The organism is Haloarcula sp. MBLA0163, from assembly GCF_055632435.1.
Window position 1 is genome coordinate 392,820 of sequence record NZ_CM145745.1, and the last position, 212,829, is coordinate 605,648.

The window sequence follows — 212,829 nt, forward strand, 5'->3', positions numbered from 1 at the left end:
GAGTGCGCCGGCGATGAACGTGCCGGGGACCGGGAGTGCGAACAGGAGTGCGCCACAGACGAGGACTATCGAGGATGTTCTCATCGAGTGTTTACTACCACGGCCGCCCGGATACGCGCTGGGCTTGCAATCGCCACGGGTTTATCAGTCCCGGCCCCAATGGCGCCCATGCCAGACGACCTCGCGTGGGAGACGCTCGACGCGGAGACGGCCTACACGTGCCCGGGGTTCGACATCGTCCACGAGGACGTGCGCCTGCCCGACGGGACCGAGTCGGACTTCGACTTCCTGCGGGAGGGCGACAGCGTCGTGATACTGCCGTTCACCCCCGACGGCGACGTCGTCGTCATCGAGGAGTGGCGCCAGGCGGTCAAGCGTGTCAACCGGGCGCTCCCGGCCGGGAGCATAGAGGCCGACGACGACACACCGCGGGCCGCCGTCGACCGGGAACTCCGCGAGGAGACCGGCTACGAGGCCGAGGACGTACGCCATCTCTACACCGCGGAACCGGCCAACGGCTACGCCGACTCGGTGTTCCACTACTTCCTCGCCGAGGGGTGCACGCCGACGGCCGAACAGGACCTCGACTTCAACGAGTCCATCCGCGTCGAGACGACGACAGTCGAGGCGCTCCTGGAGGCAGTGCGGACCGGAGACCTGCAGGACGGCCGGTCGGCGGTGGGTATCATGTACTACGCGCTGTTCGAGCGCTGACTCGTACCGACGTGTAATCGGTAGAAAGCGGGACCCTCGGGTGGATTCGGACAGCAGTACATGACCGGCTACGTCTACGACGAGGCGGTGACGCTGCCGCTCAAGCGGGGCAACTCTATCGAGGCTGCGAAACGACTCCGCGAGCACGGGCTACGCCGAACAGGAACCGAGTTGGCTACTGGAACACGTAGACCGCCCCTGCGTTCGGCGCGCCGTCGTCGTCAGTCCGGGCTCCGACGGCGAGGGTGTCGCCCGCTGCCGCCGCCGAGAAGCCGAAGAGGTCGCCGGCGTCTAGTCCGTCAGGCACGAGTTTCTCGGGGGGCGCCGTGAGGTCGCCGAGGTCGTAGACGTACACCGCACCGGCATCTGCCCCAGCGTCGTCGTCAGCCACGGCTCCGATGGCGAGGGTATCGCCCGCTGCCGCCATCGAGAAGCCGAAGAAGTCACCAGGGTCAGCAGGCGTGAGTTTCTGGGGGGCCGCCGAGAGGTCGGTGAGGTCGTAGACGTACACCGCTCCGGCCCCTGCACCGCCGTCGATGATGGTTCCGGCCGCGAGCGTGTCGCCCGCCACCGCGACCGTCCGGCCGAAGCGGTCGAAGGGGTTCACTTCGTCGGGGACGAGCTTCTGTGGGGTCGCCGAGAGGTCGGTGAGGTCGTAGACGTACACCGCACCGGTGCGCGTTCCCGCGCCACCGCCATCGTGGTTCCGGGCTCCGACGGAGAGGGTCTCGCCCGCCACTGCCACCGCGATGCCGAAGTTGTCGCCCTCGCCGAGGTCGGCAGGGGTGAGTTTCTCGGGGGGCGCCGTGAGGTCGGCGAGGTCGTAGACGTACACCGCCCCCGCGCTCCATGCCACGTCGTCGTCACCGAGGGCCCCGATGACGAGCGTGTCGCCTGCCATCACCACCGGGTAGCCGAACTCGTCGAAGACGTCTAATCCAGCAGGCGCGAGCTTCTGTGGGGGCGCCGCGAGGTCGGCGAGGTCGTAGACGTACACCGCTCCGGCGTTCGTTCCCGCATCGTCGTCGAGGGCCGCAACGGCGAGGGTGTCGCCCGCCACCGCGACCGACCGGCCGAAGTTGTCGAAGTCGTCTAATCCGTCAGGCACGAGCTTCTGGGGGGCCGCCGCGAGGTCGGTGAGGTCGTAGACGTACACCGCCCCGGCGTCCCCTCCCGCGTCGTCGTCAGTCCGGGCTCCGACGGCGAGGGTGCCGTCCGCCACCGTCACCGAGAAGCCGAAGTCGTCGCTGAAGTCGAGGTCGGCGGGGACGAGTTTCGTCACCTGACCGCTCTGCGGGGCGCTGACGGTGATGGTCCGGGTGGTGGTATCGGTCGCGCCACAGTCGTCGGTCACGCGGTAGCCGACCGTTTGCTCGCCAGGGGTCGCGTAGACGGCCGTGGCCTGCTGGCCGCCGGTCTCGTAGGTACCGTCGCCGTCGAGGTCCCACGAGTGAACGAGGCGTTCGGGGGTGTCGGGGTCGGTCGCGGTGGCGGTGAACGTCACCGGGTCGCCGAGCGTGGGGTCGTCCGAGACGGTGAACGACGCCGTCGGCCCGGTGTTGAACCCCGCCGGGACGCATATGCCGGTCGGATTGGTGACCACGGTGCGGTCGCTGCCGGCCTCGGCGATGACACAGACCAACGCCCCGCGCGGCTCGGCGAGTTGAATCTGGGTGCGGTCCTCGTCAGCGTCGTACTCGACCACCAGCGGGGCGTATCCGCGGGGATTCGTCACCGTCGGCGCGATGTCGTAGCGAGCGGACCGGGTCCCGTTGCGGTCGGCGTAGTAGACGGCGATGGCATCGAGGACCGACGCCGACGAGACGAACGCGACTTTGCACCGCCTATAATCGACGGTGAGGCCGGGAACGGCGGCGCCGACAGTGCCGGTCAGTCCGTGGGCGCCGACGGCGCCGAACACGCCAGCGGTGGCCAGCGCTTTGAGGAACGGCCGGCGAGCGGTGGTCGATGATTCTGGAGATACGGTTGGGTGGGTTGTGTGTGGCATGCGAATATACAGCAAATGAAAAGCTTGCTGACTGCCATCCTAATACGTGCCAGTGAGAGATAAATGTATACCACGAGCGGCACTCACGACGTGGTCACTCCCATCAGACGACGCAGACACCCTCTATATCCGACATGGGACACCTATCAGATTCTGACGTTCCAACAGAGTCGAGATTCGCTATGTGTCTCACGTGCTGTTCATAGACGGTTTCGACGAGCTCCAGGACTACGACGGCTACACCCTGAGTTTTACTGACTCGATTCCCGTCGCACAGGCACAGCAACACGATATCGACGCTGTCCGCAGTTTCGACGCTGACGTCGTCGGCCTCGTCGACCGCCTGGACTCGGCGGACCTGTAGAACACAACCCTTAGGCGCGCGCCCCGCCGACGACGGACAATGACGAACTTCGAGGTCCGGGCCTACGACGCCGCGGGCCGTCTCGGCGAGCTCGAGGTGCCACGCGCCGGCGTCACCGTCCAGACCCCGACCATCCTCCCCGTGGTTAACCCCCACGTCCAGACGGTCGACCCCTCGGCGCTCGAATCCGAGTTCGGCGCGGAGATCCTCATCACGAACAGCTACATCCTCCACGGCTCCGAGGACCTGCGCGAACCGGCCCTCGAACAGGGGCTGCACGACCTGCTGGACTTCTCGGGCGCCATCATGACCGACTCGGGGTCGTTCCAACTCGCGGAGTACGGCGACATCGACGTGACCACCGAGGAGATTCTCCAGTTCCAGCGCGACATCGGCTCCGACATCGGGACACCGGTGGATATCCCAACGCCGCCGGACGTCGACCGCGAACGCGCCGAGTCGGAACTCGAGACGACACAGGAGCGACTGGAGCGAGCGACCGGCGTCGACACCGGCGAGATGCTCGTCTCCGCGCCGGTGCAGGGCTCGACGTACCCCGACCTGCGCGAGCGGGCCGCGAGAGACGCCAAATCGACCGGACTGGACGTGTTCCCGCTGGGCGCCGTCGTCCCGCTGATGAACGAGTACCGCTACGCCGACCTCGCGGACGTGGTCGCGGCCTGCAAGCGCGGTCTCAGCGAGACGGGGCCGGTCCACCTGTTCGGCGCCGGCCACCCGATGATGTTCGCGATGGCGGCCGCGCTGGGCTGTGATCTCTTCGACTCCGCCGCGTACGCGCTGTACGCCCGCGACGATCGCTATCTCACCGTTCGGGGCACCGAACTGCTGGACGACCTCGAACAGTTCCCGTGTCAGTGTCCAGTCTGTACCGACCACACGCCTGCAGACCTCCGTTCGATGGCCGACGACACCCGCGAGGACCTGCTGGCCCGGCACAACCTCCACGTCACCTACGGTGAGATCCGCACTGTCCGGCAGGCAATCCGCTCGGGGAACCTCATGGAACTGGTCGACTCTCGTGCCCGCGGCCACCCGACGATGCTCGACGGCTACCGCGCACTGCTCTCCCACGCCGAGCAGCTCGAACGGACCGACCCGGTCTCGAAGGACGCGTTCTTTTACACCTCCGCCGAGAGCGCCCGACGACCCGAGGTGCTGCGCCACCACGAGCGGTTGGACCGGTTCGACCTCGACGCCGACTCGGTGCTCCTGACCGAGGGCGGGTCGAACGACCGCTACGACGAGACGTGGGGCGTCGTCCCGCCATTCGGCCCCTATCCGCGGGACCTCGCGGAGACGTATCCGCTGACCGCCGAGGTGCCCGAGCGGACCGACCGCGCCGCCTACGAGGCCGCCGCCGACGGGGTCGCTCGTCTCGTCGACCTGCACCCCGACGTGGAATTCACGCTGGTCCACGACGACTGGCCCGCGACGGCGCTGGAGACGGTGCCCGATGGAGTGCGATTGCGTGACCTGCACGCTCGGGAGTAGCGAGGGGCGCGACCGAAGGGAGCGGCCCTCGAAGCGATGCGGTGACCACCGGGAACCGCGGAGCAGTAGCGAGTCCGACTCCCAGCAGTCGTCTCTGGGCCGACAACGCGAACCAGGGTCGCTGATTTGGCCGTACGTTTATTCTATTCTAATCCCAACAGTAGCGTGGTATGTCACAGCAAGTCACGAAAGAGCTCGAGGTGGACGAGTACACGCTCGGACTGGTCGGCCCCGAACAGGAGTGGGCGGGGACAGTCGCCGACGGCGGCACCGTCAGGACACACACGCCACCGGCCTGCTGGGGGCCGATGATCACACCGGAGTTCCGGGGCGGCCACGAGGTGACGAAGCCCATCCGCGTCGACGGCGCGGAGGTCGGCGACGCCATCGCCATCCACATCAAGGACATCGAGGTGACCAGCGTCGCTACCAGCACCGGGTCGATGGACGAACGCGAGGGCGCGTTCGGCGACGACCCGTTCGTCGACCACAAGTGCCCGGAGTGTGGCGCTGAGTGGCCCGAGAGCGTCGTCGAGGGCACCGGCGAGGAGTCCATCCGGTGTGCGGAGTGTGGCGCCAACGCCTCCTCCTTCGCCTTCGAGTACGGCATCACGGCGGTGTTCGACCACGACGGCGAGGTGGGACTGACCGTCGACAGCGAGGCCGCCCACGACCTCGCGGGACGCGCCGACGAGGCCATGGCGCTGCCGGAGAACTCCCGCCAGCACCCCATCCTGCTGTACGAACCCTCGGAGATGCCGGGGACGCTCGGGCACCTCCGACCGTTCCTCGGGAACATCGGGACGACCCCGCCCGTCGAACTGCCGGACTCGCACAACGCCGGGGATTTCGGCCAGTTCCTCATTGGCGCCGACCACGACTGGGGTCTCGACAGCGAGGACGAGCTCGCCGACCGCACCGACGGCCACATGGACATCAACGCCGTCCGCGAGGGGGCCATCCTCGTCTGTCCGGTGAAGGTCGACGGCGGCGGCATCTACGTCGGCGACATGCACGCCAACCAGGGCGACGGCGAACTGGCCCTGCACACCACCGACGTCAGCGGCCATACGGAGTTCGACGTGGAGGTCATCAAGGGGCTGGACATCGACGGCCCGGTCCTCCTGCCGAACGGGGACGACCTGCCCCACATCGCCAAACCGTACACCGACGAGGACGTCGCGGCCGGCGAGGCCCTCGGCGCGGAGTACGGCGTCGACGTCGAGACGGACATGGGCCCCATTCAGATCGTCGGCTCCGGCGCGACGGTCAACGACGCCACCGAGAACGCCTTCGACCGTGCGGGGACGCTGCTGGACATGACCGAGGGCGAGATTCGCACCCGGTGTACGTTCACCGGCGGTGTCGAAATCGGTCGGCTCCCCGGCGTCGTCCAGCTGACCATGCTGGCCCCGATGGACCGGCTCGAGGACCGGGGTCTGGACCACCTCGTCCGCGAGCAGTACGACCTGTAACCGGCCGCGCGCGGCACGCCTTCGGTGGCGAATCGGCCCGAAACCGAAATCGGGCGCCTGCGACCCGCTCGGTTCGATTTAGGTCGATTTAATCCGCGTTAACCGTCCTAAAGCCGGCCCGAAACCGACCGAAAACCGGGCTCACGGCCACCCCCCACTTTATCCCTCTCCCCGGAAGGCCGAGATGCGATGTTCGAAGCAGATCCGCTCACGATGGCAACGTTCGCAAACGACGCGGCACGGATGGCGATGCAGGCTGGCCCGCCCGCTGACCTGCCCGCGCAGGTACCGGAATTCGTCGGCGACATCCTCGGGGAGGTCGGCTCCTCGGCCGGCGAGGCCAAGGACGGCATCGGTGAGACCATCAGCGGTCTGACACCGGGCGGCGGTGAGGGCGCCGACACGGCGGCCAACGCGACCGACGCGAGCGAGGCCGCGGCCGGCGCGTCCGGCAAGTAGAGTCCCGTAACCGCTGACGCTCCCACGCGCGCCGTCGACGCCGCTGGCGGCGCGTGACCCCACTCCACCGAACCCCACCCCTCTGGCCGCCTGGTCCCCGCTCGGTCCCTGTCCTCTCGGACTCTCCCTCTCAGGGCGTCGACCGCATCCGCGGCGCCTTTCACACCACCCGCCGTAGCGGTGGGTATGAAGAAGTCGCTTGACGAACACGCTGACCGCTTCTCCGACCACGCCGCCGACTACGACGAGAGCCAGGACTCCCCGGAGTACCGGGCCTGTGCGGACCTCGTCGTCGCTCACGCCGACCCCGAATCCGACGACGTCGTCCTCGATCTGGGGACCGGGACGGGCGCCATCGCCTTCGGCGTCGCCGACGCCGCCGGGGAGGTTCTCGGCCGCGACATCAGCGAAGGGATGCTTGAGCAGGCCCGCGAGAAGGCCGCCGACACCGGCGTCGAGAACGTCACGTTCGGCGAGGGCCGCTTCCGGGACCCACAGGTGCCCGAGGGCGTCGCCGTCGATATCGTCACCTCGAACTTCGCGATGCACCACCTCGGCGACGACGAGAAGCGCGAGGCCATCGACGTCCTCGCCGAACTGGGGCCGCGCCGCATCGTCCTCGGCGACGTGATGTTCTTCGGCGAACCGAACCCCGAAGACCCCTTCTACAGCCCCGAGGTGGACGACCCGGCGACAGTCGGCGTCCTCGCCGATGCCTTCACCGACGCGGGCTACGCACTCACGGCCGTCGAGATGGTCTCGGACCAGGTCGGCGTCCTCGTCGCCGAGCGACCGGACTAGAGCGACTTCGCGTAGACGTAGCCGTCGACGTCGAGGAACTCGTCGTAGTGGTCGTCGACGCGGAGGAACCCCCGTGACTCGTAGAACGCGACGGCGTCGTCGTTGCCGGCCATGACGACCAACTGCAGGCGTCGCCCGCCGCGCTCCCGGACGTCGGACTCGATCGCATCGAGCAACGCCGTGCCGATGCCCTCCCGCCAGTGCTCCGGGTCGACGTAGCAGCGCGCGAGTGACCACGTCCGGTCCGCCTCGGTCGGCCCGGCCTCGGCGAACCCGACCACGTCGCCGTCGACCGTCGCGACGGGGAACACGCGGTCCGCGTCGGTGACGGCGTCGTCGAGCTGCGACGGTGTGTAGTACCGCTGGAGGAACGCGTCGACGGTGGCCGCACCGACGATGTCGTCGTGGGCGTCGTGCCACGCCCGGCGAGCGACGCGCTGGACCGCCGGTACGTCCTCGCAGGTCCCCTTTCGAACCCCCGACATACGCGGACCTATCAACGCGCTCGTAATAAATGCTTGTCAGGAACGCGCGCTACCGGTCCGACGCCGGCTCCAGCCGCGTGCCGTCCCGCGGGCAGTAGTCGTACGACTCCACAGTCGCCTGGAACCCGCAGTGGGGACACTCCTGGACGACGGTCGGTTCGTCGTCGCCCAGCCCCCGGAAGAGGAACGGGACGAACGGAAGAAACAGGAAGACGAACAGGCTATCGAAGTACCACCAGAGCGCTACGGTGGCGAGGAGGCTCACGAGGAGGCCGACGGCGGCCGTCGCGGTTCGGGACCCGACCATGCCCGGCCGTTACCGGCCGAGGGGCAAAACCCCACGGCTCCCGGAGTGTCCCACGTGCCCACACCGCACGTTTTTGTCCGCCGCGGGACGATACTCCACTCGTTATGTCCGACGACGATGACGGGTACTGGCGGTTCTGTGCCATCGTCGAGCGAGAGGTCATCACGACGCCGACGGTGACGGCACCGCCACGCACCGAACGGGCCGTCCTCGAACAGCACACCGGGTCCGGCGAGTACCGCCTCAGACCGCTGGGCGACATCACCGACGGCGACGAGCGCATCACGTAGTCCCTCACCTCCCCGACCGCACGCTGCCGAACGTGCGCTGTCCCGGGGCCGGCGTGGTCACTGCCCGGCAACTCTGTCCGCGACAGCTTCGCGGACCCGGCGGTGGAACCGGCCGCTCCCGAAGCGGTCCGGCGAGAGCCGCGGTCTGGCGCCCGTCTCGACGGCCGTCACGCGGCGGTCGGCGGCCGCCGGACCGGTGCTGTCGCTGTGGGACGCCCCGCCTCACCCGCCCTGCATCGGCGGGTGGACGCTGAGTTCCGCGTCGGCCGGACAGTGGTCCGCCGGGTCCACCGCGGCCCCGTCGACGGAGAGCCGCACGCTCGATTCGAGGGCGCCGTCGTCGAAGAGGTGGCGCTCGGCGCGCGGGTACGCCGCGACGAGGGCCGACACCGCCTCCCGGACCGTCCCGCCGTCGAAGTCGACGGTCACCGTCTTCTCGCCCGTAGCACCCCTGAGGTGGCCGTACACTGTGACCTCCATGGGCACGGTTTCGGCCGCCGCGGTGATTACCCTTGCCCGTCCCGGCTCTCGAAGAGCAAGATAGTTGAGCGCCCGTGGCAGAGAAGGTGGCATGACCGACTACTTCGAGGTCCACGAGCGCGACGGCGCCGCGCGACTGGGCGAACTGCGCCTCGCCGAGTCCGTGACGACCCCGGCGCTGGTCGACGACGTGGACGCCGACACGCCCGGGGACGTCCACCGTCTCCTCCACGACGCCGGCAGTCGCTGGCCCACGGAACAGGGACTACCGGAGGGCGACGACTCCCAAGTCACGGTACTCCCACACCGCGGCCTGCCCGCCGGCACACCGGACGAGGTCGCCGACGCGTTCGCGCCCGACTACCCCGACGTCGACTTCCCCAGCGGGGCCGTCGTCTCGCCGGACACGGCCGACGACTTCGGGAGCGACGTGTACCTCCTCGCGGGCGCACCGGGCTACGTCGGCCACGCCGCGGCGTTCGTCGACGCCGTGACGGCGACGCGCGAGGCCGTCCCCGCCGACACCGCCCTCTATCTGCCGGGCGTCGCCACCCCCCGAAACGTCGCGACGCTCGTCTACGCGGGCGTCGACGTGGTCGACCCGCACCGCGCCGTGATTCGCGGCACCGAGGGCCGCTATCTCACGACGGACGAGGCGTACTTCCTCGAAGACTTAGACGAACTCCCCTGCTCGTGTCCAGCCTGTCAGCAACCGCGTGAGGCGTTCACCCGCGAGGACTGCGTCGAACACAACGTCAACGCCCTCGCCGCCGAGCTGCGACGGGTCCGCCGCCGCATCCGGGACGGCCGCCTCCGGGACTACGTCGAGGGACAGGCTCGACAGGACAACTGGCTGACCGCGACGTTCCGCCGGCTGGACCAGCAGTACGGCTACGTCGAACAGCGGACGCCGCTCATCCGGCGCGCACAGCTCTCGGCGGCCAGCGAGGACTCCATCCGCCGCGTCGAGATCCAGCGGTTCGCCGAGCGGGTGACCGACCGCTACGTCCCCCGGTTCGACGACCGACCGCTGGTCATCGTCCCCTGTTCGGCCCGCAAACCCTACAGCGACTCCCAGAGCCACAAGCAGTACCACGACGCCGTCCACTGGCGCGCCCACATGGTGTCGATGACCTCGCCCATCGGCGTCGTCCCCCAGGAACTCGAACTCACCTACCCCGCACAGCACTACGATTCGGTGGTGACAGGCCGCTGGACCGCCAACGAGATAGAGTTCGTCTCGCAGGTGCTCGAACGCTACCTCGCCGACGCCGACTACCCCGAGATAATCGCCCACATCCCCGGCGAGGGGTACCGAGACATCTGCGAGCGCGTCGAGGACTCGCTCGGACTGGACTTCACCTACACGGTGACGGACCACCCGACGACGGCCGATTCGCTGGGCAACCTCGCGGCCGAACTTGAGGGGTGGGACACCTACCAGAAGTCCACCCGCGAGGCCAACACGATACGGGCCGTCGCCGACTACCAGTTCGGCGCCGGTGCCGGCGACGAGCTGTTCCCGGACATCGGTACACAGGGGCGGTACCCGCAGTTACGAGCCGACGACGAGGATGGCGAGCAACTGGCGGCGCTGGCCCAGCAGTACGGCGTCCTCTCGCTGACGCTCGCGGGCGCGCGCCGCTGGGTCGAGAGCGACGTCCCGACGAAGACCGTCGAGATAGAGCCGTTCGTCCCCCACGGGTCGGTCCTCGCGCCGGGCATCGTCGACGCCAGCGACGACATCCGCGTCGGCGACGAGGTCGTCGTGCGGGGCGACGCCGCCTTCGGCGTCGGCCGCGCCGAGATGCACGGCGCGGAGATGGAGTCCTCGACGCGGGGCATCGCCGTCCAGATGCGCCACGTCGAGGAACGGTAGGCCACCCCACCTTTTTCTCCCGCCGTCGACTACCGGAATCTGATGGCAGACGCGCTGACGGTGTATCTGCTTGGCCTCGCGCTGCTGGTCGTCTGTTTCGCCGCCGCCTACGTCTACTACGAGGCGGCCGCGATGCCGGCCAGCGCGCTCCCCGCGGGGCTGACGCCCCGGGACGGTGCGGCTGTTACCGTCGTCACGCTCACCGCCGTCGTCGCCATGGGGTTCCTCGGCGACGTGGCGGTCTTCGACCCCCAGACGGACGTCCGCGGCGTCGGGATGCTCGCCATCGGTTCGTCCGTGCCGCTGGTCCTCGGGCTGGTCGGCCTCGCCAGCAGTCACACGTTCGCCCGGCGGTGGCGCCGCCTCCACCCCGACGGGGACGTGCCGACCGGGTCGCTGTCGCCAGGTCCGGCCGCCTGTACGGGCGCCGTCACCGACGCCGCGGCCACGGCACCGGTCACCGGCCGCGAGGCGTGTTGCTGGTCGTGGGACGTCGAGGTGCTCGACCCCCACGGCGTGGGCGACATCGGCCAGCGCGAGCAGTGGGTCGTCCGCGACGGCGGCGTCGGCGGCGTTCGCTTCGCCGTCGACGACGGGAGCGGGCCGGTGTGGGTCGACCCCGACGGCGCGACGGTGGACCTCATGGCCACGCGAACGCTGTCGCTCGGCGCCGACGAGCGCCCGCCCGAGAACGTCCCGAATCCCGCGCCGGAGGTGGAACGCGACCACAGAGACAAGCCGCGGCGCTACGAGGAGTCGGTCGTCGCACCGGGCGACCACGTCGCCGTCGCGGGGACTGCCCGCGAGACTGACGGCGGACTCGTCCTTGCCGAGGACGTCCACGTCGCCGTGGGGTCGCTGTCGACGGCGGCCGTCCGCTACCGCAACCGGGCGGCGATGTACGGTGTGGCCGGCACCGCCGGCGTCGCCGTCGGGCTGCGGGCGCTCGCGCTCGTCTTCGGCGTCGCCTGAGCACCGCGTGACTTATCGGCTGACGCGACGAACGACGCGTATGAAGCCGTCGCGGTTCCGTCCGTACGCGCCCGCTGTCGCGTTCGCCGCCCTCTTGCTCGTCACCTCGCTCGTTCCGGTGCCAGAGAGCGGCGTGGACGCGGTGCCGACGCTGCTCGGCGTCGCGCTCGACAAGTGGGTCCACGCTGGGAGCTACGGTCTGCTAACCGGGCTACTTGCGTGGGGCCAGCGGACTCGGACCGCTGCCGTCGTCGCCGCCCTCGCGACGCTCGCCGTCGGCTACGGCGCCGGCATCGAGGTCCTGCAGGGGCTGGTCGCGACCCGTGACACGAGCGGCGCGGACTTCCTCGCCAACGCCGTCGGCGCCGGCCTCGCCGGCGTGGGGTGGCTGGCGGTGCGCGACCGTTTCGCCCGCGAGGCCTAACGAAGGCGATATACGCGCCCGTCGGCAATAGCGGCGTAATGAGCAAGCCCAGTCCCGACGTCTACGAGCAGGGCAAGGGCATGGACGCCCACAACTCGGTGATGCGCGACATCCGTTCGCGCAACGACTCGACCTACGACCCCCGTGAGCCGACCCGCGTCTGGCTGGACGAGGACAACACGCCCGACGGGGTGTACCAGAGCCTGACCATCATCCTCAACACCGGCGGCTGTCGGTGGGCCCGCGCCGGCGGGTGTACGATGTGCGGCTACGTCGCCGAGTCCGTCGAGGGCGGCAGCGTCGCCCACGAGGACCTGATGGCACAGATACAGCACTGTCTGGACCACGAGGCCGAGAACGCGGACGACGAGAGCGGCCTCATCAAGATATACACCTCCGGGAGCTTCCTTGACGAGCGCGAGGTGCCCGCCGAGACCCGGCAGGCCATCGCCGACACCTTCGCCGACCGCGAGCGCATCGTCGTCGAGTCCCTGCCCGACTTCGTCGAGGAAGCACGCGTCTCGGACTTCGTCGACGCCGGCCTGGAGACGGACGTGGCCGTCGGACTGGAGACGGCGACCGACCGCGTCCGCCACGACTGCGTGAACAAGTACTTCGATTTCGCCGACTTCGAGGACGCCTGTGCCGCGGCACGGGACGCGGGAGCCGGCGTCAAGGCCTACCTCCTGATGAAGCCCGTCTTCCTCTCCGAGCGGGAGGCCGTCGAGGACATGAAGCGCTCCGTCCGTCGCTGTGCCGCCGTCGAGGGCTGTCACACCGTCTCGATGAACCCCTGTAACGTCCAGCGCTACACGATGGTCGAGGAGCTGTACCACGACGGCGGCTACCGCCCGCCGTGGCTCTGGTCGGTCGCCGCGGTGCTCGAAGCGACCGCCGACGAGGACGTCATCGTCGTCTCGGACCCCGTCGGCCACGGCAGCGACCGCGGCCCGCACAACTGCGGGGAGTGCGACGACCGGGTCCAGCGAGCCATCAAGGACTTCGACCTGCGTCAGGACCCCAGCGTCTTCCAGCAGGTCGACTGCGAGTGCGAGGCCACCTACGAGGCCGTCATCGAGCGCGAGACGAGTTACGCGATGCCGCTGGCCCGGTAATCGGCCCGTTTTCACGTACGTTTATACCGGATTTCGTCCAATCAGTCGACGTGCAACCTCGGACACTGCTCGTCGCGGTCGGTGCGGCAGTCACGACCTTCCTGTTAGTGACTGTGACCATCATCGAAGCCGCGAACGTCGAGTTCTCCGCGCTCGTCGCGCTCCCACTCGGACTCCTCGCCGGCCTCGGGACGCTCATGGCGGTGGCGCTCGAACTCGCGGGCCTGCCGCCGGCGCGTCGTCGCCTGCTGTCCGCCTACGCCGCGTTCGGGCCGGCGGTGCTACTGGTGCTCGGGCTCTCGTACGTGAACGTCGGCCGGTCGCTGTTCACCGTCGAGGTGGCCGTCGGCGTCGGACTGCTGGCGACCGCCGCCGTCTACGTCTCGCTGACTCTGACCGACGCAGACGCCACCCGGTAGCCGGCGGCGCCCCGCATCGACGGCCTCACAGCACGTCGTCAGGGTCGTGCTCCGCCTGCATCCGCTCGGCCTCCCCGGCGTAGCGCTCGCGCGTCTCGGCGTCGTCGACGCGCCCGAGATTGCCCGGGTCGACGGCCATCGAGACGGGCGTCTCCCGGTGGTCACCGGTGTAGGAGGTCAGCGCCCGCTCCTTCCGGAAGTCCCGGCGACCGTCCGGTGTGGCGTAGGTGAGGACGATGAGGTTCTGCTCGTCGTCGGAGTACGTCCGCTCGACCAGCCAGACCCGGACCGACTCGTCGGCGGTGGCCTCGTCTGTGCTCATACTGTCGGGTAGGTCACGACAGGATATGAGTGTGGTGACTGTTCCCAGTCCCCGAGACGGCCGGTTTCACTTTCACTCCGGTAGGCTGGCGTTTTTACCATCGGGGGCTATACTGATACGTAGGGGCCGCGGAACATGTCACACGCTCCACTGGCCCCACTCCATTCCTATCCCTTTGGACCACGCCCGTAGCGACCGGACAGAAGACAGTTACCGGTCGGGGGTTTCGTCGCCGATATGCGCCGCACCCACGCAGTCGCCCTCCTCGTCGGTGTCGCCGCTCTCGCCGTCACGGTCGTCGCGGCCGCCGGCGTCGGGCCCTTCCAGCCACCGCCGGACGTCCGAGTGACGAACGATACGGACGGCGCGACGGTGCTGGACCCGTTCCGCTACCGCAACGAGTCGTCTCCCCGAACGGTGGTCCACGTCGGCGACGAACGCGACGGGCCACCCCGGCCCATCGCCGTTCTCGTGTTACAGAACGGGCCAAAGCGGGGAATCTCGCTGACTGTCTCGCACGACCGGACGAACGCGACGCTGTACGAGCGAACGGTCGCCCTCCCCGAGAACGGCACGGCCGTCATCGTGTTCAACCGGCCGGCGGACTACACGCTCACGGTGTCGGCGGTCGGCGAGACGAGCGTGTACAGAATCGAGCGCGACCAGTTCGACTGCAACAAGCAGACGTACGGCGTCGCGGTCGAGGCGGGCGGACAGACGCTGCTGACCCGCGTCGGCACGCAGATGGCGTGTTAGTCGGCGAAGCCTTCGAGAACGGGGCGGCCGTCGGTCCGACCGAGGTCCTCGAGCGACGCGCGCTCGGGGTGGGGCATCATAACGGCGACGTGGTCCGAGTCGCCGGTGACGCCCGCGACGGCGTGTTTCGAGCCGTTGGGATTTGCTTCGGGCGTGACGTTGCCCTCGGCGTCGCAGTACCTGAAGAGGATGCGGTCCTCGGCTTCGAGTTCGTCGAGTCGGTCGTCGGTAATCTCGTAGCGGCCCTCGCCGTGGGCGATGGGGAGCTCGACGACGTCGCCTGCCTCGTAGTGGCGGGTCCACGGCGTGTCGGCGTTCTCGACGCGGAGGTGGACGTGTTCACACTGGAAGCGGGCGCTCTCGTTGGTGGTGAACACGCCCGGCGTGAGCGCGGACTCACAGCCGATCTGGGCGCCGTTGCAGACGCCCAGCACCGGCGTCCCGTCGGCGGCGGCCTCCCGAACCTCGTCCATGATGGGCGAGCGGGCAGCCATCGCGCCGGCCCGGAGGTAGTCACCGTAGGAGAACCCGCCGGGGAGCATGATGCCGTCGACGTCCGCGGGCAGGCCGTCCTCGTGCCAGACGAGTTCGGCGTCGAAGCCGAGCGTCTCGAGGGCCTGCACGGAGTCGCGGTCGCAGTTCGACCCGCCGAACTGGATGACGGCGATGGTCACAGTGACCACCCCGCGTGGGAACCGAGCATCGGCGTCAGTGTGACGGCGATCATTCCCGGTCGGCGACCTCCACGTCGTAGTCGTGGATGGTCGGGTTCGCGAGGAGGCGTTCGGCCATCTCCTCGGCGCGCTCGGCGGCCTCGTCGGCGCTCTCGGCGTCGAGGTCGATCTCGAACCGGTCGGCCGAGCGCAGGTCGTCGAGGTCGAAGCCGAGGCGCTCGAGCTGCCGCTGGGTGGTCTCGGCCTCGGGGTCGAGGACGCCCCGCTTCAGGCGAACGGTGACGGTCGCGGTGAAGGCGGTCATTACTGAGAGCCGGGCGGGGGGCGGAGAAAACGCTTGTGTTATCGGAGCGCGGGCACCGCCGTCCACTCGCGCGGCTGGTCGGGCAGACCCCGCACCCGGACCTCGACGCCGTCGTCGGTGTCGCGGACCTCGACGCGGCCGTCGAACGACTGGGCGATGCTCCCGACGACCTGGTCCTCGTGAGCCGCGGGGTCGATGGCACACACGCCCAGCCCGTCGGCGGTCCGGATGCGGCTGGTGACCGTGTTGATGAAGCGGAACACCGGCCGGACGTCGTCGCTATAGACCAGCAGCGGCGTCAGCGTGTAGATGCCGGTCCGGGCCCTGTCGTAGCCGCGGGCGTAGACGGATTCGTACTGACCGGCGTACTCGATGCCGATGCCGGTGAGGTCCCCGGGCGTTCCGACGGCCGAGACGAACTCGCCGAGGTCGTCGTCGTCCTGCGAACAGTCGACCACGCGGACCCGCTCATCGGGGCCCGCCCCGCCCAGCCGCTCGAAGTCCGCCAGCGTCTCGCGAGCGCTCGTATCGGCCGTGATGATGAGGACGGCGTCCTCGCCGAGCAGGAGGCGCAGGAGCAGGTCCCGGGTCCCGCCGAGCGTCGGTCCCGTCACGAGCAGGTTCGTCCCCGTCGCCACCGGTTCCAGCGGCAGGCGCTCGAACTCGTAGACCGTGTCCCCCTGTAACGACACCTCACTCACCCCCGCCGCCGAGTCGGCGGCGCAACAGGAGCTGTTCTTCGACCTCGTCGGCGAACCGCCGGAGGTCGTCCAGTTCCGCTCGCGTGTACGAGCGTGGCTCGTCGTCGGTACAGCAGACCGCGCCCAGCGCGTTCCCCTCGTCGTCGGTGATGCGAGCGCCGGCGTACGACCGGATGTGCAGTTCGTCCAGCCGGCTGACTTCGGCGAAGCGGGGGTCCTCGTGGGTGTCCTCGACCACCATCTCCTCGTCGGTGAGGATGGTGTGGGTACAGATGCTGTCCTCGCGCGCCAGCGTCCGCCAGTTGGCGCCGGTACAGGCGACGAACCGCTCCTCGTGTTCGTCGACCAGACCGACGAAGGCGACGTCGATGTCGAAGTGCGTCGTCATCAGCGCCGTCAGGCGCTCGAACGTCGCCTCGGCGGACAGTTCGGCCACGTCGTACGCCCGGACCGCCGACAGTCGCTCGGTCTCGTCCTCGGGGAGCGGGTAGGCCGCCTGTGTCACCTCGGCGGTGGCGCCCTCGACGACGTCGACGAGGCGGTCGCGGGCCGCTGGGACCGACTGCGGGACGTACTCGACGATTTGGTCCCGCCCGCCACGCGGCAACTCCGAGGGGGACTCCGGCGTGAAGAAGACACAGGCGCAGTCCGGGTGCCGGTCACGCACCGTCCCCACCACGTCGAAGCCGTCCCCGTCGGGGAAGGCGAACGCGGTCACGACACAGTCGACGTCGGCGTCGTCGAGCGCGGCCGCGACGGCCGAGACAGACGGGGCTGCCAGCACGTCGAAACCGGCCGATTCGAGCGCGTTCACCGTTTCCGACCGGCTCTCGTCGTCCGGGTCGGCACAGACCACAGTCGCCAACGTACCTCTCACGTGCCCACCCTGTGGCCCCAACAACTAAGCTATACCGCCGCCGGGAGGCGGAAAACGAAGGCTTTTGCATCGGCCCTGCCGAACTGGACGGCAATGAACCACCGTATCCGCCGGAGGTGGCAGGCATGACCCACGGACTCACCGAGATCACCGTCGTCGGCGACGACGACACGGGACTCATCGCCGAGGTCACCTCCCTGTTGTTCGAGCGCGGCATCAACATCGAGGACCTGGACCAGGCGGTCCGCGACGGCGTCTTCCGGATGACGATGCACGTCGACACCGGCGACATGGTGACGACGGAGGAGAAACTCCGGGAGGACCTCACCGACCTCGGCGACGAGCTGGGCGTCGACGTGCAGGTCCGGTTCCCCGCCGACCGCGAGACCCAGTCCATCGCCGTCCTCGTCACGAAGGAGTCCCACTGCCTCGAGGCGCTGTTCGAGGCGTGGGCCAACGGCGACCTCGGGGCGGACATCGAGGTGGTCATCGGCAACCACGACGACCTCGAACCGCTGGCCCGGAAGTACGACGTCCCCTTCCACGACATCGGCGACGAGAAGGGCACGCCCGACGAGGAGAAACTGCTCGACCTGCTCGCGGAGTACGACGCCGACCTCATCGCGCTGGCCCGCTACATGCGCATCCTCTCGCCGGACGTCGTCTTCCGCTACGAGAGCCGCATCATCAACGTCCACCCGAGCCTCCTGCCGGCCTTCCCCGGCGCGTCGGCGTACATGCAGGCCATCGAGGAGGGCGTCCGCATCGCCGGCGTCACCGCCCACTACGTGACGACCGACCTCGACCAGGGCCCCATCATCACCCAGCGGGCGTTCAACGTCCCCGACGACGCCACGGAGGAGGAACTGCAGGAACTGGGCCAACCGCTGGAGGCGGAGGCGCTCATCGAGGCCATCAAGCTCCACCTCAACGACGAGGTGACGGTCCACCGCGGCCGGACGAAACTCCGGGACCCCGAGGAGACCGACGTCCAGCTGGGCGCGCCGGAGACGCTCGACGAGGAGAACCCGGACCGCCCCATCGACGGCCTCGGCGAGTTCGTCGCCGGCGAGGAACCGGGGACCGAGGCGGACGACTGAGACGGCGCCGACGCACGAGCGCGTGCGGGACCCTTCGCCACCGTTTCCAAGCACCCCGCGCCGTGCTCAGATTTCGTAGCGGGCGATGTCGACGGACGCACAGCGGGGGCACCGGTCAACGTGTGCCTCCACCGTGGTCCCGCAGCGACAGCACTCGTGGAGCACCGTCGACGTGGCGCCACACCGGGCACACGACGACTCACCGAACGCCACGTACGCGACCAGTCGCTCGACGACGGTCATCGGTCCTCCCCCCGCCGTTCGAGGCTGGCCGCCCGCCGTGTCGAGATACGTGTTCGACTCATCGTATCAGCTCCCGGATTCGATACGCACTCGGTGGACTGTGACGTACAGCTGCTCTACCTCCGAGAACGGCGAGCGTATCCGGGTCTTGCCCTTGAGCCCGTAGTCGTAGTGGGCGGCGCCGTACTGGCCGACGGTGAGGTTGCCGGTGACGGCCAGGCCGTACAGGTCGCCCTGCTTGATGTAGACGTAGCCGCTCCCGTCGGTACCGGCCGGCGCGTAGAGCAGGCCGTCGAACGTCGCCTTCTTGCTGTTGGACCCGGCGATGGTCGCGTTGAACGCCCGGGTGCCGTACACCCTGAGCTGCCGCGAGTCCTCGCCGGGGACGTGGACGGCGCTGTCCTTGCCCACGTGGAAGTTGACCGCCTTGCTCCCGAGCCCCGTCGGCGAGACGGTCGTGTCGTTCTCGCCGGCGACGACGAACCGCGCGATGCCGTCGCCCTCGACGGTCACGTTGCCGCCCTGCGTCAGTCTCACGTAGTCGCGGACGACCACCGTCACGTCGCCGTCGGTGGTGTTCAGCGTCAGCGAGTCGCCGTCCAGCGTGACGTTGTGGACGTAGTACCGGCCCGCGTCGAGTTCGGCGGACGACCCCGTCATCGCGAGCTGCTCGCCGCTGACGGTCGACGTCCGGTCGTTGTCGTTCCGGTCTCTGACACGCCGGGCGTACGTCTCGACGAACGTGTCGACGGGCATGACCGAGCGCACGCCGTCGATCTCCGCCACCTCGCCGGCGACCTTCGACTGCTCGGTGCTGTCCGGTTCCGGGGCCCGGGTCCAGTAGGCGCTCCCGTTGATACTGGTACTCCCCTGCAGTTCGACCGTCCCGCCGGACCTGACGTCGCCGTCGACGAGCGAGTTCCCCGTCGCCGTGACGTTGCCGGCCGACTGGATGAGGCCGTCCGCCGAGCGGGTCTCGGAGTAGTTCCCGTCCGCGGAGTCGTAGCTGTTCACGTAGGCGCCGGTTCCCGCGACGGCCAGTTCGCCCGCACTCGACGTCGCGATGATGCCCGCGTCGAAGGTGGTTCGCCCGGGCAGGACGACGAACGTCACCGCCACGCGCTCGTTCGCGTGGTCGTAGCGCACGATGGCGTCGGTCTCGGTCTCGAAGTGACGCCCCCACGCGTCGTAGTACTCGCTCTGGACCGTCACCGTCACCGACCCGCTGTCGGGCGGGTTGGCGAACCCGAGCGTCCGGTTCGGGTACCGCTGGACCGGTGCGCCGTCCGGCCGACTGTCGAGCCGGCTCGAGAGCCCCGTCTCGCCGTCCATCGACACCACCGGGAGCGTCACGGTCCGGTCCCGGTAGTGGAACTCCGGCCGAGAGAGCATCACCGACCCGTCGCCGTCGCGCCGCCAGACGCCGCCGCCCTGTGACGCGACGGCCGTCTCGCCCTGTCTGTACTCGACCGTCCCGAGCGACTCGTTCACGACGACGGTCTCGGCGCTCGTCTCGTTGTCGACGGTGACGCGGACCCACCCGGTGTCGTGGTACCGGACCTCGCCGTCGTTGGCACGCAGGCCGAGGTCGGTACTGGCGCGGGACTGCCCGAACGCGACGGCGCTCACGTCGGTATCGAACGCTGCGAGCGCGTGTTCGGCCGCGCCCACCTCCGCCCTGTCGCGCGTCTCGACGATGGCCGTCGTCCCGCTCGCGACGAGGACGGACAGGCTCATGACGACGACGACCAACAACAGGACGACGGCGATGACCTCCGACTGGCCGCGTGCGGTCGTCGAGCCGCCGCTGGTCGTAGTGCCCGTCTCGTCGGTCCGTCGGGTCGTGTCTGCGTTCATTGTGTGTCTCGTCGTGTCCCCCGTGTGTCGTCCCCTGTGCCCGGCGTTATCCGCCACCGACGACGGATACCGAACGCCAGACGGGGACCGGGGCCGGAATCAGTGTTCTGTCTGTGCGTGCGTGGTCACGGCGCCGTCGACGTGGCGAGGACCGCGCTCTTGTCGCTGTTCGGAGCGTTGTAGACGACCTTGATCTGCGCACCCGACGCAACACTAGTTCCGCTAGTGAGGGTGTCGCCTGCTGCAATCTCCGTGCCTGCGGCGGGGTTGACAAGGACGCTGCCGTCTTCCTTCACGACTATGTTCCCCGATTTCAGCGTATCGCCGCCGTCGTGCGTTATCGTCACAGTGCCAGCGCCGGTGTCGTAGTCGAACGTGAAGCTCGCCTGTGGCGTCGCGCTCGTCGAGCTGCCCAGCCCGAGCACGAACGAGCCGATGACGGCTGCGAGGATGACCGTAATCGCGACCATCAGCACGACGCCGATGACCGGTGAGACCGCGTCGTCGTCCGCGAACAGTGCTTTGAGGTTTCGTAGTTGCATGGTTCTGTGGTGGATGGTTCCCGAGTACGGTTCGGCAGTCGCGTCGCCCCGTCACGCCGCCCGACACTGGTGTCCGCGACGGCCCCACGCCCGTCCCGCCCGCGACCTTGCGGGCGAGCAGGGTGGTGCCGTCGTGCCTCCCCACCGCGCCGACTCCCTCGCACTCTCGACCATCGCTGCACCTGGTCCATCTGCTCAGTGGGATATTGTTATCCGATAAATACCTCATTACCGTGATAGATATACCTGAAACGTTCAACTACTGTTCAGGACTGTTCACGGTAGTAGCCCGTTTCTTCCCGCGCTACGTCGGTCGTATGGGGGCTGTAACAACGTGTGTACTGTCGAAAGGGTCCATATCGATGGGACCACTCAGTACTGATCGACCGAACGGTGACAGACCTCGCGCACGGGTGTGCGAGCGGGTGCGAGCAGACCGGCGGGGTGGACGATGACTCGCGTCCTCCGGACTGGCATCGACGTGTTGGACCGGAAACTGAACGGCGGCGTGCCGCCGGGGAGCCTCGCGCTCCTCTCCGCTGACCCGGCGAGCCAGTCCGAACAGTTCCTCTACGAGCTGACCACCCCGCGGCGGACAGCCTATCTCACCACGGCACGGTCGAAGCGGGCGGTCGGGACCGCGATGCGGAACGCCGGCGGGACGCTCGACACCACGGACCTCTACGCCATCGGCGAGCGCCCGCTGAAAGAGACGTACCGGGTCATCCGCGACAGTCCGGCCCAGTCGACCATCGTCGTCGACACGGTCGACATGCTCGAGACCGGGAACACGCAGGAGTACCTCCACTTCCTCAACGACGTCCGCGACACGCTCGCCGAGAAAGACAGCTTCGCGGTCATGCACGGCCTCGACGGCCGGCAGGTCCCCGTCCAGCGCGACGTCACCGAGTACCTGGCCGACATCATATTCGAGCTCTCGACGGAGGTGCGGGGCGAGAGCATCGAGAACCGGCTCATCGTGCCGAAGTTCCGGGGCGGCGCGCCGTTCGACGAGACGGTGAAGCTCGAACTGACGCAGGAAGTCGCCATCGACACCAGCCGAGATATAGCTTGATTGATATTTTCCGACGGGCATCACTCGGTGCAGAACTCGCTTACTGCTCGTCCGTCTCGCGTATCCGGTGGTTTCGTATAACTATTCCATCATTCGAGCGGCGCTCCGCTCGACGCCGAGGTAACGCGGCCCCTTCCGTCGTCACGGCTCGTTCTCACCTCGGATACTGGCGTAGATGCCCGCTACCGCCACGAGCGGGTCTGTGGACCGTCGTCCCAGTTGCGGTCGTAGAAGCGGTACACCGTCTCTAATTTCAGGTAAACCACACATTACCAACACCGTGTAGGTGCGTGGTGCTACCCAGCCACACGCGCTCCGGCCTCGTCGGGTCAGGCACCGATTTATCGGTGGCCGACGGCGCCGAGGGCCGTGTGTTGGGACTACAATGAGTGAACACAGCACTTCGAACGGTGGGGACTCGCAACGACGGGGTGACGGACCGTGACGTCCGCGCCCGGACCGTCCGAGAACGACGACCGGCGGGACCGCCCGGTCGCGGTCGGCACGTACACCTGGGACGACCTGCTGGCCGAGCTGGGGTACGGCGCGGACGTCGACCGGGTCGTCGAGACGGAGCAGTCCGACGACGACGGCGGCGTCCTCGGGACCTTCGGCCGGCGGACGACCGACGATGCGCCCGTCCGGACGCGGGACTGGACGGCGACGGCGTTCTCGCCCGCGGCGTACCTCGGCTGCCACCCGGACGAGTTCCCCGCACGCGTCGGCCGCGCGAAGGCGAACGCCGACCGGCTCTACGAGCAGTACGCGGAGTGGATCGCCGCCACGCCGGTGACGAAGGACGAGTACACGTGGGAGCACTTCAAGTGGGAGTACCACTACGACGAGGACGGCCACCCGCCCGGAGACGGCGACGGGACCGCCGAGCCGTTCGACCCGGAATCGTTCCTCGGCTTCCCGCCCGAGGAGATGACAGACCGGCTCACGCGGGCCAGCGACTTCGCCGAGGCCGTCGACGAGATCGTCGACCGGCGCACGGTCAACGTCAACCCCGAGATCGACGAGGACGCGTTCTTCTCGACCCACGACGGCCTGACGACGCTCGCGAACCGCTACGACCTGGAGAAGGCGGTCCCGATGGAGAAGAAGCGCCACTTCGTCGAGGTGGAGCGCTACTGGGTGAACAAACCGTACGCCTGCGTCGTCGTCTTCCACTCCATCAAGGAGAACGAGAAGAAGTACACCGTCGTCGAACCGTACATGAACGACATCGAGGTGCGGGTCAAGGAGTACCTGACCGGCCGCCTCAGGACGGCGGTGAAGTACTCCGACGACGACGCCCTCATCGACGGCGACGAGGCCGACAGAGCCGACGTCATCCGGTCGGAGACGCTCCGGCTCCTAGACCAGTACGACCTCCGCGAGGGCGTCCGGGACGACAGCGTCGTCGGGCAGTTCAAGGACCTGTTCGACATCGGCGCGGCCGCGGAGTCCTCCGACCGCGAGCTACAGGGCCTCGCGGCGCGACCGGAGCCGGCGGTCATCGAGGAGGACGCCGGGACGCTGACGGAGGCACAGGTCGAGCGCCTCCTGTACGAACTGCAGCGGGACTTCCTCGGCTACGAGCGCATCGACCCCATCAAGCACGACGTCAACGTCGAGGACATCTCCTGTGACGGCTACGACTCCCCGGTCTTCGTCTACCACACGGAGTACGAGAACGTCATCACGAACGTCAGCCACGACGAGACGGGACTGGACAACTTCGTCGTCAAACTCGCCCAGCGCTCGGGGAAGGGCATCTCGAAGCGGCGACCGCAGGTGGACGCGACGCTGCCGGACGGCTCGCGTGCCCAGTTGACGCTGGGCCGGGAGGTCTCGGACCACGGGACCAACTACACCATCCGGCAGTTCAAGGACGTCCCCTTTACCCCGATCGACCTCATCAACTGGAACACGTTCTCGCTAGAGGAGATGGCGTTCCTCTGGCTCGCCATCGAAAACAACCGGAGCCTCATCTTCGCCGGCGGGACGGCCTCGGGGAAGACGACGAGCCTGAACGCCGTCTCGCTGTTCATCCCCTCGAACTCGAAGATCGTCTCCATCGAGGACACCCGCGAGGTCGAACTCCCACAGCGCAACTGGGTCGCCAGTGTCACTCGCCCCTCCTTCGGCGAGGACGACGTGGGCGACGTCGACGAGTTCGACCTGCTCGAGGCCGCGCTCCGACAGCGACCGGAGTTCATCGTCATGGGCGAGGTCCGCGGCGAGGAGGGTCGCACGCTGTTCCAGATCATGTCGACCGGGCACACGACGCTGACGACGTTCCACGCCGACTCCGTCGGCGAGGTGCTCAAGCGGTTCACCACGGACCCCATCAACGTCTCGAAGACGATGTTCACCGGCCTCGACCTGGTCTCCATCCAGACCCAGACCCGCGTGCAGGGCCGGAAGGTCCGGCGGAACAAGACCATCACCGAGGTCAACCACTACGACGCCGAGAACGACGAGATAAACATCCGCGACATCTTCGAGTGGCAGCCCGAGAGCGACGAGTTCCTGCAGCTCGGTCGCTCGAACACGCTCCAGGAGATACAGTTCGACAGGGGGTGGGACCGCGAGCGACTCGAGGACGAGCTGTTCAAGCGGAAGGTCGTGCTGGCCTACCTCGTCGAGAACGACTGCAACGACTACGCGGAGGTCGCCGCGACGCTGCAGGCGTTCATCAACGACCCGGAGGCGATCCTCGCACTGCTGGCCCGAGGTGAACTCGGGGAGAGCCTCTCTGACCTCCGGGAGATGGAGAGCGTCGAGATAGACATCGACCCGGAGACGGAGGCGGTCGTCCCGCGGCCGGACCCCGACCCGGAGACGCGAGAGGTCGCGAAGGAGATTCTCGACGTCGCCGACGGGACGCTCTTCGAGGAGTACCGCGGCCGCGACGCGTTCTCGCTGATGGACGCGCTGCCGGAGCACGCGCGGGCGAAGGGCGCCGAGATACGGAGCGGGCTGGCAGCCGACGGGATGGGGACGGCCCCCCTGGCCGACCCCGTGGTCGTGGAACAGGGCGACGAACAGACCGACGACGACACGGAGTGAGACACCATGGAATACGTCTACGCAGCACTCATCCTGCACGAGACCGGCGCTGAGATCAACGAATCGAACCTGACCGCTGTCCTCGACTCGGCGGACGCAGAGGTCACCGAGTCACGCATCAAGGCGGTCGTCGCGGCGCTCGAGGACGTCGACCTCGCCGCGACGAAAGCGAAGACGATGGCCTCGGACGAGGCGGACCTCGCGGTGCCCGAGACGGACGACGCGGTCCTCGAACCCGAGGCCGGGGACGGGGCGGACGACGACGACCCGGGCGACTCGCTCGACACGCTGTTCGAAGCGGACGAGACGAGTGGAGCGGTCGGGCCCGACGACGAACCGGACGGCGAACCATCGCCCGACGCCGGCGAGGACGCGGTGTCCGACGACGAGACGGGGGCATAGATGAGTACCGAGACCGGCGACCACCCGACGGTCCGCACGCTCGAAGGGGGCGCGGACAGACTCGGGAACGCGTTCTACCCGGTCTACGACTACGTGTTCGAAGACGACGACCAGTTCGTCGCGACCGTCGAGCGGAAACTCGCCGAGGCGCGGATGCCCGTGACCGTCGAGATGTACCTCTCGCGGGCCGTCGGTGTCGGCCTCATCACGGGGGTCGCGCTCTGGTTCGTCGGCATCGCGCTCGGCTACCTGCTCGCCACCACCGGCGTCCTGTCCGGCCCGTTGCTGGGCGTCCCGCTCCCGGAGAGCTCCGTCCTCGTCACGCTCGTCCGGACGCTCCGCGTGCCGTTCGTCGTCGTGGTCCTCGGGTTCGGACTCGGCGGCCTCGGGTTCGGCCTCGGCTTCGGGGGCCTCCTCGCGGTCCCGTACTCGCGTGCGAGCGCCCGCCGCCGGGAGATAAACATGCTCCTCTCGGACTCGGTGTCGTTCATGTACGCCCTCTCCATCGGCGGCCTCAGCCAGCTCGAACTGCTGGAGGCGATGGCGAAGGCCGAGGACACCTACGGCGAGGTGTCCCAGGAGTTCCAGGCCATCGTCAGGGAGACGAACTCGCTGGACACCGACTACCGGACCGCGATTCGACACCAGCTGGAGCAGACGCCCAGCGACGAGCTCCGGGAGTTCCTCGTCGACATGCTCGCGGTCATCAACAGCGGCGGTGACATGACCTCGTTCCTCGACAACAAGAAGCACAAGTACATGCGGGCGGCCAAACAGGAGCAGGAACAGACGCTCGACGTCCTCGAACTGCTCGGGGAGATGTACATCACGCTGTCGCTGTTCCCCCTGCTGCTGGTCATCATCCTCGTCATCATGAACATGCTCGGGAACGCCTCGGAGCTCCTGCTGTACGTCACCGTCTACGGGCTGATTCCGCTCATCGCCGCCGCCTTCCTCGTCCTCGTCACGACGGTCAAGCAGGACGAGTTCGGCGACGGGGTCATCCGGCCGCGCGAGCAGAGCGCGTGGCTCGAGACGCAGGGCCGCAGTGGCCTGCGTGACCTCGGCTTCATCACCGCCTTCAGCGGGAGCTACCACATCTTCGACCGCATCGAGCGCAAGAAGGGGCTCCAGGAGACGGTCGACCTGTTGCGGAACCCGCACCTGTTCTTCAAGGACAACCCGCTGTACACCCTCGCGCTCTCCGTGCCGGCCTCGCTCTCGTTGGTCGGCGCGGCGGCCCTCTCCGGGGCCGTTCCGGTGTCGTGGGACGGCGTCGTCGCACGACCCGTGTGGGCGACGTTCGTCTACTGCTACGTGCCGCTGTTCCTCGTCGTGACCCCGCTGGCGGTGTTCCACGAGTGGGACCGCCGCTCCCGCCGCGCGCTGCTCGGGAACCTCTCGGACACCCTCCTGAAGCTCTCGACGGTCAACGACACCGGGGCGACGACGCTCGAATCGATAAAGACCGTCTCGGAGACGTCCTCGGACAAGCTCGCCGACGAGTTCCGGGCCATCTACCGGAAGGTCAACTACGGGATGAGCCTCAAGGAGTCGCTTATCGAGTTCAACAACAAGTACCGCATCCCGCGTCTCGCGCGGACGGTGAAGCTCGTCACGAAGGCCCAGGAGGCGTCCAGTCACATCTCGGAGGTGCTGTCGACGGCCGCGAAGGCCAGCGAGGTGCAGGACGACCTGGCGCGTGAGCGCCGCTCGCGGACGCTGATGCAGGTCGCCATCGTCCTGATGACGTACGTCACCCTGCTGGGCGTGATGGCGCTGCTGAAGGTGCAGTTCATCGACGTCATGGCGGAGTTCGGCGCCGACCAGCCGGCCCGGACCGGCGGCGGGATGTCGCTGGCCGGCGTCGACGCCGACCTGCTCTCGCTGATGTTCTTCCACGCCGTGACGATACAGGCCGTCTCCGCGGGGCTCATCGCGGGCTACCTGCGCGAGGCGACCCTGCGCGGCGGCGCGAAGTTCGTCGTCGTCCTCCTGACGATATCGCTCGCGGTCTGGATGGTGGTGGGGTGAGATGGCGCCGGCACCGTCGACAAGGGGGCAGATGCCCATCGACTTCCTGACGGGGATGGCGGTGTTCTTCGTCGTCGTCGGGTTCGTCCTCCTGTTCGTCCCGGACCTGCTCACGCCGACCGACGGGGGGCAGGAGACGGCGCTGGTCGCGGACAGGGTGGGAACCCAGCTCGTCGAGCTACACCTCGGCGACCCCGGCGCCACGACGCTCTCGACCTGTGCCTTCTGGTTCTTCAACCAGAGCGGCGCGAACCCCTGTGGCACCTTCGACACGAGCGCGACGCTCACCGACCAGGTCGGCGTCGACGAGCGCTACGGCGTGAACGTGACGCTCCGCCGGGACGTCGCCGGCGACCCGACCCGGGAGGTCCTGTGTGCCGACGGCGGGAGCGTCGTGCCGTGTTCGACCGGCGGGTCGCCGCTGGCGGTCGGGCCCCCACCTACCAGCAGCGACGCCTCCGTCGCCACGGCGCGGCGGCACGTCTCGCTGGACGGCACGGCGGCGACGTTACGGGTGGAGGTGTGGTGACGATGTCGACCCGCGGACAGGCGTACACGCTGGAGGCGTTCGTCGCCGCGCTCGTCCTCCTCGGTGCCGTCGTCTTCGCGCTCCAGTCGACGGCCGTGACGCCACAGACCGCGAGCACGGCCAGCGGGGCCCAGCAGCAGCAACTCGAACGCGTCGGGAGCGGCGTGCTGGACGCCGCCGCCGAGGACGGCTCGCTCCGCCGGACGGTGCTGTACTGGAACGAGGGGACGGGGACGTTCCACGGCCTCGAACCGTACGAGTCGGCCTACAGCAACGGGACGCTCCCGACCGACTTCGGCGACCGACTCGACCGCAGCGTCGGCGCCGACGGCGTGGCCTACAACGTCCGGGTCCGGTACCGTACCACCGCGGGCGGGACGGCGACGAGAGCGGTCGTCGACAGCGGGACCCCCAGCGACGACGCCGTCAGCGTCGCCGCGTTCCTCACGCTCTACGACGACGACGTGGTGTACGCGGCCGCGGAGACGCCGACCGGCCGGACGCTGACGAACGCGTCGCTCTACGTGCCCGACAGCGCCCCGGACAGCGGCGTCTACAACGTGGTCCGGGTGGAGGTGGTCCTGTGGTCCACCTGACGCGCCCCGAACGGGCGGACCGCGGACAGGTGCTGCTCGTGACGACGTTCGGCATCGCCGTCCTGTTCGTGGTGCTGGCGCTGGCGCTGAACGCGTCGGCGTACTCACAGACGATGGCCGCGAACCACGACGACGGCGGCGGGGAGGCCGTCGCGTTCGCCGAGGCGGCCACCGAGGGAGCGGACGGGACGCTCGCGTACGTCAACCGCCACAACGACACGGACTACGCGACCCTGCAGACCGAACTGGACGAGGGCGTCGCCGACTGGCGCGAGCAGGCCGACGGCTACGCGGCCCGGCGCGGGGCGAGAGCGACCGTCTCGGTCACCGGCACGACCGAGGGGACCCGCATCGTCCAGAACGTCTCGACCCGCCCGATGACGAACGCTTCCGGAGCCGACAACTGGACGCTCGCCGACGGCGTCTCGGGCACGCGCGACGCCCGACTGAACGTCTCCGAGAGCGCGCTGGTGGGCTCGCCGGACGACACCAACGCGACCACGCTGCACGAGGACCGCGTGTTCCACCTCGACGTGACCGACGGGGCCGACGTGTGGCGCCTGTTCGTCTACCGGAAGGGCGGCGACGTGGTCGTCAGGGTGCAGGACACGAGCGGGTCACTACTGCCCGCCTGTGCGGTCTCGGCGGGGGCCGACGGGTACGCCGTCGTCGACCTCTCGGACGGCTCCCTCGAAGGCACCGACTGTCCGCAGGTCGCGGGGTTCGACGCCGTCGGGAGTTCCTACGACGTCGCCTACTACTGGGGGTCGAACGCCGCCGGCAACTACTCCATGATCGTCGACCGGTCCCGTCCGTTCGTCGAGGACGGCGACTACGGGACGGCGGGCAGCGGCGACCCGTTCGTGACCGAGCGGCTCTACAGCGCGTCGATACGCGTGACCTACGAGACGCCGACGACCGAGTACGTCACCGAGACGACGGTGCTGGCGGGTGATGCGGATGACTGAGCGCGGCGCCTCCACGGCAGTCGGGTACGTCCTGACGCTGGGCATCACGCTGTTGCTCGTCGTCACCCTGCTCTCGGTGTCCGTCTCGCTCGTCGAGGACGAACGCAGCAAGGCGGTCCACTCGGAGCTGTCCGTCCTCGGGAACCGCCTCGCCTCGGCGTTGACCTCGGCCGACAGCATGGCCCGGGCGGCCGACACACCGGAGACGGTCACGGTGCGGGCGCCGCTCCCGGACCGCGTCGCGAACGGCCAGTACCGACTCACAATCGACGAGCGGGCGGACGCCGGGGCGTTCTACCGGTACCGCATCGTCCTCGTGAGCGACGTGGCCGACACCTCCGTCGCGGTCCACCTCAAGACCGGGACCGAAATCGCGGAGACGACCGTCGACGGCGGCCCGGTCGTCGTGACCTACGACGACGGCACCGACACGCTGGAGGTGGACGCGTGACCGACCGCGCCCAGAGCACGACCGTCGGGTTCGTCGTCATCTTCGGCACCGTCCTCGTGCTGGTCGGACTCGTCAGCGTCGGCGGCTTCGCGGCCCTCGAAGACGTGCGGGACGAGGAACGGGTCACCAACGGGGTCCGCTCGTTCGAGGTGCTGGCGACCAACGTCGACGACGTCGCCCGCGAGGGCGTCCCGAGTCGGACGACGACGGTGAAACTCGACGGCGTCTCGCTGTCGGTCGGGCCGGACGTGAGGTTCGAGGTCCACGTCCCGGCCGACGGGGTCCGGACGACGGTCGACACCCGTCCGCTCGTGCTGGCTGCCGGGGACGGCACGCGGGTCGTCTACGCGAACGGGGGCGTCATCCGCGAAGACCGGGCCGGACAGGTGATGGCCAGACCGCCGCGCCTGCTCCTCACGGCCGACTACGCCCGGTTCCACGTCGTCCGCACGCGCCCGGTGGCGGCGACGTCGGTCGGCGGCCGGACCACCGCCAGCGTCCGGACGACCCGCAACGAGACGACGGTCACACAGACCGACACGGCGGGCGACACCGTCTACCTCAACGTGACCAGCCCGCGGCACGAGGCGTGGGGCCGGTACCTCGATAGCCGGCCGCAGGTGAGCTGTACGTCCGTCGGCGGCAACACGGTGTCGTGCGTGGTCACGACCGACGAGACGACGGTGGCGGTGACGGACGTGGACGTGCGGCTCGACGACTGAGACGGGCGTCGTCGGGCCGGCGCTCAGAGGTCCCGGACGGCGTCGACGGCGGCCGACAGCGACGGGGCGTCGAAGACGTCGCCGCCGACGTAGGCGTTGGTCCCGGCACAGTAGAGGTCCCGGGCGGCCAGCACGACCGACTCGTCGAGCGGCGCCGGCGAGACGTCACACAGCGACTTCCAGTCGGCGACGCCCTGCTCGGTGGCCTGCTGTTTGGCCGCGGCGACGGCGTCGACCCACTCGGGTTGGGTGCGCTTGTGGTACTGGCGGATGACCTCCTTCGAGACCTGCTGGCCGTCGTAGGAGAAGCGGTTCTCGTCGAAGGTGCCGACGACGTCGGCGACACGGATCTGGCCCTCGTGGTAGAGACACTCGATCTTCCCGTCCTCGTGGACCAGGTCGGCGTCCGCGGCCTGGTCCGTGACGACGTGGTTGACAGCCAGGGCCAGCTCCTCTAGCTGGTCGACGTCGGCCGTGCCGGCGATGCGGTCGGCGTCCTCGCGGTCGAGGTAGCTGTCCTGCTCCTCGTACTTCGTGGAGAACTCGACGATGGGCTGGTCCAGGTCCACGACTTCGTCCGGCCACGTCTCGAAGTCGAGACCGTGGTCCGCGGGGTCGGTGCGCTTGCGGAGCGACGACCCGACCGGCACGCGGTTCCGGAAGACGATCTCGAGCGGAATCAGGTAGTTCTGCCCCGCCTCGGCGTGGTAGGCCTCGTAGTCGTACTCCCCGTCATCGAAGGGCAGGTCCGGCACCTGGGTCAGCGAGATGACCATCTCTTCCGGTGCGTGGCCCGTCGAGAGCGCCTCGCCGAGGTCCAGCACCGCGTCGCTGTCGCCGACCCGGACGCCCTCGTAGTGGGTCGGGATATGGTTCTCCTCCAGCAACTGGAAGTTGAACGCGCCCATCGTACACAGCGAGGCCCCCTTGTCGGGAATCCGGTCGGGCATCTTCCCCCAGTCGAACACCGAGTAGTCGTCCGTGAACACGAAGGCGCCGCGGCCGAGGTCGGTGGCCGTCGCCGCCTCGTCGATACGGAACTCCTTGACGCTCGTCATTGCCGGCGCTTTGCGGGCGGGGACAAAGACGTTTCTCACTCGGCACGAGGGGCCTCCGCGGCAGGCAACCGAACCGCGGCGTCCGGGCGTCTCCGCGGCGAGTCGCCGGAACTGCTCAGTGGGACTCGTCGACCGTCGGCCGCCGGGACCGCTCACCGATTCCCGGCGTCGGCGGCCTCGCCCGTTTGTGGGCCGTCGCCGAACACATCGAGACGAGCCGGCTCGCCGTCGCCGTCTCGACGCCGAGCGAGTCGGCCACGCCGTCGACCGGGTCGCCCTGCTCGACGACGCGCCACAGCACCGAATCGACGACGTCGTAGGTCGCGCCGAGGTCGTCGGCGTCGGTCTGGCCCGCCCGGAAGCCGGCGGTCGGCGTCCGCTCGACGATGGCGTCGGGCAGGCCGAGATGGCGACCGAGCGCCCGGACCTCCGTCTTGTAGAGGTCGCCGAGGGGGAACAGGTCGGCACCGCCGTCGCCGAACTTCGTGACGTACCCCAGCAGGAGTTCCGACCGGTTGGCCGTGCCCACGACCAGGCGGTTCGTCCGGTTGGCGGCGTAGTACGCACAGGTGGTGCGCAGCCGCGCGACGGCGTTGCCGAGCGCGCGGTCGTCGGTCGGCACCGACCCGTCCGTCTCGCCGGGGTCGAGGCTCGGGACGACGTCGTGGTCGAACTGGTGGAGGAGGGGCCGGAGGTGGACGCGCTCGAACGCGATGCCGAGCTGGTCCGCGACGGTCTCGGCCTCCATCGCCGCGGTGGCGTCGGTCTTGTGGCAGGGCATCGCGAGCCCGAGGACGCGCTCCGGGCCGAGCGCCTCGGCGGCGAGCGTGGCCGTCACGGTCGAGTCGAGCCCGCCGCTCATCGCGACGACGACGCCGTCCGCGTCGGCGGCCCCGACGCGCTCCCGGAGGAAGGAGACGACGGCCGACTCGACCGCGGCCACGTCGTCGACGGGGAACTGCACTACGCTGTCTGGAGACTGCATCTGATCCGTCATTGGTGGACGTCTGTATCGCTCCTACGTGCAGACCTGACGGACGGTGGCATATACGACTAGTCCTTAAACACTTGTGAGACTCGGAGGGACTGCTAGCGGTTCTGACCGCCAGAGGACAATCCCTTTCCCGTCGCTCCGTCATCACCGACCACATGGCCGGGAACCTGCTCGTCGCGGTCGGCGTCGTCGTCGCGGCGACGGTGGCGATATGGAAGGGGAGCGAGTGGCTGGAGACGGCGAGCGAGCGGCTCGCGGCCCACTACGGCCTGCCGGACGTGGTGCAGGGGGCGATACTCGTCGCCGTCGGGTCCAGCTTCCCGGAGCTCGCGACCGTCGTGTTCGCGGCGCTCGACGGGTCCATGCCGCTGGGCGTCGGGGCCATCGTCGGGTCGGCCATCTTCAACGTCCTCGTGATCCCCGCCGTCGCGGGCATCGCCACCGAGGGCGACATCGAGTCCAACCGGACGCTCGTCTACAAGGAGGCCCAGTTCTACATGCTGGCCGTCTCCGTCCTGCTCATCACGTTCGCGCTCGCGGTCATCTACTACCCGGGCGAGGCGGCGCTGTCGGGCGCGGTCACCCGCCCGCTGGCGGCGATACCGCTCGCGCTGTACGGGCTCTACGTCTTCATCCAGTACCAGGACACGGCCGACCACGAGAGCGACGGGCGCGAGGCCGCGGACGTCGCCGTCCGACGCCAGTGGCTCTTCCTCGTGGCCGGCCTCGCGGTCATCTTGGTGGCCGTCGAGAACCTCGTCCACTCGGTGTCGGTCGTCGGCCGGGCGGTCGGCGCCGACGAGTTCCTGCTGGGCGTGACCGTCCTGGCGGGGGCGACCAGCCTCCCCGATACGCTCGTCAGCGTCCGCGCCGCCCGCCGGAACCGCGGCGTCACCTCGCTGGCGAACGTCCTCGGCTCGAACACGTTCGACCTGCTCGTCGCGATTCCGGCGGGCGTGCTCCTCGTCGGCGCGTGGACCGTCGACTTCGCCATGGCCGTCCCGATGTTCGGCGTCCTCACGCTGGCGACCATCTGCCTCTTCACGGCCCTGCGGACCGACCTCTCGCTGAGCACCGCGGAGTCGTACGGACTGCTGGCGGCGTACGTCGTCTTCGTCGGATGGGTGGTCGCCGAGACGCTCGGTGCGGTCACCGGCATCCTTCCGGCGGGATAGGCCACCGCGGGCGGGTGTCCCGCCGTCCGCGGACACCCACACGTTTTTGCCCGTCGTTCCCTTTCGAACGAGCAATGCCGGACGCCTCCGACGCCGCGGACCCCGCCGGTGAGTTCGACTTCGCCCACCGGCCGGTGACCGACCAGTCCTTCGAGAACGCGCTCGCGAAGGCCCGCGACGGACACCGTCTCTCCGTGGCCGACGGCGTCGAACTCATCACCACCGGGACCGACCGCGACGGCATCGACCGGCGGCGGAAAGAGCAGGTGCTCGAGGCCGCAGACCGGCGCCGCGCCGAGGTGGTCGGCGACGAGGTGACGTTCGTCGCCAACCTCAACAACAACGTCACGACGGCCTGCAACACGGGCTGTCTGTTCTGCAACTTCAAGGACCGCTCCGAGCAGTTCCGCAGCAGCTACCAGGACGACCACGGCGGGTTCACGAAGACCCCCGCGGAGTCCCGCGACATCGTCCGGGACGCCGTCGAGCGCGGTATCTACGAGGTCACGTCCGTCTCCGGCCTCCACCCCGCGCTGGCGCTCGACGACGAGCACCTGGAGATACTGGCAGCTAGCGACCGGGGCGACCTGAACTACCGCCCGGCCAGCGAGTACGACGTCGACCCGGGCACCTACTCCGAGCAGCTGCGGGCGATGGCCGTCGACGGCGTCCACGTCCACTCGATGACCCCCGAGGAGGCGTACCACGCCCGCCGGGGGACCGACTGGTCCTACGAGACGGTGTACCGTCGCCTGCAGGACGCCGGCCTCGACAGCGTCCCCGGGACGGCCGCCGAGATACTCGTCGATGAGGTACGCGACGTCATCTGTCCCGGGAAGATAGACAGCGGCGAGTGGCTCGACGCGATGGAGGCCGCCGCCGCCGTCGGGCTGGACATGACGGCGACCATCATGTACGGCCACGTCGAGAACGCCAGACACCGGGTCCAGCACCTCCAGAAGGTCCGGGACCTACAGGACCGGACCGGCGCCATCACGGAGTTCGTCCCGCTGTCGTTCGTCCACGAGGAGACGCCGCTGTACGACCGCGACATGGTCTCGGGCGGCGCCAGCCGCGACGAGGACGAGCTGATGATAGCCGTCTCGCGGCTCTTCCTCGACAACGTCGACCACATCCAGTCCTCGTGGGTCAAGTACGGCGACGCCCACGGCCTGAAGATGCTCACCTGCGGCGCCGACGACTTCATGGGGACCATCCTCTCCGAGGAGATAACGAAGCGCGCCGGCGGCGGCTACGGCGAGTTCCGCTCCGTCCGCGAGTACGCCGACATGATAACGGCCATCGGTCGCACCCCGGTCGAGCGGTCGACCGACTACCGGCAGCGCCGGCTCGTCGACCCGGACGCCGCCGTGGTCGGGCCGGAACTGGGGCCGAAGGCCGACGGCACGCCGCTGCTGGACTGAGGCGTCGCTATCCAATCGGTGTCTGCGTCGGAAAATCGGCGGGACCGCGTCCTCGGTCGCGGTCTCGCCGAGACGACGTCGTTGCCCGGGTTGGCTGTCAGAGGCACGCCCCGGACGTTCAATAGTAAGGGTGCGAGGGGGTATATATCTAGAACCTAGCTGTCTAGGCGGCTCCCGCTCCGCGTCGAATCGCGACGTTTCCGAATCGGAACGTCGCCGCCGTCCTCAGGTTTGTACGGGGTTCTCGCCCCGTTCGAGGACGGACCGGAGGCGCTCGCCGGCGGGCGTGTCGGCGCGGATGGCGTCCCGGACCACCGGCGAGAGCCACTCCCCGTCGGCGTACCGCTCGTACACCGGGAGGCGCTCGGTGAGTGGCACCCCGGCGCTGTCGGCGACGGCCCGGAGTTCCCGCAGGGCTGGCCACTCGTACTCCGGGTTGATGTGGTCGACGGTCACCGGCGAGACGCCGCCGAGGTCGTCGATGCCGCAGTCGGTCAGGTCCCGGGCCGGGGCGAGGTTGGGCGGCACCTGTACGGAGACCTCCGCCGGCAGGCCGGCGCGCGCCATCGCGGTCGCGCGGCGCATCGTCGCGAGGTCCGGCGACCCGTTCTGCCAGCGCTCGTTCTCCGCGACCGGTTGGACGATGACCTCCTGGACGTGGCCGTAGCGTTCGTGCAGCTCGCGGATGGCGAGGATGCTCTCGGCGCGGTCCCGCCAGTCCTCGCCGAGGCCGACGAGGATGCCGGTCGTGAACGGGACGCCGAGTTCGCCCGCCGTGCGGATGGTCGCCAGCCGCTGGCCGGGGTTCTTCGCCCGCGGGCCGCCGTGGGCCTGCACGTCGGCGGTCGTCTCCAGCATCACGCCCATCGAGGCGTTCAGGTCGGCGACCGTCGCCATCTGCTCGCGGGTCTGGTCGCCGGGGTTCGCGTGCGGGAGCAGTCCCTCGTCGAGCGCTATCTCGCAGGCCTCCCGGAGGTACTCGTGGATGGTGTCGTGACCCAGCTCGGCCAGTCGGTCGTACATCTCGGTGTAGCGGTCGTCTGGGTCGTCGCCGAAGGTGAACAGAGCCTCCGTACAGCCGGCGTCGGCGCCCCGCTGGCACGTCTCGCGTATCTCCTCGGGGGTCATGAGCTCCGCCTTCCCCGGCGGGTCGTAGTAGGTGCAGTAGGTACAGGTGTAGCGACAGGCGGTCGTCAGCGGGACGAACACGTTCCGACAGTACGACAGTGCGTCGGCGCGCTCAACGTCGGCCGGCATCACCGAGAGCAGGTGCTCGACGTCCGCATCGGCTATCGAGACGTCGACGCCGTGTTCGGCCGCACCGGGTATCACGTCCCCTCCTCTGCGCTCCGAGCGCAAAAACGGCGGGGTTCGGACCCCCCGGTCCGTTCAGTCCGCCGCGGCGGGGGCCGTCCTGTCGGCCGTGTCCCCGACGACGCCTTCGATGAACACCTGTCGCCGGGCGTAGAAGAAGTAGACGTAGGGGACCTTCGCCAGCAGGTCGAGGAAGGCGTAGGTGAGGCTCGTTCCGACGAAGGTGCTGACCCCGAGTCCAGCGGGACCTGCAATCCACACCAGCGGGTACGCCAGCCACAGCAGCCCGATGTGGTTCTTGAGGAGGCTGAACAGGCCGAGCCGCTCGGGGTCGTCCGGCACCGTCTTGGGGAAGACGAGATAGAGGTAGCCAAACAGCGCGATGTGGAAGCTCGCCGAGACGGCGAACAGCGCCCACTTCACCGTGCCCTCTGTCACCGTCGCGCCGACGCCGGCCAGAATCATCAGCGCGTCGGCGACCATCACGCCGACGATGGCTCGGCGGGACGCACCGGCGACGTAGCCGACGAACCCGACCAGGAGCGGCGTCGTCACGACCCAGTCGACGTACCGGAAGCCCACGAGGACGGTGTCGCCGACGGTCACGGTTCCGACGCCGAGGGCCATCAACGCGTACGAGAGTCCAGCGAACCCAGGGATGATGGCCAGTGCCGTGAGGACTGTCCGCTCGTCGGACCCTTCGAGGGAGGCGTACAGCCACCAGACGATGGCGACGCCGACGAGGAACCCGGCGGCGGTCACTCCGTACGCGATGGCGACGGGGTCCATCAGCTGTCACCTCCCGCGACCGCCGTCCGCTCCTGACGGGTGGTCGCGCCGTCGACGACGAACATCTGCACCCGTGATTCGAGGTCGTCGACGGCACGCTCACGGAACGACTCCAGCGATTCCGCGATGGACTGCACCACGTCCTGTTGCTGGCGTATCTGCGTCGACATCTCGTCGGCGCTGGTCGCCGTCTGGACGCTGGTCTCGGTCACGTCGCTGATGGACTCGGCGGTTGTCTGGACGGTGTCGGCCTGGTTGGCCGTGGTGTCGCGTATCTCCTCGATAGAGGCGGAGATGTCGTCGACGGCGCCCGCGATGGTCGCTATCTCCTCGAGCGTGGATTCGACCGTCTCGGTCCCGTTCTCCACCCGCTGCTCGGTCTGCTGGATGGAGTCGGTCACCTCCGCCGTCTGGGTGGAGACCTCGTCGATGAGCGACGCGATCTCGTCGGCGCGGTCCTGTGTCTCCTCGGCCAGCGACTTCACCTCGTCGGCGACGACACTGAACCCGTCGCCGTCCGCACCGCTTCCGCCACTCCCCGCGCGGGCGGCCTCGATAGAGGCGTTCAGCGCCAGCATGTTCGTCTGCTCGGCGATCTCCGAGATGATGTCCGCGATATCGGTTATCTCGTCCATGCGCTCGCGAAGCGCCTCGACCTGTGCGACGGCGCTCTCGACGTCGGCCTCGATGCGGTCCATCTCGTCGAGTGCCGTCTCGGATGCCGACTTGGCGTCGCGGCTGGCCTCCTCCACTTCGGTGCTGCGGGCCGCGAGGTCGTCGACGGTGGCCGCTATCTCCTCCGCCGAGGCGCTCACGTCCTGTACGTCGTCGGCAGCCGACTCCAACTCTGTCTGCTGTCGAGACGCCCGGTCCTGAATGCCGACCGCCGTGTCCACGGCCTCGTCCACGTCGCGCTCTATCCGGCGGCTCATGTCGGTCATCTCTTCGGTCTCCGTGGTGATGCGGTCGGTCACGTCCGCCACCGTCTCGATGGTCTGCTGGAGGTCCTCCATCATCTGGTTGAACGACCGACCGATGGTCGCCATCGCGTCGTACTCCGTCGCCACGTCGACGCGCTGCGTGAGGTCGCCGTCGGCCGCACGCTCCATCACCGTGCCGTACTCGGTCGCGATGTCGCGGTAGGCCCCGGCCATCTCACGCGCCTCGCGCTCCGCGACTTCCGCCTTCTCACGCGCTTCGTCGGCGTCCTCACGCGCCGTCTCCAGTTCGGCGCGTGCCGATTCCATCTCGTTGAGGCGGTCCCGGAGGGAGACCCGCATCTCCTCGATGGAACCCGCGAGGTCGCCGAACTCGTCGGTCCGGGTCGAGCTGATCTCCGTCTCCAGGTCGCCATCGGCGACCTTCCGCGTCTGTGCGGATAGCTCAGTGACGCTCGCGACTGTCTCGGCCGCGTTGATGGAGCCGAGCGTCAGCAGTCCGGCGATACCCGCGACGACCGTCGAGGCGACGTCCTGTGTGAGGACGCCCACCGCGACGAGCAGTGCCCCCGCCGCAACGTATCCCAGTCCGAGCTTGGCACCGTAACTCTGCTTAAGTAGGGAGAACACCATATCGCTCTTTTGGCCGAAATCCGCATAAAGCCTACCTCGCAGTTATCAAGCAGGAAAACGGGCACCGGCTGGTACCACGGTCGGTTCACCGCTCGGCGCGCACCCGGCCGTGGTCGAACGACAGCTCGAACCCGGCGTCGGTGAGCCAGTCAGCGGCCGCCCCGTCGCCGTGCAACAAGACCTCGGCGAGGTCGGCTTGCTCGTCGACGTCCGTCGCCAGCACCCGAGAGTCCACCTCGGCGAGGCTCGCGCCCACGTCGTCGGCGATGCGCCGGTGGTCCCGTATCGACGCCCCGTGGTAGTCGACGCGGAAGTCCGGGTGGCGACAGACGACGGCGTTCGTCCCGCCACCGAGTCCCGGCGCCAGCACCACGTCCGCGTCGGGCGCGAACAGTCGCTCGACTGCCTCGGCGGTGAGAAGCGGGAGGTCGGCCATCACCACGGCCAGCGGCCCCCTCGAGAGCCCGTCGTTGACGAGCGCGTCGAGGCCCCGGTCGTCGACGGTCACGGGCGCGGCACACTCGACGGGCCCGGTCGAGACGACGTCGGGACTGCGGCCGGCGCCGTCGAGGGCGTCGAGGACGTCAGCGAGCATCGCCTCGGTGAAGTCGCGCCGCTCGTCGGGGCCGAGAACGTCCGAAAGGCGCGTTTTGGGGTCGCTCCCCGAGACGGGGACGACGGTTCGCATTACAGTTTGCTGTAGTCGTCGCCTTGGGTCTGCGTGTAGATGTAGTATCCGCCGCCCGCGAGCAGGAGGAGGACGACGAGGCCGCCGCCGGCCAGCAGCAGCGTCTGGGTCGTCTGCTGGCTCTGCTGGGCCTGCTGGGCCGTGTTCCGGGCCTGGTTGGCGAGGTTGACGGCGTTCTCGAAGTTGCCGTTCTCGTAGGAGGAGACGGCGCTGTCGACCAGTTGCTCGGCGTCACTGTTGCCGCCGGCGGCGTCGATGGCCGCCTGCGCGCTGTCGATGGCGTCGCGGGCCTCACGGCTGTCGGCGGTGTAGTGGTGGGCCGTGCTGTTCTGGAACTCCTCTTCGTTGCTCCCGCTCACCCGCGTGAGGCTGGCGACGACGTACTGCTCCTCGGGCTGGTACGTGTAGTTCTCGACGGCCGGCGTCGTCCCGGTGAGCTCCACCCGGACCTGGTCGCCGTTGTTGTCGATGTCGAGGTCCTGACTGAACGACTGGTCGCCGTAGGTCTCCTGACTGACCTGACTGCCGGCGCGGAGGACCGTCACGGTCCAGCTCACGTTCTGCAGTTCCGTCTCGCCCGCGAGCGTCCACTCGTTGGACGTCCCGGTGAAGGGGTCGTCGACGGTGTAGGTGACCGTCACCTCGTCGCCGACGGCGGATTCGGACGGCACGCCCTCTGCTGAGACGGTGAAGGCGCTGGCCGTCCCGGCGACGGCGAGCAGACCGACCACACAGAGGACGGTTACGATGCCCCTAGAAGAGCGGATCGAGTTCATCCTCATCGTCTTCAACCAAGTCCTCTAAGTTATCTTCGCTTTGTTTCCTGATGTCGTCGATGTTGTCCTGTGCCTCGATGGCGACCTGCTGGAGCTCCTTGATGCGGGGGACGTTGTGGACGCCCGCCAGCAGGATGGAGGCGGCGACCTTCGGCGCGTTGGTCGGGTAGTCCCCACCGCGGACCTCCATCGACCCGGTCTGCTCCTCCAGCCACTTGCGGCCGCGCTCGATGCCTTTGCGGTTGAGGTGCTCGGGCGGGCCGGCCATCACGAGGAGGGCGCGCTCGGCGCCCTCGATCTCGCAGGGGAGCGTCAGCCGACCGAGCGCGGCCTTCCGGACGAGCGAGGTGATGCGGTTGGTCGTGTTGGCGGTGTCCATCCCGTCGTCGCCGCCGTCGTCGCCCTTGAACCGCGAGAGGAGCCCGCCGCCACCCGAGGAGACCTCGACGTCCTCGGAGGCGTAGCCGACCGTCGAGACGCCGCCGCCGTCGAGCGTGTTGATGATCTCGGAGGAGTCGACGACGCTCTCGGCGATGTTGTCGCCGGCCTCGACCTCGCCGGCGCCGAAGAGGACGCCGAACCGGCGGACGATCTCCTCGTTGATGTGGTCGTAGCCGCCCTCGACCGACTCCCCGGTCTTGCGCCAGGCGTCGTTGTCGAACACCATGAGGTTGTCCACCTCACGGACGAACGTCTGGAACGAGCGGGCGGCGTTCAGCGTGTAGATGCCACCTTCGTCGCTCCCGGGCAGGACGCCCAGTCCGTAGACGGGTTCGGTGTAGATGCGCTTGAGATGTTTCGCGATGACCGGCGAGCCGCCGGACCCGGTCCCCCCACCGAGGCCGGCGACGACGAGGAACGCGTCGACTTCGTGGACGGGGATGTTGTCGATGGCCCCCTGTATCTCGTCGATGTCCTCTTCGGCTATCTCCGCGCCGAGTTCGTTGTCCGCGCCCACGCCGTGGCCCTTCACGCGGGCCTGGCCGATGAGCACTCGATTCTCCTCCGGTATGTGTTCTAGTCCGAGCAGGTCCGCCTTCGCTGTGTTGACAGCGACGGCCGAGCGGACGATTCCCGAGTTCGTGTTCTGGTCGTACTCGAGGAACTTGTCCACGATTTTGCCGCCGGCCTGCCCGAAGCCGATCATCGCGAGTTTCATGAATGTGGTCCTCCGCTTAAAAGGCCTAAGTAGGATTGCGCGTATAAGTTTTTTGCCCAAATCTCACCGATGAAAGTCTGTATCAGAAACAAAAATATCCTGATGTTAGGGAGGCATTATCCCCGCTCCGTCCCGGACAGACCGGTTTCGAGCGGTTCCGGCTACGCGCCCGGTGGAGACAATCCGCTATTAGGTCTGAAAAGACCGCGTTTTGGTCGCTATCGGACGCCGAGATAGTCCCCGTACGTCCGCATGGACTCGGGGTCGACGCCGAAGACGCCCACGTCGTTGTCGCGGGGGGTGTTGTCGAAGTCCAGCCCCTCGTACTGGTCGCTCCCCATCGGGAAGCCGAGCGCACCCAGCACCGGTAGGCCGATTTTGGCCAATCCCATCGGCAAGGGCACGATGGTGATGGACTTGCCCTCGGCCTCGAAGACGAGTTCGGTCGCCTCTTTGAGGCTCAGCGTCTCCGGGCCGCCGACCTCGTATATCTGGCCGACGTGGTCGTCGTCCTCCAGTGCGTCGGCGAGCATCGGGACGAGGTCCTCGACCCAGATGAGTTGGAAGTGGGCCTTCTCGCCGCCGCCGGGCAACGGATAGACGGGGACGCCGGGGGCGAATATCTGCTTGAGTCGCTTGGTGAAGTAGGCGAACTCGTCGCCCTCGCCGAAGACGATGGATGGCCGGAAGACGACCCAGTCGAGGTCCGAGTCTTCGACCACCTCCTCGGCTTTCCCCTTCGCGCGGAGGTAGTGGGTCGGCCCGTTCGGGTCCGCACCCAGCGCGCTCATCTGGAGGAACCGCTCGACGCCGTGTTCCTCGGCGGCCCGCACGCAGTTTTCGGTGCCGCCGAGGTGGACCACCTCGTGCATCTCGTTGCCGCCGTCGGGCTTGAACAGCGGCGAGAGCGCGGGGAGGAAGACGACGGCGTCCTGCCCCTCGAACGCGCCCTCGATGCTGTCGTAGTCGGTCACGTCGCCCTCCTTGCGCACCACGCCCGTCGGCAGGTCGGCGTCGTGTGGGTTCCGTGCCAGTGCGGTGACCTCGTGGCCTCGGTCGTCGAGTTCCCGACACAGATACTGTCCGATGAAGCCGGTCCCGCCGACCACAAGTACGTCCATACCCGTTCCGTCGCCGTCAATCACCGTAAAGGTAAGGCGCAACTGGTTTGGATTTCCGTCCGGCGACCCGTTCAGAACCGGCCGGACGGCGCTCCGGGGTGCTTACGTACCCCGGCGCCGACGGTCGGATATGCTCGTCACGCTCGAAGGCCTCGACGGCAGCGGCAAGACCACGGTCTGGGAGCGGCTCCGGGCCGACGACGCCCTGCCGGGAGATGCCACGTTCACGCGGGAACCGACCGACAGCTGGTACGGCGAGGCCGTCCAGCGCTCTATCGACGATGACGACGCGGACTCGCTGGCGGAGCTGTTCCTCTACACGGCCGACCACGCCGCCCACCTCGCCGACACCGTCCGGCCGGCCCTCGCCGACGGCCGGCTCGTCGTCTCGGACCGCTACTCGGACTCGCGGTACGCCTACCAGGGCGCGACGCTCGCCGCGTCCGACCACTTCGAGGACCCGCTCGCCTACGTTCGGGAGGTCCACGCGCCGTGGACCCGGCCGCCGGACCTGACGGTGTACCTCGACGTCGACCCCGAGACGGCGGCCCGCCGGAGCGGTGCCACCAACAAGTTCGAGGCGGCCGACTACCTCGCCGAGGTCCGCGAGAACTACGAGCGGCTCGTCGCGGCCGACCCCGAGCGGTTCGTCCGGGTCGACGCGACGGCGGCCCCCGACGACGTGTACGACCGCGTCCGGTCGGCGGTCCTCGACCGACGCGACTAGTTCGTCGACGTCGGGAGGTCGATCTCGTCGGGCGAGGGCATCCAGACGTAGTCGAAGGTCATCCCGACGACCAGCGGCAACACGACGCCCAGCGAGAGGAACGTTACCGTCCCCAGCGTGATGAACGGGCCGACGGGGACCGACAGGAGGACCGAGAGGAGCAAGAGCGCGAACGCGCCGAACAACACCGAGTAGATCGCGCCGCCCCACCGCGTGTTCATGCGGACGCGGAAGAAACGGGTCACGAGTGCCGCCACGGCGCTGTTCACCAGCACGATGACGACCAGTCCGACGAGGCCGACGACGCTGACCATACCCTCGCTAGGGTGGCGACGCTCTTTGCCGTGTCGGAATCGGTCACTCCAGACAGATGTACGTCCGCGTGTCCGCCACGCCCTCCAGGTTGCGGACGCGGGTCGCGACCGACTGCATCACGTCGTACACCTCGGGACCGGTGGCCTCGGCGATGATGTCGTACTGGCCGGCGACGATGTGGGCCTCGGTGATTCCCTCGGACTCCGTGACCGCCGAGAGCAGTTCGTCGGACTTGCCCGCGACGGTCTTTATCATGATGAACGCGCTGACCATACAGTGGTATGCGGTACCATACCCCAAAAAGTTTCGCGCGACCGGCCAACGGGAGCGCCCTGGGGCGTCGCGGGCCGGCGTGTCCGGGACCGAGTTCCGGGGCGCCGGTGGTCCGGCGGGATACTTTTATTCACTCCCGTTGCGTACGGCGTCACATGCGATTTGTTATCGTGGGTGCAGGACGCGTCGGTCTCCGGACCGCGCGCGTGTTGCAAGAGAGCGGGCACGAGGTCGTCCTCATCGAACAGGAGGAGGGCGCCGCCGAGCGAGCGCGCACTGCCGGCTTCGATGTCATCGAGGGCGACGGCGCCATCGAGACCATCCTCGACGAGGCCGACCTCGACGCCGCCGACGCACTCGGCGCGCTGACCGGCGACCTCAACGACAACTTCGTCGCCTGCATGATCGGGAAACAGCACGGCTGTCGGACCGTGATGCGCATCGACGAGGACTACCGCGAGGAGATATACCGCCGCTACGCCTCGGAAGTGGACGAGGTCATCTACCCCGAACGGCTCGGTGCCATCGCCGCGAAGAACGCCCTGCTGGGCGGGAACATCCGCGCCGTCGCGGACATCGCCCAGAACCTCCAGCTCGTCGAGTTCACCATCACGGAGGCCTCGCCGATGAACGGCTACTCGCTCTCCGAACTGGAACTGCCAGCCAACGCCAAACTGATGGCTCACGGGAAAGGCGAGTCCGCGCTGACGATTCCCGACCCGGACGAGACGCTCGAACTGGGCGACCACGTGGTCGTCCTCGCCGACTTCGACACCCTCGCCGACGTGCGCTCCATCGTCGTCGGCGAGAGCGGCCGCGCGACTGCACTCGGAGGTGCCTAACGATGGTCACTGCTTACGTCATGGTCAAAGCACACACCGGCGACGCGGACAGGCTGAAGAACGAGATCGAGGGCATCGACGGGGTGGTGGAAGCCCACATCGTCGCCGGCGATGTCGACCTCATCGCGAAGGTCGAGGTGGAGACGCCCGCCGAGGTCAAGGACGTGGCCGCCACTCACATCCAGGAGATAGCCGGCGTCGAGAGCACCCAGACGTACATCGCGATGGACTGACTCTCCGGCAGGCCTCGCGGGAAATCCAAACAGTCGAATAGCCCTCGCCACTACCTGACGGTAGTGACACACACCCAAGTCACGCTACTGCAGATAGACAACTACGGGCCGTGGACGGTGACCCCGTCGCCGCGGCGCGAAGTCGACCTCCAGACCCTGCAGTCACGACTGTACGCCGACCTCTCGCAGCTCGTCGGCAACCGCGAGGGGTACGTGTTCTTCTCGCGGTTCGACAACATGATTGCGGTGACCAACGGGCTCTCGATGGCCGACCACTCGCTGATCCAGGAGTCGGTGCGCAACCGGTACCCCGTGACGATCAGCATGAGCGTGGCCGCCGACGGGTCGCCCGCCGAGGCACTGGAGACGGCCACCTCGCAGCTACAGGACGAGGGCTCCGCACAGGACGCCGAGCGGACCGAAGTGCTCCGGGGCGACCCGCTTCCAGAGGTCGAACGCACGGCCGAGGACGTCCAGCTCGCGCACTTCGACGTCGACAACGCCACCGAGAAATACACCGACCAGCTCAACGAGTTCGACACGTTCATCGAGATAGAGCAGGGCTACGCGGAGCTCATGCAGTACATGCGGCGGGCCCACGACGGCCTCTCCTTCTTCGTCGGCGGCGACAACGTCATCGCCGTCTGCCCGAAGATGGACGCCGAGGCGTACGCGGACGCCATCGACCACGTCGAGGACGCCGTCGGCGTCGAGCTGAAGGTCGGCGTCGGCCGGGACCGCAACGCACAGGGCGCGGGCATGGCCGCCAAACACGCCCTCGAGACCTGTCGCGAGGCCGGCACTGCCGTCGAGATGAACCTGTAGTCGCTCCCGCCTACAGCGGCGTGCCGCCGCGGGTCCCCTCGCTCCCGCCAGTGCTCGCCGAGTCCATCAGGTCCGCGACGGTGCCGACGTAGTCGTAGCCGGGGACGATGCCCTCGACGTACGTCCCCTCGACGTACTCGACGAACGCCTTCGCCGCGTCGGCCGCTTCGCGCTCGCCGCCGAGGCTGTAGCGGTACGTGACCACCACGTCCTCGCCGTCGCGTTCGACGGTGTACTCGTCCAGTTCGACGGCCACGCGGGTCGACTTCGGCGCGTCCTCGAGGCGCCGCTCGAAGGTCTCGAACCAGCCGTCGGCGACGGCCGGCCCCACCTCGTCGGCCGTCGCGGCCTGCAGTGACGGGGTCCTGACCGTCACCTCGTACTCTGTCCGCCACGCCTCGCCCTCGTTCGCCGTCACTCGCCCGTCGAACCGCGTCGTCTCCAGCGCGTAGCCGTCGCCGCTGGCGACGAACCCCTCGCGGTCGTCGAAGACACGCTCGACGTTTGCTGGCACGTCAGTCATCGTCCCTCTCTAGCCGTCTCGGCAGGAAAAACGCGTCGTATCGTCGAGAGCGCCACAAGGCACATACTCCTCCTCGCCGACCCGTCCGCCGTGTCGGGCCACCTCGTCGCCGCCCTCGCCCTCCTCCTGTGGACGCTCCTGGCCGCCGGCGTCGCCGTCCACGCAAACGACCGGGGCCGGTCGTGGGCCCTGTGGGCGCTGGTGGTGCTCCTCACCGGCGTCCTCGGGTTGCTCGTGTACGGTGTCGTCGTCGCCGCCGGGCGCGAGCCGACAGACGACGACCCCGCGACCGTCCGAGTCTGTCCCGACTGCTCGACCCGGCACGAGGGGTCGCCCGACTACTGCAGCGACTGCGGGACACAGCTGGACGAGCGCGACGAGACCGGGACGGCGCGCGTCCTCCGCAGCGGGGCCGAAGGCTACTGCAGCAACTGCCGGTCGCAGGTCGAACTCGACGCCGACGACTGCGGGCACTGTGGCTACGTGTTCTGACTGGTCGGAGAATGCGAGGGATGGGATTCGAACCCGATGCAACCGCTCGCATCGCTCGCGGTTCCGTGATTCGAACCCCGCTCGCATCGCTCCTCACGTCCGTTCGTCACAGATGCGAGGGATGGGATTCGAACCGAAATCAGACGTGCTCGCTCGACTGCGCGCGACTGATATGCTTCGACTCGCCATCGGTTAGATTTTCACGACTCTCACGTTCGTTCGAGTCGGAGAATGCGAGGGATGGGATTCGAACCCATGGACCCCTACGGGAGCGGGTCTTAAGCCCACCGCCATTGGCCAGGCTAGGCGACCCTCGCGCATCCACCTCTCCACACTCAGTGGGAAAACGGGTTTCGGTTACCAGTCGACCGACAGCGTGCCGTCGCCGTCGGGGTCCGGCGCTATCTCCTCGTCGGTCCGCCGGTCGACGACGTGGATGACGCCGCGGTCCTTCTTCGCCGGGCAGACCTCGGCGGCCTTCACGTTGTGGTCGAGCTCCGATTCGCCGAAGAAGTACGTCTTCGGCTTGGCGATGCCGGTGTCGAGGTCCAGCGACCAGTTCGTCGACACCTCGGCGCACTTGCCCGCGCCGAAGCACTTGTTGGCCTCGAAGATTATCTTGTAGGGCTTCTCCTCGACCGGCGGTGCGCCTTGCTCGCCGACCTCGCTGGGGTCGACCGGCTCGTCGGCCTCTGTCATGTGCAGGCGTTAGCGGTCGACGGTCTTTCCGCTGTCGGTTCCGCCGGTGCGGCGGGTCACCCGCTCCAGCCGCCCGCGACGTCGTCGCCGACACGGGCGCGCCACCGACCGAAGGCGGCTTCGCACTCCGATCGAGACTCGATGTGTGCTACGAACCCCGCACCCGGCGAGGCGAGCACCTCGTCACAGAACGGACATCGGTTCGGGTCGTCCCACGTCTCGGTGGTCGACATATCCGACTGTCAGCCGTCCTACCATATAAGGTTCGTCGGCTAGGACTCCCATCGCTCGATATGCAATTATACACCACTAGTACGTACCCGGGCGTCGGTGGCTATCCCGCCCGCTCAGGGCGACAGACAGCACCGCTCGCCCCACTGTCGCCGCTTCGGCCCCCGCGGAGCGAGCCGGGACGTCCTAGAACAATCATTTCAATATAATAACAACACTCATGCCGGGCGAGTCGTTGTGATTCGACGATGGCAACCCACCAGCAAACCGGCGTCCATACGTTCCGATGTCCCGACTGCGACGCGGACCTCGCACCGGCTCAGGAGTTCTGTTCCTGCGGCTACGTCCCCCGACGGAGCGCCGACTGACACGCCACGCCGACGGGACCCCGTCGGTCGCTGCCGCTCTGCTCACGTCACTATCGTCACGTCGTCGCCGACGGCGACCGTTCCACCCCGGTCGGCCTCCGGTACGCGGCCGATGAGCATCAGCGTGTAGAAGTGGTCGAAGGCGTCGCGGTCGGCCCACTCGGGGAACGTCTCGCGGCGCCGGTCGAGGAACCGTTCGCGGAAGTCGGCGGTCTGTTCTCCCGTGTCGGGGTCGCGCTGTGGGACGACACAGCGGCCGCAGGGGGTGACGCCCTCGATGCGGACGTCGCCGGCCTCGAACGCCGGGGCGTCCGCACCCACGAAGCGGTCCTCCCAGAACGCCGGGACGCCGCCCACCTCGACGTTCGCGCGGAGACGCCGCCGCATCCCGTCGACGGTCACGTCGTCGAACCACCCGGCCACCGTCTCCAGCGTCGCCGTGCTGACGACGGAGGGTCCCATCTCCCGCCGGTCGACGTGTCCGCGCGCCGTGTCCCTCGCCAGCGTCAGGTCGGCGTCGAACACGTCGCCGAACCACTCGGCCGCACGCGCTCGACCGGACTCCGTAGCGAGGGCGAACCGCTCGCGACCGACGTCCGGAACCGACGCGTCGAGCGTCCGGGTTTCCGGCTCGTAGGTCGTCGCCACGTCGTGGACGCGGGCGGTCCGCTTGCCGTTGACCACGTCGCCGTCGGCGTCGAACAGCGCGAACTCCCGGTCGTGGGCGAGGGTGCCGCCCGTCAGGACGGTCGCTCGCTCGACGTCGTGGCCGTCCAGTGCCTTCACCGGATAGACGGTGAGTCGCTCGATGTGTGCCACTGTTCGGGGACAGAGGCGCGACGGGCATAGCCGTTACCCACCGCACGGGTCGGGCGCTGCGGGCTGGTGCATGCGCCGTGGCGCGTGTGTGGCACGTGGCCGAGCGGGGGCATTACTGTCGCAGAGTTGACGAAACCCCCGAAAGCGACAGGATTAGGTGATGGGTGGAACAATGCGAGTGCAGACGAATGGTCGAACACACCCGGACCCTCGACTTCAAAATCGCCTTCGCAATCGGGCTCGGGACGATGATCGCAGCGGGCATCTTCTCGCTGTCGGGCACCGCCGTGGCGGCCATCGGGTCCAGCGCCGTCATCGCGTTCGTCATCGCCGCGCTCATCGCCGGCGTGACGGCGGCGGCCTACTCCGAGTTCGCCTCCATCTACTCCGAGAACGGCGGCGGCTACCTCTTCTGTTCGCGGACCTTCGAGGACCGCGATTTGTTGACCTACGGCATCGGGATGTCGCTGTTTCTGGGCTACACCGGTACGACGGCGTTCTATCTGGCGACGATGGACGAGTGGTTCTTCGAGTTCGTCCTGCCCGAGTCGCTGCACGTCCTCCCGCACGGGACGACGGGCGTCCTCGCCGCCGTCCTGCTGGGCGTGCTCAACGCCCGCGGGACCGAAGAGAGCGGCGGGTTCCAGCTCATCGTCACCGGCGCGAAGGTGGCGGTGCTGTTCGCCTTTATCGGCGGCGCGTTCGCGTTCCGCGGGCCGTCGACGGCGGTCACCGAGTTCGCGACGAACTTCGGCGGCGGTCCCATCGACATCCTCACCATCTCGGCGCTCGCGTTCATCACGTTCTTCGGCTTCTCGGCCATCGCGGCCAGCGCCGGCGAGATAATCGAACCCCAGAAGACCGTTCCGCGGGCCATCGCGGCGAGCATGGTGACGGTGACGATACTGTACGCGCTGGTCATCGTCGCCATGGTGAACTCGCCGGTGCCGGCCGAGGTCATCGCCGAACAGGGCGAGACGGCGATGGGCGAGGTCGCCGCCGGCTTCCTCGGGAGCATCGGGCGGTCGCTCATCGTCGCCGGCGCCATCTTCTCGATGGTGTCGGCCTCGAACGCGTCGATACTGGCGGCCAGCTCCATCGGGTCGCTGATGGGGCGACAGGGGCAGGCTCCCCGGCGGTTCGCCCGCATCCACCGCGAGTACGGCACGCCGTTCTGGAGCGTCATGACGGCGACGGTGACCATCGTCTCGCTCATCGTCCTGTTCATCGCCGTCTTCCCCGCGGAGGGCGGACTGGTGCCGTTCGACCTCACGGTGCCGCTCCCCGTCCTCGGACCGCTCACGCTGACCGACCTCGGCCTGACGGCGCTGACCGGGTTCGCCACGCTGAACCTCCTCATGCCGCTGGCGGTGGTCAACATCGCGCTCATCTACTCCCGGCGGAAGTTCCCCGACATCGAGCGCGGGTTCAGCGTTCCCGGAGTCCCCGTCGTCCCCGTCATCGGCGTCCTCGCGAACATCGGTCTCATCTACAACCTCCCGCGAATCGGCGTCGTGGTGGGCCTCCTCCTGACGCTCGCCCTCGTCGTCGCCTACGTCCTCTGGGGCGGTGCGCCCGTGGAGGAGGACCTGCTCCGGGAGGTCGTCCCGGAGTCGGCCGGCACGACGGGTAGCGAACCGTCGGCGGGCCGCTATCGCGTCCTCATCCCCGTCGCCAGACCGGACCGGGCGTTACGCTACGCGCGCCTCGGCGAGGCGCTCGCGGCCGTCTCCGACGACGACCCGCTCCTCCACGTCCTCAACGTCACGCAGGTGCCCGACCAGACGCCGTGGGAGACGGTGCAGGACACCGCACAGGCCCGCACCGAGCGCATCCAGGCGGAACTGGCCGACGCCGACCTCGGCGTCGACTACACCGTCGAGGGACACACCTGCCGCGACGTGGCCTTCGACATCGTCCAGACCGCCCGCGAGGAGGAGGCCAACCTCGTCCTGATGGGCTACCCCGAGCGCCACCAGGACGTCACCGAGACGGTCGAGCGCGAGGCGCCGTGTGACGTGTTCTTCGCCGACCAGACGGTCACCGCGGAGGACCTCGGCGTCATCAACATCGGCGCCGGCGGCGGCCCACACCACCAGGCCCTGCTCCCGCTCGTGAACAAACTGGGCCAGAGCGGCAGCGAACTCCACCTCATCAACGTCTCCTCGGGGGACAGAGGCACCGACGAGACCTCCGGGACGACGCTGGACGCGCTGGAGGGCGTCGAGACGACACAGGTCCACAACATCACCGCCGGGTCCGTCGCCGCGGGCCTCGTCGAGACGGCGGCCGACAACGGGGGCGTCCTCATCCTCGGCGCCTCTCGCGACCGCTGGCTCAGACAGGCGCTGTTCGGCAGCACGCCGGACGAGGTCGTCGCACTGGCCGAGGAGATGGAGGTGCCGGTGCTGGTGTACGCGAGCGAGACGGGCGTCTCCGACCGCGTGGGCGAACGGCTGTTCCCGGTCGTGCGCTACCTCAGAAAGCGGTTCCCGCGGCGGGGGTCGAAACGCGGCGGCACCCCCGAACGGAGCTAGCGTCGCTCGTTCTTATCGGTGAATCTCGACGGACTCGAGGTGAATCGGGCTCGTCGGCGCGTCGTTCACGTCCGTGTCAGCGTCGCCGATCTCCTCGACGACGTCCATGCCGTCGACGACCTCGCCGAAGACGGCGTGCTTGCCGTCGAGGTGTGGCTGTGCGCCCAGGGTGATGAAGAACTGCGAGCCGTTGGTGTCCGGGCCGCGGTTGGCCATGCTGAGGACGCCCGGCCCGTCGTGTGAGAGCTCGTCGTGGAACTCGTCGTCGAAGGTGTAGCCGGGGCCGCCGCGACCGGTACCGGTCGGGTCGCCCATCTGTATCATGAAGTCCTCGATGATGCGGTGGATCTCGATGTCGGTGTACAGGGGGTCGATGCGCTTCTCGCCGGACTCGGGGTCCTCCCACGCGCCGGTGCCGGGGCCGACCTCGGTGCCGTCGTAGTCGTTCGCGCCCTCCGCGAGTCCGACGAAGTTCTCGACGGTGTTGGGGACCTTCTCGTCGTACAGTTCGACTTCGATATCGCCCGCTGTCGTGTGGAGCGTCGCTGTCAGGTCGCTCATACCCGGCCGGACGGCGTCGCAGGGGAAAAGCCTGCCCACTACGGCGCGCGCCGCACGGCGTCACGACAGGTGCTCGAGCAACAGCTCCGCCACCCGGTCGGGCGCGTCGAACTGGACCCAGTGGCTCGCGTCGGGGAGCCGTTCGACGCGGAGGTCCGGGACCCACTGCTCGACCCCCTCGCTGAGGCGGACGTCGAGCGCGGCGTCCTGCTCGCCCCAGACGAGCAGCGTCGGGACGTTCACGGGCTGGTCGCCGACGCCGCCCTGCGTCAGCGTCAGGACGGCGTTCCGGCGGAACAGCGCCCGGTAGTAGTTCAGCGCCGCCGTCCGGGCGCCGGGGCGGGCCAGCGCCGCCTTGTACCGCTCGACGTCCGTCCGCGTGAACGCGTCGGGTCTGACCGTCCCGTCGCCGAGGATGCGGTCCAGCAGCGCGTAGTCGTCCCACGCCAGCCCGGCCTCCGGGAGCCACGGCAACTGGAAGTAGAATACGTACCACGACTTCCGGAGCTGGGCCGGCGACCGGCGGAGCAGTCGCTCGTAGGCGGTCGGGTGCGGCGCGTTCAGCACGCCCAGACGGTCGACCACGCTCGGGCGGTCGACGGCCGTCTGCCACGCGACCAGACCGCCCCAGTCGTGGCCGACGACGTGGGCCGACTCGCGGCCGAACGCCCGGACGAGGCCGACCACGTCGCTGACGAGCTCGTCGACGTGGTAGGCGGCGACGCCGTCGGGCTTCTCCGAGCGGTTGTAGCCGCGCATGTCCGGCGCGACGACGCGGTAGCCCGCCTCGGCCAGCGGCGGCAGCTGGTGGTGCCACGCGTACCAGAACTCCGGGAAGCCGTGCAGGAGGACGACCAGCTCGCCGTCCTCCGGCCCGGCGGTGACCGCGTGCAACCGGACGCCGTTCGTCTCGACGGTGGTGTGCGACCAGACCTCGCCGTCGGCGGGGACCGTCCACTCGGTATCCGAGTGGGCGTCTGTCGAGGGCATTGGTGGGTGTTCGACCCGCTCGAGAAAATGGGTTCCGCCGCCGACCGACTCAGCGAGTGAGCGGGCCGCGCCGACCACGGCCGCGAGGACCGCCACGGCGCGGCCGGGACCCGGGCACCGGTCGCTCGCCCAGCGTCACGCTGTCGGTGAACTCGTCCCCGTCGCGGCGGACCGTCACGTCGACGGTGTCGCCGGGGTCGGCCTCGGTGAGGAGATAGCTCGTCAGTTCCTCCGTCGACCGGACCGTCCGGCCGTCGACGCCGACGACGACGTCGCCGCCGGTCGGCACCTCGCGACCACGGACCTGCGCCACGCGGTCACAGCCACGGAGCGTCGCGCCGGAGTCGCCGCCGACGTCCACGACGAGGACGCCGGTCGTCTCGTCGAGGCGGTTGGCCTCCGCGACCGTGGGCGAGACGTCGATGGTCCGGACGTTCAGGTACGCCGGCCGGAACCGCCCGTCCGCGACGAGGGCGGGGACCACGCGCTGGACGATGGTCGGCGCGATGGCGAAGCCGATGTTGTCGCCGCCCTTCGCCCGGTTGACGCCCACGACGGTGCCGTCCAGGGTGAGCAACGGGCCGCCGCTGTTGCCGGGGTTGACCGCCGCGTCGGTCTGGATGGTCTCGGGGATGGTGAACCCGGTCCCCGTGGGGTTCGACCGGTTCGTCCCGCTGACGTAGCCGACGGTGATGGTCCCGTCAAGCCCCATCGGGTTGCCGATGGCGGCGACGCGTTCGCCCGGGTCTGGGTTCGCGTCGGCGACGGGGAGCGGCACCGCGTCGTCGGGCAGGTCCGTGACGTGGACGACGGCGAGGTCGGTGTAGGGGTCGTCGCCGACGACGGCGCCGGTCCGCCACTCGCCGTCGCGGAAGCGGAGCTCGACGTAGTCGCTGTCCCCGACGACGTGTTGGTTCGTGACCACGTGCTCGTCGTCGTAGACGAACCCGGACCCGGCGCCGCCGCGGGGCCGGTCGTCGCCGCGGTCGGTGACGTACACCGAGACGACCGACGGGATGGTCTGTTCGTACAGTGTCTTGATGGTTTGCTTGTCTGACATCACGCTCGGAGTCCCGCTGGCGGGCGTGGCCCGTGGCAACAAGACTCACTTGAGGTAATGGCTACGTCTATATATCCGTATCGGCGGCGGTGACGCCCTACGCTTCGAGGAACCGGAACGCGATGTCGCGGCCGCGGTCCACGCTCAGATGTATCCAGAGGCGCGCGAGGTGTTCGAGGTGGCCGGCCGCCGACAGGTCGCCGGCGACGACTACGTCGAAGCCGAGGTCGGACGCCAGCCGTTCGACGACGTCGGACTCCGCCCCGGCGACGAACATGGTCGCACGCTCGCCGTCGACGACGGGGTCGGTCAGCCGCTCGGCGCCGACGGTGTTGAACGCCTTGACGACCGTGGCCGCCGGGGCTGCGTCGGCGACCCGGAGCGCCAGTGTCCGGTCCGCCGCCGGCTCGGGGTACTCGTTGGCGGTGTCGACCACCGTCTTGCCGGTGAGGGCGTCCGAGAGGTCGGCCGCGACGCTCGTCACGACGCCGCCCGGCACGGCGAGGACGACGACGTCGCCGTGGGCGGCGGCCGCTCGCTGGTCGAGGACGGCCACGACCTCCGCCCGGTCGCGGAGGTCCGGCGACGCCGAGGCGGGGTCCCGCGACCCGAGGACAACGTCGTGGTTGGCCGCGCTGAACCCGCGTGCGAGCGCGCTCGCGACGCTCCCGGTGCCGATGATTCCGATTCGCATACCTGACAGACGCGCTACCGGACGAAAAAGCTCGCGGCGGCTCAGAACTCCCGGAGGGCGTCGAGTTTCGCGGCGGCGCTCCCGTCGTCGATGGCCGCCCGGGCCTGTTCGAGGCCGTCCGCGATGCTGTCTGCGTCCTCGCGGGCGTAGATGCGCAGGGCGGCGTTCAGCGCGACGGCGTCGGCGAAGCCGTCGGTCCGCTCGCCGGTCAGCACCGCTTCGGTGACGGCCGCCGAGTCCGCGGCGACGTCCTCGACCTGCAGGTCCTCGCTGGTGACGTCCATGCCGAACTCGCCGGTGCGGATCTCGAAGTCGGCGATGTCCTCGTCGTCGCTGTCCGACCCTTCGACGGGCCACTCGGCGACCACCGTCTCGCCGGGGCGGACGTCGTCGTACCCCTCCATCCCCTGGAAGAACAGCGCCCGTTCGACGCTGCTGGACTGGGCGTTCTTCAGCGTGCGGACCATCTTCTTCGCGAAGGGGAGGTGGTAGAAGCTCCCGAGGTGGACGCTCGCGCCGGCGGGGTTGGCCAGCGTCTCGACGGTGTTGACGAACGTCCGGACGCCCATGTTGTCGCGGCGGTCGAACAGGGCGTCGATGCCGGGGTTGAACTCCGGCTGGTAGTAGTAGCCGAAGCCGACTTCGTCGACCATGTCGGCGCTCTCCTCGGGGGCGAGTTCCGTGCGGACGCCCAGCTCGTCCAGCACGTGCTTGTAGGCGTCCTGCTTCTGTGTCGGGACCCGGTCGCCCGAGTGGACGACGACGGGCGTGCCCGCGGCAGCGGCGACGAGGCCGGCGGCGACGCCGAAGATGGCCGAGCGACCCTTGCCGTCGTAGTTCGCGCCACAGTCGACCGGGTCGGCGTCGGGTTCGGCCGTGACGACCGACTCCTCGGCCATGACGTCGACGTACGCGCCCAGCTCCTCGGGCGTGTTGCGCTTCCAGCGGTTGGCCAGCCAGAACGCGCCCAGCGTCGTGTGGTCCGGTTCGTCGTCGAGGATGCGCTGGAACGCCTCGCGGGCCTGTTCGCGGCTCATGTCGTCCGCGGACTTGTGGCCGGAGCCGACGACCTCGGTCATCAGCCGTTTGAGTGGCCATTCGCCGTACTCACGGGTCGCTTGTGCCATGCGAACCAGTTCGGGACCGAGTTTGAAAGCCCCTGTGTTTCGTTCCTATATCGCGGGAATCCGGCACGCTCCCGAAAGTGATACACCCGTTCACGCCTAATTCGGGGCAATGAGCCTCCGGTCGGGTGACTGGCGCGAGCGCATCGACGACGTGGACGCCGCTCTCATCGACGAGTTCCAGAGCGACTTCCCCGTCTGCGAGCGCCCCTTCGAGGTGGTGGGCGAACGACTGGGCGTCTCCGGGGCCGAGGCCCTCGAGCGGGTCGAACGGCTCCGCGAGGCCGGTATCTTCCGGCGGTTCGGCCCGGTGTTGAACCCGCCGGTCATCGGGTCGTCGACGCTGGCGGCCGTCGCCGCCCCCGCGGACCGCTTCGAGGAGGTGGCCGAGGTGATCAACGAGTACCGGCAGGTGAACCACAACTACGCCAGGGACCACGCGTGGAACATGTGGTTCGTCGTCACGGCCGGGTCCCGCGAGAAACGCGACGAGATTCTCGACGACATCGAGGCCAGGACCGGGTGCGAGGTGCTCGTCCTGCCGATGCTGACCGACTACTACATCGACCTCGAGTTCCCCGTCGTGAACGGCGACCGGTTCGCCAGGGAGTCCATCGAGGACACCGACGCCAGCGCCACCCGCATCAGCGAGGACGCCACCGCGAACTTCTCGGCGCTGGACCGGGCGCTCCTGCTGGAGATACAGGAGGGGTTCCCGCTGACCGCGACCCCCTACCGGGACGTTGCTGAGGCCGTCGACGCCGACGTGGACGACGTGCTGACGGCCGTCGAACGACTGCGCGAGGGCGGCTGCATCAAGCGCATCGGCTGTGTGGTCAACCACATCACGACCGGGTTCGACAACAACTGCATGGTGGTCTGGGACGTGCCCGACGAGCGACTGGACGAACTCGGCCAGCGAGTGGGCGAGTTGCCCTACGTCACCCTCTGCTATCACCGCCCGCGGCGTCCCGAGCAGGACTGGCCGTACAACCTCTTCACGATGATCCACGGCCGCGACGCCGAGGCCGTCGACGAGAAGATAGACGAGCTGTCGGGCGAGTACCTCCCGTTCGACCACGACCGGCTCTACTCGACGGAGACGCTGAAACAGACGGGTGCGCGGTACGACGACATCGTGGGCGAGTAGACCGCGTCGACCGCCGAACCGGTACGATAGGGACGACCGTTCTGTGACCGTTCCTCGTCGGTACCGGTCGGGAACACACCGGGATGGGACCGCGTCGTCGACGACGACCCGACGTGACGGACACGGGTTTCGAGGGTCCAGTGAACGCCGGCCAGAGGGACTGAGCGGCCGACGTAGAACCACAGGTTCCGAAAGCACTAACCGGGTCTCTCCCTAAGACTGGCCAATGAGTCAGCAACTCCCGGACGTGCAGGCGTCGAGTCCGGACGTGACAGTCGGTCTCAACCGCGTCGGTGTGACGGGCGTCGACAAGCTCGTCAAACTCGGGCGGCGAGACCGCGACCCCATCGTCCTCATGGCGGAGTTCGAGGTGTTCGTCGACCTCCCGTCCTGGCGGAAGGGTGCCGACATGTCCCGCAATATGGAGGTCATCGACGAGACGCTGGAGACGGCCGTCGCCGAGGAGGCCTACCGCGTCGAGGACGTCTGCGGTGACGCCGCCGAACTGCTCCTCGAGAAGCACGACTACACCACGAAGGCGGAGGTCCGGATGGAGGCGGAGTACGTCACCCACGAGACGACCCCCGAGAGCGACGTCGCCACCCAGTCGACGGCCGACATCATCGCCTCGGCGACGGCGACCGAGGACGGCACCAGCGAGGAGATCGGTGCCCGCGTCACCGGGATGACGGTCTGTCCGTGTTCACAGGGGATGTCCGCGTCGCGGGCCCGGGAGACGCTGCGGAACCTGCAGGTCGAGGACGAGGTCATCGACGAGTTCCTGGAGAAGATGCCACAGGCGGGCCACTCACAGCGTGGCCACGCCACGCTCACCGTCGAGAGCGAGGGCGCGCCGGAGGTCGACCTCAACGAACTCATCAAGGTGGCCCGCGACTCCATGAGCGCCCGCATCTACAACCTCGCGAAACGGCCCGACGAGGACCACATGACCTTCGAGGCCCACAAGGACGCGAAGTTCGTCGAGGACTGCGTCCGCGCGATGGCCGAGGGCGTCGTCGACGAGTTCCCGGACCTGCCGGACGACGCCATCGTCACGATGAAACAGTCCAACGACGAGTCCATCCACCAGCACAACGCCCACGCCGAACGCGTCGCCGAGTTCGGCGACCTGCGGTCCGAACTCGCCGACTGACCGCCGCCGTCAGGGCGGGTTGATGGTCGTCGCCTCCTCCCAGTGGTCGTCGAACGCCTTGCTGATGTCGGCGGTGAACTCCGGGTCCTTGAGGTCGATGACGCCGAACGTCTCCGCCCGGCCGAGTGGGTGTGGGACCTCGATGCACACCTCCGTGTCGTCGATGAGTTCGAACGTCGTCGTGATGTTCGGCGTCGCCCGGGCCTGGTAGTTCTCGTACGGCGAGAGGCGGTCGTAATACTCGCGGTTGGCCTCCCGGGGCAGACTCTCGAAGAGGTCCGGACGGACCAACAGCGACACGTCGACACCCCGTTCGAGCGCCGCGACCAGTTCGTCAACGATGCGTTCGGTCGCCTCGATGATGTCGACCTGCCTGGCCGGCGAGGACCCCACCATGACGATGCGGGAGTCCGCGGCGGCCAACCGCTCTAACAGCAGGTCCAGCGTCTCCTCGGGCCCGACGGCGGCCGTCCAGAACGGCTCCTCGACCGGTTCGGCCGTCTCGAGCTGGTCCGAGAGGTCGTCGACGATGTCCTCGTACTGCTGGGCCTTCGCCTCGAGTTCCTGTTTCTTGTCGTCCAGCAACCGGTCCAGCGCGGTGTCCGGTTCGACGGCGACGTACTTCTTCGGCCGACTCGCCGTCTGACTCCGCACTAGGTTGTAGGTCTCCAGACTGTTGAGCACGTCGTAGATACGGCCCATCGGAACGTCACTGGCTCGCGACAGCTCCTTGGCCGTCGTCGGCCCGGTCTCAAGCAGCGACCGGTACGCTCGCGCCTCGTACTCAGAGAGCCCCAGGTCTCGTAGACTCGCCATATCCTCCCCTCTCGGTCCAGAACCAAAAACTCGTCGCAGGTTTACCGTTTCTCCACGTTTCCCGCCGTTCCTCGTCGGGGCCGCCCGGCCGGTCCCGGCCAGTTCGACCGACGGTTCCCCCGCTCGCCGTCCAGTCGGGCGTCACGCCTCGCGTCTCGTCCGCACTACTCGCGTGCCCGCGGTTCCCCTTCGGTCACAGCCGTGTGTCTCCGAGGGCTGTGCTCCGCGCGCCCGTCGCTACTCCGTCAACGCCGCCTCGAGTTCGGCGGGCGTCTCGCCCTCGGCGGTCACCGTCTCGCCCTCGTAGCGCCGTGCCACGCCGTCGCCGTCGGGGTCCGGAACGACGGTCGTCTCGTGGTCGGCCAGTCGGAGCGCCGCCCGGTGGAGGTCCGTCCCGGCCTCGGTGCCCACCCGCAGGGTCTGGGGGTCACGCAACCGGGCGGCGACGGTGGCGTAGCCGGCCACCTCGACGCCCATGCGCTCGGCCGCGCCGGCGAAGGACTCGACGGCCTCGGTGGCGACGGTCCGGTAGCGGTCCTCGCCGGTGAGCGCCGCGAGGTCGACCAACGCGTCGGCGAGTTCGACGGTGGCGTCCAGCGGGTGGAGCGAGCGCCCGCAGAGGCCCGCGCCCGTCTCCGGGCCGTCCCGGAACGCGCCGCTGTCCTGCTGGCGGTGCTCGACGGTCCAGTCGGCGACGGCCGGGGCGGGGCCGCCCTCGCCCAGCACCTGCCAGCTCGTCGTGAGTCCCTGCAGGAGCTGGGCCTGGTCGAGCAGGAGGCCGGTGTCGCTCTCGGCGGCGGCGTAGTGGGCCACCTCGCCGTCGTCGACGAGCGTCTCGCAGACGTGGTCGCGGGCCCGCACCGCGTACCGCCGCGCCCGCTCGTCGTCCGTGTACGCGTGGAGCCACAGCAGCGCGTCTATCGCGAGACCGTTCCGGTCGGCGAACACCGTCTCGTCGACGTGGGGGGCCTCTCGGTCCTCACGGTCCGTCGCGCCGAGGCGGTAGTAGTCGTCGTCCCCCGCCTGGCTCCCGGCGAACGCGTCGCCCGTCCAGAGGTCCGTCGAGAGGTACTCGACCGTGCGCTGGGCGGCGTCGCGGTAGGACTCGGTGCCGGTGTAGCGGTAGCCGTGGGTGAACGCCCGCACGAGCGCCGCGTTCTCGTCCAGCAGTTTCTCGCGCCGGGGGTTCGACCAGTCCCGGCTCGTCGCGTACCGGAAGAAGCCGCCGTCGTAGGTGTCGAACAGGTGCGTGTGCACCGCCTCGAGCGTGCGCGTCGCCTGGTCGCGGGCCCGCACGAGCGCGAACTCGACGGTGCGCGGGAGCGGGAACTTCACGTCCGACCCCCACCCGCCGAACTCCTCGTCGAACGCGCCGAGCAACTGCTCTATCATGTGCTCCTCGATGCGGGCGCGCAACTCGCCGGCCGGCGGTGCCTCGTCCTGTAGCTGGCGGGGAATCGACCCGGCCGCGGTCCCCTCGGCGTCCCACGACTCGCGCACGCTGTCGAGGATGCCGCGGAACCCGTTCGGGCCGAGGAACGTCGCGCCGCTGATGACCTCCCCCTCCGGGGTGAGGAAGACAGTGGAGGGGAACCCGCCCATCGTGTAGCGCTCCCGGACTCTGGGGTTCCGGTCGGCGTCGACCCGGACCGGGACGAACCCGTCGTTGACGTTGGCCGCGATGCGCGGTTCGCCGAAGGTCCCGCGGTCCATCGCTCGGCACTCCTCGCTCCACGGCACGGTCAGCGACAGCAGCACCGGTTTGCCGCTGTCGGCGGCGCGCTCGAACGCCTCCGGCCCCCACTCCCGCCACTCGACTTTCGTGTCCGCCGCGAACTCGTCCATGTGTCGGGGTCGGTGGTGGGCGTACAAAGGGGCTGTCACTCCGGCCGCGGGGGCCGGCGGGACGAGATACCCGTCATTCGGGACGTCCGCGAAATCCTTCCACGCGGCGCTCGACGGAACGAAAGACGGATTTGTCGGACGGTCGTACGTCCACCGATGCCCTCCCAGCAGGCCGACACCGAGCGACAGGGGCCGGTCACGCCGGGCCGGCGGCCGCCCCGAATCGGTCGCGTCCCGCTCGTCGAGAACACGCTGTCGATGGTCCGTGACCCGCTGGGGTTCTACGCCGAGGCCGACAGCGTCGACGCCGACGTCGTCGGGTTCAACGTCGCCGGGACGACGGGCTACTTCGTCACCCACCCGGACCTCGTCGAGCAGGTGCTCGTCACCGACGAGGCGGACTTCGACAAGGGGCGCCTCCTCCGGGACACGCTCGGGGAGTTCATCGGCGAGGGGCTGTTCCTCCTGGAGGGCGAGGAGTGGCAACAGCAACGGACCGCCCTCCAGCCCGCGTTCTACCGGGAGCGCATCGCCACCTACGGCGAGACGATGACCGACTTCGCGCTGGCGACGGCCGACGGGTGGACCGACGGCGAGACGGTGTCGCTGCTGCCCGCGATGCGGTCGTACACGCTCCGGGTGCTGGGGAAGACGCTGCTGGACGTCGACATCGAACGCACCGCCGAGTCGCTCGAACCGCTCCTGTCGGCGCTGCGTCACCGCGTCGACCCGGGGAACCTCTCGGCGTACCTCCCGCTGTGGGTGCCGACGCCGAACAACCGCCGGGTCCGACGGACGCGGGCGGCCTTCGAGGCGACGCTCGACGACATCATCGCGGAGCGGCAGGCCGAGGCCGCCGACGAACGCGAGGCCCGCGACGACGTGCTCTCCTTGCTCCTCTCGCTGGACGAGACGACGATGGACCGCGAGCGACTTGGCCACCAGCTACTGACGTTCCTCGTCGCCGGCCACGACACGACGGCGCTGACGCTGACCTACGCGTGGTTCCTGCTCGCGACCCACCCCGACGCACAGCGCGAACTCCACGCGGAACTCGACGCGACGCTCGACGGCGCCGACCCGACGCCGGCGGACCTGTTCGAGCTGCCGTATCTGGACCGGGTGCTGACCGAGACGCTGCGGCTCTACCCGCCGGCGTTCACCACGTTCCGCCAGCCCACCCGACCGGTCACGCTGGGCGGGTACGACATCGAACCGGACGCCCAGTTGACCATCCCGCAGTGGCTGGTCCACCGGGACGAGCGGTGGTACGACGCCCCCGACGCGTTCCGCCCCGAGCGCTGGACCGACGCGTTCGAGGCCGACCTCCCGGACTACGCGTACTATCCCTTCGGCGGCGGCCCCCGCCACTGTATCGGGATGCGCTTCGCCCGGATGGAGGCGAAACTCGCGCTCGCGGCCGTCGCCCAGCGGTTCCGCTTCGAGGCCGTCACCGAGCCGCCGCTGGACCTGGGGATGCGCATCACGCTCTCGCCGACCGAACCCGTCACGGTTCGGGTCCACGAGCGCGGGTGAGGCTTCGACGTAGCCGCTCTCCGCGTCGTTTCGAGGGCTCCCACGTCGCTCGATTCCTCGCCACCTCTCGAAAGGCGTTTGGGGCCTGACCTGCAAGCGGGGGTATGCTCCGGGTCATCGGGCTGCTGTTGCTCATCCCGCTGTTCGACGCCGTCCTCTTGGTAGCGCTGGCCACGGGTGTCATCTACCCGATCCCGCCACTCGTCGTCGTCGCACTCGTCGTTCTCACCGCGCTCGTCGGGATGTTGCTCGTCCGCGCCGAGGGCCGGGCGACGCTCCAGTCCATCCAGCAGAAACTGGCGACGGGGGAAGTACCCACGAACGAACTCGTCGACGGCGGCCTGCTCATCGCCGCCGGCGCGTTCTTCCTCACGCCCGGCCTCGTCACCGACGCCGTCGGCCTGCTGCTGGCGATTCCGGTCACGCGCTACCCCATCCGTGCGGCCGTCCGCCGCTGGGTCATCGAGCCCTACATCGACGCCAAGACCGGCGGCTTCGCCAGCGGGCAGGTGTACGTCGGCGGCTTCCCGAACGAGGACGGTCAGGGCCCGGGCGCCGGCGTCGGCGGCTCGTCCGGCCCGTCCGGTGGCGGTGCCTCCGGCGGCGCGGGCTTCGACCCCGACGACGCCACCGACGTCGACTTCGAGGACAGCGAGAACTGACTCAGTGGTGCGGTTTCTCACGCAACCCGCCGTCGAAACGTTACCCTTTTCTATACCCCTCGGATACACCAAGATGCGCTCACCTGGGCCAATAGCTCAATCAGGTTGAGCGCTCGGCTGATAACCGGGAGGCTCTCGGTTCAAATCCGAGTTGGCCCATCCAAACTCTGACTGGTTTCTTGCCAGTCAGGAACTGGGGCCGCAACTCCCCAGCCACCCAATCCTTCCGTTTCCACGGTTCCCAGCGACGGCGCCAGACAGGACAGTTGTCGCCGAGCACCCGTTGCTACGCCCGTCCGACCGGACCGACCACTTTCACTACCCCTCCGTACCTGCGGCGCACCGTCTTACAATCGCTGACCGTAGCCGCCCGTCTGTCGATATCGGACCCTCGTCGTCAAGCGGGAGACGCAACCGTTCGCCGTCGTCGGGCACCGCGACTCAGCGGCCGCCCGCGTCGCCGTCGCGGTGATCGGCCGCCACGGGGTGAATCATTCGACGCCGGCACAAGTTATTTACACGCCTCCGAAGATTGCTACCATGACATGATAGAAGACAGTCTCAAGTACCAGACGCAGGGTGACAGTTGGCTGAAGCGGATTCTCATCGGCGGGTTGGTGCTCTTCCCGGGGGCGCTCCTCATCGTCCCGGTGTTCACGTTCAACGGGTACATGCTGGAAGTGATGCGCCGGGTCATGGGCGGCGACACGGCGAACCCGCCGGAGTGGGGCGAGGTCGACCTCGCGGGCCTGACGGTCGACGGCCTCAAACACACGGTCGTCGTACTCGTGTACTCGCTGGCCGTCCTCCTCGTCGCCGGGGTGCCCTTCTTCGGCCTGGTGGTCGCCGGCATGGGGATTGACTCCGGTGGGCTGTCGCTCGTCGGCATCCTCGTCGGCGGCCTCGTCTACCTCGTCGGCGTGCTGGCACTGGCCGTGGTCCTGCCAGTCGCGACGGGGAACTTCGTTCGGACGGACAGCATCGGCGGCGGGTTCGACCTCGACGTGCTGCGGGAGGTCACGACCAACGGGACGATGCTGAAGGCCGTCGTCTTCGGGTTCGTCGTCAACATCCTCATGCAGGTGGTCAGCAGCGTCCTCGGCATCACCATCGTCGGCTACCTCGCGGTGCCGTTCCTCGTGTTCGCCGGGCAGTCCGCCATCTTCTACATCTGGGCCGAGGGCTTCAGAGACGCCTACGAGGCCGAGTACGGCGAGCCGCCGCTCGCGGGCGTCGGCGGGACGACCGCGTCGACGGCCACCACCGACGAGACGTGGGGCACGGAGACCGACACGGCCGTCGAGGACGGCGGTGTCGACGACGGCCGCACCGACGACCGGTTCTGAACGCTTCGGCATCCAGAGTCCGGAGACCACCCGCCGTCGGCGGGCCTGAAAAACCCGCCAAATCGGGGGTGACCGGTTATCCTCACCCACGCGGTTCGTTTCGATACCGTGCCAACGTACTGGTTCACCTGCCCCGAGTGTGGGGCGCGCGTGGCCGTCGACGAGGGGGCGCGTGACCGCCTCCTGTCGGCCGGGTGTGCCGTCTGTGGCGTGCCCGTAGGACCGGCGGCGTTCACGGAGTCGAACACGTTCGGCACAAGCGCCTGACAGGTCCGGGCCGTCGGTGCGCGTATGCACTCGGAGCGAGCGAACGCGCGCGAACTCGACGTCCGAGACGTCGACGGAGAGCCGTTCTCACAGATCATGGCGGCCCTGTCGGACCTCGGACCCGGCGAGACGTTACGGCTGGTCAACAGCTTCGAACCGGTCCCGCTGTACGGCGTGCTGGAGGAGCGGGGCTACACCCACGACACCGAACAGGTCGCCGACGACGAGTGGCACGTCTACGTCGAGCGGGCGTAGATGGGCGCCCGGCGGGTCACCCGGTGGAGTCGGGCGTTCGTCGCCGCCGGCGCCGCGTTCCTCGTCGCGACGCACCTCGCCGTCGCGGCCGGCCTCGGCCGCCGGACCGTCGTCACGCTGGGGCTGTACGGGTTCGTGTTCCACGTCCTCTTCGGGAAGGCCTACGCGCTGGTGCCGTCGTTCTTCGACCGCGACCTGCCGACCGCGGCGCCACTGCCCGGCCACCTCGCGCTGTCGGTCGCCGGAACCGTCGGGCTGGCCGCCGACAGCCTCGGCGTCACCGACCAGCCGTGGGTCGGCGCCGCCGCCGGTGCGCTGTGGGGTCTCGGGGTCGCCGTCTCGCTCGGCACGCTGGCGTGGACCGTCCGTGACAACCTCTCCGGGGCGGCGACGGGGACTGGCGGCGCGAACGCGGACCGGCGGCCGGTCGACCGGCGGGCCAACGCGGCCGTCCCGGTCGCCGGCGCGTATCTCGCCGTCGCCGCGGCGGTGTGGCTCTCCGCGCCGTTCGGGGGCCGACCGATCGCCGCGCCGCAGGTGTCGCACCTCCTCGCGGCGGGGACGGCGGCGCTGCTGGTGTTCGGCGTCGGTCTGCGCCTGTTCCCGCGGTTCCTCGTCGCGGACCCGCCCCGCTGGCTCGTCCCGGTCGTCCTCGTCCCCGGCGCCGTCGCGCCGGCGGCGCTCGCCGTCGGGCTGTTCGACCGCCGACTCCTGCTGGCCGGCGGCGCCCTCGAAGCGGTCGCTGTCGTCGGGTTCGCCGCGACGTACCTCGTCCTCTTCGGCCGCTCGGACCGCCGCCGCGTCGGTCTCTGGGCCGTCCTGCTCGCCGTCCTCGCGGGCGTCGGCGGCGTCACTCTGGGCCTGACGCTCTCGGTCGCCGGGCGGGACCCGACGCTGGTGACCGCGCACTACCGGACGATGCTGCTGGGATTCCTCGGTCTGACGATCGTGGGCGCGACGTTCCAGTTCTACCCGCCGTCGGTGGGGGCGTGGCCGCTGGCGTCCGACCGGACGGCGCGGGTCGCGGTGGCGCTGCTCGCCGTCGGCCTCCTCGGGCAGGGGGTCGGTCTCGTCGGCGGTCTGCCGGCACTCGAGACGCTCGGACACGGGGCGGGCGTGGTCGGGGCGGGGCTGTACGCGTGGCTCGTGGCGGCCGCCTTCCGGCGTCGGGCGACCTGACTCAGGCGTCGAGGATGGTGTCGAGCAGTTTCGTCTGGGCCGCCGCGAGGTGCTCGGCGAACGTCGAGACGGAGATGTCCAGGGCCTCGGCCACCTCGCTGGCGTTGGCGCCCTTCGGGTACCGGAAGTACCCCATCTCGATGGCCGTCTCCAGCACCTCGCGCTGACGGTCGGTGAGGCGGCTCCGGTCGACGAGCACCGAGTCCGTCGGGTTCGTCTCGCCGTCGCGGCGGAGCGAGCGGAGCGAGACGTCGCCGTAGAGCTCTTTCAGCCGGGTGACGATGGCGCGGATGCGGTCGACGTCCGGCGCGTGGAAGGTCAACAGCAGCTGCCCGCTCTCGGCGCGGATGTCGGCGACGGGGCAGGCGAACTCCTCGACCGTCTCGCAGACACAGCCCTTGCGCTGACGTTCGAATCGATAGCGGGCGCCGTCGCCCCCGGAGAACACCGCGTCGACGTCGCCGCGGGACTCGACGGCCTGCGCCCCGCCGTCGGCGGTGAACTCTTCGACGACCTGTCCCTCGTCGTCGTCAAGCGGTGCGCTTCGCGCCACGTCGGTCACCGTCGTCCCGGCCTCCTCGGAGACGTCGGCCACCGGACACGCGCCCGGCGAGTCCACGGACAGTTCGACCCTGATGCCCGAGTCGGTCATACACGTACGTCGGCGGTCCCGGAATAAAACGGGGGGCGTGCGTTCCCAGTGTGTGAAAAACCCCCTCAATCGGCCGGGTGCTGGTCGGGAACCGTCCCCTCGAACGCCTCGGGCTCGTAGGCACAGAGCGGGTCGGCCGCCAGCGGGTCGCCCGTGGTCGCGTACGCCCGCGAGCGACTGCCGCCACAGACGCCGCGGAACTCGCAGGCCCCACACTTCCCGGTGAGGGCGTCGTCGTCGCGCAACTGTCGGAACAGCGTCGACTCCCGGTACACGTCGACGACGCTCTCCTCGCGGACGTTGCCCGCCGACTCGGGGAGGAACCCGGAGGGGTACACCTCGCCGGTGTGGCTGACGAACGCAAACCCCTTGCCGGCCCGGACCCCGGTCCGGCGGCGGACGCCCTCGCCGTCCCCGTCGTTCTGGAGACCGACCCGGCGGTAGTGGGGCGCCTCGGTGGTCTTGACGCCGAACGGCGCCTCGTCGCTCACCTCGTGGAGCCACGCCATCACCCGCTCGGCCCGGTCGGGGTCGATGGGCGTCAGCACGCGCCCGCGACCGACGGGGACGAGGAAGAAGACGGACCACAGCACGGCCCCGAGGTCCGCGACCAGTTCGCGGATGGCGGGCAGCTGCTCGACCGTCTCCGCACAGACGGTGGTGTTGACCTGCAGCGGGATGTCGAGGTCGCGGGCCGTCTCGGCGGCCTCCATCGTCGCCGCGAAACTGCCGGACTCGCCGCGGAAGCGGTCGTGGGCCGCCTCGCTCCCGCCGTCGATGGAGAGGGCCATCCGCCGGAGGCCGGCCGCGTCCAGTTCGGCCAGTCGCTCGCGGGTCAGCGAGTGGGTCCCGCTCGGGGTCAGCGTCATCCGGAGGCCCCGGTCGGTGCCGTAGTCGACCAGTTCCGCCACGTCGTCGCGGGCCAGCGGGTCCCCGCCGGAGAGGACGACCAGTTGCCCCTCGCCGAACTCGCGGGCCTCGTCCAGCAGGGCCTTCCCCTCGGCCGTCGTGAGTTCGTCGGGGTGCCGTCTCGGGTGGGCGTCGGCCCGGCAGTGCTTGCAGGCCAGCTCGCAGGCCTGGGTCAGCTCCCAGATGAGCACCAGCGGTCGCTCGTCGAAGTCCATCTCGCCGAACATCACTCGCTCACCCGGGCGCGGACGACGTGGCCGCCACAGCCACACTGGTCGACGTAGGTCAGGTCGACGCGGTCGCCGAACCGCTCCCGGAGGGGGCCGTAGAGGTACGTCTCCGGATGCCCGTGGGCGGCGTGCGTGACGAGGTTGACGTGGTTGCCGGCGGTGGTCTTCTCGATGGCCTCGCGGGCCTGGGCGACGACCAACGCGCGGTCGTCGGCGTGGACCGGCTCCTCGAGGTTCGCCGACCACGAGTTGTCGTGTATCTCGTCGGTCACCGAGGGCGTGTCGTCGTGGGCGTGGCTCATACGGGCAGGTTCGGGCCCGCGACCGCTGTGTCCTGTCCCGAAGACGTTCGGGTCTTTACGTGACCTGTGCCTCCAGCCAGTCGAACTGGCTGTTCAGCTCCTTCCGGCGCTGGCGCTCGACGACGGTGCCGTCAAGCACCGGCCCGATGACCGCGAGGTCAAGGGCGGTGTACTCCGTGGTCGCGGTCACCTCCGTCCCCCCGTCGACGGGCGCGACGTAGTACTCGGTGCGCATCGACTCGAAGACGCCCTCGCGTTGCTCGTAGGCCAGCACCGCGTCCTCGACGTCGACGATCTCGAGGTCGAGCTCTATCTCGAAGAGGCCGACCCGGTTGCGCATCCGGATGGTGTCGCCCTCGACGGTCACCCCGTCGACGCCGGTCGCGGTCATGAACGGCCCGACGTCGGCCATCGCGGCCCGGACCGCCTCCTCGTCGGCGTCGACGACGCGGGTCAGCGAGACGCGTTCCATACCGGACTGCGACCGGCGAGCGAGATAAGGGTTCGGTGACCCCGAACCGGTTCGGGTCGGCCTTTTCGGTGCTCGTCCCGCTATGGGCGACCATGTGCCGACGGCTCATCCGACGGGCCAACCGGGCGGTCCTGCGGGCCATCGAGACGCCGCCGGACTCCGGCGTCGAGGCGCGCCTCGACGAGGTGGCGGCGAGGCTCTGGTACCTCGCGGAGGCGCATCCGGAACCGCCGGACCCGGGACAGGTCTCGAGGCTTCGGGCGACCCTCTCGGACCTCGAGGACCGGGTCGCCGACCACCGCGCGGCGCGACTCGCCGACGCGCGGCACTGTCTGGCGGCGTACGGCCGTCACCTCGACCCGGTCTGAGACCGGCGCCGACGCTCGGGTCGCTCCGGCGGCTCCGTCACCGTCGGTTCGGCCCGTCTGGTCCACCAGCGAGCGACCCCTACCGCACTCCAGTAGCCGACGGTGAACACGACGATCGACAGGACCGCCACTCCGAACATGTCCCAACGCTCGACGCCGTGGTATACCTTCGCACTACCTTACCTGTTTGGCGTCGGTAGATTGTTGTGTGTCGCCGTTCGAGTACGAACATGTTCGGGATAACTGGCCCCGCCCTCCGGGCGAATATATTCGGATAGAGCGATGCCCCGCGCAGAACTCACTCTCACGATACCGGACGACATCTGGATCGGCGACGTCTCCCGGGTCAACGCCGACGCGACGTTCCGTATCCTCGCGGCGCTCCCCGGCGAGGAGACGGGCGTCGGGCTGGCGGAGGTGACCGCCGACGACCTGCCCGCGGTGTTGCGGGACATCGAGTCCCGGGAGGCCGTCCTCACGATGGAGATACTCTCCCACCGCGACGAGACGGCGCTGATACAGTTCGAGACCTCGACGCCGCTGCTCCTCTTCCCGGTGCAGGGCTCGGGGATTCCGCTGGAGATGCCGTTCACGCTCCAGGACGGGAGGGCCGTCTGGGAGATCACGGCGCCACAGGACCGCCTCTCCGAACTGGGCGAGCAGCTCTCGGAGTTCGGCATCCCGTTCAGCGTCGAACGCGTCCAGCAACACGTCGAGTCCGAGCAGTTGCTCACCGAGAGCCAACTGGAGCTGCTGGAGGCCGCCGTCGACGAGGGGTACTACGACACGCCGCGGGACTGCTCGCTGACGGAGCTGGCCGAGTCCGTCGGCATCGCCAAGTCCACGTGCAGCGAGACGCTCCACCGGGCCGAGGAGAAAGTGGTCAAGCAGTTCGTCGACGACCTGCGGTAGGCGCGGCAAGTCGAAGCGTGTAAGAATCCCCTCCGAGATTGGTACGGCATATGAGCACCGACGCGGACGAGACACACGAGAACGCCGAGCAGGACGTCATCGCCGTCGACGCCGACGACAACGAGGAGGGTCTGGTCAACCGCCTCGACGCCCACACCGGCGACGGCGTCCGTCACCGGGCGTTCACGGCACTGCTGTTCGACGAGGACGACCGGGTGTTGCTCGCCCAGCGAGCGGCCACGAAGCGCCTCTGGGACACCCACTGGGACGGCACTGTCGCCTCCCACCCCGTCGAGGGACAGACCCAGGTCGAGGCCACCGAGGAGCGCCTCGAGGAGGAGCTCGGCGTCACCCCCGACCAGTACGACGACCTGCGGGTGACCGACCGCTTCGAGTACAAGCGCTACTACGAGAACGCCGGGCTCGAGTGGGAGGTCTGTGCCGTGTTGCAGGCCACGCTCACCGACACCTCGCTGGACCCGAACCCCGAGGAGGTCGACGGCGTCATGTGGGTCCCCTACGACCGCCTGCGCGAGCATCCCGAGTACTACCGCCAGCTGCGTCTCTGTCCGTGGTTCGAGATCGCGATGCGCCGCGACGAGGAGCGGTAGCGTAGTTTTTTACAGCCGTAGCGAGCAGGAGTGATATGCTCGCTCGGTTCCTCTGGGAGTTCGCCCTCCCGCTCGCTGTCGTCGCCGTCCTGCTCGTCGCCGTCGACCGGTACCGGGACACGCGCCTGCTTGCGTACCTGACCGCCGACGGGGAGCGGACCGTCCTGTTCGTCGGCGGGACGGTTCTCGTCGTCGCCCTCGTCGCGAGTACCTACCTTCTCGGGTCGCCGCCGGCCACCGAGGGCCGCTACGACCTCTCGCTGTACCACGTCGGCATCGTCGCCCTGGTGGTGGGGGTGTTCATGACGGCCCACGGCGGGCGACACTATCGGGCGGCGACGACGATTCGGGACGCGGTCCACGTCGCCCCCAGCGACCGCCCGACCGACGGCGTGGCCGCGGTCACGGGGACGGCCGAACCGGTCGGCGGGACGGTGCCGGCCCCACACAGCGGCGACCCGGCGCTCGTCGCGGAGGCCGGCCACGTCGTCGGCGGCGAGACGTACGCCGCGACGGCCGACACGGACCGGGCACAGCAGTTGCTCGACGCCGAACGCGCAGGGACCGACTTCGAGGTGACCGACGAGTACGGCGGCGTCCGGGTCGACCCCGACGGCGCGAGTCTGGCCTTCCTCGTCGGCGAGACGGACGGCGCGACGCTCGAACGCCGGGTCGACGCCGGCGACGAGGTGACCGTCGTCGGGCGCGTCGATGGCGGGCGACTCGCCGACCCGCTCGTCGTCGCACACGCCGACAACCCGTCGCTCGGCCGGTTCGCGACCAACGTGCCGCGCGTGGCGACACTGGGGCCGGTCCTCGCGCTCGTCGGTGTCGCCGTGATGCTCCTGACTGCCGGCGTCGTCTGACTTTTCGGTACGGGCGCCCTATCGGGCGGCATGGACGTCTCGCTGTACGATTCGCTCGACGGGCAGGTCGCACTGGTCACCGGGGCCACGCGCGGCATCGGGAAGGCCATCGCCGACGGCCTCGTGGACCACGGCGCGACGGTGTACGCCGGGGCGCGGGACCCGGTAGACGTGACCGCGACGGACCGCCGCGCCGTCGAACTCGACGTGACCGAGGACGCCGAGATGGCGGCCGCCGTCGACCGCATCGCCGAGGAGGCCGGGCGCCTCGACGTGCTCGTCAACAACGCCGGCGTGATGGACTCCCGGGAACCGCTCGACGCGATGCCGACCGAGACCATCGACCGCACGCTCGACACCAACCTCCGGGGGCCGACGGTGCTGACGAAACACGCCCTCCCGCTGTTGCTCGACCGCCCCGGCGGCCGCGTCGTCAACGTCTCCTCCGGACTGGGCGCCATCACCGAGCGCCAGTCCGGCGGGACGCCGGCCTACCGAATCTCGAAGACCGGACTGAACGGGCTGACGCGCTATCTCGACGGCGAGTACGCCGCCGACCGGCTGCTCGCGAACTCCGTGTGTCCGGGGTACGTCCGGACCGACATGACCGAGGGGTCGGCGCCGCGGACGCCCGAGAAGGGCGCCGAGACGCCCGTGTGGCTGGCGCGGTTCCGGCCCGACGCGCCCGGCGGCCGGTTCTGGCGCGACCGCAAGCCGAAACCGTGGTAGTCAGCCGTCGCGGGTCGTCGCCGACCGTGTGCGGACGTCGGCGATAGCGTCGGGGTCCGCGGGGTCCGCCGGCGGCAGCTCTATCTCGACGGTGGTGCCCGGTCCCTCGGCGAACGACAGCGTGCCCCCGGCGTTGCGGACGACCCACTTCACGAGCCACAGGCCGACGCCCGACCCGTGCTGGAGCGGCGTCTCCTCGCCGGCCAGGATGACCTCCCGCTCGTAGGGGGCGATGCCGGGGCCGTCGTCCGAGACGCGGACGACGACGCCGGTGTCCGGACTGGCCGGCTCGACGGTGACCTCGACGGTCGGCCGCCCGTCGCCGTGTTCGACGGCGTTGTCCAGCAGTTCCTCGAAGGCGAGGGTGAGCGACGGCCCGCCCTCGACCCAGCAGTCGTCGGGGCAGGCCAGCGAGAGGTTGGTCCCGGGGTTCCGCTCCCGAACGGTGTCGACGACCGGCGCGAGCAACGGCTGTAAGCGGACCGGACGCGGGGCCTCGCTCTCCAGCGCCTCGGAGACGCGCCCTATCTTGTTGCTCCGGTCGACGATGTCGTCGACGGTCCGGACGATACGGTCCAGTCTGTGCGCGTCGTCCGGGGCCACGCTGTCGGCCAGCAGGTCAGCGTTCCCCCGGACGACGTTCATCTCGTTGCGGATGTCGTGCCGAAGCAGTCGGTTGAGCACGTCGATGCGCTGTTCGCGCTGGCGGCGGTCGGTCACGTCGCGGAGGCTGACGAGGTGTCCGGAGACGACGCCGTACGCGCGGTACAGCGGGGTCACGCGCACGTCGAAGTAGCGGACAGCGCCGTCGTGGTCGAGCTGCGTCTCCGTCTGGACACGCTCGCCGGGCTCGGGGAGCGTCTCCGCCAGCGCGGGTAGCTCGCGCTCCAACGACTGCCCGAGCAGCGTGGTCGGGTCCGCGTCGAACAGCGAGGCGGCGGCCTCGTTCACGTCGACGATGCGGCCGGCCTCGTCGACGATGACGACCCGGTCGTCCATCTCGGCGAAGATGGCCTCCCGACCGAGGTCCCGGGTCACCGGCGCCACGTCGAGCAACTGGCCACGCAGCAGCGCCGCCGAGAGCACGATGCCCGAGACGACGTAGCCCAGACTCGTCGGGTCCACGGGCGACGTGACGACGTCGAGCGCGTGGAGCGACTGAGCCGCTGTCGGGACGGTGATGGCCACCAGGAGCGCGAGGCTCTGGACCCGAAACAGGTCGTTCGTCCGCAGCATCTGGCGGATGAGGAGGACGCCGCCGGCCAGAATCAGGCCCAGCATGTACGCGAGGTGGCCCCAGTAGGCCACGCCCCAGACCGGGACCAGCGTGCTCGCCTCGGCGACGACGGCGGTGTCGGCCCCCGACCAGACGAGCCGGTGGGCGTCGTTCGACCAGACGAGCGTGACGAACGCCGCCGGTTCGACGAGCAACAGGGCGACCCGGCGGCGCGTGAGCCACTGGGGGTGGCCGGTGTACTCGAACACCGTGACCAGCCACGCGATGGGGACGACCACCGAGAGCGTCAGCTGCAGCTGGAGGAACCACACCATCGTCGCCACGTCCGGTACCGCCAGTTCGAGCCCCTGCGCGACGGCCCAGAGGCTCCCGGCGACGACGAACGCCGCCAGTGGCCCGGCACCGGGGCTGTCGCGGTGGAGCCAGACGAGGACGGCCACGGCCATCCCGGCCACCGCCGCGAGGAGGACAACGGACAGGGGGGACAGCAGCATCTGCTTCGACCGTTGGGAGACTCTCTGATAAACGTTCTCGGCCGAGTATCGTCGCCGATACTACGAGCGCCGCGAGCGCAACGCCGACCACACCGCGACGGCACCGAGCAGGAACGCCGGCACGAGCGGCAACACCAGATACGCGGCCCGGAGCGTCAGGCCGAGCGAGCGGACCACGCCCTGGGCCGCCGGCAGGACGAGGATGGCGGCGGGGATCACGAGGAAGCCGACGAGTATCATCCCGACGAGGGCCCACCCCTCCCAGCCGAACTCGTCGCTCGGCTCGGCCTGTGTCGGCGGTTCACCGCTGGGACGGTGGACGTACCCACCGTCACCCTCGGTACCCTCGCCGGGCGGCGAGTCGTCCGGCGTCACCGTCACCGTCACCGTCTCCTCGGCGTCGTCAGACACCGCTCTCACCGTCCGGGTCGCCGGGGCCGGTCGCCGAGTCGCCACGCTCGGCCACGGCCGACGGTTCGTCGACGGCGCGGCGGGTGGGGCCGGTGTACTGGGCAGGCTGCATACTCCGAGTTCGGGATAGCGGCCGCAAAACGCTGGCGGTCCGCCGGTCAGACCGGCTTGCGGGGGGACGGACGGTCTATCTCGAGGACGCTCACACGGTGGTCGTCGTCCCGCTCGTGTTCGTTCCACTCGTCGAGTGCCGTCCGGTGGTCTTCGAATACCCCCTCGAACGTGCACTCGTGACACGTGACGTGGTAGACCCGCTCCATACGCAGTTTCATACGCATATGTATAATAAAACTTCTGGGAGAACCATGAATTAAAGGCGCCATCGAGTTCGGTTCACGGGGCCGGAAAGACTTACCACCGCCGGGCCCTCCCCCCGGTATGGTGGATTTCCAGTCCCGCGATACACGGCGAGGGGTCGGCGACGACGGGGACGAAACCGACGAGACGGACGACGCAACGAGCGACGAGACGGCGGCCGAGGAGAGCGAGTCAGTCGACGAGACAGAGAGCGCCGACGAGACGGTGGCGGCCGACGCGACCGACATCGACGACGAACCGACCGACGCCGACCACCCCGCGGCGGAGACGGGCAGGTCGGACACGTCGGACCCACTCGACTCCGAGGCGGCGCCCGACCCGGAGACGGCCACGGATACCGACGCGGCGGGGGTCGAACCGTCCGCCGACGACTCGGCGGCCCCGTCGACGGCGAGCGACACGCCCGAGGCCCCAGCGGACCGGCCGGCCGGCGGCGCGGCGGGGTCGAAGGTCGCCACCGGGTCTCCGCAGGCCGGGGCCGACCGGTCCACGCCGGCCGTCCGGCCGGTGGACGTGGCTCTCGTCACCGTCGGGACGACGACGGGACAGGGTTCGGACCCGACGGGCGAGGCGCTGGCGACGGCCATCGAGTCGGCCGGCCACAGCGTCACCGCACGGGAGCGACTCCGCGGCGACTACGACGGCATCCAGCAGGCGGTCGACACCGTCGTCGGCCGCGACGACGTCGAGGTGGTCGTCACCGCCGGCGGCGTCGGCATCGAGCCGAGCGAGGCGACCATCGAGGCGGTCCACCCCCTCTTCGAGAAGGCCCTCCCCGGGTTCGGCGAGGCGTTCCGGACGCTCCTGTTCGAGCACATCGGCACCGGTATCGTGGCCGTGCGGGCCACCGCCGGTATCGCCGATGGGACCCCCGTGTTCTGCCTCCCGGCCGACGCCGAGGCCGCCACTCTCGGGGTCGACGAGATAATCGCGACCGAGGCCCCGGAACTGGTCGCCCATCTGGAGTGACCGCTCCGAGCGACGTGCCGGTCGCCGGACCGGCGCCGGCCGCGGCGGGACCGGCTAATTATGCAGCCCCACCGATTTCATTCGTTTTATATCGTTTAATCCGACGAAAACGCCCGGACGCGCTCGATTCCGCGGAATCAGCGGTTTCGGACCGCGATGCCGGTCGAAATCGACTGTTCCGCCGGACTCAAACCGCGAAAATCCGGCTTAACCGCGTCCCCCCTTCAAGTGTAGGTCTCCCCACGCCCCGAGTGCAATGTCCGAACGCGAAGCCACCCGACGTGGCGTCCTGAAGGGTATCGGTGTGTCAGTCGCTGCCGCGATGGGGTCGGCGGCCCTCCCCGGGTCCGCGGCCGCGAGCAGCCCGTGGGAGTCCGTCGAGTCGCCCACGGGGAACACGCTCCACGACGTGGAGTACACGGACGCGGGAGCGTACGCCGTCGCCGGCGGTGGCATCGTCCTCGAACGGACGGAGCTCGGCTGGCGGAAGATCATCGACGGCGGCCCGACCGGCAACGGCAATAGCCTCTACGGCGCGGACGTGACCGACGACGGCAAGGCCCTCTGGTTCGTCGGTAGCTCCGGCGCCATCGGCGAGTACGACGTCGAGTCCGGCGTCCTCACCGACCACAGCGCCCCGATGGACGTGACCAACAACTTCAACGACGTCTCGGTCACGGGCGAGGCGGGCGAGGCCAACGTCTACGTCGCCGGCGACTCCGGGAAGATGTACTACTCCTTCGAGAACGGCGCCAGCGCGACGTGGGACTACGTCACGCCCGGGTCCGGGTCGGCCATCAACGCGGTGGACTTCTTCGACGACCGCAAGGGCCACATCGTCGACGGCAACAAGTCCGTCTTCCGCACGCAGGACGGCTCGACGTGGAACAAGATCGGGCTGGCCGACGCCAACGTGAACTTCTACGGCGTCGACTCGGACGGCTTCGACGACGTCTGGGTCTCGGGCGGCGGCGGCATGATATTCCACTGGGACGGCAGCGAGTGGACGCCGTCCGACACCGGCGACGCCGGCCTCCGCGACATCGAGGTCACCGACGGCGACGACGACGGCTACACCGTCGGCGGCGGCGGCAAGGTGTACGAACTGGACGACGAGTGGACCCAGAACCAGACGCCGACCGGCCAGAACCTGAAGGCCGTCGTCCGCGGGAGCACCGACATCGCCGTCGGGTCGGGCGGGACCATCATCGAACGGTAGCGGCTCGCCCGCTCGACGGCCCGCCGGCGCTCTGTGTCCCCCACGCGGCCCTCGACCGCTCTCACTCCCGGCACGCCCCACCCAACTACCCAATCGTCGTGACGGCCTCGGCTGTCACCGTCACCGACGCCCCGATTCTCCGCCGGTTCCCGCTGGCACTGTCGTTTTGCCCCTGGCCCACCAACGGCTCGCCATGGAGACGATTCAGGTGCAGGGCGAGTCCGTCCCCGCACTCGGCCTCGGCACGTGGCAACTGACCGGCCAGACCTGCCGCGAGACGGTCCGGACGGCCCTCGAGATGGGCTATCGACACGTCGACACCGCGCAGGCGTACGGCAACGAACGGCAGGTCGGCATGGGCATCGACGCCGCCGACGTGGACCGCGAGGACGTCTTCCTCGTGACGAAACTGGACGGGCGCAACCGCAGCGCCCAGCGGGTCCGACAGTCCGCCCGCGAGAGCTGCAATCGGCTGGGCACGGACTATCTGGACCTCCTGCTGATACACTGGCCGAACACGCCGTGGATGGCGCCGCTGTCGGAGACGATCGGTGCGATGAACGACCTCGTCGACGACGGCCTCGTCGAACACGTCGGCGTCAGCAACTTCTCGCGGTCGCTGCTCGACGAGGCCCGCGAGCTCTCGGACGCCCCGATTCTCACCGACCAGGTGCAGTACCACCCCTACTGGGACCAGCGGGAACTGCTTGACTACTGCCGCATCCACGACGTCCTCCTGACGGCGTACAGTCCGCTGGCTCGCGGCGGCGTCCTGGACGACCCGGCGCTGGTCCAGATAGGGAACCGCTACGGCAAGTCGCCGGCACAGGTCGCGCTCCGATGGCTCGTCCAGCAGGACGGCGTCGCCGCCATCCCGAAGGCGTCCAGCCGCGAGCACCTCGCGGCGAACCTCGCCGTCTTCGACTTCGAGTTGACCGACACCGAGATGGAGCGGGTCCGGTCGCCATCGAAGGCCAAGACCGGGTACCACTTCATCCGGTCGCAGCTACCGTTCTGACGGCGTCTCGCCGGTCGACCTGGTCGCCGGACTCCGCCCGGTGACGACCCGTCGCTTGCCACGGTAGTACAGCCAGAACAGGACGCCGAGCGTCAGTGGAAACAGCACGACAGCGAGGACGGCGAGGGGCGGGAAGAAGAGAAACAGCGCGAACGTCCGCCACGAGACGACTGTATCGCGAGCCACAGCGGCCCGTCACGTCCCCCGCTACATCGGTCGTGTGGCGCCGGCGCCGAGAAGGGTTTTGACGCCGGCACCCCTACGCCCCGACATGGTGACGCCGCTCACGGACGACGTCTGGTGGTACGACCTCTCGGGAGTCAACGCGTACCTCGTCGACGACGACGGGACGCTGACGCTGGTCGACGCCGGGATGCCGTGGCACGGGAACTCGCTCGTCGCCGGCGTCCGAGCGGCCGGCTTCGAGTTGCGCGACCTGGACCGTATCCTCGTGACCCACTACGACCTCGACCACGTCGGCGGCCTGTCGGCGTTCGACGGCGTCGACCTGACCATCTACGTCGGGACGGCCGACGAACCGTACGTGACCGGGAGCGACAAACCGCCGCTCACGAACCACAAGGGGGCGCTCCAGCGACTGACGCGCCGACTCGTCGCCACCCCGTCGAACCCCGTCGAGCCGCTGGACGACGGCGACACGGTCGGGAGCTTCACCGTCCACCACACGCCGGGTCACACGCCGGGCCACGTCTGTTACGTCAGCGACGCGCTCTCGGTGGCGTTCCTCGGTGACCTCGTCCGCGAAAACCGGGGGACCCTCTCGGCGTCGCCGTGGCTCATCAGCTACGACACGGGCGCGGTCACTCGGAGCCTCCGCGAACTGATGGACCGCGTGCCGCCGTTCGAGGCGGCCGCGATGGGCCACGGCGTCCCGTTCAAGCGGGGCGGGAGCGGGCGCGTCGCCGAGCTGGCGGCGACGGTGTGACGCCTACAGTTCCTCGGCGACGGCCTCGGGGCCCAGCAGGTTCGGGTCGACGACGAGGTCGGTCTGTCTGCTGGCGAAGTCGGGCAGCGACCCCTCGGCGTAGACGACGACGCGGATATCGGGGACGAGGTCCTTCGCGACGGCGATGGAGGTGGCCTGTGCCATCTCGGTGAGCAGGTAGACGTCGGCGTCGTGGACGCCCGCCTCCTCGAGGCCGGGGCGGTTGCCCACGTCGGCGATGGCGACGGTGTGGCCCTCCGCTTCGAGTGCGTCGGTGAGCCCGTCCGGGTCGGACCCGACGAGGACGACCCTCATTCGTACTCGATGGTCGCCGGCGGTTTGTGCGTGACGTCGTAGACGACCCGGGCGACGTTCTCGTGGGCACCGGTGATGCGGGACTGCATCCGCTGGAGGGTGTCCCAGTCGAGTTCCTGTGCGCGGGCGGTCATGCCGTCGCGGGATTCGACGGACCGCACCGCGACGACCCAGCCGTGGACGCGGTTGTCGCCCTTGACGCCGGTGGCCTTGCCGATGACGGCGGCCAGCGCCTGCCACGGCTCGTACTCCGCCAGTTCCTCCTCGACGACGTGGTTGGCCTCGCGGGCCACCTCGAGTTTCTCCTCTGTGACCTCGCCGATGATGCGCACGGCCAGACCGGGGCCGGGGAACGGCATCCGCTCGGAGATTATCTCCTCCAGGTCCAGCGCGCGGGCGACCTCGCGGACCTCGTCCTTGTAGAGGTCCCGCATCGGCTCGACGATGCCGTCGAAGTCGATGCGCTCGGGGAGGCCGCCGACGTTGTGGTGGCTCTTTATCGTGCCCTCGCTCTCGATGCGGTCGGGGTAGATGGTCCCCTGAACGAGGTAGTCGGCGTCCACCTCGCGGGCGACCTCCTCGAACTCTCGGATGAACTGCTCGCCGATGATGTGGCGCTTCTCCTCGGGGTCCGTCTCGCCTGCCAGTTCCTCCAGGAAGCGGTCCTGTGCCTCGACGATGCGCAGGGAGTCCATGTAGTCGAACGTCTCGCGAATCTCCTCGGTCTCGCCCTTCCGCATCAGGCCGGTGTCGACGTACACCGCTGTGAGTTGGTCGCCGATGGCCTCGTAGGCCAGCGCCGCCGCGGTGGAGGAGTCGACGCCGCCCGAGAGGCCGATGACGGCGTTCTTGTCGCCGACCGCCTCGGCGATCTCGGCCGTGGCCTCCTCGATGAACTCCTCGACGTCCACCATCAGTGGCTCACCTCCTCGGACTCGACCCCGTGGGGGTCGTCGCCCAGCACGGCCTCCAGCAGGCCGACGAAGGGGGGACTCGCTCTCGTGGGGCGCGAGCGGAACTCGGGGTGGAACTGCGTCCCGATGAAGTACGGGTGGTCCTCGGGCGCGAGTTCGAGTATCTCCATACGGTTCCCGGAGCGCCCGGAGAACTTCAGGCCGGCGTCTTCGAGCCGGTCGAAGTACTCGGGGTTGACCTCGTAGCGGTGGCGGTGTCGCTCCGTGCAGGAGGTGCCGCCGTACAGCGCGGCGGCGAGCGTCCCGGCGTCGATGTCCGTCTCGTGGGCGCCGAGCCGCATCGTCCCGCCCATGTCCTCTATCTCGTACTGCTCGGGGAGGATGTCGATGACCGGGTGCGGGGTGTCCTCGTCGAGTTCGGCGGAGTGGGCGCCCTCCAGGCCGAGGACGTTCCGGGCGTACTCGATGACCGCCAGCTGGAAGCCCAGACAGAGGCCGAGGTACGGGACGTCGTTCTCGCGGGCGTACTGGATGGCGTCTATCTTGCCCTGCGTCCCGCGCGTGCCGAAGCCGCCGGGGACGACGATGGCGTCGGCCTCGCGCATCCGGTCCTCGTGGTGGTCGGGCATCTTCTCGGAGTTGACCCACTCGACGTTGACGTCGACGTTCTTCTCGAGGCCGGCGTGTTTCAGCGCCTCGTGGACCGACATGTAGGCGTCCTCGAGGTCGTACTTGCCGACGAGCGCGACGTCGACCTCGCCGTCGGTCTGCTGGGTGACCAGTTCGCGCCAGCGGTTCTCGCGCTCTTCTTCGGGCAGGGCCTCGTCCGCGATGTCGAGGCGCTCCATCACGTACTCGTCGAGCCCCTCCTCCTCGACCATCAGGGGGACGTGGTAGATGTCGTCGACGTCCGGGTTCGAGAAGACGGCCTCGGTGGGGACGTCACAGAACAGCGCTATCTTCTCGCGCGTGTCGATGTCGAGCTTGTCCGAGCAGCGGCCCACCAGGATGTCCGGCTGGAGGCCGATGCTCCGCAGTTCCTTCACGGAGTGTTGCGTGGGCTTGGTCTTCTGCTCGCCGTTCTTCGAGTAGGGGACGAGCGTGACGTGGGTGAAGAGGATGTCGTCCTCGTCCTCCTCGTGGGCGAACTGACGCAGGGCCTCCAGGTAGGGCATCCCCTCGATGTCGCCGACGGTGCCGCCGACCTCGATGATACAGACGTCGTTGCCCTCGGCGGCCTCCCGTATCCGGCGCTTGATGTCGTCGGTGATGTGCGGGATGATCTGGACGGTGCGACCGAGGTAGTCGCCCGCGCGTTCCTTCTCGATGACGTGCTGGTAGGTCTTCCCCGTGGTGACGTTGTGGTCGAACGTCATGTCGATGTCGAGGAACCGCTCGTAGTTCCCCAGGTCGAGGTCGACCTCGCCCCCATCTTTGAGCACGTACACCTCGCCGTGCTGGAAGGGGTTCATCGTGCCGGCGTCGACGTTCAGATACGGGTCTATCTTGACCGCTGTAACGTCGAACCCGGCGTTCTTGAGGAGCCTGCCCGTGCTGGCGGCGGTGATGCCTTTCCCCAGGCCAGACATCACGCCGCCGGTGACGAAGATGAACTTCCGACCCAGTTCCGGGTCGTAGTCCGTTTCGGGTTCGGTCGGCATACCGACCGTGGACAGTGTGTCGTCAAAACGGTTTCGGGACACCCCTCGTTCGTCACGCCCTGTCAGTCAGAAACTGGACGTTTGTGGCCTCCCCGGCGTCGACGCCGACCCGCGTCACCGCACCAGCGCCCGACTCACGGCGACGACCAGCGCGAGCGAGAGCGCCGAGAAGACGGCGTCGTCCGCGGCGGCACCCACGGCGAGGAACAGCGCCAGACCGGCCACGAAGCCGGCGGCGAGCGAGACGGCCCCGTGACTGACCCGCGGTCCGATGCGGAGTGGTCTTGCTGTCGACATACCTCATAAACGTTCGTGACGGATAATAAAAATCCGCCCGGACTCACCGGCCGAGTCGACGCCTCAGTTCGCGATCGGCCGGGAGATAATCCACAGCGAGACCACGGTGTACCCCACCATGACGACGACCAGCGGGAGGTGGGCCCGTCGCCCGCCGCCGCGGCCGTATCGCGCGACGGCGACGGTGTGAGCGGCGACGACGGCGACGAGGTGGCCCCCGACGACGAGGGCCACCTGGGACGCCCAGAACGCCGCGAGCGAGAGGCCCGCGACGGGGTCGGGCGCGACCAGCCCGCCGGTCGTCAGGTCGAGGAGCGTCCCGAGGTTCCGGAGGACGAACGGGTAGGTGTGGGCCACCTCGTAGGACCCGGCGATGGGGAGCAGCGAGGCGGCGAAGGCCGTCGCCGTCCGACCGACCGGCCGCGACTCGCCCGCGGCGGCGTCGACGAGCGAGACGGCGGCCCAGTAGCTCCCGAGGAACGCCACGAACCCGACGAGATACAGCACGACGGCGGCCGTCGTCGGACCGAGGCCGTCGGGCACGGCGGCCAGTAGCGCCCGGAACGTCGCCGTCTCCGCCATCCCGTCGAAACTGACCGTGTAGAGGGTGAGGACGACGAACGCCACCGTCGAGGCGTCGGTCACGGTGCGAGTACAGGCCCGCCACGGCGCCCGGAGCGCCAGCCGATACCCGTCGTCGGTCCGACCGAGGTGAACCGGTGCGAGCCGCCCCAGCAGTCGGTAGAGCACCGCCAGCGGGTCGGCCCGGCGGAGCCACGTCGGCCCGAACGCGAGCGCGCCGACGACCATCAGGAGGGCGTAGCCCGCGACCAGCGTGGCGGTGAGACGCGGCGAGCGCGGGAGCGTCGTGAGGTTCTCGACGACGCCGACCAGGAGCGCGAACCCGGCGACGGCGGGCCAGTCGCCGAGCGGTTCGGGGTACTCGCCCAGCAGTGCCGGCGGCTCCCCCTCCAGCCACGCGAGGCCGGCGTAGAGCGTGCCCCAGGGCGAGACGACGCGCCACGGACTCCCCGCGACGACGGCGAGGATGGCGAGCCCCTTCAGCCACACCGGCCAGAACAGCACCGTCGCGACGTTCCCCGACGCGACCTGCTGGCCGAGGACGCCGCTCGCGAGGACGGCGACCAGCGCGAACAGGCCGACGGCCCGCCCGACGTTGGCGAGCGTCTGTGTGGCCCAGTACGGCAGCGCGAGCGACGGCGTCCCGCGGCCGCCGCCCTCTCGCTCGCCGACCGCCAGCCACCCCGCGGTGACGGCGACGGTGCCGCCCGCGCCGGCGTACAGGAGCCACAGCGGAATCGGTGCCTCGACGTCGCTGCCGACGCTCCCGTGCGCGCTCGCGACGCCGACGAACGCCAGCGACGCGAGCGTCGTGACGGTGAGCGCGAACGCCCGACGACGGCGGACCATACCAGAGACTGCCCCGTCGGCGGGCAAGTACGTACCGCTCTCGTCCGCCGGGCGCACACGATAGCCGACCTTATGCTCGCCGGACGTGGAGTGTCGACAATGCGACCCCGGACGACGCTCGTCGCGCTGCTGGTCTGCGGTGCGCTGGCCGCCGTCCTCGCGGTCGGCGTGACGGCCGACGGCGGGACACTCACCCAGACGTGGGTGAGCGACACGGCCCGCCAGAACGAGGTGAACCACCACGCCGTCGGCGTCGGCCCGCGCGGCGACGTCCTCGTCGCACCCGTCGCGGCCGTCCCGAACGCCGAGCCCATCGGTCCGGACTCCTGTTCGCTCGTCCGTCTCCGACCCAGCGACGGGGCGACGCGCTGGCGGTGGTCGGTCCCGGCGGAGGACTGTTTCACCCACGCGCTCACGCAACCCGCCGTCGCGGACGTGGACGGTGACGGCGGGCTGGAGGCCGCCGTGGGCACGACGGAGAACGCCGTCGTCGTCCTCGACGCGGCCACCGGGACCGAGGAGTGGCGCGTCCCGCTCTCGACGTACGGCTACGGCCAGCCCTCGGTCGGCAACGTCACCGGCGACGCTGGTTCGGAAATCGTCACGAGCGACATCGCGGGGACGCTCGTCGTCGCCCACGGCGACGGCACCGTCGCGTGGCGTCGTGACGCGAACATGACGGTGTGGGCGCGGCCGCGGCTCGCGGACGTGGACGCCGACGGCGCCGCGGAGGTGGTCCTCGGGGGCGACGGCGGGGTCGTCGTCTACGAGGGCGACGGTACCGAGCGGTGGCGGGCCGACGTCGACGCGACGACGCTCACCGTCGGTCCGGACGGGGCCGTGCTGGCGGGCAGTACGGGACAGCTGACCGCCCTCGACGGGGCCTCCGGCGAGCGACAGTGGACTGTGGACGTCGGCGGCACGCCCCGTATCCACGACGTGGGCGACGCCGACGGTGACGGCCGAGCCGAGGTGTACGCCGGCGTCCCGGGGAACACGGTGCGGTCCATCGACGTCGCGTCCGGCGAGACGGAGTGGCGAACGTCGCTGGGCGGCGGCGAGCGACAGACGGCGTACGCGCCGGTACTGGGCGACGTGGACGGCGACGGCACGCAGGACGTCGTCGCGGTGACGAACGGGGGGACCATCGCGGTTCTCGACGGCCGGACCGGCGACGAACGCGCCGCCTACGAGCGCCCGGTCCCCATCTGGACGTTCGCGACACCGGCGGACCTCGACGGCGACGACGGGGCGGAGGTGCTGGTCCGGTACGGCGACGGCCGCGTCGTCGCGCTGGACTGGACGACGTCCGGCGGGAGCGCGCTCGCGGTGCAGCCGCTCGTCACAGGTGGGCGCTGAGGAACGTCGCCACCACGTCGGCCACCTTGTCGGCCTGCCCGACGAAGTGGTGGTCTGCGGCGACCGACTCGACGGCGTGGCCGCGGTCCCGTGCGCGTTCGACGACCGGCCGCCAGTCGACGGTGTCGTCTCGCTCGCCGTAGACGACCTGGACCGGGCAGTCGACGGCGTCGAGGGCGTCGGCCGCCGACTGGCCGCTGCTGGTCGCCGGCGGCGCGAGCACGGACAGTGCGTCGGGGGCGGTCTCGCCGCCCTCGGCGGCCGCCCGAACCGCGACGCCGGCGCCGAAACTGTAGCCGAACAGGCCCACGGCCTCGTAGCGGTCGGTCGCCCACGCCAGCGCGTTCTCGGCGTCTGCGCGCTCGCCGCGGCCGTCGTCCCACGGACCGTAGTCGAACCGGAGGCAGGCGACGTCTGGACCGAGCGCGTCGCTCACCGCCCGCAGCCGCTGGTCAGACCGACTGCCGCCGTACTGTGGATGCGGCGGACAGGCGACGACGACGCGGTCGGCCCCCGGCGCGTCGAGGGTCGCCACGACCCGCCGGCCCCCGGGGACGTGGACCGTCTCGCTCATACCCGTACGGTCGGCGGGTACAGGCCTGTATCTGTCGCCGAAGCGATGTCGACAATCACGTCCCGGGGCCGACCGAACACACGCCCATGTCTGACGACGCCGACGACGCTCCGGAGGGCTACGCCCACCGTTCCACTGTGAGCGAGTCCGACCGCCGTCGCCGCAGCGTGCGCCAACTGCTGTTCATCATCGCCGGGTCACACACCGGCGCGTTCGTCGGGAGCGTCGTCCCCTCGTTCGGCCTGCCCGGAGACGTCTTCTCGGTCCTGCTGGTCGTGTTCCTGCTCGCCCTGCCGCTGGCCGTCGACGCGAAGTGGGAGACCGTCGAGCGGACGTGGTTCATGCTGGTCGGCGACGCCGGACGGTCGTCTCAACGGGGTGAGTAGTGGAAGAAATTTAAGGCGACAGCACCGAACTTTGAGCCATGGGAATCCTCTCGCGCGCCTCGTACATCATCCGGTCGAAGGTGAACGCGGTGCTCAACCGCTCCGAAGACCCCGCCGAGACCCTCGATTACAGCTACGAGCAGATGCGGAACGAGCTGCAGGACGTCAAGCAGGGCATCGCGGACCTGACCACCCAGAAGAAGCGACTGGAGATTCAGAAGCGCCGCCTGGAGGAGAACGTCGAGAAGCACAACGACCAGGCCCGACAGGCCGTCAAGCAGGACCGAGAGGACCTCGCGCGGCAGGCCCTGGAGAAGAAGAAACAGAAGATGAGCCAGATAGAGGAGCTGGACTCCCAGATATCCCACCTGGAGTCCCAGCAGGACCAGCTCGTCGAGCAGAAGGACGAACTCCAGCGCCAGATAGAGCAGTTCCGCACGAAGAAGGAGACGATGAAGGCCCGTCACGAGGCCGCGAAGGCATCGAAGCGGGTCAACGAGGCCATGACCGGGGCCGGCGAGGAGATGGAGGACGTCAACCGCGCCATCGAGCGCGCAGAGGAGCGCACCGAGGACATGGAGGCCCGCGCACAGGCGATGGACGAACTCCGCGAGGACGGCGTGCTGGAGGACCAGCTCTCCGACAAGAGCTCGCTGGAGAAGGAGCTCGAAGAGGTCCAGCAGGAGGGCGCCGTCGACGCCGAACTCGACACGCTGAAACGGGAGATGGGCAAGGCCGACGAGGACGCACCGGCCGAGAGCGAGGCCGCGACCGCCGACCAGAGCGACGCCGAGACGGATCTCGAACAGGAACTGGCCGACGACGCCGCCGCGGACGTGGAGACGCCCGACGTCGACGAGAGCGAGGTGGAGTCCGAACTCGAGGAGCTGAAAGACGACGAGCAGGCCTGAGAGATTCACCTTCTGCCGCTCACAGCGGCCAGACGACGGCGACGGCCAGCGTCGTGACCACGCAGAGCAGCGCCTGCAGGGGCGCGCCGACGCGGGCGTAGTCGGTGAACCGGTAGCCGCCGGGCCCGTACACCATCAGGTTCGTCTGGTAGCCGACGGGGGTGAGGAAGGCGGTGGCGACGGCGAAGGTGACGACCAGGAGGAACGGCGTCCCCTCGACCCCGACGTCACGCGCCGTGGCGACGGCTATCGGCGCCATCAGCGCGACGGTGGCGACCGGCGTGATGACGCTCGCCAGCACCGCCGTCAGGAGGTAGAACAGGCCGAGCAGGACCAGCGGCGGGACGACGCCGGCCACCGCCGCGAGGAGACTGCCGACGAACGCCGCGCCGCCGGTCGCCTGCATCGCCGCCCCCAGCGGGAGGAGGCCGGCGAGCAGGAAGACGACGTTCCAGCTCACGGCGTCGTAGGCCCGCGAGGCGGAGAGCGCCCCCGTCGCCACCATCGCGACGACGCCGCCCAGCGCGGCGATGTATATCTGGACCACCCCCGCCGCGGCGAGCGCGATGACGGCGACGAGGACTCCCAGCGGCACCAGCGCCCGCGGGCCGAGCGTCGGCGCCGGGCCCTCCTCCTCGCCGTGGATCACGTCGAACAGTTCGGGCGGGCCCTCGGTGAGGACGAGGTACCCCTCGTCACTCAGGTGGGCTATCTCGTCGACCGGCGTCTGGAGCAACAGCGTGTCCCCGGCGGCGAGTTCGACGTCGGCGAACCCCTCCCGGACGACCGTGTCGCCACGGCGGACCGCCAGCACCGTCACGTCGAACCGCGAGCGCAGGCCCACGTCCCCCAGCGTGCGGCCCAGCAGACGGGAGTCGCCGTGGACGACGGCCTCGACGAGGACGCCGGGGTGTCCGCTCTCGGCCAGCAGTTCCTCGGTCACCGACTCGCGGGGGAGCTGTCGGAGCCCGTAGCGCTCGCCGAACTGGTTGACGGCCTGCGTGTTGCCCCGGACCGTCAGCACGTCGCCCGGTGCCAGCGGTCGGTCGGTCGCCGTCGCGAAGAACGACTCCCCGTTCCGGTCTATCTGGAGGACGTCGACGTCTATCGGTTCGGGGACGGCCGGTTCGCCGTCGGCGACGACCCCCTCGGCGTCGGCCGCGGCGGCGTCGACCACGCCGTCGTCGTCGAGCGCCTCGGCGACGGTCAGGCCGACCAGCGGCGACGACTCGCGGACCGTCACCTGCGCGAGGTGACGGTCCATGTCGAACTCCTCGGTGAAGTCGGCCGCCGGGTGTATCCGCTCGGGGACCAGCGCCCGGCCGACGGTGAGCAGGTAGGCGACGCCGACCAGCAGGACGACGACGCCGACGGGCGTGAGCGTGAACATCGAGAACGGCTCGTCCAGCAGCTCCCGCGAGATGTCGCTGGCCAGCAGGTTCGTCGCGGTGCCGACGAGGGTCAGCGTCCCGCCGAGCATCGCCGCGAAGGAGAGCGGGAGCAGGAGCTTCGACGGCGAGACGCCGTACCGCTCGGAGAGGCCGGTCACGAGGGGGATGAACACCGCCACGATGGGCGTGTTGTTGACGAACCCGGCGCTGACGCCCGTGGTGCCGACGATGGCCGCGAGCAACCGCCGCTCGTCGCCGCCGGTGAGCGCGGCCAGTCTGGCGCCGAGCCAATCGACCACGCCGGCCTCCTCGACGCCCGCGCTGAGGATGTACATCGCGACGATGGTGACGACGGCGGGGCTGGCGAAGCCCGAGATGGCCTCGCGGGCGGGGACGCCGGTGTACGGCTCGAGGACGGCCAGCGAGACGAGGACGGCCACCGCCGTCATGTCCGGCGGGAGCCACTCGGTGACGAACAGCGTCAGGGCGACGGCGACGAGCGCGAACACCACGAGCGCCCCCGCCGAGAGCGCGGCCATGTCCCGCCAGAACGTTCGGCTGTGTGATAAACTCGTGTGCCGCGAGGGGACTCAGTCCCAGTTGACGTCCACGGAGCGGTCCGTCTCACGGAGGATGAACGGCCCGATAGAGAGCGTCCGCTTGGTGATGGTGACGATGCGGAGGATGTACGCGAGCAACAGCGTGAACGGGAGCAGCGAGACGGTGGTCGTCAGCGCCAGTATCCACAGCGAGTCGGCGACGCCGAACGTGAGAGTCGCGAAGTCACGCGGGTCGAAGTACACCTGCGCCGAGATGGCGACGGCCAGCGCCGGGACGGCGACGTACAGCAGCGCCCGCGAGAGGTTCGACAGCTCCCACTGGAAGTACAGCGTCTTGAAGTGCTCGCGGGCCGGCCCGAACAGTTCGAGGGTGTCGACGAGGGTGCCGAGTCGGTCCAGCGCTTCCTCGGAGAGCTCGTCGCCGTACTGCTCGCGGATGCGCCGGCCGGCGTACAGCTTCCAGGAGTAGTTGTAGTTCAGCGCGGCCTTGACGACGTCGAACTCCCCGAAGTTCGCGCCTTCGAGTTGCTCGGTGACCGTCTCGGCGTTGCCGACGATGGAGTCGAGGTACGTCGAGAGCAGGTCCGACAGGTTCTGGTCCAGGTCGTCGGCCTCGACGGCGGTCTCGACCTCCTGGGCGTGCTCTTTCGTCGCGCGGACCAGCGACCGGAGGAACGCCGACGGCTCGGCGGGGCTGACGGCCGTGCCGACGGCGTCGGCCATGTCCGAGCGGAACTCCATCGCGCCCGCCATCCGGTCGCGCTGGTCGCCCACGGCACCGAGCTCCTGTGAGAGGACGAGCTGGCTCAGCGTCAGGACCAGCGTGACGCCGGTGATGGTGCCGGTGATGAGCGCCTGATACAGCGTCTCGATGGGGTCGCCGCGGGTCAGCAGCTTCTGGCCCGGGGTGGGGTGGAGGACGCCGACGACCACGAGCGTGGTGAACAGCGCGGCGGAGAAGATGGCCGCGACGAACCGCCGGTCGGCGTCGAGCAACACCCAGAGGAACCACGTACTCTCGTCAGCCCGCTCCCGCATCGTGTCGCTGGGCTGGTCCCGGTCGGCGTCTGTCATGCCGAAGCCGTCGCCCGCCAGAGGTAAAAGGAACCGCCTTGCTGTGATACGGCCACCGGCAGTCCGCTACCGACCGGCGAGGAACGTCACGGCGGTCCGCTGCTGTCCGACCTCGGTCTCGAGGTGGTCGCGGAACTCGGCGAGGTCGATGCCCTTCTCCTCGCGTTCCTTCCGGTCGCGCACGGAGATGTCGCCCGCGCTCTCCTCGTCGTCGCCGATGATGAGCATGTAGGGGACCCGGTCGTCGTGGGCCTGCTGTATCTTGCGGCCGACGGTCCACGAGCGGTCCTCTATCTCGACGCGGAACTCGCCCAGTTCGTCCTGGAGCTCCTCACAGTACGGGATGTTGTCGTCCGAGACGGGGAGGATGCGGACCTGTTCGGGGGCCAGCCACGGCGGGAACTTCCCGTTGTAGTGCTCGGTCAGCACCATGAAGAACCGCTCGTAGGAGCCGTACAGCGCGCGGTGGATCATCACCGGGCGGTGGTCCTCGTTGTCCTCGCCCGTGTAGGTCAGGTCGAACCGCTCGGGCATGTTGAAGTCCAGCTGCACCGTGGGGCCGTCCCAGTTGCGCCCGAGCGCGTCCTCGAAGGCGAAGTCTATCTTCGGGCCGTAGAAGGCGCCGTCGCCCTCCTCGACCACGTAGTCGATGTCCTGCTCGTCGAGGACCGAGGCGAGTTGGTTCTCGGCCTTCTCCCATATCTCGTCGCCGCCGACGGACTTCTCGGGGCGGGTGGCGAACTGGACGGTGTAGTCGAGGTTGAACGTGTCCAGCGTGTCGAGGATGATGTCCACCGTCGCCAGCACCTCCTGCTCTATCTGGTCGGGGCGGACGAACAGGTGGCCGTCGTCGATGGTAAAGGCCCACGTCCGCGAGAGCCCCGACAGTTCGCCGCGCTGTTCTTTGCGGTACACCTTGCCGTCCTCGAAGTACCGAACCGGGAGGTCACGGTAGGACCACGACTTCTGGTCGAAGATGGTCGCGTGGCCCGGGCAGTTCATCGGCTTGAGGCCGTACTCCTCGTCGTTGACGTCGAGGAGGAACATGTCGTCGACGTAGTTCTCGTAGTGGCCGGACTTCTTCCACAGCTCCGTGCGGAAGACGTGGGGCGTCTCTATCTCGTCGTAGCCGGCGTCGCGGTTGAGCTGGGCGACGTAGTCCGAGAGCTCGTTGAGAACCTTCTTGCCGTTGGGTTCGTACAGCGGGAGGCCCGGCCCGGTGGTGTCGTCGATGGAGAACAGGTCCATCTCCTGGCCGATCTTGCGGTGGTCTCGCTCCTGGGCCTTCCGTCGGCGTTCGAGGTACTCGTCGAGTTCGCCCTGCGTGGGGAAGGCGGTGCCGTACACGCGGGTCAGGGTCTCGTTGTCCTCGTCGCCGCGCCAGAACGCCGCCGATATCTCCAGCAGTGCGAACCCGCCGATCTCGCCCGTCGACTCGACGTGGGGCCCTGACAGAGGTCGTAGAACTCGCCCTGTTCGTAGAAGGAGACGGGGTCCTCGTCGGCCGCCTCGGTCTCTAAGATGTCCTGCTTGAACGGGTTGTCCTCGTAGCGCTCGAACGCCTCCTCCCGGTCGACGAGTTCGCGTTCGATGTCGTAGTCCTCTTCGATGATGGCCGCGGCTTCGGCCTCGATGTCCTCGAGGTCGTCCTCGTCGAGGTCGACCCCGGTGACGTCGTAGTAGAACCCGTCGTCGGTCCACGGTCCGATGGTCAGTGTCGCCTCGGGGAACTCGCGCTGGAGCGCCTGCGCGAAGACGTGGGCGGCGGAGTGCCGAAGCACGTCCACGTACTCGTCGCTGCTCGGTGTGACGATGACCAGTTCGACGTCCTCCTCGATGGGAGTGTGCTTGTCGACCAGCTCGCCGTCCACGACGCCCGCGACGGTGTCGTCACCGAGTCCCGGTCCGATTTCGTAGGCGACGTCTTCGACCGTACTGCCGGCGTCCATCTCGAGCGTGGACCCGTCCGGCAGCGTGACCGTGACCGTACTCATACCCGTGGATAGGATAGCCGCCGGGGATAAGTGTATTGAGACGCGGACGGCGACTCACTCGGTCGTCAGGAGCCCTTCCCCGTCGTCGGTGCGCGCCGAGCGAGCGCGGTCGACCCGCGTCGGCGGGGCCTCCACCGTCGCCTCGTCGACGGGCTCGAACCGCGTCTGGTCGCCGGTCTCGAGGGCGTCGAGGCGGTCGGCGACCGTCGTGACCGCGCCCTCGGCGGCGTGGGGCGTGACACAGACCAGGGCGTCGTCGACGTACTCGACGAGCACGGCGGTCGGGAACCGGATGGCGCGGAACTGCTCGCCGACGATGGTGTCGTCGACCTCCCGCAGTTCGAACGCCGGCGCCAGTGACCGGTCGTTGGCCGCCGCCCACTCCCGGAAGACGACGACCCGGTCGAGGACGTACTCCCCGACGGCCGTCCGTGCCGCCTCGCCACCAACCGGGACCTGTCGCCCCCAGATGTGGACGTGACGGTCGGTGAGCGTCCCGGCCTCGACCAGCGTCGCCGTCCGGTCGAGTATCGTCGTCTGTGACTGGTGGTAGCCGTCCGGCGCCAGCGACCGCACGTACAGTTCGACGGACCGGCCAGCCGGTAGGTCACTCCCTTGCATGGTGGTCCCACACATGTCCCCCTGCATGAAAAGTACACTAGTTGACAAGTAATGGCAGAACGGCCGCTCTGCTGAACAGTGGTAATTCAACGCCGTCCCGTAGCGGCGTCGGTCGTCGTCCGGCGCGTCGTGTGGTGTGCCAACAGGGAGTACTATGTACCGTCGGGACGCAGTGCCGACGTGCCGATGTACGACAAGGTACTCGTCGCGACCGACGGCAGTCAGGGGACGACCGAGACGCTCGCTCACGCCGTCTCGATAGCCCGCGACAACGACGCGGTGTTGCACGGTCTCTACGTCGTCGACAGACGCCTCTACCTCGCGGCCGACAAGGACACCCAGGAGGACGTCCGGGAGTCGCTCCGCGAGGAGGGGCAGGTCGCGCTCGACGACATCGCGGTCGGCGGCGAGGAGGCGGCCCTCGAGACCGTGACCCGGATGGAGGAGGGCATCCCGCACAAGGTCATCACGCAGTACGCCGCCGACGAGGACATCGACCTCGTGGTGATGGGGACCCACGGCCGGACCGGCCGCGACCGGGTGGCGAACCTCGGGAGCGTCACCGAGCGCGTCGTCGAGAGTTCGCCGGTGCCCGTCCTCGTCGTCCACATCGAGTGAGCAAGTTTCAGTGCTGATAGTTTGGCACTACGCATTTACCACGTGCTTTCCAACAGGTCACAGAGACCACGATGTCGGTACCCACCGGTAGCGAGACCCTCGACCACATACTCCACGGCGGCCTCCCCGAGGGGCGTACAGTGCTGGTCACTGGCGGTCCGGGGACGGGCAAGTCGACGCTCGCCATGCAGTTCCTGCAGGAGGGGCTGGACCGTGGCGAGGAGTGCCTGTACATCAGCACCGAACAGACCTTCGACGAGCTGTCGGACGCCTTCGCCGACTTCGCGTTCGACATCGACCACGACAGCCTCACGGTCACGTCCGTCCACGCGACGCCGGGCCAGACCGTCGAGAGCGGTGAGGAACGCGAACTGACCCTCGAGACGCTCGAAGGGGGCCAGATGCTCGGCGGTGACTACTCCGCCCCCTTCGAGGCGAAGTACATCACGCGCTACCTCGAACAGTTCGCCCCCGCCGACCGGGTCGTCCTCGACTCCGTCTCGGGGCTCTCGGCCATCGGCGAGGACCAGGACGTGTTCCGGCGGACGCTGCTCGATTTCATCCGCCTGCTCAACGACGAGTTCGACGCGACGGCGCTGTTCACCGCCGAGGAGTCCCAACCGGGGCCGATGCAGGAGGACGTGAAGACGGTGGCCGCCAGCGACGCCGTCCAGTTCAACACCCACGGCGTCCTCCGCCTGTGGCGTGAGAACGTCGGCGGCGACTACCACCGCTTCCTCGAGGTGGTGAAGATGCGCGGCGTCGACCACGACACGCGCGTCCACGAGGTGTCGTTCACCCACGAGGGGCTGCGCGTCGCGCCGCGCCTCCGGACCCACCCCGGCGAGTTCGTCCCCGGCGACCACATGTCGACGGGCATCCCGGGGCTGGACCACCTCATGGGCGGGGGCATCGTTCGGGGCGGGACGCTCCTGTTGGAACACGACGGCCGGGCGAGTCCCCACTCCATCCTGACGAACCTGCTGACGGAGGCCCGCGACAACGGGTGCGCTATCACCATCGTCCCGCCGGTTGAGCTCCCGCCCAAGCGGTTGCGCAGCATCATCGACGAGCGAGTCGGCGACATGGAGGACCTGCTGGCGAACGACCAGCTGTTCCTCATCGACTTCGCCAACATCTGGGAGAACACCAAACGCAACGTGTTCAAACCGCAGGAACACGACACGGACAACCCCGCGTCGGTGTTCCGCACCATCGACGACAGGCGGGGCGACCAGTCGATGTTCACCGTGCTCAACGTCGAGGCCCAGCTGCCGGTGCTCGACGGCGACGAACTCCGGCAGATCCGCTTCTGGGAGGAGGAGAACCTCTACCGCGAGGACGACACGACGATGTACCTGTTCAACCCCGCGACGCTGGACGACGAACTCGCGGCCTTCTACGAGAACGGGTCGTGGCAGACGCTGAAGACGTGGATGACCGACAACGGCCTCCAGTACATCGAACTCCAGAAGTCGCCCACCGGCTACATGGGGTCGACGCGGCTCGTCGAGTACGTCGAGACGGAACCGTACATGCGCGTCCAGCAACCGCCGGGTGCCGGCTCGACGGTTGCGACCCTCGACGGCGACGGGGGTGGGCAGTAGATGGAGCAGACCAGTGTCCGACCCGGGACGAACGTCCTCGTCTCCGCGCCGTCGTTGAGTGCGACCAAACACGAGACGTGTCTGGAGCTGCTGGCACCGGCCCCGCCGGAGCAACTCGACGTGTTGCAGGTCACGTATTCGGCCTCGCCGGCGGAACTGGTCGCGGACTGGCGCGAGCAGTACGACGAGCTGCCGGCGCGGATGGGCATCGTCGTCGTCGGCGACCAGGCGGGCCTCCGCGAGGCGGACCACGACGTGCCCGACAGCGTCTTCGTCACGACGGCGAACCCGAACGACCCGACCGGGCTCGGCATGCGCCTGAACAACTACCTCACCGACCACGAGGATGGCGTCCAACTGGTCGCCTGCTTCGACTCCTTGACCGAACTGCTCCAGTTCGTCGACGTCCAGTCGGCGTTCAAGTTCCTCCACATGCTCGCCGGACAGCTGCGCGAGGTCGACGCCGTCGGCCACTTCCACGTCGACCCGGCGGCACACGACGACCGGACAATCAGCCGCCTGAAACCCCTGTTCGACGACGCCGTCGACCACACCTGACCTGTCTGACCGGTATCTTTTCGGATATCCCACACGCTGTACCGAGTATGGACAGCCGCGAGTACGAGTTCGAGGGAGCGACGCCGGACATCCACGGGTACGCACACGTCAGTCGCGAGGCGACGGTGGTCGGTGACGTGACCGTCGGTCCGAACGCCAACGTCTGGCCGGGGTGCGTCCTCCGGGGCGACGTCGGCCCCGTCGAGGTGGGCCGGGAGTCGGCCATCGGCGACGGCGCCATCCTCCACGCCTCGACGGTCGGCGAGAAGGTGATGGTGGGCCACGGGGCCGTCCTCAACGACGCCGAGGTCCGGGACGGCGCGCTGGTCGGATTCAACTCGACGGTGAGCGACGCCATCATCGGCAAGGGCTCCATCGTCGCCATGGGCACCGTCGTCCCGCCGGGCTACGAGGTGCCCGCCGAGTCGTTCGTCCGCGGGAGTCCGGCGCAGGTCACGCCCCTCTCCGAGACGACCATCGACCCCGACGAGGTGTTCGAGGCGTTCTCCTCCGGCGACTACGCGAACCTCGCGGCGCGACACGAGGACCTGTTCGAGTAGCGAGGGGCGCGACCGAAGCGAGCGGCCCTCGGAGCGGAACGGCGACCGGCGGGAGCCGTAGCGCACGGCCGAGTACCTCGCCGCTGACGGGGTAGTTATAAGGGAAGAACCGCCACAGTTCACGGTATGGACGACATCGTCGACCTGGTGCGCCGCTCGTTGGCTGACGAGACGTACGCGGAGTTCGCCGACCGGGTCGACGACCAGGCGGCACAGCTGCGGACCGCCATCGAGGCCGGGGAGTTCGACAACGAGTCCTTCTCCGTCGGTCTCGAGATAGAGCTGTACGCCATCAACAGCGTGCCGGAGCCGCCGGAGCCCGACGACGAGGACGAGCCGGAACTGGACGAGAGCGACCTGGACGACGACCTCTCGGGCGGCGGCGGGTCGGCGTGGGACGGCTCGCTCGACGCCCCGGCCGAACCCGGTGACGGGAGCGGTGCGTCGCTCGAACCCGAGGGCGACGCCCCGCTGGAGCAGACCGACGACCCGCTGGCACCGGCGGGGTCGGGCGACGGGGCGGCGGGGACAGCGGACGACGGCGAGGACGACGAGGACGACCAGTTCGGCCCCGGCGAGGGGCCCTCGCTGGACATCGACCCCGACAGCCCGCTGGCCGAGGACGACACGGAGACCCCCGAGGACGAGGGGGAACCGGCCGTCGAGGCGGTGGCCGACGAGGCCGAACCCTACATGGACCCCGAGGACTGGGCGGGCCGACTCACCCGCCTGCCCGACGTCGTCTTCGAGGGCGAGGCCAACAAGGAACTGGGCCTGCACAACGCCGAGGTCAACACCGAACCCAACAGTTTCGACCAGACGGGGATGGAGGTCCAGACCACCGCCGTCGAGATGCAGACCAAGCAGGCCCGCGCGCAGGCGAGCAACCAGCACTGCGAACTCGTACTGGACGCGATGTGGACGGTTCCCCCCGAGGAGGGCAGCGAGTCCTACCTCTCGGCCCACGAGGCCCGCGACGGCGTGGTGCTGGCCGACAACATGCGGCAGGCCCCGCGGTACGTCGCGCTCGACAACGAAGCGCTCCAGCACGCCGGCGGCGAGATCCCGTTCGACGTGCCGGGCTACGAGGGGGCGTTCCCGACCATCCTGTTCGAGTCGCTGGCCACCTCCATCCAGCCGCACCTCCAGATTCCCGACAGCGAGACGTTCCCCGACTACTACAACGCCGCCATCCGGACGCTCGGGCCGCTGCTCGCCCTCTCGACCAACTCCCCGTTCCTCCCGGCGGACATGTACGACGGCGTCGACGGCGAGTGGCTCTGTGAGGCGACCCACCACGAACTCCGCATCGCCGCCTTCGAGCAGTCGGTCAACACCAGCGCGAACCCGAAGGTCCGGGTGCCGGAGGACATCGACCGCGCGACGGACGTGGTCGACCGCGTCGTCGCCGACGACCTCTTTGCGCCGTTCCTCCGGGAGTGGCTCGAAGACGACGACCGGAACGGCTTCGAGGACGAGTTCTGGGAGTTCGACCACAAGCGGGGCACCTACTGGCGGTGGCTCCGCTGTGTCGTCGGCGGTACCGCCGTCGACGGGGCCGCGAGCGAGCGCTCGCTCCGCATCGAGTACCGGCCGCTCCCCACCCAGCCACACGTCACGGACATGATCGGGCTGCAGGCGCTGACGGTCGGCCTCATCCGCGGGCTGGTCGCCGCCGACCACCCGCTGGCGGAACTGCCGTGGCAGGAGGCCCGCCGGAGTTTCTACGCCGCCGCCGAGGACGGACTGGACGCCGACCTCGCGTGGGTCACCAGCCACGGCGAGCGCACCACCGACCCCGAGGTCATCTTCGACGAGGTGTTCCACTACGCCCGCCTCGGCCTCGCCGAACAGGACCTGCCCGAGGAGCTGATCGACGAGTACGTCGCTCCCATCGAGCGCCGCTACGAGGCCGGCGAGACGCCGAGTTCGTGGAAGGTCGGTCGCGTCAGGTCGTACCTGGACGACGGGTACGACCTCCGGGCCGCCATCGCGGAGATGCAACGCGACTACTTCGAGCACAGCCGCGAACACCACGAGTTCGCCGAGTGGCTGTGAGCTACGGCACGCCGGGGTCGGCGGGGAACCACTCGGGGCGCGGCACTCGCTCGAGGTCCGTCGTGACGCGCATCCTCAGCGACCGTACCGACCCGTCGGCGTAGCGTTCCCGGTGGACCAGATACCGGACGACCCCGTCACCGTCCACGTACAGTCGCGAGTCGGCGGCGACGACGGTCCGGAACCCGCTCCGCGAGAGAGACGCGTTCGTCGTGGTCGCGCGGACGACGGCCAGCCGCGTGCCGTTACGGGTGACGGACCCGGTGCGGTTGTAGACGAGGCCGGCGACGTGTTGCTGGAGGACGAACAGGCCGCTCGCGGTGTCGACCGCCGGTAGCGAGTTGCTCGTCGGCTGGACCGCTACCTCCCCGTCTCCCGTCCGCGTGTAGCGTCGCCCGTCGACGACGACCACATCGTCGGTCGAACGGCCGAACCGCTGGCGGACTCGCACGACGTCGCGGTCCCGGTCGGCCCAGACGTCCGTCGCCGACTGCCCCCCGTTGCGGACGACACGCCGGTGGACGCTCCGCGACCGCACCGTCTGGTGGTGTTCGACGACGAGACGGCCCACGTCCGGCGTCCCGTCGGCCGTCCGGGGGAGCGCGAGGCGCCCGGGGGTCTGCTCGGGGACGGGGGCGGCCGTGACTCGCGCCGGCGTCCCGGCCGTGTCCCCGCCGGCGAAGACGCCCGCACACCCGGCGAGGACGGTGACGACGGCGAGCGCGACCCAGAGCCTCGGGCGCATAGGTCCACCTCGGGATGGCACCGGCAAATAGCCGGTGGGACCGGGCGGTGGTCCCCAGTTTGCGACCATTTATTCGGTTCAAGCGCCAACGCACGGTCGATGGTATCCACAGGCGATTCCGCACCGAACATCTCGGCGACGGTCGCGAACGGAGAGGTAGAGGCCTTCGAACTGTCGGACCACCTCGGGGACGGCCCCGTCGTGCTGGCGTTCTTCCCCGGCGCGTTCACGCCGCCGTGCTCGAACGAGATGGTCGCGCTCCAGGACCACCTCGAGGCGTTCGAGGCCGCCGGTGCGACGGTCCTCGGCGTGAGTGCCGACTCGGCGTTCTCGCTCAACGCCTTCCGCGACGAACACGGACTCGAGTTCGACCTCGTCAGCGACATGGGGCGCGAGGCGATTCAGGACTACGGGCTCGAGATCGACATCGGCGACCTCGGTCTGCACGGCGTCGCCAACCGCGCCGTGTTCGTCGTCGACGACGACGGCGACGTGGCGTACAGCTGGGTCGCCGACGACCCCACCAACGAACCGGACTACGAGGAACTCCTCGAGGCCGCTGAGAGCGCCTGAACGGCGACGGAACCGACGTCTTTTGTCACTCGGCGTCGAGCCACGCGTCGAACTCGTAGAAGCAGTCCGAACAGAGCGCACCCTCGAGCGTGGCGACGTCGTCGGACGCGTGTTCGACCATGTACCGCTGGTGACGGGCCTGTGCTGGGTCCAGCTCCGTGCCGCAGTTGTCGCAGTACTCGGTCATGTCGTCCGCTCGTCGCCCCGGGCGGATAACGGCCCGGCCTTCACACGCAAGGGCGGTGTCAGTCCTGGCGGTCGAACGCCGGGTTCGGACGGACGCCGGTCCCCGAGTCGACCGCCCGGAGGTCGAACTCGTCGCCCTCGACCGGGACGCCCTCGTAGGGGTCGGCGTCGAGGAGGAGGGCACCGTCGAGGTCGGCGTAGTCGACCAGCGGTGCGAGGTGGGCCGCGGCGGCGATAGAGGCGTTCGACTCCACCATGCACCCGACCATCGTCGCGAGGCGGTGGGCGTCGGCGGCGTGGACGAGGCGCGTCGCGGCCCGCAGGCCCCCGCACTTGACGAGTTTGACGTTGACGACGTCGCAGGCGTCGGCGACCCGCGGCACGTCCGTCGGGACCACGCAGGACTCGTCGGCACACACCGGTATCGCCGTCGACCGCGTGACCCGCCGGAGGCCCTCGACGTCGTCGGCGGCGACCGGCTGCTCGAGCATCGTCGCGCCCGCGGCTTCGAGCCACCCGGCCGCCGTGATTGCCTCCTCGGGGTCCCACGCCGCGTTCGCGTCGACCTTGAGGTCGGCGTCCGGGACCGCCTCCCGGACCGCCTCGAACCGGGCCCGGTCGGCGTCGGTGCCGAGCTTCACCTTCAGCGTCGAGAACCCCGCCTCGACGGCGGCCGCGGCCTTCTCGGCCATCTTCTCTGGAGGGTCGATACCGACGGTGTAGGAGGTCGGCGGGGCGCGGTCGGGGTCCAGTCCCCACTGCCGGTACAGCGGGACGTCCACCTCACGCGCCGCGAGGTCGGCCAGCGCGATGGAGACGGCGGCGCGGGCCGCCGGTTGGTGTGGGGCCTGTTCGCGGAGCCGGCGCTCGATGCGCTGGCCGGCGTGCGGGTCGCCGACGGACTCGACGGTCCGCAGCAGGTCCGGGAGCGTCTCGGCGACGCTGGTGGGCGTCTCGCCGTAGTACTCTGTGGGGGTCGCCGCACCGACCCCGGTCGTCCCGTCGTGGGTGAGTTCGACGACGACGGTGCCGCTCGTCTCGCTGGTCCGCCGGGCGATACCGAACGGCGTCGAGAGCGGCAGGTCGTACCGTTCGACGTGCCACCTCATAGGATGGCGTCGAGCACCTCGTCTGGGACGCCGTCCCGGACCGGGTCCGTCGCCGGGACGCCCAGCGCCCCGCGGTACGTCTCGACGGCGGCCGCCGCGTCGTCCGCGTCAAGGGCGCTGGTGTTCAACATCCCGGCGTCGACGGTGGCCTCGGAGACGGGCGCGGCGAGTCGCTCGTAGACGTCGACGTACTCGTCCAGCGGCGGGATGGCGAACGACTCGTAGCTGTGGACGACCTCCTGTCCGGCATTGTGACACAGCACCAGTGCGTCCGGCGCCGACCCGTGGAGGATGCTCGTCGTCACGCCGGAGTAGGCCGGATGGGCGAGCGCGCCCTGCCCCTCCACGACGAGGAGGTCAGCGTCCTCGGGCGTCTGGACGAGGCGCTCGACGGCGCCGGCGGCGTAGTCGGCGATGACGCGGTCGACGGCGATGCCCCAGCCGGTGATGGCGACGCCGGTCTGGCCCGTCGGCACCACGGCGGCGTCCAGCCCGCGCTCGCGGGCGGCGTCGCGTATCTCGAAGGAGGCGGTCATCTTCCCCGTCGAGCAGTCGGTGCCGACGGTGGTGACGACGGTGGCGTCCACCTCGCCGGCGGTCCCCTCGGCCACCGTGAGGTCGTCTGGCGGCTTCCGCAAATCGTGGAGTTCGCCACCGTGTTCCTCGGCGAGACGGACGAACTCCGCGTCGTCCTCGAGGAAGTCGTGCAGTCCCGAGAGGACGTCACAGCCGCGCTCGAGCGCCGCGCGCACGTCGGGCCGCCACGACTCGTCGAACCCGCCGCCGATGGGGGAGATGCCGATGACCAGCGCGTCCACCGCCGGCACGTCGGCCATCGAGGCGACGATGGGGGCGTCCTGTACGTCCGGCAGGTGGTCTGCGACGCGGCCGCCGGCGTGCTCTCTGTCGAGGACGGCCCGCACCTCGTGGTCACCGTAGCGGAGCAACCCGACCGCCGTCTTGGCGCGGTCGGGGAACGATTCGTGGGCGAGGACGGCGACATTCATGTGAAGACTGTCGGGGGGCCGGCGCGTAAAGCTATTGTCACGCGCCTGTGACGGTCTCACTGGACCCGCAGGGGGCGACGCTTGCTGGCGGTTCTGAGCCAGTCTCCGACGGAGGCGGTGGTGGTTCTTCCCGAACGATGGTCGTGGAGAACGGCTTTGGCTACTCGCCCCTAACGACCGGACAGACGAGGCTCCGCGACACGAATGAATTCGACACCCCCGCCGTCGAGTGAACCGCTGCTGGAAGTCGCCGTCACCCTCGGACTGCTCGCGCTCACGTTCGGCATCATGCTCGGCATCCCGTTGTTGGGCACCGGTCGCTCACGGCTGCCGCCCGAGGAGGAGTCTGCGAGCGACGGATTCGAACGGCCCTGAGTTGGTTACCGGTCCAGCGCCGAGAGGATGCGGAGGACCCACTGGAGGACGTGGACGAACACGCCCATGACGGCGACGTAGATGCCGATGGCGTTGCGCAGGTCGCTGGCGTACCGGTTCTCGCGCACGGCCCATATCTCGTAGGTCAGGTCGACGACGAACCCGAGGAAGAAGAGGAGGCCGGCGACGACGAGCAACACGGGGTTCAGGAACACGCCGGCGGCGCCGACGACCAGTCCGCCGATGAAACAGCCGAAGGCGTAGCGCTGCCACCCGGAGAAGTCGTGGTCACTCTTGAAGACCACGGTAGCGACGACGGCCGTGATGGCGCCGGTGACGACGGTGGTGATGCCCAGCGCCGGCACGCGGAGGCCGCCGCCGTAGATGTACAGTATCGCCGCGCCGAACAGGCCGTACCCGCCCTGAATCAGGAGGACGCCCGCGCCAGCGAGGCCCATGCTCCCGCGCTCGACGCCCCTGGTCGCTATCCAGAACCCGCCCCCGACGGTGACGGCGAAGACGGCGATACCGACGAAGAAACTGGAGAACAGCGCCGCGCCGAGCGGTGCTATCGGGGTGTACGACAGCCCCAGCATCACGAGGATGTTGACCGCGACCAGCGCGGTTCCCATCCCGATTATCTTGCTGATGTTCCGGTCGACCGTCGCCCCGACGGTCCGGGTCCCGCGGTCGAAGGTACTACTCATGGGTGGGACCCACTCGACTGCCACTCATGGGTCTTTTCCCTCCCAGACGGCCGAAACGGCTATGACCCGTCAGTCCCGTCCGTGCCGGGTGACACAGGTCGAGAGGCCGATGAGTTCGACGGGTTCGGAGTTGTCCGGCGAGTAGACGACCCGCTGGCCCTTCTCCATGTAGGGCACCTTCGACTCGAGGTTGCTCGGGATGTTCACGGCCTTGATGGCGTCCTCGTCGCCGAGGTTCAGCACCATGGTCGTGTTTATCTGCTTGAACACGGGGTCGGCGATGTCCTGGGGGTCCTGCGTGATGAGGTAGAGGCCCAGCCGCTCTTTCCGGCCCTGTTTGGCCGCCTCCGTGAACTTCCCGATGACCTTCCGGGCCTGGACGCTGTCGGCGTCCGTGAGGAAGTTGTGGGCCTCGTCCATCCCGAGGACGAGCGGCGTCTCCTTGATGCGGTCGTAGGTGGGGTCGTTCGAGAGCTTCTGGTCGATGAGGAGGCTGGAGACGGCGAGGACGATGGTCGACGCCGTCCGGGAGTCCGTGATGTGGTACGTCGGGATGACGGTGAGGCCGCCGTCCCGGACGAGTTGTGATATCTGGTCGGTGATGGGCCGGGCGTCCTGATCGAAGACGGCGCCGAACCCGCGCACCCGGCGCTTCACCGCGTCGAACGTGGCCTCGTGGACGTCGCCGGCCTCGTGGAGCTCCTCTTTCAGCGCCGGGTCGTCGAGGAAGGTCAGGAACTGGTCGTACGTGCCGCTCTCGCCGTACTCGCGCTTGAACCGCTTGAGGAACGTGTTGACCAGCGCCCCGTACTGGTTGTCGTTGAGGCTGGACCCGGCGATGAGCCACGGGTTCTCGTAGACCAGCGAGAACGGCACCGTGAACTCCACCTGCTCGGCGCGGTGGTGGCTGGCGTTGTACTCCGTGCCGGCCACCTTCGGGACGAACGCGATGGTGTCGTCGTAGCCGCCGTAGGCGACGCCCTCCCGTTCGCACCGGCGAGCGAACTCGTCGGTCAGTTTCGGGTTGTCGTCGTGCATCTGGGCGTACTCGTCCTGTGGGTCGAACTGGACGACGGCCAGTTCCGGCGAGCGCCCGTCGGTCATCTCGTAGGTGCGGCCGAGATACTGCCGGAGGACGTTCTTCGAACTGTGGGTCTTCCCGGACCCCGTGCCCCCGGCGACGAGGGTGTGCCGGAAGACGAGGGGGTCGCCGTCCTCGTAGTCGTCCTTCAGGCGGTAGTCGATGGTCGGCGGTTCGGCGCTGGTCCTGACCTTCTCGCCGCCGACCGAGAGGTGGCCCAGGAAGACGCCGTCCTCGGGAATCTTCAGGCCGGTCTTTATCTCGGACTTGTCGGTGGCCTCCCGGACGACCGTCTCGGGTTTGGGGACCCGGTCGGTCATCCGCCGCTTGAGTTCGCCACCGTCCTGGTACAGCACTGCGACGGGGTCCAGTTCCGCCATGAACTTGAAGTCCTGTTCGTCGATGCCCTGCTGGCGCATCGCGCGCCGGGCGTGGATCTCGGTGGCGTCGTCGGCGCGGAACTCCTGGGCGTACTCCAGCGCCGAGATGCGGCAGAACAGACGCTCGCCGTCGGGATAGGGGACGAGGAGGTACTTCCCGATGCGGACCGCCGAGCGGTTGGCGGCGGTGACGTACGCCTGCAAGTGGCACTCCTCGGCCTCCTCGCTGATGCGCAGGCCGTCGGCGGCCGAGAGGACCCCGAGGCCGCTGTCGGCACCGACGGGGTCGGTCTCGATGTCCTCGAACGCCTCGTCAGCGGTCTCGGTCGCCGTCTCGTCGGTCGAACCGGTGGGCGGGGTAGCCGACGCGTCCTCGTCGGCCTCGCCCTCGTCGTCGAAGTCGGTGAAATCCCCGAGGTCGGACATACCGGCACCCACGGTAGCCGGGGATTAACACCTTTCCCCAGCGCGGCGGAAGTGAAGCCTTACGCCGGTGGGTGGTTTGAGGGTGCGTATGGACCCGGCACGGGTGATGTCGTTCAACGTCCGCTACGACGCCCCAGAGGACGGACTGGACAACTGGTCCCATCGGCGCCGGCTCGTCACCGGGACGATCCGGTACCACGCCCCCGACGTCGTCGGCGTACAGGAGGCCCAGACCCACCAGATGCTGGAGCTGGAGACGCTCCTCCCGGCGTACGACTGGGTCGGCGACCCGCGCGATACGGTCGAGGCGGGCGGCGAACACACGGCCGTCGGCTACCGCACCGCGCGGTTCGACTGCGAGGGGACCGAGACGTTCTGGCTCTCGGAGACACCGGAGACGGCGGGCAGCGTCGGGTGGGACGCCCGACACCCCCGCGTGGCGACGTGGGGGCGCCTCCGGGACCGGGCGACGGGCGACTCGCTGCTGGCGGTGAACACCCACCTCGACCACATGGGCGAGGAGGCCCGACGGGCGGGCATCGACCTCGTCTTGACGCGGCTGAACGACGTCGTCGCGGACGAGGCGGTCGTCCTGAGCGGCGACTTCAACTGCGTCGTCGGCGACCCCGCCCACCGGCGCGCCGACGGCCACACGCTCCCGGACGGGCGCGCGCTCCGGGACACGCGCGACCTGACACCCACCCGGCACGGGCCGACGACGACGCGGACGGACTTCCACGACCTCGTCCCCGAGATGGGCATCGACCACGTGTTCGTCAGCGAGGACGTGACCGTCGACAGCTGGGCGGCCGTCACCGACCGGGACGACGACCACTACGCATCGGACCACCTCCCCGTGGTCGTCGACTGCCGGTTCTGACGCGTCGTGTTCCCGCGGCCGACGTGTCAGCGGTGACGACGGTCCGCGGGGAGTTTTTGCCGGCAGAGCGCGTAGCTACCGGTATGTTACTCGTTCGCGGGACCGCCGGGGGGACCGGACTGACTGGCACGCTGTACGAACCGGGCGAGGACCCGCCCTCGTACCGCGGCGCGCCGGACGACGGGTCGCCGTACGTCTGGGTCTGTGACTCCTTCTACGAGGTCGAGAGCGGCGGGCAGGTCCAGACCGTCGGGGACCGGGAGCTACGGGTGGCCTTCGAGTCGCCGATGCCGCGTGGGTTCGAGTCCCGGGACGCGGCGCTCGCGGCCGCCGAGGAGCACGTCCGCACGCAGTTCGCCCGCCTCGGGGTCGTCGGGTCGTCCGTCGACGTCACCGTGGTACGACCCGAGGAGGCCTGACTCAGAACGACTCCTCGACGGCGCCCCAGCGGTGGTCGTCGTACGACGAGTCCCGGTCGACATCGAACTCCCGTTCGATGCGGCGGGTGAGTTCCTCGCTGCCCTGTCTGTCGATGCTCGCCAGCTCGTCGGCCTTCGCGACGGCCAGCGGCGGGCCGCGCTCGGCCGCCACGTCGTGGAGTACTTGGCGGGTGAGCCGTTCGCGGCGCTCGGGGTCCTTCGTGAACGCGTAGGGCGCCTCGACGCGGAACACGAGGTCGGTCCGGGGGTCGTAGCAGACGAAGAACGTGACCTCGTACAGCTCGGAGCTCAGCGTCCGCTCGATGCCCAGCGCGTCGCCGTCGGCGGCCATCGTCCCGTCGGTACCGGCCCGCGAGCGGAACCAGTTGGTGCAGGTGAGCGCGTCGTCGAGCCGCTCGCCGTCGTCGTCCCGGCGCTCCAGGACGTGCCGGAAGAAGGCGCTGTCGCTCGTCCACGGCGCGTTGGTCTTCCTGCGGACGACGCGGGTCAGCGGCTTGCGCGCGGCGTTCTTGACGAACCCGACCAGCGGCACGTCCCGCTCGACGAACCGCTCGACGAGTTCGACGTAGTTGGCGACGACGCTCTTCGGGCGGTCGTCCTCGGCCAGCACCTCCGCCAGTTCCGTGTCGCGGTCGGCCCACCGGAGCAGCCCGGTCGGATAGATGGGGCCGTCCAGCACGAACAGGTCCTCGACGGCGTCGGCGTTCAACAGCGCGTGCTCGCTCTCGGCGAGGTACAGCGCCAGCGCGTGGACGACCCGTTGTTCGAAGCGGTCGACCTGCGGGGCGTCGAGGACGCGCCGACGGGCGTACCCCCGGTCGTCGGCCCGCCAGTCGCCGTCGAACCGGAGCGTCGCGTCGTTCGAGTGGACGGCCATGATGATGGTCCGACCGCGGTGGAGGTCGACGTCGGAGGGGGTCGCGCTCATCGCCGCCTGCGCGACGTCCAGCACGAGGCCGTTCTTGAACGTCGTCGGGTTGATGGTCCCCGAGTCGAGGCCGTGCTGGGTCGGGAACGGCGGGTCCTCCAGCGCGATGTCTGCGATGGGGACCTTCCGACGGCGTCGCTCGCCGAGCGGGGTCAGTATCTCGCGGCCGTCGGTGTCGTACAGCGGGTCCAGAAAGTTCGCCCACACCTCCTCGGCGGCGGCCCCCTGGTCACTCGACTCGACGGTCGCGCCCACCTGTCCGGCGAGCTTCGCGATGCCGTCGACGTGTACCGGGTCCAGCGTCATGTGCGTGGGTTCGCTGGCGGGAGCATAACTCTGGTGGGCTCTCCCGGTCGGGTGTCGACGTGTGGCTATCGGCCCCTCCGCCGCGGGACTCCGCTCGCGGATTGGCACAACGGTTAGGTGGGTGCTGGCGGTAGCCGACGGTATGTCGCCAGCACCGGCCGTGAACGTCGCCCCGCGGACACGCACCGCCTGAGATGGTCCTGTTCGACGCGCTGTTCGTCGGCGTCGCCGTGGTCGCCCTCTGGTTCGGCGCGGACCAGTTCGTCACGGGCGCGGCCCGCATCGCCCGCCGACTCGGCGTGCCCGGCCTCGTCGTCGGCCTCACCGTGGTCGCGTTCGGCACCTCGGCCCCGGAGTTCGCCGTGACGCTGGACGCCGCGCTCGCGGGCCAGACGGACATCTCGGTGGCGAACGTCGTCGGGTCCAACGTCCTCAACCTCGGGTTCGTCCTCGGCGGCGTCGCCCTCGTCCAGGCGCTGGCCACCTCGCGGGCGCTGGTCCGCCGGGACTCGCTCTTGCTGGTGGCGACGACGGCGCTCCTGTTCTGGATGGTCCTCGACGGCCGCCTCGGCCGCGTCGAGGGGGCGCTCCTGTTCGCGGGGCTGGTCGCGTACCTCCTCTATCTGGCCCGGAAGGGGAGCGAACGGATGGCTCCCGACGGGGACCAGCAGTTCCACTGGCCCGACGCGGGCCGTCTCGTCGTCGGCCTCGGCCTCGTCGTCGGCGGCGGCCACCTCCTCGTCCTCTCGGCCGTCGACATCGCGCAGGCGGTGGGCGTCTCGGAGTGGGTCGTCGGCATCACCGTCGTCGCCGCCGGCACCTCCCTGCCGGAGTTCGCCACCTCGCTGGCGGCGGCCAGGCAGGGCCGGACCGGCATCTCCGCGGGCAACCTCGTCGGCAGCTGCATCTTCAACGTCCTCGGAGTGCTGGGGCTCGCGGCCGTCGTCCATCCGCTCCCCGTCAGGCCTATCGGCGTCGAGGGGACGGCGTGGCTGCTGGGGACCGTCGTCCTCGTGACCGTGCTGTTCTACACCGACGCCGCGCTCTCGCGGCTAGAAGGGGGACTGCTGGCCGCGCTCAACGCCGCCAACTGGCTGGCAAACCTGCTCTGACTACTCCTTGCCCGACTCCTCGCGGAGGAGCCGCTCGATGGCCTCGGCGATCTCCTCGTAGGAACTCATCGAGAGGCCGTCCGTGGTGATGAGCACGCCCTGTCGCTCCGTCGTCGCCCGCAGGAGGTAGCCGTTCGAGAACGCCCGGACGGTGAACTTGTAGTCCCCGAGTTCGGAGTCCTGGTAGGCGTTCTTGGTCTGCTTGTACCCCTGCCACTCGTGGCCGACGAAGTCGTTGAGGTCCGCGTCCTGTTGGAGGTCCTCTCGCAGGTAGAGCTGCTCGAAGTTTGCCCGGGTGAAGTAGGTGACCGACCGCAGCGAGTCGCCCGTGGCCGTCCGCGCCGTCGTGACGATGCTGTCGGCCAGGTCGTCCGAGAGGATGTTCCGTGTCATGCCCGTAGGGTGACGGCCCAGCCTCTTAACGTCGGGGTTCCCGGCACCCCCGGACGGCGGCCGTGCGACGGGTCACTCGCTGCGTTCGTCCTCCAGCGCCTCGAGCGTCTCGTGGGCCTCGGCGGCGTAGGTCAGCGCCGGTCCGCCGCCCATCACGACGGCGACCTTCAGCGCGTCGACGACCTCCTCGTGGGTCGCGCCCGCCTTCAGGGCCGCGTCGGTGTGCCAGAGGATGCAGTTATCGCAGTGGACGACGACGCTGATAGCCAGCGACAGCAGCTCCTTCGTCTTGTGGTCCAGCGCGTCGTCGCCCTCCGCGGCGTCGAGGAACTCCGTGAACTGTTTTATCTCCGGTGCGTCGTTCAGCAGGCCGCCGAGCGTCTTGTTGAACGACGCCAGTTCGGCAGTTCGTGTCATCGAATCTGAACTTAGTCCACCGGCGTGAAAACGATACCGCCGGCGAGGAAATCGGCCACCCTGCGAGCGACCGAAGGGCTATTAGGCGGGTCACGCCACCCTCCGGATATGCAAGTCGGGCTCGTCATCCTCGACGGCTGGGGCCTCAACCCGGACGACGACGTACGGGACGCCGTGGCCGCGGCCGACACGCCGAACTTCGACCGGTACCAGGACGCAGGCGCACACTCGACGCTGGAGACCCACGGCCGCCGCGTCGGTCTCCCCGAGGGCCAGATGGGGAACTCCGAGGTGGGCCACCTCAACATCGGCGCCGGCCGCGTCGTCAAGCAGGACTCCGCTCGCGTCAGCGACAGCATCGCCCGCTCGCGGGGCGAGAGCCCGCCCGACGACGCCGCACAGGACCCCCCGTTCTTCGAGAACCCCGAAATTCTGTCGGCGTTCGAGTACGCCGAGGAGCACGGCGGTCGCGTCCACTTCATGGGGCTGGTCTCGGACGGCGGCGTCCACTCCTACCAGGACCACCTCCACGCGCTCGTCGAACTCGCGGGCGAGCGAGGCGCCGACGCCGTCACCCACGTCTTCACCGACGGCCGGGACACCTCGCCGACCGGCGGCGAGGACTACCTCGCGGAGCTGCAGGCCCACGCCGAGGCCCACGGCACCGGCCACGTCGCCACCGTCTCGGGCCGGTACTACGCGATGGACCGCGACCAGAACTGGGAGCGGACCCGCCGGGCCTACGACGCCATCGTGAACCGCGAGGCCGAGTTCACCGCGGAAACGGCTGTCGACGCCGTCACCGAGTCCTACGAGCGCGGCGAGACCGACGAGTTCGTCGAACCGACGCTCGTCGAGGGCGGCCCGGCCATGGGGGACGGCGACGCGGCCATCTTCTTCAACTTCCGCTCGGACCGCGCCCGCCAACTCACCCGGATGCTCGCCGACATCCGCCCGGAAGACTGGGGCGCAGACACGTCACCGCCCGGGATTCGGATGGTGACGATGACCCAGTACGACGCCACCTTCGACGTGCCCGTCGCCTTCCCGCCGAACCAGCCCGAGAACGTGCTCGGGGAGGTGCTGGCCGACGCCGGCGAGAGGCAACTCCGCATCGCCGAGTCCGAGAAGTACCCCCACGTCACCTACTTCCTCAACGGCGGCCGCGAGGTGGAGTTCGACGGCGAGATCCGCCACATCGTCGAGAGCCCCGACGTGCCCACGTACGACCTCCAGCCGGAGATGAGCGCCCCGGAGGTCACCGACACCGCCGTCGACGTCATCGAAAGCGAGGACCCCGGCGCGATGGTGCTCAACTACGCGAACCCGGACATGGTCGGCCACACCGGCGACTACGAGGCCGCTATCGAGGCCGTCGAGGCCGTCGACGAGCAACTGGGCCGCCTCGCCGACGCCGTCCAGTCCTCGGGCGGGCACCTCCTCGTGTGTGCCGACCACGGCAACGCCGACGACATGGGCACCGAGGACGACCCCCACACCGCCCACACGACGAACCCTGTCCCGTTCGTCTACCTCTCGCCGGACGGCACCGCAGACGGGAGGACGGCCCGCGACGGCGGCACCCTCGCCGACCTCGCGCCGACGATGCTGACGCTGATGGGCATCGACCGCCCGGAGGCGATGACCGGCACGCCGCTGGTCGAGTAGCTCAGTTCTCCGACCGCTCGTTGGCCCGCGACAGTTCGTACCGGATCACCAGCGGGTCGATGTCCTCGACCAGTTCGTCGCGCTCCCGCCGGAGCGCGTCGGCGTCGCCCGGCGGGAACGCCGCGGCCAGTTCGACGGCCCGGTCGAGGTCCTCGCGGGCCGCGGACAGCAGGTCGTACGCGGCCTCGTCGTTGTCGGCCGCCCACTCCCACTCGCCGGCGGCGCGTCGCTCCCGGGCGCACTCGACCCGCGCGTCCACGAGGTCGGCGATGACCGCCTCCGCCTCGGCGCGGGCGGTAGCGGGGTCGCCGTCGAACGGGCTCGCGGCCGCGGTCACGAGCCGCGCGACGACGCGGTAGGCGTCCAGCGCGTCCTCCAGCGCCGCGGCGCGGTCCGCGGGCTCGGCCGTCTCGTCGACGGCATCGGCGGCCTCGCGAGCGGCTTCGAGGGGGCGGGCGGTGACGGTCGCTTCGAGGTCGTCGGCCGCGGCGAGGCCGGTCTGGGCGGGTCCGTCGTCGACGTCGTGGGTCGTCGCCACGTCCGTCGCGTCCTGCAACCGCTCCCGGGCGGTCTCGATGCGGTCGTAGCTCCCCTCGAAGTCGCCGTCCTCGAGCAGCCGCTCGGCCTCCGAGAGGAGTTCCTCGCCGCGCCCGACGTGGCGGTCGCGGACGAGTCGGTAGAGCTCGGTCGAGAGCCGTTCGATTCGGTCGACGACGCCGTCGACGGGCGCCTCGTCGGCGCCGTCGCGCGCGGTCTCGAGGGCCGACTCGGCGACGGCGAGTCGCTCGTCGAACGCCGCCCAGTTCGCCGCGTCGCGTGCGTCAGCGAGGGCATCGCAGTGGTCCTCGAGGTCGTCCAGCGCCGTGGTCACCTCGCCCCACCCGTCGCAGGCGTCGGCGAGGAACGCCGCCACCTCGTCGACGTCGGCCTCGCGGGCGGTGAACGACCACGCCGCGCCCAGCGCCGTCTCGAACCGGAGACTGGCGGTGAGCGTCTCGGCGGCGGCCGTCGCCTCGGTCACGTCGGCGTACGGGAGCGACGCGACGAAGTCGCCGTCGTGCCCGTCCGGGTCGCCGACGAGGAGGAGGATTCGTCTGTCGGTGAGGCCGGCGACGGCGCCGCAGTCGTCGGCCGGCCGTATCTGCGTCGTCTGCTCGCCGACCCGTTCGACCCCCACGCGGTGGTTGGTCAGCACGTGGAACAGCGTCTCTCCGCCCCCGAGATAGTCGCGGAGCGGACGCTCACGGAGGTGTCCGTCGGTCCGCCGTGTGTCCCCTGCGTCTCCGGTTTCCATCGCTCGGTTCGGCGTGCTGCCCCCCCCGCCGTCCCCAGCGCCCCGTCTATCGTACCAGACCGAGAATCCCAGCATAAAGCTAGTGGTTCGGACCGCGCTGTCGGCACCCTGCACGCGACGTCCCGTCAGCGACGGCCCTGACGAGTCAGGTACGACGGCGGGACGGCGTCGGTCGTGTACGTCGCCGTCCCGCGGCGCGTCACGTCGTGGCCGTCGGCCCGCATCGCGGCGGCGTCGACGGCGAACACCACGGGGTCCTCGGCGTGGCGGCGCCCGACCTCGCGGGCGTCGGCGACGCTGGCAGAGAGGTGGACCTGCTGGCGACCCATCGGTCTCAGTCCCTCCCGCTCGATGGCGGCGACGTTCCGCGGCGCGGTGCCGTGGTACAGCGTCTCCGGAACCGGGTCGTCGCCGGCCGCCAGCGAGACGTCGACGGAGTGGCCGTAGGCCGCGCGGATTCGGTCCGCGTCGCCGCCTGTCCGCTCGAACCGGCCCTTCGGGTCCGTCGCGACCACCGCCGCGAGCGCCTCGCGGTCGGCCCAGTCGTACTTCGACTCGACGGCGGCGACGAGCGCCGAGAACGGCGTCCACCCCGCCGCGTCGAGGTCGAGGCCGGCGTCCCCGGGGAAGTGTCTGAGCGCCCCCGAGACGAACTTCGAGAGCTGGCGGCGGCGACCGCCTCCGAGAACGAGGCGGCCGCTGTCGCCGCAGTCGGGACAGGTCGCGCCCTCGAAAGAGCCGTGGTCCTCGCAGGTCCGGACGTCGGCAGGCATCACGTCACCGTCGGCCGGTGACCGACAAAAGCGTCCCGCTCACCCGGTCCGGAACGAGAGGTCCAGCGTCGGCGCGGAGTGGGTCAGCGCGCCCATCGAAATCACGTCGACGCCCGTCGCGGCGTAGTCGGCCACGTCCCCGACGGTGATGCCGCCGCTGGCCTCCGTGAGCGCGTCGGCGTCGGCCGACGCGACGAGGTCCACCGCCCGCTCCGTCTCGGCGACGCTCATGTTGTCCAGCAGGACGACGTCCGCGCCCGCCTCGGCGGCACGCGGGGCGTCCTCGGGCGTCTCCACCTCCACGTCGAGCTTGGTGGCGAACGACGCCCTCTCGCGGAAGTGCGAGATGGCGCCCTCCAGCCCCAGCTCGGCGACGTGGTTGTCCTTGACCATCACCATGTGCGAGAGGTCCAGACGGTGGGTGTCTCCGCCGCCCGCGGCGACGGCGCGCTTCTCGACGCCGCGCAGGCCGGGGGTCGTCTTGCGGGTCCCCGCGATTCGCACGTCGTCGTCGACGGCGCGTGCCTCGTCTACTGCGGCCCGCGTCTCCGTGGCGACGCCCGAGGCGTGGCCGACGAGGTTGACGGCGACGCGTTCGCCGCGCAGTATCTCGCGTGCGGGGCCCTCGACGCGGAGGACCACGTCGCCCGCCGCTATCTCGGACCCGTCGTCGACCTGCTCGGCGGTACCACCGCCTCGCTTCGAGGTGCGGAGCACCTCGCATCCCAGGTACTCGAACACCGCACGTGCGGCCTCGAGGCCCGCGACGACGCCGCTCTCCTTGGCGACCAGACGGCCCTCGGTGTCGCCCGGCACGTCGTTCGTGACGTCGTGGTGGCCCACGTCCTCGCGGAGCCACCGTTCGACGTCGGCGTCGGTGAGCATCAGTCGGCGGAGGGTTCGGCCGGTTCCTCGCGCACGAGGTTGTGGGTCCCGACGCTCTCCGTGTTCTCGGCGGCGTGGCGCGCCACCAGCAGCGCCGTGACGCTCGCGTGGCGCAGTTCGTACAGCGACCGGGCGGTCCGCGTGCGGACGTAGGCGTCGACCTCGCCCTTCAGACGGCGCAGGACCGCCATCGCGCGCTGTATCTCCGCGGGGTCGCGCTCGACGCCCAACTGCTCGTCCATCACGCGGCGCAGGCGGTGGAACTTGTCGCGGGCGAACTTCGGCGGGAGGTCGGGGTCCCGTTCCAGCAGGTCGGGGGCCTCTATCGGTTCCACGCCTCTACCCGCGGCGTCCTCGCCGGCCCGCAGGCCCCACACGAGGCCTTCGAGCAGCGAGGTCGACGCGAGGCGGTTCGCGCCGTGGACGCCGGTGCGGGAGCACTCGCCGACGGCGTAGAGCCGGTCGAGCGTCGTCCGGCCGTACTCGTCGACGGCGACGCCGCCACAGAGGAAGTGCTCGGCCGGCGCGACCGGAATCCCCGTCTCCCAGTCGACGCCGTGGTCCGCACACCGGTCTGCGAGACCGGGGAACTCATCGGCGAAATCGACGGGCGAGACGTCCAGCGTCACCTCGCCGGTCGCCTCGCGTTCGGTCTTGACGGCGCGGGCCACGACGTCCCGCGGCGCGAGTTCGGCGTCCGCGTGGTAGTCGGGCATGAACCGCTCGCCGTCGCCGTTCCGGAGGAGGGCCCCTTCGCCCCGCACCGCCTCGCTGACGAGGAAGGCGACCTCTTCCTCGACGACGCAAGCGGTCGGGTGGAACTGGACGTACTCCATGTCGGCGACGTCGGCGCCGGCGAGTGCGGCCATCGCGATGCCGTCGCCCGTCGCGTCGGCGGGGTTCGTCGTCCGCGGGTACAGTTCGCCGATGCCGCCGGTGGCGAGGACGACGCTGCCCGCGTAGTGGGGACGGACCTCGCCGTCGGCTTCGAGCATCGCGCCGTGGACGCGGCCCTCGTGGCGAATCAGTTCGAGTGCGGCGGTGTCGTCCAGAACCTCCACGCCGTCGTGGGCGTCCAGGTAGTTCAGGAACGGGACGTGGATGTGCCTGCCCGTCGCGGCGTCGACGTGGAGGATGCGGTCCTCGCTGTGGGCGGCCTCGCGGGTGTAGTCGGGGCCGTCCCCGTTCTGGTCGAAGTCGATTTCCAGCGTGTCGAACAGCACGTCCTCGACGGCCGCGTTGGCGTTCTCGACCAACACGTCGACGGCGTCGGGGTCGGCGGTGTCGTCGCTGGCCGCGAGGATGTCCCGTTTGAACTGCTCGGGGTCGTCCCGAGAGACGGCGATGCCGCCCTGCGCCCACCACGAGGAGGCCCCCTCGGGGCGGGTGGCCTTCGTCGCGAGGGTGACCTCGCTGCCCTCGCTGCTCGCGGTTCCACCGCTCGCTCGTTCCGAGCTCTCACGCTGTTCGAGCTCGCGAACGGCCCCCAGCGCCGCCGCAAGCCCGGCGATGCCGGACCCGACGACGAGGACGTCGGAAGTGTCGCGTGCAGACATGGCTATATCTCCAGCATCCGGTCGAGCGCGACCTGCGCCAGTTCCTTCTCCTCGGGCGCGACCTCTATGACGTTGCGCTCGCGGCCCGCGACCAGTTCCTCCAGCACCCACGTCAGGTAGTTCGGGTCTATCTGGCGCATGGCGTTGCAGTCCATGCAGGCGTCGCCACACAGCGGCACCACGTCCACCTCAGGGTGCCACCGCTGGAGGTGGTTGGTGAGGTGGACCTCCGTGCCGATGGCCCACGTCTCGCCGGGGTCGGCCTCGGCGACGGTCTCGCAGATGGTCGCCGTCGACCCGACCACGTCGGCGGCCTCGACGACCTCGCGGCGGCACTCGGGGTGGACGATGACGTTCGCGTCGGGGTCGTCGGCCCGAATCGCCTCCACGTGGGCCTCGCGGAACCGCTCGTGGACCTGACAGTACCCCTCCCAGAGGATGACGTCGTTGGCGACGGCCGCCTCGGCGTCGGTGCCCTCGGGGTCCCACGGGTCCCACTCGACCGTCTCGTCGGCCATGTCGAGCCGGTGGGCCGTGTTCTCGCCGAGGTGCTTGTCGGGGAGGAAGAGGACCTTGTCGCCCTTCTCGAAGGCGTACTCGAAGGCCTTGTGCGCGTTCGAGGAGGTACAGACCAGCCCGCCCTGTTCGGCGCAGAAGGCCTTCAGGTCGGCGTAGCTGTTCATGTACGTGATGGGGACGATGTCCTCGTCCGTGGCGGCGGTGAGCTCCGCCCACGCGGCGTCGACCTGCAGGGCCTCGGCCATCCCCGCCATCGGGCAGGACGCCTCCATCGACGGGAGGACGACGCTCTGATTGTCGTCCGTGATGATGTCGGCGGACTCGGCCATGAACGTCACGCCGCCGAAGATAACGTAGTCGGCGTCGCTCTCGGCGGCTTCGACGGAGAGCTGGTAGGAGTCGCCGACGAAGTCGGCGTGGTCGACGATCTCGCGTCGCTGGTAGTTGTGGCCGAGGATGACGACGTCGTCGCCGAGTTCTTCGAGCGCGGTCTCGATGCGCTCGGTCCGTTCGTCCGCCTCGAGGTCCCGGTACGCCGGGGGGAGCTGCTCGAGGTTGTCGTACTTGAAGAGACTGAGGTCGGTTTCGAACTCAGCCGTTTCCATTTCGGGCACGATTGACCCACCTATGAGTACCGAATCGTTCGGACTGTAGTATTGAAAAGATTTTGCCTTCAATACTGGGTCGTGTTGAGAATCGAACCCCCATACCGCCGATTGTCGAATTTTGGTGTGTGTTACCGTCGGTCACTCGACCGACGTGTGCCGCGTCGATAAGGTCGCCCTATCGCGGTCGCCGGCCCGCTAACCCTCTGATTACTTAGTGGGTCTCGGCCCTCCGGCGGGCCATGTCACCGACAGACGACGTCGACCACGGTCGCCGTACGGTCCTCGCGGCGGCGCTGGCGGCGGCACTCCCGGGCACGGCGGTCGCCCGCACGCACGACGTCTCCTCGCTCCCACCGGCGATGCTGACCGCGACCGGGCCGCCGTCGTCGACGGTGTTCCCGCAGAGCGTCGCCAGCGGCGACCCCTCGCCGACGGGTGCCGTCCTCTGGACGCGCGTCTCGCCCGACGCCTATCGTGAGGGGGTGCCACTCCGACTGACCGTCACCCGCGACGCCGACCGCTCGGACGTCGTGGGGTCGTGGCGGATTCCGGCGGACCGCGTCGCGGACCACGACTACACCGTCAAGGCCGACCTCGACGGGGAGCTGGAACCCGACCGGCGCTACCACTACCAGTTCGCGTACGACGGTGCGAAGAGCCCGGTCGGGCGCTGTCGGACCCTCCCCGAGCCCGACGCCAGTCCCGACCGGGTGGCGTTCGCCCTCGCGACGTGCCAGGACTACCGCAACGGCTACTACGGGGCGTACCACCACGTCGCCAACGCCGACGTGGACTTCATCCTCCACCTCGGCGACTTCATCTACGAACACGGCGGCGGCGGGCAGTTCGACGGTCGCTCGCTCTCCCTGCCCAGCGGTGAGGGCGTCGTGATGGAGCTCGACGACTTCCGTTACCTCCACCGGACCTACCGCACGGACCGGTTCCTGCAGGCGGCCCTCGCCGCACACCCCATCGTCCAGACGTGGGACGACCACGAGATAGTGAACAACCGCTACTGGGACTACGAGGAGGGGCGGCCCTACGCCGGCCGCGGCGACCACCCGCGCAACGACGACCCCGAGTTCATGACCCGCCTGTTCGCCGACGGCATCCGGGCGTGGTGGGAGTACACGCCCACACGCGTCCCCTACGACCCCGACGCCGACTCGCTGCTGGACCAGATCGCCCTCTGGCGGCGCTACCGCTTCGGCGACCTCGTGGACCTGTTCGTCACCGACGAGCGACTGTACCGGACCGCGCCCGCCGACGGCGCACAGTTCGGCGCCCGCATCGGCGAGGCCGGCGACGAGATAACCGAGACGATGCTGGGCGAGCGCCAGCGGCAGTGGTTCACCGACCGACTCGCCACGAGCGACGCCACGTGGTCCGCGTGGGCCAACGAGGTCCTGGCGATGGAGTTCGACCTCGACCTGGGCGGGGTCGACCTGCTCAACGCCGACGCGTGGGACGCCTTCCCAGCCGAACGCGACCGCATCCTCCGGGCCGCCGCGGAGAGCGACAGCTCGCTCGTGGCGCTCACCGGCGACATGCACACCGCGCTCGCGGGCCACATCGAGGGACCGGACCGCCGCTACGGCGTCGAGTTCATGACGCCCGCGGTCACGAGCCAGAACCTCCGCGAGTTGCTCGGCCTGCCGAACGACCCCGAGGTTCGGCGTCTCGTCGAGCGATACGTCCAGGAGTACAACCCCCACGTCCAGTTCTTCGACAGCCACGACTGGGGGTACGCCACCGTCGAGTTCACGCCCGACGCCTGCACGTACAGCGCCTACGGCGTGGACAAGCGGACCGACTCGGCGGACGCGAACCGGCGGCTGCTGGCTCGGTTCCGGTGTCCGGCGGGCGCGGACTCGTTGCAGCGACGCGGATGAGGTCCGTCGGCCGGGCGACCCCGCACCGCCAGCACGCCCCGGACTGCCGCGCGTACTCCGGTTGGCTCCGCCGAGACGGTGGACAAGAGCAACTGTTAGGACCCTCCCCACCCACGCGCCTGTATGACCGACACCGACGCCGAGAGCCTCGCCGAGCGAGTGCGTGAAGGCGAGTTGCGCCTCTACGAACTCGAAGCACACGCCGACGCCGAGACGGCCGCCGCCGCCCGCCGGCACCTGCTGGCCGAGGAGACCGGCGTCGACCTCGACGTCGTCGGCGAGTACGCCTTCGACGCCGCCGACGCCGAACCGAACATCGAGAACATGATCGGCGCGGCTCAGGTTCCGATGGGCGTCGTCGGCCCCCTGCCCATCGACGGCGGGGCGGCCGAGGGCGAACACTACCTCCCGCTGGCGACGACGGAGGGCGCGCTGCTGGCCTCCGTGAACCGCGGCGTCTCGACCATCCGGAACGCCGGCGGTGCCACCGCGCGCGTCCTCAAGTCCGGGATGACCCGCGCGCCGGTGTTCCGGGTCGAGGACGTCGCCGAGGCCGGCGAGGTGTCCGCGTGGGTCCGCGAACACGTCGACCGGCTGGCAGAGGCCGCCGAGTCGACGACCAGCCACGGCGAGCTGCAGGACGTGACCCCCTACGTCGTCGGCGACAGCGTCTTCCTGCGGTTCTCGTACGACACGAAGGACGCGATGGGGATGAACATGGCCACCATCGCCACCGAGGCGGCCTGCGAGGTGGTCGAGAGCGAGACGCCGGCCGACCTCGTGGCCCTGTCGGGGAACCTCTGTTCGGACAAGAAACCGGCCGCCATCAACGCCATCGAGGGGCGGGGCCGCACCGTCTCGGCGGACGTGCTGATTCCACACGAGCAGGTCGAGGAGCGACTCGACACGACGACGGCGGCCATCGCGGAGGCCAACACACGGAAGAACCTCGTCGGGTCGGCGAAGGCCGGCGCGCTGGGGTTCAACGCCCACGCCGCCAACGTGGTCGCCGCCGCGTTCCTCGCGCTGGGCCAGGACGCCGCGCAGGTCGTCGAGGGGAGCAACGCCATCACGACCGTCGACGCCCGCGAGGACGGCCTCTACGCCTCCGTCACCATCGCCTCGCTCGAGGTCGGGACCGTCGGCGGCGGGACGGGCCTGCCGACCCAGTCGGAAGCACTCGACGTACTGGGGTACGGCGGCGGCGGCGACCCCGCCGGGAGCAACGCCGACGCGCTGGCGGAGGTCATCGCGACGGGCGCGCTGGCGGGGGAACTCTCCCTGCTGGCGGCGCTGTCCTCGCGACACCTCTCCTCGGCCCACGCCGAACTCGGGCGGTAGTCGGGCCGGCCGGTCGGACGACCACTTTCACTTCCGCTCCGGGGGTGTGGCTCCGGTTTATCGACCGGCGCCCACAACGTCCGAGGGCGTCCGCCGGGCAGCACCCGCGGGCGCGCCACCACCATGTCCCCACCACCGACCGACGCCGAGTCCACGGTATCGCTCGCGCATCGGCTCCTCCACCTGCTGAAGCTGCTCGCGACGACGCTCGCGGCGCTCGCCGCGCTCGCGGAGACGCTCGGCTGGCTCTGACTCCTCCGTCAGCGCCCCTGCGTGACCAGGAAGCCGACGCCGGCGACGAGGACGACGACGCCGGCGACCAGCACGGGTCCGCTCCCGAGGAGCGGGCCGAGCGCCAGCAGTCCCCACGCGACGGCGAACACGCCGTGCGCGGCGGCGAACAGGCGGTGGCCGCGCCGGGCGAAGACGACGAAGCCGAGCGAGAAGCCCAGCGTCAGGACGACGGCCGACAGCGCCACGACGCTCACCGAGAGGCCGCCCAGCGACACTGGGTCGACGACGGGCGCGAGCAGATACAGGAGCCCGGCGAGGCCGACGAGCGACCCGACGGCGACCGGCCCGGGTTCGAGCTCCAGCGCCGTAGTCATAGCAATCGGTAGGTCCCCCGCGACTCGGAGACCTGCCCCGACCGGACGAGCTTCTGCAGCGTCTTCTCGGTGTAGTCGGCGGGCACGCCCCGCTCGGCGGCGTAGGCCACCACGTCGTCCTCGGTGGGCCCGTCCAGTTCGCGGAGCGCGGACACCACCGTCTCCTTGCGGCTCGACCCGCCGGTTGTCCCCTGCTCGGCGCGCTCGCCGGCCGCCGCCACCGCGTCGCTGTCGAGGCCGGACGCTTCGAGGTACGTCTCGTCGTCGACGCCCGACTCGTCTATCCGGCGGTCCATCTCGGCGTAGGAGTCCAGTTCGGCGAAGGCGTCGCCCTCGCCCTGCCGGTTCGCGAGCATCGAGGCCCGCACCTCGCGTGCGTGGGCCTCGTCGTCCGTCTCGACGAACTTCCGCCGCTTGGCGTGCTGTCGGCGCTGCCCGCACCGGGGGCACTGCGTCGTCTCCGGCCGCCCCTCGACGACCCAGAGGGCGCTACACTCGCTACACCCGACCACCGCGTACATACCGTCGTGTTGGGCCGGTTCGGGGTTGAACGTTCGGATTGTGACCACCCGTGGCTTTACGCCGTCGTCCCCCGATAGCCCGCCCATGCAGGAAGTCCCCCAGGCCGCGAGCGAGACGGTCGAAGTCGTCGACGGCGTCCACCTCACGCAGCTGGCCGCCGGCGAGGCGATGAGCGTCCAGCACTTCCACATCGAACCCGGCGCGGCGGTGCCCGAACACAGCCACCACCACGAACAGGTGGGGTACGTCGTCACGGGGACGCTCACCTTCACGGTGGACGGCGAGGAGTTCGTCGTCGGGCCGGGCGACTCCTACGTCGTCCCCGGCGACGAGCCACACGGCGCCGAGAACCGCCGCGACGACCCCGTCGCCGGCATCGACGTGTTCAGCCCGCCGCGGACCGACCCCGACTGGCAGGACTGACACAAGACACTTCTCCGCACGCGGGCAACCGCCGCGTGTGTCCGGGTCACGCGCACTCGCCGTCGCCGTCGCGCTCCTGTTCGTGACCGCCGGGTGTCAGAGCATCGGAACGGAGCGTGCGGACGGTCCCGAGACGGTGACGCCGGCGCCCGTGCCGACGACCGCCGACACGCGGGTCGGCGCCGAGACACCCGTCGACACGGGACGTATCGCCGACCGCCACCGGAACGCGCTCGACGGTCGGTCCTACAACGTCACGGTGGCGTTCACCGTCCGGTACGACAACGGTTCGACCGGCCGCCTGCGCGACCGGTTCGTCGTCGGGCCCGGAGGACAGTACCGCTGGAACCGCCGGGCTACCGGGCCCTACCCCCAGACGGTCCGTGACCACGTCGTGTGGCAGAGCGAGTCGGGGTCGGCTATCCGCCGGACGCTCGAGAACGGCACCACGCGCGTCGACCGCGGCGACGTCGTCGGGCCGAGCGACCCGTCCCTGTCCTTTTTCGTCGCCCGGCTGATACGTGGCTTCAACGTCTCCGCCGCGGAGACGCCGGATGGGCGGCGACTCCACGGCACCAGCGACGAGGCCCGTTCGGTCCCGCTCCCGGCCGGTCTGACCGACAGGCACGACGGCACGCTGAACGTCCGCATCCGGGACGGCGTCGTCACCGACCTCGTCATCGGCTGTCGGGCCAGACTGCGGGCGACGGGGCAACCGGTGTGGTTCCGCTTCGACTTCTCCGTCGGCGACGTCGGCGGTGCGCCACCGACGGAACCGCCGTGGGTGACGACGGCGACGGCCACACCGGCACCGGAACGGACCGAGACCGCGACGGCGTCGTGACTCCCCGAGCGGGGCGTTCAGCCCGGTTCCGCGACAGACGTTTGTGTCTCGGGCACCATCTTCGACCGATGCGGCTCCGCGTGCTCGTGCTGGGTTGTGCGCTCGTCTTGGCCGGCTGTAGCGGCTTTACCACCTCGGAGACGTCCGAGACGGTGACGCCGGCGCCGGTCCCGACCGACGGGCTCCGGTATCCCCCCGGCGTGACCGACGACGGCGTGGTGCCGTCCGCACTGGCCAGCGCGCACGCGGGCGCGCTCTCGACCGACAGTTACACGCTGACGAGCGAACAGCGGGCCTACGACGAGGACGGCGATTTGGAACGCCGGACCGACCACGTCCGCTGGGTCGCGGCCAACGCCTCGACCTACCGCGGCCACTACCAGCAGAACGACACCGAGTACCGGGCCGGCTGGAGCGCGACGCGGGTGGACTACTGGGCCAACCGCTCGACCGTCGCGACCCGCTACGAGAACCAGCGCGGCGAGGTGACGCTCCTCCGCTGGCCGGCCGAGAACAGCGACCTGCTCAACGACCTCACCGAACAGCAGCGACTGGAGGGCGAACTCGCGGCCGTCGAGATGCGCGTCGCCCGCCGCGAGGCCGACGGCGACGTCGTCCTCGTCGGCTCGCGCCCGCGGGACACCGAGCAGCTGGTGACGCCGCTGTTCGCCCGCGAGGTCGAGAACATCTCCGTCCGGATGCGGGTCCGCTACGACGGCACCGTCGTCGCCCGCCGACTCAGCTACGACGCCGTCCTCAGCAGCGAGCGCGTCCGCATCGTCCGGGAGGTCCGGGTCACCGACGTCGGCGAGACGACCGTCGACCGTCCGGCCTGGGTGCGGAACACGACCACGTCCGAACGGCGGTAGCGCTCGCTCGTCGGCGAGCGGCAAAGAAGGTGCAGTGGTCGGGAGAGTCGCTTGCGCGGGCTGCTCTCTGGCTTCGCGGCGGCGCTGCGACGGTCGCCGGAACTGGCCTCAGGCCAGCTTCTCTATGTTCTCGACGACCTTGTCGGCGAACTCGCTCGTGGCGAGCTTGTTGCCGCCCTCGATCTGTCGCTCGAGGTCGTAGGTCACGTCGCCGCTGGAGATGGTCTCCTCGACGGCGTCGCGGACGAGCTTGCCGGCGTCCTTCCAGCCCATGTACTCGAGCATGAGGCGACCGGAGAGGATCATCGCGGTCGGGTTGACCTTGTCCTCGCCGGCGTACTTCGGGGCGGAGCCGTGGACCGGTTCCGCGAGACAGCGGGCCTCGCCGAAGTTCGCCCCGGGGGCGATGCCGAGCCCGCCGATCTGGGCGCCGGCGGCGTCGGACATGTAGTCCCCGTTGAGGTTCATCGTCGCGATGACGTCGTACTCGTCCGTGCGGGTGAGGAGCTGCTGGAGCATGTTGTCGGCGATGCGGTCGTTGACCACGAGGGTCCCCTCGGGCTGTTCGCCGTCGTACTCCTCCCACAGTTCGTCCTCGGTGATGACGTCCTCGCCGTACTCCTCCTCGGCGACCTCGTAGCCCCAGTCGCGGAAGGCGCCCTCGGTGAACTTCATGATGTTGCCCTTGTGGACGAGGGTGACCGAGTCACGCTCCTCCTCGATGGCGTAGTCGATGGCCTCGCGGACCAGCCGCTTGGTGCCGAACTCGGTAATCGGCTTGACGCCGATGCCGACCGGGCCGTCGTGGATGGTGCTGTCGAAGCCCATCTCGTCCTCGACGAACTCCTTGACCTCCTGGACCTCGTCGGTGCCGGCCTCCCACTCGATGCCGGCGTAGACGTCCTCGGTGTTCTCCCGGAAGGTGACCATGTCCATCTTCTCGGGCTCGGAGACGGGCGAGGGGACGCCCTCGAGGTGGTACGTCGGGCGGACGTTCGCGTACAGGTCCAGCGTCTTCCGGAGCGCGACGTTCAGCGAGCGGAAGCCGGCGCCGACGGGCGTCGTCAGCGGACCCTTGATGGCGACGTTGAACTCCTTGATGGCCTCGACGGTGTCGTCGGGCAGGTTCTCGTCGTACTTGTCACGGGCCGACTGGCCGGCGTAGACGCGCATCCACGAGATGTCGCGGCCGGTCGCGTTCGCGGCGGCCTCCAGCACCTTCTGGGCGGCCGGGCCGACGTCGGTCCCGATACCGTCCCCGTGGATGATGGGGATGATGGGGTTCTCGGGGACGTCGAGTTCGTTGTCGTCTGTGACCTGGATCTGCTGGCCCTCTGCGGGCACCTCCACTTGCTCGTAGTCGTAGCCCATACCTCGCGAATCGATATTCGCGCCTAAAGGACTGCCGTTTTCCCGTAGACGTGGTAACGAGCGACACTAGCAAGCGAGGCGACACTACCGCGGGGCGTCGACCCCGTCTCGCGCGCTCCCGGCCGCTGGTGCGGTGCCTTCGGGGAGGCCGACGACCGACTCCAGCGGCGCCGTCGTCGGACTCCGTCGTAGCCCTGTGGACCGGCCACATGTTTTCCGTCTGGCGCCCGAGCAGTGGCGTATGCACGTCGTCGTCCACGGTGGGGCGGGCGGCCCACCCGACGAGCCGGCGGACCGCCAATCGGCCCTCGCCGACGCCACCGACAGCGCCGCGACCACCGAGACGCCCCTCGAAGCGGTGCTCGCGGCGCTCCGGCTGCTAGAACGCGACCCGCGGTTCAACGCGGGCGTCGGCGGGGCCGTCCAGAGCGACGGCGTCGTCCGAACCGACGCGGGGCTGATGACCGACGACGGGACGGCCGGGGCCGCCTGCTCGATGGCCGGCGTCGCCCACGCCACGGACGTGGCCCGCGTCGTCGCGACGGAGACGCCCCACGTCTGCCTCGCCGGCGACAAGGCGGTCGAACTGGCCGCGGCGAGCGGTGTCGACGCCGACGAGGACCTGCTGACCGACCGGACCCGGGGCCGCTACGAGGACGCCGACCCGCCCGGGGCAGCCGTCGCCGACCACCTCGCGTGGGTACGCGACCACTTCTCCGGGACAGATACCGTCGGCGCCGTCGCGACGGACGGCGACCGACTCGCGGCGGCCACGTCGACGGCCGGCCGGTGGTTCGCGCTCGCCGGGCGCGTGGGCGACGTGCCACAGATAGGCGCGGGGTTCTACGCCGACGAGCACGGGGGCGCGAGCGCCACCGGCGAGGGCGAGGCCATCGCCCGGTTCGGCCTCGCCCGGCGCGCCGTCGACCTCCTGGAGACGTTCGGGCCGCGACAGGCCGCCGAGGCCGCCATCGCCGAGTTCGAGGACGCGACCGGCGGCCGGGCGGGGGTCGTCGTGCTGGACCACGCCGGCCACGTCGGCAGCGAGTACAACACCGCGGCGATGCAGACCTCGCGGGCCGGGCCGGAGTGAGGACTGGCCCGCAGGCCGACCGCCTGCCGGCAACGACAAACGCTTTCACCCACAGCGCCCAACGCCGGGGCATGAGCGACGTGGACTTCGAGTCCGAGCAGTACGAGAAGTGTCGCGAGGCCGGTGAAATCCTCGCGCAGGTGCGCGACGAGGCCGCAGAGCGGGTCGAGGTCGGGGCCTCTCACCTCGAGGTCGCCGAGTGGGCCGAACAGAAGATCCGGGACCTGGGCGGCGAGCCCGCCTTCCCCGTCAACATCTCCATCGACGAGGAGGCCGCCCACGCGACGCCCGAACGCGACGACGACAGCACGTTCGGCGAGGAGATGGTCAACCTCGACATCGGCGTCCACGTCGACGGCTGGCTCGCCGACACGGCCGTCACCGTCGACCTCTCGGGCCACGACGAACTGGCGGCGGCCTCCGAGGAGGCGCTGGACGCCGCGCTGGACGTGGCCGGTCCCGGCGTCGACGTCGGCCAGATAGGCGCGGCCGTCGAGGAGGTCATCGACGGGTACGGCTTCAACCCCGTCGTCAACCTCACGGGCCACGGCCTCGGCCACTGGGAACAGCACACCGCCCCGAACATCCCGAACCGGGAGGTCGCCCAGGGCGCGACGCTGGAACCCGGCGACGTGGTCGCTATCGAGCCGTTCGCCACCGACGGCCGCGGGAAGGTCCAGGAGGGCTCCGACGAGGAGATATTCGCGCTCGAACGGGAGGCCACCGTCCGCGACCGGACCGCCAGACAGGTCCTCGAACAGATCACGGAGGAGTTCAAGACGCTCCCGTTCGCCGCCCGGTGGCTGGACTCCCCGCGGGCGACCATGGCGCTGCGACGCCTGAAACAGCAGGACGTCGTCCACGGCTACCCCGTCCTCAAGGAGGAGGACGGGAAGTTCGTCAGCCAGAAGGAACACACCGTCATCGTCACCGACGACGGTGTCGAAGTGACGACGCGGTCGCGGTAAGCGGCTCTTTATCGGCCGTGTCCGGAGCGAGTGGGGTCCTCGCTACCGGACCGGCGTGCGGAGAAGTACTGGCCACACGACCGGGGGCCGTGCGGCAGGGGAACCGTCTGACGGATGCGGATGGAACTCGCTCGGGATGGCCTACGCGTTGTTCATGCGCGTGTTGGTCGTCTCGCCACAGACCAGACACTCGCTGACCCGATACGGTTCACGCGAGAACGCGGCGTTCTCGCGTTTGGAGCTCTCGGTCTGGATCTGGAGCGTGACATCGTGGGGAGTCTCTCGCTCGCAGTTCGAACACGCCTCTGACATATCGACGCCGTCGTTTGTTGTCGCCATCCCACCTCTGCCTTCCGACGAAGACAGAATAAAAACCCCCTTCCGTTGGACTCCGTTCACACCGTTTATCGCAGGACGTGAGTGGATTGTGAGGTTCGACGGCTCAGAGCTCTCCAGACGATTCAAAAACGCTTCTGTGTCCCTGAACGGGGTGTTTACTCCGTGAACGGCCGACAGGTTTAAATACGGGTTTCGGCCCCGTTCGAAGTCGTTTAGGCCGGGGGGCCGGACGGTGGCTGTATGGACTCTGTGTTCGCGCCGTGGCGCATCGACTGGGTCGAACGGGACGAGGGGAACCCCGACTTCGACTGCGTGTTCTGTGCGTTCCGGGACGACTCGGCCGACCGCGAGAACAACGTCGTCGCGCGGAGCGACCACGCCTTCGTCGTCCTGAACAACTACCCGTACAACCCCGGCCACGTCATGGTCATCCCCGACGCCCACACCGGTGAGTACGGCGACCTGGACGACGAGACGCTGCTGGACCACGCCCGCCTGAAACAGCGCTGTTTCGACGCGCTGGCAGACGGGCTGGGCCCGGACGCCTACAACGCCGGCCTGAACCTCGGCGGGTCGGCCGCCGGAGGGTCCATCGACGACCACCTCCACACCCACGTCGTCCCGCGCTGGGAGGGCGACACGAACTTCATGCCCGTCGTCAGCGACACGAAGGTCATCGTCGAGGCCGTCGAGGACACCTACGACCGCCTCCACGAGGCCTTCGCCGCCCAGGACGGCACCACCGTCACGGACCCCGACGCGGCCGTGCGCATCGACGCGCCTCCAAAGCGGCTTTAGCCTCCCCCCGTTAGTTCCGAGTAGATGTCGCGCCGCGCTACGCTCCGGCGGGTCGGCCTCCTCGTCCTCGGCGTGAACCTCACGCTCGCGCTCGTGAAGGGCGGCGTCTGGCTCACGACGGGGAGCCTCGCGGTCCAGTCGGAGGCGGTCAACAGCGCCGCCGACACGGCCTACTCCCTGGTGGTCGTCGCCGGGCTCTACCTCACGACTCGGCCGCCGGACTTCGAGCACCCGCACGGTCACGAGCGCATCGAACCGTTCGTCTCGCTGTTCGTCGCCGCGGGCATCTTCGCGGCCGGCGGCGTCGTCCTCTGGCAGGCCGGCCGGGCGCTCCTGACCGGCGACATCGCCGTCACGCAGGGCCCGTTCGCCGTCGGCGTGCTCGCCCTCTCGGGCGCCGCGAAGTACGGGCTCTACCGCTACTGTCTGGCCGTCGGGCGGACCCGGAACTCCCCGGCGCTCGTCGCGACGGCGAAGGACAACCGCAACGACATCCTCACCGCCGGCGCGGCGCTGGTCGGCGTCGCCGGCGCCTCGGCGGGCTACCCGGTGGCGGACCCGCTGGCGGCCATCGTCGTCGCCGTCGGCATCCTCTACACGGGCGTCGAGGTCGTCCGGGACAACGTCGCCTATCTGGTCGGGGCCGCACCGCCGGAGGACCTGCGCCGCGAGATCCTCCAGCGGGCGCTCGACCACCCGCAGGTGCAGGGCGCCCACGACGTCATCGCCCACTACGTCGGCCCCGAGATAGACGTCAGCCTCCACATCGAGGTGGAGGGCGACCTGACGCTCCGGGAGGCCCACGACATCGAGACCGCCGTCATCGAGTCGGTGAAGGACCTCCCGGAGGTCGACGACGTGTTCGTCCACGTCGACCCGAAGGAACTCGGCGAGTGGAAGGACGACGACGAGGTCGAGCGGCTGGCGGACCTGGAGTGAGTCGCCGCTACTCGGCGTCGGCCGGCCGCTCGTACGTGAGCACGAACCGCTGGCTGGCCAGCGTCGCGGCGCTGATGGCGTCCATCGCGTCGTCGTGTTTCGTCCCGCCCGGTACGGAGAGCGGTGCGTCGAGACCGTACACCTGCACGCGGTACTCCTTCGTCTGACCGGGCGAGGGACACGGTGCGGCGTAGCCCGGCGAGCCGCCCTCCGGTTGCCCCTGCCGGGCGCCGCCGAGCGAGTCGAGCGACGCCGTCCGGGGGAGGCCGGCCGGAATCTCGCGCCGGTCGGCGGGGACGTTCCAGAGCGTCCAGAGGACGGGTTCGATGATGGCGCTGCGGTCGGACTCGACGGTGACGGCGACGGCTTCGACCGGCTCCGGCACCGATTCGACGCTGATGGGCGGGGACTCGCCCGCGCCGTCGCAGGTGTACCGCGCGGGGAGCCGGCCGTCGTCGCCGGGGACGGTCACGCGGAAGGGCGTCCCGTCCGGTTCCGCACCGGCGCACCCGGCCGTCGCTCCCAGCGCGGTCCCGACAGCGGCCAGCAGGCGGCGGCGTCGCATACCCCTACTGACGGCGGTTCGTACTTCCGGGCTTCGGTGTGTTCCGGACGAGGTAGCAGTACTGCGTGAAGCCGAAGAACGACGCGTCCTGCGCGGCCTGTTCCCGCAGGTCGGCGGCCCACGCGTCGGCGGTCTCCGGGCCGACGTCGTCGTGGTCGGCCGCGTAGTCCGCCACGAAGGCCGCGAGGTGATAGGGGAACGTGCCGTCGGCGAACCGGGTGGTGCACATCGCGTTCGGCACGACGCGGTCGACGGTCAACCCGGCGTCGCGGAGGACGGGGCCGAGTCGCGACCCGAGCCGGGGGTGGGGACAGTGGTCGTCGAAGGCCGTCAACACTCGGTCCATCCGCTCGGGGTTCGGCGACCGCCAGACGAGCGTCTCGAAGTCGGCGTCACAGACGACGGCGCGGCCGCCCGGCCGGAGGACGCGCGCCAGTTCGGCGACGGCGGGCGCCACGTCGTCGAGGTACTCGTACACCTGCACGGCCACGGCGGCGTCGACGGCGTCCCCGGCGACCGGCAGGTCGGCGGCGTCACCCGCCGCGAGCGACGCCTGCGGGCGGTCCGCGCACCGCCGAGCGGCGAGCCCGAGCATCGCGTCGCTGCGGTCCACGCCGAGCACGCGGCCCGACGGGCCGACGGCGTCGGCGAGCTCCGCCGGCTCGAACCCCGGCCCGCAACCGATTGAGCAGACGGATTCGCCGCGCTCGAGGCTCAGCAGTTCCCTGACGGTCGCCCGCCGGTCGGCCGCCGTCGGTGTCCGATAGATGGCCGCCTCCTGCCGCGCCTCGGACTCGTCGTACGAGAGCGTCTCGCCCATGGCTGTCCCGGTCGTTCGCGCCGTCGGTACAAAACGCTGGCCTGCGGCTCGCTCAGTCCGCGAGCGCCGCCCGCTCGACCGGTTCGCCGAACGCGTAGACGGTGTTGTGGCTCGTGACCTCCACCTCGACGAACTCGCCTATCTCCAGCCCCCGGTCCTCGGCGTCGGCGATCACGACCTGGCGGTAGGCCTCGTCGTAGCCGACCAGCGACTCGTCGGTGCCGTCCTCGACGAGCAACACCTCGGAGGTGCGACCGACCATGTCCTCGTAGGCCGCGCCGGTGACGTCCATCTTCAACTCGGTCATCGCCTTCGAGCGGTCCTTCTTCGTCTGGCCGCCCAGCCCCTTCATGTCGGCGGCGTCGGTGCCGGGCCGCTTCGAGAAGCGGGTGACGTTGATCTTCTCCGGACGGGTCTCCCGCAGCAGTTCCATCGACCGCTCGTGGTCCTCGGGGTCCTCGGTCGGGAAGCCGACGATGAAGTCCGTCGACAGCGTCCAGTAGTCCAGCGCGTCGTCGAACGCCTCGACGACCTCCCTGTACTCGTCGACGGCGTGCTGACGGCGCATGTCCGCCAGCACGTCGTCGCTGCCGGACTGGACCGGCGCGTGGATGAAGTCGTACAGTTCGTCGTGCTCGGCGAACACCGCGGCCAGCTCCTCGCGGACGCCGTGGAGGCCCTTCGGGTTCGCCATCCCGACGCGGACCCGGAACTCGCCGTCTATCTCGGTGCAGATGCGCTCCAACAGTTCGGGCAGGAGGCTCGTCCCCTGGTTCCGGTCCCAGCCGTAGACGCCGGTGTCCTGCCCCGTAATCCGTATCTCCTTCGCGCCGGCGTGGACGAGCGCGCGGGCCTTCTCGACGTTCTCGTCTACGGGGGGCGAGTCGATGCGCCCGGTGGCCTGCTTCGTGATGCAGTACGAGCAGTCGGACATACACCCGCGGGCGATGGGGAGGATGCCGACGACGCCGTTGAGCACCGTCTCGGTGTCGGGCGTGACCGTCGGACACTCCCCGTTGAGGACGTGCTGGGGCACGTCGTCCCAGTGGAGCACCTCGGCGTCGACGTCGGCCTCGTGGAACGCCTCGCCCTGTGCGAGGGCCATACAGCCGGTGACGACGAGGTCCGCGGGGGTCTCCTCGTCGAGTTCTTTGGCCCGCTGGAGCATGTTGCGCTCGGTCTTCTCCAGCACCGTGCAGGTGTTGAGGATGGCCACGTCCGCCGACGCGGGACCGTCGGCGGGGTGGTGGCCCCCCTCGCGGAGCGCCTGCTCTATCTGCTGGGTCTCACCCCGGTTGGAGGTGCACCCGTACGTCTCGATGTGATAGCGGGCCATTCGTCCTAGCGATGCGGCTTGCCGGGCAAAAGCGCGACGGATTCCCGCTGCCGGTGTGAGGCGCCCGGGGGGTAGTACTATGTGTGGCTGTGCTCATCGCTAACATGTGTATGCGAGCCCGGCATCTGACGAGGGCGCGACGACCGGTACGCGTCGCCGACGGGGACGCGGTCAGCGGGGCGCCGCTCGCGGCCGCCGCCCGGGAGAGCGAGCGGGCGCGCGTCCGGATGGATAGCAACGGGCATCCGCGACCGCCGACCGTCGCCTGCACCGACGGCGCGGGAGCGGGGTTCGGCGAGGATCCCGACCGCTACCGGGTCCTCTGCCAGCGGGTCGAGCGGTACGGCGTGTTCGTCCTTGACACCGACGGACGGGTCGTCGAGTGGGGCGACGGCGCCGGACGGCTCCTCGGCTACGACGGCGACGCGGCGCTCGGCGAACCGCTCGCGGCGTTCTACACCGACGCGGACGTGGCGGCGGACCGCCCGGCCGAGACGCTCGACCGGGCCGAGGCGACGGGCGAAGTCGTCGACGAGGGGTGGCAGGTCCGGGCCGACGGCTCCCGGTTCTGGGGCCGGCTCGTCGTCACGGCGCTCCGGCCCGACGGTGAACTGGTCGGCTACGGCGTCGTCGCGACGGACCGCTCGGAGGCCCCGGACAAGCTCCGGGGGTACGAGACGCTGACCGACGCCCCGGTCCAACTGGTCGGGCTGGCCGAACCGGACGGGACCCTCGTCGAGGTGAACGAGACCGCACTGGAGTTCGCCGGCGTCGAGCGGGCCGACGTCGCCGGGACGCCCATCTGGGAGACCCACTGGTGGTCCCACTCCGAGGACGCCCGCGAGCGTCTGCGAGAGGCCGTCGAGACGGCCGCAACCGGAGAGTTCGTCCGCTACGAGGCGACGCTGGTCGGCGCCGACGGCGACGAGATGACGGTCGACTTCTCGCTGACTCCCGTCACGGACGACGCGGGCCGCGTCGTGGCGCTCGTCGCCGAGGGCCGGGACGTGACCGAACGCAAGCAGGTCGAGGCGGAACTCCGGGAGCGCAACCGGATGTTCTCGACGCTCGTCGACAACCTCCCCGGCATGGCCTACCGCTGTGAGAACGAGCGTGGGTGGCCGATGTCGTTCGTCAGCGCGGGGTGTGCCGACCTCACGGGCTACGACCCCGAGGCGATAGAGTCCGGCAGCGTCAGCTGGGGCGAGGACGTCATCCACCCCGACGACCGGGAGGCGGTCTGGGCCGACGTGCAGGCCGCCATCGACGAGCGCGACCCGTTCACCCTCACCTACCAGATACGCACCGCCGACGGCACCGAGCGGTGGGTCTGGGAGCAGGGCGAGGGGGTCTTCGAGGCGGGCGAACTCGTCGCCATCGAGGGGTTCATCACCGACATCACCGACCGGCGGGAGCGCCAGCGCCGCCTCGAAGCAGTGTTCGACCAGACCTACCAGTTCACCGGCCTGCTCGACCCGGACGGGACCGTCCTCGAAGCCAACGAGACGGCGCTGGAGTTCGGCGGCCTCGACCGCGCGGACGTCGTCGGCAAACCGGTCTGGGAGACGGGGTGGTTCCAGATAGACGGGGCCCGGGACCGGGTCAGAGCCGACGTCCAGCGCGCCGCAGACGGGGAGTTCGTCCGGCACGAGCTGGACGTGCAGGGGGCCGACCGCGTCGCGACCATCGACTTCTCCATCCGTCCCATCACCGACGAGCGCGGCGAGGTGGAGCTGCTCGTCCCGGAGGGGCGCGACATCACCGAGCGGACCCGGCGGGAGTCACAGCTGGAGACGCTCAACGAGGTCTCGCGGGAACTGACCGAGGCGGCGTCCGAACAGGCCGTCTGTGACATCGCCGTCAGGGCCGCCCGGGAGACGCTCGGCCTCGAACTGGCCGCCGTCGAACTGTACGACAGCGAACGCAACCGCCTCGTTCCCCACGCCCGGACCGAGGCCGTCACCGAACTGGTCGGCGACGCCTCGCTGTTCGAGCCCGACGGCGGCGAGTCGTGGCAGGTGTTCGTCGAGAGCGAGGGGACCGTCTACGAGGACATCGGGTTCCGGGCGGACGTCTCGGAACCGGGGACGCCGCTGGACAGTGCCATCGTCCTCCCCCTCGGCGAACACGGCGTGTTCATCGCCGGCGAGACGACACCCGAGTCATTCGCCGACGCCGTGGTCGACCTCGCCAGAGTCCTCGCGGCCCACGTCGAGACGGCGCTGGGCCGGGTCGACCGTGAGGCCTCGCTCCGCCAGCGGACGTCGGCGCTCGAGGCGAAGAACGAGCGGCTGCAGCGGATGGACCGCGTGAACGACGTGCTGCGCGACGTGACGACGGCGCTGGTCGCGGCCGACTCCCGGTCGGAGATAGAACGGGCGGTCTGTGAACAGCTCGCCGCGACCGGCCCCTACCGGTTCGCGTGGCTCGGGACCCGCGACCCGGTGAGCGGCGAGATGCGCCCGGCGGCGTGGGCCGGCGACGAGTCGGGGTATCTGGACGCCGTCACCGTCGACGCCGAGGCGTCGGAACCGACCGGGCACGCGGCCAGCGAGCGCGACACGCTGGTCACGATGCCGGCACAGGCCGACCCGCCGTTCGACCCGTGGCAACAGGCGGCGCTCGAACGGGACTACCGGGTCGTCGTCTCGGTCCCGGTCTGTTACGAAGAGGCGCTGTACGGCGTGTTGAGCGTCTACGCCAGCGACCCCGACTACGTCGACGAGGAGGAGCGGGCGGTCCTCACGGAACTGGGCGAGATAGTGGGGTACGCCATCACTGCCGTCGAGCGGAAGGAGGCCCTGATGAGCGACGCCGGGGTCGAACTGGAGTTCGGCGTCGAGGACCCCGACACGGCGCTGTTCCGGTGCGTGCAGGCCGTCGGCGGCGAGTTCGAACTCGAGGGGGTCGTCGCGGAGGGCGCGAGCCCGCTCCGGGTGTTCTTCACGCTCCGGGACGCGGACCCGGACGCAGTCTGCGAGTTCGTCGCCGACGCACCCGGGTTCGGCGAGTGCCGGCACGTCGCCGGCGACGACACGGAGAGCCTCTTCGAGTGCACCGTCGTCGGCGAGAGCATCGTCGGCGCCGTCCTCGACCACGGCGGGGTCCCCAAGACGCTCACCAGCGACGGGGCGACCGTCCGTCTCGTCGTCGAGCTGGCCCACGACCGGGACGTCAGGGAGTTTACCGAGACGCTGGAGACGGCCTTCGAGGGCGCGACCCTGCTCGCCCGGCGCGAGCGCGACTGGCCGATACAGACGGCGACGGAGTTCCGCGCCGAACTCCTCGACCGGTTCACCGACAAGCAGCGGGAGGCCGTCGAGACGGCCTACCTGAGCGGCTTCTTCGAGTGGCCCCGCGACAGCACCGGCGAGGAGGTGGCGGAGATGCTCGGCGTCTCCCAACCGACGTTCAACCGCCATCTGCGGGCGAGCCAGCGGAAACTCCTCGACGTCCTGCTGGACGAGTGACCCTGGGGTTCAGTGTATAGTGGGTGCCGGCGGGTCGGCTCTAGGCACGTACGGACGCTCGTTTTGCCGCTCTGGGACCGGTGTGTACGCACGTCGCTCCGTCGATACGCGTCGACAGTCGTCGACCCGTACCCACCGATTCATGAACCGAGACGGCTCCGAACGGCCGCTACGAGCGTCCGACCGGCCGCGAACCTGTGCCAGTTGCGGCGACCAGATAGACACGACGGAGTGGTACCCGGTGGTCTCGGTCCCGGGGGAGGGATACCGCATCTACGCGTTCTGCGACGCGGCCTGTCGCGACCGCTGGCGGCAGGAGCGGTGAGCGGCGCCGGTGTGCGCGCCGACGACCGTCGGTCTAACTGTATAGTGTGTCGCCGGTCGGCGGGTCTGTGCTTGTAGCAGCTACCTCTATTCTCGTCTGGTGTGTTGCTCGAACCGATGAGACAGCGAGCGAACGACCATCGACACGTCGAGCGGACCGTCGGCGACGTCGCCTCGCCGGCGGAGTTGACACGGGCCATCGTCGACGCCGTCGCCGAGGCGACGGACACTCCACCCTCGGACCTCGAGGCGTCCCTGTACGACGTCGTCGAACCGGACGCGCTCTCGGCGGTCCTCGAAGCGGCCGCCAACAGCCACGTCTCGTTCGTCTACGCGGAGTGTGGGGTCGTCGTCGCCAGCGACGGCACCCTCCTCGTCGACCCGGACCCGACGTTCGCCGGCGACGCCGGCCACCCGTTACAGGGGGTCTCACCACAGTCATGACCGGCGAGTTCGAGCCACAGCGAGCGGGGCCGGCGGCCCCCGTCGACGACCGGTACACCGCACTCAGGGTCGACGACGAACTCCTCATCTACGACCACGAGACCGACGGCGCGTGGATACAGTCGACGGAGACCTGTGAACTGCGGGCGTGAGCGGCCTACTCGGGGCGCTGGTCGCGCCACTCGGAGACGATGACGTCCCCACTGGAGGCGCCGATGCGCTCCGCTCCGGCCTCGAACATCGCGGTCGCCTCCTCGTACGACCCCACGCCGCCGCTGGCTTTCACCGGGAGGTACTGGCTCAGAATCTCCACGTCGTGGACGGTCGCCCCGCCCTCGGAGAACCCCGTCGCCGTCTTGAGGTACGCGGCGTCGGCGTCGGCGACCAGCCGCCCGACCCGGTGGAGCTCCTCGTCGGTCAACAGCGGTGCCTCGACGATGACCTTCACGGGGACGGGGACGGCCGCGACGACCTCGGTGAGGTGGTCGCCGACGGCCTCGTCCGCGCCGGCCTTCAGCAGGCCGACGTTGCAGACCACGTCGAGCTCGTCGGCCCCGTCGTCCCAGGCCCGTTTGGCCGCGTCACACACCGCGGCGGTGGCCCCCTGCCCGTGGGGGAAGTCGACGACCGTCGTCAGCGGGACGTTCGCGTAGTCGGTCGCCAGCGGCAGGTAACACGGCGGGATGCAGGCCCGCATCCCGTACTCCAGTGCGTCGTCGAGACACGCTCGCACGTCGTCGGGCGTCGTCGTCGGCCCGAGGACGGTGTGTTCCACCCGGTCGGGAAGGTCGTCCATACCGGGTCGAGAGGCGGCGAGTACCTAAACGTCCCGGCGACGCGCCGCGAGGCCGGAACCTTTTCGGCGTCACGGGGCGGCGTGCAGATATGGTATTGCCTTCGGGGTTCGGACTGCCGCCGTTGCCGTATCTGGCGGCGCTCGCGGGTGGGACGCTGGTGGTGTCGGCACTGCTGTTCGCGCTGGAACCGCCGATAGACCAGCGGACCGTCGTCGCCCTCGCCCCGTGGATGGCCATCGGCGGGACGCTCCACGCCCTCGGCCAGCCGCCCATCGAAGTGTACGACCCGACGCTCGAACCGCTGTTCGGCACGCCGGCGGTGTACTTCACGACGTACGTCACGCTGGGGACGGCGTGGGTCTTCCTCTCGCTGTTCGGCGTCCGACGGGGCCACGACGAGGCCATCTCGCGGAACCTCGGCCTCGTCGGGACCGGCATCCTGACGGTGTTGCTGGTGCTTGCGGCCATCACGGCGCTGCGCTCCGGCCTCCTCGCGCTCGTCTGGCCGACCGTCGCCGTGGTCGGTGCCGTCGTCCTCGCGGCGGCGACGCTGCTGGTCGTCGCGCTCTGGCGCACGCCGATAATCGTCCGGACGCGCTACGCCGCGCCGGTCGTCGTCTTCGCCCACGCGTTCGACGGCGTCTCGACGGCCATCGGGACGGACGTCATCGGCGTCGGCGAGCGCTCGCCGGTCCCCCGCGCCATCATGGACTTCGCGGGGACGCTCCCGACCGCCCCGGTCATCGGCGAGGGGTGGCTGTTCGCGCTGGTGAAGCTCGTCGTCGCGGTGGCCGTCGTCGTCCTGATGCACCAGTACCTGGAGGACGAACCCGTCGAGGGGAGCCTCCTGCTGGCCTTCGTCGCCGCCGTCGGCCTCGGCCCGGCGACGAACAACGTCGTCCTGTTCCTGTTCACGCCGGTGTAGGGCCCAAACGCTCATTGTGCCCCCCATCGAGGGGGCGAACATGTTGTCGCTCTCCCTCGGTGAGTGGGGTGTCGTCTGCGTGTTCTCCGGCCTCTTCGCCGCCGTTCTGATGAACATCCCGATGTACGTCCAGCCGGAGGGGTACCTCCCCGCCTACGTCGCCGCCGGCGGCCTGACCGGGCAGGACCCGGCGGACACGCCGACGGTGCTCGCGGTGGCCGTCCACCACGTCACCGGCACGGCCGCGGCGCTGCTGTACGGTGCTATCGTCGCCGTCCTCGCGGCGGCCCTCCCGACCGGCCTCTCGCTGGTCGGCATCCCGGCGCTGCCGCACCTGCTGGGGGCCGTCGGCGTCACGCTGTTCATCTACTACTTCTTCGAGCGCGTCGCGATGCCGCGGGCCGGCGGGAGCCTCAGCGGCCGACGGGATGACATCGTCCAGCAGTGGGCGCTCTCGTCGTTCATCTACGGCACCACGCTCGCGCTGGTCGTCCCGGTGTTCGTCACGCAGCTCTGACTCAGCCGTGCTGCTTCGAGAGGTTGCGGTACATCACACCGAACAGGAAGACCGCCGCCAGCGCGCCGAACGGGAGTGCGTACGCCCACGGGACGTCCGTACCGGTCCCCGTCCGCTGGGCGAAGACGGCGATGAACCCGAGCCCGAACCCGGCGATGGTCGAGACGACCGCCGGCCAGCGCATCCGCCTGTCGAACAGTGAGAGGTCGTCGCTCATACACACACCGTGACCCCGCCCCTACCTGATTGTTCCGACGAATCCCCGGCGTTCATACGGGGCCCGGTCGAACGGCCGCCATGGCGAAACAGCCCCACCTGCTGGTCGAACCGGGCGACCTGAACGACGTCGCGCTCCTGCCGGGCGACCCCGGCCGGGTCGACCGCATCGCCGGGCAGTGCGACGACCACGAGGTGGTCGCCGAGAACCGCGAGTACAAGGTCGTCAACGCGACCTACGAGGGGACGGACCTCACCATCTGTTCGACCGGCATCGGGTCGCCGTCGGCGGCCATCGCCGTCGAGGAACTGGCCGCCGTCGGCGTCGAGACGTTCCTCCGCGTCGGCACCACGGGGGCGCTCCAGTCCGGCATCGAGATCGGCGACATGGTCGTCGCCACCGGCGCCGCGAAGGACGAGGGGACGACCGACCGCTACGAGGCCACGGCAGTCCCCGCCGTCCCGGACTACGACGCCCTGTCCGCGCTCGTGGACGCGGCCGAGGCCAACGACGAGGAGGTCCACGTCGGCCCCATCGCCACGGACGACGCCTTCTACGCCGAGACCGACGAGTACGTCGAGAACTGGGAGGCCGCCGGGTTGCTGGCCGTCGAGATGGAGGCCGCCGCCATCTTCTCGCTGGCCCGCCGGAAGGGACTGGCCGCCGGCGCCATCTGCACCGTCGACGGGAACCTCGTCGAGGGGACCCAGAAGGGGGCGACGGACGACGACGAGCTCCCCGAGAAGGCCAAGAACAACGTCGAACGCGCCATCGAGATATCGCTGACCGCCGCGGCGTCGCTGTGAGGCCGCGACCGCCGGCACACCCGCGGTACCAGCGGTGAACTTACGGCCCCGTCGTGCGACTTGGTAGATATGCTCGACCAGTTGGTCCGCCGGGTCCGGACGCTGTTCCTGCGGGCCCGTCGGGTCGAGCGCCGGGAACTGCGGGAGTTCCGCCGGTGGGCCGAGACGACGGACCGCGTCGTCCACCTCTCGATGCTCGTGTTCGTCCCGCTGCTCATCGCCCTCGTGACGGCGCTCGCCAACGCCGTCCCGCGACTGACCTTCCTGCTGTTCCCGCCGCTGGCGTCGGGCACCTACACGCTGTTCGTCGACCCGACCGCGAAGTACTCCGACCCGAAACGGTTCGTCGCGGGCCTCACCATCGGTGCCGTCTGTGGGCTCGGCGCGCTGGACCTGTCGAGCGTCGTGCTCGCGCCGCCGACCGGCCAGTTCGCGGTCAGCGCCATCGCCGCCGGTCTCGCGGTGCTGGCGACCGGTCTGGTGACGTGGCCGCTGGACATCGAGGAACCGTCGTCGTACTCGACGGCGCTGCTGGCGTTGCTGGTCCAACCGAACCAGCAGCTCGTGTTCGTCGGGAGCATCTTCATGGCGAGCGCGCTGGTCGCCAGCGTCTTCGTCGTCTGGCGGGACCGGTTCTACGAGCGACGCGCGACGTACCTGTACGAGTCGACGACCGGCGACGACCACGTGCTGGTGCCGATGCGCGGCGAGACGGCGGGCCGGACGGCGATGCTGGGCGCCCGTCTCGCGGCCGCACACGAGGCCAGCAAGGTCGTCCTGCTCGACATGGTCTCCGACTCCGACGCCGCGGCGACGGAGCGCGAACTCCTGCAGGACACCGTCAAACTCGACATGTTCTCCGAGACCGGCACCGGCGCGTCGAGCGCCGGCCGGACCGACTCCACGGCCCCCGTCGTCGGCGACGGCGGGAGCGTCGACACACCGACGACCGAGGCGGCCGACTTCGACGCGCAGGTGGACTGGCTCGAGACCCACGCCGCTCGCATCGAGACGCGGACCGGCGTCCCGTGCCAGGTCGTCGTCGCCATCGACGACGGCAACCCGGCGGCGACGACGCTCCAGACGGCCGCCGAGACGAACTGCGACCTCGTCGTCGCGCCCTACGAGAGCGAACACGGGGCGCTGTCGCCGTACCTCCGGCGCCTGTTCCGGGGGAACACGGACGTCCTCGCCCACCGCTCCCGTGCCGAACTGAGCCAGTGGAAACGCGTGCTCGTGCCGGTCCGTCGCACCAGCGACGTGGCCCACAACATGGTCGACTTCGCGACCCGACTGGCCGGCAAGAGCGGCCGGGTCGCCGTCGCGACGTGCATCGGCGAGTCGCAGAACCGCCGGCGGGCCGAGGAGATGCTCGCCGACCTCGTGGAACCGTTCGACGGGGCCATCGAGACGCGCGTCTCCCGGGCGGACATCAACGAGTTCCTGGCGACGACGGGGACACAGTACGACCTCGTCATCATCGGGGCCAGTCAGGACCGGAGCGCGGCGTCGCGGTTCGTCTCGCCGCCGACGTTCGAGCGGTTGGAGGACGTCGAGACGGACGTGGCCATCGTCGACCGGAACTAGATGTCGGCGTCGCCCTCGCGCTCGATGTCCAGCAGGTGGTCCGCGATGTTCTCCATCCCCTCTCGGCCCAGTGCGGACTGCACGAGGAGGTGGCCGCCGATGAGAGCGGGACTGATGACGGTGCTCGCGCCCGCCCGCCGGAGTTTCTCGATGTTCTCGCGCTCCGTCGCGGCGGCGACGATGTTGAGGTCGGGGTTGAGCGTGTGCGCGGTCAGTATCGACAGGGCGTCCTGGGCGTCGTCGTTGGTGGCCGCGACGGCCGCCCGCGCGTCGTCGATGCCGGCCCGCTGGAGCGGTTCCTCGTCGCTCGGGTCGGCGGTCAGCACCGCGATGTCCCGCTGCTGGAGGCGCGCCGCCGTCTCCGAGTCGGGCGTGATGACGACGAAGTCCGTCGCGTCGACGAGTTCTTCGAGTATCGGTTCGGTCAGGTCGCCGTAGCCCAGAACCACCACGTGGTTCTCGAGCAGGTCGAGTTGTGCGTCAGTCATGTTCCCGAGTACCTCCGCGAAGCGCTTCTCGAGCGCCGGGCCCAGCAGGGACCCCAGCGCGATGGCGAAACTGGCCGTCCCCAGCACGACGACGGACATGCCGAACAGCGTCGCCCGCTCGCTCACCGGCGTCACGTCGCCGTAGCCGACGGTGCTGGCCGTGACGAGCGTGTAGTAGAACGCGTCGGTGAGCGTCTCGACGTTGACGAACTCCTCTCGGAGCGCCCACGTCCCGACGGTGCCGTACACCTGCGCGCCCAGCAGGGCCGCCCCCGCCGCGAGCTGCGTCGTCGAGAGGTCCAGCTTCCGGTCGAACCGCCGGCGGTTCAACAGCACCGTCGGCAGCGACACCAGCGAGAGGACGACCAGCGGCAACGAGAGCGGCGAGGACTGCACCACGCCCTGCAGCGCCGACACCGGGAGCAACACGACGGTGACGTACCACGCGATGCGCAGGCGGCGCCGGAGGCCGACGACGCTCAGGAGCAGCGAGAAGCCGGTCAGCGCACCCGTGAAGCCGGCGGCCTGCTGCAGGCTCTCGGGCACGGTGGTGCCGAGTATCCCGCTGATGGGGGCGGTGATGTTGGCGACGCCGGTCGCGAACGACAGCACGGCCACCAGCGTCGGCAGCAGTATCGTCGCTCGGGCGCCCAGCCACTCCCGCGACCAGTGCATATCTGCTCTGTGTCGGTGGGGTGGTGTAAATGTACTGTCCCGCACTCGCCGGGACGAGGCCGGACGCGTCGTCGGAAGCGATTTACCACCGGGCGCGCACGGTGGGGACATGGCTTCGCTCCCAATCGAGATTCTCCTGGGCATCTATCTGGGGCTGCTCGTCGGGGTCATCCCGGCGCTGGCGTCGTGGGCGCTCGGGTTCGGATTCAAGTACCTCACCGGGGTCACGCTGCCGGGGTTCGCCGTCGCCGTCCTCGCCATCGCGCTGGCGGGTGTCAGCGGCGGCTTGCTGGCGCTGGCAGACGAGTCCATCACGCAGGCGCCCAACGCCGAACGGGTCATCACCGCCATCGTCCTCGTCGGGATGGTGTCGATGTACGCCCACAGCAAGGGCGACCAGATGGGGGCGACGTTCCCGAAGCGGCTCTCGTTGCAGGGGCTCCGGGACCGGACGCTCTCGGCCGACGTGGTCGAACGGTTCGGCGGGCGCGGGGAGGTCAGCATCCGCGTCGTCGGCGAGGTGGCCGACATGGAGGGGTACCCGCCGCTGTCGGAACCGCTCCGGGCCGATATCCGGGGCGGCGAGTGGACGTTCCCCGCCGACCTCCGCATCGGCGAACTCGAGGCGGAGCTGGAGCGGCGACTGAAGACGGAGTTCGAGCTCGGCGACGTGGCCGTGACCATCGACGAGCAGGGGCAGGCCAGCGTCGTCGCCGCGCCGCCGTTCTCGGGGCTCTCGAAGCGCGTGGCCGACGGGCGACACGCCGTCTCCGTCGACGCGCTCCTGCCGACGGGGCTGGCGCGGAACGACGAGGTGACGGTGCTGACGACGGACGCGCAGGTCCGTGGCACCGTCGTCAGCGCCCGGTCGAAGGGCTCGGAGGCCGGCGTCGAGGAACCCGAGGACCCGGACCTCGCCGACGACGCCGAGGCGCCCCCGGCACCGGTGCGCGCCCCGACGACCGACGGCGGCGAGGGGCGACTGACCATCGCGGTCAACCGGACCGACGTCCAACCGCTGCTCCGGAGCGAGTCGGCGAAGGTGGTCGTCGAGCCGCGGGGGACCCGTCGCGAGTACGAACTCGTCTCCCTGCTCCGGCGGGCGGGGAACCGCTTCCGCCGGTTCACCGTCCGGGACGGCGGGGCGCTCGACGGGACGACGCTCGGCGACGCCCGGGTCCGCGAGACGTACGGCGTCGCCGTCGTCGCCGTCCGCGAACAGGGCGGGTGGCGACTCGCGCCGCGGGGCGACACCACCGTCGAGGCGGGCGAGGAACTGTACGCCGTCGGGCCACACGACGCACTCGACGCCTTCGAGGAGGCGGTCGCATGACGGCGTTACAGGGCGGCCTCGTCCTGCAGGGCGGCCTGCGAACGGACGACCCGATGGTGCTCGGGGCACAGCTGCTCGGCATCGGCATCGCCGCCGCCGCGGCCGCCGGGTCGGTGGCGATGGCGTATCGCTGGTACGTCCGCGAGCGCGTCCCGACGGGACTGGGCGTCCTCTTCGGCCTGAGCGCCGTCGCGCTGTACCTCGGGACGACGGGCGCGCTCGGCGACGTCATCCTCGGCCAGGAGCAGGTGTTGCAGTCCAGTAGCGTCCTCCCGAACCTCGCCGCCTTCGCCGTCGGCGGGGCCGCCGCGCTGACCGGGACGAAGGTGGGCGACCGGCTCGGGACCGACCTCTTCGCCGCCACGGGTGGCCGGAACGTCGACGCGGACGTGAGCGAGATCGTCCAGACCGTCGGGCGGGTCACCTCGGTCACGCTGCCCGCGGAGATAGACGACATCGTCGGCTACGACCCGATGCCGGACGCGACCAAAGCGCAACTCGCCGAGCGGCGGTTCCTCTTCCCCCGGCGGCTGACGAAGGGCGAGCTCCGGGACCGCCTCGTCACGCGACTCAAGACCGACTACGGCGTCGGCCACGTCGACGTCGAGTTCGACGACGGCGAGGTGTCGTACCTCGCCATCGGGTCCCGTGCGGCCGGTATCGGTCCGACGCTGCCGCCGTCGACCAACGCCGTCGCGATTCGCGCCGACCCCGCACACGCCGCGAGCTCGGGCGACCTCGTGCAGGTGTGGGAGCGAGAGCCGCTGAATCGGGTGCTCACCGGGGAACTCCGGGGCATCGCCGACGAGGTGGTGACCGTCGCCATCGACGCGGCGGACACCCCGAAACTCGACCCGACGGCGACGTACAAGCTGGTCACGCTCCCGGTGCAGGACCGTCCCGACCGGGAGTTCGCCTCGCTGCTTCGGGCGGCCGACGAGACGATGGACACCGTCACCGTCGAGGCGGGCAGCGAACTCGTCGGCACCACCGTCGGGAGCCTGGGCGTGACTGTCGCGGCCGTCACCCGCGACGACGCGGCCCCGGAGACCATCCCCTCCCGCGAGCGCGTCCTCGCGGCTGGTGACGTGATATACGCCATCGCCACGCCCGACGCCCTCCGTCGCATCGAGACGGCCGCGACGGGGCCCGGCGCGGACGCGACTCCGGACGACGCGACCCCACAGGACTCTCCGGCCGAGGACGGACATACGGGTGGACCCGCCGAGGACGGGCCCGAGCCGGTCGCCGCGGCCGAGCAGTCCGACACCACCGGACCGGCGGCCGACGACGAGGCCGAGCGCGGCCCCGACTCGTTCGATGCCGACGACCGGCCAGCGGCCGACGAACCGCCGGACGACGCGACCGAGGGACAGACGAGCGACCCGACGACCGGCGCGCCGGCGGACGACACCATCCCGGTGTGGGACCCGGAGGAACACGTCGACGTGCCCGACGCCACCGAGGACGGCGACGCGGCCGACGGCGCCGAGGCCGACCCCGACGGCGACGACGCTGGCACGGCCGACGAGTCGACCGACGGGGACGGTCCCGACCGCGGTGGGGCCTGAGCGGTCGCAACCCTCTTTGGCACGGCCGGCCCCCGTTCGAGTATGGAGTGGAAACTGTTCGCGCACCTCCGGACCGCCGCCGACGGCGGGACCGTCAGCGTCGACGTCCCGGACGGGGCGACGGTCGAGACGGCACTCGACGAACTGCTGGCCGAGCGACCGGCGCTGACAGACGAGGTGCTCGAAGACGGCGAACTGGCCGACCACGTCCGGCTCCTCGTCGACGGCGAGGACCCGTTCGCGAACGGCGACGGCCTCGCGACGACGGTGGACTCGGAGACCGAACTGGCGCTGTTCCCCCCGGTCAGCGGGGGCTAGCCCGACGTGGTGCCGGCGCGTGCCTCGCTCTCCGCTCGGCCGTCGAGGGTGGTGACACCGGCGACGACGATGCGGACGCCGTCGTCGTAGCCGGACGCCAGCGTGACCGTCCAGCCGTGTGTCTCGGCGAGCATCCGGAGGTTCGGGAGGGTCATCCCGGCCTCCGCGTCGGGGACGGCGGTGCCGTACTCGAAGAACGAGTCGGGGTCCTGCTCGCCGACCGGGTCGCCGTCGTCGGTTATCGTGAACCCGTCGTCGGTCACCCGGACCGTCACCGTCGAGGCGCCGTTGTGGGCCGCGAACGTGAACCCGTTCGCGAGGAGGTCCTGCACCCGTTCGGGGTCGGCGGTCACCTCGGCGTCGCCGTCCATCGCGAGCGTCAGCCCGTCGGTGTCCGTCGTGTCCCACGCGGCCCTGACCACGCCGCCGAGGTCGAACGTCGTCCGGTCGTCGACGGTCTGGCCGTACCTCGCCAGCGTCGCCAGGTCGTCGACGATGTCCGACATCCGCCCCGCGGTCTCCGAGGCGGTGCTCAGCGACTCACGCGCCGTCGACACCTCCCCGTCTTCGAGCGCGTCGCCCGCGATGTCGACCCTGGCGCTGACTATCTGCAGGGTGTTGAGCAACTCGTGACGGATGGCGGCGGCGAACCCCTCCAGTTGGTCGTTCTGCCGCTCCAGCTCGCGGCGCTGGCGCTCCGCTCGCGTCACGTCGGTGAACACGACCACCCGTCCGATGTCGACCTGTCCGAGCGTGAACGAGGTGTCGCTGACGAGGAAGTACGCCGTCTCGCCGCCGTCGGTCAGTTCCAGAATCTGGTCCTCCGAGTCGAGCGCGGCGACGACCTCCGGGAGCGTCGCGTCGAGCGGGTCACCGACCGCCGTCGAGAGCGCGGGGAACAGGTCCGTCGCACGGCCGTTGACCTCTCGAATCCGGTCGTCGTCGTCGAGGTACACGACCGGGTCGTCGACCCCGTCGGTCAACTGGACGGCGAGGAACTCCGTCTCGAAGACGTAGAGGACGCCGACGGCGAACACCGCGACGCCGAGCGGTTCGTAGTTGATGTCGAGCAGGCGGTCGCTGGCGAAGCCGACGATATCGAACAGCACCGGGAGGCCCGTGACGCCCGCGAGGGCCGCGAGCGGTCGCGTGTCGTAGTCGGCCTCGAGGAACAGTTCGTACAGCATGAAGAAGCCGACGGCGACGAGCGCGTACGACAGCCCCGAGACGACCCAGTGGAGCGTCCCGTGGACGATGGTCAGGTGCGGGAACGGCGTGGCCACGACCGCCGTCTCGAAGTACCAGCCGTGGAGCGGGTTGGTCAGCTTGACCGTGACGATGGCGAGGTAGGCGGCGACGGCGAGTCGGCGGTACGCCGCGTCCCGGTGGAACGACCGCCCGGTGTAGGCCGAACAGAAGTACAGCCACGCGCCGACGGTGGCGAGGCCGACGACGAGGCTGAGGACGTACGCGCCGTACTTCAGTTCGGTCGCGGGGAGCACGAGGAAGGCCAGTTCCAGCGCGGCCCACCCGCCGCTGGCGACCACCAGTGCGACCAGGCCGCGACGGGTGTCCGGGTCCGCGACCGCTCTGGCCCGCGGGAGCGCCACGAGGCAGGCGAGCGTGGCGAGTCCGTAGGCCGCGACGTAGGCGAGAAAGGCCGGCGAGGCGTCGGCGAGTTGCATCTATCACGCACGTACCGGCTGCCTAACTTGAGTGCTGGGGCGAGATTATCCGCGCTGATAACCCCGGGTCACGTCAGGTCGGCCGCCAGCACGAAGTCCGGCCAGTCGGCGAGGTCGGCCCGGACGAAGGCGGCCTCGGCGACGTGTCGCGGCGTCTCCGGAATCAGCACCCGCGTTCCGTCGACGCCCAGCTCGGCGGCGTCGGCGCGGATCGCGTCGAACAGCGCCGCGGCGGCGTCGGTGTCGGCCCACGTGCCGAGGGCGTACTCCGCCAGCGTCTCGTCGGCGGTGGGGTCGACCGTCTCTCGCACCCGAGCGGCCATCCCGCTGGTGCCGTCGTCCTTGACCGCGAAGACGGTCTGGTCGTCGGCCAGCGTGTGCAGGCGCTCGCGGGTCAGCTCCGAGAGGGCCCACGTCTGTCCGGGGTCCAGTGCGAGGCCGGAGAGCGAGGTCCGGCCCTCGCTGCCGGTCCAGTAGCTCCACGCAGCGGCGGGGTCGTTCTCGACGGCGGGGCCGTCGGGGTCCGGCGTCGCGTCCCGTGGCTCCGGGTGGGCCCAGCGGAACGCCGTCTCCGGTTCGAACCCGGTGGCGACGGACTGGCCGAGGCCGGCGTCGTTCCACGAGAACACCATGTTCCGGCCGACGGTCGCTCCCCGGTCGCTGGCCCATTCGAAGAGGTGGTCGACCATCGCCAGTCCGAGCCCCTCGCCGCGGTGGTCCGGGTCGACGCGGATGCCCTGTAGCCACGCCTCGTGGTCGGTGAGCATGACGGCCTGACAGAGGCCGGCGGCGGTGCCGTCGACATCGGCGACGACGGTGTGCTGTGTCGGCCCGTCGCTCTCGACCCACTCCTCGAACACCTCTGGGATGTAGTCGACGGTGTCGGCCCGGTCGGCCCACACCTCCTCGGCGACGGCGACGACGTCGTCGTAGTCGTCGGCCCGCGCCTGCCGGACGGTCGGTGACATGACTCGTCCCTCGGGCGGCGGCAGGAAAAAGCTACGCCGTCAGGCGGTCGAGAGCTCGATGGACTCCGTGACCCGCTCGCCGTCGTCGTCGGTGACCCGCACCTCGACGAGGAGCGTCCCACAGAAGTCCAGCGAGAGCGTGATGCTCTCACCGGTCCGCTCGTACTCGCCGTCGCCATCGACGTCCCACTCGATGGCGGAGACGGTCCCGTCGGGGTCGGTCGCGTTGGCCGTCAGCCTGACAGTCGTCCCGCCGTCGAGGTCCTGCGCTTCGGCGTCCGGTGGGTCCGTCGAGAGCGTGACATCGGGCGGGTAGCTGACGGTCCGGTCGGTCGCGAACTGGTTCCACGGCGGCACCGCGTCCGTCGTCGACCGGAGCGCGTAAAGCCCGCCGTCGTCCGAGTAGCGCTCGCCGTCGCCGATGGCGAGATAGAGGGTTCCGTCGGTCGGCACCGTCTCGACGCTGTCCAGTCCACCGAACTGTGCTTCGTGCTGGGCGAACTGCCACTCCTGCTCTCCGGTGCCGGTGTCGAGCGCGTACACGCCCTCCTGGCGGGAGGGTGTCGACGAGGCGGTCCACTGTTCGGCGGGGACGTAGACCGTGCCGTCGGCGACGGTCGGTGCGTACATCCTCGCGTCAGCGCGTTCGAAGCGCCACTCCGTCGTCCCGGTGGCCGCGTCGAGGGCGTGGACCGTCCCGACGGCGTCGTCGATGGTCCCCACGTAGACCGTCCCGTTCTCGACGGCCGGCGCGGACGCCGCCCGCACGCCCTCCGCGGCCGACGTCAGTTCGACGTTCCAGTCGACCGTCCCGTCGTCGGCGTCCATCGCCGAGACGACGTTCACTCCGTCGGAGACGTAGACGGTACCGTCTTCGACTGCCACGCCGCCGGGGTCGACGTACGCCTCGGTGTTCGCGACCGGTGACTGCCACTCGACGCGCCCGGTCGTGGCGTTCCGCCCGGTGACGGTCGTCCCGGTGTCGTTGACCCAGACGGTGACGAGCGTGTCCTCGCTGGCGGCCACGGCTTCGACGCTCACGGCTGACCGACGCCAGCGCGTCTCACCCGTGGTGGCGTTCAGGGCGACGACCGTGCCCTCCTTCTGGACGTAGACGCGACCGTCGCCGACGACGTGGGTCTCCACCTCGTCGAACTCGCTGTCGTTGCGGGCCCAGAGCACCTCGCCCGTCGTCGCGTCGAGGGCGAAGACCCCGCCTCGCGCAGTCGGTTCGGTGTCCGGCGTCCCGAGTCCCCCGTCGTATGGGCCACGACCCGAGACGTAGACGCGACCGTCTTCGACCGTCGGCGTCCGGCGTACCTTCGGGAGCGCGCTCTGATTCCACCTGACCGCACCGGTCGACGTGTCGTAGGCGACGACCCGGCCGCGACTCACGTAGCTCAGCGAACTACCGGTGTGGTCGTAGCCGACGAACGCCGTCCCGTCGACCACCGCTGGCGCAGTCGGTTCGCCGGGACCCCCGTCACCCGCGGGGAGTTCCCGGGCGACGGTCGCGTTCGGTCCCGCCGGGGCGTCCGCGCCGTTGGCACCAGTCCGGGCCGAATCCCCGCGTGGCGCTGGCCAGTCGTCGGCCGAATCCGCCGTCGAGAGCGACGGCCCGGCGACGGCGACGGGCAGTAGCGACGTAGTGAGCAAGACCGTCACGACGGCGAGAAGGGCAGCTCGGTGGCGCATGGGACCACGGTCGACCTGGTCGTCTGTTACTACCCAGTTACTAACAAGCTAATATCGAATTAAGCCCTGACCGGACAGGTCACACGCGGGAACCGGTCAGAGCCACGGCGTCGACCGCCGCTGTATCTCGCCGGCCAGCGGCTCGCCCATCGCGTCGGCGACGTCCTCGGCGTTCTCGAGCGCCCACATCAGCTTCACCTTGGCCGTCCCGGGGAGCATGTCCTCGCCCTCGACGACGCCGGCCTCCAGCAGGTCACGCCCGGTGTCGTAGACGCGGTCACACACCCGCCCTTCGAGACACTGGCTGGTCATCACGACGGGGATATCGAGGTCGTCGACGACGGCTATCCAGTCGGTGTTGACGTGGCCCAGACCGGTGCCTTCCAGCACGAGTCCCTCGCTCCCCTCGGCGGCGGTCTCGAGCAGGTCGGTGCTCATCCCGGGCGTGAACTTCAGGAGTTCCACGTCGGTCGCGAGGTCGTCGTAGAGCGCGAGGTCGGCCGCGCCCCGCTCGGCGTACTCCCGGCGGAACGTGACCGCGGTGTCGCCGTCGGTGTCGTAGTCGACCTCGCCCAGCGGCTTCGCGCCGACGGTCTCGAAGGCGTCCCGGCGGGAGGTGTGGTTCTTGCGGACGCGGGTGCCGCGGTGGAGCGCACAGCGGTCGTCGGACTCGTCGGCGTGCATGCAGACCAGCACCTCCGCACAGTCGCTCTTGGCTGCCTCGACCGCGCAGACGGCGTTCATCACGTTGTCCGAGGAGGGGCGGTCGGCGGAGCGCTGGCTCCCGGTGAAGACGATGGGGACCGGCGTGTCGAGCATGAAGGCGAGCGCCGAGGCCGTGAACTGCATCGTGTCGGTGCCGTGCATGACGACGACGCCGTCCGCGCCGGCCTCTATCTCCTCTCTCACGGCGCGTGCGAGGTCCTGCCAGACCTCGGGGGTCATGTTCTCCGAGAGGATGTTCGCGACGACGCGGCCGCGGTAGTTGGCCCTCCCCGCGAGGTCGGGCACCGCCCGGAGGACGTCCTCGGCGTCGAACTGCGCGGTCACCGCGCCGGTGCGGTAGTCGACGGTCGACGCGATGGTGCCACCGGTGGAGATGAGCGACACCGTCGGGAGGGCCTCGTCGAACTCGATCTCCGAACTCCCGTCCTCGTCCTGTGCGCTCTCGACGTCGTAAACGTCCGATTCGAGGACTTCGACCGACGCCTCGTCCCGGTCGATGCCGACGTTGTACCCGCCGTCCAGCTTGACGACGACGTGGTCGGGCGTGCTGGAGGGGAGCAAGACGCCCTCGTAGCTCTGGTCCGCGCTGTCGACGCGAACACGGTCGCCTGCGTTCATGCGCGTGGGTTCCTGCCGGCGTGACTTGAACCCATTTGTTTCGGCGCCCGCTCCCGGCGGCGGGGGCGCCGCTGTCCTCGCCGCCACCTCCACAAAGGCCATAGGTCCGGCGAGCCGACCGTGACGTATGTCCGAACGAACGGCGGAGCGGACCCGCGAGACCGACACGGAGGCCGAGACGGGCGAGGCGAGTCCCGGTATCGGCCGGCTCGACGGGTTCTCGACGGAGACCACCGAGAGCGAGTCCGAGTCGGAGAGCGGGAGCTACTTCTCGCTCCGGGCGCTCCTGGTCGCGTTCGTCGCCGTCGGCGGCGGCGCCGTCGCCGGGAGTCTGGTCCCCCTCCTGCCGTTCACCGCGCTGCTGGGGATTCCGGCCGGCGCGTTCGTCCACGGGCTGCTCGCCAGCGAGCGCCGCTACGCGGAGACGGCGCTGGCCGGTGGCCTCACCGCCGGGGTCCTGTCGGTGACGTCCTTCCTCTCGCAGTTCGTCGTCCGGGGTATCGCCGGCGGCCAACTCGGGATGGGGCGCCTGTTCGCGGTCGCCGCCGCCGTGGGGCTCGTCCTCGCCGTCCTCGGCCACTACTTCGGCCGCGACCTGCGCGACGGCCTGACGCGGGAGTTAGCGTAACTGCCAGCCGTCGTGGGTCTGCTCGACGACGCCCTCGCTGGCGAGTCGCTCGAGGGCCTCCTCGACCATTTCCGGCGGTGCCTCGATGGTGTGGGCCAGTTTCCGCACCGACGCCGACCCGTGGGACAGCGCGCTGACGAGTTCCGCGTACAGGCGGCCGTCGCCCTCCTCGACGCGCTGGTCGAACTGGTCGCGGACGTCGGTCACGCGACCCTGGACCCACCGCTGGGCCAGCGAGAGCTCGTTCTCCAGCTGTTCGAGCCGTTCGAGTTCGCGGGCGAGGTCGCGCAACTCGCCGTCGCCCTCGTCCTCGACGTCGATAGAGAGGTGCCGACAGGCCGAGATGTCGAGGCCCGGGTTCGCCGGATAGGCGCTCTTGGTCCCGAACTCGTAGGGGGAGACCCGGACCTCCAGCCGGAGGTTCCGGGCGATAGAGAAGTACTTCCGGCGCTGGTCGTCGGTGCGGGACTCGACGAGGCCGGCGTCCTCCAGCTTCTGGAGGTGGTCGATGACCGCCTTCGGGCTGACGCCGATGTACTCGCTTATCTCGGTCACGTAACAGGGTTTGTGTGCGAGCAAGCGGAGGATACGCCGCCGGTTGGCGTTCCCCAGCAAGTCGAGCAACTCGGCGGAGTCCATTCACCCGAGGGTAGCGGGTCGCAGTAGAAAAGGGTGACCCCTGCGGCCGTCAGCGGCCGGCGTCACCGGCCGCCGAACCGTCGCCGCTGCCGCCGTCGCCACTGCTGCCGTCGCCGGCACCGCCGTCACCGGGCCCATCGCTGCTCCCGTCGGCGTCGCCCGCGTCGTCGCCGGCCGTCTCGTTCGCAGATCCGTTCGTCGCCGCCGAGTTACGAGGGTCCGCGTCATCACCGGCCGCTGGGCCGTTCTCGACCGGTCGCTCGCCCGCGTCGCCGGACTGGCCGTTCCCGGCCGCCGGGACGCCGCCGGCTCTCGACGTACGGTTCGCCGACGACGTGTTCGCTTCGTCGGTTGGCCGCTCCGATCGTCCCGGGGCATCGACCGGCGGACCGCCGCCGTTCGCGCGCACGAGCGCCGCGACATCGCGGCCCGACAGCCGACTGGCGTTCTCCTTGAGTCGCTCCAGCCGGTCGTCCGCGACGCCGGCCACCGTGGCGGCCTCGTCCGTGTCGTTCACCGCCGTCTCGAGCGCGTCCATGCGGGCCACCAGGCGGCTCTGCTGGGCGACGTACGCCTGTCTGGGGATGCTCCCGTTCTCGTACCGCTGTCGCAGGCTCTCGTTTCGCTCGCGGAGCCGCTCGAGGCGCTGCTCGAGGGTTCCGGTCCGACTGGTCACCATCCGCGCTCGCTGGCTCTCGTTCGCACGCTCGAACCCGGCCTGCCACATGCCGTTCTCGACCGTATCGTTGGCGGCGGCCGAACTCGACTGCAGGAACGCGGTCAGCCGCGTCCCGAAGCCGGGCCCGTCGTCCGTCTCGTTGGTGTCGGTGGCGACAGGGGTCGCGGTGTCGGTGGTCGTCTCCTGTGCCGCGGCCGCCGGTAAGCCCACCATAGCGGCGGCGACGAGACACAGCACGAGTCCCACGGCGTACCGTCGATTCATCTCTATCCACTCATTACCGACCCAGCATAAAAAGCGGCGTCTTCGTTCGCTCCGTTTAGCAGCCTCTGAAACGACCGCAGACAGTCCAAGAGTGTTTAGGAAGCGCGCTCGTCGAGCATCGGCATGATTCTCCATGCGACGCCGACAGAGAGGACAGACAGCGCGACCGTCGCCAGCGCGAGCGTGAGTCCGGGGTCGTATCGGAGCGGCGGGTAGTAACCGAACCCGTAATCTAAGAGGTCGTTACCGAGTGCGACGACGAGCGCCGCGAGGAGCGCCCCCCGAGTCGTCCGGCCGTAGTGAGGGACTAACAGCCCCTCGGCGACGAAGCCGACGTGGGTCACGATGATGCCGAAGTACGCCCACGGCTCCGGGAAGTACGCGTCGAAGCCGAGGTTGAGCGCTACGAACGTCCAGACGCCCATCTTCACGAGCCAGACGAGCGCGATGGTGTGGAGGTACGCCAGCGGCAGGTTCGTCGGCACGTCGTCCAGCGAGCGCCCGAGGAAGGGCAGCAGCGTCACGAGCGACAGCGTGAGCAGGAACAGGGCCGTCGGCGAGTCGGCGTACAGCGGCCAGAGGAACGTCGAGACCTCCGGCATCGTGTCGACGTAGTACCTGACGCCGACGAGGATGCCGACGACGTTGACTAGGACCAGCCACACCAGACTCGGCGTGTTCTCCAGGTAGTACCGCGCGTAGCGGCGCGGCAACGGCCCCCGATCGGTGTCCATGGCCGCCCCTGTGCCCCGATGGGCGGAAACCCTGTCGGTCCCGGGCGGCGAGTATTGCGCTCTGAATGCCCGACGGCAAAAGGGTGTCGGCGAACGTTTATGTGTGTCACTAGCACACGTAGAGGTGTACCGATGTTCGAACAGTTCTCCCGCGGCTACTACCTCGGCCGCCTCTACGTCGAGCCACGGCGAGAGGGGGCGGCGGCGATGTGTCGGGACCAACACGAGCGAGTCAACCAGCAACTGTACGCCTCCGGAGACGGGGTCGAACGCACAGACCTCCCGCTGGTGATGAAACTCGGCTCCCGTCACTTCCCCGTACACGGCGACGAGCGGGTGCCGGCCGACACCCTCGCTGTCCCGGACGAGGTACTCGAGTCCGCGAACGTGCGAAACCCGCCCAGCCTCCGCGAGGTGTTCCTCGCGAAGGCCGACCACGCGGCCCAGCTGCTCTCGGTCGCCGACACGACGTCGGCGTTGCCCGACAGCGCCGTCTGAGGGCGGCCACTTTTAAGCCCGTCCCGGTCCGCAGTCCAGTCGATGCTGGACCGGTTGCTGGGGCGCGCCTCGCTCAAGGAGCGCGTCGCAGAGCTCGAAGAGGAGAACCGCCACCTCGAACGGCAACTCGACGCCGAGGAGGAGCGCCGCGCCGAGGCGTCGACGGCCCGACAGCGGGCCGAGGCCGAGGTCAACCGGCTGGAGGACCGCGTCACCGAACTGGAGGACCGCGTCGAGCGACTGCAGGCCGACGACGGCGAGCACGCCTACCGCGCCGAGGAGCGCCTCACCGGTCGCCGCGTCGGCGAGCTACTGGACCGGCTCCAGTCGGTCGAGACGGAGCCGGAGGGGGTGTTCACGGCCTACGTCGCCGACGAGAGCGACCTGCCCGGGCCGGTGCGTGACGCCTTCGGCGACCGCGCGTCGCTGGTCGCGCGGGCCGCCCCATGTCTCGCCGTGACCGACGACGCCGGAGTGCTGTCGGCCTGTCTCTCGGTGCCGGTGCCGCCCGAACCGTTCGCGACGTGGGCCGACCACGTCGAACTGGAGCGCTCGTGGTTCGAACCGGCGGGCCGGTACTCGGTCGCGCTCGTCCGGTCGGACCTGTTCGCACTCGGCCAGTACGAGGGCGGCGAGCGCACCGCCTTCCACGGCTTCGACGCCGAACTCAAGAGCCAGCACTCGAAGGGCGGGTTCTCCCAGTCCCGGTTCGAACGCCTCCGCGACCAGCAGATAGCGAGCCACCTCGACCGCTGTCGCGCCGCCATCGAGGAGGTCGGTCCCGAGACGCTGTACGTCGTCGGCGAGGGGTCGGTCATCCACGAGTTCGAGGACGACGCCGCGGTCACGCGCACCGTCGACGCGACGGGCGACCCCGAGGACGCACTCGCCGACGCCGTCCGGTCGCTGTGGACGGTCCGCCTGCGGGTGCCCTGACGCCGGTCACAGGCCGAAGATTCAAGCCGCCCGCCGCGGGCAAGAACTGTATGAGCAAGCGCATCCTGGTCCCCGTCGACGGGTCCGACCAGGCGAAGGCCGCCTCCGAGTTCGTCGTCGAGAACTACCCCGACGCCACCGTCGTCCTCCTGCACGTCATCAACCCGGCCGAGGCCGGGTACAGCGCGCAGGCGTCGGTGCCGTCGTTCTCCGAGGAGTGGTACCAGCAGAAGAAGGCGGCCGCAGAGTCGCTGTTCGACGACCTCGAGGCGACGGCCCACGACGCCGGCGTCGAGTCCGTCGAGCGGGTGCTGGAGGTCGGCCGGCCGACCCAGACCATCGTCGACTACGCCGACGACCACGACATCGACCAGATCGTCATGGGGAGCCACGGTCGGTCTGGCGTCTCGCGAATCCTGCTCGGGAGCGTCGCGGAGACGGTGGTCCGCCGAGCGACGGTGCCCGTGACGGTCATCCGCTGACGGCGGGGGTCACGCCGAGCGAGCGCGGCTCACCTGCTGTGGTCGAGCGTGCGCACTCGCGGCTCACCTGCCGCGATTACGCGTGCCGCACGATGTGGACGTCGTACCGCGGGTCCTCCGAGACCGGCGCACCGACGCTGGAGACGGGCGACGAGACGCGGCCCGCGTTCTCGCTACCGATGAAGACGATGGAGGCGTCGACCTCGTTCGCGACCGACCGGAGGGTCCGGACCACGTCGGTGGTGATGGAGGCCATCGAACTGACGTCTTCGGGGACCTCGGCGCGGAACTCCGCCTCCGGCGCTATCTCGGCGACGCGCTCGCGGAGATTGTCGGCGATGGCCTCTGGGTCGAACGGGTCGTTCGGCGAGAGCCAGTTTCGCTCCAGGGCGTAGTCGGGTTCGTCTGGGATGACGACCAGTGCGAGGACGGCCTCGTCCCGGTACTCCGAGAACTCCGTCGCGCGCTTGAGGGCGGCCTGTGAGAGGTCCGAGCCGTCGAACGGAACGAGCAGTACCATAGCGGTGACTCGACAGGGAACGGATTAAAACCCTGCGCCCGGCGCCGGTCCTCGCGCTCAGAAGATGTTGGCCTGCTGGTAGACGCTGATGCCGTCCATCGTGATCTCGTAGGGTTTCGTCTCACGGGAGTGGTTCGCGTTCCGGATCTTCTGTATCTCGACGGCCAGCCGCGTCTCGCGAGTCTCCGAGCGGACGTACTGGAGGATGAACACGCCGTCGGTCAGGTACTCGATGACGCCGTGGCGGGAGGCGTAGGGGTTGTCCTCGCTGGCCTCGGAGGTGAGCATCGTCGTCACGCCGGCGTCCTTCAGCGACCGCGTGAAGTCGAACACCTCGGTCCGGCGCTTCGAGGGCTTGTCGTACATCATCTCCAGCAGGGAGACGGAGTCGAGCACCAGCCGGTCCGCGTCGAAGTCCTCGACGAGGTCGGGGAGTTCCCCCCGGATGTTGTCGAGGCTGTTCGCCATCTCGACCGGGTCGAGGTCGACGACGGCCAACTGCCCCTCGGCCTCGTACTCCGCGAACCCCCACCCGCGGTCGTCCGCGGTGTCCATGATCGCCTCGTGGGACTGTTCGAGCGTGATGAACACGCAGTTCTCGCCGTTCCGGAGGCCGTGGTGGAGGAACTGTAGGCCGAACGTCGTCTTCCCGGTGCCCGCCGACCCGATGGTGACCAGGAGGTGCCGGCGTGGAATCCCGCCCTGTATCATCCGGTCGAGCCCCTCGATGCCGACGTCGATGCGCGGGATGTCGGAGTCGAAGTCCTCGTCCTCGAAGTCCGCGCCACCGCCGCCGCCACCGGGGTCACCGGCGGACTCGAAGGCCGACGCGAAGTCGTCGTCGAACAGCCCGTCGCCGCCGGACTCGTCGAAGGGGCTCTCGCCGCCGCCGTCGTCGAACGGGCTCTCACTGCCGGCTCCGGCCGGCGGCCCGCCGTCGCCGTTGTCGCCGAACGGGTTGTCCCCACCGCCGCCGTCGAAAGGGCTGTCGCTACCGCCGTCGTCGAACGGGCTGTCGTCGTTCCCCCCGTCGAACGGGCTGTCACCGTCCCCGTCGAAGGGGTCGTCGTCACGCTCCGCGTCACCCGATTCCTCGTGCTCGGCGTCGTCGCCCTCGATGGCGCTCTCGAACCAGTCGTCGTCCTGTCGCTCGTCGTCGCTCATCGCCCCAACCACCGGCCACAGACCCGGGCCATGGGGTGCAATTCACGTCCACGCAAATATAACCTTGCCGTCGTGGAGGGTTTATAACCGCCCGCCTGAAAGACACGTCAATGACCGTCGGTATCGTCGCCCAGCGAGACAACGACCGGGCGATGTCGCTCGCCAGCAGACTGACCGACCGACTCGCCGAGGTCGGCGAGTCCGTGGCCGTCGACCAGACGACCGGCGCGGCGCTCGACGACCACGAGGCGTGGGACGCCGCAGCGCCGTCGACGCGGCCCGTCGAGGCGATGCGGGACTGTGACCTCGTCGTCAGCATCGGCGGCGACGGCACGTTCCTCTACGCCGCACGCGGTGCCGGGTCGACGCCGCTGATGGGCGTCAACCTCGGCGAAGTCGGCTTCCTGAACGCGCTGGCTCCCGAGGAGGCCGTCGAGACGGTGGTCGCCGAGGTCGAACACATCCAGAAGACCGGGAGCGCTCGCACGCGGGCCATGCCGCGGCTCCGGGCCAGCGGTCCCGGCTGGGAGCTCGCACCGGCGCTCAACGAGGTGGTCGTGCAGGGCTCACACCGCGGCTCCGGCGGCGGGGGGACGTTCGAAGTGCGGGTCGACGGGTCGCTGTACACCAGCGGACACGCCGACGGCGTGCTCGTGGCGACGCCGACCGGGTCGACGGCCTACAACCTGAGCGAGGGCGGGCCGCTCGTCCACCCCGACGTCGCCGGGCTCGTCGTGACGGGGATGGCCGAGGCCGACGGGATGCCGCCGCTGGTCGTCGACGCGGACAGCGACGTGGTCGTGTCGTTGACCGACGCAGAGAGTGGGGTCGTCGTCAGTGACGGACGGGTCCGCGAGGAGATAACGCCGCCGGAGCGGGTGACGCTGTCGCGGGCGAGCGAACCGATCCGGCTGGCCGGGCCACCGCTCGATTTCTTCACCGCGCTCGGGAAACTGGGTTAGCGGCGGCCGACGGCGTAGAGGACGGGCGCGACGGCGAGCAGTACCAGTCCGAACAGTTTGTACTGGAACGGGGAGGCGAGGACGCTGCCGGCGTTGGGTTCCATCGCCGCCGCAGGGGTGATGAGCAGCAGCGCCCCGATGGCGATGGTGTGAACGCCCAGCATCCGGAGCGAGCGCATCGGGAGGATGCCGACAGCGCCCACGACGAACCCGAGGAGCAGGATATCACCGATGGTGTAGTTCAGCAGGAAGCTGTCGATGACTTGCAGCGGTGGCGCGAGCATTCCTATCCCGAATCTGGCCGTGACGCAATCTTTAAAGTTCCGTTCCGTCACCGACCGTCGGTGTGCTCTCCCGGGAGCCTCCGACGACGTCTCGGCTGGGCTAGCGGCGGTACGCGTGACGGATAGTTATATGTACGCGGCTAGCAGTACACAGTACCGTGTCAGACACCACTGCGGAACCGACCGTCCTCGTCGTCGACGACGAGGAGGAGGTCGCAGACGTCTACGCGTTGCGACTCCGCAACCAGTACGAGACGGAGACGGCCTACGGCGGCGAGGCCGCGCTGGACCGGGTCGACGAGGACGTCGACGTCGTCCTCCTGGACCGACGGATGCCGGACATCTCCGGCGACGACGTCCTCGCGGAGATACGGGACCGCGACATCTCGACCCGCGTCATCATGATCACGGCGGTGGACCCGGACTTCGACATCATCGACATGCCGTTCGACGACTACCTCTGTAAGCCCGTCGAGAAGGCCGACCTCGTGGCCGCTATCGACCAGCAACTGGCCGCCCGTCGGTACGACGACAGGCTCGCTGAGTACCTCGAGGTCACGTCGAAGCTCGCGCTACTCGAGGGGGAGAAGACGCCGCAGACGCTCGAGGACAGCGACGGGGTCGAGACGCTCCAGCGCCGGGCGGAGCAGCTCAAGTCGGAGATGGACGAGGCGCTCTCGGAGTTCGAGAGCATCGACACGGCGTTCAAAGAGATCGGTCGCCGCCCGAGCTGACGCCGTCAGGTCTCGTCGACGGGGGTGTAGAGGACGTACCCGCTCGCCTCGCCAGCGACCGTTCTGAGGCGGAACGGGGTCGCGCCATCGGCCGTCTCACAGGTGACGACGGCGTCGTACCCGCCCGCGTCGAGGCGGTCGCCGTCCGCCGCCTCGGCACCGGTGACGAGCACGGCCTCCGACAGCGGCGTTCCCGTCAGTTGGCCGGCCGGCACGTCGAACGTCGCGGCGAACGCCTCGTTGGCCGCCCTGACGACCGGTCCGTGGCCCTCGTCGGCGTAGTAGAGCACGGGGTCCGGGTGGCCGTCGAAGAGGTCCGCCGGTTGGGGGGCCGGCGCCGACGACTCCTCGACGTCGACGGTCATCGTCTCGTCGTCCACCTCGACGTCGTCCGCGGTCCGGAGGAAGTACACCACGGCACCGAGGCCGCCGCCGAGAGCGACGCCGAGGCCGAGGCTGACCGGCCGCGGGACGGGGAGGTCCGCCACCGTGTCCACGGCGAACATGAGTGCAGCGAGGGTGGCGGCTCCGGCGGCGATGTAGCCGACGACGACGACCAGGCTACCGAACCGACCGGACGCCGCGGCGTCGTCACCGGAGGTCTCGTCCATGCTACTCCGGAGTCGTCGGGCCACGAGTTAACCTTTTTCGAGACGGCGCCAGCGACAAGACATATGCGTCTCTCCGTCGTACCAGACTGACGTGTCCACCGAGGCAGACAGGCGCGCCCACGTCCTCGTCGTCGACGACGAACACGACGTCGCGGACACGCAGGCGCTCCGACTCCGCGACCGCTACGAGACGACCGTCGCGTACGGGGGCGAGGCGGCGCTGGAACTGGCGGGCCCGGACGTCGACGCGGTGCTGCTCGACCGCCGGATGCCGGACGTCCACGGCGACGAAGTCCTCGAGCGCCTCCGTGCCCGCGGGTACGACGGCGTGGTCGTCATGCTGACCGCGGTGGACCCGGACCTGAACATCCTCGAGATGTCGTTCGACGACTACCTCCGGAAGCCGGTCGACCGGGAGACGCTGTTGTCCACGCTCGACCAGCACCTCGACCCCCCTGGCGAGGACGAGCGGCTGGACGAGTTCTTCGAGATAACGTCGAAGATAAGCGTCCTGGAGGCCGAGAAGTCCGCCACACAGCTCGACGACAGCAGCGAGTACGCCGCGCTCGTGGAACGCGCCGACGAACTGGAGTGGCAGCTCCGGACCGAGCTCGACGACTTCGACGACATCGTCGAGACGTACCGCTCCATCACCCGGAACGCCGGGTGACCACTGGGCGAACCGACCGTCTCCGAGTCGCCCGAGAACGACGACTGCTGGCGACAGCGCCCGGCAGCGAGCGCTTCGGCGAGCCACCGGCAGGGTCGCTGCCGGTGGCGTCACCGTGCCATCGGCCCGGAAGACGAAGTCAGGTACCGAAAGCCGGGCACACGACGGACCGTCGGCGCGTCACGCGTCGGTGGACTCCGGGACCAGCAGTTCGCTCTCGATGTAGGACTCGATGGCCGTCCGGAGCTGCGGGAGCGGGTTGTCGTCCCGCGTCGCGTTCTGGAGTGTGATACCCTCCAGCGTGGTCAACAGGAACTGTGCGGTGCGTTCCGGGTCGACGTCTCTGAACACGCCGGCCTCGATACCCTCCGCGATGAGCGCCGCGATGCGCTCGGTGAACTCCCGGTCCGTCTCGGTGAACTTCGCCCGGAAGTCCGGGTTACGGACCGCCTGTGCCCGCAGTTCGACGTACGTCGCCAGGATGTCCTCCTGTTCGGGCAGCCCTTCGGCCGTGGGGAAGTCCCCGAGGAGGAGCCCGAAGAACGTCCGGAGGTCTTTGGCCGGGTCGCCGGACGACTCCAGCTTGAAGACGCGGTCGAACTCCTCGAGGGTGAACTCGAGGAACGAGAGCAGCAGGTCCTCCTTCCCGTCGAAGTGGTGGTAGAACGTCGACTTGCTGAGGTCGGCCTCGTCGGCGATACGCTGGATGGAGAGCCCCGCGTAGCCGTGTTCCTGCAGCGCACAGAACGTCGCACGCATTATCGCTTCGTGCGAGTCCTCGGGTTCGCCCGCGAACGGAAGCGCGTCAGTCATCCCGACCGAATATTCGTTCGGTAGACAAAAGTGCTTCGTACCATTCACTAACCGGAACGTTGATGTTTGACCGAACGTTCGTTCGATACGAGATGAACGACTGGAGGGTCGGGCTCGACGACGCCTGTTGCCCGAACACGGACCTGTCCGCCCGAACGGCTCCCGTATCGCCCGCCGAACCGCGCTCTCTCCCCGCATCGACCCAATGAGACTCCGAACACCACTGACGCTGACCGTCGTCGCGCTCCTGTTGTCCGCCGGTACGGCCGCCGCGGCCGTTACCGGGAGCCCCGACATCGACGTGACGCTCGCAGACAACACCGTCTCGCCCGGCGAGGAGACCACGCTCGACGTGGTCCTCGTCAACACCGGTACCCTCGACACGGGCGGTCCGCAGGCTCTGAACAACGAGGTGATGACCGCACGCGGCCTGAAAGTCGGCGTCGGCTCCGGCGGGGCGCCGATATCCGTCACGACCTCTCGGCAGTCACTCGGCACGCTCGCACAGGGACCGACGCGGACGGTCCCGTTCGAGATCAGCGTCGACGAGAACGCGGACCCGGGCACGTATCGCATCCCCGTTCGCATCTCCTACGAACACACGAGCTACATCTCCGAGACGGAGGGCACGCGTGACGAGGAGACGGTCCAGACGACGAAGTTCGTCACGGTCCGCGTCAGCGACGACGCTACCTTCGACGTGACGAACGTCGAGTCCGCCGCCCGCGTCGGGTCGACCGGCACGGTCGCCGTCACCGTCGAGAACACCGGCGACGAGGCCGCGCGTGACGCGTCCGTGACCCTCGCCAGTCGGAACGGGGACCTCAGCGTCAGCGGCGGCACCGAGGGGTCGCGCTACGTCGAGGTCTGGGAGTCCGGCGAGCAGCGGACCTTCCGCTACCGAGTCGGTGCCGCCGAGAGCGCCGAACCCGAGCCGTACGAGTTCGGCTTCTCGGTCGCGTTCGACGACGCCGACGGCGTCCGCAAGCAGTCCGTCGGGTCGTCGGTCGGTATCGCCCTCGACCCCGAACAGACGTTCTCCGTGACCGACATCGACAGCGACGTCCCCGTCGGAGCCAGCGGCACCTACGAGGTGACGCTCCGGAACGACGGGCCGACCCGCGTCGAGTTCGCGACGGTCACGCTCACGACACAGAGCAGCGACGTCTCGTTCGGCAGCTCCTCGACGGCCACCCAGTTCCTGGGCACCTGGGGGCCCGGCGAGACCCGCACGGTCAGGGTCAAGACCGACGCGAGCTCGGACGCCGAACAGCGCGTCTACGCCCTCTCTGCCAAGGTCGGCTATCAGGACCCCGAGGGCGACTCCGGGGCCAGCGACGACATCCCGCTGGGTCTCCAGCCCCAGCCAGAACAGCAGTTCGCACTGTCGAACGTGACCGCCTCGCTGCAGGCCGGCGAGGACGGTCGGCTCGAAGCGACGCTGACCAACGAGGGGCCGCGCGTCGCCAACAACGTCGTCCTGAACTGGGACAGCGAGCACAGCAACCTCTCGCCACAGGAGACCCAGTACGCCGTCGGGGACCTCGAACCCGGCGAGTCCGCGACGGTCAGTTTCGGCGTCGACGCCTCCGAGAGCGCCGACGCGGGCCCCCGACAGTTCGACTTCAGCACCGTCTACCGCGACGCCGCCGGTGACCGCCACGAGGGCGACACGATGGAGATCCGCGCCGACGTCGCGGGGAGCGAGGACGAGTTCGCCATCGAGTCCGCCAACACGACGGTCAGCGCCGGCGGGTCTGCGACCATCGAGCTCACCGTCACCAACGAGGAGGACGTGCCGCTGACGGACATCTCGGCGAAGCTGTTCGCCGACTCGCCCATCTCGGTCACCGACGACGAGGCGTACATCGACCGCCTCGAACCCGGCGAGTCGGCGACGCTGCGCTTCGGCATCGGCGCCAGCGGCGGGGCGATGGAGAAGGACTACCCCGTCTCGCTCGACTTCCAGTACGAGGAACCCGACGGCGACACGCCGGTGTCGGACACCTACCGCGTCGCCGTCGGCGTCACGTCCCAGGGCGGCGGGGGTGGCCTGCCGCTCTCGACCATCGGAGCCGTCCTGCTCGTGAGTCTCCTCGCAATCGGTGGCTACGTCAGGTTCCGCTAAGATGGACTACCAGCGGTACATCGACTGGGCGGACGACCGCATCGTCGAGGACTCCCGGCGCGTCGTCCTGACGTTCCTCGTCGTGACGCTCGTGTTCAGCGCCGGACTGGGCAACATCTCGACGAACGCCGGGACGTCGCAGTTCACCACCGGCCTGCCGGCCGAAGAGGCGTTCGAGCGCGTCAACACGGAGTTCTCGCCCGCGTTCTCGCCGGATACGGGCAACACGCAGCTCATCCAGGAGGGCAACAACGTCCTCTCGAGGGACGCCCTCCTTCGGATGTTGCGCGCGCAGGACCGGCTCGAAGACCACCAGGACCTCCGTGTGACCGGGACGTCCAGCGCCGCGGGCATCGTCGCCCGCCAGCTCGACCCGTCGGCCCGGACCACCGAGGCACAGATCCGCGCCGTCGAGTCCGCCTCCAGCAGCGAGATAGACGCCGCCGTCAGACGCGCCGCCGACCAGAACCCGCAGTTCACCTCGCTCGTGAGCAGCGACTTCAACCGCGGGTCCGCGTCGGCGTCGGCCACGCTCGGCCTCGTCACCCACGAGATTCCCGCGGGCATCTCCTCGGGGTCCGGGCAAGGCGGGTCGAGTCCGCTGACGAGCATCCAGCGGCAGGCCCAGTTCACCGTGCGGTCGGCCGGTCAGGGCACCATCACGGTGTTCGGGTCGGGCATCGTCGCCGCGGAGTTCTCCAACGTCGTCTTCGACTCGCTCATCCTCACGGTCCCCGCGGCGGTCATCTTCATCCTCCTCTTCCTCTCTATCGCCTACCGAGACCTCGCCGACATGGCGCTCGGCCTGATAGCGCTGTTCATGGCCATCGTCTGGACGTTCGGGTTCATGGGGCTGGCCGGCATCCCCTTCTCGCAGATGCTCATCGCGGTGCCGCCCCTGCTGCTGGCGGTCGGCATCGACTTCGGCATCCACGCGGTCAACCGCTATCGTGAGGAACGGCAACACGGGACGAGCATCGACGAGTCGATGCGCATCACGACCGACCAGTTGCTCGTCGCCTTCTTCATCGTCACCGGGACGACGGTCATCGGGTTCGCGGCCAACCTCACCAGTTCGCTCCCGCCGATTCAGGACTTCGGGTTCGTCGCCGCCATCGGCATCACGTTCACCTTCCTCATCTTCGGCGTGTTCCTGCCCGCCGCCAAAGTCGAACTGGACGAACTGCGCCAGCGCTACCCCATCCCGACGTTCACCGAGCGCCCTCTCGGCTCCGAGGACTCCGCGCTCGGCGGGATTCTCCGGGGCGGCGTCGCCATCGCCGAGCGCGCGCCGGTCGTCTTCCTCCTCGTGACGCTGGTCGTCACGGCCGGCGCGGGCGTCTACGCGACGGGCATCTCCACCTCGTTCTCGCAGGACGACTTCCTGCCGCCCGAGGACAACGCCGACTGGATACAGTCCCTCCCCGAACCGTTCGCGCCGAGCGAGTACACCGTCACCGAGCGGACGAACTTCCTAGAGGAGAAGTTCGACTCGACACAGAGCGGACAGGCGACCATCTACGTCGAGGGGCCGATGCGGAAGGACTCGGCCCTGGAGCAGATACACCGGGCCGGCGACGACCCGCCGGACACGTTCGTCCGCGAGGACGGCCGGGCGGCGTCGACGTCCATCGTCACCGTCATCCAGGACCGGGCCGAGCGGGACCCCGAGTTCCGGCGGCTGGTCGAGCGCAACGACGCCAACGACAACGGCGTCCCCGACGACAACCTCGAGACCATCTACGAGTACCTGCTCGACTCCTCCTCGCGCGACCGGGCGCTCAACTACCTCAACGAGGACTACCGGAGCGCCCGGGTCGTCTACACCGTCGAGGCCGGCGCGAGCGACAGCGAGGTGACCGAGGACGCCAGGGCCGTCGCCGAGGACTTCCGCTTCGAGGCGACCGCGACCGGCTCTATCGTCGTCTTCCAGGCCGTCTCCGACGTCATCCTCGAGTCGGCGGTCCAGTCGCTGGCCATCGCCCTCGCCGGGGCGTCGGTGTTCCTCGTGTTCATCTACTACGTGCTGGAGGGGCGGCCCTCGCTGGGCATCGCCAACGTCGTCCCCGTCGTCGTCACCGTCGCCCTGCTCGCGGGGACGATGCGGTTCCTCCAGATACCGTTCAACGCCATCACGGCGACGATGCTCGCCATCACAATCGGGTTGGGGGTGGACTACTCCGTCCACGTCACCCACCGGTTCGCCGACGAGATGCACGAGTACGACCTCGTGACCGCGCTCGACCGGACGGTCAGAGGGACCGGCGGCGCGCTGCTGGGCAGCATGCTCACCACCGTCTTCGGCATCGGGGTGCTGGCGCTCGCGGTGTTCCCCGCCATCGGGCAGTTCGGCATCCTGACGGCGCTGTCCATCGCCTACGCCTTCCTCACGTCGCTGCTGGTCCTCCCCTCGGTGCTGGTCGTCTGGGACCGCGTCACCAACTACGACCAGCCCCTCCGGCGGCTGCTGGACCTCGGCGGCCCGCGAGGGCCGGTCCAGCCGACCGAGGGCGACGACTGAGCGCCCCGGTCGTGCCCTCCGGCTACACGCCACTGAAGCCTTTATCCGGGGCCACCGCTAGCCTACCGGTATGACCCACGTCGTCATCATCGGCGCGTACGGGAGCGCCGGCGCGGCCACCGCCGGCGAGCTCGTCGACGCGGACGGAATCGAACTCACCCTCATCGACGACGGCGACCCCGGTGGGGGCCTCTGTATCCTCGAGGGCTGTATGCCCTCGAAGGAGGTGCTCTCGGCCGGGGCCCACCGCTTCCAGGCCCGACACGACCACCGACTGGTCGGCGACGTGCCGGACGTCGACCTGGAGGCCGTCGTCGAGACGAAGAACGAGCGCACCCGCGGGTGGGCGGGCCACCGGCGCGACTCCATCCACGAGATGGCCGAACGCGACCACGTGGAGTTCGTCCACGACACGGCCACGCTCGTCGACGACCACACGGTCCGGGCCGGCGGCGAGGAGTACGAGGCCGACTACGTCGTCATCGCGACCGGCTCCTCCGTGTACGTCCCGGACCTCCCCGGTATCGACGATGTGGAGTTCATGACGAGCAAGGACGTCCTCCACGCGACAGAGTTCCCCGACTCCGGCATCGTGATGGGCTTCGGGTACATCGGGATGGAGATGGTCCCCTACCTCGCCGAGGCCGGCGGGATGGAACTCACCGTCGTCGAACACGACGACCGCCCCATCGACGAGGCCGACCCCGAGTTCGGCGACGAGGCCCGGCAGATATACGAGGACAACTGGGACATCACGATTCCCACGAACTGCCACGAGCGACGGCTCGAACGCACCGCGGACGGCGGCGTCCGCCTGCACGTCGAGTTCGAGGACGGCAGCGAGGACACCTTCGAGGCCGACCAGCTGTTCCTCTTTACCGGCCGCCGACCCACGCTCGACGGTCTCGGTCTCGAAAACACGTCGGTCTCCGCCGAGGGCGACTGGGTGCGCGAGACGATGCAGACGGTGGACGCCGACCACGTCTACGCCGTCGGCGACGTCAACGAGAAGGAGCCCATCCTCCACGTCGCCAAAGAACAGGGCTTCACCGCCGCCGAGAACATCCTCCGACAGGAGGCCGGGGCGGAGCCACAGGCCTACGAGAACGTCCACCACCACGTCATCTTCTCCGGACTGGGCATCTACCCCTTCGCCCGCGTCGGCCACAACGAGCAGACGGCCCGCGAGGCGGGCTACGACGTCGTGACGGCGACCCGGCAGGCCAGCGACGACGGCGTGTTCAAGTCGAAAGACGTCCCCGAGGGCCTCGCGAAGCTCGTCGTCGACGCCGAGGACGGCACCGTCCTCGGCTGGCAGGGCCTGCACTACCACGCCGACAGCTTCGCGAAGACGCTGCAGATAGTCGTCGAGATGGGGCTGGACGTGCGTGACCTGCCCGACCGGGCCTATCACCCCACCCTGCCCGAGAACCTCGACGGCCTCATCCGCGACTGCGTGGCGGAACTGGACGACTAACCGCCCGTCGACGGGTAGTTCTGTATCTCGACGAACGCCGTCCCGCCGCAGGCCGCACACTCCTCGGGCGGGGTGTACCTGTGGTCCGGCGGGTCGCCGTGGACGGTGCCCGCGAGGACGGCGTGGCACTGCTCGCAGACGTACTCCTGTGGCCGTTCTGGCTGGTGCGCCATGTCGTGTAATTCATTCTACACGTGCATAAGCGTGTGTCCGGTATCCGGTCCGCGGTCACTCGACCGCGAGGCCCCGGACCTCGAACCGTGCCCCACCGGCCTCGCTCTCGGTTATCGTGACCCGCGCGCCGTGGGCCTCGGCTATCTCCGCGACGATGCTGAGCCCGAACCCCGTCCCGTCGTCGCTGGTGGTGTAGCCGCTCTCGAAGACGCTCTCGCGCTCGTCCTCGGGGATCCCGGGGCCGTCGTCGGCGACGTAGAGGCCGTCGCCGTTCGACAGCACGCCGACGCGGACGTGGACACCGGGGTCCTGCCCGTCCGTCGACCCGTGCTCGACGCAGTTCCGAAAGAGGTTCTCGAACAGCTGCTGGAGACGGCTCTCGTCGCCGGAGACGGTCGCGGACCGGTCCACGACGGTCAGCGTGGCGTGCTCGTGCTCGACGACGGCCCACGCCTGCCGACAGAGGGCCTCCAGTTCGACGGTGGTCGTCTCGACGACCTGTGTCCCCGAGCGAGCGAGCGTCAACAGGTCCTCGATGAGCGCGTCCATCCGGGTCAGCGCCCGCTGCAGTCCGGCGACGTGGTCCGGGTCGCCGTCGTACTCCTCCCGCAGGAGCTCGAGGTGGCCGGTGGCGACGTTGAGGGGGTTCCGCAGGTCGTGCGAGACGACGCTCGCGAAGTCGTCCAGCCGGTTGCGTTCCCGCGTGAGGTCGCGTTCGCGGCGCTCGCGTTCCAGCTCGTAGCTTATCCAGTTGCCCATCAACTCGACCAGCGTCACCTCCCAGTCGGCGAACGCCTCCCGTCTGGGGTCGCGGTCGTAGAAACAGAACGTCCCGTACACCTCATCGTCGACGACGACGGGCATCCCGACGTAGCAGGCGATGCCCATCTCGGTGAACCCGGAGCGCTCGGTCAACTCGGGGGCGTCGGCGGCGATGTCCTCCAGGACGAGCGTCTCCCGTTCGACGATGGCGCGCTCGCAGTTGGTCGACGCGAGCGGAATCACGTCGCCGGGCTGTGTCTGCCCGGTCGGGTCCCGGACGGCCTCGAAGACGTAGTCGGTGCCCTCGACCCGCGAGAGCGCGGCGAACTCCGTCCCGAGGGCCTCCCGACCCACGTCCAGGAGATGTTCGACCTTCTCCCGGAAGGGGGTCTCTTTCTCGGCGATGACGCGGTACATCTCCGTCAGAGTCGCCTCCCGTTCGGCGAGCGAGTCCTCACGCTCCCGGCGGGCCGTGACGTCCCGGAAGTACACGGAGAGGCCGCTGTCCGAGGGGAATGCCCTGACCTCGAACCACGTCTCCAACGGCTCGTAGTAGGCTTCGAGCGTCTCGGGTTCCTGGGTCTCCATCGCGCGGTGGTAGACGTCGTAGAACGCCGTGTCGACGGCCTCCGGCACGACGTCCCATATCCGGCGGCCGACCAGTCCCGACGATACCGCGTCCGCACTGGCGGCCTCACGGAGTATCTCCCGGCCGCGGTCGTTGAGGTAGGTGAACCGCCACTCCTCGTCCAGCGCGAAGAACGCGTCGGTCATCCGCCCGAGGATGGCCTCGCGCTGGGCCTGTTGGGCCGTGGCCGCTCGGACCCGGTCGGCCAGCGCGGCCGCCTGCGCCTCCAGCGGGGCCTTGAGGACGTAGTCGGTCGTCCCCGCGGCGAACGCGTCGCTGGCGACGGCCTCGCTCCCGTCGTCGGTGAACAACACGACCGGCAGGTCAGGGTGCCGCTCGCGGACGCTCCGGAGCAGGTCCAGTCCGGTGCCGTCCGGGAGCGCGTACTCCGTCACGATACAGTCGAGAGGACGGTCCTCGACGAGGTCGACCGCCTCCGCGACGCTCTCGGCCCTGTGGACCGCGACCGTGTCGGCGGCCCCCGACAGCGCCGTCTCGACCGCCGTCGCCGCCTCCGGGTCCGGGTCGACGTACACCACCCGCATGGGGCCGTGGCGGTCGTGTCCCGATGGCTCACCGCCGGCCACGGCGTCGTCCATACCGGCCTTTACAGGTAAAGCCGTATATTCATGTGGGTTCGTCCCGCCCGGCCGACCCGTCGTCCGGCGCACGCGCGGCCAGCACCGGCATCTCGTCGAGTCGCTCCGGCGACAGCGCCCCCCAGTCGACGCCCGCCGGGCGGTCGTACGGCGTCTCGGTCTCGACGACCCGCTCGGGCGTCACGACGTACTCCATCGGGACGTCGTGGGCGTCGACGGGGACCTCGGCGTCCGTGACGGTGCCCGACGGACCGCCGACCACCTGCAGTTCGTGGACCGTCGTCAGCGTCGGCGTCGCCTCGTCGACGAGGCCCAGTTCGCGCAGGACCGCGTACTCCAGGTCGCTGAACCCCTCGCCCTTGCCGATGCGAGCGCCGCCCTCGGTGACGGCCACCGACCCCGACACCACGAGGTCCACCGCTCCGACGGCCTCCGGTCCGACCTGCCGGGCGTGGTCCGCGACGTTCGACACCGCCGGGGCGGCGTCTATGTCCTCCAGTTCCGCAGGGTCGAGTTCGTAGAAGCACGCCGCCTCGCGCAGCCGCGGGACGGCCATGTAGACGGTCTTGCCCGCACGCAGGGCGGCACGGCGGAGCGGGAGTTGCGGCGAGTCGGGGTTCGCCTTGATACGCTCGGCGTCCGCCCAGACGGCCGTCTCGGTCACTCGCTCGGCGGCCCGGTCGGCCCCCTCGAAGTTGGGTATCCTGTCGTGGGGCGGGAACGGGAACCGGGCGACGCCGGTGTCTTCGAGCGCGTCCCACACCCGGTCGCGAATCGCCTGCTTGTCCATGGTCGTCACTCGGCTGTCGGGCGCAAAAGTGGTCTGTCTCCCTAGCTCACGAGCCGACCGGCGTGGGTCGTCGGGTCGAGTTCGGCGAGACGGGCGTCGCAGTCGGTGCAGGCCACCGCCACCACCTCGTGGACCCCACAGCAGGAGGTCTGGACCTCGTTGGCGCGCTCGACCCGGCCCCCACAGGCCGGACAGACGGTCCGGTGTGAGCGAATCGTCTCCAGCATGTTCACGCGCTGCTCGAGGGGGACGTCCGTCCAGCGGTCGGTCCAGTCGGTGAGCGCCTCGTGGGCGGCGACATCCACCCGGAGGGCGCTCCACGAGGGCCACTCGCGGATGCGGTTGCCGACCGTCACCGCGGGGTAGGGGTCGCGTTCGACCGTCACGTCGGCCGGCTCGGTCCCGAAGGCGTCCGCCAGCGGGCCGGTCAGGTCGGCGTCGGTGGGCCGGGCCTCGACGCACTCGCTCACGGCGGCGGCGAACCCGTCGGTCAGTGCTCGGTCCTCACCGGTCCCGGTGGCGACGCCCTCCTCGACGAGGAAGGCGTCGGCGTCGACCGCGTTCTCGCGGTGGTGGCGGACCTTCTCGAGCGTCTCGAAGTCGTCTGGTTCGGTCGGCGCGGGCTCTTTCCCGAACGCCCGGAGGACTCGCTCGGGGAGGTACCGTTGGGTCAGTCGCGGCGTCCCCGGGACCAGATACCCACGGAGCGCGATGGCTGCGAGCGAGGCGACGGCGACCACCGCGGCGAGTTCGACGGCCACGAGCGCCGCGACGCCGCTCAGGACGGCGGCGATGACGACGTTGACGACGGTACACGGCCAACAGCGGTTCTCGCCCGTGTGGTCGGGGTTCCGGAGGCGGTCGAGTAGCGACGACTCGTCGGGAGACATGGCGTGTGGTACCGTCTCCAGCGGCAAAAGCGTACGTCGGCGACGGCCCCCGTCGGTCACTCCGGTTCGATGCGGACCGTCGTCTCCGCGGCCAGCCCCTTCCCCTCGGGGTCGTCGACGTCGATGTAGGCACCGACGGTGTACTCGCCCGGCTCTGCGGGCTCCCACTCCGTCTCGCTCACCTTGAACAGTCCCGTCCAGCGGCGGAGGAACTGCTTGCGCTCGCCCCGGTCGAAGGTGAAGACGCGCTCCTCCTCGGGGAGCGACTCCGGCACCCGCGAGGCTTCTGGCGCGCCGTCGACGTGCCACGTCCACAACCGCGGCGTCGGCGTGCGGACGCTGATGGGGACGGGGAACGTGTTCCGCAGGGTCACCTTCAGGGGCACGTCGGTGCCCGCAGGGTAGGCCGACTCGGGTGTCTCGACGGCGACGGTCAACGCCCGGTAGCGGAGCCACGTCGGGACGAGGAGGCGACTCAGCGACTCGCCGGGCACGGACCGCATCGCGGCCGGTTTCGGGGCGTCGTCGCGCTCGCGGGGCGTGAACGCGTCGTCGTCCCGCTTGAGGGCCTGTGAGTCGTAGATGCGGCGCATTGGTGCCTGTAGTCGGTCAAATCGGGAAACGGTTCGGGTGCTCAGTCGTCGGCGACGGCGTCCCCACCGTCGGCCGTGCCGGTCGGGTCGTCGGCGTAGGCCTCGTCGTGGAGGTGACAGGCGATGCGATGGGTGTCGCCGGTGCCGACCGCCCGCGGTTCGTCGGTCTCACACGGCGAGACGAACGCCTCGTTCAGGTGTGCGGACGCGCCCTCGACGTCGCCGTCGTGGAGGCTGTCGATGGCCGTCGAGAGGGCTGTCTCGGCGTCGGGGTCCGAGAGCCGGTCCGGCAGGTCGAACTCCTCGCGGACCAGTCCGTCGAGGACCCCTCTGGACGCCGTCTCGGGGTCGTCCTGCTCCTCCTCGGTGACGGCGGTCAGCGAGTCGACGTTCTCGGTGCGGGCCGCCCGCAGTTTCAGGTCCATCACCGAGCGCCAGACCGACTGCTCGAGGTCGTACTCCTCGGGCTGGATGACCTTCGGACAGCGCGTGTGGAACCGACAGCCCGAGGGCGGGTCCAGCGGCGACGGCACCGTCCCGGGGAGGAATATCTGGTCGCCCTCCCACAGCGGGTCCGGCTCCGGCACCGCCGACAGCAGCGCCTCGGTGTAGGGGTGGTACGGCGGTTCGAACACCTCCTCGGTCGTCCCCACCTCGGCGAACTCCCCGAGGTACATCACCGCGATGCGGTCGGAGATGTGCTCGACCACGCTCAGGTCGTGCGCGATGAAGATGTACGAGAGGCCGTACTCGTCCTGCAGGTCCTCCAGCAGGTTCAGGATCTGGGCCTGCACGGAGACGTCCAGCGCCGACACCGGTTCGTCGCAGATGATGACCTCCGGGTCGACGGCCAGCGCCCGGGCGATGCCGATGCGCTGGCGCTGGCCCCCCGAGAACTCGTGGGGGTAACGGTGGGTGTGGCTGGGGTTCAGCCCCACCGTCTCCAGCAGGTCGTAGATGCGCTGTTCGCGGGCCTCGCCCTCGGCGATGCCGTGGATGTCCAGCGGCTCGCCGATGATGTCGCCGACGGTCAGCCGCGGGTTCAGGCTCGCGAACGGGTCCTGGAAGATGTACTGCAGGTCCTTCCGGAGGTCCCGGAGTTCGCCCGAGTCCAGCGTCGTCAGGTCGTCGCCCCGGTAGTACACCGACCCGTCGGTGGGTTCGGTGAGCCGCAGGAGCGCACGGCCGAGCGTGGTCTTCCCGCACCCGCTCTCGCCGACGACGCCCAGCGTCTCGCCCTCCCGGAGCTCGAGGTCGACGCCGTCGACGGCCTTCACCTGTTGGTTGTTGCCCAGTAGCGAATCGATGAACCCGCTGCTGGAGTCGTAGTACTTCTGTAACCCCTCCACGCGGAGGATGGGGTCCTCACCGGGCATCCTGTCCCTCCTCTAGGAGCGGGTCCTCGCCCTCGACGGACACCTCGAAGTCCAGTTCGCCCTCCAGGTCGCCGGTGTACTCCAGACACGCTGCCGCCCGGTCTTCGGCCGCCGTCGCCGCCTCGCCCGTCTCCGGGTCGACGAGCGGTGGCTGCTTCCGGGCGCAGGACTCCTCGGCGTACGGACACCGGGGGTGGAACGCACACCCCGGCGGCACGTCGACGAGGTCCGGCATCGTCCCCGGGATGGTCTGGAGGCGCTCGCGCTCGTCGCCGATGCGCGGAATCGAACTCATCAGCCCGACCGTGTAGGGGTGTTTCGGGTCGTAGTAGAGGTCCTCGACCCCCGCCTTCTCGACGGGGCGGCCCGCGTACATCACCATCACGCGCTCGCAGATCTTCGCGACGACGCCGAGGTCGTGGGTGATGAGCTGGACGGCGGTGTCGAACTCGTCGGCGAGGTCCTGGATCTGGTCCAGGATCTTCGCCTCGGTGGTCACGTCGAGCGCCGTCGTCGGTTCGTCCGCGATGAGCAGGTCCGGGTCACACGACAGCGCCATCGCGATGACCGCCCGCTGTTGCATCCCGCCGGAGAACTCGTGTGGGTAGTCGTCGTACCGGCTCTCGGCGTCGGGGATGCCCACCCGGTCGAGCAACTGGATGGTCCGGTCGCGGGCCTCGGCGTCGCTGTAGTTCAGGTGGTGGCGGATCGCCTCGGAAATCTGCTCCCCGACGGAGTAGACGGGGTTGAGCGCGGTCTGTGCGTCCTGGAATATCATGGCAATCTCGTTGCCACGCACGGAGCGGATCTCCTCCTCGCTCATCTCCAGCAGGTCCTCGCCCTTGAACAGTATCTCGCCGCTCTCGATGCGGCCGGGGTCCTCGATGAGGCGCATCAGCGAGAGCGCGGTGACGGACTTGCCGGCCCCGCTCTCGCCGACGACGCCGAACGTCTCCCCGCTCTCGATGCGATAGGAGAGGTCGTCGACGGCGGTGACGACCCCGTCCTCGGTGTAGAAGTTCACCGTGAGGTCGTTGATCTCCAGGAGGGTCATCCGCCGCCTCCCTGCCCGACGTTGCCGACTTCCTGCGCGTCCAGCGCGTCGTTGACGCCGTCGCCGATCATGTTCATCGCCATCACGAACAGGAAGATGGCGCCGCCGGGGAACACCGTCGCCCACCACGGGATGGAGCCACCCGGACCCTGGATGAGCGTCTCGCGGGTCTGGTCGAGCATCGTCCCCCACTCGGGGGTGCCCGGTTCGAAACCCAGTCCGAGGAAGCCCAGCGCGGCCACGCCGATGACGACGGTGCCGATGGAGAGCGACGCCTGCACGATGAGCGGGGCCATCGCGTTGGGCACGATGTGCCGGAAGATGACCGAGCGGTCGCGTGCGCCCAGCGCCTGTGCGGCCAGGACGTACTCGTTCTCCTTCACGGAGAGTATCTCGCCGCGGATGAGGCGGGCGTAGCCGGCCCACCCCGGCACCGAGAAGGCGATGACGAGCGGCCAGTAGCCGCCGCCCAGCAGGGCGACGATGACCAGCGCCAGCACCAGTCCCGGGAACGCGAAGATGACGTCGACGAACCGCATCAGAATCTCGTCGACCCAGCCGCCGTAGTAGCCGGCGACGGCGCCGTAGGCGAGGCCGAACGTCGCCGTGATGCCGACGACGACGAACCCGATGGAGATGCTCAGTCGGCCGCCGACCAGCACCCGCGAGAACAGGTCCCGGCCGGAGGCGTCCGTGCCCATCGGGTGGGCCAGCGTCGGCGGGTCGTACCGTCCGACCGTCGACCCGGGTTCGAGGTACAGGATGGTCCCGGGGTCGTACGGTGCGATGGAGAACGGCTGGACGGTGATGCCCGCTATCGTCACCGGGCGGGCGAAGAAGGACAACAGCGCCATCGCGGCGACGACGTACACGCCCAGCATGGCGACCCTGTTGTGTCGGAACCGGCGCAGGGCGCGCCGCCATCGGCTCTCGGTCCCGCCGGACGTCGCCTCTGACCAGTCCGACAGGTCGTCTCGTTCGGTCACGCGGTCCGTGTCGAATCCGGTTACCCGGATGCGTCCTCGTTCAGTAGACATGGTCAGTCGTATCGAATCCGTGGGTCGAGAACCGCATAGAGGATGTCGGCCACCAGGTTCGCCAGGATGATGGCGACACCGATGAACAGCGTAATCCCCAGGATGAGGTCAATCTCTCGGTTGCTGACGGCGCTGATGAGCGCTCGGCCGAGACCCGGCCAGCCGAACACCTGTTCGACGACGACCGACCCCGAGACGATGCTCGCGGTCAGGAACGCGGCGACGGTGGTCACCGAGATGAGCGAGTTCCGCAGGACGTGCTTGAGCACGACCGTCCGCTCCGGCAGCCCCTTCGCTCGGGCGGCCGTGACGTACTCCTTGTTCATCTCCTCGGCCATCGAGGAGCGCATGATTCGCATCAGCGTCGACGCCGAGGCGGTGCCGATGGTGATGCCGGGCAACAGCAGGTACCAGAGCATCTCCGGCGAGTACAGCGCCGTCCGCGGCGCGAGCACCGGCCAGAGGTTCAGCGTCAGTGCACCGATGAGGATGAGCATCAGTCCCAGCCAGAAGTTCGGGATGGAGATGCCCGAGAGGGCGAGGAACCGGCTGACGTGGTCGCCGAGTTCGTCTTTCCGGACCGCGGCGTAGATGCCGGCCGGCACCGCGATGATGACGGCGAACACCCAGCCGAAGATGCCCAGTGCGATGGTCTCGGGGAGTCGCTCGACGATGACGGTGCTGACGGCCCGGTCGGTGGCGATGACCTGGCCGAAGTCACCCTGCAGGACGCCGACGAGCCAGTCCAGATACTGCTTCCATATCGGGTCGGTGAGCCCGTATCTGGCGCGGAGTCGGGCCTCCTCGGCGGGGGAGATGTCCGGGTTCAGCGCCACTACCACGTCGACGGGGTCACCCGGGGTTATGTGGACGAGGGCGAACGTGATGACCGAGACGCCGAACAGTATCGGGAAGATAAGCAAGACCCGCTTGGCGATGAAGCGTCGAAGGCTCATAGATGGAGGACCGGATCTGTGTTACCGGTCGAGGTAGGTAATCTGCTGGTCCGTTGGGTTGTACATCGCGTACCCAACTATATCTTGGGTGCTCGGGTAGGTGTTGAACCCCTTGACGTCGTTGTTCACGACGCCGACCAGCGTGCTGTGGGTGCCGTAGGAGTTGCCGTTGAGCTCCAGAATCAGCTCCCAGACCTCCTCGTAGCGCTCGCGACGGAGCTGTGGGTCCTGAGCCACATCGACCCCGTAGCGGGCCTTCCGCATGGCCTCGTTGAGTTCGGGAAGTCGATGTTCTGGAAGTTACAACACTGGGCGAAGTTCTGGGGGCTGTGGACGGACTTGGCGTAGCCGTGCGGGTTGAACCCACCGGAGAGGCCGATGAAGGCCAGTTTGCCCTGGTTCCAGTAGTCCTCGGAGAGCAGTTGGCTGACGAAGGTGAGGAACTCCTTCGTGTTGACGCTGACGTCGAAGTACTGGGTCCCGTCAATCTCCTGGCTCATCGACTCGGCCATGAGTTCGACGGTCCGGACCCGGTCGTCGTTGTCGGAGTTCGTCTCCAGCGTGACCTCGATGGGGAACTCGGCGTCGATCTCGCTGGCGGCTTCTTCGGCCAGTTCGGCGGCGGCCTCCGGCTCGTAGGTGTTGTAGCTCTTGAGGTCCTCGACCATCGCCTCGTAGTCGGTCGACCCGGCCCCGGCCGCGAGCGGCGGGAGCGGGACCCACGCGGGCTTCTCCCAGCCCTGGAAGATGTTCTCGGAGATGCTCTGGCGCGGGATGAGCTTGTTCGCGGCCCGGCGGAGCTTCGCGTTGGTCCACGGTTCGACCTCCACGGGGTACTGCAGGAACGTGTAGCCAGCCCCGTTGGTCGGTGCGGTCCGGTAGTCCTCTGACTCACGGTAGTTCGTGAGTGTGCTCGCGGTCAGGCCGAAGGTCATGTCGATCTCGCCGCTCTGGAGGGCGCCGGCCCGCTGTGAGTCCGAGGAGATGATGGCGATGTCGACCTCGTCGACGACCGGGCCGTTCGGGAACTCCGACGGGCCGTCGAACCAGTCTTTCATCTCCGTGTCGAACCAGTAGTTCTCGTTCTTCGAGAACAGGGCGTACTCCTCGTTCTGGAACTCCGCGAGTTCGAACATCCCCGTACCGAGCGGCGTGTTCCCCTGCCGGGGGTCCATCTTGCCGAGCGGGACGTTGTCCGTGATCTCCGAGGGGTACACCGGGAGGCCGCCGAGTTCGCGGATGGCGGAGGCGTCCGGCTCCTGGACGTACATGTCGACGGTGTAGTCCCCGTCGGCCGCGATGTGCAGCAGCGAGTCGAACACCTGCCCGGAGAGCGTGGAGTTCTCGATGCGGCCGTAGGAGGCGACCACGTTGTCGGCGGTCAGTTCCTCGTCGTTGTGGAACTGGATGCCCTCGTGGAGCTGGAACCGGAAGTGCATCCCGTAGGTGCCGTCGGCGACGGCGTCGGCGGCCTCGTCGACGGTGAGTATCTCGGCCTGGTCGCCCTCGGAGGGGTCGTCGGGGTTGTCGGGGCTCTCGACGACAATCTGCTTCTCCGTGTTGATGTAGACGGAGCCGTCGTCGGTCGCGGCGTAGGGCGCCGTCGTCATGTACTCCGTGTAGTCGCTCGCGGAGGCCTCCTGGACGTCGACCTGCTCGTAGGACTCAGCGAGCCACGGGTACAGTTCGCCCGTCGCGCTGGTGGTGACCATCCCTTCGAACAGCAGGTTGTGGAGGATGGAGGCCGTCGCGGACGAGCTCTCGGGGAAGTCGAACGTGTCCGGGTTCGCGCCGATAGCCGTCTTGAACGTCCCACCTTCCTGGATGTCCTCGGGGTCGACCGTCACGCGGTCCTGTACCGGGTCGACGGCGCCACCACCGCCGTCACCGCCGCCACCAAGTCCCGAACAGCCGGCCATCGAAGCGACACCGAGCCCGGCGACTGTTTGCATGAGGTTTCGCCGCGAGAGGACGCTGGACAGACCCTGTTGGTTGTTGTCAGTCATGTGATATCACAAACGGTCTATAATGATGGATATACCCCTAAACAAAAAATTTTGCGCAAATTTACGCTGTTGTCTCCGGCGCCATACCCCAAATATTGGGACGTAGTGACACCGAAACGACTGCTCTCCGGTGACTGTCGCTCGCGAACGCGAATCGGTAAGGACCGAATAACTACACTCGTCCACTGACCGCCGCGGTGGTTACTGGCGTCTGCCGGCCAGCAGTGCTGCGGCGAGTGCACCGACGAGTGCGGCCACGGCGGTGAAGCCGGGACCGCTCCCCCCGGTCGTGGTGGGCGACGGCTCGGTCGTGCTCTCACCGTCCGACGGGGTCGTCGTCTGTTCGGTGGCCGTCTCGCTCTCGACGGCCGAGCGCGGGACGTAGCTGTCCTCGTCGTACCGCTCCGGGTAGAGCTGTCGCGTGGCGTTGTGGACCGTGTTGACGACGCTCCGGGGGGCCGGCTGGTTGAGGTCGCGGACCCGGAGCCGGACGGTCGCGTTCGTCTCTCCCGCGGTCGTACTCGCGTACGGTTCCTCGTCGACGAGGCCCGCCGTGCGTTCGGTGACGACCAGCACCTCCGGATCCAACTGGAGGAGCACCTCGTCGCTCAGTTGCGGGTAGCCGGTGTGGTCGCGCGCCGCGACGTTGTCGGCTCCGGCCACGCCCAGCAGGGTGTCGATGAACGTCCCGTTGGCGGCGACGTACCCGCTCCCGAGCGGATAGACGACGGTCTTCCGGTCCTCGATGCCGGCGGTGGTGTCCTGCACGGCCTCGACGTTCTGCGTCATCCACGCGTTGGCCTCGGCCGCGCCCGCGCAGTTCCCGGTCAGGCGGCCGATGGTGGTCGTCTTCTGGCGGATGTCCTCGACGGTGGTCGAGGCCGGCAGGTGGTACACGGTCAGGCCGGCCTCCCGGAGACCCGACACGTCGCCCGCGCTGGCGTTGGGGGCGATGACGAGGTCCGGGTCCGTGCCGACGACCTTCTCGACGCCGACGCCGAACCCGGCCGAGACGTTGGTCCGGCTCTCGGCCCCCTCCAGGTACGACGCGAACTGCGTGAGGCCGACGACCTGCTCGCGGCCGCCGATCTCCCACATCGTCTGGGCGGCCGACGGGTTCGTCGTCGTCACGCGCTCGGGGCGCTCCTCGAGGGTTATCTCGGTTCCCGTGGCGTCGGTCATCGTCACCGGGAACGAACAGCTCTCTGCCGACTGCGTCCCCGTCGCGGCCGCCGGCATCGCGCCGACGACGGAGAAGACCAGTAGAACGCTCAAGACTGCGGTGGCGAATTGTCGCATCGTCTGTGACCGGGAGGACGAACAATAAATATTTACCTACTGCAAGTGGCCTTTCAATCATGCATCCGTCGGGACGGACGCTCTCGTGGTCGCTGGCTCTCACGGCGTTGCTCGGCGTCGTCGTCACCGTGAGCGCCGGCATCGGCCCGGTGTGGATCCCGCCCGACGCCGTCGCGAAGGTGCTGCTCAACGCCGTCGTCCTCCCGACGGCGGTGGACCTCTCGGGCGCGGCCCCGGCCGTGACGACACAGCCGCTGTTCCGGTTCCCGGTCGAGGACATCCAGCGGCAGATCGTGCTGCAGGTCCGCCTGCCACGCATCCTCTTGGGCGCGGTCGTGGGGTTCTCGCTGGCGGCCGCGGGCACCATCATGCAGGGCATCTTCCGCAACCCGATGGCCGACCCCTCCATCATCGGCGTCTCCTCGGGCGCGGCCGTCGGCGCGGTGGGGTTCATCGTCGCGCCGGTCGCCCTGCCGTTCGGCCTCGGTCTGCGCGCCGCCGCCTTCTCCGGGGCGCTGCTGGCGGCCTTCGGCGTCTACCTCATCGCGACGCAGAACGGCCGGACACCGGTCGCGACCCTCCTGCTCGCGGGCGTCGCCGTCCAGACCTTCCTGGGCGCCGTCGTCTCCTTCCTCCTCCTCCAGAGCGGCGAGAGCATCCGCCGGGCGCTGTTCTGGCTGATGGGCCACCTCAAGGGCGCGGCGTGGCCGGAGGTCTGGACGAGCCTCCTCCTCGTCGCCGTCCCGTTCGTCGTCCTCCTCGTGTACGCCCGCGACCTGAACGTCATGCTGCTCGGCGAGGAGGACGCCCAGAGCCTCGGCATCGACGTCGAGCGGACCAAGCGGATCCTGCTGGCGTTCTCCTCACTCGTCACGGCCGCCGGCGTCGCCGTCGCCGGCATCATCGGCTTCGTCGGCCTCATCGTCCCACACGTGATGCGACTCGTCGTCGGGCCGGACCACCGGGTGCTCCTGCCGACGGCGGCGCTGGCGGGGTCGTCGTTCCTCGTCGCGACGGACACGCTCGCTCGCTCGGGGAGTGCGGAGGTGCCCGTCGGCATCGTCACCGCCGCGCTGGGCGCCCCGTTCTTCCTCTATCTCCTCCGGCAGCGGGAGGTGCACGAACTGTGAGCGACGGCGGGCACACCGGCGAGCAGCTCCCGATGCTCGAAGCCGAAGACGTCAGCGTCTCTCTGGGGGGCACGCAGGTGCTCTCCGGCGTCGACTTCTCGGCCGCGTGTGGCTCCGTCGTCGGGCTGGTCGGCCCCAACGGCGCCGGGAAGACGACGGTCCTGCGGACGCTCAGGGCGACGCTCACACCCGACAGCGGGACGGTGCGGGTCGCGGGCGAACCCATCGACGGCCTCTCCTCGAGAGAGGTGAGCAGGCGCGTCGCAAGTACGCCGCAGGCGACGACGCTCTCCTTCGACTTCACCGTCGAACAGACAGTCGAGATGGGACGCACCCCGCATCTGGGCCGGTTCGACCGCGCCGACGAGGACGACTACGACGCCGTGCAGGCGGCGATGGAGCGCGCCGACGTGGCCCGGTTCGCCGACCGGACCGTCACGTCGCTCTCCGGCGGCGAGCGCCAGCGGGTCCTGCTGGCCCGGGCGCTCGCACAGGAGACGCCGGTCCTCCTGCTGGACGAACCGACCGCCAACCTGGACGTCAACCACGCCGTCCGCACGCTGGAGCTGGTCGCCGACCTCGTCGCCGAGGGGAAGACGGCCGTCGCGGCCATCCACGACCTCAACCTGGCCGCCCGGTACTGCGACGAACTGGTCGTGCTCTCCGACGGGGAAGTCCGTGCCGCGGGCGACCCGCGCGAGGTGCTCACGTCCGAGACGCTCGGGGACGCGTTCGACGCCGAGACGCTCGTGACCCGCCAGCCCGGCACCGACGCCCCGCTGGTGACGCCGCTGCCCGACCGCGACCACAGCGCGACGACGGTCCACGTCGTCGGCACCGGCCGGCAGGCCGCCGCCGCCGTCGCCCGCCTCGTCGCGGCCGACTGTACCGTCTCCGTCGGGGTCGTGCCGGCCGGCGACGCCGCCGCCGAGCGTGCCCGCGACCTCGACTGCCCGGTCGTCACCGTCCCGCCGTTCGCCGGTGTCGACGCGAACGCACGGGAGCGAGCGACGGAACTGGCCCGCGGGGCCGACGCCGTCGTCGTCGCCGGCGACGTGGGCGACGCGAACCAGTCGGTGGTCGCCGCCGCCGCGCGCCTCGTCGCCGTCGCCGGCGAGGGCGTCCCCCGGGTCGAGTCCGAGCGGACCACCGTCACCACCGTCGAGGAACTGCCCGAGGCCGTCGCCGACCTCCCGCCCGCGACCGAGGCCGAACCTCCGGTTCGGTCCCGAGAACAGCAAGACCGATACTGACCCGTTCCCTAGCCCGGCCGTGGACGACACTATCGCGTGGCTCCGCGACCGACCCTACTACCAGGGCCAGATCGTCGACGAGCGCACGGTGCCGGGCCGGGACGCCACCGTCGCCGACTGTGCGCTGGACGCGCGCCTCGCGGACGTGCTGGCCGGCGAGGGAATCACGGACCTCTACGCCCACCAGACCGCCGCCGTCGACGCCGTCCGCGACGGCGGGAACGTCGTCCTCGCGACGGAGACGGCCAGCGGCAAGAGTCTGGCCTACACCGTCCCCGCGTTCGAGCGGGCGCTGGACCGGCGGGCGACGACGCTGTACGTCGCCCCGCAGGTGGCGCTCATCAACGACCAGACCGAGACCCTGTCCGAGCTGGCACAGGGCCTGGGCTTCGCCTCCGGGGTCTCCGTCGCCCAGTACACCGGCCGCCAGTCCAAATCCGAGAAGGAGGCCATCCGGGAGCGCCAGCCGACCGTCCTCCTGACGACGCCGGACATGCTCCACTACGGCATCCTGCCCCACGCGCACCGCCTCTGGGACTGGTTCTTCCAGCGCCTCGAGACCGTGGTCGTCGACGAGGTCCACGGCTACCGGGGGGTGTTCGGCAGTCACGTCTCGCTGGTGCTGCGCCGCCTCCAGCGCATCGCCGAGCGCTTCGACAGCGACCCGGAGTGGGTCTGCTGTTCGGCGACCATCGGGAACCCCGTGGACCACGCGGCCACCGTCACCGGCCAGCCGACCGACTCGTTCGCCCTCGTCGACGAGGACGCGAGCGCCAGCGGGCCGCGTCACTGGCTCCTGTGGAACCCGCCGGAGTACGACGGCGGGGATGGGTGGGGGAGCGGACGGCGTCGGTCCAGCCACGTCGAGACGAAACGTCTGTTCGTCGACCTCGTGGAACGAGGCCTCCAGACGGTGGTGTTCGCGGGGTCCAGACAGACCGCCGAGCGGTACGCCAGCGACAGCGCGGACGCCCTGCGGGACAGAGGCTACCACGACCTCGCGGACGCCGTCGGCGCGTATCAGGCGGCGCTCACCGACGAGAAGCGGCGGGACCTCGAGACACAGCTGCAGTCGGGGGACCTCCGCGGCGTCTGGTCGACCAGCGCGCTGGAACTGGGCGTCGACGTGGGCGGCCTCGACGCCGTCCTGCTCGACGGCTACCCCGGCACGCGGATGCGGGCGTTCCAGCAGGCCGGCCGCGCGGGCCGGGGCACCGACCCGGCGCTGGTCGTGCTCGTCGGCGGCGAGGACCAACTCGACCAGTACGTCCTCCGCAACCCGGCGACGCTGTTCGAGAAGGGCGCCGAGCAGGCGGTGACGAACCCCGAGAACGAGCAGTTGCTGCCGAACCACGTGCTGGCGGCCGCCGGCGAGAACTGGCTCTCGCCCGACGACGACCGGCACTTCGGCGAGACGTTCCCCGACGTGGTCGCGGACCTCGAATCGGCCGGGCAACTGGACCGACGGACGACCGACGGGGGCGTCCGCTGGACCTCGAACGGCCGCCCGCACCACGACATGAGCCTCCGCACCGTCGACGACCGCGAGGTGAAGCTGGTGGCGAAGGGCGACGTCATCGCGAGACTCCCGTTCGAGGACGCCCTGCGGGACGCCCACCCCGGCGCCATCTACCACCATCAGGGGCGGCGCTACGAGGTCACCGACCTCGATTTGGCGACGGGCGTCGCCGAACTCGACCGGACGTGGGCGAACTACTACACCCGCGTCCTGCACGACAAGACCATCACCGTCGAGACGGACTTACAGGAGCGGCCGCTCCCGACCCGCGAGGACGTCCCCGTCCGGTTCGCGTCGGTGACGATGCGCAAGCAGATTACGGGCTACGAGCGCCGCGACGGGTCCTCGGGCGAGGTGCTCGGACAGCGCCCCCTCGACCTGCCCGAGACCACGCTGGAGACGAAGGCGCTGTACTACACGGTGCCCGACGACCTCGAAGGCCAGATTCGCGGCGCGGCCGACGAGACCGGCGAGACCACTGCGGGGGTCGAGACGGACGGCGGGGACCTCGGCGACTTCCCCGGCGCCATCCACGCCGCCGAACACGCGATGATATCGATGTTCCCGTTCGAGTACCTCTGTGACCGCGGCGACATCGGCGGCCTGTCCACGCCACACCACCCCCACACGGGCGAGCCGACCATCTTCATCTACGACGGCTACCCCGGCGGCATCGGTCTGACGCGGGCGGGCTACCACGACGTCGGCCCGCTGATGGACACCACGCTGTCGATGCTGCGCTCGTGTGACTGTGCCGACGGCTGCCCGGCCTGCGTGCAGTCGCCCCACTGCGGCAACGCCAACGACCCGCTCGACAAGCACGGCGCCGTCCACCTGCTGGACGGCCTCACCGGCGGGGAGGGGTGACTCACTCCGCCGGGGCGACCGACTCGTGGACGGTCACCTCGCCGGACAGTTCCGTGTGTGGGGACTCGCTGAGGTCGATGCCCTCCGCCCGGCAGGCCTCGTGGACGCCGCGGACGAACGCGGACTTGACCGACAGCGCGCGGTTCTTCCGCTCGACGGGGAGCCACACGCGCCCGACCAGCAGGACGGAACTGCTCGTCAGCTCCGAGACGGCGACGCTCGGCGCGGGCTTCTCGCGGACGTGGTCCAGGTCGCGGGCCACGTTGCGGATGATGGCCTCCACCTCGTCCAGGTCGGCCTCGTAGTCGACGCCGAACTCGTAGGAGATGCCCACGGGGTCCGTCGACGTGTGGTTCGTCACCGCCGTCGTCGCCAGCGTCGTGTTCGGGACGACGATGCGCTCGTTGTCCGGCGTCCGCACGCGGGTCACGCGGAGGTCGATGTCGACGACGGTCCCCTGCTTGCCGTCCCACTCGATGGTGTCGCCGACGTTCAGGTCCGGGTCCGTGACGATGAACGCGCCCGAGACGAAGTTCCCCAGCACGTCCTGGGCGGCCAGCCCGACGGCGACGGTGATGCCGGCGGCGATGAGCGTCGACCCGGCGAGGCTCCCCCTGAACCCCGCGAGGCTGGCCGCGACGACGACGGTGACGACCACCACGAGCAGGTGGGTCGCGCTCACGAGCGCGCTCACGACGGTCCGGTTGAACTGCGAGCGCTCCAACGCCCAGCGGGCGCCCGGGACGACGAGCAGACGGCCGATGGCGTACAGCAGGACCGCTACGGCCAGAAACTCGGCGCCGTCGTTCGCGAGCTGCGCGTACGTTCCGGTGATGTCGCCGGGGAAGGTGCCAGAGAACTGCATAGCGGGGCTACCGCCGGGACGGACGTAAGAACTGGCCGACTACCCGACGCGCTCGTCGAGGATGAGCCGCGTCTTCGTGCTCACGACCTCGTCCAGCTCCCGCGCTCGCGTGATGAGGTCGTTGACCTCGCCGGTGTCGGTGGCGTCGACGACGACGACGATGTCCTCCTCGCCGGAGACCTGCCAGACGAAGTCGACGGAGGCCCACTCGGCGATGCGGTCGGTCACCGCCGCCGTGTCCACGTCGACGTCGACGCCCACCTCTATCATCGACTTGACGTTCCCGGTGCGCGTCGCGACGGTGAACCGCTCGATGACCCCGTCCTCGACCAGTCGCTCGACCCGGTTGCGCACGGTCCCCTCCGAGGTGCCCACGTCGTCGGCTATCTCCGTGTAGGGGGTCCGGGCGTCCTTCCGGAGTATCGAGAGTATCTCCCTGTCCAGTTCGTCCATCGAGATTGGATGCTTCCCACCCACCGGACTTGAGGATTACGAAAATCGTAACTCGGCTTCGAAAGCAACCCTTATGAACTGGAATCCTGTACGCATCTCGTAATGACAGACGCATACGTAGCGCTGGAGGGTGACCGCGTCATCGAAGCCCGCGCACGCGCGCCAGGCACGGCACGCGGCGAAGTGGTGTTCACGACCGCCTACACCGGCTACGAGGAGAGTCTGACCGACCCGTCCTACGAGGAGCAGGTCCTCACGTTCTCGTACCCGCTCATCGGGAACTACGGCGTCCGGGAGGAGCGCTTCGAGTCCGACCGCGTCCACCCGCGCGCGGCCGTCGCCCGCGAGATGACCGACGACGTCGCCGAGTGGCTGGAGAGCGAGGGCGTCCCCGCCGTCGACCACCTCGACACCCGCGACATCGTCACCGAGATCCGCGACGAGGGGGCCATGAAGTGCGGCATCGCCGCCGGTCCGGACGTCACCGAGCAGGACGCGCTGGACGAGCTCCACCAGTGCAAGCACATGTCCGACCACGTCGACATCGGCGCGCAGGTCTCCGTCGACGACGTCGAGGTCCACAACGAGGACGGCGACGGCGCCACCGTCGCGCTGGTCGACTGCGGTGCGAAGGGCTCTATCGTCGAGTCGCTGGTCGACCGCGACGCCGTCGTCCACGTCTTCCCCTACGACGCCACCGAGGACGACGTGGCCGCCGTCGACCCCGACCTCCTGTTCATCTCGAACGGCCCCGGTGACCCCCAGAACTTCGAGGCGGCCGGCGAGCTGGTCGAGACCTACGTCGGCGACGTGCCGCTGGCGGGCATCTGCCTCGGCCAGCAGGTCGTCGCCAACGCGCTCGGCGGCGAGACCGAGAAGATGGAGTTCGGCCACCGCGGGGTCAACCAGCCGGTGCGTGACCTCCGCACGAACAAGGTCGTGATGACGACCCAGAACCACGGCTACACCGTCGCCGAACCCGGCGACAAACTCGACGTGACGCAGGTCAACGTCAACGACGACACCCCCGAGGGGCTGGAGAACGACGACCTGGACATCATCACGCGGCAGTACCACCCCGAGGCCAACCCCGGCCCGCACGACTCGCTGGGCTTCTTCGACGACGTGCTGGGGATGGCGCAGGACTAGCGAGGGCGCGACCGCAGGGAGCGGCCCTCGGAGGACGAACGGGGAGCGGAGCGGCCACACGGTTTCGAATATCGAAACCACCGGCCGCGCCACACGACTCAGTCGCCCGCGAACCGCTCGGCCCACGGCCGGAGGACGGCCGTGACGGCCTCGTTCATCGGGACCCGGACGTCGGTCCCCTCGGCGTGGCGGACGACGGCGGCGTTGAGCGCGTCGAGTTCCATCGCCTTCTCGTGGGTTAGATCGTAGTGCAGCGAGGAGTACGAGTCCGCGTCGAGGTCCCGCGCGAACGCGACCCACTCGTCGGCGGTGTCGTCGGGGAGCGCCACGTCGTTCGCACGCGCGACCGCACACACCTCCTCGATGACCCGGCGGTACATCCGCCACGACTCCTCGGTCTCGCGGATGTCGCCGACCGGGAGCCGGGTCGCCGCGGTCATCCCCGAGTGGGCGCAGATGAACGCGAACTTCCGCCACAGCTCGACGCGGATGTCCTCGGCGAGGACCGCCTCGACGCCCGCACAGGAGCGTAGGGCGTCGTCGAGGGCCTCGATGCGGTCGGTGCGCGCCCCGTCCAGTTCGCCGTAGACGAACCGCGCCGGCCCGCCGGTGTGTTCGACGACGCCCGGCTCGGCGATGGTCGAGAAGATGTAGGCGACGCCGCCGACGACGTGGGACTCGCCGACCGCCTCGGCGAGCCACCGCTCGTTGTCGACGCCGTTCTGGAAGGAGACGACGGCGGTGTCGTCCCCGAGGAGCGGTCCGAGGTCCGCCGCCGCTTCGCGCGTGTCGTGGGCCTTCACGCAGAACAGGACGTAGTCGACGGGGCCGATATCGGCCGGGTCGTCCGTCGCGGGCAGTTCGACAGCCGTGTCCCCGGCGACGCTCTCGACGGTGAGGCCGTCGGTCCGGAGCGCGTCCAGGTGGTCGCCGCGGGCCAACAGGTGGACCTCGTGACCGGCGTCGGCCAGTCTGGCGCCGAGGTAGCCGCCGACGCCGCCGGCGCCGAACACTGCGAAGCGCATGCCCGACACTAACGGGCCGCCACACCGTAGCTGTTTGGCCGCTCAGAGCCGGTCGCCCGGCACCCGGCGGCCGACCAGCCGCCAGTTGCGGACGCTCCAGTACCCCAGCCCCGAGGCGACGAGCGCCGCGGCGGCGAGGTAGACGAACAGGTCCGAGGAGACGACCAGCTCGGGGTTCTCGACGGCGTAGACGACGCCCTCGGTGCCCAGTGCGACCTGGAGGAACCCGACGACGCCGGCGACGCTCGCACCGACGAGGCCGCGCTGTCCTCGGTGACGGGACTCCTCGAGGACGACGAGCCCGGCGACGAACGTGACGGCGCCCGCGAGGACGTACAGCTGGAGCCGCGAGGACGCTCCGCCGGCCGCACCGGTGACCAGCGCCACCACGCCGACGAAGGCGGCGGTCAGCGCCAGCGTACACACCGCCACGAGACCCCCGGTGCGGAGCAGCACCGCCCGGTCGAGTCGCTGGCCTCTCGTCGTCGCCATCGGCGACTAGTTGGTAACTATCCCGGAAAAATACCGGTCAGACGGGCGTCAGACGGCCGGACGCCTCACTTGCCCCACTCGCGCGTGGTCTTGGGGCGCTCGTCGATGGCCTGCACCGCGAGGGGCTGGTCGTCGGAGTTGATGGCCTCCAGCGCCGCCTCGCCGCTCTCGATGGTCGAGAAGTAGGTGACCGTCTCCTCGACGCAGGCCTCCAGCACGTCGCGGTCCCGCGACACGACGAGGTCTATCTCGCCGTTCTGGATGGCCTCGACGACGGCCTCGGTGTCCTCGAAGTCGTCGAGGTCCTTCACGTCGAAGTGCTCCTCGAAGCCGAGGATGGGCAGGTCGACGATGGCCGTCCCGCCGAGCGGGATGGGCTTGCCGACGCACATCTGGGCCTTCTGGTAGGCCTTGCCGAACGAGCCGGCGGTGCCCATGACCTCGCCCGTCGACTTCATCTCGGGACCGAGACGCGGGTCCGACCCCGGCAGGCGGTCGAACGGCAGGACGACCTCCTTGACGGAGACCTGCTCGGGGATCTGCTCGTCGACGTCGAGGTCCGCGAGCGTGTGTCCCGCCATGACCTGCGCGGCGAGTTTGGCGATGGGGACGCCGGTGGTCTTCGAGATGAACGGCACCGTACGCGAGGAGCGCGGGTTCGCCTCCAGCACGTACACCTCGCCGTCACGCACCGCGAGTTGGACGTTCAGCAGGCCGACGGTGTCGAGCGCGTCGGCGATCTGTTCGGTGACCTCGCGGATGCGCGGCATGACGTCCTTGATCTCCTGGGAGCGGGGCGGAATCATACAGGCCGAGTCGCCGGAGTGGACGCCGGCGGTCTCGACGTGTTCCATCACGCCGCCGATGAGGACGTCCTCGCCGTCGGCGACGGCGTCGACGTCCAGTTCCACCGCGTCGGCGAGGAACTCGTCGACGAGGATGGGTTTGTCCGGGGAGACGCGGACGGCCTCCTCGATGTAGGTCTCGAGGTCGTCGTCGTTGTAGACGACGTCCATCGCGCGGCCGCCCAGCACGTACGAGGGGCGCACGAGGACGGGGTAGCCGATGTCGTGGGCCAGTTCGAGGGCCTCCTCCTTGCTGGTGGCCGTGCCACCCTCGGCCTGTGCGATGCCGAGGTCGTCCATCAGCTTGTTGAAGCGGTCGCGGTCCTCGGCGAGGTCCATCGCCTCGACAGAGGTGCCGAGAATCTCGCAGTCGAGGCCGCGGCGGTCGAGCTCGGCCTCGAGCGGTTCGCCGATGTCGACGGAGGTCTGGCCGCCGAACTGGACCATCACGCCGTCGGCGCCGGTGGACTCGACCACGTCGGCGACCTCCTCGGCCGTGACCGGCTCGAAGAACAGGCCGTCGGAGGTGTCGTAGTCGGTCGACACCGTCTCGGGGTTGTTGTTGACGACGTGGGCGTCGATGCCCATGTCCTCCAGCGCGCGGACCGCGTGGACCGAACAGTAGTCGAACTCGACGCCCTGTCCGATGCGGATGGGGCCGCCGCCGACCACGACGACGCTCTCGACGTCGGGGTCGACCTGCAGTTCGTTGCGGTCGATGCCCGAGATGGGGTCACGCGTCGAGTAGTAGTACGGCGTCGTCGCCTCGAACTCGCCGGCGCAGGTGTCGACCAGTTTGTAGTCGCGGTGGGTCGTCTCGTCCTCGACGGTCTCGACGGTCACGCCGGACCCGTCCGTCGCGGCCTCGACCTCGGCCTCGTCGCCGCCGTCGGGGTCGAGGCTGGCCGGGAGCCACGAGACGTGGGTGTCGTTGAACTCGCCGCCGGCGAGCGCGGTAATCTCCTGGTCGGTGAAGCCGGCCTGTGCGGCCGTCTCGTAGTCGCCGTCCATCGCGGCCTCGGCGGCGTCGGCGACCGTCTCGAACCGCTCGACGTACCACTCGTGGATGTCGGTCAGCTCGACGACGTCCTCGACCGTGTAGCCGCGCGTGAACGCCTCGAAGATGGCGTACGGGCGGTCGGGGCTCGGGCGTTCGAGGTACTCCGACTCGAGTTCGTCGTCGTCGACCTCGTCGAAGTCGACGGCGGGGTTGTACTCGGAGGAGCGCAGGGCCTTCAGGAGGCTCTCGGGGAAGGTCCGGCCGATGGACATCGCCTCGCCCGTCGACTTCATGGCCGTCGACAGCTCGAACTCCGTGTCCCGGAACTTGTCGATGGGCCAGCGGGGCACCTTCGTCACGACGTAGTCGATGGCCGGTTCGAAGGCGGCGGTCGTCTCGCCGGTGATCTCGTTGTCGATTTCGTGGAGGCGCTTGCCGAGTGCGACCTTCGCGGTGACGCGGGCGATGGGGTAGCCGGTCGCCTTCGAGGCCAGCGCCGACGAGCGGGAGACGCGCGGGTTCACCTCGACGACGCGGTACTCGCCGCCGGGCGTGCCGTCGTCGCGCCAGGCGTGCTGGATGTTACACCCGCCCTCGATGCCGAGTTCGCGGATGACCTTCAGCGCGGAGTCGCGCATCTCCTGGTGGCCCTCGTCCGGGATGACCTGCGAGGGCGTGACGACCGTGGACTCCCCGGTGTGGATGCCCATCGGGTCGATGTTCTCCATGTTGCAGATGATGATACACGAGTCGTCGGCGTCGCGCATCACCTCGTACTCCAGTTCGACCCACCCGGAGATGGACTCCGTGATCAGGACCTCGCTGTTGCGGGAGAGGCGCAGGCCCTTGCGGACGCGTTCGAGGAGCTCGTCGAACTCGTCGACGACGCCGGACCCGGAGCCACCCAGCGTGTACGTCGTGCGTGCGATGACCGGGAGGCCGCCGACCTCGTCGACGGCGTCCTGGACGCGCTGTTCGAGTGCCTCCTCGTCGAAGTCCGTGACCGACTCGTCCTCGTCCAGCGAGATGGTCGTCGAGGCCGGGACCGGTTCGCCGATGTCCTCCATGCGCTGGCGGAACAGGTCGCGGTCCTCCGTCGCGTAGATGGTGTCGAGCGGCGTGCCCATCACGTCGACGTCGTACTCCTCTAAGACGCCCTCCTCTGCGAGTTCGGCCGTGACGTTGAGGCCGGTCTGGCCGCCGAGGCCGGCGATGACGCCGTCGGGGTCCTCCTTCCGGATGATCTCGCTGATGGCCTCGGTGTTGATGGGTTCGAGGTACACCTTGTCGGCCATCTCCGGGTCGGTCATGATGGTCGCCGGGTTGGAGTTGACCAGTACCACGCGGGCACCCTCTTCCTGGAGGGCCCGACAGGCCTGCGCGCCGGAGTAGTCGAACTCGGCCGCCTGTCCGATCTTGATGGGGCCGCTCCCGATGAGCAGTATCGTACGGTCTTCGTCCTCTGTCATTACCCGAATCGAACCCACACATCGTAATAAGCCCGGCGAAAAGGTACGAGTCTCGAAGTCCGATTTCGAATATCGTAATGCGACAGCCTCACACGGGGGCCGTTGACACCCGGCCCCGGTTCAGTTGCCGCGCTCGTCGACCCGGTAGCGGTACGGTTGGCCCTCGATGACCTCGACCTCGCCGGTCTGTGCCCGGCGACCGAGCACCGTCGCGACGCGGTGGGCGCTGCCGAAGTCCTCGTCGTGTTCCTCCAGCAGGTCGAGGATCTCGCGGGCCGTCAGCGGGCCGTCGGCGTCGGCGTCGTCGAGCACCGAGGTGATGCGCTCGAACTCGCCGTGGCGGATGGCCATAGAGACACACTATACCCCAAACACCATATAACACCGTCAGACAGGCGTCAGACGGCCGTTTAGCGAAAACCGCAGGACGGCGGGGCGGCCTCTCTGTCAGCCACTGTCATACGGCGTCGTCGTCGCCGTCCCACGCCGCGTCTCCTCGGGCCACCGCTCGCGGACCCACGCCGGCCGCGCCACCGTCGTCGTCCCGACGTCGGTGTACCGGAACCGGTGGTGGGCAGTCGCGTTCCGCTCCGTGTTGCGGTAGCTGACGACGAACGACCGGACGAACCCCGAGGGCGCGACCACGGCGCGGACGACGTACCGGTCGACCCGTTCGAAGCCGTCCGGAGCCCGCCGGACGACGAGTTCGTAGCCGTCGGGGCGGCGCTCGATGGCGGCGGGCCCCGCCGGGAGGAAACTCCGCACGAGACGGCCGGTGACGTGGCCGAACCGGTCGTGTGCGGGCACGGACTGACCGCGGACGAACTTCACACCGAGCGGTCGCCGGTAGCGGTCGTAGCGGGCGGCGCCGTCGACGAACGTCCGGTCGCTGTAGCCGCCGCCCCGCTGCTCGCTCCGGTAGTGGTACCGGCGTTCGCTCTCGACCGCCAGTCGGGTCCGCCCGTCGCGGGCACCCACCGTCCACCGGAGGGCGAGGGTGTAGGAGCGACCGTACAGCGCACGCCGATGGGCGCGTGCGAGGGCGTCGGGACTCGCGACGGTGTCGTTCGTCAGACCCGGGACGGCGGCGGGGCCGGTCGGTTCCGCCGGGACCGGGGCGGGCGTCACCGTCTCCGGCCGGTCGGCGGCGGTGAAGCCGCTACACCCGGCCACGACGAACGCGACGGCGACGGCTATCGCCCGCCAGCGCATACGGGTCACTCGGACTGCACGCAGGAAACGGTAGCGCTCAGATGGCCGTGTCGTGCCGGTCGTCGAAGTTCCGCTGGGCGCGGTACTGGTCGACGAACTGCTCGACGTCGAACTCCAGCATCTGGGACTCGAACTCGGCCATCACGGCGTCGTCCTCGGCGTGGCTGACGGCGTGTTCCATCAGTTCGACGAGCAGCTCGACGACGATCTCGTGGAGGCGGCGGGAGTCGAAGTCGGTGACCCACGCCAGCGAGAACCCGACGGCCCCGTCCTCGGCGGCGTCGGCGACGGCGACCTTCTCGGGGAACTCCTCGATGACGACGCCCATGAGGTGGGCCATGGTGAACTCGTCGTGGTCGTCGGCCGGTTCGATGGTCTCGGTGAGTACCGTCTCCAGGAACTCCGGGACGAAGCGGGCCAGTGGGTGGGCGTCGAGGACGACGGCGTGGCTCGCGCCACACGCGCAGTCGTACTCGCGGATCCCCATGTGCAGGTCCTCGTGGGTGTCGATGACCTCGCCACAGGCGAGTTCGAGTTCGGACTCGCGTCCGCCGGGCACACGCGGTTCTGCCATTGTCCGTTGTAGGACACTCCCGGGGTTAAACTCCGCGATACGGGGCGTGGCGTCAGAACGCGGCGTCGGCGGGGCTCAGGGCCAGTCGTCGCGCTCGTCGTCCTCGTTGGTCGTGGCGGCGGGAGCTTCGGGTTCGCCGAGTTCCCAGTCGGCCGCCTCCGCGGCCTGTTCCACCGGGAGGAACTCCCACCCGGCCGTCTCGGCGAGTTCGGCGGCCGCCTCGTCGGTCCCGACGAAGACGTGCCGGTCCGTGTCGAACTGCTCTTTGACGTTGACGAGGCTCTCCTCGCGGCCCCGCGGCCCCGAGAAGAAGTCCTGTCGGATCCGGTGTTTCCGCGTGAAGTTCGTCACGACGTACGTGGGCTGGTCGGAGATGACGCCGACGTACTCGGACCACTGGCGCGCGTCGTTGAAGACGCTGTCCGGGTACGCCAGTTCCTTCAGGGCGTCGAGGTCGAACGCGAGGGTCATGTCGCCGCTGCCGCCGTCCATGCGGGCTACTCCGCTACGGGCGAAAAAAAGGGCGTCGTTCTCACGCGCGGGCTACCGCCGGTGCCGGTCCGCGTCCGACAGCGTCTCGGCCTGCTCCCGTATCTCGCGCATCTCGCGTGCGGCGGTCTGTCCGCTCTCGCCGTGGCTCCGGTTGACCGAGGCGTCCAGTCGGGACCCCGCGAAGCCGTCGTCGCCGACCGCGTCGTCGTCTCGTCCGTCGCCCCCACCGAAGAGGTGACGGAGACGCTGGAGGGCTGCTCGAAGCACGACCGGCGATTGGGGACGAAGCAGCGAAAAACCGGGGGTCGTCGCGGGTTACTCGGCGGGCGCGGCGGTCTGGGCCTTCACTTCCTCGAGGTCGACCTCCTTCTCCAGCAGGAGCTCCTTCTTCTCCGCGACCTGTCGCTCCTCGCGGATGAGCTTCTTGAACTTCGACTGCTGGGAGAGGTCGCCTATGAGCACGCCACCGACGAGCTGGCCGTTCTCGAAGGCGAGGCGGCGCCACTCGCTGTCGGAGTACTTCCGCTCGGCCTCGTCGTCCCCGCGGGTCGGGTGGCCGAAGGAGAGGAACGGGAAGTCGAAGTGGGTGATGGAGTACGAGGAGACCCAGCGGAAGGCGTCTGCCTCGTCGTCGGCGACCATGTTCGTGCCGGCGACCGAGCCCTGCTCCTTCGCGGAGCCCCACGCGCCGTTCTGGGCCTGCGCGTCGAGGATGGTGTCGTGGAACTGGGTGATGTCCCCGGCCGCGTAGACGTCCTCGACGTTGGTCTGCATGTACTCGTCGACGACGATGCCGTCGTCGAGGTCGACGCCGGAGCCGGCGAGGAACTCCGTGTTGAAGTCGAGGCCGATGGCGACGCCGGCCCACTCGCCGTCGTACTCCTCACCGTTCGGGTCGACCGCACCAGTGACGTGGCCGTCGTCGTCGACGGTGAAGTGGTCGACGCCGGAGTCGAAGACGGGTTCGACGCCGTTCTCGCGGAGCGCCTCGTGGATGATTTCGGCGCCGTCCTCCGAGAGCGCGTAGCGCCACCAGCGGTTGCCGCGCATGAGGTACTTCGCGTCGATGCCCTGTGCGGCACAGACGGCGGCGAGGTCGATGCCGAGCAGCCCGGCGCCGACGATGATGCCCTGGTCGGCCTCCTCGGCGTGCTCGGCGATGCCGCGGGCGTCCTGGAACGTCCAGAAGTGGTGGATGCCGTCGGCGTCGCTGTTCTCGACGGGGACCTGTGCGGGCGTCCCGCCCGTCGCCACGAGGAGCTTGTCGTACTCGTAGGTGGTCCCGCTGTGGGTGTTGACCTCGTGGGCGTCGGGGTCGATGTCGGTCACGTGCGTGTTGAGGTGGAGGTCGATGTCCCGCTCCTCGTACCACTCGGGCTCGTGGATGGAGATGGGGGCCTCGGGGAGCTTCCCCTTCGCGAACTCCTTGATGAGGATACGGTTGTACAGGGCCTCGCCCTCGTCGGTGATGACGGTGACGTCTGCGTCTGGGTCGTCCTCGCGGATGGTCTCGGCCGCGGACGCTCCCGCGATTCCGTCTCCGATTATCACGTGCGACGTGCTCATGTTCGGTGGGTAGGAAATCGGGCTTAATGTGGATTGCTATCTCCGTATCGACCGTGATACCGGGACCGAACCCGCCGAAATCCCGCGATAGTCGGGGCATTGAAGACGTTTGCGTCCCAAGCGATGGCTGATGAAACTCCGTCAGAACGTCAAGCACTTCGCGGCCAAGCAGGCGCTGACGCTCCCGGTGGTCGGGGACAAGGTCAACGACCGCCTGGTCGACCTCCACACGAACGTGTTCGCCGACAAGGCCGACCCGGACCGGGCGGACGAGCGCCGGCCCCACCTCGACGACTTCTTCGACGCGACGATGAACACCTACGTCGCGGCGCTCGAGGCGGGCTATCCGGAGGCGGAGGCCCGCGAGATAACCCACGTGCAGGCCAACTTCGACTTCTACAACCACGGCTGGACCGAGATGATGGAGTTCCCCAGCGACGAACTCGAAGTGCACTACGAGCGATACGACGAGTTCTTCGAGCGCTACGACATCACCATCGACGACCCGCTCGGGAAGTTCCGACCGGCCGACGGCGTCGCGGAGGCCCCGTCGACGCCGGAGAAACTCGACGACCCGGAACACCCACACGCCGAGGGTGGGTTCGCCGACGACGCCTACGTCGAACTCGACAGCGGCGAGGTCGTCGTCGGCGGCCAGGCGGAACCGGCCGACGTCAGTCCGTCGGAGGCACCCGGCGTCGACGACGAGACGACCGGCTGAGACGCTCCTTGCGGCGGTCGGTCCACCGCTGTCGCAGCTCGAACGCCGCCAGCGGCGCCACCAGCCTGCCGTCCTCGTGGTACCCCGCGACGGCGAACACGTGACGGCCGTTCGTGCTGTCGACGACCACGTCGTGTGCGCCGGCCGCTGTCTCCCGCGTCCCGTTCAGTCCGACCCGCCAGACGAACCGCTCGCCCGTCGAGACGGTCAGCGAGTCGTCGCGCGCTCCGGCGGCGACGACGTGCCAGCCGTCCGGGTCCCGGCGGGCCAGCGTCCACCAGTCCCGCCCCGTCTCGAACGGGACGGGGGACCGGTTCCGGAGCGTGACCGACAGGCGCTTGCCGACCTCTCGGAGCGTGTCGACCCGGAACAGGTCGACGGACGCGGTGAGCCGGACGGCGGGCCCCTCGCCGTCGGGTGTCCCCGGACAGACGTACTCGTCGGCGTCGGCGGGGAGCCGCGGACACCGGTGCTGGTCGGGCGTCGTCGCACTCGCGGCGGGACGGTCGGCGGTCGGTACCGGCGCGGCCGTCCGGACGGCGCTGTCGCGCGTCGTCGAGCAGCCGGCGAGCGCTCCGAGTGCCGCACCGACGGCGGCGAGCAGGTGACGACGGCGCATACGGCCTCGACGGCGGGCACGGCAAAGAGTTCGGCGGCCGGCGGGACCGACCTCAGGGCGTCCCACCCGATAGGCCGGCCGTCCTCGCCTGTTCGTCGGTGACGACGTCGAACAGACCGACGCACTCGCTGTGGAGTCCCGACCCGCCCTCGACCGTCTGGACCACGAACGCGTGTCGGCCGGGAGCGACGCGCGCGTCGACGGGTTCGAGCCGCTCGCCGGTGGTCGCGCCGCCGAGCACCCAGTCGAACCGCTCGCCGGGGCTGAGCCACACCAGCCGCGAGTCGGCGGACGCGGTCGCCGTCTGGGTCCACCCGTCCTCGCCCGTCGCTCGCATCACGTACCAGCTCCTGGCGAACACCGAGAGGTCCTCGAAGCCCCGCCACCGCAGCGTGAAACGCAGTGGGGCGGTCGGCGCGCCATCGGTGAGTGTGACGACGGGACGACTGGGCCTGAGGCGGAGTGCGGACGCCCCCGTCGCGACGTGGCCACAGACGCTCTGGTCGGTGCGGTCGTCGAACGTCGGACACGGTTCGCCGTCGAACCTCGCCGCCGGGGGTTCGGCCGTGGCTGTCGTCGCGACGCGGTCGGCGGTCGGGACCGGTGCGGGCGTCCGCGTCGGGCGCTCCCGACCGGTGCCCGGACAGCCGGCGAGGGTCCCGAGCGCGCCGGCGACGCCGGCGAGCAACTGACGGCGACGCATACCTGTCCGTGAACGCCCGTGACAAAGAGTGCAGCGGCGGAGCGACCCGCCGGCTACCCCTGTTCGGTCGTCCGCCCGGACCCGCCGACCGGTATCGCCGTCTCCACGCGGGCGAGCGCGACGAACTCCGTGCGTCCCTCCGGTGCGTCCGTCGCGCCGTCGGCGAGCTGGTAGCCACCGGTGACGCTGAGGGCGTACACGCCCGGCGACAGCGAGAGGTCAGTGGCCGCCTCGTGGCTCACTCGGCAGTCGGTGTCACGCGGTCGGTCTCGGCCCCTCCGCGGCCGTCGATGCGGTCGGCGCACTCGTAGCCGGCGACGACGCCGCCGTTGAGCGACCGCTCGGGGTACTGCGCTCTCGAGGCCATCCCGGCGTAGTAGACGCCATCGGCCACCGCGTCCCCGAGGTCGTAGGGGACGACCATGTCGACGTACCCGCGCTCGTATATCGGTGCGGTGCGGGGGTTGCGCGCGGTGCGGACCCAGTTGACCGACTCGCGGTCGAACTCGGGGAACAGGTCCTCGATGCCCGAGAGCCACGTCTCGCGCACCTCCTCGTCGTCCTGCTGCCAGACGTCCTCCTCAGGGGACTGGATGTAGCGGGCGACGTACAGCAGGTGTTCGCCGCCGTAGCGCTCGCGGGGGACGAAGTTGGTGTGCTCGATGAGCGCGCCGAACGGGGCCTCGTCGGCGATGTTGAGCCAGTAGGTGTCCATCAGCGACTCGTCCATGCTGACGACCGAGCACACCGTCCCCTGGAAGTCGATGTCACAGGGGTAGCCGGTGAGGTCCTCGAGGACGTCCGGCATCGTCGCGACGACGACGCTGTCCACGTCGTGGGTCGTCGCCTCGCCGTCGCGCTCGGCGGTGAGACCCGTCACCACCCCGTCGGCGGTGTCGATGTCCGTCACGCGCGTGCCGGTCTCGATGTTCCCGCGGCCGACGGCGTCGACGAGGGCGTCCAGCAGGCGGCCGAACCCGCCGTCGAGGTAGCCCAGCACCTCGCCCTTCAGGATGTCTCGCTCGCCGCGGAACTTGATGCGGCCCAGCAGCCACGCCGCGCTCACGTCGTCCTTCCGGTCGCCGAACTTCGCGTCCAGCAGCGGCTCGAAGAACGTCTCGTAGACGTTCTGCGTGGTGTGTTCGCGGGCGAACTGCTCGACGGGGACGTCCTCGAAGTCAGACAGCTCCTCGTAGGTGTCGAAGGATGGGACGCCGCCGCGCACGTCGACGTCTAGCGTGAGCATCCCCAGCCTGAACTTGTCGTAGAGGCTCCAGTGGGGGAACGAGAGAATCTCCCACGGCTTGTCCATCGGGTGGACGACGCCGTCGACGTAGTAGGCGTTCTTCCCGATGCGCCACTCGACGTCGTCGCCGAGCCCCAGCTCAGCGGCGAGTTCGACGATGGTCTCCTCGGACTTCGAGAGGTGGTGGTAGAACTTCTCGATGGGGTCCCCGGCCGTCTCGTACACCGCGGCCAGCCCGCCCAGGTCGTCGCTGGCCTCGAACACGCGGACCTCGTGGCCGCGTTGCTGGAGGCGGTACGCCGCAGAGAGCCCCGCGATGCCGCCGCCGACGACGCCTATCATACGCGGGGGTATCAGTCGTCGCGGGATTTACTTTGTGCTTCGACCGCCGGGTCGTCGGTGTACACCACGCCCGTCCGCGTCGGCGCCGACGTGCGCTGGGGCGAGGTCCGCCGGAACTCGAGGACGGCGACGGTCCCGGTCGGGTCGTTGTCCTCGAACCAGACGTTCCCGCCGTAGAGGTCCATCATCACGGAGACGAAGTAGAGGCCGAACCCGTCGCCCGTCTGGTTCGGCGTGAGCGTGCGCTCGAACATCGTCGCCTTCAGGTCGTCGGAGATACCCCGCCCGTCGTCGGCGACCCTGAGCTGCACCCAGTCGCCCGCCTGCTGGGTCGTGATCGTGACGTGTGGTGTCCCGTCGTTGTGCTCGACGGCGTTCTCGAGGACGCTCAGCAACACCTCGTCGACGAGCCCGTTCGCCAGCACGCGCTCGTCGCCGACGTCGACGCCGATGGTGGCGTCGGGCCACTCCTCGCTGACCGTCCGGGCCACCTGCCGGAGCTGCTCGCCGAGCTCGACCACCTCCAGCCGCTCGCTCTCGCTGGCGGTCACCGTCTCGTTGATGTCGCGGATCGTCTCGCTCGTCGCCGCGAGCTCCTCACACCACGTCGTGACGCTGTCGAGGTGTCGTCGCTGGTCCTCGGGGACGTGGTCGCGGAGGTGCTCCGAGCGGCCGCGTATCACCAGCAGGCCGTTCCGGAGCGAGTGTCTGAGCACGCCGTTGAAGAACTCTATCTGCTCGTTGCGTCGCTTGACTGCGGTGCGACTCTCGCGGAGCTCTCGCTCCCGTTCGACCTGGTCGAGTGCGACCTGCGTGGTCCGGGCGAGTATCTCGGCGTACTGGCGGTCCTCCGGCGCGTACTGCTCGCCTTCGGAGGCGATGGCGAGGACGCCGTGGTCCCCGAGCGGGACCATCAGCGCCGTCTCGAGGGGGCCGACCCCGTCCCCGTCGAACGACGCGATACGGCGCTCGCCGCTGTCGTAGGTCTGCCAGAGGTTGTCCTCGGGCATCTCCTCCGGGTCGACGTACAGCAGGTCGTCGTCGACGTACGTCTCGACGGCGTCGCTGACGGCGGTCGGTTCGAGGTGCCCGAGCTCGTTACAGAGGAAGACGCCGGCGGCGTTCTGGTCGAGCACGCGCGTCGCGAAGTCGACGGTCAACCGCGCCACCGTCTCCGGTTGGCTCGCCTCGATGAACTGCTGGGTGGCGGTCTGGAGCGCCTCGAGACGGTCCTGCCGGCGCTGTTGGCCGGTCACGTCCCGGAGCAGGACGAGTCGACCGCGGACCGTCCCGTGCTGGTCCGTGATGTCTCTCGTCTGCGGGGCGAAGTAGGCCGACCCGTGGCCCACCGTGAGGAGACGCCCGCGGTCCACGTCGTCGAGGAGGCCCGGGGCGACGTCGTCGACGTGTGCTCCCTCGATGTCGTCGCCGTCGGCTATCGCGTCGGCGGCGGCCGGGTTGTAGTCGATGACGACGCCCTCACAATCCAGGACGAGGACGGGGTCGGGGAGTTCGTCGACCAGCAGGTCCCCGGCCAGCGGTGCGACCGAGAGGAAGTCGTACCGGAACAGTGCGAGGCCGACGAACAGCCCGTTCAGCGCGAGCGTGAGCGGTGCGACGTTGATGCCCGGATGCGGCGTCACGCCGAAGACGAACAGGAAGTGAGCACACCCCGTCAGTACCCCGGCGCCGAGCACCACGAACGTCTGCTTGCGGTGGAGGTTCCGGGACCTGAGCAGGAACTCCCCGAGCAGGCCGTACGCGGCGACGATGAGGAGCAGCGAGGCGACCGTCTGTGCGGTGTACACCGGTCCCGTCTGCCCGACGAAGAAGGTCCGTCCGGCGACGGTCGAGAGAGTCGCGTCGGCGACGACGAGGCCGTGGAGCGGGTTCGTCAGCGCCAGCAGCGCGTACGTCGACGGGAGGAGGAACAGCACGCCGAGGCGGGGGGCCGTAATCCGCGCCCTGTGGCCCGTGTATATCAGTGCGAACAGGAGCCAGAGGCCGACCATCAGGCCGGAGATGACCCGGATCGCGAGGAACAGTGCCGTCGCGACGGCGGGGTCGGTGGTGACGACCCACGCGGCCTCGAGGAAACACCAGCCGGCTGCCGCGACCATCAGCCACCCGAACGGGACGGCGCCGGCCACCGAGCGGTTGCGCCAGGCGCCGCCGGCGAGACCCGCACTGACGACTCCGCCGACGAGGCTCCCCAGCGCCACGACGGTCTCTACCTCGACCTCCATCCCCTTTCTACCGGTAGGACCCGACTCCGTGGTTTATGCCTTGGGTCTGCGTTCTCAATCCTGAAAGCCGACTGCGGCGTCGCTGTGGCGGTCCGCTACCTTTTTGACCACACTGGAAAAATTCGCAGGCATGCTGACCGTCCGGGCACCGGCCACGAGCGCGAACCTCGGCAGTGGCTTCGACGTGTTCGGCGTCGCGCTGGAGCGGCCCGCGGACGTCGTTCGCCTCACGAAGGCCGACCGGACGACCATCGACGTGACCGGTGCCGGGAGCCAGTTCATCCCGGAGGACCCGGAGAAGAACACCGTCGGCGCCGTCGCCGAGGCGCTGGAGGCCCCCGCACACATCGAGATAGACAAGGGCGTCCGCCCGGCGTCGGGGCTCGGGTCGTCGGCCGCCAGCGCCGCCGCGGCGGCCGTCGGCCTCAACGAACTGTACGACCGGGGCTACTCCCGGGAGGAGCTGGTCCCCATCGCCGCGAAGGGCGAGGCGGTCGTCTCCGGCGACGCCCACGACGACAACGTCGCGCCCTCCATCATGGGCGGGTTCACCATCGCCACGGAGTCGGGCGTGCGGCAGGTGGACGCCTCGATACCGCTCGTCGCCTGCCTCCCCGACATCGTCGTCTCGACCCGTGACGCCCGGCGGGTCGTTCCGGAACGCGCCCGCGTCGACCAACTGGTCGAGACCGTCGGCAACGCCGCGACGCTGACGACGGGGATGCACCGGGACGACCCGACCCTCGTCGGCGAGGGGATGCACGACACCGTCGTCACGCCAGCGCGAGCGAAGCTCATCGACGGCTACGAGTCCGTCAGGGAGGCCGCGCTCGAGGCCGGCGCCACCGGCGTCACCATCTCGGGGGCCGGCCCGACGGTCATCGCCGCCTGCGAGGACGCCGACCAGCGGGCCATCGCGAGCGCCATGCTCGACACCTTCGGCGACCGGGGCATCGACGCGCGGGCCTACCAGACCCGCATCGGCCGCGGCGCACAGGTGTTCTGAGCTACAGGAGTCCGAGATCGCGCTCCGTCGGCGTCTCCTCGACGGCCGTCCCGCAGTCCGGACACCGCTCCATCTCGTCGACGATGAACGTCTTCTCGCAGTCGGGGCACGTCCAGAGGGACGTCCCGGCGTCGTCGCGTGGTTCGTTCCGCCCTCTGGCACCGCGTCCGGGACCACCGACGAGCGACTTGAGCCGCTCGCTGAGTTTTTGACCCATTGACATGTACACGGGGGACTGTCGATAAATGTGTTTTGGCCAACCCTTCGGCGTGCCGTCGTCCCCCTCGGCAGAGCACCTATACGCCGGCCGTGTGGACCCGGTGTATGGACGTCCTCCTCACGGGCGCGAACGGCACCGTCGGGACAGCAATCACCGACCACCTCTCCGACCGCTACGACTTCACGCGGCTCGACGTCGACGCCGGCGAACGGACGGACGTCGTCGCCGACGTGCGCGACTACGACGAGATACGGCCTCACTTCGACGGGCAGGACGCGGTGGTCCACCTCGCACTGACGCCCGGTACCGGCGGGCCCGACGACCGCTCGCTCGGGTGGTCCGAACCGCTGGCGGACAACCTCGAAGGCATCCACAACGTCACCGAGGCGGCCGTCGACGCCGACCTCGACAGCCTCGTGTTCGCCTCGTCGAACCACGCCGTCGGGATGGTGGAGGTGCGCAACGCGCCCGACGTCTACCACGACACCGGCGTCCGCGCGGGCCACGACGAACCCCACCGGCCCGACTCCCGGTACGGACTCACCAAGAGCTACGGCGAGGACGTGGGGCGACTGGCGGCCGAAGCCCACGGGATTCGGTTCTACGGGCTCCGCATCGGCGCGGTGCGGGACCCGCCGTACGACCACCCCTACGGCGACGCCGAACGCGGCGTCGAGGAGGGTCGCTGGGAGCGCGGGAGCGACGCCTACGCGGAACAGGTCGCCCGGATGAAGGGGCTCTGGCAGTCCCGCCGGGACTGCGCGCAGCTGGTCGCGTGCTGTCTCGACGACGAGAGCGTCGAGTGGGACCACTTCTACGGCGTCAGTGCGAACGAGCGCCGCTGGCTCGACGACCTCGCGTACGCCCGGGCGACCGTCGGCTACGACCCACAGGACGACGGCGAGGCGTGGGACGGGCCGCCGGCGTAGCGGGCGCCGTCGTCGCGTCGGTTACCCGCCCTGGACGTACGCGTTGCGCGTGTCGGTCAGCACTTCCTCCGCGTGGCCCGACGGGTCCGCCATCGCCGGGTCGTACACCGCCTTGACCTCGCCGTCGGCCAGCACGAACGTCCGACGGTCGGTCCGCCCCGAACTGGTGTCGAGGCCGAACGCCTCCGCGACCGTCCCGTCGGGGTCGGCCAGCAGGTCGTAGAGGATGCCCTCCTCCTCGGCGAACTCGTCGTGGGTCTCGACGTCGTCCATCGAGACGCCGTAGACGGTGATGCCGCCCTCGCGGAACTGCGGGAGCGCGTCCTGGAACTCCCGCGCCTCGATGGTACACCCGCCGGTGAAGTCCTCTGGGTAGAAGTAGACGACCGTCGGGGACTCGAACGCCGGTCTCACCGTCTCGCCGTACTGGTTCTGTGCGCTCACGTCGGGTGCAGGGTCGCCTGCTTCGAGCATACCGGCACCTGGTGGGCCGCGGCTTTACGGATTTGGGTCGGGGCAGACGGGGGTCCCGCCGTCGGTCCGGCCCAGTCGCGTTTGGACAACCATTTAACGAGCGCGGGAGAACCGGCGTCCATGTCGAACCCACGACTCCTGATTCTCGGACCGCCGGGAGCCGGCAAAGGCACACAGAGCGCCAACCTCGCCGACGCCTACGGCGTCGAGCACGTCACGACGGGGGACGCCCTGCGAGCCAACAAGGACATGGACATCAGCGACATGGACACCGAGTACGACACGCCGCGGGAGTACATGGAGGCCGGCGACCTCGTCCCGGACGCCGTCGTCAACGCCATCGTCGAGGAGGCGCTCTCGCAGGCCGACGGGTTCGTACTCGACGGCTACCCCCGGAACCTCGAGCAGGCCGAGGAACTCGAGGGGATGACCGACCTCGACGTAATCCTCTCGCTGGACGTCTCCCGCGAGGAACTCGTCGACCGGCTGACCGGCCGCCGGGTGTGTGACGACTGCGGCGCGAACTACCACGTCGAGTTCAACCAACCCGAGGAAGCAGGCGTCTGTGACGAGTGTGGCGGCGAACTCATCCAGCGCGAGGACGACAACGAGGAGTCGGTGCGGAACCGACTCGACGTCTTCGACGAGAACACGGCGCCGGTCATCGCCCACTACGAGGACCACGACGGCTTCGTCGCCATCGACGGCGAGCAGACGCCCGATGAGGTCTGGGCGGACATCGAGAGCGCGGTCGACGCACACGCAGAATAAACGTTGATAAGTCGTCACTGCTGAACACAGTACAATGGCACGCACCGCGCCGAAGGTAGAACGACTCGCCGACGAGGGCGAAGCAATGACCGACGCACTCGCAGAGGTCCTCTCCGTCGCCGAGGAGAAAGGTACCGTCACGTGGAGTGACGTCAGCGACGACATCACCAGCGGCGAGTGGGGGCGACTCATCGAGTCGGGCCTGCTCGTCGACGCCGACGGCCAGGGGTTCGTCGTCGACGACCCGGAGGGCGTCCGCGAGGCCCTCGAAGAGTCCGACGCCGCTCCCGAGGACGACGAGGACGACAGCGGCTGGAGCACGTGGGACAAACTGGCCGGGCTCGCGACGCTCGGTCTGTTCGCGGGCTACTCGCTCAACTCCGTCCGCGACGCCATCGGCGGCGTCATCGACGTCGCGCTGGGACCGCTCGCGGAGGTCGTCCCCTTCTACGTGGTCATCCTCGTCCTGGCCGTGTTCACCGGCTCGACGTCCTCGATTCTGCAGGACCAACTGATGGACATGTCCGGCATGGGCGACCATCAGGAGAAGATGCAGGACCTCAAGGAACGCCGCGAGGCCGCGAAGGAGCGCGGCGACGACGAGGCACTGGACCGCCTCGAAGAGGAGCAGATGGAACTCATGACCGACCAGATGGGCATGTTCAAGAAGCAGTTCCGCCCGATGGTCTGGATAATGCTCATCAACATCCCCATCTTCCTGTGGCTCTACTGGATGGTGTTCGGCACCGGGATGTCGCTGGAGCCACCCGTCGTCACGTTCCCGATACTCGGGGAGGTCAACTCGTGGCGGGAGGGCGCCGCCGGGCCGCTCCAGGCGTGGATCCTCTGGTACTTCCTGTGCTCGCTCTCGTTCACCCAGATAATCCGAAAGGCGCTGAACGTCGAGACGACGCCGACCGGCACCTGACCCGTCCGCGACGGGTCGCGGTGCGGTTCGAAGACACAACTCCTTTTATCGCCACCCGCGGAGGGTGACTATGTTGATTACCGTCTCTGGCCCCGCTGGCAGCGGGAAGAGCACGCTCGCGAAGAGTCTGGCCGACGCGCTGGACTACGACCACGTCAGCGGCGGCGACATCTTCCGCTCGCTGGCCGAGGAACGGGGCATGACGCCGCTGGAACTGAACAAGGCCGCCGAGGAGGACGACCAGATAGACCGCGACCTCGACCGACGGCTCCGGGACATCGCCGCCGAACGGGACGACCTCGTCCTCGAGTCCCGCCTCGCCGGGTGGATGGCCGGGGAGTACGCCGACATCAAGCTCTGGCTCACCGCGCCGCTGGACGTCCGGGCGGACCGCATCGCACAGCGGGAGAACAAGCCCTTCGAACAGGCCCGCACGGAGACCAAAGAGCGCGGCGACAGCGAGGCCCAGCGCTACAACGACTACTACGACATCGACTTCGACGACCTCTCCATCTACGACCTCTCGGTGAACACCGCCCGCTGGGACCCGCAGGGCGTCCTGAGCGTCTCGCTGCACGCCATCGACTCCTACCGACCCGACGGCGACGAGGGGAAGGCTCCCGTCGAAGGCATCCGCTACGAGTTCTGAGCCATGCCGCTCCGCGACCCACCTGACGACCGCGACGTCGACGCCCTGCTCGCCTTCGGCGTCGTCAACCTCGACAAGCCCCCCGGCCCGTCGGCCCACCAGGTCGCCGCGTGGGTCCGGGACGCCACCGGCCAGTCTCGGGTGGCCCACGGCGGCACGCTCGACCCGAAGGTGACCGGCTGTCTGCCGATTCTGCTGGGGGACGCCGCCCGCGCGGCCCGGGTGTTCGACGACGCCGTCAAGGAGTACGTCGCCGTCCTCGAACTGCACGACCGCGCCCCAGCCGACTTCGAGTCGGTCGTCGCCGAGTTCGAGGGCGACGTGTACCAGAAACCGCCGCGGAAGAGCGCCGTGAAGCGACAGCTGCGGACCCGCAGAATCCACGACCTCGACGTCCTCGAACGCGAGGAGCGTCGGGCGCTCCTCCGCGTGCGCTGTGCGTCGGGGACCTACATCCGCAAACTCTGTCACGACCTCGGACTGGCGCTGGGGACGGGCGCGCACATGGGGGACCTGCGCCGGACCGCCACGGGCACCTTCGACGATGCCGACCTGGAGACGATGCACGACCTGGTGGACGCGCTCGCGTTCGCCGAGGACGGGGACGAGACACCCCTCCGCGAGGTCGTCGAACCAGCGGAACGCGCTCTCATCGCGCTCCCGCGCGTGACAGTCGCCCCCAGCGCCGCGCGGGCCGTCGCCGACGGGGCGCCGGTGTACGCCCCCGGCGTCGTGGAGGTCGGCCCCGCGAGGGTCGGTGGCGCGACGCCGGACGAGGGTGCGCTGGTCGCGTGCTACACGCCCGACGGCGCGGCCGTCTGTCTCGGGACGCTGGTCGGCGACCCCGCGGCCGAGCGCGGGACCGTCGTCGAACTCGAACGCGTCCTGGTCTGAGCGGCGATAAGTGAGTCTTACCTGCGGTAACGGGGAGGGACCGGCCCGGTAATTTCCGCGTTACCTACTGCCCGCTCTCGTCCTAGAGACCGATGGGAGCGCAGACGGGAGACACAGCAGTCGTCATCGGGAACGGGTCGCCGGGAAGTATCGCTGCCGTCCGCTCGCTCGGGCGGCGCGGCGTCGACACCGTCGTCGCGTCTGACCACACCCTCCCGCCGAGCGCCCGGTCGCGGTACTGCGACGAGTTCGTCCCGCTGCCGACGCCGGCGGACCCCGACGCGTACGCGTCGGCGCTCCTCTCGCTGGCGCGCCGACCCGACGTGCGAGCCATCCTGCCCGGCCGGGAACAGGACGCGTTCGTCCTCGCGACCCACCGCGACGCGTTCGCCGAGCACGTGGCACCGCTCTGGCCGTCGTTCGAGACGGTCCGCGAGGCGCACGACCGACTGGCGCTGTTCGCGACGGCGGCGTCGGCCGACGTCCCCATCGCGGCCACCGAACCGCTGGATGCAGTCACTGACTGGACCGACGAGCGTATCGTCAAGTCGCGCTACGCGCTCCTGACGGACACGTACGACCGAGCGATCCCCTCGAGCGACCTGCACAAGCCGCCCTCGACGGTGTACCTCGAACCGGGCCAGACGCCCGACCGGCAGGCGCTCGTCGAACGGATGGAACACGTCCCCGTCACGCAGTCGTACGTCCGGGGGACGGAGTTCTCCTTCCGGGCGCTGTACGACCACGGCGACCCGGTGATGACCAGCCAGATACGCCAGCACCGCGGGTTCAAGTACACCGGCGGTGCCAGCGTCTACCGGGAGTCCGTCTTCGACCCGCGTCTCGAACGCGCCGGCCGCGCGCTCCTTGACGCGCTCGACTGGCACGGCCCCGCAGAGGTGGAGTTCCGCCGCCCGACGGACGGCGACGAGTACCTGCTCATGGAGGTCAACCCGCGGCTCTGGGCCTCGCTGTCCTGTGACGTCCGCGCCGGCGCCGACTACCCGTGGGCCATCTGGCGGCTCGCCGGCGGCGACCCGGTGCCCCAGACCACCGACTACCGGACCGGCGTCGGGACCCACCTACTCCGCGGCGAGGCGTCCTACCTGTACAGCCTCGTGACCTACGACTGTCCGCTGGTGGACCCGCCCGAGCTCGGGACCGCACTCCGGGACCTCGTCGCGTCGTTCGGTCGCCACCCGGACTGTGACTACCTCTGGCCGTCGGACCTGGGACCGTTCCTCCGCGACTGCCGTCTCGCGGTCCAGTCGCACCTCCCGTGACCGCGGCACACCCCACCACGGCGGGGCCGAAGCGAAGCCCTTAATTAAAGCACACTCGTCTGCCCGAGTGCGGGACCGTGGGGTAGCGGTATCCTCTGCCGATGGGGTCGGTAGGACCTGAGTTCGAATCTCGGCGGTCCCACTCCAACTTATACGACGGCGGCACCACGTCCGCTGTCTCGCTCGTCAGTTCCGTAGCGCCAGCCGTGCGGGGCAGACGCACAGGACTTCACAGCACGGACCACTACGGTTTCACTCGCTCGGCGTCGGGCCACGACTCGCGTCGGGGGTCGCTCGAAACCGGCGTTCAGTTCCGGGTCAGTTGAATCAGGCCCTGTTTCAGCGCCGCTTCGAACCGTTCGTCCAGCGGCATCGTCTCCCAGTCGTCGGGCAGCTCCTCGGCGGGCAGCGACTCCAGCGAGTCGACGAGCGAGCGGTGGAGAAAGCGGCCGTTCCGCCCGCACTCGTCACAGGTCCGGATGATCGACCGGATCTGGAACGGGCGGGTGACCGTCGTTTGGCAGTTCGAGCAGACGTACGTCTCGGACACGACACGGGATTGGACCTCCACTTATTCGTGTGTTGTGACTCGCGGTCCGGTCGCTCGTCGCCTCAGTCCCACTTCGCGCCGGGGTTGGTCACGGCGCCGTTGGCCGCCGACCCGAACTCACGGTCGTCCACCTTTTTCGTCGTTGGGTGCGCTCACGGTGTTCGCGCACCGCGCCTCGAAAAACGTGGGCGAAAACGACGGGACGCTCACTCAGTTCGCGTCCCGTGGAATCGGTCCGGTCGCTCGTCGCCTCAGTCCCACTTCGCGCCGGGGTTGGTCACGGCGCCGTTGGCCGCCGACCCGAAGTCGCGGTGGTACTTCGCCAGCACGCCGTTCGTGTAGTTCGGTTCGGGGGCGTCGCGGTCGTCGAGGCGGCGCTGTATCTCCTCGTCGGAGAGGTCGATGGACAGTTCGTGGTCGTCGATGTCGATGGTGATGGTGTCGCCGTCTTCCAGCGCGGCGATGGGGCCGCCGACGAAGGCCTCGGGGGCGACGTGGCCGATGGAGAAGCCACGCGTCGCGCCGGAGAAGCGGCCGTCGGTCAGCAGCGCCACGTCCTCGGAGTGGCCCTGTCCCGCGACGGCGCTCGTGACGCCCAGCATCTCGCGCATCCCGGGGCCGCCCTGTGGCCCCTCGTTGCGGATGACGATGGCGTCGCCGCTCTCGACGTTGCCCTCCTGGACGTACTCCATGGCGCCGGACTCCTCCTCGAAGACGCGGACCGGCCCCTCGTGGTGGAGGTGGTCCTCGCCGGTGATCTTGATGACCGCGCCGTCGGGCGCGAGGTTGCCCGAGAGGATGCGGATGGCGCCGCGCTCGTGGATGGGGTCGTCGACGGGGTGCAGGAAGTCCACGTCGAGGGCCTCGATGCTCGGCGGCGAGAGGTCGGCGAGTTCCTCGGCCATCGTGTTGCCGGTGACGGTCAGTGCGTCGCCGTGGAGCAGGTCCGCCTCCAGCAGCGCGTTCAGGACGACGGGGACGCCGCCGACCTCGTGGAGGTCGTTCATCACGCGCTCGCCGCCGGGCTGGAGGTCCGCTATCTTCGGCGTCCGGGCGCTGATGTCGTTGAACGTCTCGATCTCGAGGTCGACGCCCGCCTCGGCCGCGAGCGCCAGCAGGTGGAGGACGGCGTTGGTCGACCCGCCGACGGCGACCTGCAGGGCGATGGCGTTCTCGAAGCTCTCGATGGTGAGGAAGTCCGAGGGCTTCCGGTCGTTCTCGACGACGTCCAGGACCAGTTCGCCGCTCTCGCGGGCCACGTCGTAGCGGGACTCGTGCTCGGCCGGCGGGGAGGCGCTGCCCAGCGGCGCGAACCCGAGCGCCTCTGAGATGGAGGCCATCGTGTTCGCGGTGAACATCCCGCCACAGGAGCCGGCCCCGGGACAGGCCTGCCGCTCCATCTCGTCGAGTTCGTCCTCGGTCATCTCGCCGTCGGCGACGGCGCCGACGCCCTCGAAGACGTTCTGGATGGTTATCTCGCGGCCGTCGTGCTCGCCGGGCATGATGGACCCGCCGTAGAGGAAGACGCTCGGCAGGTCCGTCCGGATGGAGGCCATCATCATCCCGGGCATGTTCTTGTCGCAGCCGCCGATGGTGACGAGACCGTCCATCCGCTCGCCGAAGGAGACCAGCTCGACGGAGTCGGCGATGACCTCCCGAGAGATGAGCGAGGCCTTCATCCCCTCGGTCCCCATCGAGATGGCGTCCGAGATGGTGATGGTACCGAACTCGATTGGCATCCCGCCGGCGGCGTCGATGCCCTCGTAGGCGGCGTCGGCCACGTCGTCCAGGTGGACGTTACACGGCGTGATGTCGGCGGCGGGGTTGGCGACGCCGACCATCGGCGAGGCGAGGTCCTCGTCGTCGTACCCCATCGCGCGGAACATCGCCCGGTGTGGCGCCCGTTCGGTGCCCTCGGTGACTTCGTTCGACCGGAGGTCCGGGTCCTTCTCCGAACGCTCGCGGCGTTCCTGCTGGCTCATACTCCGAGGAAAGCCGCGGGTGGTCTTAAGCACCGTGACTATCGCGTTCGGCCGGGTCCGGCGGCCGTCGCTGGCGAAACCATCCGGTGACAGTAGGTTCTTTCCCGGGCGTCTCCAACGCCGCCGTATGGCGACGGTCACGACGGCGGCGCGACTCCACTTCGGCTTCCAGAACCTCTCGCTCGCACACGAACGCCTCTACGGTGGGGTGGGACTCGCGCTCGACGAGCCGCGGCTGGTCGTCGAGGCCCACCCCGCCGACGAGGTGGACTGCGACGACGACGAGGCGACGGCGTACGCCGAACGCGTCGTCGAGGCGCTGGACGTCCCCGGTGCGCGCGTCCGCGTCGAAGACCGGTTCCGCCGTCACGTCGGTCTCGGGAGCGGGACGCAACTCGCGCTCGCCACCCTCGTCGCCGTCGCTCGCGCCCACGACACGACTGCCGACGCTCGCACGTACGCGCCGCGACTGGGTCGCGGCGGCCGGAGCGGCATCGGCGTCGCCACCTTCGAGCGGGGCGGGTTCGTGGTCGACGGCGGCCACCCGACCGAGCGGTTCACCGCCGAACCGCCCGCCGAGGGCGACTGGGCGGTGCCGCCGATTCTGGCCCGCCACGACGTGCCCGCCCACTGGCGGTTCGTCCTCGTCGTCCCCGACAGCGACCCGGGACAGAGCGGCAGCGAGGAGGACCGGAGCATGCGACAGGCCGTCGAGCGGGCCGACCCCGGCATCGCCGACGAGATATCGACGCTGCTCACCCGGCGGCTCCTCCCCGCTATCGGGACCCGCGACCGCCGGCAGTTCGGACAGGCCGCCGCCCGCCTCGGTCGACTCAACGGCGCGTGGTACGCCGACGAGCAGGGCGGCGTCTACCGCCCGCCCGCCGGCACCATCGTCGAACGCCTCGCCGAAGCACCCGCCGTCACGGGTGCCGGCCAGTCCTCGTGGGGACCGACGGTGTGGGGGCTGACCGACACCGACGGCACCGCCGCGGCCAGAGAGGCGGGCCGGGCCGCGCTCGACGCCGCCGGCGTCGGCGGCGACGTCCACGTCGTCGCTCCACGCAACACGGGCGCGAAGCTGGACGAATAGGCCCGTCTCCGACAGGCAGTGCGGCCGAACGGACGGACTGTCTGGCCGCCTCCGTGTGCCATCGGTGACGCCACAGTAAGCCACAGGTACTGCGAGAGGGCAAGCGTTTAAGCGACCACACGGGTCAATGCGTGTATGGAGCGCATCCCGTTCGGTGTCAAGCAACTGGACGGCATCATCAACGGCGGCGCACCGGCCGGTAGCGTCGTCCTACTGGCCGGCGAGGCGGGGGCCGGGTCGCGGGAGTTCATGCACACGAGCGCGGTCATCAACGGACTCAGCCACGTCGACGACGAGATGTACGACCTCTACTACGGGACGCCATCCGCGTCGGCCACGCCGCCGGAGGAGGTCCACTACATCTCGTTCACCGCCAGCGAGGAACAGCTGGCCGAGGAGATGCGACTGGCCATGGACGAGGACCTGTTGGAGGCGGCGCTCTCGGGCGTCGAGTTCCACGACATGTCCGAGCGGTTCTTCCACATGAGCCCCGTGCCGCGGTCGTGGTACGCGGAGCAGACGCCAAACATCAAGGACCTGCGGGCCCGCCACGAGCGCGACGACCTGCTGGGGGCGCTGGGGTCGAAACTCAGCCAGGTGGCGTCGGGCAACCTCGTCGTCATCGACTCGCTGTCGGACCTCGTCAGCGCCATGGGCGAGGACATCGACTGGGTCGACATCACCTTCCTCGTCGCCGGCCTCCAGAAGGCGGCCCACAAGTGGGGCGGCCTCATCCTCCTGCACCTCAACTACGAGACGCTCTCGGACACCCGACAGGGGCAGCTGAGCGACGCCGCCCACGGGACGATGGAGTTCTCGTGGGAGTCCGGCGGGTCCACGCGGGCACGGACCCTCGTCGTCAAGCAGTTCCGCGGCGTCCTCTCCCAGATAGAGGACGAGGACATCGTCCAGTTCGAGACGGAACTGGGCGACGCCGGCTTCGACATCAGCGACGTGCGCAAGATCCGGTGAGCGCC

226 protein-coding genes, 3 tRNA genes and 2 pseudogenes (1 of these 231 cut by a window edge) are annotated in these 212,829 nt (G+C 69.5%); 109 read left to right on the forward strand and 122 right to left on the reverse strand.

The annotated features are described in order from the left end of the window. Positions 1-84 carry the 5' portion of a hypothetical protein gene (locus ACV7GQ_RS01910; RefSeq protein WP_268899093.1) on the reverse strand. The gene continues 42 nt to the left of window position 1, outside the view, so the window shows 84 of its 126 coding nt (coding positions 1-84); its start codon is at positions 82-84; its stop codon lies off the left edge, out of view. Between the two features lie 84 nt (positions 85-168). Between ACV7GQ_RS01910 and ACV7GQ_RS01915 the strand changes: the two genes are divergently transcribed. Next, entirely contained in the window at positions 169-714 is a 546-nt protein-coding gene (locus ACV7GQ_RS01915; protein WP_470311868.1) for an NUDIX hydrolase, read from the forward strand. A 175-nt stretch (positions 715-889) separates the two neighbouring features. On the opposite strand, the gene ACV7GQ_RS01920 is transcribed toward ACV7GQ_RS01915, so the two are convergent. After that, a complete protein-coding gene (locus ACV7GQ_RS01920; protein ID WP_470311869.1) occupies positions 890-2,722 on the reverse strand; it encodes a PKD domain-containing protein in 1,833 nt (610 codons plus the stop codon). A gap of 184 nt (positions 2,723-2,906) precedes the next feature. On the opposite strand from ACV7GQ_RS01920, the gene ACV7GQ_RS01925 reads away from it, so the two are divergent. The 5 genes from ACV7GQ_RS01925 (at position 2,907) to ACV7GQ_RS01945 (ending at position 7,333) form a co-directional block, all read left to right on the forward strand. Next, positions 2,907-3,086, forward strand: coding sequence for a hypothetical protein (locus ACV7GQ_RS01925; RefSeq protein WP_470311870.1), 180 nt, complete (start codon positions 2,907-2,909; stop codon positions 3,084-3,086). Positions 3,087-3,125: 39 nt separating this feature from the next. After that, the gene (gene tgtA / locus ACV7GQ_RS01930) at positions 3,126-4,598 is read left to right on the forward strand and encodes a tRNA guanosine(15) transglycosylase TgtA (protein ID WP_470311871.1); all 1,473 of its coding nucleotides are present in this window, start codon (positions 3,126-3,128) and stop codon (positions 4,596-4,598) included. Between the two features lie 170 nt (positions 4,599-4,768). After that, the gene (locus ACV7GQ_RS01935) at positions 4,769-6,073 is read left to right on the forward strand and encodes an acetamidase/formamidase family protein (RefSeq protein WP_470311872.1); all 1,305 of its coding nucleotides are present in this window, start codon (positions 4,769-4,771) and stop codon (positions 6,071-6,073) included. Positions 6,074-6,286: 213 nt separating this feature from the next. Next, complete coding sequence (locus ACV7GQ_RS01940) at positions 6,287-6,532, forward strand: hypothetical protein (RefSeq protein ID WP_470311873.1); 246 nt, start codon at positions 6,287-6,289, stop codon at positions 6,530-6,532. A gap of 186 nt (positions 6,533-6,718) precedes the next feature. Beyond that, positions 6,719-7,333, forward strand: a complete 615-nt coding sequence (locus ACV7GQ_RS01945; RefSeq protein WP_470311874.1) for a class I SAM-dependent methyltransferase — start codon at positions 6,719-6,721, stop codon at positions 7,331-7,333. On the opposite strand, the gene ACV7GQ_RS01950 is transcribed toward ACV7GQ_RS01945, so the two are convergent. Together ACV7GQ_RS01950 and ACV7GQ_RS01955 are read right to left on the reverse strand one after the other, a co-directional pair. After that, the gene (locus tag ACV7GQ_RS01950; protein WP_470311875.1) at positions 7,330-7,818 is read right to left on the reverse strand and encodes a GNAT family N-acetyltransferase; all 489 of its coding nucleotides are present in this window, start codon (positions 7,816-7,818) and stop codon (positions 7,330-7,332) included. The genes ACV7GQ_RS01945 and ACV7GQ_RS01950 overlap by 4 nt on opposite strands. 49 nt (positions 7,819-7,867) lie before the next feature. Then, positions 7,868-8,125 carry a hypothetical protein gene (locus tag ACV7GQ_RS01955; protein WP_470311876.1) on the reverse strand — a complete coding sequence of 86 codons (258 nt, stop codon included), beginning with the start codon at positions 8,123-8,125 and terminating at the stop codon, positions 7,868-7,870. 104 nt (positions 8,126-8,229) lie between these two features. Here ACV7GQ_RS01955 and ACV7GQ_RS01960 point away from each other — a divergent pair, with 104 nt between their 5' ends. Continuing rightward, positions 8,230-8,415, forward strand: coding sequence for a hypothetical protein (locus ACV7GQ_RS01960; protein ID WP_470311877.1), 186 nt, complete (start codon positions 8,230-8,232; stop codon positions 8,413-8,415). Between the two features lie 222 nt (positions 8,416-8,637). Here the strand turns inward: ACV7GQ_RS01960 and ACV7GQ_RS01965 are convergent, their stop codons facing one another. Next, positions 8,638-8,895, reverse strand: a complete 258-nt coding sequence (locus ACV7GQ_RS01965) for a ubiquitin-like small modifier protein 1 (protein WP_470311878.1) — start codon at positions 8,893-8,895, stop codon at positions 8,638-8,640. Between the two features lie 91 nt (positions 8,896-8,986). On the opposite strand from ACV7GQ_RS01965, the gene arcS reads away from it, so the two are divergent. From arcS to ACV7GQ_RS01990, 5 genes are read left to right on the forward strand one after another with little or no spacing between them, the layout of a single operon-like run. After that, positions 8,987-10,774 carry an archaeosine synthase subunit alpha gene (gene arcS / locus ACV7GQ_RS01970; protein WP_470311879.1) on the forward strand — a complete coding sequence of 596 codons (1,788 nt, stop codon included), beginning with the start codon at positions 8,987-8,989 and terminating at the stop codon, positions 10,772-10,774. Positions 10,775-10,816: 42 nt separating this feature from the next. After that, positions 10,817-11,746, forward strand: coding sequence for a GIDE domain-containing protein (locus tag ACV7GQ_RS01975; RefSeq protein ID WP_470311880.1), 930 nt, complete (start codon positions 10,817-10,819; stop codon positions 11,744-11,746). A gap of 40 nt (positions 11,747-11,786) precedes the next feature. After that, positions 11,787-12,170: a VanZ family protein gene (locus ACV7GQ_RS01980; RefSeq protein WP_470311881.1), complete on the forward strand. Its 384-nt coding sequence runs from the start codon at positions 11,787-11,789 to the stop codon at positions 12,168-12,170. Positions 12,171-12,208: 38 nt separating this feature from the next. Then, positions 12,209-13,285, forward strand: coding sequence for an archaeosine biosynthesis radical SAM protein RaSEA (locus tag ACV7GQ_RS01985; RefSeq protein ID WP_470311882.1), 1,077 nt, complete (start codon positions 12,209-12,211; stop codon positions 13,283-13,285). 50 nt (positions 13,286-13,335) lie between these two features. Further along, positions 13,336-13,704: a DUF8147 domain-containing protein gene (locus ACV7GQ_RS01990; protein ID WP_470311883.1), complete on the forward strand. Its 369-nt coding sequence runs from the start codon at positions 13,336-13,338 to the stop codon at positions 13,702-13,704. A 25-nt stretch (positions 13,705-13,729) separates the two neighbouring features. Here ACV7GQ_RS01990 and ACV7GQ_RS01995 read toward each other — a convergent pair whose 3' ends face one another. Then, on the reverse strand, positions 13,730-14,026 hold the full coding sequence (locus tag ACV7GQ_RS01995; RefSeq protein ID WP_470311884.1) for a DUF7967 family protein: 297 nt from the start codon (positions 14,024-14,026) through the stop codon (positions 13,730-13,732). A 237-nt stretch (positions 14,027-14,263) separates the two neighbouring features. Between ACV7GQ_RS01995 and ACV7GQ_RS02000 the strand changes: the two genes are divergently transcribed. After that, positions 14,264-14,782, forward strand: coding sequence for a hypothetical protein (locus tag ACV7GQ_RS02000; RefSeq protein WP_470311885.1), 519 nt, complete (start codon positions 14,264-14,266; stop codon positions 14,780-14,782). Here the strand turns inward: ACV7GQ_RS02000 and purQ are convergent. The 4 genes from purQ to ACV7GQ_RS02020 are packed head-to-tail and all read right to left on the reverse strand — an operon-like array spanning position 14,779 to position 17,338. Next, positions 14,779-15,456: a phosphoribosylformylglycinamidine synthase I gene (gene purQ / locus ACV7GQ_RS02005; protein ID WP_470313130.1), complete on the reverse strand. Its 678-nt coding sequence runs from the start codon at positions 15,454-15,456 to the stop codon at positions 14,779-14,781. The two genes, ACV7GQ_RS02000 and purQ, sit on opposite strands and share 4 nt — an antisense overlap. Positions 15,457-15,505: 49 nt before the next feature. Then, the gene (gene purS, locus ACV7GQ_RS02010; protein ID WP_470311886.1) at positions 15,506-15,760 is read right to left on the reverse strand and encodes a phosphoribosylformylglycinamidine synthase subunit PurS; all 255 of its coding nucleotides are present in this window, start codon (positions 15,758-15,760) and stop codon (positions 15,506-15,508) included. A 38-nt stretch (positions 15,761-15,798) separates the two neighbouring features. Beyond that, positions 15,799-16,452, reverse strand: a complete 654-nt coding sequence (locus tag ACV7GQ_RS02015) for a DUF7504 family protein (protein ID WP_470311887.1) — start codon at positions 16,450-16,452, stop codon at positions 15,799-15,801. A gap of 1 nt (position 16,453) precedes the next feature. Then, complete coding sequence (locus ACV7GQ_RS02020; protein ID WP_470311888.1) at positions 16,454-17,338, reverse strand: GAF domain-containing protein; 885 nt, start codon at positions 17,336-17,338, stop codon at positions 16,454-16,456. 125 nt (positions 17,339-17,463) lie between these two features. Between ACV7GQ_RS02020 and ACV7GQ_RS02025 the strand changes: the two genes are divergently transcribed. After that, the gene (locus ACV7GQ_RS02025; protein WP_470311889.1) at positions 17,464-18,438 is read left to right on the forward strand and encodes a formyltetrahydrofolate deformylase; all 975 of its coding nucleotides are present in this window, start codon (positions 17,464-17,466) and stop codon (positions 18,436-18,438) included. Positions 18,439-18,504: 66 nt separating this feature from the next. Here the strand turns inward: ACV7GQ_RS02025 and ACV7GQ_RS02030 are convergent, their stop codons facing one another. The 3 genes from ACV7GQ_RS02030 to ACV7GQ_RS02040 all read right to left on the reverse strand — a co-directional run bounded on the left by ACV7GQ_RS02030 (position 18,505) and on the right by ACV7GQ_RS02040 (position 21,080). Further along, the gene (locus ACV7GQ_RS02030; RefSeq protein WP_470311890.1) at positions 18,505-18,681 is read right to left on the reverse strand and encodes a hypothetical protein; all 177 of its coding nucleotides are present in this window, start codon (positions 18,679-18,681) and stop codon (positions 18,505-18,507) included. A 66-nt stretch (positions 18,682-18,747) separates the two neighbouring features. Continuing rightward, positions 18,748-20,538, reverse strand: coding sequence for a DUF7289 family protein (locus ACV7GQ_RS02035; protein ID WP_470311891.1), 1,791 nt, complete (start codon positions 20,536-20,538; stop codon positions 18,748-18,750). 125 nt (positions 20,539-20,663) lie between these two features. After that, a complete protein-coding gene (locus tag ACV7GQ_RS02040) occupies positions 20,664-21,080 on the reverse strand; it encodes a type IV pilin domain-containing protein (RefSeq protein WP_470311892.1) in 417 nt (138 codons plus the stop codon). A 451-nt stretch (positions 21,081-21,531) separates the two neighbouring features. Here ACV7GQ_RS02040 and ACV7GQ_RS02045 point away from each other — a divergent pair, with 451 nt between their 5' ends. The 9 genes from ACV7GQ_RS02045 (at position 21,532) to ACV7GQ_RS02085 (ending at position 30,914) form a co-directional block, all read left to right on the forward strand. Then, the gene (locus tag ACV7GQ_RS02045; protein ID WP_470311893.1) at positions 21,532-22,155 is read left to right on the forward strand and encodes an RAD55 family ATPase; all 624 of its coding nucleotides are present in this window, start codon (positions 21,532-21,534) and stop codon (positions 22,153-22,155) included. A gap of 441 nt (positions 22,156-22,596) precedes the next feature. Further along, the gene (locus ACV7GQ_RS02050; RefSeq protein WP_470311894.1) at positions 22,597-25,212 is read left to right on the forward strand and encodes a type II/IV secretion system ATPase subunit; all 2,616 of its coding nucleotides are present in this window, start codon (positions 22,597-22,599) and stop codon (positions 25,210-25,212) included. Positions 25,213-25,218: 6 nt separating this feature from the next. After that, positions 25,219-25,614, forward strand: a complete 396-nt coding sequence (locus ACV7GQ_RS02055; RefSeq protein ID WP_470311895.1) for a P1/P2 acidic ribosomal protein — start codon at positions 25,219-25,221, stop codon at positions 25,612-25,614. After that, positions 25,615-27,648: a type II secretion system F family protein gene (locus ACV7GQ_RS02060; RefSeq protein ID WP_470311896.1), complete on the forward strand. Its 2,034-nt coding sequence runs from the start codon at positions 25,615-25,617 to the stop codon at positions 27,646-27,648. It abuts the gene before it with no gap. Positions 27,649-27,679: 31 nt separating this feature from the next. Next, entirely contained in the window at positions 27,680-28,177 is a 498-nt protein-coding gene (locus tag ACV7GQ_RS02065) for a DUF7287 family protein (RefSeq protein ID WP_470311897.1), read from the forward strand. A 2-nt stretch (positions 28,178-28,179) separates the two neighbouring features. Next, the gene (locus ACV7GQ_RS02070) at positions 28,180-28,773 is read left to right on the forward strand and encodes a DUF7288 family protein (protein WP_470311898.1); all 594 of its coding nucleotides are present in this window, start codon (positions 28,180-28,182) and stop codon (positions 28,771-28,773) included. Continuing rightward, a complete protein-coding gene (locus ACV7GQ_RS02075; protein ID WP_470311899.1) occupies positions 28,761-29,741 on the forward strand; it encodes a hypothetical protein in 981 nt (326 codons plus the stop codon). The genes ACV7GQ_RS02070 and ACV7GQ_RS02075 overlap by 13 nt, the downstream gene beginning before the upstream one ends. Beyond that, positions 29,734-30,192 carry a DUF7266 family protein gene (locus ACV7GQ_RS02080; RefSeq protein WP_470311900.1) on the forward strand — a complete coding sequence of 153 codons (459 nt, stop codon included), beginning with the start codon at positions 29,734-29,736 and terminating at the stop codon, positions 30,190-30,192. The genes ACV7GQ_RS02075 and ACV7GQ_RS02080 overlap by 8 nt, the downstream gene beginning before the upstream one ends. Further along, on the forward strand, positions 30,189-30,914 hold the full coding sequence (locus ACV7GQ_RS02085) for a DUF7289 family protein (protein WP_470311901.1): 726 nt from the start codon (positions 30,189-30,191) through the stop codon (positions 30,912-30,914). Before ACV7GQ_RS02080 ends, ACV7GQ_RS02085 begins: the two co-directional genes overlap by 4 nt. Positions 30,915-30,937: 23 nt before the next feature. On the opposite strand, the gene ACV7GQ_RS02090 is transcribed toward ACV7GQ_RS02085, so the two are convergent. Together ACV7GQ_RS02090 and ACV7GQ_RS02095 are read right to left on the reverse strand one after the other, a co-directional pair. Continuing rightward, a complete protein-coding gene (locus ACV7GQ_RS02090; protein ID WP_470311902.1) occupies positions 30,938-31,972 on the reverse strand; it encodes a phosphoribosylaminoimidazolesuccinocarboxamide synthase in 1,035 nt (344 codons plus the stop codon). 115 nt (positions 31,973-32,087) lie between these two features. Continuing rightward, positions 32,088-32,957, reverse strand: coding sequence for an NAD+ synthase (locus ACV7GQ_RS02095; RefSeq protein ID WP_470311903.1), 870 nt, complete (start codon positions 32,955-32,957; stop codon positions 32,088-32,090). A gap of 164 nt (positions 32,958-33,121) precedes the next feature. On the opposite strand from ACV7GQ_RS02095, the gene ACV7GQ_RS02100 reads away from it, so the two are divergent. Next, the gene (locus ACV7GQ_RS02100) at positions 33,122-34,141 is read left to right on the forward strand and encodes a sodium:calcium antiporter (protein ID WP_470311904.1); all 1,020 of its coding nucleotides are present in this window, start codon (positions 33,122-33,124) and stop codon (positions 34,139-34,141) included. 74 nt (positions 34,142-34,215) lie between these two features. Continuing rightward, complete coding sequence (gene cofH / locus ACV7GQ_RS02105; protein ID WP_470311905.1) at positions 34,216-35,565, forward strand: 7,8-didemethyl-8-hydroxy-5-deazariboflavin synthase subunit CofH; 1,350 nt, start codon at positions 34,216-34,218, stop codon at positions 35,563-35,565. A 225-nt stretch (positions 35,566-35,790) separates the two neighbouring features. Here cofH and cofG read toward each other — a convergent pair whose 3' ends face one another. The 7 genes from cofG to ACV7GQ_RS02140 all read right to left on the reverse strand — a co-directional run bounded on the left by cofG (position 35,791) and on the right by ACV7GQ_RS02140 (position 42,983). Continuing rightward, positions 35,791-36,822 (reverse strand): 7,8-didemethyl-8-hydroxy-5-deazariboflavin synthase subunit CofG, encoded by a 1,032-nt coding sequence (gene cofG, locus ACV7GQ_RS02110; protein ID WP_470313131.1) that lies wholly within the window; start codon positions 36,820-36,822, stop codon positions 35,791-35,793. A 132-nt stretch (positions 36,823-36,954) separates the two neighbouring features. Next, positions 36,955-37,668, reverse strand: a complete 714-nt coding sequence (locus tag ACV7GQ_RS02115) for a bacteriorhodopsin (RefSeq protein ID WP_470311906.1) — start codon at positions 37,666-37,668, stop codon at positions 36,955-36,957. After that, positions 37,668-39,239 (reverse strand): methyl-accepting chemotaxis protein, encoded by a 1,572-nt coding sequence (locus ACV7GQ_RS02120; RefSeq protein ID WP_470311907.1) that lies wholly within the window; start codon positions 39,237-39,239, stop codon positions 37,668-37,670. Before ACV7GQ_RS02120 ends, ACV7GQ_RS02115 begins: the two co-directional genes overlap by 1 nt. An 85-nt stretch (positions 39,240-39,324) precedes the next feature. Continuing rightward, a complete protein-coding gene (cofC, locus tag ACV7GQ_RS02125; protein ID WP_470311908.1) occupies positions 39,325-39,927 on the reverse strand; it encodes a 2-phospho-L-lactate guanylyltransferase in 603 nt (200 codons plus the stop codon). Next, on the reverse strand, positions 39,927-40,703 hold the full coding sequence (locus ACV7GQ_RS02130) for a hypothetical protein (protein ID WP_470311909.1): 777 nt from the start codon (positions 40,701-40,703) through the stop codon (positions 39,927-39,929). The genes cofC and ACV7GQ_RS02130 overlap by 1 nt, the downstream gene beginning before the upstream one ends. Continuing rightward, positions 40,681-41,862 (reverse strand): tubulin/FtsZ family protein, encoded by a 1,182-nt coding sequence (locus ACV7GQ_RS02135; RefSeq protein WP_470311910.1) that lies wholly within the window; start codon positions 41,860-41,862, stop codon positions 40,681-40,683. The genes ACV7GQ_RS02130 and ACV7GQ_RS02135 overlap by 23 nt, the downstream gene beginning before the upstream one ends. A 218-nt stretch (positions 41,863-42,080) precedes the next feature. Then, positions 42,081-42,983 (reverse strand): complex I NDUFA9 subunit family protein, encoded by a 903-nt coding sequence (locus ACV7GQ_RS02140; protein ID WP_470311911.1) that lies wholly within the window; start codon positions 42,981-42,983, stop codon positions 42,081-42,083. Between the two features lie 130 nt (positions 42,984-43,113). On the opposite strand from ACV7GQ_RS02140, the gene tmk reads away from it, so the two are divergent. Beyond that, positions 43,114-43,710, forward strand: coding sequence for a dTMP kinase (gene tmk / locus ACV7GQ_RS02145; protein ID WP_470311912.1), 597 nt, complete (start codon positions 43,114-43,116; stop codon positions 43,708-43,710). On the opposite strand, the gene ACV7GQ_RS02150 is transcribed toward tmk, so the two are convergent. Both ACV7GQ_RS02150 and ACV7GQ_RS02155 read right to left on the reverse strand, forming a co-directional pair. After that, complete coding sequence (locus ACV7GQ_RS02150; protein ID WP_470311913.1) at positions 43,707-44,024, reverse strand: DUF7991 family protein; 318 nt, start codon at positions 44,022-44,024, stop codon at positions 43,707-43,709. The two genes, tmk and ACV7GQ_RS02150, sit on opposite strands and share 4 nt — an antisense overlap. Before the next feature lie 43 nt (positions 44,025-44,067). After that, positions 44,068-44,298 (reverse strand): Lrp/AsnC family transcriptional regulator, encoded by a 231-nt coding sequence (locus tag ACV7GQ_RS02155; RefSeq protein WP_220620212.1) that lies wholly within the window; start codon positions 44,296-44,298, stop codon positions 44,068-44,070. Positions 44,299-44,453: 155 nt separating this feature from the next. On the opposite strand from ACV7GQ_RS02155, the gene ACV7GQ_RS02160 reads away from it, so the two are divergent. From ACV7GQ_RS02160 to ACV7GQ_RS02170, 3 genes are all read left to right on the forward strand, one after another. Then, positions 44,454-45,140, forward strand: coding sequence for a potassium channel family protein (locus ACV7GQ_RS02160; RefSeq protein ID WP_470311914.1), 687 nt, complete (start codon positions 44,454-44,456; stop codon positions 45,138-45,140). A gap of 2 nt (positions 45,141-45,142) precedes the next feature. Continuing rightward, on the forward strand, positions 45,143-45,373 hold the full coding sequence (locus ACV7GQ_RS02165) for an Lrp/AsnC family transcriptional regulator (protein WP_470311915.1): 231 nt from the start codon (positions 45,143-45,145) through the stop codon (positions 45,371-45,373). A gap of 63 nt (positions 45,374-45,436) precedes the next feature. Next, positions 45,437-46,198 carry a GTP cyclohydrolase III gene (locus tag ACV7GQ_RS02170; RefSeq protein WP_470311916.1) on the forward strand — a complete coding sequence of 254 codons (762 nt, stop codon included), beginning with the start codon at positions 45,437-45,439 and terminating at the stop codon, positions 46,196-46,198. Between the two features lie 10 nt (positions 46,199-46,208). Here the strand turns inward: ACV7GQ_RS02170 and ACV7GQ_RS02175 are convergent, their stop codons facing one another. Further along, a complete protein-coding gene (locus tag ACV7GQ_RS02175) occupies positions 46,209-46,721 on the reverse strand; it encodes a DUF5813 family protein (protein ID WP_470311917.1) in 513 nt (170 codons plus the stop codon). A 90-nt stretch (positions 46,722-46,811) separates the two neighbouring features. Between ACV7GQ_RS02175 and ACV7GQ_RS02180 the strand changes: the two genes are divergently transcribed. Then, positions 46,812-47,213, forward strand: a complete 402-nt coding sequence (locus ACV7GQ_RS02180) for a double zinc ribbon domain-containing protein (RefSeq protein ID WP_470311918.1) — start codon at positions 46,812-46,814, stop codon at positions 47,211-47,213. A gap of 232 nt (positions 47,214-47,445) precedes the next feature. Here ACV7GQ_RS02180 and ACV7GQ_RS02185 read toward each other — a convergent pair. The 4 genes from ACV7GQ_RS02185 to ACV7GQ_RS02200 form a co-directional block, all read right to left on the reverse strand. Next, positions 47,446-47,530, reverse strand: a tRNA-Leu gene (locus ACV7GQ_RS02185). 40 nt (positions 47,531-47,570) lie between these two features. Continuing rightward, positions 47,571-47,912: a ferredoxin gene (locus ACV7GQ_RS02190; protein WP_470311919.1), complete on the reverse strand. Its 342-nt coding sequence runs from the start codon at positions 47,910-47,912 to the stop codon at positions 47,571-47,573. A 56-nt stretch (positions 47,913-47,968) separates the two neighbouring features. Then, positions 47,969-48,145 carry a DUF7501 family protein gene (locus tag ACV7GQ_RS02195; protein ID WP_470311920.1) on the reverse strand — a complete coding sequence of 59 codons (177 nt, stop codon included), beginning with the start codon at positions 48,143-48,145 and terminating at the stop codon, positions 47,969-47,971. Between the two features lie 408 nt (positions 48,146-48,553). Continuing rightward, positions 48,554-49,330, reverse strand: a complete 777-nt coding sequence (locus ACV7GQ_RS02200; protein WP_470311921.1) for an MOSC domain-containing protein — start codon at positions 49,328-49,330, stop codon at positions 48,554-48,556. A gap of 188 nt (positions 49,331-49,518) precedes the next feature. On the opposite strand from ACV7GQ_RS02200, the gene ACV7GQ_RS02205 reads away from it, so the two are divergent. Further along, complete coding sequence (locus ACV7GQ_RS02205; RefSeq protein ID WP_470311922.1) at positions 49,519-51,867, forward strand: amino acid permease; 2,349 nt, start codon at positions 49,519-49,521, stop codon at positions 51,865-51,867. 12 nt (positions 51,868-51,879) lie between these two features. On the opposite strand, the gene ACV7GQ_RS02210 is transcribed toward ACV7GQ_RS02205, so the two are convergent. From ACV7GQ_RS02210 to ACV7GQ_RS02230, 5 genes are all read right to left on the reverse strand, one after another. Further along, positions 51,880-52,428, reverse strand: coding sequence for a peptidylprolyl isomerase (locus ACV7GQ_RS02210; RefSeq protein ID WP_470311923.1), 549 nt, complete (start codon positions 52,426-52,428; stop codon positions 51,880-51,882). Positions 52,429-52,488: 60 nt separating this feature from the next. Further along, a complete protein-coding gene (locus tag ACV7GQ_RS02215) occupies positions 52,489-53,418 on the reverse strand; it encodes an alpha/beta fold hydrolase (RefSeq protein WP_470311924.1) in 930 nt (309 codons plus the stop codon). Positions 53,419-53,467: 49 nt separating this feature from the next. Next, positions 53,468-54,478, reverse strand: coding sequence for a S1C family serine protease (locus ACV7GQ_RS02220; protein ID WP_470311925.1), 1,011 nt, complete (start codon positions 54,476-54,478; stop codon positions 53,468-53,470). A gap of 97 nt (positions 54,479-54,575) precedes the next feature. Then, complete coding sequence (locus ACV7GQ_RS02225) at positions 54,576-55,172, reverse strand: NADPH-dependent F420 reductase (protein WP_470311926.1); 597 nt, start codon at positions 55,170-55,172, stop codon at positions 54,576-54,578. Between the two features lie 41 nt (positions 55,173-55,213). Next, positions 55,214-56,299, reverse strand: coding sequence for an anthranilate phosphoribosyltransferase (locus ACV7GQ_RS02230; RefSeq protein ID WP_470311927.1), 1,086 nt, complete (start codon positions 56,297-56,299; stop codon positions 55,214-55,216). A 109-nt stretch (positions 56,300-56,408) separates the two neighbouring features. On the opposite strand from ACV7GQ_RS02230, the gene ahbB reads away from it, so the two are divergent. Together ahbB and mptA are read left to right on the forward strand one after the other, a co-directional pair. Next, positions 56,409-57,446 (forward strand): siroheme decarboxylase subunit beta, encoded by a 1,038-nt coding sequence (ahbB, locus tag ACV7GQ_RS02235; RefSeq protein ID WP_470311928.1) that lies wholly within the window; start codon positions 56,409-56,411, stop codon positions 57,444-57,446. 226 nt (positions 57,447-57,672) lie between these two features. Next, complete coding sequence (mptA, locus tag ACV7GQ_RS02240; RefSeq protein ID WP_470311929.1) at positions 57,673-58,599, forward strand: GTP cyclohydrolase MptA; 927 nt, start codon at positions 57,673-57,675, stop codon at positions 58,597-58,599. Between the two features lie 9 nt (positions 58,600-58,608). Here the strand turns inward: mptA and ACV7GQ_RS02245 are convergent, their stop codons facing one another. Together ACV7GQ_RS02245 and ACV7GQ_RS02250 are read right to left on the reverse strand one after the other, a co-directional pair. Beyond that, entirely contained in the window at positions 58,609-59,415 is an 807-nt protein-coding gene (locus ACV7GQ_RS02245; protein ID WP_470311930.1) for a TrmB family transcriptional regulator, read from the reverse strand. Positions 59,416-59,652: 237 nt separating this feature from the next. Beyond that, positions 59,653-61,260 (reverse strand): DUF255 domain-containing protein, encoded by a 1,608-nt coding sequence (locus ACV7GQ_RS02250; RefSeq protein WP_470311931.1) that lies wholly within the window; start codon positions 61,258-61,260, stop codon positions 59,653-59,655. 156 nt (positions 61,261-61,416) lie between these two features. On the opposite strand from ACV7GQ_RS02250, the gene ACV7GQ_RS02255 reads away from it, so the two are divergent. From ACV7GQ_RS02255 to ACV7GQ_RS02285, 7 genes are all read left to right on the forward strand, one after another. Beyond that, positions 61,417-62,796: a cytochrome P450 gene (locus ACV7GQ_RS02255; protein WP_470311932.1), complete on the forward strand. Its 1,380-nt coding sequence runs from the start codon at positions 61,417-61,419 to the stop codon at positions 62,794-62,796. A 104-nt stretch (positions 62,797-62,900) separates the two neighbouring features. Further along, the gene (locus ACV7GQ_RS02260; RefSeq protein WP_470311933.1) at positions 62,901-63,458 is read left to right on the forward strand and encodes an FxsA family protein; all 558 of its coding nucleotides are present in this window, start codon (positions 62,901-62,903) and stop codon (positions 63,456-63,458) included. Between the two features lie 85 nt (positions 63,459-63,543). Beyond that, positions 63,544-63,617: transfer RNA gene (locus ACV7GQ_RS02265), tRNA-Ile, on the forward strand. A 386-nt stretch (positions 63,618-64,003) separates the two neighbouring features. Continuing rightward, positions 64,004-64,804, forward strand: coding sequence for a DUF4013 domain-containing protein (locus tag ACV7GQ_RS02270; RefSeq protein WP_470311934.1), 801 nt, complete (start codon positions 64,004-64,006; stop codon positions 64,802-64,804). Positions 64,805-64,912: 108 nt separating this feature from the next. Then, positions 64,913-65,071, forward strand: coding sequence for a DUF7560 family zinc ribbon protein (locus ACV7GQ_RS02275; RefSeq protein ID WP_470311935.1), 159 nt, complete (start codon positions 64,913-64,915; stop codon positions 65,069-65,071). A 24-nt stretch (positions 65,072-65,095) separates the two neighbouring features. After that, entirely contained in the window at positions 65,096-65,326 is a 231-nt protein-coding gene (locus ACV7GQ_RS02280; protein WP_470311936.1) for a DUF2249 domain-containing protein, read from the forward strand. Further along, positions 65,327-66,505: a hypothetical protein gene (locus ACV7GQ_RS02285; protein WP_470311937.1), complete on the forward strand. Its 1,179-nt coding sequence runs from the start codon at positions 65,327-65,329 to the stop codon at positions 66,503-66,505. A 1-nt stretch (position 66,506) separates the two neighbouring features. Here the strand turns inward: ACV7GQ_RS02285 and ACV7GQ_RS02290 are convergent, their stop codons facing one another. From ACV7GQ_RS02290 to ACV7GQ_RS02305, 4 genes are all read right to left on the reverse strand, one after another. Further along, the gene (locus tag ACV7GQ_RS02290) at positions 66,507-67,157 is read right to left on the reverse strand and encodes a helix-turn-helix domain-containing protein (protein ID WP_470311938.1); all 651 of its coding nucleotides are present in this window, start codon (positions 67,155-67,157) and stop codon (positions 66,507-66,509) included. A 65-nt stretch (positions 67,158-67,222) separates the two neighbouring features. Beyond that, positions 67,223-68,293, reverse strand: a complete 1,071-nt coding sequence (locus ACV7GQ_RS02295) for a radical SAM protein (RefSeq protein ID WP_470311939.1) — start codon at positions 68,291-68,293, stop codon at positions 67,223-67,225. Continuing rightward, positions 68,293-68,598, reverse strand: coding sequence for a CGCGG family putative rSAM-modified RiPP protein (locus ACV7GQ_RS02300; protein ID WP_470311940.1), 306 nt, complete (start codon positions 68,596-68,598; stop codon positions 68,293-68,295). Before ACV7GQ_RS02300 ends, ACV7GQ_RS02295 begins: the two co-directional genes overlap by 1 nt. 55 nt (positions 68,599-68,653) lie before the next feature. After that, complete coding sequence (locus ACV7GQ_RS02305) at positions 68,654-69,070, reverse strand: SRPBCC family protein (protein ID WP_470311941.1); 417 nt, start codon at positions 69,068-69,070, stop codon at positions 68,654-68,656. Between the two features lie 92 nt (positions 69,071-69,162). On the opposite strand from ACV7GQ_RS02305, the gene ACV7GQ_RS02310 reads away from it, so the two are divergent. The 5 genes from ACV7GQ_RS02310 to ACV7GQ_RS02330 all read left to right on the forward strand — a co-directional run bounded on the left by ACV7GQ_RS02310 (position 69,163) and on the right by ACV7GQ_RS02330 (position 72,556). Next, positions 69,163-69,438, forward strand: coding sequence for a DUF7553 family protein (locus ACV7GQ_RS02310; RefSeq protein ID WP_470311942.1), 276 nt, complete (start codon positions 69,163-69,165; stop codon positions 69,436-69,438). Between the two features lie 282 nt (positions 69,439-69,720). Further along, positions 69,721-70,350 (forward strand): helix-turn-helix domain-containing protein, encoded by a 630-nt coding sequence (locus tag ACV7GQ_RS02315; protein WP_470311943.1) that lies wholly within the window; start codon positions 69,721-69,723, stop codon positions 70,348-70,350. A gap of 50 nt (positions 70,351-70,400) precedes the next feature. After that, positions 70,401-70,961, forward strand: a complete 561-nt coding sequence (locus ACV7GQ_RS02320; RefSeq protein WP_470311944.1) for an isopentenyl-diphosphate Delta-isomerase — start codon at positions 70,401-70,403, stop codon at positions 70,959-70,961. A 35-nt stretch (positions 70,962-70,996) separates the two neighbouring features. Further along, positions 70,997-71,827 (forward strand): hypothetical protein, encoded by an 831-nt coding sequence (locus ACV7GQ_RS02325; RefSeq protein WP_470311945.1) that lies wholly within the window; start codon positions 70,997-70,999, stop codon positions 71,825-71,827. Between the two features lie 30 nt (positions 71,828-71,857). Then, the gene (locus tag ACV7GQ_RS02330) at positions 71,858-72,556 is read left to right on the forward strand and encodes an SDR family NAD(P)-dependent oxidoreductase (RefSeq protein ID WP_470311946.1); all 699 of its coding nucleotides are present in this window, start codon (positions 71,858-71,860) and stop codon (positions 72,554-72,556) included. Here ACV7GQ_RS02330 and ACV7GQ_RS02335 read toward each other — a convergent pair whose 3' ends face one another. From ACV7GQ_RS02335 to ACV7GQ_RS02345, 3 genes are all read right to left on the reverse strand, one after another. After that, entirely contained in the window at positions 72,557-74,287 is a 1,731-nt protein-coding gene (locus tag ACV7GQ_RS02335) for a histidine kinase N-terminal 7TM domain-containing protein (protein ID WP_470311947.1), read from the reverse strand. Between the two features lie 60 nt (positions 74,288-74,347). Next, complete coding sequence (locus ACV7GQ_RS02340) at positions 74,348-74,698, reverse strand: DUF7977 family protein (RefSeq protein ID WP_470311948.1); 351 nt, start codon at positions 74,696-74,698, stop codon at positions 74,348-74,350. A gap of 158 nt (positions 74,699-74,856) precedes the next feature. Next, the gene (locus tag ACV7GQ_RS02345) at positions 74,857-75,018 is read right to left on the reverse strand and encodes a hypothetical protein (RefSeq protein WP_470311949.1); all 162 of its coding nucleotides are present in this window, start codon (positions 75,016-75,018) and stop codon (positions 74,857-74,859) included. A 118-nt stretch (positions 75,019-75,136) separates the two neighbouring features. On the opposite strand from ACV7GQ_RS02345, the gene ACV7GQ_RS02350 reads away from it, so the two are divergent. From ACV7GQ_RS02350 to ACV7GQ_RS02360, 3 genes are all read left to right on the forward strand, one after another. Then, positions 75,137-76,045, forward strand: a complete 909-nt coding sequence (locus ACV7GQ_RS02350; RefSeq protein WP_470311950.1) for a MogA/MoaB family molybdenum cofactor biosynthesis protein — start codon at positions 75,137-75,139, stop codon at positions 76,043-76,045. 256 nt (positions 76,046-76,301) lie between these two features. Beyond that, positions 76,302-77,264 carry a WD40/YVTN/BNR-like repeat-containing protein gene (locus tag ACV7GQ_RS02355; protein WP_470311951.1) on the forward strand — a complete coding sequence of 321 codons (963 nt, stop codon included), beginning with the start codon at positions 76,302-76,304 and terminating at the stop codon, positions 77,262-77,264. A 193-nt stretch (positions 77,265-77,457) separates the two neighbouring features. Further along, positions 77,458-78,282 (forward strand): aldo/keto reductase, encoded by an 825-nt coding sequence (locus ACV7GQ_RS02360; protein WP_470311952.1) that lies wholly within the window; start codon positions 77,458-77,460, stop codon positions 78,280-78,282. Here the strand turns inward: ACV7GQ_RS02360 and ACV7GQ_RS02365 are convergent. Further along, positions 78,271-78,468 (reverse strand): hypothetical protein, encoded by a 198-nt coding sequence (locus ACV7GQ_RS02365; protein ID WP_470311953.1) that lies wholly within the window; start codon positions 78,466-78,468, stop codon positions 78,271-78,273. The two genes, ACV7GQ_RS02360 and ACV7GQ_RS02365, sit on opposite strands and share 12 nt — an antisense overlap. Positions 78,469-78,553: 85 nt before the next feature. Between ACV7GQ_RS02365 and ACV7GQ_RS02370 the strand changes: the two genes are divergently transcribed. Then, a complete protein-coding gene (locus ACV7GQ_RS02370) occupies positions 78,554-79,228 on the forward strand; it encodes an MBL fold metallo-hydrolase (protein ID WP_470311954.1) in 675 nt (224 codons plus the stop codon). A gap of 3 nt (positions 79,229-79,231) precedes the next feature. Here ACV7GQ_RS02370 and ACV7GQ_RS02375 read toward each other — a convergent pair whose 3' ends face one another. The 5 genes from ACV7GQ_RS02375 to ACV7GQ_RS02395 form a co-directional block, all read right to left on the reverse strand. After that, positions 79,232-79,543, reverse strand: coding sequence for a DUF7126 family protein (locus ACV7GQ_RS02375; RefSeq protein WP_470311955.1), 312 nt, complete (start codon positions 79,541-79,543; stop codon positions 79,232-79,234). After that, complete coding sequence (gene guaA, locus ACV7GQ_RS02380) at positions 79,540-80,457, reverse strand: glutamine-hydrolyzing GMP synthase (RefSeq protein WP_470311956.1); 918 nt, start codon at positions 80,455-80,457, stop codon at positions 79,540-79,542. Before guaA ends, ACV7GQ_RS02375 begins: the two co-directional genes overlap by 4 nt. Continuing rightward, positions 80,457-82,118 (reverse strand): glutamine hydrolyzing CTP synthase, encoded by a 1,662-nt coding sequence (pyrG, locus tag ACV7GQ_RS02385; RefSeq protein WP_470311957.1) that lies wholly within the window; start codon positions 82,116-82,118, stop codon positions 80,457-80,459. The genes guaA and pyrG overlap by 1 nt, the downstream gene beginning before the upstream one ends. A 114-nt stretch (positions 82,119-82,232) precedes the next feature. Then, positions 82,233-82,415: a hypothetical protein gene (locus ACV7GQ_RS02390; protein ID WP_470311958.1), complete on the reverse strand. Its 183-nt coding sequence runs from the start codon at positions 82,413-82,415 to the stop codon at positions 82,233-82,235. A gap of 63 nt (positions 82,416-82,478) precedes the next feature. After that, positions 82,479-83,846, reverse strand: coding sequence for a hypothetical protein (locus tag ACV7GQ_RS02395; RefSeq protein ID WP_470311959.1), 1,368 nt, complete (start codon positions 83,844-83,846; stop codon positions 82,479-82,481). A gap of 99 nt (positions 83,847-83,945) precedes the next feature. Between ACV7GQ_RS02395 and ACV7GQ_RS02400 the strand changes: the two genes are divergently transcribed. Then, complete coding sequence (locus ACV7GQ_RS02400) at positions 83,946-85,205, forward strand: outer membrane protein assembly factor BamB family protein (RefSeq protein ID WP_470311960.1); 1,260 nt, start codon at positions 83,946-83,948, stop codon at positions 85,203-85,205. Here ACV7GQ_RS02400 and ACV7GQ_RS02405 read toward each other — a convergent pair. Beyond that, the gene (locus tag ACV7GQ_RS02405; RefSeq protein WP_470311961.1) at positions 85,189-85,779 is read right to left on the reverse strand and encodes a dienelactone hydrolase family protein; all 591 of its coding nucleotides are present in this window, start codon (positions 85,777-85,779) and stop codon (positions 85,189-85,191) included. The two genes, ACV7GQ_RS02400 and ACV7GQ_RS02405, sit on opposite strands and share 17 nt — an antisense overlap. A gap of 86 nt (positions 85,780-85,865) precedes the next feature. Between ACV7GQ_RS02405 and ACV7GQ_RS02410 the strand changes: the two genes are divergently transcribed. Together ACV7GQ_RS02410 and ACV7GQ_RS02415 are read left to right on the forward strand one after the other, a co-directional pair. Next, entirely contained in the window at positions 85,866-86,165 is a 300-nt protein-coding gene (locus ACV7GQ_RS02410; protein WP_470311962.1) for a hypothetical protein, read from the forward strand. A gap of 38 nt (positions 86,166-86,203) precedes the next feature. Beyond that, entirely contained in the window at positions 86,204-87,076 is an 873-nt protein-coding gene (locus ACV7GQ_RS02415; RefSeq protein WP_470311963.1) for a PspA/IM30 family protein, read from the forward strand. 19 nt (positions 87,077-87,095) lie between these two features. Here the strand turns inward: ACV7GQ_RS02415 and ACV7GQ_RS02420 are convergent, their stop codons facing one another. From ACV7GQ_RS02420 to ACV7GQ_RS02435, 4 genes and pseudogenes are all read right to left on the reverse strand, one after another. After that, on the reverse strand, positions 87,096-89,006 hold the full coding sequence (locus ACV7GQ_RS02420; RefSeq protein ID WP_470311964.1) for an SLC13 family permease: 1,911 nt from the start codon (positions 89,004-89,006) through the stop codon (positions 87,096-87,098). Between the two features lie 51 nt (positions 89,007-89,057). Beyond that, entirely contained in the window at positions 89,058-90,101 is a 1,044-nt protein-coding gene (locus tag ACV7GQ_RS02425) for a DUF7972 family membrane protein (RefSeq protein ID WP_470311965.1), read from the reverse strand. Positions 90,102-90,167: 66 nt separating this feature from the next. Next, positions 90,168-92,095: pseudogene (thrS, locus tag ACV7GQ_RS02430) on the reverse strand (threonine--tRNA ligase). Between the two features lie 54 nt (positions 92,096-92,149). Then, entirely contained in the window at positions 92,150-92,716 is a 567-nt protein-coding gene (locus tag ACV7GQ_RS02435) for an HTH domain-containing protein (RefSeq protein WP_470311966.1), read from the reverse strand. Between the two features lie 186 nt (positions 92,717-92,902). Between ACV7GQ_RS02435 and ACV7GQ_RS02440 the strand changes: the two genes are divergently transcribed. From ACV7GQ_RS02440 to ACV7GQ_RS02460, 5 genes and pseudogenes are all read left to right on the forward strand, one after another. Next, positions 92,903-93,334 (forward strand): universal stress protein, encoded by a 432-nt coding sequence (locus ACV7GQ_RS02440; RefSeq protein ID WP_470311967.1) that lies wholly within the window; start codon positions 92,903-92,905, stop codon positions 93,332-93,334. 62 nt (positions 93,335-93,396) lie between these two features. Next, positions 93,397-94,941, forward strand: a pseudogene (locus tag ACV7GQ_RS02445) (RAD55 family ATPase); the annotation flags it as partial. Then, positions 94,942-95,499 carry a DUF7504 family protein gene (locus ACV7GQ_RS02450; protein WP_470311968.1) on the forward strand — a complete coding sequence of 186 codons (558 nt, stop codon included), beginning with the start codon at positions 94,942-94,944 and terminating at the stop codon, positions 95,497-95,499. A 47-nt stretch (positions 95,500-95,546) separates the two neighbouring features. Then, entirely contained in the window at positions 95,547-96,059 is a 513-nt protein-coding gene (locus tag ACV7GQ_RS02455) for a gamma carbonic anhydrase family protein (RefSeq protein WP_470311969.1), read from the forward strand. A 126-nt stretch (positions 96,060-96,185) separates the two neighbouring features. Further along, positions 96,186-98,117 carry a glutamate-cysteine ligase family protein gene (locus tag ACV7GQ_RS02460; protein ID WP_470311970.1) on the forward strand — a complete coding sequence of 644 codons (1,932 nt, stop codon included), beginning with the start codon at positions 96,186-96,188 and terminating at the stop codon, positions 98,115-98,117. 1 nt (position 98,118) lies between these two features. On the opposite strand, the gene ACV7GQ_RS02465 is transcribed toward ACV7GQ_RS02460, so the two are convergent. Beyond that, on the reverse strand, positions 98,119-98,862 hold the full coding sequence (locus tag ACV7GQ_RS02465; RefSeq protein ID WP_470311971.1) for a hypothetical protein: 744 nt from the start codon (positions 98,860-98,862) through the stop codon (positions 98,119-98,121). A gap of 99 nt (positions 98,863-98,961) precedes the next feature. Between ACV7GQ_RS02465 and ACV7GQ_RS02470 the strand changes: the two genes are divergently transcribed. Then, a complete protein-coding gene (locus ACV7GQ_RS02470) occupies positions 98,962-99,435 on the forward strand; it encodes a redoxin domain-containing protein (RefSeq protein ID WP_470311972.1) in 474 nt (157 codons plus the stop codon). A gap of 25 nt (positions 99,436-99,460) precedes the next feature. Here the strand turns inward: ACV7GQ_RS02470 and ACV7GQ_RS02475 are convergent, their stop codons facing one another. From ACV7GQ_RS02475 to ACV7GQ_RS02485, 3 genes are read right to left on the reverse strand one after another with little or no spacing between them, the layout of a single operon-like run. Continuing rightward, the gene (locus ACV7GQ_RS02475) at positions 99,461-99,622 is read right to left on the reverse strand and encodes a hypothetical protein (RefSeq protein ID WP_470311973.1); all 162 of its coding nucleotides are present in this window, start codon (positions 99,620-99,622) and stop codon (positions 99,461-99,463) included. A gap of 58 nt (positions 99,623-99,680) precedes the next feature. Beyond that, on the reverse strand, positions 99,681-100,730 hold the full coding sequence (locus ACV7GQ_RS02480) for a dipeptide epimerase (RefSeq protein WP_470311974.1): 1,050 nt from the start codon (positions 100,728-100,730) through the stop codon (positions 99,681-99,683). Continuing rightward, positions 100,727-101,737 carry a DUF1611 domain-containing protein gene (locus ACV7GQ_RS02485; RefSeq protein ID WP_470311975.1) on the reverse strand — a complete coding sequence of 337 codons (1,011 nt, stop codon included), beginning with the start codon at positions 101,735-101,737 and terminating at the stop codon, positions 100,727-100,729. Before ACV7GQ_RS02485 ends, ACV7GQ_RS02480 begins: the two co-directional genes overlap by 4 nt. Positions 101,738-101,941: 204 nt before the next feature. On the opposite strand from ACV7GQ_RS02485, the gene ACV7GQ_RS02490 reads away from it, so the two are divergent. Further along, positions 101,942-102,112 (forward strand): hypothetical protein, encoded by a 171-nt coding sequence (locus tag ACV7GQ_RS02490; RefSeq protein WP_470311976.1) that lies wholly within the window; start codon positions 101,942-101,944, stop codon positions 102,110-102,112. 5 nt (positions 102,113-102,117) lie between these two features. On the opposite strand, the gene ACV7GQ_RS02495 is transcribed toward ACV7GQ_RS02490, so the two are convergent. Both ACV7GQ_RS02495 and ACV7GQ_RS02500 read right to left on the reverse strand, forming a co-directional pair. Further along, complete coding sequence (locus ACV7GQ_RS02495; protein WP_470311977.1) at positions 102,118-102,819, reverse strand: Bax inhibitor-1 family protein; 702 nt, start codon at positions 102,817-102,819, stop codon at positions 102,118-102,120. 69 nt (positions 102,820-102,888) lie between these two features. Further along, positions 102,889-104,706, reverse strand: coding sequence for an ATP-binding protein (locus tag ACV7GQ_RS02500; protein ID WP_470311978.1), 1,818 nt, complete (start codon positions 104,704-104,706; stop codon positions 102,889-102,891). Between the two features lie 88 nt (positions 104,707-104,794). On the opposite strand from ACV7GQ_RS02500, the gene ACV7GQ_RS02505 reads away from it, so the two are divergent. Continuing rightward, entirely contained in the window at positions 104,795-105,586 is a 792-nt protein-coding gene (locus ACV7GQ_RS02505; RefSeq protein WP_470311979.1) for an endonuclease/exonuclease/phosphatase family protein, read from the forward strand. Positions 105,587-105,669: 83 nt separating this feature from the next. After that, entirely contained in the window at positions 105,670-106,005 is a 336-nt protein-coding gene (locus tag ACV7GQ_RS02510; protein ID WP_470311980.1) for a DUF7113 family protein, read from the forward strand. Position 106,006: 1 nt separating this feature from the next. Here ACV7GQ_RS02510 and ACV7GQ_RS02515 read toward each other — a convergent pair whose 3' ends face one another. Beyond that, complete coding sequence (locus ACV7GQ_RS02515; protein ID WP_470311981.1) at positions 106,007-107,260, reverse strand: DNA double-strand break repair nuclease NurA; 1,254 nt, start codon at positions 107,258-107,260, stop codon at positions 106,007-106,009. A gap of 194 nt (positions 107,261-107,454) precedes the next feature. Here ACV7GQ_RS02515 and ACV7GQ_RS02520 point away from each other — a divergent pair, with 194 nt between their 5' ends. After that, a complete protein-coding gene (locus ACV7GQ_RS02520; protein WP_470311982.1) occupies positions 107,455-108,372 on the forward strand; it encodes a calcium/sodium antiporter in 918 nt (305 codons plus the stop codon). Here ACV7GQ_RS02520 and ACV7GQ_RS02525 read toward each other — a convergent pair whose 3' ends face one another. Together ACV7GQ_RS02525 and ACV7GQ_RS02530 are read right to left on the reverse strand one after the other, a co-directional pair. Next, entirely contained in the window at positions 108,373-108,765 is a 393-nt protein-coding gene (locus ACV7GQ_RS02525; RefSeq protein WP_470311983.1) for a DUF7522 family protein, read from the reverse strand. A 72-nt stretch (positions 108,766-108,837) separates the two neighbouring features. Next, a complete protein-coding gene (locus tag ACV7GQ_RS02530; protein WP_470311984.1) occupies positions 108,838-109,182 on the reverse strand; it encodes a carboxymuconolactone decarboxylase family protein in 345 nt (114 codons plus the stop codon). Between the two features lie 108 nt (positions 109,183-109,290). Here ACV7GQ_RS02530 and gpmI point away from each other — a divergent pair, with 108 nt between their 5' ends. Then, the gene (gpmI, locus tag ACV7GQ_RS02535) at positions 109,291-110,850 is read left to right on the forward strand and encodes a 2,3-bisphosphoglycerate-independent phosphoglycerate mutase (RefSeq protein ID WP_470311985.1); all 1,560 of its coding nucleotides are present in this window, start codon (positions 109,291-109,293) and stop codon (positions 110,848-110,850) included. 1 nt (position 110,851) lies between these two features. Here the strand turns inward: gpmI and ACV7GQ_RS02540 are convergent, their stop codons facing one another. From ACV7GQ_RS02540 to nadA, 5 genes are all read right to left on the reverse strand, one after another. Further along, positions 110,852-112,144, reverse strand: a complete 1,293-nt coding sequence (locus ACV7GQ_RS02540; RefSeq protein WP_470311986.1) for a hypothetical protein — start codon at positions 112,142-112,144, stop codon at positions 110,852-110,854. 125 nt (positions 112,145-112,269) lie between these two features. After that, positions 112,270-112,917 carry an RNA 2'-phosphotransferase gene (locus ACV7GQ_RS02545; protein ID WP_470311987.1) on the reverse strand — a complete coding sequence of 216 codons (648 nt, stop codon included), beginning with the start codon at positions 112,915-112,917 and terminating at the stop codon, positions 112,270-112,272. Between the two features lie 39 nt (positions 112,918-112,956). Beyond that, on the reverse strand, positions 112,957-113,802 hold the full coding sequence (nadC, locus tag ACV7GQ_RS02550) for a carboxylating nicotinate-nucleotide diphosphorylase (protein WP_470311988.1): 846 nt from the start codon (positions 113,800-113,802) through the stop codon (positions 112,957-112,959). After that, on the reverse strand, positions 113,802-115,358 hold the full coding sequence (locus tag ACV7GQ_RS02555) for an L-aspartate oxidase (protein ID WP_470311989.1): 1,557 nt from the start codon (positions 115,356-115,358) through the stop codon (positions 113,802-113,804). Before ACV7GQ_RS02555 ends, nadC begins: the two co-directional genes overlap by 1 nt. A 2-nt stretch (positions 115,359-115,360) precedes the next feature. Beyond that, complete coding sequence (gene nadA / locus ACV7GQ_RS02560; protein ID WP_470313132.1) at positions 115,361-116,482, reverse strand: quinolinate synthase NadA; 1,122 nt, start codon at positions 116,480-116,482, stop codon at positions 115,361-115,363. 242 nt (positions 116,483-116,724) lie between these two features. Between nadA and ACV7GQ_RS02565 the strand changes: the two genes are divergently transcribed. From ACV7GQ_RS02565 to ACV7GQ_RS02575, 3 genes are all read left to right on the forward strand, one after another. After that, positions 116,725-118,377, forward strand: a complete 1,653-nt coding sequence (locus ACV7GQ_RS02565; RefSeq protein ID WP_470311990.1) for an alkaline phosphatase D family protein — start codon at positions 116,725-116,727, stop codon at positions 118,375-118,377. 123 nt (positions 118,378-118,500) lie between these two features. Beyond that, entirely contained in the window at positions 118,501-119,718 is a 1,218-nt protein-coding gene (gene hmgA / locus ACV7GQ_RS02570) for a hydroxymethylglutaryl-CoA reductase (NADPH) (protein WP_470311991.1), read from the forward strand. Positions 119,719-119,841: 123 nt separating this feature from the next. After that, positions 119,842-119,970 (forward strand): hypothetical protein, encoded by a 129-nt coding sequence (locus ACV7GQ_RS02575; protein ID WP_470311992.1) that lies wholly within the window; start codon positions 119,842-119,844, stop codon positions 119,968-119,970. Positions 119,971-119,978: 8 nt separating this feature from the next. Here ACV7GQ_RS02575 and ACV7GQ_RS02580 read toward each other — a convergent pair whose 3' ends face one another. Together ACV7GQ_RS02580 and ACV7GQ_RS02585 are read right to left on the reverse strand one after the other, a co-directional pair. After that, positions 119,979-120,326 (reverse strand): hypothetical protein, encoded by a 348-nt coding sequence (locus ACV7GQ_RS02580; RefSeq protein WP_470311993.1) that lies wholly within the window; start codon positions 120,324-120,326, stop codon positions 119,979-119,981. Further along, positions 120,323-120,847 carry a DUF5817 domain-containing protein gene (locus ACV7GQ_RS02585; RefSeq protein ID WP_470311994.1) on the reverse strand — a complete coding sequence of 175 codons (525 nt, stop codon included), beginning with the start codon at positions 120,845-120,847 and terminating at the stop codon, positions 120,323-120,325. Before ACV7GQ_RS02585 ends, ACV7GQ_RS02580 begins: the two co-directional genes overlap by 4 nt. A gap of 85 nt (positions 120,848-120,932) precedes the next feature. Here ACV7GQ_RS02585 and ACV7GQ_RS02590 point away from each other — a divergent pair, with 85 nt between their 5' ends. The 3 genes from ACV7GQ_RS02590 to ACV7GQ_RS02600 all read left to right on the forward strand — a co-directional run bounded on the left by ACV7GQ_RS02590 (position 120,933) and on the right by ACV7GQ_RS02600 (position 122,984). Next, a complete protein-coding gene (locus ACV7GQ_RS02590) occupies positions 120,933-121,271 on the forward strand; it encodes a cupin domain-containing protein (RefSeq protein WP_470311995.1) in 339 nt (112 codons plus the stop codon). A 37-nt stretch (positions 121,272-121,308) separates the two neighbouring features. Continuing rightward, on the forward strand, positions 121,309-122,115 hold the full coding sequence (locus ACV7GQ_RS02595) for a hypothetical protein (RefSeq protein WP_470311996.1): 807 nt from the start codon (positions 121,309-121,311) through the stop codon (positions 122,113-122,115). Positions 122,116-122,183: 68 nt separating this feature from the next. Next, positions 122,184-122,984, forward strand: coding sequence for a hypothetical protein (locus ACV7GQ_RS02600; protein WP_470311997.1), 801 nt, complete (start codon positions 122,184-122,186; stop codon positions 122,982-122,984). A 108-nt stretch (positions 122,985-123,092) separates the two neighbouring features. Here the strand turns inward: ACV7GQ_RS02600 and icd are convergent, their stop codons facing one another. After that, positions 123,093-124,355 carry an isocitrate dehydrogenase (NADP(+)) gene (icd, locus tag ACV7GQ_RS02605; protein WP_470311998.1) on the reverse strand — a complete coding sequence of 421 codons (1,263 nt, stop codon included), beginning with the start codon at positions 124,353-124,355 and terminating at the stop codon, positions 123,093-123,095. Positions 124,356-124,596: 241 nt separating this feature from the next. On the opposite strand from icd, the gene ACV7GQ_RS02610 reads away from it, so the two are divergent. Further along, complete coding sequence (locus ACV7GQ_RS02610) at positions 124,597-125,448, forward strand: isoaspartyl peptidase/L-asparaginase (RefSeq protein ID WP_470311999.1); 852 nt, start codon at positions 124,597-124,599, stop codon at positions 125,446-125,448. Between the two features lie 71 nt (positions 125,449-125,519). Further along, positions 125,520-126,416: a type II methionyl aminopeptidase gene (gene map, locus ACV7GQ_RS02615; RefSeq protein WP_470312000.1), complete on the forward strand. Its 897-nt coding sequence runs from the start codon at positions 125,520-125,522 to the stop codon at positions 126,414-126,416. 141 nt (positions 126,417-126,557) lie between these two features. On the opposite strand, the gene ACV7GQ_RS02620 is transcribed toward map, so the two are convergent. Then, entirely contained in the window at positions 126,558-126,755 is a 198-nt protein-coding gene (locus tag ACV7GQ_RS02620; protein WP_470312001.1) for a DUF7835 family putative zinc beta-ribbon protein, read from the reverse strand. 240 nt (positions 126,756-126,995) lie between these two features. Here ACV7GQ_RS02620 and ACV7GQ_RS02625 point away from each other — a divergent pair, with 240 nt between their 5' ends. Beyond that, the gene (locus ACV7GQ_RS02625; protein ID WP_470312002.1) at positions 126,996-127,553 is read left to right on the forward strand and encodes an HIT family protein; all 558 of its coding nucleotides are present in this window, start codon (positions 126,996-126,998) and stop codon (positions 127,551-127,553) included. Between the two features lie 24 nt (positions 127,554-127,577). Next, the gene (locus ACV7GQ_RS02630) at positions 127,578-128,492 is read left to right on the forward strand and encodes a cation diffusion facilitator family transporter (RefSeq protein WP_470312003.1); all 915 of its coding nucleotides are present in this window, start codon (positions 127,578-127,580) and stop codon (positions 128,490-128,492) included. A 7-nt stretch (positions 128,493-128,499) separates the two neighbouring features. On the opposite strand, the gene ACV7GQ_RS02635 is transcribed toward ACV7GQ_RS02630, so the two are convergent. From ACV7GQ_RS02635 to ACV7GQ_RS02645, 3 genes are read right to left on the reverse strand one after another with little or no spacing between them, the layout of a single operon-like run. Beyond that, positions 128,500-129,057 carry a YbhB/YbcL family Raf kinase inhibitor-like protein gene (locus ACV7GQ_RS02635; RefSeq protein WP_470312004.1) on the reverse strand — a complete coding sequence of 186 codons (558 nt, stop codon included), beginning with the start codon at positions 129,055-129,057 and terminating at the stop codon, positions 128,500-128,502. 4 nt (positions 129,058-129,061) lie between these two features. Continuing rightward, entirely contained in the window at positions 129,062-129,877 is an 816-nt protein-coding gene (locus ACV7GQ_RS02640) for a methyltransferase domain-containing protein (protein WP_470312005.1), read from the reverse strand. A 52-nt stretch (positions 129,878-129,929) separates the two neighbouring features. Continuing rightward, positions 129,930-131,213, reverse strand: coding sequence for a tRNA (N(6)-L-threonylcarbamoyladenosine(37)-C(2))-methylthiotransferase (locus ACV7GQ_RS02645; protein ID WP_470312006.1), 1,284 nt, complete (start codon positions 131,211-131,213; stop codon positions 129,930-129,932). Between the two features lie 110 nt (positions 131,214-131,323). On the opposite strand from ACV7GQ_RS02645, the gene ACV7GQ_RS02650 reads away from it, so the two are divergent. From ACV7GQ_RS02650 to ACV7GQ_RS02665, 4 genes are all read left to right on the forward strand, one after another. Beyond that, on the forward strand, positions 131,324-134,683 hold the full coding sequence (locus tag ACV7GQ_RS02650; RefSeq protein ID WP_470312007.1) for a PAS domain S-box protein: 3,360 nt from the start codon (positions 131,324-131,326) through the stop codon (positions 134,681-134,683). Positions 134,684-134,825: 142 nt separating this feature from the next. Beyond that, the gene (locus ACV7GQ_RS02655) at positions 134,826-135,008 is read left to right on the forward strand and encodes a DUF7576 family protein (RefSeq protein WP_470312008.1); all 183 of its coding nucleotides are present in this window, start codon (positions 134,826-134,828) and stop codon (positions 135,006-135,008) included. Positions 135,009-135,124: 116 nt separating this feature from the next. Next, positions 135,125-135,451, forward strand: coding sequence for a HalOD1 output domain-containing protein (locus ACV7GQ_RS02660; RefSeq protein WP_470312009.1), 327 nt, complete (start codon positions 135,125-135,127; stop codon positions 135,449-135,451). Next, on the forward strand, positions 135,448-135,603 hold the full coding sequence (locus tag ACV7GQ_RS02665) for a DUF7331 family protein (RefSeq protein WP_470312010.1): 156 nt from the start codon (positions 135,448-135,450) through the stop codon (positions 135,601-135,603). The genes ACV7GQ_RS02660 and ACV7GQ_RS02665 overlap by 4 nt, the downstream gene beginning before the upstream one ends. Positions 135,604-135,608: 5 nt before the next feature. Here ACV7GQ_RS02665 and deoC read toward each other — a convergent pair whose 3' ends face one another. Beyond that, positions 135,609-136,247, reverse strand: coding sequence for a deoxyribose-phosphate aldolase (gene deoC / locus ACV7GQ_RS02670; protein ID WP_470312011.1), 639 nt, complete (start codon positions 136,245-136,247; stop codon positions 135,609-135,611). An 89-nt stretch (positions 136,248-136,336) separates the two neighbouring features. On the opposite strand from deoC, the gene ACV7GQ_RS02675 reads away from it, so the two are divergent. Both ACV7GQ_RS02675 and ACV7GQ_RS02680 read left to right on the forward strand, forming a co-directional pair. Continuing rightward, positions 136,337-137,173, forward strand: coding sequence for a DUF63 family protein (locus ACV7GQ_RS02675; protein ID WP_470312012.1), 837 nt, complete (start codon positions 136,337-136,339; stop codon positions 137,171-137,173). A gap of 40 nt (positions 137,174-137,213) precedes the next feature. Further along, a complete protein-coding gene (locus ACV7GQ_RS02680) occupies positions 137,214-137,690 on the forward strand; it encodes a hypothetical protein (RefSeq protein WP_470312013.1) in 477 nt (158 codons plus the stop codon). A 1-nt stretch (position 137,691) separates the two neighbouring features. On the opposite strand, the gene ACV7GQ_RS02685 is transcribed toward ACV7GQ_RS02680, so the two are convergent. Further along, on the reverse strand, positions 137,692-137,907 hold the full coding sequence (locus ACV7GQ_RS02685) for a hypothetical protein (RefSeq protein WP_470312014.1): 216 nt from the start codon (positions 137,905-137,907) through the stop codon (positions 137,692-137,694). Between the two features lie 80 nt (positions 137,908-137,987). Between ACV7GQ_RS02685 and ACV7GQ_RS02690 the strand changes: the two genes are divergently transcribed. Together ACV7GQ_RS02690 and ACV7GQ_RS02695 are read left to right on the forward strand one after the other, a co-directional pair. Next, on the forward strand, positions 137,988-138,713 hold the full coding sequence (locus ACV7GQ_RS02690) for a nucleoside phosphorylase (RefSeq protein ID WP_470312015.1): 726 nt from the start codon (positions 137,988-137,990) through the stop codon (positions 138,711-138,713). A 69-nt stretch (positions 138,714-138,782) separates the two neighbouring features. Next, complete coding sequence (locus ACV7GQ_RS02695; protein ID WP_470312016.1) at positions 138,783-140,300, forward strand: HPP family protein; 1,518 nt, start codon at positions 138,783-138,785, stop codon at positions 140,298-140,300. Here ACV7GQ_RS02695 and ACV7GQ_RS02700 read toward each other — a convergent pair. Further along, positions 140,297-141,463, reverse strand: a complete 1,167-nt coding sequence (locus tag ACV7GQ_RS02700; RefSeq protein WP_470312017.1) for an NAD-binding protein — start codon at positions 141,461-141,463, stop codon at positions 140,297-140,299. The two genes, ACV7GQ_RS02695 and ACV7GQ_RS02700, sit on opposite strands and share 4 nt — an antisense overlap. Positions 141,464-141,572: 109 nt before the next feature. Here ACV7GQ_RS02700 and ACV7GQ_RS02705 point away from each other — a divergent pair, with 109 nt between their 5' ends. From ACV7GQ_RS02705 to ACV7GQ_RS02715, 3 genes are read left to right on the forward strand one after another with little or no spacing between them, the layout of a single operon-like run. Then, entirely contained in the window at positions 141,573-142,796 is a 1,224-nt protein-coding gene (locus ACV7GQ_RS02705; RefSeq protein ID WP_470312018.1) for a potassium channel family protein, read from the forward strand. 53 nt (positions 142,797-142,849) lie between these two features. After that, a complete protein-coding gene (locus ACV7GQ_RS02710) occupies positions 142,850-144,367 on the forward strand; it encodes a cation:proton antiporter regulatory subunit (RefSeq protein ID WP_470313133.1) in 1,518 nt (505 codons plus the stop codon). Between the two features lie 42 nt (positions 144,368-144,409). After that, positions 144,410-144,685: a ubiquitin-like small modifier protein 1 gene (locus ACV7GQ_RS02715; RefSeq protein WP_470312019.1), complete on the forward strand. Its 276-nt coding sequence runs from the start codon at positions 144,410-144,412 to the stop codon at positions 144,683-144,685. Here the strand turns inward: ACV7GQ_RS02715 and ACV7GQ_RS02720 are convergent. From ACV7GQ_RS02720 to gatD, 4 genes are all read right to left on the reverse strand, one after another. Beyond that, complete coding sequence (locus ACV7GQ_RS02720) at positions 144,682-146,370, reverse strand: sensor histidine kinase (RefSeq protein ID WP_470312020.1); 1,689 nt, start codon at positions 146,368-146,370, stop codon at positions 144,682-144,684. The two genes, ACV7GQ_RS02715 and ACV7GQ_RS02720, sit on opposite strands and share 4 nt — an antisense overlap. A gap of 68 nt (positions 146,371-146,438) precedes the next feature. Then, a complete protein-coding gene (locus ACV7GQ_RS02725) occupies positions 146,439-147,338 on the reverse strand; it encodes a GNAT family N-acetyltransferase (RefSeq protein ID WP_470312021.1) in 900 nt (299 codons plus the stop codon). A 39-nt stretch (positions 147,339-147,377) separates the two neighbouring features. Beyond that, a complete protein-coding gene (locus tag ACV7GQ_RS02730) occupies positions 147,378-149,033 on the reverse strand; it encodes an outer membrane protein assembly factor BamB family protein (protein WP_470312022.1) in 1,656 nt (551 codons plus the stop codon). A gap of 96 nt (positions 149,034-149,129) precedes the next feature. Continuing rightward, positions 149,130-150,377 carry a Glu-tRNA(Gln) amidotransferase subunit GatD gene (gene gatD, locus ACV7GQ_RS02735; RefSeq protein ID WP_470312023.1) on the reverse strand — a complete coding sequence of 416 codons (1,248 nt, stop codon included), beginning with the start codon at positions 150,375-150,377 and terminating at the stop codon, positions 149,130-149,132. Positions 150,378-150,504: 127 nt separating this feature from the next. Here gatD and ACV7GQ_RS02740 point away from each other — a divergent pair, with 127 nt between their 5' ends. After that, the gene (locus ACV7GQ_RS02740; protein WP_470312024.1) at positions 150,505-151,005 is read left to right on the forward strand and encodes a hypothetical protein; all 501 of its coding nucleotides are present in this window, start codon (positions 150,505-150,507) and stop codon (positions 151,003-151,005) included. Here the strand turns inward: ACV7GQ_RS02740 and ACV7GQ_RS02745 are convergent. The 3 genes from ACV7GQ_RS02745 to ACV7GQ_RS02755 form a co-directional block, all read right to left on the reverse strand. Next, positions 150,997-151,644, reverse strand: coding sequence for an ArsR/SmtB family transcription factor (locus tag ACV7GQ_RS02745; RefSeq protein WP_470312025.1), 648 nt, complete (start codon positions 151,642-151,644; stop codon positions 150,997-150,999). The genes ACV7GQ_RS02740 and ACV7GQ_RS02745 overlap by 9 nt on opposite strands. Before the next feature lie 49 nt (positions 151,645-151,693). After that, on the reverse strand, positions 151,694-152,587 hold the full coding sequence (locus tag ACV7GQ_RS02750; protein WP_470312026.1) for a hypothetical protein: 894 nt from the start codon (positions 152,585-152,587) through the stop codon (positions 151,694-151,696). A gap of 95 nt (positions 152,588-152,682) precedes the next feature. Next, positions 152,683-153,321: a DUF1405 domain-containing protein gene (locus ACV7GQ_RS02755; protein ID WP_470312027.1), complete on the reverse strand. Its 639-nt coding sequence runs from the start codon at positions 153,319-153,321 to the stop codon at positions 152,683-152,685. Positions 153,322-153,453: 132 nt separating this feature from the next. On the opposite strand from ACV7GQ_RS02755, the gene ACV7GQ_RS02760 reads away from it, so the two are divergent. The 3 genes from ACV7GQ_RS02760 to ACV7GQ_RS02770 are packed head-to-tail and all read left to right on the forward strand — an operon-like array spanning position 153,454 to position 155,237. Then, positions 153,454-153,819, forward strand: coding sequence for a DUF5802 family protein (locus ACV7GQ_RS02760; protein WP_470312028.1), 366 nt, complete (start codon positions 153,454-153,456; stop codon positions 153,817-153,819). 42 nt (positions 153,820-153,861) lie between these two features. Continuing rightward, positions 153,862-154,755 carry a Vms1/Ankzf1 family peptidyl-tRNA hydrolase gene (locus tag ACV7GQ_RS02765; protein ID WP_470312029.1) on the forward strand — a complete coding sequence of 298 codons (894 nt, stop codon included), beginning with the start codon at positions 153,862-153,864 and terminating at the stop codon, positions 154,753-154,755. Between the two features lie 50 nt (positions 154,756-154,805). Further along, positions 154,806-155,237: a universal stress protein gene (locus ACV7GQ_RS02770; RefSeq protein ID WP_470312030.1), complete on the forward strand. Its 432-nt coding sequence runs from the start codon at positions 154,806-154,808 to the stop codon at positions 155,235-155,237. A 76-nt stretch (positions 155,238-155,313) separates the two neighbouring features. Here ACV7GQ_RS02770 and ACV7GQ_RS02775 read toward each other — a convergent pair whose 3' ends face one another. Both ACV7GQ_RS02775 and ACV7GQ_RS02780 read right to left on the reverse strand, forming a co-directional pair. Next, positions 155,314-155,757: a universal stress protein gene (locus ACV7GQ_RS02775; protein ID WP_470312031.1), complete on the reverse strand. Its 444-nt coding sequence runs from the start codon at positions 155,755-155,757 to the stop codon at positions 155,314-155,316. Between the two features lie 57 nt (positions 155,758-155,814). Beyond that, a complete protein-coding gene (locus ACV7GQ_RS02780; RefSeq protein ID WP_470312032.1) occupies positions 155,815-156,921 on the reverse strand; it encodes a KaiC domain-containing protein in 1,107 nt (368 codons plus the stop codon). A gap of 110 nt (positions 156,922-157,031) precedes the next feature. Here ACV7GQ_RS02780 and ACV7GQ_RS02785 point away from each other — a divergent pair, with 110 nt between their 5' ends. Continuing rightward, positions 157,032-157,883, forward strand: a complete 852-nt coding sequence (locus ACV7GQ_RS02785) for an NAD(+)/NADH kinase (protein WP_470312033.1) — start codon at positions 157,032-157,034, stop codon at positions 157,881-157,883. Here the strand turns inward: ACV7GQ_RS02785 and ACV7GQ_RS02790 are convergent. Then, positions 157,880-158,167, reverse strand: a complete 288-nt coding sequence (locus ACV7GQ_RS02790) for a DUF8006 family protein (protein WP_220618771.1) — start codon at positions 158,165-158,167, stop codon at positions 157,880-157,882. The two genes, ACV7GQ_RS02785 and ACV7GQ_RS02790, sit on opposite strands and share 4 nt — an antisense overlap. A 158-nt stretch (positions 158,168-158,325) precedes the next feature. Here ACV7GQ_RS02790 and ACV7GQ_RS02795 point away from each other — a divergent pair, with 158 nt between their 5' ends. Beyond that, positions 158,326-158,901 carry a response regulator transcription factor gene (locus ACV7GQ_RS02795; RefSeq protein WP_470312034.1) on the forward strand — a complete coding sequence of 192 codons (576 nt, stop codon included), beginning with the start codon at positions 158,326-158,328 and terminating at the stop codon, positions 158,899-158,901. Between the two features lie 5 nt (positions 158,902-158,906). Here ACV7GQ_RS02795 and ACV7GQ_RS02800 read toward each other — a convergent pair whose 3' ends face one another. Continuing rightward, positions 158,907-159,512: a hypothetical protein gene (locus ACV7GQ_RS02800; protein WP_470312035.1), complete on the reverse strand. Its 606-nt coding sequence runs from the start codon at positions 159,510-159,512 to the stop codon at positions 158,907-158,909. 91 nt (positions 159,513-159,603) lie between these two features. On the opposite strand from ACV7GQ_RS02800, the gene ACV7GQ_RS02805 reads away from it, so the two are divergent. Then, complete coding sequence (locus ACV7GQ_RS02805) at positions 159,604-160,182, forward strand: HalX domain-containing protein (RefSeq protein WP_470312036.1); 579 nt, start codon at positions 159,604-159,606, stop codon at positions 160,180-160,182. A gap of 180 nt (positions 160,183-160,362) precedes the next feature. Here ACV7GQ_RS02805 and ACV7GQ_RS02810 read toward each other — a convergent pair whose 3' ends face one another. Next, on the reverse strand, positions 160,363-160,995 hold the full coding sequence (locus tag ACV7GQ_RS02810; RefSeq protein ID WP_470312037.1) for a TetR/AcrR family transcriptional regulator: 633 nt from the start codon (positions 160,993-160,995) through the stop codon (positions 160,363-160,365). Between the two features lie 205 nt (positions 160,996-161,200). Here ACV7GQ_RS02810 and ACV7GQ_RS02815 point away from each other — a divergent pair, with 205 nt between their 5' ends. From ACV7GQ_RS02815 to ACV7GQ_RS02825, 3 genes are all read left to right on the forward strand, one after another. After that, positions 161,201-163,123: a COG1361 S-layer family protein gene (locus tag ACV7GQ_RS02815; RefSeq protein WP_470312038.1), complete on the forward strand. Its 1,923-nt coding sequence runs from the start codon at positions 161,201-161,203 to the stop codon at positions 163,121-163,123. Between the two features lies 1 nt (position 163,124). Beyond that, positions 163,125-165,644: an efflux RND transporter permease subunit gene (locus tag ACV7GQ_RS02820; RefSeq protein ID WP_470312039.1), complete on the forward strand. Its 2,520-nt coding sequence runs from the start codon at positions 163,125-163,127 to the stop codon at positions 165,642-165,644. Between the two features lie 70 nt (positions 165,645-165,714). Beyond that, positions 165,715-167,121 carry a dihydrolipoyl dehydrogenase family protein gene (locus ACV7GQ_RS02825; RefSeq protein WP_470312040.1) on the forward strand — a complete coding sequence of 469 codons (1,407 nt, stop codon included), beginning with the start codon at positions 165,715-165,717 and terminating at the stop codon, positions 167,119-167,121. On the opposite strand, the gene ACV7GQ_RS02830 is transcribed toward ACV7GQ_RS02825, so the two are convergent. The 12 genes from ACV7GQ_RS02830 to ACV7GQ_RS02885 form a co-directional block, all read right to left on the reverse strand. Beyond that, positions 167,118-167,294, reverse strand: a complete 177-nt coding sequence (locus tag ACV7GQ_RS02830; RefSeq protein WP_470312041.1) for a hypothetical protein — start codon at positions 167,292-167,294, stop codon at positions 167,118-167,120. The two genes, ACV7GQ_RS02825 and ACV7GQ_RS02830, sit on opposite strands and share 4 nt — an antisense overlap. A gap of 55 nt (positions 167,295-167,349) precedes the next feature. Next, positions 167,350-169,284, reverse strand: coding sequence for an ATP-binding protein (locus tag ACV7GQ_RS02835; protein WP_470312042.1), 1,935 nt, complete (start codon positions 169,282-169,284; stop codon positions 167,350-167,352). Positions 169,285-169,312: 28 nt separating this feature from the next. Beyond that, positions 169,313-170,074, reverse strand: a complete 762-nt coding sequence (locus ACV7GQ_RS02840) for a 5-formyltetrahydrofolate cyclo-ligase (RefSeq protein WP_470312043.1) — start codon at positions 170,072-170,074, stop codon at positions 169,313-169,315. Between the two features lie 41 nt (positions 170,075-170,115). Continuing rightward, complete coding sequence (locus ACV7GQ_RS02845; protein WP_470312044.1) at positions 170,116-170,964, reverse strand: DUF8054 domain-containing protein; 849 nt, start codon at positions 170,962-170,964, stop codon at positions 170,116-170,118. 56 nt (positions 170,965-171,020) lie between these two features. After that, entirely contained in the window at positions 171,021-171,557 is a 537-nt protein-coding gene (locus ACV7GQ_RS02850) for a DUF7974 family protein (RefSeq protein WP_470312045.1), read from the reverse strand. Between the two features lie 41 nt (positions 171,558-171,598). Beyond that, positions 171,599-172,933 (reverse strand): ABC transporter ATP-binding protein, encoded by a 1,335-nt coding sequence (locus tag ACV7GQ_RS02855; RefSeq protein ID WP_470312046.1) that lies wholly within the window; start codon positions 172,931-172,933, stop codon positions 171,599-171,601. Beyond that, positions 172,923-173,987 carry an ABC transporter ATP-binding protein gene (locus tag ACV7GQ_RS02860; RefSeq protein ID WP_470312047.1) on the reverse strand — a complete coding sequence of 355 codons (1,065 nt, stop codon included), beginning with the start codon at positions 173,985-173,987 and terminating at the stop codon, positions 172,923-172,925. The genes ACV7GQ_RS02855 and ACV7GQ_RS02860 overlap by 11 nt, the downstream gene beginning before the upstream one ends. Further along, entirely contained in the window at positions 173,984-175,024 is a 1,041-nt protein-coding gene (locus tag ACV7GQ_RS02865) for an ABC transporter permease (protein ID WP_470312048.1), read from the reverse strand. The genes ACV7GQ_RS02860 and ACV7GQ_RS02865 overlap by 4 nt, the downstream gene beginning before the upstream one ends. 2 nt (positions 175,025-175,026) lie before the next feature. Beyond that, positions 175,027-175,980: an ABC transporter permease gene (locus tag ACV7GQ_RS02870; RefSeq protein WP_470312049.1), complete on the reverse strand. Its 954-nt coding sequence runs from the start codon at positions 175,978-175,980 to the stop codon at positions 175,027-175,029. Positions 175,981-176,001: 21 nt separating this feature from the next. Then, entirely contained in the window at positions 176,002-176,217 is a 216-nt protein-coding gene (locus tag ACV7GQ_RS02875; RefSeq protein ID WP_470312050.1) for a hypothetical protein, read from the reverse strand. Then, on the reverse strand, positions 176,163-177,986 hold the full coding sequence (locus tag ACV7GQ_RS02880; protein WP_470312051.1) for an ABC transporter substrate-binding protein: 1,824 nt from the start codon (positions 177,984-177,986) through the stop codon (positions 176,163-176,165). Before ACV7GQ_RS02880 ends, ACV7GQ_RS02875 begins: the two co-directional genes overlap by 55 nt. A 201-nt stretch (positions 177,987-178,187) precedes the next feature. Beyond that, complete coding sequence (locus ACV7GQ_RS02885) at positions 178,188-179,285, reverse strand: PGF-CTERM-anchored ABC transporter substrate-binding protein (RefSeq protein ID WP_470312052.1); 1,098 nt, start codon at positions 179,283-179,285, stop codon at positions 178,188-178,190. 59 nt (positions 179,286-179,344) lie between these two features. Between ACV7GQ_RS02885 and btuC the strand changes: the two genes are divergently transcribed. The 3 genes from btuC to ACV7GQ_RS02900 are packed head-to-tail and all read left to right on the forward strand — an operon-like array spanning position 179,345 to position 184,054. Next, the gene (gene btuC / locus ACV7GQ_RS02890) at positions 179,345-180,415 is read left to right on the forward strand and encodes a vitamin B12 ABC transporter permease BtuC (protein ID WP_470312053.1); all 1,071 of its coding nucleotides are present in this window, start codon (positions 179,345-179,347) and stop codon (positions 180,413-180,415) included. Positions 180,416-180,447: 32 nt separating this feature from the next. Continuing rightward, on the forward strand, positions 180,448-181,668 hold the full coding sequence (locus tag ACV7GQ_RS02895; RefSeq protein WP_470313134.1) for a heme ABC transporter ATP-binding protein: 1,221 nt from the start codon (positions 180,448-180,450) through the stop codon (positions 181,666-181,668). 19 nt (positions 181,669-181,687) lie between these two features. Then, complete coding sequence (locus ACV7GQ_RS02900; protein ID WP_470312054.1) at positions 181,688-184,054, forward strand: DEAD/DEAH box helicase; 2,367 nt, start codon at positions 181,688-181,690, stop codon at positions 184,052-184,054. Between the two features lies 1 nt (position 184,055). Here ACV7GQ_RS02900 and ACV7GQ_RS02905 read toward each other — a convergent pair whose 3' ends face one another. Both ACV7GQ_RS02905 and ACV7GQ_RS02910 read right to left on the reverse strand, forming a co-directional pair. Further along, complete coding sequence (locus ACV7GQ_RS02905) at positions 184,056-184,919, reverse strand: mechanosensitive ion channel family protein (RefSeq protein WP_470312055.1); 864 nt, start codon at positions 184,917-184,919, stop codon at positions 184,056-184,058. A gap of 39 nt (positions 184,920-184,958) precedes the next feature. Further along, on the reverse strand, positions 184,959-185,372 hold the full coding sequence (locus ACV7GQ_RS02910; RefSeq protein WP_470312056.1) for an Lrp/AsnC family transcriptional regulator: 414 nt from the start codon (positions 185,370-185,372) through the stop codon (positions 184,959-184,961). Between the two features lie 102 nt (positions 185,373-185,474). On the opposite strand from ACV7GQ_RS02910, the gene carA reads away from it, so the two are divergent. Continuing rightward, a complete protein-coding gene (gene carA, locus ACV7GQ_RS02915; RefSeq protein ID WP_470312057.1) occupies positions 185,475-186,521 on the forward strand; it encodes a glutamine-hydrolyzing carbamoyl-phosphate synthase small subunit in 1,047 nt (348 codons plus the stop codon). Between the two features lie 98 nt (positions 186,522-186,619). Here the strand turns inward: carA and ACV7GQ_RS02920 are convergent, their stop codons facing one another. From ACV7GQ_RS02920 to ACV7GQ_RS02960, 9 genes are all read right to left on the reverse strand, one after another. Continuing rightward, positions 186,620-187,546 (reverse strand): 2-dehydropantoate 2-reductase, encoded by a 927-nt coding sequence (locus ACV7GQ_RS02920; protein ID WP_470312058.1) that lies wholly within the window; start codon positions 187,544-187,546, stop codon positions 186,620-186,622. 42 nt (positions 187,547-187,588) lie between these two features. Then, positions 187,589-188,038: a hypothetical protein gene (locus ACV7GQ_RS02925; protein ID WP_470312059.1), complete on the reverse strand. Its 450-nt coding sequence runs from the start codon at positions 188,036-188,038 to the stop codon at positions 187,589-187,591. Between the two features lie 65 nt (positions 188,039-188,103). Then, positions 188,104-191,352: a carbamoyl-phosphate synthase large subunit gene (gene carB / locus ACV7GQ_RS02930; RefSeq protein ID WP_470312060.1), complete on the reverse strand. Its 3,249-nt coding sequence runs from the start codon at positions 191,350-191,352 to the stop codon at positions 188,104-188,106. Positions 191,353-191,472: 120 nt separating this feature from the next. Continuing rightward, positions 191,473-191,703, reverse strand: a complete 231-nt coding sequence (locus ACV7GQ_RS02935) for a hypothetical protein (protein WP_470312061.1) — start codon at positions 191,701-191,703, stop codon at positions 191,473-191,475. Between the two features lie 96 nt (positions 191,704-191,799). Continuing rightward, positions 191,800-192,564 (reverse strand): hypothetical protein, encoded by a 765-nt coding sequence (locus ACV7GQ_RS02940; protein WP_470312062.1) that lies wholly within the window; start codon positions 192,562-192,564, stop codon positions 191,800-191,802. 37 nt (positions 192,565-192,601) lie between these two features. Further along, positions 192,602-193,138, reverse strand: a complete 537-nt coding sequence (locus ACV7GQ_RS02945) for a DUF5815 family protein (RefSeq protein ID WP_470312063.1) — start codon at positions 193,136-193,138, stop codon at positions 192,602-192,604. Positions 193,139-193,213: 75 nt separating this feature from the next. Continuing rightward, positions 193,214-193,630, reverse strand: coding sequence for a DUF7124 domain-containing protein (locus ACV7GQ_RS02950; protein WP_470312064.1), 417 nt, complete (start codon positions 193,628-193,630; stop codon positions 193,214-193,216). 51 nt (positions 193,631-193,681) lie between these two features. After that, positions 193,682-193,897 carry a hypothetical protein gene (locus ACV7GQ_RS02955; protein WP_470312065.1) on the reverse strand — a complete coding sequence of 72 codons (216 nt, stop codon included), beginning with the start codon at positions 193,895-193,897 and terminating at the stop codon, positions 193,682-193,684. A 48-nt stretch (positions 193,898-193,945) separates the two neighbouring features. Beyond that, entirely contained in the window at positions 193,946-195,196 is a 1,251-nt protein-coding gene (locus ACV7GQ_RS02960) for an NAD(P)/FAD-dependent oxidoreductase (RefSeq protein WP_470312066.1), read from the reverse strand. A gap of 130 nt (positions 195,197-195,326) precedes the next feature. Between ACV7GQ_RS02960 and ACV7GQ_RS02965 the strand changes: the two genes are divergently transcribed. After that, on the forward strand, positions 195,327-195,917 hold the full coding sequence (locus tag ACV7GQ_RS02965) for a DUF6149 family protein (RefSeq protein ID WP_470312067.1): 591 nt from the start codon (positions 195,327-195,329) through the stop codon (positions 195,915-195,917). Here ACV7GQ_RS02965 and ACV7GQ_RS02970 read toward each other — a convergent pair. The 5 genes from ACV7GQ_RS02970 to ACV7GQ_RS02990 are packed head-to-tail and all read right to left on the reverse strand — an operon-like array spanning position 195,871 to position 201,073. Beyond that, positions 195,871-196,536 (reverse strand): hypothetical protein, encoded by a 666-nt coding sequence (locus ACV7GQ_RS02970; protein WP_470312068.1) that lies wholly within the window; start codon positions 196,534-196,536, stop codon positions 195,871-195,873. The two genes, ACV7GQ_RS02965 and ACV7GQ_RS02970, sit on opposite strands and share 47 nt — an antisense overlap. A 52-nt stretch (positions 196,537-196,588) precedes the next feature. Beyond that, the gene (locus ACV7GQ_RS02975; protein ID WP_470312069.1) at positions 196,589-197,239 is read right to left on the reverse strand and encodes a hypothetical protein; all 651 of its coding nucleotides are present in this window, start codon (positions 197,237-197,239) and stop codon (positions 196,589-196,591) included. A 53-nt stretch (positions 197,240-197,292) separates the two neighbouring features. Then, positions 197,293-197,481 (reverse strand): hypothetical protein, encoded by a 189-nt coding sequence (locus ACV7GQ_RS02980; RefSeq protein ID WP_470312070.1) that lies wholly within the window; start codon positions 197,479-197,481, stop codon positions 197,293-197,295. Next, positions 197,478-198,827, reverse strand: coding sequence for an NAD(P)/FAD-dependent oxidoreductase (locus ACV7GQ_RS02985; RefSeq protein WP_470312071.1), 1,350 nt, complete (start codon positions 198,825-198,827; stop codon positions 197,478-197,480). Before ACV7GQ_RS02985 ends, ACV7GQ_RS02980 begins: the two co-directional genes overlap by 4 nt. A gap of 11 nt (positions 198,828-198,838) precedes the next feature. After that, positions 198,839-201,073 carry a sensor histidine kinase gene (locus ACV7GQ_RS02990; RefSeq protein ID WP_470312072.1) on the reverse strand — a complete coding sequence of 745 codons (2,235 nt, stop codon included), beginning with the start codon at positions 201,071-201,073 and terminating at the stop codon, positions 198,839-198,841. A gap of 130 nt (positions 201,074-201,203) precedes the next feature. Here ACV7GQ_RS02990 and ACV7GQ_RS02995 point away from each other — a divergent pair, with 130 nt between their 5' ends. Continuing rightward, entirely contained in the window at positions 201,204-202,079 is an 876-nt protein-coding gene (locus ACV7GQ_RS02995) for a homoserine kinase (RefSeq protein WP_470312073.1), read from the forward strand. A gap of 1 nt (position 202,080) precedes the next feature. Here ACV7GQ_RS02995 and ACV7GQ_RS03000 read toward each other — a convergent pair whose 3' ends face one another. Continuing rightward, a complete protein-coding gene (locus ACV7GQ_RS03000) occupies positions 202,081-202,296 on the reverse strand; it encodes a hypothetical protein (RefSeq protein WP_470312074.1) in 216 nt (71 codons plus the stop codon). Positions 202,297-202,403: 107 nt separating this feature from the next. Between ACV7GQ_RS03000 and ACV7GQ_RS03005 the strand changes: the two genes are divergently transcribed. Next, positions 202,404-203,228 carry an NAD-dependent epimerase/dehydratase family protein gene (locus ACV7GQ_RS03005; RefSeq protein ID WP_470312075.1) on the forward strand — a complete coding sequence of 275 codons (825 nt, stop codon included), beginning with the start codon at positions 202,404-202,406 and terminating at the stop codon, positions 203,226-203,228. Between the two features lie 21 nt (positions 203,229-203,249). On the opposite strand, the gene ACV7GQ_RS03010 is transcribed toward ACV7GQ_RS03005, so the two are convergent. Next, the gene (locus ACV7GQ_RS03010) at positions 203,250-203,702 is read right to left on the reverse strand and encodes a peroxiredoxin (RefSeq protein WP_470312076.1); all 453 of its coding nucleotides are present in this window, start codon (positions 203,700-203,702) and stop codon (positions 203,250-203,252) included. Positions 203,703-203,822: 120 nt separating this feature from the next. Between ACV7GQ_RS03010 and ACV7GQ_RS03015 the strand changes: the two genes are divergently transcribed. The 6 genes from ACV7GQ_RS03015 to ACV7GQ_RS03040 all read left to right on the forward strand — a co-directional run bounded on the left by ACV7GQ_RS03015 (position 203,823) and on the right by ACV7GQ_RS03040 (position 208,369). Then, on the forward strand, positions 203,823-204,473 hold the full coding sequence (locus ACV7GQ_RS03015; protein WP_470312077.1) for an adenylate kinase: 651 nt from the start codon (positions 203,823-203,825) through the stop codon (positions 204,471-204,473). Between the two features lie 34 nt (positions 204,474-204,507). Beyond that, positions 204,508-205,401: a DUF106 domain-containing protein gene (locus tag ACV7GQ_RS03020; protein WP_470312078.1), complete on the forward strand. Its 894-nt coding sequence runs from the start codon at positions 204,508-204,510 to the stop codon at positions 205,399-205,401. A gap of 70 nt (positions 205,402-205,471) precedes the next feature. Continuing rightward, positions 205,472-206,050 carry a (d)CMP kinase gene (cmk, locus tag ACV7GQ_RS03025; protein WP_470312079.1) on the forward strand — a complete coding sequence of 193 codons (579 nt, stop codon included), beginning with the start codon at positions 205,472-205,474 and terminating at the stop codon, positions 206,048-206,050. Positions 206,051-206,053: 3 nt separating this feature from the next. Next, positions 206,054-206,944 carry an RNA-guided pseudouridylation complex pseudouridine synthase subunit Cbf5 gene (locus ACV7GQ_RS03030; protein WP_470312080.1) on the forward strand — a complete coding sequence of 297 codons (891 nt, stop codon included), beginning with the start codon at positions 206,054-206,056 and terminating at the stop codon, positions 206,942-206,944. Between the two features lie 92 nt (positions 206,945-207,036). Beyond that, entirely contained in the window at positions 207,037-208,227 is a 1,191-nt protein-coding gene (locus tag ACV7GQ_RS03035) for a carboxylate--amine ligase (protein ID WP_470312081.1), read from the forward strand. A 71-nt stretch (positions 208,228-208,298) separates the two neighbouring features. Beyond that, positions 208,299-208,369, forward strand: a tRNA-Pro gene (locus tag ACV7GQ_RS03040). Between the two features lie 165 nt (positions 208,370-208,534). Here the strand turns inward: ACV7GQ_RS03040 and ACV7GQ_RS03045 are convergent. Together ACV7GQ_RS03045 and ilvD are read right to left on the reverse strand one after the other, a co-directional pair. Beyond that, entirely contained in the window at positions 208,535-208,777 is a 243-nt protein-coding gene (locus ACV7GQ_RS03045; RefSeq protein WP_470312082.1) for a hypothetical protein, read from the reverse strand. A gap of 251 nt (positions 208,778-209,028) precedes the next feature. Further along, positions 209,029-210,759, reverse strand: a complete 1,731-nt coding sequence (gene ilvD / locus ACV7GQ_RS03050; protein WP_470312083.1) for a dihydroxy-acid dehydratase — start codon at positions 210,757-210,759, stop codon at positions 209,029-209,031. A gap of 127 nt (positions 210,760-210,886) precedes the next feature. On the opposite strand from ilvD, the gene ACV7GQ_RS03055 reads away from it, so the two are divergent. Both ACV7GQ_RS03055 and ACV7GQ_RS03060 read left to right on the forward strand, forming a co-directional pair. Then, positions 210,887-211,852: a beta-ribofuranosylaminobenzene 5'-phosphate synthase family protein gene (locus ACV7GQ_RS03055; RefSeq protein ID WP_470312084.1), complete on the forward strand. Its 966-nt coding sequence runs from the start codon at positions 210,887-210,889 to the stop codon at positions 211,850-211,852. A 135-nt stretch (positions 211,853-211,987) separates the two neighbouring features. Further along, positions 211,988-212,824: an RAD55 family ATPase gene (locus tag ACV7GQ_RS03060; RefSeq protein WP_470312085.1), complete on the forward strand. Its 837-nt coding sequence runs from the start codon at positions 211,988-211,990 to the stop codon at positions 212,822-212,824. Positions 212,825-212,829: the final 5 nt, after the last annotated feature.

What these genes read in the sequence shown, in the direction of transcription:
- ACV7GQ_RS02045 (WP_470311893.1), top strand. Translation starts at nt 21,532, where the DNA reads ATGACTCGCGTCCTCCGGACTGGCATCGACGTGTTGGACCGGAAACTG.
- ACV7GQ_RS02390 (WP_470311958.1), bottom strand. Translation starts at nt 82,415, where the DNA reads ATGTCGACAGCAAGACCACTCCGCATCGGACCGCGGGTCAGTCACGGG.
- ahbB (WP_470311928.1), top strand. Translation starts at nt 56,409, where the DNA reads ATGAGCCTCCGGTCGGGTGACTGGCGCGAGCGCATCGACGACGTGGAC.
- ACV7GQ_RS02300 (WP_470311940.1), bottom strand. Translation starts at nt 68,598, where the DNA reads ATGAGCCACGCCCACGACGACACGCCCTCGGTGACCGACGAGATACAC.
- ACV7GQ_RS02395 (WP_470311959.1), bottom strand. Translation starts at nt 83,846, where the DNA reads ATGGTCCGCCGTCGTCGGGCGTTCGCGCTCACCGTCACGACGCTCGCG.
- ACV7GQ_RS02320 (WP_470311944.1), top strand. Translation starts at nt 70,401, where the DNA reads ATGAGCACCGACGCGGACGAGACACACGAGAACGCCGAGCAGGACGTC.
- ACV7GQ_RS02420 (WP_470311964.1), bottom strand. Translation starts at nt 89,006, where the DNA reads ATGGCCGCGCTCTCGGCGGGGGCGCTCGTGGTGTTCGCGCTCGTCGCC.
- ACV7GQ_RS02650 (WP_470312007.1), top strand. Translation starts at nt 131,324, where the DNA reads ATGCGAGCCCGGCATCTGACGAGGGCGCGACGACCGGTACGCGTCGCC.
- ACV7GQ_RS03005 (WP_470312075.1), top strand. Translation starts at nt 202,404, where the DNA reads ATGGACGTCCTCCTCACGGGCGCGAACGGCACCGTCGGGACAGCAATC.
- ACV7GQ_RS02035 (WP_470311891.1), bottom strand. Translation starts at nt 20,538, where the DNA reads ATGAACGCAGACACGACCCGACGGACCGACGAGACGGGCACTACGACC.
- carB (WP_470312060.1), bottom strand. Translation starts at nt 191,352, where the DNA reads ATGACAGAGGACGAAGACCGTACGATACTGCTCATCGGGAGCGGCCCC.
- ACV7GQ_RS02100 (WP_470311904.1), top strand. Translation starts at nt 33,122, where the DNA reads ATGGCCGGGAACCTGCTCGTCGCGGTCGGCGTCGTCGTCGCGGCGACG.
- ACV7GQ_RS02135 (WP_470311910.1), bottom strand. Translation starts at nt 41,862, where the DNA reads ATGAAACTCGCGATGATCGGCTTCGGGCAGGCCGGCGGCAAAATCGTG.
- ACV7GQ_RS02355 (WP_470311951.1), top strand. Translation starts at nt 76,302, where the DNA reads ATGTCCGAACGCGAAGCCACCCGACGTGGCGTCCTGAAGGGTATCGGT.
- ACV7GQ_RS03060 (WP_470312085.1), top strand. Translation starts at nt 211,988, where the DNA reads ATGGAGCGCATCCCGTTCGGTGTCAAGCAACTGGACGGCATCATCAAC.
- ACV7GQ_RS02945 (WP_470312063.1), bottom strand. Translation starts at nt 193,138, where the DNA reads ATGGCAGAACCGCGTGTGCCCGGCGGACGCGAGTCCGAACTCGAACTC.
- ACV7GQ_RS02460 (WP_470311970.1), top strand. Translation starts at nt 96,186, where the DNA reads ATGGACGACATCGTCGACCTGGTGCGCCGCTCGTTGGCTGACGAGACG.
- ACV7GQ_RS02880 (WP_470312051.1), bottom strand. Translation starts at nt 177,986, where the DNA reads ATGACTGACAACAACCAACAGGGTCTGTCCAGCGTCCTCTCGCGGCGA.
- ACV7GQ_RS02590 (WP_470311995.1), top strand. Translation starts at nt 120,933, where the DNA reads ATGCAGGAAGTCCCCCAGGCCGCGAGCGAGACGGTCGAAGTCGTCGAC.
- ACV7GQ_RS02230 (WP_470311927.1), bottom strand. Translation starts at nt 56,299, where the DNA reads ATGGCACAAGCGACCCGTGAGTACGGCGAATGGCCACTCAAACGGCTG.
- ACV7GQ_RS02305 (WP_470311941.1), bottom strand. Translation starts at nt 69,070, where the DNA reads ATGGAACGCGTCTCGCTGACCCGCGTCGTCGACGCCGACGAGGAGGCG.
- ACV7GQ_RS02520 (WP_470311982.1), top strand. Translation starts at nt 107,455, where the DNA reads ATGGTCCTGTTCGACGCGCTGTTCGTCGGCGTCGCCGTGGTCGCCCTC.
- cofC (WP_470311908.1), bottom strand. Translation starts at nt 39,927, where the DNA reads ATGCGAACCGTCGTCCCCGTCTCGGGGAGCGACCCCAAAACGCGCCTT.
- ACV7GQ_RS02510 (WP_470311980.1), top strand. Translation starts at nt 105,670, where the DNA reads ATGTTACTCGTTCGCGGGACCGCCGGGGGGACCGGACTGACTGGCACG.
- ACV7GQ_RS02975 (WP_470312069.1), bottom strand. Translation starts at nt 197,239, where the DNA reads ATGCGTCGCCGTCAGTTGCTCGCCGGCGTCGCCGGCGCGCTCGGGACC.
- ACV7GQ_RS02165 (WP_470311915.1), top strand. Translation starts at nt 45,143, where the DNA reads ATGGTCACTGCTTACGTCATGGTCAAAGCACACACCGGCGACGCGGAC.
- ACV7GQ_RS01965 (WP_470311878.1), bottom strand. Translation starts at nt 8,895, where the DNA reads ATGGAGGTCACAGTGTACGGCCACCTCAGGGGTGCTACGGGCGAGAAG.
- btuC (WP_470312053.1), top strand. Translation starts at nt 179,345, where the DNA reads ATGCATCCGTCGGGACGGACGCTCTCGTGGTCGCTGGCTCTCACGGCG.
- ACV7GQ_RS02800 (WP_470312035.1), bottom strand. Translation starts at nt 159,512, where the DNA reads ATGGACGAGACCTCCGGTGACGACGCCGCGGCGTCCGGTCGGTTCGGT.
- ACV7GQ_RS01960 (WP_470311877.1), top strand. Translation starts at nt 8,230, where the DNA reads ATGTCCGACGACGATGACGGGTACTGGCGGTTCTGTGCCATCGTCGAG.
- ACV7GQ_RS02870 (WP_470312049.1), bottom strand. Translation starts at nt 175,980, where the DNA reads ATGAGCCTTCGACGCTTCATCGCCAAGCGGGTCTTGCTTATCTTCCCG.
- ACV7GQ_RS02140 (WP_470311911.1), bottom strand. Translation starts at nt 42,983, where the DNA reads ATGGACGTACTTGTGGTCGGCGGGACCGGCTTCATCGGACAGTATCTG.
- ACV7GQ_RS02720 (WP_470312020.1), bottom strand. Translation starts at nt 146,370, where the DNA reads ATGCAACTCGCCGACGCCTCGCCGGCCTTTCTCGCCTACGTCGCGGCC.
- ACV7GQ_RS02220 (WP_470311925.1), bottom strand. Translation starts at nt 54,478, where the DNA reads ATGTCAGACAAGCAAACCATCAAGACACTGTACGAACAGACCATCCCG.
- ACV7GQ_RS02120 (WP_470311907.1), bottom strand. Translation starts at nt 39,239, where the DNA reads ATGGTGTTCTCCCTACTTAAGCAGAGTTACGGTGCCAAGCTCGGACTG.
- ACV7GQ_RS02060 (WP_470311896.1), top strand. Translation starts at nt 25,615, where the DNA reads ATGAGTACCGAGACCGGCGACCACCCGACGGTCCGCACGCTCGAAGGG.
- ACV7GQ_RS01950 (WP_470311875.1), bottom strand. Translation starts at nt 7,818, where the DNA reads ATGTCGGGGGTTCGAAAGGGGACCTGCGAGGACGTACCGGCGGTCCAG.
- ACV7GQ_RS02610 (WP_470311999.1), top strand. Translation starts at nt 124,597, where the DNA reads ATGCACGTCGTCGTCCACGGTGGGGCGGGCGGCCCACCCGACGAGCCG.
- ACV7GQ_RS02690 (WP_470312015.1), top strand. Translation starts at nt 137,988, where the DNA reads ATGGCGAAACAGCCCCACCTGCTGGTCGAACCGGGCGACCTGAACGAC.
- ACV7GQ_RS02580 (WP_470311993.1), bottom strand. Translation starts at nt 120,326, where the DNA reads ATGACTACGGCGCTGGAGCTCGAACCCGGGCCGGTCGCCGTCGGGTCG.
- ACV7GQ_RS02070 (WP_470311898.1), top strand. Translation starts at nt 28,180, where the DNA reads ATGTCGACCCGCGGACAGGCGTACACGCTGGAGGCGTTCGTCGCCGCG.
- ACV7GQ_RS02115 (WP_470311906.1), bottom strand. Translation starts at nt 37,668, where the DNA reads ATGGACCCCGTCGCCATCGCGTACGGAGTGACCGCCGCCGGGTTCCTC.
- ACV7GQ_RS02310 (WP_470311942.1), top strand. Translation starts at nt 69,163, where the DNA reads ATGTGCCGACGGCTCATCCGACGGGCCAACCGGGCGGTCCTGCGGGCC.
- ACV7GQ_RS02215 (WP_470311924.1), bottom strand. Translation starts at nt 53,418, where the DNA reads ATGCCCTCGACAGACGCCCACTCGGATACCGAGTGGACGGTCCCCGCC.
- ACV7GQ_RS02025 (WP_470311889.1), top strand. Translation starts at nt 17,464, where the DNA reads ATGACCCACGGACTCACCGAGATCACCGTCGTCGGCGACGACGACACG.
- ACV7GQ_RS02210 (WP_470311923.1), bottom strand. Translation starts at nt 52,428, where the DNA reads ATGAGCGACCTGACAGCGACGCTCCACACGACAGCGGGCGATATCGAA.
- ACV7GQ_RS02345 (WP_470311949.1), bottom strand. Translation starts at nt 75,018, where the DNA reads ATGGAGCGGGTCTACCACGTCACGTGTCACGAGTGCACGTTCGAGGGG.
- ACV7GQ_RS02205 (WP_470311922.1), top strand. Translation starts at nt 49,519, where the DNA reads ATGGTCGAACACACCCGGACCCTCGACTTCAAAATCGCCTTCGCAATC.
- ilvD (WP_470312083.1), bottom strand. Translation starts at nt 210,759, where the DNA reads ATGAGCCAGCAGGAACGCCGCGAGCGTTCGGAGAAGGACCCGGACCTC.
- ACV7GQ_RS02195 (WP_470311920.1), bottom strand. Translation starts at nt 48,145, where the DNA reads ATGTCGACCACCGAGACGTGGGACGACCCGAACCGATGTCCGTTCTGT.
- ACV7GQ_RS02885 (WP_470312052.1), bottom strand. Translation starts at nt 179,285, where the DNA reads ATGCGACAATTCGCCACCGCAGTCTTGAGCGTTCTACTGGTCTTCTCC.
- ACV7GQ_RS02860 (WP_470312047.1), bottom strand. Translation starts at nt 173,987, where the DNA reads ATGACCCTCCTGGAGATCAACGACCTCACGGTGAACTTCTACACCGAG.
- ACV7GQ_RS02940 (WP_470312062.1), bottom strand. Translation starts at nt 192,564, where the DNA reads ATGCGCTGGCGGGCGATAGCCGTCGCCGTCGCGTTCGTCGTGGCCGGG.
- ACV7GQ_RS02665 (WP_470312010.1), top strand. Translation starts at nt 135,448, where the DNA reads ATGACCGGCGAGTTCGAGCCACAGCGAGCGGGGCCGGCGGCCCCCGTC.
- ACV7GQ_RS03030 (WP_470312080.1), top strand. Translation starts at nt 206,054, where the DNA reads ATGCCGCTCCGCGACCCACCTGACGACCGCGACGTCGACGCCCTGCTC.
- ACV7GQ_RS02725 (WP_470312021.1), bottom strand. Translation starts at nt 147,338, where the DNA reads ATGTCACCGACCGTCCGGCAGGCGCGGGCCGACGACTACGACGACGTC.
- ACV7GQ_RS02090 (WP_470311902.1), bottom strand. Translation starts at nt 31,972, where the DNA reads ATGACGAGCGTCAAGGAGTTCCGTATCGACGAGGCGGCGACGGCCACC.
- icd (WP_470311998.1), bottom strand. Translation starts at nt 124,355, where the DNA reads ATGGGCTACGACTACGAGCAAGTGGAGGTGCCCGCAGAGGGCCAGCAG.
- ACV7GQ_RS02565 (WP_470311990.1), top strand. Translation starts at nt 116,725, where the DNA reads ATGTCACCGACAGACGACGTCGACCACGGTCGCCGTACGGTCCTCGCG.
- ACV7GQ_RS02660 (WP_470312009.1), top strand. Translation starts at nt 135,125, where the DNA reads ATGAGACAGCGAGCGAACGACCATCGACACGTCGAGCGGACCGTCGGC.
- ACV7GQ_RS02995 (WP_470312073.1), top strand. Translation starts at nt 201,204, where the DNA reads ATGCTGACCGTCCGGGCACCGGCCACGAGCGCGAACCTCGGCAGTGGC.
- ACV7GQ_RS02695 (WP_470312016.1), top strand. Translation starts at nt 138,783, where the DNA reads ATGCTCGACCAGTTGGTCCGCCGGGTCCGGACGCTGTTCCTGCGGGCC.
- ACV7GQ_RS02130 (WP_470311909.1), bottom strand. Translation starts at nt 40,703, where the DNA reads ATGAACTCGATCCGCTCTTCTAGGGGCATCGTAACCGTCCTCTGTGTG.
- ACV7GQ_RS02500 (WP_470311978.1), bottom strand. Translation starts at nt 104,706, where the DNA reads ATGTCCGACCTCGGGGATTTCACCGACTTCGACGACGAGGGCGAGGCC.
- ACV7GQ_RS02295 (WP_470311939.1), bottom strand. Translation starts at nt 68,293, where the DNA reads ATGTTCGGCGAGATGGACTTCGACGAGCGACCGCTGGTGCTCATCTGG.
- ACV7GQ_RS02410 (WP_470311962.1), top strand. Translation starts at nt 85,866, where the DNA reads ATGTCTGACGACGCCGACGACGCTCCGGAGGGCTACGCCCACCGTTCC.
- ACV7GQ_RS02895 (WP_470313134.1), top strand. Translation starts at nt 180,448, where the DNA reads ATGCTCGAAGCCGAAGACGTCAGCGTCTCTCTGGGGGGCACGCAGGTG.
- ACV7GQ_RS02455 (WP_470311969.1), top strand. Translation starts at nt 95,547, where the DNA reads ATGGACAGCCGCGAGTACGAGTTCGAGGGAGCGACGCCGGACATCCAC.
- ACV7GQ_RS02435 (WP_470311966.1), bottom strand. Translation starts at nt 92,716, where the DNA reads ATGCAAGGGAGTGACCTACCGGCTGGCCGGTCCGTCGAACTGTACGTG.
- ACV7GQ_RS02285 (WP_470311937.1), top strand. Translation starts at nt 65,327, where the DNA reads ATGGGCGCCCGGCGGGTCACCCGGTGGAGTCGGGCGTTCGTCGCCGCC.
- ACV7GQ_RS02655 (WP_470312008.1), top strand. Translation starts at nt 134,826, where the DNA reads ATGAACCGAGACGGCTCCGAACGGCCGCTACGAGCGTCCGACCGGCCG.
- tmk (WP_470311912.1), top strand. Translation starts at nt 43,114, where the DNA reads ATGCTCGTCACGCTCGAAGGCCTCGACGGCAGCGGCAAGACCACGGTC.
- ACV7GQ_RS02260 (WP_470311933.1), top strand. Translation starts at nt 62,901, where the DNA reads ATGCTCCGGGTCATCGGGCTGCTGTTGCTCATCCCGCTGTTCGACGCC.
- cofG (WP_470313131.1), bottom strand. Translation starts at nt 36,822, where the DNA reads ATGCCGGCCGACGTTGAGCGCGCCGACGCACTGTCGTACTGTCGGAAC.
- ACV7GQ_RS02920 (WP_470312058.1), bottom strand. Translation starts at nt 187,546, where the DNA reads ATGCGCTTCGCAGTGTTCGGCGCCGGCGGCGTCGGCGGCTACCTCGGC.
- ACV7GQ_RS01955 (WP_470311876.1), bottom strand. Translation starts at nt 8,125, where the DNA reads ATGGTCGGGTCCCGAACCGCGACGGCCGCCGTCGGCCTCCTCGTGAGC.
- ACV7GQ_RS02400 (WP_470311960.1), top strand. Translation starts at nt 83,946, where the DNA reads ATGCGACCCCGGACGACGCTCGTCGCGCTGCTGGTCTGCGGTGCGCTG.
- nadA (WP_470313132.1), bottom strand. Translation starts at nt 116,482, where the DNA reads ATGGAAACGGCTGAGTTCGAAACCGACCTCAGTCTCTTCAAGTACGAC.
- ACV7GQ_RS02645 (WP_470312006.1), bottom strand. Translation starts at nt 131,213, where the DNA reads ATGGCCCGCTATCACATCGAGACGTACGGGTGCACCTCCAACCGGGGT.
- ACV7GQ_RS02765 (WP_470312029.1), top strand. Translation starts at nt 153,862, where the DNA reads ATGCTGGACCGGTTGCTGGGGCGCGCCTCGCTCAAGGAGCGCGTCGCA.
- ACV7GQ_RS02325 (WP_470311945.1), top strand. Translation starts at nt 70,997, where the DNA reads ATGCTCGCTCGGTTCCTCTGGGAGTTCGCCCTCCCGCTCGCTGTCGTC.
- ACV7GQ_RS02680 (WP_470312013.1), top strand. Translation starts at nt 137,214, where the DNA reads ATGTTGTCGCTCTCCCTCGGTGAGTGGGGTGTCGTCTGCGTGTTCTCC.
- cmk (WP_470312079.1), top strand. Translation starts at nt 205,472, where the DNA reads ATGTTGATTACCGTCTCTGGCCCCGCTGGCAGCGGGAAGAGCACGCTC.
- ACV7GQ_RS02360 (WP_470311952.1), top strand. Translation starts at nt 77,458, where the DNA reads ATGGAGACGATTCAGGTGCAGGGCGAGTCCGTCCCCGCACTCGGCCTC.
- ACV7GQ_RS02835 (WP_470312042.1), bottom strand. Translation starts at nt 169,284, where the DNA reads ATGGACGACGCCGTGGCCGGCGGTGAGCCATCGGGACACGACCGCCAC.
- ACV7GQ_RS01945 (WP_470311874.1), top strand. Translation starts at nt 6,719, where the DNA reads ATGAAGAAGTCGCTTGACGAACACGCTGACCGCTTCTCCGACCACGCC.
- pyrG (WP_470311957.1), bottom strand. Translation starts at nt 82,118, where the DNA reads ATGCCGACCGAACCCGAAACGGACTACGACCCGGAACTGGGTCGGAAG.
- cofH (WP_470311905.1), top strand. Translation starts at nt 34,216, where the DNA reads ATGCCGGACGCCTCCGACGCCGCGGACCCCGCCGGTGAGTTCGACTTC.
- ACV7GQ_RS02290 (WP_470311938.1), bottom strand. Translation starts at nt 67,157, where the DNA reads ATGACCGACTCGGGCATCAGGGTCGAACTGTCCGTGGACTCGCCGGGC.
- ACV7GQ_RS01920 (WP_470311869.1), bottom strand. Translation starts at nt 2,722, where the DNA reads ATGCCACACACAACCCACCCAACCGTATCTCCAGAATCATCGACCACC.
- ACV7GQ_RS02495 (WP_470311977.1), bottom strand. Translation starts at nt 102,819, where the DNA reads ATGAGTAGTACCTTCGACCGCGGGACCCGGACCGTCGGGGCGACGGTC.
- ACV7GQ_RS02095 (WP_470311903.1), bottom strand. Translation starts at nt 32,957, where the DNA reads ATGCAGTCTCCAGACAGCGTAGTGCAGTTCCCCGTCGACGACGTGGCC.
- ACV7GQ_RS02555 (WP_470311989.1), bottom strand. Translation starts at nt 115,358, where the DNA reads ATGTCTGCACGCGACACTTCCGACGTCCTCGTCGTCGGGTCCGGCATC.
- ACV7GQ_RS02440 (WP_470311967.1), top strand. Translation starts at nt 92,903, where the DNA reads ATGTACGACAAGGTACTCGTCGCGACCGACGGCAGTCAGGGGACGACC.
- ACV7GQ_RS02685 (WP_470312014.1), bottom strand. Translation starts at nt 137,907, where the DNA reads ATGAGCGACGACCTCTCACTGTTCGACAGGCGGATGCGCTGGCCGGCG.
- ACV7GQ_RS02065 (WP_470311897.1), top strand. Translation starts at nt 27,680, where the DNA reads ATGCCCATCGACTTCCTGACGGGGATGGCGGTGTTCTTCGTCGTCGTC.
- ACV7GQ_RS02250 (WP_470311931.1), bottom strand. Translation starts at nt 61,260, where the DNA reads ATGGACGAGTTCGCGGCGGACACGAAAGTCGAGTGGCGGGAGTGGGGG.
- ACV7GQ_RS02785 (WP_470312033.1), top strand. Translation starts at nt 157,032, where the DNA reads ATGACCGTCGGTATCGTCGCCCAGCGAGACAACGACCGGGCGATGTCG.
- ACV7GQ_RS02375 (WP_470311955.1), bottom strand. Translation starts at nt 79,543, where the DNA reads ATGAGGGTCGTCCTCGTCGGGTCCGACCCGGACGGGCTCACCGACGCA.
- ACV7GQ_RS03000 (WP_470312074.1), bottom strand. Translation starts at nt 202,296, where the DNA reads ATGGGTCAAAAACTCAGCGAGCGGCTCAAGTCGCTCGTCGGTGGTCCC.
- ACV7GQ_RS02505 (WP_470311979.1), top strand. Translation starts at nt 104,795, where the DNA reads ATGGACCCGGCACGGGTGATGTCGTTCAACGTCCGCTACGACGCCCCA.
- ACV7GQ_RS02815 (WP_470312038.1), top strand. Translation starts at nt 161,201, where the DNA reads ATGAGACTCCGAACACCACTGACGCTGACCGTCGTCGCGCTCCTGTTG.
- ACV7GQ_RS02480 (WP_470311974.1), bottom strand. Translation starts at nt 100,730, where the DNA reads ATGAGGTGGCACGTCGAACGGTACGACCTGCCGCTCTCGACGCCGTTC.
- guaA (WP_470311956.1), bottom strand. Translation starts at nt 80,457, where the DNA reads ATGGTGGACGTCGAGGAGTTCATCGAGGAGGCCACGGCCGAGATCGCC.
- ACV7GQ_RS02335 (WP_470311947.1), bottom strand. Translation starts at nt 74,287, where the DNA reads ATGCTGCTGTCCCCCCTGTCCGTTGTCCTCCTCGCGGCGGTGGCCGGG.
- ACV7GQ_RS01975 (WP_470311880.1), top strand. Translation starts at nt 10,817, where the DNA reads ATGGCAGACGCGCTGACGGTGTATCTGCTTGGCCTCGCGCTGCTGGTC.
- ACV7GQ_RS02905 (WP_470312055.1), bottom strand. Translation starts at nt 184,919, where the DNA reads ATGCAGTTCTCTGGCACCTTCCCCGGCGACATCACCGGAACGTACGCG.
- arcS (WP_470311879.1), top strand. Translation starts at nt 8,987, where the DNA reads ATGACCGACTACTTCGAGGTCCACGAGCGCGACGGCGCCGCGCGACTG.
- ACV7GQ_RS02840 (WP_470312043.1), bottom strand. Translation starts at nt 170,074, where the DNA reads ATGGACAAGCAGGCGATTCGCGACCGGGTGTGGGACGCGCTCGAAGAC.
- ACV7GQ_RS02415 (WP_470311963.1), top strand. Translation starts at nt 86,204, where the DNA reads ATGGGAATCCTCTCGCGCGCCTCGTACATCATCCGGTCGAAGGTGAAC.
- purS (WP_470311886.1), bottom strand. Translation starts at nt 15,760, where the DNA reads ATGACCGCCTTCACCGCGACCGTCACCGTTCGCCTGAAGCGGGGCGTC.
- ACV7GQ_RS02745 (WP_470312025.1), bottom strand. Translation starts at nt 151,644, where the DNA reads ATGGACTCCGCCGAGTTGCTCGACTTGCTGGGGAACGCCAACCGGCGG.
- ACV7GQ_RS02790 (WP_220618771.1), bottom strand. Translation starts at nt 158,167, where the DNA reads ATGCTCGCGCCACCGCTGCAAGTCATCGACAGCTTCCTGCTGAACTAC.
- ACV7GQ_RS02175 (WP_470311917.1), bottom strand. Translation starts at nt 46,721, where the DNA reads ATGACTGACGTGCCAGCAAACGTCGAGCGTGTCTTCGACGACCGCGAG.
- ACV7GQ_RS02990 (WP_470312072.1), bottom strand. Translation starts at nt 201,073, where the DNA reads ATGGAGGTCGAGGTAGAGACCGTCGTGGCGCTGGGGAGCCTCGTCGGC.
- ACV7GQ_RS02475 (WP_470311973.1), bottom strand. Translation starts at nt 99,622, where the DNA reads ATGACCGAGTACTGCGACAACTGCGGCACGGAGCTGGACCCAGCACAG.
- ACV7GQ_RS02705 (WP_470312018.1), top strand. Translation starts at nt 141,573, where the DNA reads ATGGCTTCGCTCCCAATCGAGATTCTCCTGGGCATCTATCTGGGGCTG.
- ACV7GQ_RS02620 (WP_470312001.1), bottom strand. Translation starts at nt 126,755, where the DNA reads ATGGCGACAACAAACGACGGCGTCGATATGTCAGAGGCGTGTTCGAAC.
- ACV7GQ_RS02635 (WP_470312004.1), bottom strand. Translation starts at nt 129,057, where the DNA reads ATGCGACGCCGCCGCCTGCTGGCCGCTGTCGGGACCGCGCTGGGAGCG.
- ACV7GQ_RS02700 (WP_470312017.1), bottom strand. Translation starts at nt 141,463, where the DNA reads ATGCACTGGTCGCGGGAGTGGCTGGGCGCCCGAGCGACGATACTGCTG.
- ACV7GQ_RS02950 (WP_470312064.1), bottom strand. Translation starts at nt 193,630, where the DNA reads ATGGACGGCGGCAGCGGCGACATGACCCTCGCGTTCGACCTCGACGCC.
- ACV7GQ_RS02330 (WP_470311946.1), top strand. Translation starts at nt 71,858, where the DNA reads ATGGACGTCTCGCTGTACGATTCGCTCGACGGGCAGGTCGCACTGGTC.
- ACV7GQ_RS01985 (WP_470311882.1), top strand. Translation starts at nt 12,209, where the DNA reads ATGAGCAAGCCCAGTCCCGACGTCTACGAGCAGGGCAAGGGCATGGAC.
- ACV7GQ_RS02350 (WP_470311950.1), top strand. Translation starts at nt 75,137, where the DNA reads ATGGTGGATTTCCAGTCCCGCGATACACGGCGAGGGGTCGGCGACGAC.
- ACV7GQ_RS02000 (WP_470311885.1), top strand. Translation starts at nt 14,264, where the DNA reads ATGCGCCGCACCCACGCAGTCGCCCTCCTCGTCGGTGTCGCCGCTCTC.
- ACV7GQ_RS02810 (WP_470312037.1), bottom strand. Translation starts at nt 160,995, where the DNA reads ATGACTGACGCGCTTCCGTTCGCGGGCGAACCCGAGGACTCGCACGAA.
- ACV7GQ_RS02485 (WP_470311975.1), bottom strand. Translation starts at nt 101,737, where the DNA reads ATGAATGTCGCCGTCCTCGCCCACGAATCGTTCCCCGACCGCGCCAAG.
- ACV7GQ_RS02830 (WP_470312041.1), bottom strand. Translation starts at nt 167,294, where the DNA reads ATGGCGCACCAGCCAGAACGGCCACAGGAGTACGTCTGCGAGCAGTGC.
- ACV7GQ_RS02755 (WP_470312027.1), bottom strand. Translation starts at nt 153,321, where the DNA reads ATGGACACCGATCGGGGGCCGTTGCCGCGCCGCTACGCGCGGTACTAC.
- ACV7GQ_RS02710 (WP_470313133.1), top strand. Translation starts at nt 142,850, where the DNA reads ATGGTGCTCGGGGCACAGCTGCTCGGCATCGGCATCGCCGCCGCCGCG.
- ACV7GQ_RS02845 (WP_470312044.1), bottom strand. Translation starts at nt 170,964, where the DNA reads ATGTCTCCCGACGAGTCGTCGCTACTCGACCGCCTCCGGAACCCCGAC.
- ACV7GQ_RS02255 (WP_470311932.1), top strand. Translation starts at nt 61,417, where the DNA reads ATGCCCTCCCAGCAGGCCGACACCGAGCGACAGGGGCCGGTCACGCCG.
- ACV7GQ_RS03020 (WP_470312078.1), top strand. Translation starts at nt 204,508, where the DNA reads ATGGCACGCACCGCGCCGAAGGTAGAACGACTCGCCGACGAGGGCGAA.
- ACV7GQ_RS02470 (WP_470311972.1), top strand. Translation starts at nt 98,962, where the DNA reads ATGGTATCCACAGGCGATTCCGCACCGAACATCTCGGCGACGGTCGCG.
- ACV7GQ_RS02820 (WP_470312039.1), top strand. Translation starts at nt 163,125, where the DNA reads ATGGACTACCAGCGGTACATCGACTGGGCGGACGACCGCATCGTCGAG.
- gpmI (WP_470311985.1), top strand. Translation starts at nt 109,291, where the DNA reads ATGCAAGTCGGGCTCGTCATCCTCGACGGCTGGGGCCTCAACCCGGAC.
- hmgA (WP_470311991.1), top strand. Translation starts at nt 118,501, where the DNA reads ATGACCGACACCGACGCCGAGAGCCTCGCCGAGCGAGTGCGTGAAGGC.
- ACV7GQ_RS02425 (WP_470311965.1), bottom strand. Translation starts at nt 90,101, where the DNA reads ATGACAGACGCCGACCGGGACCAGCCCAGCGACACGATGCGGGAGCGG.
- ACV7GQ_RS02750 (WP_470312026.1), bottom strand. Translation starts at nt 152,587, where the DNA reads ATGAATCGACGGTACGCCGTGGGACTCGTGCTGTGTCTCGTCGCCGCC.
- ACV7GQ_RS02585 (WP_470311994.1), bottom strand. Translation starts at nt 120,847, where the DNA reads ATGTACGCGGTGGTCGGGTGTAGCGAGTGTAGCGCCCTCTGGGTCGTC.
- ACV7GQ_RS02850 (WP_470312045.1), bottom strand. Translation starts at nt 171,557, where the DNA reads ATGCGCCGCATCTACGACTCACAGGCCCTCAAGCGGGACGACGACGCG.
- tgtA (WP_470311871.1), top strand. Translation starts at nt 3,126, where the DNA reads ATGACGAACTTCGAGGTCCGGGCCTACGACGCCGCGGGCCGTCTCGGC.
- ACV7GQ_RS02055 (WP_470311895.1), top strand. Translation starts at nt 25,219, where the DNA reads ATGGAATACGTCTACGCAGCACTCATCCTGCACGAGACCGGCGCTGAG.
- ACV7GQ_RS02190 (WP_470311919.1), bottom strand. Translation starts at nt 47,912, where the DNA reads ATGACAGAGGCCGACGAGCCGGTCGACCCCAGCGAGGTCGGCGAGCAA.
- ACV7GQ_RS02245 (WP_470311930.1), bottom strand. Translation starts at nt 59,415, where the DNA reads ATGGCGAGTCTACGAGACCTGGGGCTCTCTGAGTACGAGGCGCGAGCG.
- ACV7GQ_RS03015 (WP_470312077.1), top strand. Translation starts at nt 203,823, where the DNA reads ATGTCGAACCCACGACTCCTGATTCTCGGACCGCCGGGAGCCGGCAAA.
- ACV7GQ_RS02225 (WP_470311926.1), bottom strand. Translation starts at nt 55,172, where the DNA reads ATGCGAATCGGAATCATCGGCACCGGGAGCGTCGCGAGCGCGCTCGCA.
- ACV7GQ_RS02150 (WP_470311913.1), bottom strand. Translation starts at nt 44,024, where the DNA reads ATGGTCAGCGTCGTCGGCCTCGTCGGACTGGTCGTCATCGTGCTGGTG.
- ACV7GQ_RS02770 (WP_470312030.1), top strand. Translation starts at nt 154,806, where the DNA reads ATGAGCAAGCGCATCCTGGTCCCCGTCGACGGGTCCGACCAGGCGAAG.
- ACV7GQ_RS02675 (WP_470312012.1), top strand. Translation starts at nt 136,337, where the DNA reads ATGGTATTGCCTTCGGGGTTCGGACTGCCGCCGTTGCCGTATCTGGCG.
- ACV7GQ_RS02490 (WP_470311976.1), top strand. Translation starts at nt 101,942, where the DNA reads ATGAATTCGACACCCCCGCCGTCGAGTGAACCGCTGCTGGAAGTCGCC.
- ACV7GQ_RS02515 (WP_470311981.1), bottom strand. Translation starts at nt 107,260, where the DNA reads ATGACGCTGGACCCGGTACACGTCGACGGCATCGCGAAGCTCGCCGGA.
- ACV7GQ_RS02600 (WP_470311997.1), top strand. Translation starts at nt 122,184, where the DNA reads ATGCGGCTCCGCGTGCTCGTGCTGGGTTGTGCGCTCGTCTTGGCCGGC.
- ACV7GQ_RS02030 (WP_470311890.1), bottom strand. Translation starts at nt 18,681, where the DNA reads ATGACCGTCGTCGAGCGACTGGTCGCGTACGTGGCGTTCGGTGAGTCG.
- ACV7GQ_RS02965 (WP_470312067.1), top strand. Translation starts at nt 195,327, where the DNA reads ATGAAACTCCGTCAGAACGTCAAGCACTTCGCGGCCAAGCAGGCGCTG.
- ACV7GQ_RS03035 (WP_470312081.1), top strand. Translation starts at nt 207,037, where the DNA reads ATGGGAGCGCAGACGGGAGACACAGCAGTCGTCATCGGGAACGGGTCG.
- ACV7GQ_RS02730 (WP_470312022.1), bottom strand. Translation starts at nt 149,033, where the DNA reads ATGCGCCACCGAGCTGCCCTTCTCGCCGTCGTGACGGTCTTGCTCACT.
- ACV7GQ_RS02625 (WP_470312002.1), top strand. Translation starts at nt 126,996, where the DNA reads ATGGACTCTGTGTTCGCGCCGTGGCGCATCGACTGGGTCGAACGGGAC.
- ACV7GQ_RS02530 (WP_470311984.1), bottom strand. Translation starts at nt 109,182, where the DNA reads ATGACACGAACTGCCGAACTGGCGTCGTTCAACAAGACGCTCGGCGGC.
- ACV7GQ_RS02910 (WP_470312056.1), bottom strand. Translation starts at nt 185,372, where the DNA reads ATGGACGAACTGGACAGGGAGATACTCTCGATACTCCGGAAGGACGCC.
- nadC (WP_470311988.1), bottom strand. Translation starts at nt 113,802, where the DNA reads ATGCTCACCGACGCCGACGTCGAACGGTGGCTCCGCGAGGACGTGGGC.
- ACV7GQ_RS02640 (WP_470312005.1), bottom strand. Translation starts at nt 129,877, where the DNA reads ATGGGCGAGACGCTCTCGTACGACGAGTCCGAGGCGCGGCAGGAGGCG.
- deoC (WP_470312011.1), bottom strand. Translation starts at nt 136,247, where the DNA reads ATGGACGACCTTCCCGACCGGGTGGAACACACCGTCCTCGGGCCGACG.
- mptA (WP_470311929.1), top strand. Translation starts at nt 57,673, where the DNA reads ATGAGTCAGCAACTCCCGGACGTGCAGGCGTCGAGTCCGGACGTGACA.
- ACV7GQ_RS02935 (WP_470312061.1), bottom strand. Translation starts at nt 191,703, where the DNA reads ATGGCCATCCGCCACGGCGAGTTCGAGCGCATCACCTCGGTGCTCGAC.
- ACV7GQ_RS02315 (WP_470311943.1), top strand. Translation starts at nt 69,721, where the DNA reads ATGCCCCGCGCAGAACTCACTCTCACGATACCGGACGACATCTGGATC.
- ACV7GQ_RS02855 (WP_470312046.1), bottom strand. Translation starts at nt 172,933, where the DNA reads ATGCCCGGTGAGGACCCCATCCTCCGCGTGGAGGGGTTACAGAAGTAC.
- ACV7GQ_RS02370 (WP_470311954.1), top strand. Translation starts at nt 78,554, where the DNA reads ATGGTGACGCCGCTCACGGACGACGTCTGGTGGTACGACCTCTCGGGA.
- ACV7GQ_RS02545 (WP_470311987.1), bottom strand. Translation starts at nt 112,917, where the DNA reads ATGCCTGCCGACGTCCGGACCTGCGAGGACCACGGCTCTTTCGAGGGC.
- ACV7GQ_RS02270 (WP_470311934.1), top strand. Translation starts at nt 64,004, where the DNA reads ATGATAGAAGACAGTCTCAAGTACCAGACGCAGGGTGACAGTTGGCTG.
- ACV7GQ_RS03055 (WP_470312084.1), top strand. Translation starts at nt 210,887, where the DNA reads ATGGCGACGGTCACGACGGCGGCGCGACTCCACTTCGGCTTCCAGAAC.
- ACV7GQ_RS02450 (WP_470311968.1), top strand. Translation starts at nt 94,942, where the DNA reads ATGGAGCAGACCAGTGTCCGACCCGGGACGAACGTCCTCGTCTCCGCG.
- ACV7GQ_RS02740 (WP_470312024.1), top strand. Translation starts at nt 150,505, where the DNA reads ATGTCCGAACGAACGGCGGAGCGGACCCGCGAGACCGACACGGAGGCC.
- ACV7GQ_RS01995 (WP_470311884.1), bottom strand. Translation starts at nt 14,026, where the DNA reads ATGAGCACAGACGAGGCCACCGCCGACGAGTCGGTCCGGGTCTGGCTG.
- ACV7GQ_RS02970 (WP_470312068.1), bottom strand. Translation starts at nt 196,536, where the DNA reads ATGCGCCGTCGTCACCTGCTCGCCGCCGTCGGTGCGGCACTCGGAGCG.
- gatD (WP_470312023.1), bottom strand. Translation starts at nt 150,377, where the DNA reads ATGAACGCAGGCGACCGTGTTCGCGTCGACAGCGCGGACCAGAGCTAC.
- ACV7GQ_RS02985 (WP_470312071.1), bottom strand. Translation starts at nt 198,827, where the DNA reads ATGATAGGCGTCGTCGGCGGCGGCATCGCGGGGCTCTCTGCGGCGTAC.
- ACV7GQ_RS02780 (WP_470312032.1), bottom strand. Translation starts at nt 156,921, where the DNA reads ATGAGCGACGACGAGCGACAGGACGACGACTGGTTCGAGAGCGCCATC.
- ACV7GQ_RS01980 (WP_470311881.1), top strand. Translation starts at nt 11,787, where the DNA reads ATGAAGCCGTCGCGGTTCCGTCCGTACGCGCCCGCTGTCGCGTTCGCC.
- ACV7GQ_RS02540 (WP_470311986.1), bottom strand. Translation starts at nt 112,144, where the DNA reads ATGGAAACCGGAGACGCAGGGGACACACGGCGGACCGACGGACACCTC.
- ACV7GQ_RS02155 (WP_220620212.1), bottom strand. Translation starts at nt 44,298, where the DNA reads ATGGTCAGCGCGTTCATCATGATAAAGACCGTCGCGGGCAAGTCCGAC.
- carA (WP_470312057.1), top strand. Translation starts at nt 185,475, where the DNA reads ATGACAGACGCATACGTAGCGCTGGAGGGTGACCGCGTCATCGAAGCC.
- ACV7GQ_RS02080 (WP_470311900.1), top strand. Translation starts at nt 29,734, where the DNA reads ATGACTGAGCGCGGCGCCTCCACGGCAGTCGGGTACGTCCTGACGCTG.
- ACV7GQ_RS02405 (WP_470311961.1), bottom strand. Translation starts at nt 85,779, where the DNA reads ATGAGCGAGACGGTCCACGTCCCCGGGGGCCGGCGGGTCGTGGCGACC.
- ACV7GQ_RS02465 (WP_470311971.1), bottom strand. Translation starts at nt 98,862, where the DNA reads ATGCGCCCGAGGCTCTGGGTCGCGCTCGCCGTCGTCACCGTCCTCGCC.
- ACV7GQ_RS01940 (WP_470311873.1), top strand. Translation starts at nt 6,287, where the DNA reads ATGGCAACGTTCGCAAACGACGCGGCACGGATGGCGATGCAGGCTGGC.
- ACV7GQ_RS01915 (WP_470311868.1), top strand. Translation starts at nt 169, where the DNA reads ATGCCAGACGACCTCGCGTGGGAGACGCTCGACGCGGAGACGGCCTAC.
- map (WP_470312000.1), top strand. Translation starts at nt 125,520, where the DNA reads ATGAGCGACGTGGACTTCGAGTCCGAGCAGTACGAGAAGTGTCGCGAG.
- ACV7GQ_RS01935 (WP_470311872.1), top strand. Translation starts at nt 4,769, where the DNA reads ATGTCACAGCAAGTCACGAAAGAGCTCGAGGTGGACGAGTACACGCTC.
- ACV7GQ_RS02525 (WP_470311983.1), bottom strand. Translation starts at nt 108,765, where the DNA reads ATGACACGGAACATCCTCTCGGACGACCTGGCCGACAGCATCGTCACG.
- ACV7GQ_RS03010 (WP_470312076.1), bottom strand. Translation starts at nt 203,702, where the DNA reads ATGCTCGAAGCAGGCGACCCTGCACCCGACGTGAGCGCACAGAACCAG.
- ACV7GQ_RS02760 (WP_470312028.1), top strand. Translation starts at nt 153,454, where the DNA reads ATGTTCGAACAGTTCTCCCGCGGCTACTACCTCGGCCGCCTCTACGTC.
- ACV7GQ_RS02040 (WP_470311892.1), bottom strand. Translation starts at nt 21,080, where the DNA reads ATGCAACTACGAAACCTCAAAGCACTGTTCGCGGACGACGACGCGGTC.
- ACV7GQ_RS02280 (WP_470311936.1), top strand. Translation starts at nt 65,096, where the DNA reads ATGCACTCGGAGCGAGCGAACGCGCGCGAACTCGACGTCCGAGACGTC.
- ACV7GQ_RS02925 (WP_470312059.1), bottom strand. Translation starts at nt 188,038, where the DNA reads ATGGCGACGACGAGAGGCCAGCGACTCGACCGGGCGGTGCTGCTCCGC.
- ACV7GQ_RS02160 (WP_470311914.1), top strand. Translation starts at nt 44,454, where the DNA reads ATGCGATTTGTTATCGTGGGTGCAGGACGCGTCGGTCTCCGGACCGCG.
- ACV7GQ_RS02775 (WP_470312031.1), bottom strand. Translation starts at nt 155,757, where the DNA reads ATGGTACTGCTCGTTCCGTTCGACGGCTCGGACCTCTCACAGGCCGCC.
- ACV7GQ_RS02715 (WP_470312019.1), top strand. Translation starts at nt 144,410, where the DNA reads ATGGAGTGGAAACTGTTCGCGCACCTCCGGACCGCCGCCGACGGCGGG.
- ACV7GQ_RS02865 (WP_470312048.1), bottom strand. Translation starts at nt 175,024, where the DNA reads ATGTCTACTGAACGAGGACGCATCCGGGTAACCGGATTCGACACGGAC.
- ACV7GQ_RS02630 (WP_470312003.1), top strand. Translation starts at nt 127,578, where the DNA reads ATGTCGCGCCGCGCTACGCTCCGGCGGGTCGGCCTCCTCGTCCTCGGC.
- ACV7GQ_RS02825 (WP_470312040.1), top strand. Translation starts at nt 165,715, where the DNA reads ATGACCCACGTCGTCATCATCGGCGCGTACGGGAGCGCCGGCGCGGCC.
- ACV7GQ_RS02575 (WP_470311992.1), top strand. Translation starts at nt 119,842, where the DNA reads ATGTCCCCACCACCGACCGACGCCGAGTCCACGGTATCGCTCGCGCAT.
- ACV7GQ_RS02960 (WP_470312066.1), bottom strand. Translation starts at nt 195,196, where the DNA reads ATGAGCACGTCGCACGTGATAATCGGAGACGGAATCGCGGGAGCGTCC.